The organism is Marinobacter alkaliphilus, from assembly GCF_055394375.1.
On record NZ_AP043751.1, the window covers coordinates 2,050,069 to 2,277,195 of the forward strand.

Genomic DNA, 227,127 nt, shown 5'->3' on the forward strand with positions numbered 1-227,127 from the left:
TCCGCGATAGCCAGAGATAAAGCCTGCGGTGTTCAGGTTGTTCTTGCGGTCGAGTTGGGCTTGGAGCAGGGGCAGTCTCGCCAGGGCCTGGCTGCCGTTCATGTAGACCGAACCGGCATCTTTTTCCCAGACATCGTCAAGGCTGACGGGACGCAGCCCCTTTGGGGAGCGTAAAAGATCAGACATGTTGAAATCCTCTCCCACCTGGCCGGATCGCGGCGGTAGGTTTGTCTTGTTTTTGTAATCCCGGCTTTTGGCCGGATGTTCGATTTCATCAGTCCTGCCCGGTGGATTGGCCGGGTTGCCCTTTTGGGGCTGGACGAAAAACAAACTAGAATAAGTTTACGTTCACGTCAATGAGGGCGAGGCGACCGAGTTCGCAAAAGTGTGATTTGTTCATATAACTGATTGAGCAAAATAGGAAAAATAATTCCGGGCTAGCGGTTATTACCTATTCGCGTTTTGGCGGTTCCGGCTTAGTTTCTCGTAATGTCTGCCAGTTTATATCCTTACCAATTTCAGCCGCACAGGGTGCGAGCTGAGTTTTTTCGTTTACTTCCCATCTCATTGTTCGTGGTGGCGTTTGGTGCTGCCTTTGGCCTGGCGGCCATCCAGAAGGGCTTGTCGCCGCTTGAATCCATCCTGATGAGCACCACCGTGTTCGCCGGTGCGTCCCAGTTCGCCGCGGTGGACATGTGGGGCACCGAAGTCTCGGTGCTGCCAATGATTGCCGTGGTGTTTGCCATCAACTCCCGGCACCTGCTGATGGGCGCTTCTTTGTACCCCATGCTCAAAGACGTCTCGCCGGGCAAGCGCTACGGACTATTGCTGTTGCTGACAGACGCCAACTGGGCGGTCTCGGCGCAGGAGTATCAGAGTGGGCGGCGCAATCTTGAGGTGATCCTGGGTGGTGGGCTGGTGCTTTGGCTGGCCTGGATGATCGGTACCGGGCTGGGTGTGTACTTCGGTGGCCTGCTACAGAACCCCAGAGCACTGGGCCTGGATATGGTACTGGGCTGCTTTCTGTTGGCCATGGCCCTCGGTGGCAAGAAATCGCCGCGTATTCTCGTGGCCTGGCTGGTGGCCGGTGCTGCTTCGCTGGCGGCGTGGAAATGGCTGCCGCCCAATATGCACGTTGTGGTGGGTGCACTGGCTGGTGGTGTGATCGGACTGTTCTGGCTGGAACCCGGAGCCCAGAGCCGGGAAGATAACCTGGAGGTCCGGCATGGCGATTGAAACCACAACCCTGGGTGTTCTGGCGTTGATCGCCATCATGGCAGTGGTGACCCTGGTAACCCGCTTCGGCGGGGTGTTCATCATGTCGTTCCTGCGCATCAGCCCGCGGGTTGAGAGTTTCATCAACACCATGGCGAGCTCGGTGCTGATTGCCATTATTGTGCCCATGGCGGTGACTGGCGATCTGGGAGCCCTGGCTGCGCTGGTGACCACCGGCGTTGCCATGCTGGCCATCCGCAAACCCCTGCCGGCCATTACTCTGGGCCTTCTGGCTGCCGCGTTGGTGCGGTATCTCAACTAAGTCTCTGATTCTGACTGGTTAAAAACTGCTCAAGTTTTCCGGTGATGTGCCGATACCCTGACAGGTCAGTTGAGGTACGAACACCATGATTTCATCCAGTCAGATTTCCCTGTTTCAGAACAGCAGCCGCCAGGTGCAGGCTATGGACAGTAGCCAGTTGCGCATTACCCAGCAGAACGCGGGTTTGCCCCAACAGGGATTGCAGGCCGGCGCCACTGAGTTGTCTTTGTTCCGACAGGCGGCCTACCGTTATAGCAGCCAGGAACAGCTGGCGTTCAGCAGTGCCAGCCAGGTGAGTGGGGATAATCGCACGGCCTCGTTTACCAGTGCCGAGCTGATCGAAAAATCCGCCGACCTGTTCCTGCTCGGCCAGCAGGCATTGACCGTCAGCCGGGCGGCTCTGGGCGGAGAGGCCGTGGGGGAATCCCAGGGCAGCCTGTCGGTGACTGCCGGCCGCTATATGTTCTACTCGGAAAGCGAGAGTCGTAGCTTTGCATCCACCGGCAGCATCACCCTGCAAAACGGCGAAACCATTGACTTTACCCTATCACTTCGACAATCACAGTCACGGACCTACGAATACTCCGAACTGATCCAGATTCAGGAACGCCCGCTGACTGACCCGCTGGTGATCAACTTCGGCGCTTCCACCGCGCGGTTGACCGACACGTTGTTCGAATTTGACATGAACGGCGACGGCCAGACCAGCCAGTTTGCCAGCCTGGGTGCTGGCAGCGGTTACCTGGTGTTTGACCGCAATGGCAACGGCAAGGTAGACGATGGCTCCGAGCTGTTTGGTCCCCAAACCGGTTCCGGTTTCAGCGAACTCGCCAAGTATGACGACGACGGCAACCGCTGGATCGATGCTAACGACGAAGTGTTCAAATCCCTGTCGGTCTGGGTACAAACCGCCGACGGCGGCGGTGCCTTGCGGTCACTGGAGGAGGTGGGCGTCCAGGCTCTTTACGTTGGCAGCGTAGAGGATCAGTTTACCTTGACCAACCCGCAGGGCGTTCCCCTGGGCCAGATCAAGGCTTCCGGCATTTACCTGACCACAGACGGTGAGGTGCGTACCCTGGAGGAGCTGGATTTGGCGGAGCAGAACACTGAGTCCGCGCCGGCGGAGAGCACATTCCTTGGTGTGCGCGGTGGTAATGAAGCCGCCAACGGAAACGGGAACTCTAACGGTAATGGTCCGGTAAATGCCCGCATTGAAGCCATCCAGAACGCTCTGGAAAAGCTAAATGAAATTCGCAAGAAACAGCAGGACTTTATCGAGGCTTCCAAGGATCAGGGCAAAAAGAAATCACCGCTGGATGACTATCTGAAGTTGATCGACCGGCTACGCCTGGAATTGTTGAATTCTCAGGATGAGAAAAAACAGGCGGCCAGTCGGTATTTGGAGTTCGCAAAACTCTAGGTCCAACACCGATGGAGGTCGGGGAGCGGGTAAGCCTCACAAAACTGTGCGGAGCCAGGGATGGCGGAGCCCAAGCGCCACATGGATGTGCCGAAGGAGCGTGTTTTGGGAGGCTTACCCGCTCCCCGGCCGTGTTCAAACTCAGTGAGTTGAGTCTGGCATGGGGTTGGTATTACGCAGAGCCAGCTCACCAATCCCAGGTAACTTGATCCCCAGCGCCAAGGGATTAACACCCAGCGACAATCCCAGAATATTCAGTTCTACACCCTCCCGGACGCCCGCCAGAACACCAACATAGCCTCCCAGCGAAAGCTGGTAACCGGCACCACCGGGTGTTGTTGCCCCCACACGATTACCCAGGTAATCCTTGCCGATGGCGTGATTGGGTAACGCCACGTTCAGCCCCGGGGTTTGCCGGATAACCCAGGCCACGAACGTGTTGCTGTTCGGGCCAGGCCAGGCCTCGTATTCGTTGATGTACGGGTACGAGTCTACCGCCTTATAAATTTCCGGAATCAGTGTTTTGGCTTCATCGCCCCGAATATCGGCATACAACTCTGGCCTGGCGCCGAACCAGTGGCGGTCTGGGTCGTCCGGGCGGGAGCTGACTACGTGCTGGCGCCAGCCAATGACCTCATGCACCTTGTAGTGATCGGCGCCTTCCTCTTTGGTGGCCACCCAGGTGTGTACCGCGAAATAACCGCGCCAGCTCCAGGCCCGGGCGCCATATACTTGAACAATGGCCTCGTGAGTGTCTGCTGCCGTCGGTGCTATGCCGGCGCTGTCACGGCTGGCGGTTTGCCAGGCGTTACGTTCGGGCTGGGTGCCGGTGGCTGCCAGCAGCAGGGGGCCGGAGACCAGCAGCAAAAGGGCGCCCAGAAGCCAGCCAGAGTACTTCAATAGTCGTGTCATTGGCGTGTCCGTCATGAGGAAGTCTCACAGACTGTACCCGGGCAAATAAGTTCCGGATCACCCTTGGTCAGAGCAATATAACCCGGGCCGCACTCTATGAGTTACGTATGCTTCTTGCACGGATGGTTGAGGCCAGCTGGTTGATCAGGTCCCGGGCGTCGCCTTCGTGCAGGCTGTGGCATTTGTCCTGCAGTACTCGTCGATCATGGCTGGACGAGCTATTGGAGACATCTTTCAGCAGGTCAAGGTGCTGGCAGGCTGCCAGGTGTGCCTTGATCTCGGTATCAATCAGTCGTGTGGCGAGCCCGTCGACCACGTCGCTGCAGAATGGGCGGTTTCGGTTCAGCAGATTCCGGGCTTCGAGGGCCGCATGCCGGGCTTCCAGCCTCAATTCCCCCGATGCCTCACCGGCTTCAACGGCCCTGAGGAACATGCCCAGGCGCTCGTACAGGTGCCACACCTGTGGCCAGAGTTTGTCATAGGCTTCTTTTTCTGTGCGGTACCGGGCGTCATCGAACGAAGTGGACATTTGTGGTGACGAGCCGGGCTCGCCCGCATGGTTGAACTGCGCCACCCTAAACTCGTCGACTTCCCGCCAGAGCGTGTCGGCCCGCTCACGCAGAGTTGTTAACTCCTCCCGGTGCCGACGCCGGGCGCTGGCGGTGAACAGGATCGTGCCCAAGGCAAGCAGTATGGCCACGGCCGAGAGCAGCAACGGCAGATGATCTGATGAGAGAAAAGTGCCCAGTTGGCCCGTATCCATGGCGTTCGACCTCCGTCGAATTCCTGTACTGAGGTTACAGTATAGAAGCTAATCCTGCTCCTGCTGTCGGAAAGGCAGGGCGGATTGTGCGTCGTTAAAGTAACTTATCACATGCTCCGCTTCCTCGTGTGTGAAGCTTTGGATAGCCTCCCGAAACCCCGGGTGAAGGATGCCGTGCCAGGAATGGGTGATGGTGGGCTCAAAGCCCCGCACCAGCTTGTGTTCCCCCTGTGCCCCCGCGTCGAAGTGCTGGAGCCCGAGGTTCAGGGCGAGTTCAATGCCCTGGTAGTAGCAGGTTTCGAAATGCAGGTGATTGTATTCTTCGAGGCAGCCCCAGTAACGACCATACAGGGTGGTGTCGCTGGCCAGGAACAGAGCGCCGGCAATCAGTTGGCCGTCGCGAACCGCCATGATCAGGTGCAGGTGTTCTGGCATGGTCTCCCGCAATTGCTCGAAGAACAGCTTGTTCAGGTAGGGTGGGCGGCCGCGCTTGAGGTAGGTGGCCTGGTAAAATACGTAAAACGCCGACAGCACCTGGTCGGAAATATCCCTTCCATGAAAATGCTGGAAGTGGATGCCCTGCGCGGCCACCTGCCGGCGTTCTTTGCGAATGGATTTGCGCTTGCGGGAGGTTAGCGCCGCCAGGAAATCGTCAAATCCTTGATAGCCGTGGTTGTGCCAGTGAAACTGGCAACCGATCCGGTGCAGTTCGTCCTCGTGCTGTAATAGTGCCTGGTCTGAGGTGTTCGGGAACAGCAGGTGCCAGGAATGCGCCCCGAGTTGTTCGGTCAGTTTGGTCAGAAGCGAGTCGAGCACTGCCGGCGTGAGCTGCTCGCGGAAGCCGTCCTCCAGCAAAAATCGGGGGCCCTGGGAGGGGGTGAACGGCACAGCGATCAGAAGTTTGGGGTAATAAGGCAGGCTGTAGCGTTGGTAGGCTTCCGCCCAACTGAAGTCGAAAACATATTCGCCCATGGAATGGCTTTTGAGATAGGCCGGGGCGAGGCCACATATTTTTCCGTCAACGCGAAATACCAGATGGCTGGGTGTCCAGCCGGTTTCGGTCCGGGTGCAGCCCGAGTGTTCCAGTGCCTGAAAGAACTCATAGCGCAGGAAGGGGTTGTCGCAACCGGCCAGTCGTTGCCAGTCCCGCTCCGGAATGTCGGCAATGCCGGCGCAGTGTTCCAGGATGATCTCGGGTTTTTCAGGTGTTGCCATGGTTGGGGTCAGGTCCGGTGTCTAATTCCTATACCATACGACAGAACCCGGTCCTTGATCACTTGTCACTGTCACGGCGTTGTAAAGGTTAGGTAAAGAAAAAACGTGGTAGGTCAGAACCCTCTGACGGCCATGCTAGACTGTGGCCAGGTAACAGACGAGAGAGCAGCATGCAGAACCGGGTATTGTTGATCGAAGACGATGACGAGCTGAGAGAACTGCTGACCAGATACCTCACCAATCAGGGATTCACGGTTCGGGAAGCCGCCAATGGCCGGGATGGCCTTGCCCTGGCGGTGGGGCAGGATTGCGATATTGTGGTTCTGGATATCATGCTGCCAGACATCAATGGCCTGGATGTTCTGCGTGAGCTGCGTGGGCAAACCCACCTGCCGGTGATTCTACTGACGGCCCGGGGTGACGAAACTGACCGTATTGTCGGTTTTGAGGTGGGCGCCGATGATTACATCCCGAAACCCTGCAATCCCCGCGAGCTGGTGGCCCGCCTGCAGGCGTTGCTTCGCAGGATCGCCTGGGACCAGAAATCCGATGTGGACGCTACCCGCACCTACGGAGACCTGCGGGTGGAGCCTGGCCAACGTCGAATCTATCAGGACGATGCGCCCCTGGAGCTGACGGCGACCGAGTACGAGGTGCTTCAGGTGTTGCTGGCCCACGCCGGCAGTGTGGTACGCAAAACCGACTTGATGCAGTGGGCTCTTGGTCGCAGACTGGAAGCTTACGATCGCACCCTGGATATGCACATCAGCAATCTGCGTAAAAAGCTCGGTAACGATGACCCGCCTCGAATCGAAACCATACGAGGTCTGGGCTACAGCTACCGGGTGCCTGCAGCATGAAGCGTTTTATGTTCCCCTTGTTCTGGCGAATTTTCCTGTCAATCTGGCTCGCCATGTCGGTCACTGTGGTGGCCAGCAATCTCGCAACCCGGTACCTGCTGGACCGGGAACGGCAGGCCATTGAGCGCCAGGTAGGATTGCATGAGCTGGCCCGGGAAGCCCTGGTACTGCGCTTGGGGGAAGATCGCGGTGCAATGTGGCGTTTTCTGAGAGCCGAGGGTGAGCGCCTTGACTTGCACCTTATGCTGATCGAGAAAGAAGAGGGCGAACACCGTTTGCCCCGCCACATTCGGGAACGCATCCAGTCCGGCTGGTATCCCAACAAGCCAGCAGTAATCACTCTGGAAGAAGGCTATCAACTGGTCGCCTGGCCGAGGATGGGTAGTGACGGCTGGCTAGACCCCAGGTTTTTTCGGTATGTCGAGCTCGGACTGGCCTTTCTACTGATCTCTCTGGCTTGCTGGTGGATTGCCCGTTTGGTGTCCAGGCCGCTGCGCCAAATGGAGTCGACGGCAAAGGCAATCGCGGAAGGCGACACCCAGTTGCGGGTGCCCAACCGGATTGCCCGCCGCCGGGATGAAGTCGGTCAGCTGGCCAGTGCTTTCAACGCCATGACCGACCGGCTGTGTCAGTTACTGGAACGCCAGAATCATCTGCTGCGTGATATCTCCCATGACCTGAGAACGCCGCTGGCCCGGCAGCGGGTTGCTATTGAGATTGCCAGTGACGGCGGTGCCGATCCCGCGCTCATGGACAGCATCCTGCGACAGAACGAGCGGCTGGAAACCATGACCGGGCAGATTCTGACCCTTTACCGGGTATCTGAGAACGGCGGCTCGTTGGAGCGGGAGCCCGTGAAGCCTCTGGCACTGATGAACCGGGTGCTGCGGGATGCGTCCGATTACGCGGAGCACCGGGGGGTGGACTGTAAACTGGTGGCGGCCGATGACACCCGAACAGTGTCAGTGCTGGGCGACGCAGGGTTATTGCAGCGGGCTCTGGATAACGTGTTGCAGAATGCACTGGACCACACACCGCCGGGTAAATCCGTACACGTATCATTAGCTTTGGTGGATGGCAGCATACAACTGGATATTGCCGATGATGGCCCGGGCGCACCAGACGGGCTATTACAGCAGTTATTCGAGCCGTTTTTCCGCGCTGATAAATCACGGGGCGGTAAAGGTTGGGGGCTGGGGCTGGCCATTGCCCGGGACATCGTTAATGCCCACGATGGCAGTATTTCGGCCTGTAACCGTTCGGAGGGCGGCCTGCAGGTCACCATCCGGCTACCGGTGTTTATTGGTGGCTGATTGCCGTTTGTCGGGTTGGGGCCCGACGGTATTTTCCAGCTCAGCGTCGTCATTGGGCTTTAGGCGCGCAGCGGCTGAGAAGTCGATGCCCTCTTGCAGCTCCTCCTCATCAAAGCGAATGCCGCAGGCCGCTTTGCGTATTTTTGCCGGGGCGGCGGTGCCAGGACTGTTTTGATCGTTATCTTCGGAGGTCATAGGTTACTCCATGAGTAAAGACTACCCTGTACCCTCAGGATACCTTGAGCGGGAAACGGAAGTGAAGAAGAGCCGATTCATCGCCCGGGTGTATCCGGTAAGCTCCCGCGAAGAGGTCAGGGAACGTGTTGCGCGTGCCCACCTGGACTACCCTGATGCCCGTCATGTGTGCTGGGCTTATCAGATTGGCCGCCCTGGGTCGGCGGCAGAAGCTGCCATGAATGACGATGGCGAACCGTCTGGTACTGCCGGCAAGCCCATCCTGGGCGTGATTCAGCACAAGGACATGGGTGATGTGCTGGTGATCGTTGTTCGCTATTTCGGAGGCATCAAGCTGGGAGCGGGCGGTTTGGTTCGCGCCTACGCTGGCGCGGCGGAGAGCGTGTTATCCGAAGTGGGGCGGACCCTGCAGCAAACGCTGGTGCAGGCAGTGGTGGTTTTGGACTTTGCCGACGAACAGCCGCTTCGGCATTGGTGTGAAGTCCATGAAGGCCAGATCCAATCGATTCAGTACAGTAACCGGGTCAATGCGCTGGTGTCGGTACCGGAAACCCGAGCGACTGAGTTCGCGGCGTTCTGCGATGCGCAAAAGCTGGATTACCGTTTGGAAACCTGACTCCGGTAGCAAACTGAAAGCGCCCGGTGGGGCGTATACTGAACCATGAGAGTGTTCAACGCAGGAGAAGACCATGCGAGTGTTTATCATAGCGGTCATGGCCGCATTTATGACTGGCTGCGCCAGCAACGTGGTTACCGACTACAACTCGGCGACAGTGTTCGGCAACTTTACCAGCTGGGCCTACGCACCGGGACAACAAGATTCTGGTTTCACATCGCTGGATGACAGCCGGGTTCGTTCTGCCATTGAGCGCGAACTTAACCGCAAGGCCATGAAACAGGTCGCTGATGCCGAGGCTGATTTGCTGGTTTCATGGCAGATTGTCCCGGAAGATCGCTTGGAGCAGGTTGGAGTGGGGCTCGGCTTCGGTTTTGGCCGAGGCAACTTTGGCTGGGGCGTATCGGCTCCGCCACCGGTGCGGGAAATCACCGAGGGCAAACTGGTTGTCGAACTGGCTGACCGGCGTAACTCCGAGGTGGTCTGGCGTGCTGCGAGCCGTCGTTACCTGAATGAAAACCAGTCACCGGAAACCCGGCGCAAGTTGATCGACGAGGTTGTCTCGGAAATGTTTTCCAAATACCCTCCCGGCCTGAACTGAGCAACAGGTGAAGGCTGACGTATGGGAATGAAAAAGCGGGAAGGCGGCCTGGTTTTCTCCACAGAGCAGGGGCGTATGTGCCCGGAATGTCGGAACCCGGTTGCTGGCTGCACCTGCGGGCAGCCAGAACGGCGGGCGGGTGACGGCGTTGTTCGGGTCAGCCGGGAAACCAAGGGGCGCAAAGGTAAGGGGGTTACCCTGATCACTGGTATCCCGATGGATGACAAAGAACTGAAAGCCTACGCCAAAGTGCTAAAAGCCAAATGTGGCACAGGTGGTACAGTGAAGGACGGTGTGGTGGAAATTCAGGGCGACCAACGGGATATTCTCGTGCCCTTGCTTCAGCAGAAAGGGTGGACAGTAAAAAAATCCGGAGGCTGAGGTTTTACGACAGACAACGATTCATAGGAGGCGCGCATGCATGTACTGGTTCTAGGGGCCGGTGTCGTAGGAGTTACCTCGGCCTGGTATCTGCACCAGCAGGGCCATCAGGTAACAGTAGTCGACCGTCAGAGCCAGTCAGGCCTGGAAACCAGTTATGCCAATGGTGGCCAGGTCTCTGTGTCCCATGCCGAACCCTGGGCCAATCCCTCGGCGCCGCTCAAGGTACTGAAATGGCTGTTTCAGCCGGATGCCCCCCTGTTGTTCCGCCCCCGACTGGACCCTTACCAATGGCGCTGGGCCTTGTCTTTCCTGACCCAGTGCACCTCAGCCAAGGCGGCCCATAATATTCGCCAGATGGTTAACCTGGGCACTTATAGTCGGGACTGTCTGCAGGCACTGCGCAGGGATGCTGGTATCGAATACGACCACCTTGAGAAAGGGATCCTTCATTTCTACACCAATCCGACAGAGTTTGATGCGGCCATGGAGCCTGCCCGGATCATGCGTGAGCTTGGCTGTGACCGACAGGTGATCGATGCGGAAAAGGCGGTGCAGATCGAACCTGCATTGCAGCCAGTGCGCCATCGAATTGCCGGTGCCACGTACACCGCCGATGATGAAAGTGGTGATGCCCGGGCCTTCACCCAGGCGTTGGCAAAGCGTTGTGAGGAGGCCGGCGTAACGTTTGTGTACGGGACCGAGGTGTTGGATTTTGATCGCGCCGGTGACCGTATTCTGGGCGTGCAGGTCGTTAACGATGGCAAACACCAGATCCTTCGCGCGGACAGCTATGTGCTGAGTCTCGGCAGCTTCAGTGCCATCCTGGCCCGCAAACTGGGGCTATTCCTGAACATATACCCCGCCAAGGGCTACTCAATCACCGTGCCGGTCAAGAACCCGGACGCGGCGTTCAATGTCAGTTTGACCGATGATGAGTACAAACTGGTCTATTCGCGACTGGGGGACAGGATACGGGTGGCTGGTACGGCTGAACTCAATGGCTATACCCGGGATCTGAACTACACCCGGTGCCGGGCTATCGTGCGACGATCAGCGGAACTGATGCCGGAAGCCGCATACTGGGACAAGTCCGAGTTCTGGACTGGCCTGCGGCCAGCAACGCCTTCGAACGTGCCCTATATCGGGAAAAGCCATTTTGCCAACCTGTACCTGAACACGGGCCATGGCACCCTGGGCTGGACTCACTCCTGTGGTTCCGCAGCGGCATTGGCAGACATTGTGGCAGGGCGTAAACCCGAGGTTGACTTCACGTTCTCCGGGCTCTGATCTCCGGGCACAAAAGAGCCGGCGACTGCATGGCAGTGGCCGGCTTGTTTGGATCGGAGGTGGTCAGTCCTTGAGCTGGTCTCGAATCAACTTCTTGTTGATTTTGCCAACACTGGTCTTGGGGATATCCTCCACGAAATCAATTTGCTCCGGGATTGCCCATTTGTTGATCTCGCCGCTCTCCACGAACTGTTTCAAGTGGCTCTGGATGTCTTCGACGCCGGCCTGCTCACCGGGTTTGAGTGTCACCAGGGCATGCGGCCGCTCGCCCCATTTCTCATCGGGCACGCCAACCACAGCGGCACCCGCAACGGCCGGGTGCTGGCTGATCAGGTTCTCAAGGTCCAGAGAGGAAAGCCACTCGCCACCGGTCTTGATGACATCCTTGATGCGATCCTTGATGGTCAGCGTGTTGTCTGGCTCCATACTCGCCACGTCACCGGTGTGCAACCAGCCGCCTTCCCAGAGTTCCTCGCCCTTGTCAGCCTGCTTGAAATAGCTCTGGGTCAGCCACGGTGCCCGGGCAACCACTTCGCCCTTGGCTTCGCCATCGTGGGCAACCGGGTTGCCATCCGGGTCGACTATATCCAGGTCGACCAACGGTACGGCAATGCCGGTTTTCACCCGGATAGCCGTTTGCTGCTCAAGCGGTAGCTCCAGATCTTCCGGCTTCATGTGGGTGGCGCTCAGCAGCGGGCAGGTTTCCGACATGCCGTAGCCGGTGTACATGTGAATGCCGAGCCTCGCGGCCGCGTCACACAGGCCCTTGGTCAGGGCGCTGCCGCCAATGAGTACATGCCAGTTGCTGAGGTCGGCCGTTTTGATGGACTCGGTGGCCATCATCATCTGCATAATGGTGGGCACGCAGTGCGAGAAAGACACTTTGTGCGTTTTCAGCAGGTCAACCAACAGTTCTGGCTCGTAGCGGCCCGGGTAAACCTGTTTGATGCCCATCATCGTGGCTGCGTAGGGCACACCCCAGGCGTGAACATGGAACATGGGGGTGACCGGCATATACACGGAGGATGAACGCAGCAGCGGCATTTCATCGAAGTGAGCGATGGTGCCGGTCATGGCCAGTGTGTGCAGTACCAACTGCCGGTGGCTGAAATACACGCCTTTGGGGTTGCCGGTGGTGCCCGTGGTGTAGAACGTGGTGGCCACGCTGTTTTCGTCAAAGTCCGGGAAATCGAACTGATTGTCGGCTTTGGCCAGCAAGGCCTCGTATTCGCCGTAGGTATCGACAGACGTTGCTTTGGCACCGTCACTGTCGGTCAGTTGAATCCAGGTTTTGACGGTTTTGATTTCGTCTTTGACGCCTTCGATGATCGGCATAAAGTCGTCATGTACCAGCACCACATCGTCTTCCGCGTGGTTCATGGTGTAAACAATCTGTTCCGGTGACAGGCGCACATTAACCGTGTGCAGAATGGCACCGATCATCGGAATCGCGAAGAAACATTCCAGGTACCGTGGGGTATCCCAGTCCATGACGGCAACGGTGTCGCCGGGCTTTACGCCCGCGTCTGTCAGGGCGTTGGCGAGTTTGTGGATGCGCTCTACCAGGTCGGTATAGGTGTACTTGCTGCGGTTGGCGTAAACGATTTCCTGGTCCGGGTTATAGCGGGGGCCAGACAGCAGAAGCCGTTTGATCAGAAGGGGGTACTGATAAGCGTTGTCGGCCGCGGGGAGAATGCGGGTTTGTGCCATGGTCTACACCTCTTCGACGTCTTGTTGGATGGTTGTTCTTGTTTGTTCAGTCTTCGTCATCCTCGCTGCGCTTTTCGTGCTTGGGCGGGATCACGCTTTCCGGAGCGGGTTCAAAGCCGCTGTACAGCTTGTGGGTTTTGTCGTCGTAGTTATCTTTGAGTTCATCCTTCACTGTGCCTTCCCAAAGTGGTGTGCCCAGGAAGTAGCCTGCCCGGCCAATCACATGGGCGGCAATCGGCGCGGTGATCAGGATAAAAATCACAATCGCGAACGCCCGTGTAAACACCACCACATCCGCGAAATACACCGCCACACCGGCCATGGTCATCATGGCACCCATGGCACCGGCCTTTGTCGACGCGTGCATTCGGGTGGGCAGGTCCGGAAGCCGGAGGATGCCCACAGAAGCCAGAATCATGAAGCTGGCACCCGTCAGGAGCAATATGGCAACTATCAGTTCATTCACTTTTGGGTCCTCCTCGCTCCAGGAACCGGGCAAAACCAACGGCCGTCAGGAACGCTGTCAGGGCAATAACAATGGCAACATCCAGAAGGCTGGGCACGCCGGTATCGATGGCGTGCACCCCTACGTAACCGACCACGATAGAGGCGATCAGTTCCAGAGAAACCACCCTGTCGGGCAATGATGGCCCTTTAATCAACCGGATAAACCCGAACAAAAGGGCCACCGACAGCATGAAATAGACAATATTGATAACAACATCCAGCACGTTTGGGCTCCTCAGCGCATGATCTTGAGAATCCGGAACTCAAGTTCCTTGAGATCCTTGCGCAACTGCTCCTCGTCCTGCAGGAACATGGCGTGAATATAGAGCACTCGCCGATCATCGGAGACGTCCAGGCTCAGGGTGCCGGGGGTCAGCGAGATAAAACTGCTCAGGAACATGATTTCCGCGTCGGTGTGTGCTTCCATCTCAAAGGCAATAACGCCGGGCTTCATGTACCAGACGGGGGTGGCTACGTCGTACGCCACCCGGAAGTTGGCCTTGACCAGCTCCTTGATGAAAAACAGGGAAAAGGAAATCAGTCTCGGTAGTCGCCGGGAATAACCCTTCAGCGCGGGTACATGCTTCTGCAGCACCATTAACGCCAGGTAACCGAAGAACAGGCCCGCAAACAGATTCCAGGCGGTGAACGAACCGCTCAGGGCTACCCAGGCCAGTGCCAGGCAAACGTTCCAGAAAAATCCGATCATGGCTGATCACCTCCCAACACCGCTTCGATGTAGAGCTGCGGGTTCATCAGCTGCTCGGCAGACATCTCTGCCAGCTCATAGATTGGCTGGCCATACAGGCCGATAATCAGGGTGCAGATGGCCAGGCCAACCATTGGCAGATAGTAGGCCCAAGCGTGTTTTTCGTTCAGCTTGCCCTTGAGCTCTTCGGTATTCCTGACGTGGTCTGGTACCTTCTTCCAGAACACCTCCGCCCAGATCTTGATCATTGAGTAGAGCGTCAACAGGCCAACCAGCAGGGCCACAAAGGTGACCAGGTAGGCTTCTGCCTCCAGTGCGGCGCGAATCACCACAAACTTGGCAAAGAAACCTGACAGCGGTGGAATGCCCGCCAGAGAGAGGGCCGGGATCAGGAACAGCACCGCTAGCAGCGGGCGGTACTTGTAAACACCGCCCAGGTCTTTCAGTTCATAGCTGCCCAGCAGGCGATAGGTAAAGCCGCTGACCAGGAACAGGTTCGTCTTCACGATGATGTGGTGCATGATGTAGAACACACCGCCGATGATGGCCAGCGGGGTGAACAAGGCCAGGCCCAGCATCATGTAGCCAATCTGGCTGACGATGTGGAACGACAGGATGCGCCGGAATTCGAACTGCGCTGCCGCGCCCAGAACACCGGTCAGCATGGTCAGGGTGGCGGCCCAAAGTAGGATGTTGTGGGTGTACTCGACATCCTGGGTGAAAACGAGGGTGAACATCCGGAACAGGGCATACACCCCCACCTTGGTGAGCAGGCCGGCAAACAGCGCTGAAACCGCTACCTGGGGTGTGTGGTAAGACGCTGGCAGCCAGAAAAACAGCGGGAACGCCGCCGCTTTTACGCCAAACGACACCATGAACATCATGGCAACCACCGTTAGCATACTGGTGTCTTCCACCTGTCCAATTTTCTGCGCGATGTCCGCCATGTTCAAGGTACCCACCATGCCGTAGAGCAGGCCGACCGCAGACAGGAAAATCGCAGAGGAGAACAGGTTGAGGGTGACGTACTTGATGGCCCCTTCCATTTGCGCTCGCTCACCGCCAAGGGTCAGCAGGGCGAAGGAGGCCAGCAGCATGACCTCAAACCAGACAAACAAGTTAAAGATATCGCCGGTCAGGAAAGAGCCAGCCACGCCGGCCAGCAACAGGTGCATCAGCGGGTAGTAGCCGAATTTTTCATGGCCCCGGGGCGTGGACGCCAGCGAGTAGATGGCGATGGCCAGGCCGATAATCCCGGTCAGTACGATCATGATGGCGGCTAGAACATCGGCCACAAACACAATACTGAACGGTGCCGGCCAACTGCCCATTTCCATGGTCACAAAGCCCTGGTCGGTGGTGGACATCAGTAGCCAGATGCCACTCCACAGCAACAGGATATTGGCCAGCACACCCAGAATGCGCTGATAGCGAATCGACCGCCACAGTGCCAGCGACAGGGCGCCAGCCGTCAGGGGAATAAATACAGGAAGAATGATTTCCGGGCTCAAGTGTCCGTATCCTTCATCTGGTCCAGGTCATCGGTTCCAACCACTTCGTAAGCTCGGCGGATAAGAACCACGGCGAAGGCCAACACACCAAAGGCAATCACGATTGCAGTCAGGATCAGGGCCTGGGGCAACGGATCTGCAATCATGCCTGCCGGGGCGCTGGCGCCTTCCGCAATCAGCGGCGGCGCGCCACGGGTCATGCCGGACACAACAAAGATCAGCAGGTTGGCGGCATTACTGAGTATCATCAAACCGATAACCAGTTTGACGATGGACCGCCTGAGCATCATGTAAAAGGCCGCAGTGAACATGATGCCCACTACGTACGCCATCAGGCTCTCCATAGAGATCCTCCGGAATTCTGCTCTGGGAAAAAGATCATTCTTCGGACTCCATCAGGCCAACCACAAAGGTCATGATGGTGCCAAGAACGGCAAGATAGACGCCAATGTCAAAAATCAGCGGTGTGGACAGCTTCAGGTAGGCTTCACCGGGCAGCGGTAAGTCCCACCAGTGGGCTGTCAGCATGGGTTGGCCTGAGAAAAATGCTGGTAGTGTGGATGCCAGCCCCATCAGCAGGCCGGCGGCCAGCAGGTCTCTCGGGCCAACCCGAAGAAGCCGACGGGTGGCTTCTGCGCCAAAGGCAAAGGCATAGAGCACAAACGCACCAGAGGCAACCAGCCCACCAATGAACCCGCCACCGGGCTCATCGTGACCACGGAAAAGCAGGAAAATCGAGAACATCAGTTGCAGCGGCATGATTAGCAAGGCCGCGGTATGCAGAATCATGGTGTTGGATTTCATGGCTTGTGCTGATCCTCCGCTTTCAGTTTCATCATGGAGAACACGCCCAGGGCAGCCAGTGCCAGCACGAAGATCTCACCCAAGGTGTCCAGTGCCCGGAAGTCCACCAGAATTACGTTCACAATGTTCCGGCCATAGGCCAGGGGGGCACTGTTCTCAACGTAATAGGAGGAGATGGATTCGAAGTACTGAATGTCCAGCACCGCCAGAATCATCAGGGTGATAACAACGCCACCGAAGATTGCCACCGCCAGATCCCGATAACGCTGGAAAGGTGTAGACAGGTTGACGAACTCCGGAAGCTTGAACAGAACCAGAACCAGCAGGATCACTGTCAGGGTTTCCACCAGTAGCTGGGTGATGCCCAGGTCCGGTGCGCTGAACAGGATGAACGTGAGTGCTACGCCAAAGCCCAGAACCCCCATGGACGCCACGGAGCCCAGGCGGGAATGGGTGCCGCTGGCAAACGCCGCAGACGCGACCAGCAAGAGCGCAATGCCCCATTCATAAAAGTGGCTGTCGGCCAGGTTAAGTGTGAAATGCACGCCATATTGGTCCAGCATGGTGTAGCCCGCCAGACCAAAGGTAACGGCAACCATAACCAGCATGTAGATGCCCAGTACACCGTTCTGCAGCATCCGGGTCTGCCAACTTGCCACTACGGTAATCCATTCCATGAACTTGAAGTAGCCCGCCTCCGGGCCGACACGACCGCCTGCGTAGTTAATGGCGTATAGTGTTGGCTGAATGCGCGGCCAGGCCTTGAACAGCAACAGGCCAACGACCAGGCTGGCTGCGGAGAGCATCAGCGGTGCGTTAATGCCATGCCAGAGGGCCAGGTAGAAATCCACCGGGCTGCCATATACCGAGGCAACCGCAGCGGTCAGCAGGGCATTCTCCGGGATGAAGGGCAGCAGGCCGAAAACCAGTGCGATAATGGTCAGCACCGCCGGGCCGATGAGCATGCCAAACGGTGCCTCGTGAGGCGTTTTCGGCGTATCTCCCTTGGCGCCAAAGAAGGGTTTGATAGCAACCAGACCCGCTACGCCAACGATCAGCATGGCAGAGGCAACCGTCACGAAGAGCAGCACACCACTCCAGACCGGCGCGTCAATCAGCGCTTCGAGCATCAACTCTTTGGCAATAAAGCCGAACAGTGGAGGCAGGCCTGCGAGGGACAGGGCTGCGAAGGCGGCAATAGTCGCTGTCGCGGGCATGGATTTGCGCAAGCCACCCATCAGCGTGATGTCTTTGGTGCCGGTTTCATGATCCAGGGCACCGGCGAGCATGAACAGCGCGCCTTTATATAGGGAGTGGGCCACCAGGAAACAGATAAAGGCGGTCATGGCCAGTTCTGTGCCAACACCGATCAGCATGGTCAGGGTGCCAAGCGCCATCACGGTTGAGTAGGCCAGAATCTTCTTGATGCCGGTACTGCCAAACGCGAGCCAGGCACCGGTAAACATGGTGGCAGCGCCGAAGCCCATCAGCATCAGGCTCCACAGCTCACCTTCACCCAGTGAGGGGTTCAGCCGGGCCATCAAATAAACGCCGGCCTTGACCATGGTGGCGGAGTGCAGGAAAGCGGAGACCGGAGTCGGCGCCGCCATGGCGTTTGGCAGCCAGAAATGGAAGGGCACCTGCGCCGACTTGGTAAAGGTGCCCGCGAGTATGCAAAGCACGGCACCCGTGTAGAAAACATGCTGATGCAGTGGCTCACTGGATGCCAGGATTTCCGCGAGGGAGTAGCTGCCAGTCATTATGGCCAGCATGATCAGCCCGGCCATCAGCGCCAGGCCGCCGGCCACTGTCACAAACAGACCCTGCAATGCACACTTTCGGGCATCCAGATCTTCGTGGTTGAAGCCAATCAGCATGTAAGAGGTGATGCTGGTCAGCTCCCAGAACACAAACAACGTAATCAGGTTGTCCGAGAGCACAAGCCCGAGCATCGATGCCATGAACGACAGCATGATCACATAGAAGCGGGCCAGATACTTGTGGCCGGCAAGGTAAGAACCGGCATAGATCAGAATAAACGTACCGATACCGCTGATCAGTAAGGCAAACGTCAGCGAGAGGCCATCAACAAGAAAGTTCAGGGAGATATCGAGGCCTGGCAGCCACTGATACTCCAGCAGCACCGGCCCATCCTGAACCTGAGAAAGAAAGGTGCTGAAGTAAACCGCAAGGCTTGCCGGCAAAAGTGCCAGCACCCACCCAATGTATTTGCCCGCAACCCGGTGTAGGAAAGGGGCGGCAATTGCCAGCAAAAAGCCGGATAACACAGCTAACAGCATGTGCGTCAAAGCTCCATTTGGGCACCGCGGCGATATGCCGACACCGGGGTGCAGGATATTCATTGATAGGGAATATCTATGGTTTAGCCCTTTATAGGTGCCAGAAAGACTATCTGACAGATTGATCAAAGGCAAGGTAAACCGTGCTCCGCAACCGGTGCCGTCTGACGGTAAATAAAGCAGAAGGTTCCCGCCGTGTAATACCTTGGTCGTAGAGGGTGTGCTAATCTCAGTCAGCGTTCATTCATCACACTCTGGCGACCTGTATCATGACTGCGAATTACCCTAACTTGCTGAAACCGCTCGACCTTGGCTTCACCGAGCTGAAGAATCGTGTGCTTATGGGTTCCATGCACACCGGGTTGGAAGACCGTTTCTGGAATATTCACAAGTTTGCCCGGTATTTTGCTGAACGCGCCGAGGGTGGCGTTGGCCTTATGGTAACGGGAGGCTTTTCGCCCAACCTGGTTGGCCAGCTGGCGCCGTTGGCATCAACGATGAATAACCGGGCAACGGCGCTGTTGCATCGCCATGTGACCGGTGCAGTGCACGAGGCGGGCGGGAAGATCTGCCTCCAGTTACTGCACGCTGGCCGGTATGGTTACCAGCCGCTGATTGTGTCCGCCTCGGCAACCAAGGCGCCGATCAGCCCGTTCAAGGCTCGGGCCCTGTCGACCAAGGGCGTTGAGCGGCAGATCAACGATTTCGTCAACGCCGCCAAGCTGGCCAAATTCGCCGGCTATGACGGCGTTGAAGTGATGGGCTCCGAAGGCTACTTCATCAACCAGTTCCTGTGCGAACGTACCAACAAGCGAACTGACAAGTGGGGCGGGCCCTACGAGAATCGCATGCGCCTGCCGGTGGAGATCGTGCGCCGCATGCGTGAGGCCGTAGGGCCGGAGTTCATCATCATCTACCGGTTGTCCATGCTGGACCTGGTGGAGGGCGGCCAGACCTGGGACCAGATCGTGACGCTGGGCAAAGCCATTGAACAAGCCGGTGCCACCATCATCAATACCGGGATTGGCTGGCACGAGGCCCGGGTTCCCACCATTGTCACTTCGGTGCCCCGCGGTGGCTTTGCCGATGTTACGGCCAAGTTCTACGGCGAGGTGGACATTCCGGTGTGCACCACCAACCGCATCAACACGCCGGAGAAAGGCGAAGAGATCCTTGCCGCCGGCAAGGCCGACATGGTGTCCATGGCTCGCCCGTTACTGGCCGACAGCGAGTTTGTCCGCAAGGCAGAGCAGGGGCGTAGCGATGAAATCAACACCTGTATCGCCTGCAACCAGGCCTGCCTGGACCATGTGTTCCAGGCCAAGCGCGCTTCATGCCTTGTTAATCCCCGGGCCTGTTACGAAACTGAACTGGTGCTTACCGTTGCCCCGGTGGTGAGGCGGGTGGCCGTGGTCGGTGCCGGGCCGGCGGGCCTGGCAGCGGCAACCACCGCCGCCAAACGCGGCCACAAGGTGACCCTGTTCGAAGCCGACAACAAAATTGGTGGCCAGTTTAATTACGCCAAGCGCATACCCGGCAAGGAAGAGTTTTACGAGACCCTGCGCTACTTCCAGCGCCAGATAGAGTTGCTGGAGATTGACCTTAAGCTTGAAACCCGTGTGGAGGCTTCAGACCTTGTTGAGCAGGGCTTTGACGATGTCATCGTTGCCACCGGCGTAAAACCCCGGACACCAAAGATTGACGGCATCGACCATCCGAAGGTGCTGGGTTATCTCGACGTGCTTCGCCATAACAAACCGGTGGGCAAGACCGTTGCAGTGATCGGAGCTGGCGGCATCGGCTTTGATGTCAGCGAGTTCCTGACTCACGACTTTGGCAAACAGCCCGAGGGCGAGCAGGTGAGTGTGGCCGACTGGCAGGCCGAGTGGGGTGTGAACCCTGCGTTTGAGGGCCCCGGCGGCCTGGCGGAGCGGGAGGCAACCGCGTCTCCCCGCAAGATTTACCTGATGCAACGCAAAACAGGAAAAGTAGGCGCCGGCCTGGGTAAAACCTCAGGTTGGGTGCACCGCAGCAGCCTGAAGCACCGGGACGTGGAGATGCTCAGAGGATGCCGTTACGACCGCATTGATGACCAGGGGCTGCACATCACCCTGACAGACAAGGATGGCAAATCCGGAGAGAGCAAAGTGTTGCCGGTGGATAACGTGATCATCTGCGCGGGCCAGGAGTCCTATCGGGAGCTGTTTGATCAGCTTACGCAGGGGGGAGTCAAAGCGCACCTGATCGGCGGGGCTGATCTGGCGGAAGAACTGGATGCCAAGCGCGCCATCCGGCAGGGTACCGAAGTGGCTGCCTCTCTTTAGTCAGGCTGACAGGAAACGTCAGCAGGTGACCATAAATGGCATTCGGTAGTCGTCTGGAGTAAAGAGGGCTACCGAATGGATTTCAGGGCGTTGGAGATGGCCTCTGCCTCGGCTTGCAGTACCTGGCAGCGAAGGCTGTTACCCTGCTGCAGGGCGTGCTCTACCTGCTTGCGCTTCATGTCGTAGAGACGGCTGAGAATATCGGCCTGGCTTTGCTTCAGTGACGTGTTCATGTGAACGACCTCCCCGCAGGGGTTGGCTATGTCAGAATTATTTACGTAAAACGGCAAAAAACCGCCTACTCACTTATTCTGATGCATAACCCGGGCCAGCCGAATACTACCAAAGACGCAATCCAACCCGGAATGCTCCGACTAACGGCTGAATTTTGCCCGATAGGCCCCCGGAGCAAGCCCTGTATGCTTGCGAAATAGCCGGCTGAACGAACTGACATCCTCATACCCCACGGCCCGGGTAATCGCCTCCAGCCCGAGACGTGAAGACTCCAACTGTCGACGAGCCTCCTCCACCCTGAGCAGTTGCAGATAGGTCGAGGGAGCATCCCCCGTCGCCTGCTGAAAGCGCCGTAACAGCGACCGCTCCGACATTCCCTCGGCATCGGCCAGAGCCGCCAAAGACACCGGCTCCCGAAAATGCGCCTCCAGCCAATCCTGTACCCGAAGCACTGCCAAATCAGAATGATACCGCTTGGCCTGCAACACACTGTAAGGCGCCTGGCTGGTACGCCCGGCATCAATCACAAACGCCTTCGCCAACTCCCGAGCCACCTGCGCTCCCGCCAGACGTTCCACCAGATACACCCCCAAATCCCACCAGGCCATACCGCCCCCGGCACAGGCGACAGGCCCGTCCACCGTCACCAGCTTCTCCGGGTGCAACTTCACCTCCGGAAACCGCCGCCGGAACTGATCCCCGAACCCCCAATGGGTCGTCGCCTCCCGTCCATCCAGCAAGCCTGCGGCCGCCAACAAAAACGCCCCGGTACAATTACTCGCCACCCGAACCTGACCTTCCGGCACCGCCCGAAACTGCGTTAGCCATTTAACCAGTGCCTGATTGCCGGCCAGAATTTCATCAATTGGTGCACCGATGGTCGGAATGATCAGCAAATCATCAAGTCCAAGCCCATCCATCTCCTGCCACGACCCATCTGCAAGCAACGTCACACCATTAATACACCGACAGGGCTCCCCGCTCTCCGTCAGCAGCCGGGTGTTAAAAAGCGCGTGGGGTTGCTCTCCGTGAATCCGCGCCCAGGTGACCCCGGCAAGGCGGAACAAGTCGATGATCCCGGTGATGGCGCTTGCAAGCGCCCCGTTGAAGCCGATGATAGTGACGGTTTTCAATGGGACATTCCCTATTCGGTGAGTAGTGGAGTCGTACAGACGGGCATGACGGCAGCCTCCCAGTCAGGCCACTGGCATGGGTACCCCCTTCCGGGAGTGTGCGCAGCAGGGAAGCTGCGCTCAAGCCCCCACGGACGGGTTCACGGCGTCTCCCGGAAGGGGGTACCCATGCCAGAGGCCGTCTCGCCACCTCCTGTCGGGCGTCAATCACCAGCAAAGGTTGGCGGTTTTAACCAAGAATAAGTCAGAAATGACAATTCCAACAACCGCAGAGACTGTGAGACGCTAGAGGCAATAAACAGGAGACCTAGAATGACCGACACCCTGATCGACCGCCGAGATCTAGAATTCCAGCTCTACGAAGTGATGAACACCGAAGCCCTCACCGAACGTGAGCGTTTCAGCGAACACAGCAAAGACACCTTCGACGCCGTCATCGAAACCGCCGACAAAATGGCGAAAGAAAAATTCGCCAACCACAACAGCGCTGCTGACAAAGACGAGCCCAGATTCGTCAACGGCCAGGTCGAGATGCTGCCAGACGTCAAACAGGCCTTCGACGCCTACGCCGAAGCCGGCTTCCTCGCCGGCCGCTACGACTACGACCTTGGCGGCATGCAACTGCCGGAATCCGTCATGGCCGCCTGCAACGGCTTCTTCACCGCTGCCAACCCAGGCACCGCCGGCTACCCATTCCTGACCACCGCCGCCGCCAACCTTATCCGCGTATTTGGCAACGACGAGCAGAAGGAAAAATTCCTGCCCAACATGCTCAGTGGCCGCTACAGCGGCACCATGGCCCTGACCGAGCCCCACGCCGGCTCCAGCCTGGCGGACATCCGCACCTCCGCCACGCCCACCGACGACGGCCACTACCTGATCAAAGGCGCCAAGATCTACATCTCCGGCGGTGAACAGAGCATCACCGAAAACATCGTTCACATGGTGCTGGCGAAAATCAAAGGCGCCCCGGCCGGTGTGAAAGGCATCTCCCTGTTTATCGTCCCGAAATTCCACGTCGACGAAAACGGCAACCCGGGCGAACGCAACGGTGTCAGCCTCGCCGGCCTGATTCACAAGCTGGGTTATCGCGGCACCACCAGCACCGCCCTCAGCTTCGGCGACGACGCCCCTTGCCACGGTTATCTGGTGGGCGAACCCCATCAGGGCCTGAAATACATGTTCCAGATGATGAACGAAGCCCGCATTGGCGTTGGCTTTGGCGCTGCCGTGATCGGCTACCGGGGTTACATGCACAGCCTGGAATACGCCAAAGACCGCCTGCAGGGCCGCAAAGCCAGCGAAAAGAACCCCGAAAGCCCGCAAGTGCCCATCATCGACCACGCCGACGTGCGCCGCATGCTGCTGGCCCAGAAGGCATACAGCGAAGGCGGCCTGGCCTTGTGTCTGTATGGTGCCCGGCTGATGGACGACCAGCACACCCACCCGGATGAGCAGAAACGAATGGAAGCGGGCAAGCTGCTGGACCTGCTCACCCCGGTGATCAAAGCCTGGCCTTCTGAGTACGGCCCGAAGGCCAACGACCTGGCGATCCAGGTATACGGCGGCGCTGGCTACACCCGTGAATACCCGGTGGAACAATGCTGGCGCGACAACCGCCTGAACCCGATCCACGAAGGCACCAACGGCATCCAGGCCCTGGACCTGCTGGGCCGCAAGATCTGGCAAGACCAGAGTCACGGCCTGCAACTGCTGATGCAGGAAATGCAGACCGACCTGCAAGCGGCCACCACCGATCGTTGCCAGCAGTGGGCTTTGTCTTTGAGTGAGACGTTGCAGCAGGCGGTTAAAGTCACCCAGAGTCTGGGCAAATCCCTGATGGGTGGTGAGGTAGACAAAACCCTGGCCAACGCCAGCTGCTACCTGCACCTGTTCGGTCACATCATCGTCGCCTGGATGTGGTTGCGGCAGGCTAATGCGGCAGCCAATGCGCTGGCCTCTGCCAACAGCGACAGTGAGCGCAATTTCTACCAGGGCAAGCTTCAGGCCGCCCAGTACTTCTTCCACTGGGAATTGCCCACTGTGGCCCAGGACCTGGTGTTGCTGCGTAATCAGGATGATACGTGTCTGAATATGAAGGCTGATTGGTTCTGAGTTTGGTGCTTTGGTTCTTTTGGTAGCCTGCTTGTTTGGGTGCAGGCACGATCGGTTGGGTGTCCTTTCAGGGACACGCTACGAGCACGTCCATGTGCGCTCGACTGTGGCCATCCATGGCCACAGACGGTCCCTGAAAGGACACCCAGCCGCTCGCGCCCAAGCAGTGGAGTAATTCGCAGGTCCAAAACGCTTTGTTTGGCAAAAATCTGAGTTCTATTTCTAAGTCTGCTGTTTGGTAATACCGCAGAAGTATGACGCGCGGGCGACGGGGAGGGTTTTTCAGGACCGTTGAGGGCCATGGACGGCCCGAAACGAGCCTACAGGGACGTACTCGTGGGCGTGTCCTGAAAAGCCCTCCCCGTTGACCGCGCAGCCACCAAAACACCCAGGCTAGGTACCCAAAGTCGAGGAAAACGCCAATGTCACTCGTAAACATAGAAAAACAAGGCCACATCCTGAAAATAGGCCTGAACCGCCCGGAAAAAATGAACGCCATGAACCGGGCCATGTACCACGAAATTGCAGCCGCCTATCACCAGCTCCAGCACGACCCGGAACTGCGGGTAGCCGTGATGTATGCCGAAGGTGACCACTTCACCAGCGGCCTGCAACTGGATGACTGGGCCGGCGTGTTCGCCAACGGCAAAGGCATCGAACCCGGTGAAGGCGAACTCGACCCGTTCCACATCACCGGAGAAGGGCTCACCAAACCCGTCGTCTTCGCCGCCCAAGGCATCTGCTTCACCTGCGGCGTCGAAATGATGCTCAACACCGACATCCGCGTAGCCGCCAAAGGCACTCGCTTCGCCCAGCTGGAAGTCAAACGCGGCATCTTCGCCTGCGGCGGCGCCACCATCCGCCTGCAGCGTGAAATCGGCTGGGGCAACGCCCAGCGCTACCTGCTCACCGGCGACGAATGGACCGCGGAACAAGCTTACCAGTGGGGCCTGATCCAGGAACTGGTCGAACCCGGTGAACAGTTCGATAAAGCCATGGAAATCGCCGAAAAGATCGCCAAGGCCGCACCTTTGGGCGTTCAGGGCAGCCTGAAATCGTCCAAGATTGCCGTGTCCGAAGGCCAGGAAGTGGCCAAGGAGCGCTTGTTCCCGGAGCTGCGCCCGGTCATGGCCAGTGAAGATGTCAAAGAAGGAATCCAGTCATTCCTGGAAAGAAGGGAAGCGGTGTTCAAAGGCAAGTAGCGGAATTGTCAGGTTATTCCAGATCACGTCCGTAGTGAACCGTCGGATCAGCGACTATCCCACGGAAGCGCAAGCGGCGGGTTGGGGCCACCCTTCCGGGAGTGTGCGCAGCAGGGATGCTGCGCTCAAGCCCCCATGGATGGGTTCACGGCGTCTCCCGGAAGGGTGGCCCCAACCCGCAGCCGGCACCATAACCCAAAGGCTAGGGCCGGTAATCAAGCCATTAAATCAGTCAGACCTCAGGCAGCCTCAGACTCAGAAGCAGAGTCAGCCCGCCGAGCCGCAGCCTCCGCCGCCACCTTCGCAGCGTAATCCGCATACTTGGCCATCAGCTCCTCCTTACGATCAGGGTCCCAGTTGATCTTCGACAGATCCCCCTCGTAGTGGTCAATTACCCGCTTATCCATGGTCTCGTACCACCACTGGGGCAGGTAAGCCGGCAACAACATTGATGCATAGCCACCCGGCAACTGCGGCGCCTTCTCAAAATGCCTCAGCGCCTGATAACTCCGGGTCGGGTGCGCGTGATGGTCTGAATGCCGTTGCAACTGATACAGGAACAGGTTGGTCACCACATGGTTACTGTTCCAGCTATGCTCCGGCTGAGTCCGCTGGTACTTGCCGTTTTCGTCTTTCTGGCGCAGCAGGCCATAGTGTTCAATGTAATTCACACTCTCCAACAGGCTCGCGCCGTACACCGCCTGCGCCGCCAGGAAGGGCACCGCCCTCGGGCCACAGATCAGCGTAGTCGCACCAAAGAACCCGGCGCTCATGGCCCAGCCCTGCAGCAACTCATTGTCCAGGCTCCAGAAGCTCTTGCCCTTCCGCTCAAGCCGCGCCTTCTCGATCTTGACGGCTGACTTCATGCCGCCAAACACCGTGCGCGGCAGGAACTTCCAGAAACTCTCGCCCATCCGGCTGCTGGCCGGGTCTTCCGGGGTGGCTACTCGCTTGTGGTGCCCGAAATTGTGCTCAACCACGAAATGGGTGTAGCCGGTGGGCGCCAGTGCCGCCATGGCCATCAGTTTATTCAGCTTGTTGGACTTGTGGCCCAGTTCGTGGGCGGTATTGATGCCTACACCGTTAATGGCACCCACGGTCAGGGTCAGGCCGATCTTGTCTTCAAGGGGCGTTTTCTTGCGACTGGCCAGCCAGGCGCCCATGAAGGTCATGGCGTACTGGGTGGGAATAAACGCCTTCACAATGCGGTCGTAGTACTTGTCCTGCTCCAGGGACTTCACTGCTGATTCGGGCGGGTTGCTCTTGTCCTCGCCGATGGCACGATCCAGTGCGGGAATGATGCCATGCACAAGGGCTGGACCAGTCCAGGCCAGGGCCTTGAGTTTTTTCGGGGCCAAGGCATAGCCAGTTAACGCCGCCAGGCCAATGCCGGGAAGCGCGGGCCCGAGCAGCCACATGTATCGTTTCGGGTCCTTCCAGGTGGTTTCGACTGGTTGGGAATCCGGGGCACCTTTCACTTTGGCGTTCATGTCTGACTCTCCGTGGGTGTTCTTGGGTTATTGTTTTATCAATCTATGTCGGACAATCTGGCAATTCAACAGTCGTTTGTGGTCGATGGAGACCTTGGCCCCGAATGACAATGCTTGAGGGGTCAACACCGGGCGGAGCCTCGGATGGCTCAGGTGGTCTTTCATTGGAAGTGGCAAGACTTGCGCTTCTGGTCCAGACTTTCTCAAAACAAGAACAACAGGGAAGAAACTATGAGCGTCTCAAATCCTTCTCCTGCGATCATCTCCTGGAGCGTTCAGGAAAGGCTTCGCGAATACGTGCGGTCACGGCAACTGGCCGAGATCGTGTACCGGGACCCGGCAGGGCAGATATGCGTGGTGCATGAAGTTATCCGCGACCTCCTGAGCCGCGCCGGTCATGACTTTCTGGTATTGGGGAAAGGTAAAGTGGTCGGCGTGGAGCATGTCATCATGGTGGACGGCCAGCGGTTAACCAAAGAGTAATCGGCAGGTAATTGCTATCTAAAGGGCATCGGCCCTACTCTGTTGGTGTCGTAAACATGTATCAACAGAGGGATATGTTATGAACAAGCTCACACTGAGCGCACTGGCTTTGGTTGCAACTTTTGGTCTGGCAGCCTGCAGTTCTGAAAGCGACGAAGGTGCGGATTTTGAGCGAGCGGGCGAGAACGCCGGCGAGATGATGGATGATGCCACCGACGCTGCCGAGGAATCCTGGGAAAACGCCACGGGTCAGGATGAAAGTGCCTGGGGCGAGATGAAGGAAGGCGCCGAAGAAGCCGGTGAAGAAATGGGCGAAGCAGCCGATGAAGCCGGTGATGCCATGGAAGAGGGTTATGACGAGATGGTGCAGTAATCTCGAAGTTGCTGGGTCGGCAAGGCGCACTTATGTGCCTTGCCGCTTTACTGGATGTTGATTTGCGTGAACGTATTACCAGAGGAAAGTGATCAGTGCATACCTCACGCCCGATGTAACAGGCTTTACTCCATGTAGTAAGCTCCCGGAAAAGACAAGCGCACTGCCTGCCCCAGGACGGTAAAGATCCGTTGAGTACTCTGGGAAATACAGCTCGCCACCTTCAAAGTCAGTGTTCAGGTTAATTGACAAAGCCAAGCGCCGATGCCTCACCTCCTCCGCGACGTTATCCCGATGCAAACCGAAACAGCCGTTGTCGGTCGATTTGTAGGCCACAACTTTGTAGCCCTCAAACCGAGTGGGCTTGAAGTGGAATGATCGTGTAATCGCTGGTATCAATCCTCGTGCTATTTCGGCAGTAAGCTGCTGTATCAGGCCCTGATCGATCAGCGGATGATCCCAGCGAGACTTGACACGGGGATCGACTTTTAGCTTCTGCTCGCTGCCGATACCTCGATTCATTCTGCTCTCGAAGTTATCCGATTGATGCATTTCAATCAGTGCCAGGGATAGGTCTGGCTCGATGATCGAGTCTGCGAATAGAACCGGTGCCGCTCCCGTGACGATGCGCCCCACCTCTCTTAATGGCGCAACCTGCATTGCCACCTCTTCCAGTAACTCAGGCGAGGGGGTATCGAAGATCTTTTCTATCCTCAATCTTGAAGTCAGTAACACAGCTTTCGTCGCCGTGGAGGCGTTTGCATCCAGCTTTTCACAAAGGCGTTCAGGTAAATTAATGACTGGGCCACCACTTGGACCTAAGCGGGACTTGCCGAACACTAAGATTGTGAGGTTGGCATTTTCCATCCTCTCCAGTGCTTCAAACCTCTGTGGAGAGGCACTGATGATGAGCAGGGCAGGCTTCCCGCAATATTGTTCGTAGAAAAGCCTGTTTGCTCCACCCACCGCCGGCAATACAAAATCTGGAAATGGCTCACCAGCGCGTAACTTCATTGAAACTCCCTGAGTCGCGATTCTGTTATCTACTCGCCTATTGTCCTGTTTATACGTGACAAAAGCTTTGCAGCCGCTGTCATAAATATGACCAGTACTTGCAATCACATCGTCAACCAAACGCAATGATTAATAGCGACCATCAGGTTTCCGAAACATAACTCGAAAAGAGAGAGAAACCATGGATAAGCGTAATCTCAACCCCGTTCATCAAGACCCAGGTTACGAGCCTGAGTGTAATAACTCCGGCAATCGCACCTTCGGCTCTATTCTTGAGGCCCGTCTCGCCCGTCGTGGCGTTTTGAAAGGCGGTCTTGCAGCTGCCGTTGCAGGCGTTTTTGGCGGGGCAGCTCTGACTGGATGCGGAGGTTCAAGCTCCTCTGGCGGTACGGGCGGTTCGACAACGGCGCCTGACCTTGTAGGCTTTAAGGCTGTTCCCGTGAGTGAGGCAGACTCCATTGTCGTGCCTGAAGGATATTCTGCTCGTGTGATTGGCGCCTGGGGCGACCCGATCTTGTCTAACGAGGGCGTTTTCCCTGAGTTTTCACTGGATAATTCCGGTGCCGATCAGGCGGCCCAGATCGGCTCCCACCACGACGGCATGCATTACTTCCCGATTGAGGGGAGCTCGGAAGATGGTTTGCTTGTCCTGAACCACGAATACATCGAACCCCGCTTCATGCATCAAGCTGCTCAGGGTCAGAACTTCGGCAGCGGTTCTTTCCCGATGATTGATGAGTCAACCCGGGATACCGATCAGGTGCTTCGTGAAATGAATGCGCACGGTGTATCCGTGTACCGGGTGCAGCGTGATGCCAGCGGTGTGTGGGCGCCTGTGCAAGGAGATTCGTTCAATCGTCGGATCACCGCCCTGACCGCGATGGAAATTTCCGGGCCCGTCCGGGGTTCTGATTTTGTCAAAACCCAGTTCAGCCCGGCCGGTACCGAAACCCGTGGAACCCTGAACAACTGTGCCCATGGCGTAACACCCTGGAACACTTACATGATGTCTGAGGAGAATTGGGCGGGTTACTTCCTCAATACCGCTGAACAGCCGGATTCCCAGAGTCGCTACGGTGTTCGTTCCTCAGGTTCGTCCCGCTATGCGTGGGAACTGGCTCAGAGCGGCGAAGAGCAGTACACCCGATTTAACGCCACTCCATCCGGCGCGTCCGCAACGGATGACTTCCGTAATGAACCCCATTGCTTTGGCTGGATGGTGGAGTTCGATCCGTTCGATTCGGCCTCCAAACCGGTCAAACGCACGGCGTTGGGTCGATTTGCCCACGAAGGGGTCGTCTTTGCTCCTGCAATCGAGGGTCAGCCGGTTGTCTGTTACTCCGGTGATGACGCGCGCTTTGAGTACATCTACAAGTTCGTTAGCGCCCAGCCCTATCATGCCGCTACGGCCGGTGGACACCTTTTGGATTCTGGTACCTTATACGTCGCCAAGTTTAACGACGACGGCACCGGCGAGTGGATTCCCCTGGTCTTTGGCTTGGGTGAGTTGACTGCTGAGAACGGCTTCAGCAGCCAGGCGGATGTGTTGGTACGCACACGCTCTGCTGCCGATGCGGTCGGTGCTACAAAAATGGACCGTCCTGAGTGGGGGGCAGTAGATCCAAACACCCGCGAGGTGTACTTCACACTGACCAACAACTCCCGCCGGGAAGAGAGTGATGAAGCTAACCCGCGTGCTGCCAATCCCTGGGGACATATCATTCGCTGGCAGGAAGGAAATGACTCTGGAACTGCCATGGTATTCAACTGGGATATCTTCCTGCTGGCTGGTCCTGAGGACGATTCGGAGTTTCAGAATGCCGGTCTGGATGATGATCAGAAATTTGTTAACCCCGATGGCCTTTGGTTCGACGCAGATTCCCGTCTGTGGATCCAGACCGACATCAGTGAAAGCGTCCAGAACAGTGGCGATTTTGCCCAGTTCGGTAATAACCAGATGCTGGCTGCAGACCCGGTCAATGGCGTTTTGCGCCGATTCCTGACAGGCCCTATTGGCCAGGAAATCACCGGCGTTGTCACCACCCCGGACCAGCGCACAATGTTTATCAACGTGCAGCACCCTGGCGCAACAACAAGCCGTGATGATTTTGAGAACGGCAACCTGATCAGTCACTGGCCAGACGGCGGAAACAGTATTCCGCGTTCTGCCACGGTGGTGATCACAAAGGATGACGGTGGCAAGATCGGCAGCTAACGCTCCGTCACGTTCCGCCCTGAAAACCGTACCCTTTGGGGTGCGGTTTTTTTTGTTACAGATTCCCGGAAATCTGCCGATAAATTGATCAGGGAGTCAATAGTGGCATCCAGAATCCACTAAAGTAGCAGTTATTAACCTGAATCATTTCTTTACTCTCAACGCTGGCCTTAAATAACAAAATGTTTGCGTACGCAATGATAAAGAAGAGGGCACCATGGGCTTACTCGATCGCGCTGCAATTATTTGGGGGGTGGGCATTGCTGTTGCGCTCGGCATTGCCTGTCTGTGGGTGGCACCGTTGTTAGGGCTGGATGCGGCCTCGATGTTGATTGGCCTGGTGCTTGGTCTGGTGGTGGCCGCCGGTTATCTGATTGTGCGGGTACTGGAGCCGATCGAGAAAGGCATTGCCGGCCTGAACGATGGCTCGCTTGCGGAAGGCCACCCCCTGAGAGCCCAATGCCAGCAGTTGCTGGAGGACGCCCGTGCCGGCAAGGCGCTGGTGGAAACCCTGTCTGACAGTGCCGACAAGAACGCCATTTCCGCCGCCGAAGTGTCCTACGCGGCGGATCAGGTGAAAAAACGCCTCGACCGGCAGGTGGAAGAAACCGCCCAGATGGCCGATTACGCCGGCAAGATAACCGAGTCTGTTCGTGAGTCGTCCGAACAGGCCACCAACGCCGCCACCATGGCGTTGCAGAACCGGGAAGTCAGCGTTGAGGGGCGCCAGGCGCTGGTTTCCGCTATTGAAAGTGTCCGGATTGTGCATCAGCAGTCGGGCGAGAATCTCAGCCTGATTCAGGCCCTGAACGAAAAGTCCACCAAGATCCAGGGCGTTACCTCTACCATCCAGGGCATTGCTGAGCAGACCAACCTGCTGGCCCTGAACGCCGCTATAGAAGCAGCGCGGGCCGGTGATCAGGGCCGGGGCTTTGCCGTGGTGGCGGATGAGGTTCGACAGCTGGCGGGGCGCACTGCACAAGCGACCAGCGAAGTGGCGGAAACCCTGGAAGAAATCCAGGGCGATACTTCCCTGATCGTTGCCCGAATTGAGGACCTGGCCCGCTCCGTGGAGCAGGGGCTGACATCCGTTGAAAGTGTTGGCGCGCAGCTGGATCTGATTCGCGACCAATCCGACCGGGTGCAGCAGCAGGTTGCCCGTATTGCAGAGATTGACCAGGCCAATGAGCAGAGTCTGGAACAGGTGTTCTCTGTCATTGAATCGGTGCGAGATCATATTGCTGAAAGTGACAGTAGTGTGGCTTCTCTGGCGGGCCAGGCGGCCACCCTGATGGAACTGGCGGAAAACGCCAATGCCGCGTTCGCGTTGAACAGTAGTCAAAGTTACCACCGATCGTTCTTTGATCAGGCGCGTGCGGGAGCCGCCCAGATCGGTGAGCTTTTTGAGCAGGCCATTCAGCAGGGCAAACTGAGCGAATCGGCCCTATTCGAGAAGAAGCGAGAGCCGATCCCGAACACCAACCCCCAGCAATACAGCAGCGCCTTCGACCGTTTCACTGACCAGGTGCTGCCAGCGGTGCAGGAGAGCATCAAGAATTCCCACGATGCCATCGTCTTCTCCATTGCCTGCGCCCCGGATGGCTACGTGCCAACCCACAATCGGGATTTTGCCCACCCGCCCACCGGTAACCCCGAAGTGGATCTGGTGAAAAGCCGGAGCAAGCGACTGTTCAATGATCGCACCGGTATTCGTTGCGGCAGTCACACTCAGGACATGCTGTTGCAAACCTACCGGCGCGATACCGGTGAGATCATGCATGACCTGTCGGTGCCCATCTATGTCAACGGCAAGCACTGGGGTGGTTTCCGGATAGGTTACCGGCCTTCCGGGCACTGAGGTTCGCTGCTATGCTGCGGGTTTGGTTGAAAGGAGTTGCCCGTGGCTGAGCCTGAGTTTATTCCCGCTGAATCGGATCAGAACAAACCGCAGGGTACGGATGCGGCCCGCAACCTGGCGATCATTGTCTATATTCTGCAGGGACTGGCATTCTTTCTTGGCGGGATCACTGCGCTGGTCGGGGTGATCATCAACTACGTCAAGATGGATGAGGTGCGTGGCACCTGGATTGAGCCCCATTTTCGCTGGCAGATCCGCACCTTCTGGATTGGCCTGCTGTGGCTGGTGATCGGCACCATTACTCTGATGGTTATTATTGGCTGGTTTATCCTTCTGGGGATGGCCATCTGGGTGATCTATCGCATTGTTAAAGGCGCCCTGGCGCTGAACGACGGCAAGGCACCCGAGTAACGGGACGCTCAGTCTTCGGTGACCTCTTTCAGGCGCAGGGCGCTGACCATTCCGGTAAAGCCCATCAGCCCCAGCACGATAATCACCGCGATGTCTGAAATCAGCGACAGCGCGGCGGTAAGCCCCCCGGTTACCAGCAGCAGAACCCCGATCACCGTATTGCTGACGGCGGTATAATCTGTGCGTTTGTTGCCTCCGGCCATATCCACCAGGTAGGTTTTACGCCCCAGGCGCACACCGGCATGGGCGATGCTCAGAACAAAGAATGCGGCGGGGTAGAACCAGGCACCACCGACACCCGGCCCGAAGATCAAGGCACTGAAGCCCACCAACAGGCAGACGGCGCTGGCCATGGCTGCGCCCCGTATGATGACCCGCCGGCTTGAGGTATCCGCCGCCCAGCCCCAGAAACTGGCACTGACCGAGCTGGCCAGGCTACTGGCCAACAGAAACACCCCAAGCATCCAGCCGACATCCGATTGCTTCTGCGCCAGCACCACAAAATAGGGCGACGCCAGGGCAGAGCAAAGCAGCAGCGCCCGAGTAACCACAAAGTGCCGGAACGGCGCGTCGTCTTTCAACAGCGACAGGCTCTGGATGGCTTCGGTCATGGCGTTACTGCCACCGCCGGTTTCACCGGGGAATTCTTCGACACTGGCGAACAGAACACCGGCGATGATCCACAGCGCGGCTGCGAGCAGCAGAAGCAGGCTGTAGAACCCGAGGGTTGGATCGCCACGATCCCAGAACAGCAGAGCGGTCATGGCGACCGTCAGGGAGCCGCCAATGGTGGTGGCAAGGCCAGACAACCGGCCCCGACGGGTTTTCGGGATGCACTTGCCCTGAACGTCTTTCATGGCCACCGAGCAAAAGCCCCGGGCCAGGGAAAACACCACTAACCCTGCAATGATGCCCAGGCCGGCAGCATAACCTTCCAGAAACCAGACGCTGGCGGCCATACCAACCACGCTGACTGACTGCCCGAAGCTACCCAGTGTCCAGAACCACTTCCGCACCGCCTTGCGCCGAACCCAGGCGGCAATCACCATTTGAGGCACCATGGAACCGGATTCCCGTATCGGCACCAGCCAGGCCACCAGGGCAGGGGCGCCGACGGCGCTCATCATCCACGCCAGAACGGTTTTCGGGCTGATCAGAAGGTCGCCGAGCTTGGTCAAAACATTGGCCGCAAGAATCAGAAAGAAATTCCTGGGTACCTCCCGGCAAGCTTCTTCGGGAATGTCTTTGCAGACCCTGGCGTCTTCTTCGTTAGCGATGAGGGCATACAGCTGGTCAACGGGGGCGTTACTCTGGCCAGGCAAGGTTGTTCTCCTTATTTCACAAGAGCGCAAGCATAGCAGGTTGCCGGGTGCCTGATCACCGGCTTGGAGGGTGCAAGTGCCACGCTGCGGGCTTCCAGCAGGGTTGCCTGGGCCCGGCAGGTGATGCTTAATGGGCGCCTGAGATCAGGAGCCCGATATGCTGAGTTACCTTCACGCCTTTCACGCTGGCAACTTTGCCGATGTGCAAAAACACGCTGCCCTCACGCTGGCGCTGGCCATGATGCAGGCGAAAAAGACCCCGATTGCCTGTTTTGATACCCACGCCGGCAGTGCGATGTACGATCTGGCCAGCGACCGGGCCAGGAAAACGGCGGAGGCCGACAGCGGTATCCAGCGATTGTGGGCCATGCGCCAGAGGCTGGCGTCAACGGACTGGCGCCCGATGCTGGAGGTGTTGGCACGTCATAATGGTGCTGGTGAAACCCTGGCCCATTATCCCGGTTCTCCCGCCTGGTTTGCGGAATTTGCCCGCCCTGGTGATTCCGTGACGGCCTTTGAACTGCACCCGTCCGAGGGGCGAGCCCTGGAAATCTGGGCCCGTGATGCCGGTATCCGGGTGCTGCAGCAGGATGGACTGGCAGGGCTGGTCCGACAGTTGCCTCCGCCCCAGCCAAGACTGCTGACCCTGATAGATCCCTCCTATGAGATCAAAGACGATTACCAGCAGGTTTCTGATACTTTGCACAAGGCATGGAAAAAATGCCGTCACGGGGTCTATCTTATCTGGTATCCCATCCTGACCAGCGGATTGGAGCAGCGCCTGATCAGCGAGCTGGAAAAAGGCGACGTGCGCAAGATCCTGCGCCATGAGGTGCGGCTGGATCAACCGCCGGAGCGCGGCATGGTCGGTTCAGGTTTGTTGGTGGTGAATCCGCCCTGGGGCTTTGAACAACGCTTCGTGGCTATGATGGATGATGTGCAGGGCGACGCAGGGCTTGGCTTATCTCAGTCCCTGAGCTGGCTGGTTCCGGAATAATCTGGCGGGAGTATCGCATTGGCGAATGACGTTGTTGAAGACCATCCTTATCTGCCTGGCGGACTAATTACGCTGGACCAATGGAAAACCCCTGAGACCTCGGTTCAGAAAACCATCCGCGGCGCCTTTCGGGACATTCTTGACCAGTTGAGAGCCGGTATCAGTCCGGAGGAGCAGGCATTCCAGAGCCTGGATGATCTGCCGATGCTGTCTGGGGATCGGCTGAAGGAATTTGCACCGGAACCGGATGCCGCATTGCTGGCGCAGGTATTGGTGGACCAGTTCGATCAGCTACATCGTGACGGAGCCAGCCATCGCGAGGTGAACTTTGTGGTGGCGCCTCCGTTTTCCGGGGTGAAGGAAGCCCTGCGCTGCCTGTCCCGGAGAGTGCTGACACCCCCGGATAACCTGTTGATGACAGCGCAGGACGCTGGCGCCTGGTGGGACGAACAACTGTCCGGCGGCGACTGGGTGATTCCGGAACTGGCGGATTTTTGGCTCAGGCACCCAGCCGGGCTGAACCTGCTCCGGGAACTCTTTGCCCGCATTGCGCTGGATCAGGCCGGCAACGGGATGGTTGGCTGTTCCAGCTGGTGCTGGCAGTTCTGGCGCCAGTATTCACCGGAGCTCAGCCTGGCACCTTACACCCTGGCGCCGCTGACTGGTGAGCAATTGACCCGGTGGCTGGATTACCTGGCGTCCGGCAAGGGAGAGCAGCAGGTTACTGCCAGAATGACCCGCGATGGGTTGTATGTTCTGCCGGCACCCGGGCAGGACTTTGACCTGAAATACAGCAGCTTTAACCAGGACCTGGCAACCCTTGCTCGGGGCAACCGGGGTGTGGCGCTCGCCATCTGGCAACGTACCTTGCGGGCCCGGCCCGAGAGAGACGATGAAGACTCGGGCAAGGAAGTTGTCCGGCTGGCCGGGCGTCGGTGCTGGGTTGCCCCGCTGGATCAGATCAGCCTGCCCTCGGTGCCTGCGAGTGCCGGGCGACAGCCGAGCCACATTCTGCATGCCTTGCTGTTGCACGACGGCCTTGATACCGAGCAGGTGGCATTGGTGACCGGGCTACAGAAACAGGATATTGCCTTGACTCTGGACCGGCTAATCCGGTCCGAGCTGGTTGGCCGAGCACCTGAATCGGATGTGTATCGGGTCACCCCACTGGGGTACTCCGCCGTTCGCAAGAACCTTCAGGCCCGGGGCTATCCCGTGGATGGTTTCTAGGAGATCTCGATGGGCGATTTCGGTTTCAAGGAGACATTTGCTTCGATCACTACTGACGCGTTGCTGAATGCATTGATGGTGGTGATACTGGCATCGTTAGTGATCATGCTGGTGCAGAAGCTGCTCCCGGCCCTCGCCGGCAAGCTCGGGGGCAAACTCAGGCTTTACCTGCTGGCGTCAGTACCGCTGCTGCGGTTACTGATTATTGTGCTGGCCATCGTGACGGTAGTGCCCATCCTGGTGGAGCCGTCTTTTGAGAACATGGTGGCAATTTTCGGGGCCCTGGGCCTGGCGCTGGGGTTTGCCTTCAAGGATTACGCCAACAGTCTGATCGCGGGCATTGTGACCCTCTATGAGATGCCTTATCGCCCGGGGGACTGGATTGAGGTGAACGGTCGTTACGGTGAGGTGAGGTCTATCGGTACGCGGGCAGCGGAGATTGTCACCCTGGATGATACCGTGATCGTGATTCCCCACAGCCTGCTGTGGAATACTTTGCTGGCGAACGGCAATGACGGCACCGACAACCTGATGTGCGTGGCAGAGCTGCACCTGGAGCCGAACCACAACGTGGCGCGAATGCAGCACCTGTTTCGGGACGTGGTATTTACCTGCCCGTTGACCAAAACCTATCAGCCGGTGATCGTGACCGTTTCCGCCACCGACGATGCGATGCGCTATCGCCTCAAAGCATATCCACTGGAGCCCAGGGAGCAAAGCCGGTTTATCTCGGATCTGACTGCAAGAGCGGCCGATGTCTGTGCCCGGGAAGGCGTTCGGATGGTATCAAAACGGGTGACAGGCGCAGACTAGAGCTCCATGGAGCGCTAGGGCTGTGTCCATTCATCCACAAATTTCAGCAGGGCCATGCCGGTTTCGCCGGTCTGTTCGAGGTATTTGTCCCGTACCGGCAGGCTGGCCTGACGGAATCGTTCCCGCTCCTCGTCATCCAGCAGAACTACCTGTATACCACCGGCTTCCACCATACTTTCCAGGCGCTGCTGGTTGAGCGTTTCCTGGCTTTCCCAGGCGAACCCCGCCAGATCCCGCACCGCATCGTTCAGCCAGGTGCGTTCCCGGTCGGGCAGGTCGTTGTACCATTGCTGGTTCGAGACGATAGAGGCGACAAAATAAGAAGCCCGGGCCATGGTGAGGGTGGTCTGCACCTCGTGGAAGTCCATTTCCTCAATGGCAAACACCGGGTTGGTCTGGCCGTCGATCTTGCGTAGCTGAAGGTCACTGTAGACTTGGGAATAGGGCGTCTGAACCGGCTCCGCCCCGTACGCACGGTAAGCCTCGGCAGCCATGTTTGACGTCATCGTACGGATGCGCAGGCCCTGGAAGTCGTCTGGCGAGCGCAGGGGCTGATTGGCGGTCCAGGTCATCCAGCCTTCCGGAATAAAGCCCAGGAGGTGCAAGCCGGTTTGCTGGTAGGGTTGCTGAAACTGTGAAATCAGCTCCGGATCTTCCAACAACTGGCGTGCGGCTTCCGGTTGCTCGGGCATAAGAAAGTGCAGGTTGAAAATGCCAGATTCCGGAACCGTGTCGGCCAGGTGGCCGGGTGAGGCAAAGGCCAGGTTCACTGAGCCATTGCGGGCCAGTTCCGTGAGCTGGGTGGATGTACCCAGAGACCCGTAAGGAAAGACGTCTACTTCGATAAGGCCGTCAGAAATATCCTCAATGTGGGAGCGGAATGCCTCTGCATACTGATGTTGTACGCTGCCTTCAATCTCTTCGAGGGCAAAGCGCCAGGTGATCGGGTATTTCTCCGAGATGGGTTGCAGGCTGCCCTGATCACCGGGCGCCGGGTCGTCGGAACATCCGGAGAGCATCAGGGAGCAGGCTGCCAGTGCAAGCCAGGGGCGGATGGGTGTTTTGATCATAACGGTCGGACTCCGGCCCGGAAAAATGAAAAGCAGTTCGTTATTCCTCACAGAAAGGTATCACAAGATGAAGCCACTGGCAGATCCGGATAGGCCGTAATATAACCGGGGCACACAATAAAAAGCCCCGCTTGAAGCGGGGCTGAAGGACGAACCGAGTTGCAGGGTTCGCTTACATCATGGAGTCAACGCGATTACGTACTTCCGGGTCGCTGCTGTAGGCCGTTGCAATGGCGTTGTAAGTCGGGATGTCCATACCGACTTCCTCGATCACACCCACCATCTTGTCGTTGGCTTCCATTTGCAGTTCCTGGGCTTCTTGCTGGGAATCCGCAGCTTCAATCTTTGCGATGTAGTCCTCACGAACTTCCATCACACCAGATTGTGCTTCCACGAACTGCTGCAGATCGGAATCGCTGTAGTTAGCGTCCTGAGCATTTTGAGCCGCTGGGTCTGCGTATTCAGCGCCTTGCTGAGCATCTTGCTGGGCAATGGCAGGTGCAGCCGCGAGCATGGCCATGGAAGCGGTAATGGAAATCAGCAGTTTATTCATAAACAAGCTCCTTGAGGTTTGGCGGGCATCCGGGATGTTCCGCCGATTTGTGAAACACGCCAAAGACATAACAAGTGCTGTGCCAACTTCCAAAAATAAGTATAAAATCAATAAAAACAGTAGTTTGTGATTGTATTAGCATTACGTTCGGGTAATTCTGGTTGTGGCGAAATGCCACATGTGGCACAAATGCTGTGACACTTCTACATAGGAATCGCTCATGGCTTCCCTTGGCCGCCGTATTGGTGACCTGTTTCGCTCGCTGCAGTTGACGCTGGTTCTGAGCATCGTGGTTCCGCTGCTGATGTTCAGTGGTATTGCGATATACATCGGCCTGGGCGCGGTCGAAAAAGCATTGAATGAGCGCCTTCGCGAAGACCTTGAGCTGGTTGCCAGGGCGGTCAGCGGCCCGCTGTCCAATGCCCTTGTGGAGAAAGACGAACTGGTGCTTGGGGAATCCCTTAAATCCATCTTCCAGATTGGCCGCATTTCCGGGGCGTCCGTGTTTGATGAAGAAGGTAACCGGGTGGCGAGCCTTGGGGTGGCGGATTCTGACGTCACCAACAGCGTGAGTGCCGAGCGGGTCATCGCCAGTGGCGAGCTGGGCGGTGCTTTCCGGCGGGTTGATGGCGAATCGGTGTTTTCGCAGTTTACGCCACTGGTCGGCGAAGACGGCCGTATTCAGGGCCTGCTACAGGTGACGCGACAGCGCAGTGACTTCCACGACCTGGTGGCCTCCAGCCGCTGGTGGGCGGTGGGGATCTGGTCTGTACTGGCTATGACCATCATCCTGGTGGTGGTGCTGGGGCATTACCGTACTGTGGGGCGCCACGTGAATGGATTGATGGAGAACATGGATAAACTGGCGCCTGGCCGTTGGCTTCTGGCGACCCCTGCGGCCGGCCCTCGGGAGTTGCGACAGATTCATCGGGGTATTCGGGATATGGGCCGGCGCATGGGCGATGCCGAGGCCGAGATCGAAGACCGGATTGCCCGGGAAAGAGCGCTGGCCGAACAACTGGAGTACCAGGAGAAGGTGGCCATGATCGGCCGCGTCGCCGGCGGGGTTGCCCATGAGTTGGGGGCGCCGCTGAATGTGATTCAGGGCCGTGCCCGGATACTCGCCAGGGCGGGGCTGCCGGACGATCAACAGCGGCACCTTAAGGATATTGAGCACCAGGTGCAGCGGATGACCACCATCATTCAGCAATTACTGGACTGTTTCCGGCACGTGCCAGACTCCAGGCGACCACTGGACCTGTCTGATGTTCTGCGAGACGTTCTGGCCCGCGCATCCGAAGACGAACGGTGCAGTCGTTGTCAGCTTGAGACCCAAGGCATTGATCAGTCCATGCCCACCCGGGCTGAGCCGCTACGGGTTGGCCTCGCCTGCCTGAATGTTATCCGTAATGGCTGCCAGTCTGCCCGCAGCCGGCTAAGGGTAACGGCCCATCAGTCCGATGATTGCTGGGAAATCCGGATAGAGGATGACGGGCCGGGTATTGCGCCTGAGGATAGGGACAAGATCTTCGAGCCCTTCTACAGTACCCGCCCTGCTGGCGAGGGCACCGGCCTGGGGCTGGCCGTTGTGAACAGCGTCATAAAGGAACATGGAGGTCGTGTGGGTGTGGAGGAGAGTAGCCTGGGCGGGTGTCGAATGAGTCTGTATTTTCCCAGGGAGACCGGCGTATGAGTGATTCGGTAGCAACCATATTACTGGTTGAGGATGACCAGAGCCTGGGCCAGTTGCTGGCCGAAGAGCTGGAGATGGACGGTTACACCATGCTCCGGGCCGGGACCGTTGATGAGGCCCGGCAGCAGCTGCGGGAACAACGGCCAAGCCTGATCGTCTCGGACCTGCGACTGCCGGATGGCGACGGCCTGCAGGTGCTGTCGTTTCAGCAGGCAGAGCATCCGGGCATTCCCTTTATCGTGATTACCGCCTTTGGCACGGTCGATCAGGCGGTGGATGCACTGAAAGCCGGTGCCGATGATTTTCTGACCAAGCCCCTTTCGACGGACCACCTGAGGCTCAAGATAAAGCGGCTGTTGGCCCAGGCGGACATCAACCGGCAGTTGGCGGAGATTCAGGCCAGTCAGAATGGTGGAAATAACCTGGGCCTGGTGGGCGACAGTCCGGCCATGGCGCGCTTGCGCACCGAAATCCGGCAGGTGGCCCGTAGCCAGGCGGCGGTTCTGATCAACGGTGAAAGCGGGACCGGCAAGGAGCTGGTGGCCCGGGCAGTGCACCAGCAGAGTGATCGGGCCGGGCAGGCGTTCCTGGCCGTAAACTGTGCGGGCATTCCGCCGGACCTGATGGAAAGTGAATTCTTTGGCCATGAAGCCGGCGCCTTTACCGGCGCCAGACAGGGGCGCAAGGGGCTGTTTGCGGAAGCCAGTGGTGGCACCTTGTTGCTGGACGAGATTGGTGAGATGCCCCTGGCTCTGCAGGCCAAGCTGCTACGGGTGCTTCAGGAAGGCTCCATCAAGCCGGTCGGCTCTGATCATGAGGAAACCGTGGATGTGCGGATTCTCGCCGCCACCCACGTTGATCTTATGAAGGCGGTGGAGCAGGGGGAGTTCCGGGAGGATCTGTACTATCGCCTGGAAACCCTGTCTCTCGGTATTCCGCCACTTCGGGAACGGGGTGAGGATGTTGAATTGCTGGCCATGCATTTCCTCAAGGAAGCCTGCCGCCGCCACAACCGGGGGTTTATCAAACTCAGTGATGTGACCCTTCGAGTGCTTCGGGACTATCCGTTCCCTGGTAACGTTCGGGAGTTGTCCAGTGCCGTTGAGCGGGCGGTTACCTTCTGCGAGGGCGATACCATTCAACCGGAGCATTTGCCGGAGCGCATCCGAAAGCGTCAGGGGGTCTCTCCCCAGCCTTTGGCGGCACCGGGTTCGGTCAATCTGTCAGAGTGGCCAACGCTGGAGGCCTTACAGCAGGACTATGTGCGCCGGGTGATGGCGGCGGTGGATGGTAACAAGCGTCGGGCAGCCCAGATTCTGGGTATCAACCGGCGGACGCTTTACCGCTGGCTGGAAACCGAAACAGGACCGGCAAATGACTAATCAGAAGCAGGCCATGCTCTATGGCCTGGCAACCGTGTTGCTGTGGTCCACTGTGGCAACCGCCTTCAAACTGGCCCTGGCCGAGCTGGCTCCGGTGCAGATGTTGCTGGTGGCTTGCGCCGCTTCAGTATTGGTCATGGGTGGAATCCTGATGGCCCAGGGCCGTTGGCATCTGGTATTTGAACTTTCCCGGCGGCAGTACCTGCAGTCTGTCGGGATGGGTCTGATCAACCCGTGCCTGTACTATTTCTTCCTGTTCGGCGCCTTTGACCGCCTGCCGGCGCAGGAAGCGCAGCCTCTCAACTATACCTGGGCGTTGGTGCTTGCTTATCTTTCGGTGCCTTTTCTGGGCCAGAAACTGCGCCGCATCGACATCCTGGCTGGTCTGGTTTGCTATGCCGGCGTGGTGGTCATTGCTACCCGGGGCGCGGTCACCAGCCTCAGCTTTTCAGATCCGCTGGGCGTCGCCTTCGCGTTGGGTAGCACCCTGGTGTGGGCCAGCTACTGGATTATTGCCACCCGCGACACCCGTGACCCTGTGGTTGGCCTGTTCCTGAATTTCCTGTTTGGCTTGCCGTTCATAACCCTGGCGTGCTGGTACACGGTGGGGCTCGAACTGCCGCTGGGCCGATCCCTGACCGCGGCGGTCTATGTGGGTGTGTTCGAGATGGGAATCGCCTTTGTGCTCTGGTCCCAGGCTATGAAAAAGGCTGAGAACACGGCGAAGGTCAGCAACCTGATCTTCATCTCACCGTTTCTGTCATTGGTGTTTATCTACTTCATTCTCGGCGAAACCATCATGCCGTCTACCTACGTTGGGCTGACGCTGATCATGGCCGGGTTGTGGTTGCAGCAGCAGAAGGTTCGGGTTCGGCAGCGGGGGCTCGACCATGGGTGAGGGCTGGTACCTCTACCTAGTTCGCACCAGAACCGGCAGCCTGTATACCGGCATTACCACAGACGTGGAACGCCGCTTCTCAGAGCATCAGGCCGGGGCCCCTAAGGGGGCCCGCAGCCTGCGAGGCAAAGGGCCTTTGACCCTGGCATTCCAGGCATCGGTCGGAAACCGTAGCCGGGCCTCGCAACTGGAATGGCAGGTCAAACGCTGGTCCAAAGCCCGTAAAGAAGCGCTTATCAGAGGTGCTCTCAGCTTGCCAGATGGGTCCTGACATGGTCGGCGGCAACCTGCACGGCCTCGGTGGCGCGGTCCAGTTGGCCGCAATGGACCTGAAACACGTGCCACAGGTTATTGTAGATCTCCAGCCGGGTTGCTACGCCATCTCGCTTGGCGATATCTGCCAGCCGGGTAGCATCGTTCAGTAGAATTTCCTCGCTGCCAACCTGGATCAGTAACGGCGGCAAGTTATCCAACTGGCCATACACCGGCGATATCAGTGGCGTGGTCAGCGGTGTGTCGCCGGCGTACATTCGGGCGGCGTTGGCGGTCCAGCTTTCCTGCAACACCGGCTCGCGCTCCGGCTGATAGAGCGCGCCCTGGCTGAGATCAACCCAGGGCGAGAAACAGGTGATTGAGGAGGGCAGCGGGTGTTTGTGGTCACGCAGCTTCATCGCCAGAGCGATGGATAATCCGCCGCCGGCGGAATCACCGGCCAAGGCAAGGCTATTGGCCGACAGGCCCTGGCTGATCAGCGCCAGGTAAACGGATTCGGCATCGTCCAGAGCTGCCGGGAACGGATGTTCCGGAGCCAGGTGGTAATCGGGGGTAATCACTTCGCACCCGGACAGCTTGGCCAGGTGCCCGGTGATACCCCGATGGGTGCTTGCAGAGCCAATAATGTAGCCGCCGCCGTGGAGGTAGAGGATCGTTCCGGATGGCGTTGCTGTTGCCGTGGTTCGTAACACGGGAACGTCGCCCAGGTCGTCTCGGACAAATCGGGCGCCGCGCGGAGGCACAGACGACCGATAGGCCTGGCGAATCAACTGGCGTTGCAGTTTCAGGGGTACAGCATTCGAGAGCATCGGGCGGACCAAGCGCTGCATTGTCTGGCGCAGCCCGGCTTCAAGAAGCGGCTGGAACATCTGTGTTCTCCCTCGTGAATGCGTTAGGATGTCGAACAATTCTCGATTCATGACAGGCGTTTAACTCTACGTGTACTGGAAAACAGATACCATAGAAATTCCGAACTGGGACAGACATTCTTTGCTGGATCGTCTGGAACCCTTTGATCCGGCCATCAACCGTGAACTCAGTGTCGAGATGGAGGCCTACTGCCGTTTTTATGGCCTGGACTTATGGGTAGAGCACCCGGAGGTTACTTACCATCAGGGTTACATCAAGGCTGAACGGCATGAGGTGATGGTTCATTACTTCCGGCTGCCGGAGTCGTCTGCCCCCAAAGGCACGGTGTTCATTCTGCATGGTTACTTTGATCATGTGGGGCTGTACACGCAGCTGATTGACCGCTGCCTTGGGGCCGGTTTTGATGTCTTGGCCTACGATCAGCCCGGGCACGGGTTGTCCAGCGGTACGCCGGCAGCCATAGGTAGCTTTCTGGAGTACCAGGCGGTGTTGTCGGAGGTGATGGCCCATGTGCGGGATAAAATCCGCGGCCCCTGGTTTGCGGTAGGCCAGAGTACGGGTGGGGCGATTCTGATCGACTACCTGTTATCGAATCACCATAACCGGGAAACCTCGGATTTCCGCAGGGTGGTGTTGCTGGCGCCACTGGTTCGTCCCATGGGGTGGTTGGGCGCCAAGATTCTGCACAGTCTGGTCAAGCCGTTCCTGACCCGCTGGCGGAGGGTGTTCGGAGCCAACAGTGGCAACGCGCGCTTTCTGGACTTCCTGCGGGAGCATGATCCCCTCCAGGCCAGAGCCGTGCATGTGGATTGGGTGACGGCCCTGCGTAAATGGGTGCCACATATAGAATCGGCACGGCCGGTGGATTTTCCGGTGACGGTGGTCCAGGGGGAAAAGGATCTGACCGTGGACTGGCAGCACAATTTGCGGATTATCCGGAATAAATTTGCCTCAGTAAGGGAACAAAGAATCCCGGATGGGCGTCATCATCTGGTAAACGAAGCGCAGGATTTGCAGGCGACGGTGTTTAACACCATTATTGATACGTTCGCGGAATAACACATTGGTTTGCGCCACTTGGTGGCCGCCAGTCAGGAACTGAAGCAGGAGATAGCAGTGAAAAAGACCATTCTTGCCTTTGCAGTGGCAACCGTTGGCCTCAGTGGCTGTATGACTTACGACCCTTACACTGGTGAGGAGAAGACCTCCAGTGCCACCAAGGGCAGTATTATTGGTGCTATCGGTGGTGCTGCTGTGGGTGCGGCAACCTCCAGCAAAAGTGACCGCGGCAAGGGCGCGTTGATCGGTGCGGCTGGTGGGGCGGCCATCGGCGGCGGTATCGGCTACTACATGGATCGTCAGGAAGCCGAGCTGCGTCATAAGCTGGAAGGCACTGGCGTTCGGGTGGTTCGTAACGGTGACCAGATTGAATTGATCATGCCTGGCAACATCACTTTCGATACCAACCAGTCCACCATCCGCCCTGGCTTCAACGACACCCTGGAATCCGTGGCTCTGGTGCTCAAGGAATTCGACAAGACGATTATCCAGATCGAAGGCCACACCGACAGCACAGGATCTGAAAACTACAACCAGCTGTTATCAGAGCGCCGCGCGTCATCCGTTCGTGACTTCCTGCTGAATCAGGGTATTGAGCCGCGCCGGACCCGCGCTGTGGGCTATGGCCAGCGTTACCCGATCGCCTCCAACGACACCGCTTCTGGCCGTGAGCAGAACCGTCGTGTTGAGTTGACTCTGGTGCCGATGCAGTAAAGCCCGGCCGGGTTTTGCCATCGCCCAACGAAAAAGCCCCGGCTGCAAAGACCGGGGCTTTTTGTTTGCCGTGTTGGCAGGTGTGGCATCAGTTGGTGTTACTGGGCAGCCACTCATCAATGCGTTTTTTGAGTTCATCCAGCTGGTTCTCGCCAGACTCCTTCAGCTCGCCCAGCTTGGTTCGGGCCGTTTCAATCTGGTCTTCCATGGCCTGGATGCGTTCTGAGAAGTCCCTCTGAATCTTGGCCTCAGCTTCTTCGTCCTTTGCTTTGGCAATTTTCTCATTGGCCTCAGCTCTCAGACTTTCGATCTGTTTGCTCCAGTGCTCGGTCTGGGTTTCCAGTTTTCGCTGCAAAGAATCCTTCAATGACATAGCTAACTCTCCTGTCGGGCCGGGCATTTACCACGACCGTTTCAATGAGTGGTACCTACCAGCATGGCCTCGGGTGCTGGAAACTCAAGGGCGTCAGGATTAAGTTTTGTTGAAGTCACCTTGATTCGGGGTATTGTGGCCCGAAATGGCATAAAAAAACCGGAGCCAGGCCCCGGTTTTTTGCGTAAGCACTGCGCTCAGAACAGTACCCGACAACGGATAGTGCCTTTCACCTGGCGCAGTTTTTCCAGTGCCAGCTCACCGTAGGCTTTGTCGACATCAATCACCACGTAACCGATGTCCTCCTTGGTTTGCAGGTACTGGCCACACACGTTGATGCCGTTCTCGGAGAATACCTGGTTGATCTCGGACATCACGCCCGGCACGTTCTCGTGGATGTGCAGCAGGCGGTGCTGGTTCGGGTGCGACGGCAGGGCCACTTCCGGGAAGTTCACAGAGGATACGGAGGTGCCGTTGTCGCTGTACATGGCCAGCTTCTCGGCCACTTCGCGACCGATGTTTTCCTGAGCCTCGATGGTAGAACCGCCCACGTGGGGGGTCAGGATGCAGTTGTCGAACTCGCGCAGCGGAGAGATGAACTCTTCATCGTTGGACTTCGGCTCAACCGGGAACACGTCTACCGCAGCACCCAGCAGCTTGCCGGAACGGAGGGCGTCGGCCAGGGCGTCAATGTCGACCACGGTGCCCCGGGATGCGTTCATCAGGATGGAGCCAGGCTTCATCTGGGCGAACTGCTCGGCCTTGAACATGTACTTGGTGGCCGGCGTTTCCGGTACGTGCAGGGAAACCACGTCTGCGATGTTCAGCAGTTCCTGCAGGGTGCCTACCTGGGTGGCATTACCAATCGACAGCTTGGAGACCACATCGTAGAAGTACACATCCATGCCCAAGCCTTCGGCCAGAACACTGAACTGGGTACCGATATTGCCGTAGCCGATGATGCCAAGCTTCTTGCCACGGATTTCGTAGCTGTTCTTGGCGGATTTCAGCCATTCGCCCCGGTGCGCCTTGGCGCTCTTCTCAGGCACGCCGCGCAGCAGCAGGATGGCCTGGGCCAATACCAGCTCGGCGACGGAGCGAGTGTTGGAAAACGGTGCGTTGAATACCGCAACACCACGGCGGGTGGCGGCTTGCAGGTCGACCTGGTTGGTGCCAATACAGAAACAGCCCACGGCCACCAGCTTTTTGGCGGCGTCAAATACCTTCTCGGTCAACTGGGTGCGGGAGCGGATACCGACGAAGTGCGCATCGGCAATCTTCTCGATCAGCTCTTCCTCGCCCAGGGAATGGGACAGGTACTCAATGTTGGTGTAACCCGCAGCGTTCAGGGTATCAATGGCGGATTGATGCACGCCTTCCAGCAGCAGGATCCGGATTTTGCTCTTTTCGAGAGACGTATTTGACATGGGCTTGCTTCCGAACCTTTCGTCACGTGAAATGACCGCGGCCGGGGATCGTCAACCCGGCTCACAGAACAGGGGCGGTATGATACCATAAAAGGAACTTTTCACAGCGCGCCGGTTTGCCTGAATCAATTCCTTGCGAATCGCCGAACCACAGGCCCGGCCCAAACCTGACGAGACTGACGCATCCATGAATTCCGAACAGATCATTGCTTCCCTGAAAGAGCTGGTGGCCGCCGGTGACGCACCGGGAAAAGTGCTGACGGACCCGGCCGACCTGGACACCTACGGCAAGGACTGGACCAAGATTTATCCTCCCAAACCACTGGCAATTGTTCTGCCCAAGACCACTGAGCAGGTGCAGGCGCTGGTGAAGTTTGCCAATGAGCACCAGATAGCGCTGGTGCCCTCAGGCGGACGCACGGGTTTGAGTGCCGGTGCGGTGGCGGCGAACGGTGAGGTGGTCGTCGCGTTCGACAACATGAATCAGATTCTGGATTTCAACGCCAGCGACCGAATTGTGCGCTGTCAGGCTGGGGTGGTGACTGAACAGTTGCAGAATTTTGCCGAAGAAAACGGCCTGTACTACCCGGTGGATTTTGCCTCAGCGGGTTCCAGCCAGCTCGGCGGCAACCTGTCCACCAATGCCGGTGGCATCAAGGTGATCCGCTACGGCATGAGCCGCGACTGGGTGGCTGGCCTGAAAGTGGTCACCGGTAAGGGCGATATCCTGGACCTGAACAAGGACCTGGAAAAGAACAACACCGGCTACGACCTGCGCCATCTGTTTATCGGTGCCGAGGGTACCCTGGGCTTTATTACCGAAGCCACCATGAAGCTCACCCGCCAGCCAGACAACCTGACGGTGCTGGTGCTGGGGCTGGGGGACCTGACCAACACCATGGATGTGCTGCAGAAGTTCCAGAGCAAGCTGGACCTGACCGCCTACGAGTTCTTCTCCCATCAGGCCATGGGCCACGTTCTGGCTCACGGCCAGGTGCAGGCCCCGTTTGAAACTGAAGCACCTTACTATGCGCTGCTGGAGTTCGAGGCAGTCTCTGACCAGGTGATGGACGACGCCATGGCGCTGTTCGAGCACTGCGTAGAGGAAGGCTGGGTACTGGATGGCGTGATCAGCCAGAGCGAAACCCAGGCCCAGAACCTGTGGCAGCTGCGGGAGCGGATTTCCGAGTCGATTGCCCCGCGTACCCCTTACAAGAATGACATTTCCGTGGTGGTGTCAAAAGTGCCGGGTTTCCTGCAGGAAATCGAGAGTGTGGTGACCGATCACTACCCGGACTTCGAGATCATCTGGTTCGGTCATATTGGTGACGGCAATCTGCATCTGAACATTCTCAAGCCTGAAGGTATGGCTAACGAGGATTTCTTCGAGAAATGCCAGCAGGTGAACAAGTGGGTGTTTGAGATCGTCGAACGCTATCAGGGCAGTGTGTCCGCCGAACACGGTGTGGGCATGACCAAGAAGCCCTACCTGCAGTACACCCGCAGCGAGGCGGAAATTGCCTATCTGCGCGGCATCAAGCAGGTGTTCGACCCCAATGGCATCATGAACCCGGGCAAGATTTTCGATTGATCCGGGTTCGTTGAAGGCGAGGTTTTCGGCGAGTGCAGGAACACATAGTCGTGCTCACCGGCGCTGGTATCAGCGCTGAAAGCGGTCTCTCCACCTTCCGCGACAGCGGCGGCCTGTGGGAGCAACACAGCGTGTACGACGTGGCCACGCCGGAGGCCTTTGCCCGTAATCAGGAACTGGTGCTGCGTTTCTACAATGAGCGCCGGCACCAGCTGGAATCCGCTCAGCCCAATCCTGCCCATCGCCTGCTGGCCGAGCTGGAAAGCCGCTACCGCGTCACGGTGGTTACCCAGAACGTGGATGACCTGCACGAGCGGGGCGGCTCCACCAACGTGCTACACCTTCACGGCGAACTCACCAAGGCCCGCAGCTCTGGTTTCCCCGAGCTGATCTACGACATCGGCTACAAGGAAATTCACCCCGGCGATGTATGCGAACGCGGCACTCAGCTGCGGCCGCATATTGTCTGGTTCGGTGAGGAAGTGCCGATGCTGGATGCGGCGGCGGAAGTGGTCCGTACCGCTGACCGGCTGTTAATCGTGGGCACGTCCCTGCAGGTATACCCGGCTGCCGGCCTGGTTTATGAAGTGGATATTGATGTGCCCATCACGGTGATTGATCCCGGCGAGCCTGCCTCGGTTTCCAGGGCAAGGGTCATTCGCAAAAGTGCGAGTGACGGCTTGAGTGAGTGGGTCTCGACGTTGACCTAGCACCCATGTTTGGAGTGCTGCTATGGGGAGGGCTTTCCAAAACTGTGCGGAGCCATGGATGGCGGAGCCCAAGCGTCACAGGGATGTGCCGCAAGGAGCGTGTTTTGGAAAGCCCTCCCCATAGCAGCACTGCGCTCGGTAGTTGCCCCCCCCCGACAGGACTCTTGCCTCAACCACGGAGGTATTTCTCGAGTTCTGATCTAAAGGCCGCCTGTACGCCCAGCCTTTTTAACATCCAGTAGTGCCCTGCAATCATCCGGTCTATAAAGATGCTCTCCACGGGTGGCTTGAAGTAATCCAAGTACTTGAACACGGTGCTGGTTTTTGCCGCTACGTGCTTGTGGATGTCGGCCTCGGCAAAGTCGTAAGGCTCATCATTCAGGAACGGAGTGATCAGGATGTCCCGCCACATGGCGTAGTAGGCTTCGTCTACTGCTGGTTGGTTATCCACGCGGGCACCCAGGTCGATAAGGTATTGATCAAGTGCTTGGTAGTCTTCATCCAGAGCCGCGATCAAAGCTTTCCGGTACGCCTCCACGATTTCCGGCTTCAATTTTTTTACACAGCCAAAGTCATACATGATGATAGTGCCGTCCGGCCGGTAGGCGAAGTTGCCGGCGTGTGGGTCGCCGTGGATGCACTGGAAGCGGAACAACTGGTCGGCCATGATGGTGAAGATACGATGGCCGATGTCGTTGAGGGTTTCCTGGCTGTAGCGTTCCGGGGTCACCTGGCTGACGTGGTCGCCTTCAACCAGCTCCAGGGTCAGTACCCGCCGGGTGGAGTGGCTGTCGACCACCTCCGGAATAACAACCCAGGGCTGGTCTTTGTGGAATTCGTGAAAGAGCTTGAGATTGCGGGCTTCGTTTTCGTAGTCCAGTTCTTCCTTAAGGCGTTCACGAATTTCACCGAACAGCTGATCAACGGTCTCCTTGGGCATTTTCAGCAGGCCGCCCAGTTTCAGGGCCAGGCGTAGCTGTTTCAGGTCGGAGTCGCAGGATTCATCCACGCCGGGGTACTGCACCTTGACGATCACATCCGTGCCGTCGTGCAGCCGAGCACGATGTACCTGGCCGATGGAGGCGGAGGCGTACGGGGTTTCCTGCAGGTACTCGAACAGCTCGCCCACCGGTTTGCCCAGCTCGCTCTCGACCTGCGCGAGAATCACATCGAAAGGCATGGGTGGGGCTTCTTTCTGGAGTTTTTCCAGAGCCTGGGAAAACTCTTTGGGCAGGAAGTCCTGGGTCTGGGACGCAATTTGCCCCACCTTCATCACTGCACCCTTGAGTTCACCCAAGGTGTCGGCAATCTCGCCGGCCATACGGGTGTAACTTTCGCTACGAGCGCCTTCGTCGTCGACCGTGCGGAACATGCGCCGGGCCCTCTGGCCCGCGTACTGGCCCGCCACGGAGGCGGTCATGCCCGCGAGTTTGAAGAAGCGTCCTGTACGGGACGTAACTGGTTTCTTCGCCATGGTCCTGTCTGTTTCCCCTGAAACGCGTGGTTCGCCTGAATATGCGTTCAGGCGGGCAAATCAGACCACTGTTGTCTCCACAAACAGCACATCTTCCAGTTCCAGCGACAGGGTCTGGCCGGAGACCAGTGGCCCGACGCCTTTGGGAGTTCCGGTCAGCACCACGTCCCCGGGCTGCAGGGTGAACTGGCTGCTCATGTGGGCGATCAGCGGCACAATTGGGTTCAGCATATCACGGGTGTCGCCGGTCTGTTGGCGTTGTCCGTTTATGTCCAGAGTGAAACGGATGTTGCCTTTGGGAAGCTTGTCGGCAGCCACAAACGGGGAGAGCGGGCAGGCGCCGTCAAAGGCCTTGGCCCGCTCCCAGGGCTGGCCTTTCTCCTTGAGCTTGCTTTGTACATCCCGCAGCGTCAGGTCCAGCGCCAGGCCGTAGCCCAGAATGGCACCCTCGGCTTCGCTGGCAGAAGCGTTGGTGAGCGGCCGGCCGATGAGCACGGCCAGCTCGGTTTCGAAGTGGACTTCGCCATGATTGCGGGGGAAGTCCAGAGGGCGGGTGATGTGCACCGCTGCCGTTGAAGGTTTGATAAACAGCAGCGGCTCATCCGGCACCGGGTTATTCAGTTCCCGGGCGTGTTCGGCGTAGTTGCGACCAATACACACGACTTTGCCCAGGGGCAGATGAACCGGTGTGCCATCTTTCCAGTGATGCTGATAATCGGGCATGGTCGCCTCCTGTAACGGTAATTATTCTCCCTCGAACGAACACACAGTATAAACCTGCAGGCCTTCTTCCTGCAGCTTGCGCGAACCGCCCAGGTCCGGCAGGTCGATCATCGCCGCTACTTCCACGATCTCCGCACCGATGCGGCGGATGAGCCGGGTAGCGGCCAGCATGGTACCGCCGGTGGCGATCAGGTCGTCTACCAGTACCACTTTATCGCCCGGCTTGAAGGCGTCTTTGTGCAGCTCCACCGACGCGGTGCCATATTCCAGCTCGTAGTCTTCCACCAGGGTATCAAAGGGCAGCTTGCCTTTCTTGCGCACCAGCACCAGTGAGGCATTAAGCTCATAGGCGAGGGCTGAGCCGATGATAAAACCGCGGGCATCCACTGCTGCCACGGCATCGATGTGCTGTCCGTGGTAGCGGTGCACAAAGGCGTCAATCAGCTTGCGAAATGCGGTCTTGTCTTGCAGAACCGTGGTGATATCCCGGAAGGAAACCCCGGGCTTTGGCCAGTCCGGCACGGTGCGGATGGCTTTCTTTATACTCTCGGAAAAATAATCCATAACTCACCTGTGTGGACCCGGCTTACGCCAGATCCAGAAACATGAATTTCAGAACGAAGACAACGGCGATGGTGGTGACGCTCCAGTTCAGATCAGACCATTTGCCGGCCAGGGCCTTGACTGCCACGTAGGTGATAAAGCCGAGGGCAATACCATGGGCGATAGAAAACGTCAGCGGCATCATCAAGGCGGTGACGATGGCCGGTGCGATGTCGGTGATGTCGTCCCAGTCCACCAGTTTCAGACCGCTGGCCATCAGACAGGCAACGTAAAGCAACGCCGGGGCCGTTGCGTAAGGCGGGATAACGCTGGCAATGGGTGAGAACAGCAGGCAGGCCAGGAACAGCAGGGCGACCACGACGGCGGTCAGGCCGGTGCGGCCACCTGCCGCGATACCGGCGGTGGATTCCACATAGCTGGTGGTGGTGGATGTACCCAGTGCAGAGCCCGCCATGGTTGCTACCGAATCTGACATCAGGGCCCGGCCCAGGCGCGGCAGCTTGCCATCCTTATCCAGCAGGCCGCCTTTTTGGGCAGCGCCCACCAGGGTGCCGGAAGTATCGAACAGGTCCACAAACAGGAAGGCAAACACCACGCTGATCATGCCTACGTTCAGGGCGCCAGCCAGGTCTAGCTGCATAAAGGTGGGGGCAATGCTTGGTGGGGCCGACACAAGCCCCTGATACTCCACCATGCCCAGCATCATCGCGATCACGGTAATGGCGATAATGCCGATCATCACAGAACCGGTGATCTGACGGAAAGACAGCGCACAGATCAGCACAAAACCACCGAAGAAAAGCAGTGCCTCTGGCACCATGACGTCACCCAGGCTGACCAGCGTCGCGGGGTGATCCACTACAATGCCGGCGTTTTTCAGGGCAATCAGGGCCAGGAAGAAGCCAATGCCGGCAGAAATACCAAACCGCAAAGACATGGGAATGGAATTGATGATCCACTCCCGCACCTTGAAGATGCTCAGCAGGAAGAACAGAAAACCGGAGAGAAATACCGCGCCCAGGGCCACCTGCCAGGTGTACCCCATGCTGCCTACCACGGTGAACGAGAAGAACGCGTTCAGGCCCATGCCCGGGGCCAGTGCGATCGGGTAGTTGGCCCACAAGCCCATAATCAGGGTGCCGATCACTGCCGCCAGGCAGGTCGCAACAAATACCGCACCGAAATCCATGCCGGTGGAGGACAGTAGGCTGGGGTTGACCACGATGATGTACGCCATGGTCAGGAAGGTGGTAATGCCCGCTACCACTTCTTTACGAACATTGGTGCCGTGGGCCTGGAGTTGGAACAGTCGTTCAAGCATGACGGGGGTCTGCCTCTCGGGATGCCTGGGTTGGGGTTTGAAACTCTGTTTACGTGCGGAAATCGTGAACTGGGTGAAAAAACGGCAATCTTACCGGCTCACGGGTCTCAGGCCAAGGCCAGGGAATGATTGACCGTTCAGCCCGTGCTGTGATCTCGCTGTAGCCGGATATCGAAACGGACGGCCAGCATGCGTACGGTTACTATGAACAACAGGCCGATGGTCAGGGCGATAGACTCGCTTTCCAGTAACCACTGGCACACAAAGTACAGCCAGCATCCGGCGAATGCGATGGAGGCGTAGATCTGATCCTTACGAAAGATGAAGGGCACTTCGTTGCACAGAGTGTCGCGCAGTGCGCCGCCGAAGCAGCCCGTCATTACGCCGAGCATGGACGCGATAAACCAGGAGTGGCCCAGGTCCAGCGCCAACTGGGCGCCGAGAATCGAGAAAATGCCGAGGCCAATGGCATCCGGGAAAACAATACGGGATTCCTTGAGGCTGTGCGCCCGGCTCCAGTAACTGAATACAATCGCCATGGCCAGAATCAGGATAGGCTGCTCCTGGTGCTTGATCCAGTACAGCGGGTGGTTATCCATGATCAGATCCCGCAACGTGCCGCCACCCAGCGCAGTAATAAAACCGATGGCAAAAATGCCCACCGGGTCCATGTTCTTCGAACGAGCGACAATCATGCCGGAAATGGCAAATGCCACAACCCCAATCATTTCAAGTGTATAGATGATGTCGAACATGGCCGGCTCTGGGGCAGAAAGTGTACGTAAGCAAGGGTGATCAAACGGGAGTGCGAAGGATAGCCGAAAACGGGCTTGGATTCACCTGACGGCACCCCACCTGTGCCGAGAAATGATGAAGAACGGAGACAGGATACAGAATTACCTGAAGAGTGATCTGCCAGCCGCTGACATGGCGTATGTTCAACGACCCCTGTTTTCATTGATCCGGAGTACACCATAAATGCCGCTGATTCGCCTTGCCTACGCCAGTGAAGCAACCTTTGAAGCCAAACCTCTGGAGAAAGGGGTTGAGCCCCACGTTGCCCGTATTCTGCTTGTGTCTCGTCGGAACAACGGAAAAGTGGGCCTTGTGGGCGGGCTGTATTACGGTGACAACCGCTTTTTCCAATACCTGGAAGGCGAAGAAGAAGCCGTTCGGGACACTTACCAGAGAATTCTTCAGGACCCAAGGCATCGTAATGTCCGGACGTTGATCGAGGAGCCGGTGGCCGAGCGGTCGTTCACAAACTGGTCGATGAAGTACGTGCCGGCCTCTGCAGATGTTCAGGCATTTCTTCAGAAGCACCACTTGCCAGAGTTCAATCCATCCGCTTTTGACAGCACCCAGTGTGAAGAAATGATCGACCTGATCCGCCGCTCCAGTCAGGACCAGAAGCTGGTCAACTACGACGAGCCGGTCCGCAGTACGTCACCCGCCCCACAAACGCTGTCACCAGGCCTTAAAGCCGGGCTGGTTGTTGCTGCGGTGGGCCTGGTCGTGGCGCTGGCGGTCAGCGCGACTATGTTGTAGGGCTGAATCAGCGTGGTTTATACGAAACGATAAGCGATCTTGATTTGCTTCATGATGCAACTGCGTTTAGCTTGGTGCGATTCAATAAAAAAGCTGAACAAGACGCCGCTTGAGCCCGAACACTGCAGTTACGCTGATCGGCCCCAAGGTATCAGGAGAGATCATGAAAGCCATTCTGTGCAAAGAATACGGACCTGCCGAAAACCTGGTTATTGAAGACATCCCAAGCCCGGAGGCCAAGGGCCGGGGCGTGAAAATCCGGGTGAAGGCCGCGGGCCTCAACTTCCCGGATACCCTGATCATAGAGGGCAAATACCAACTGCAGCCACCCATGCCGTTTTCACCGGGCGGCGAGCTGGCGGGTGAAGTGCTCGAAGTGGGCGAGAAAGTGACCCACTTCAAGCCAGGTGACCGGGTGGCGGCCCTCACAGGCTGGGGTGCGTTTGCTGAAGAAGTGGTTGCCCCTGAATCCAATCTGTTGCCCCTACCAGACGGCATGCCTTACGAACAGGCGGCCGGTTTCATGATGGTGTATGGCACCTCCTATTATGCGCTGAAACAGCGGGCTAACATTCAGCCTGGCGAGACCTTGCTGGTGCTTGGCGCCACCGGTGGTGTTGGTCTGGCGACCGTTGAACTAGGCAAGGCCATGGGCGCAAAGGTAATCGCGGCGGCCAGCACAGCCGAAAAGCTGGAGGTGGCCAAGGCCGCCGGCGCTGATGAGCTGATCAACTACTCTGAAGAATCCCTGAAAGAAGCGGTGAAGAAGCTCACCAAAGGCAAGGGTGTGGACGTGATCTACGACCCGGTCGGCGGCGACTTCACCGAACAGGCCCTGCGTTCTATGGCCTGGAACGGCCGCCACTTGATCATCGGCTTTGCCGCAGGCGATATTCCAAAGGTACCGGCAAACCTGACGTTGCTGAAGGGCTGTTCGGTGGTCGGGGTGTTCTGGGGCAGCTTCACCCAGCGGGAGCCGGAGGCTAGTGCGAAGAACATGATGGAGCTGTTGCAGCTGTACAGCGAGGGCAAAATCGACCCGAAGGTCAGCGAGGTATTCGAATTCGACCAGTACGCCGAGGCTCTGGGTGCCCTGACCGGTCGCCGTGCCACGGGTAAGATTGTTCTTCGGGTTGGTTCCTGAACCTTGGTCTGAGCTGGTTTCCTAGCCTTCTGGTTCAGGTGTGCGCCGGGTTGGGGACGTCTTCCAAAAAAACGCTACGAGCACATCCATGTGCGCTTCGTTCGGGCCATCCCTGGCCCTCAAGATTTTTTGGAAGACGTCCCCAACCCGGCGTTCGAGCATCGAGGAATAGTCATCTGAATAATGACGCTGGTGAGTCCTGTTTTTGCTGACTATTGCCCCGAAATTCGAGGGTGAGAGTGGGGACTCCCTCCCAAAAATCTCGGAGGCCATGGATGGCCGGAGCGAAGCGCACATGGATGTGCTCGTAGCGTTTTTTGGGAGGGAGTCCCCACTCTCACCACCCCCGAAACCCGGCAGGCTAGGGCCGAACTAGACCCCACCACCAAAAGTCAGAACCGAACACCACCAGCATCGATATCGGCCACCAACTCCGGCGTAAGCTGCGTATACCCGGATGCGCCCGGCAGCCACGCATAAACTTCCTCATGGGGGCTGGACAGAGAGTAGCCAAGCTTCTGAATATCCACCTTCCGGTACTTGAACGTGCCCGTCTTCTCGATGGCGTGGGTTACCCGCACGAATACCGGTATCGCATACGGTGGCAAATTGTCCTGAAGGTAAGCAAATAGCTTGTCCGCATCAAAGGACGCCTCCGGATTCTGCGGCACCAGCGTCACCATGCCGGCTTTGCCATTGGTGTTCGGAATCTCCACGCCGTAGACAATCGCCTCCTGAACCATGCCGGAGCCGTCGATGATGTTTTCCACTTCGGTGGTGGAAACGTTCTCCCCTTTCCAGCGGAAGGTATCGCCCATGCGGTCGACAAACTGCAGGTGCCGGCAGCCGATTTCCTTCAGCACATCGCCGGTGTTGAACCAGGCATCGCCTTTTTTGAAGGCATCACGAAGGATCGATTTTTCCGTGGCCTCTTTTTGGGTGTAGCCCTCGAACGCCCACTTCTTGTTGATCTCGCCGATCAGCAAACCTGGCTGGCCTTTCTTCACTTCTTCCAGGCGGCCTTTGTCATTGCGGATCGGGTCACGGGTGCCTTCGTGGTACTTCACCAGCTTGTACGGGGCAGTGGAGAAACCCACGGTGTTGTCCATGTTGAAGAAGTTGCTGAAGCCGATGTTGCCCTCAGACGAGGCGTACAGCTCGGCCACTTTGTCGATGCCGAAGCGCTCCTTGAACTCAGTCCAGATAGACGGGCGCAGGCCATTGCCGATCATTTTGGTCAGGCCATGGTTGCGGTCCTGTGCGCTGGCGGGCTGGTTCAGCAGGTAGCGGCAGAGTTCGCCGACATAGCCGAAGGTGGTGGCGTTGTATTTTCGGACGTCGTCCCAGAACGCGCTGGCGGAGAACTTGCGGCGTAGGGCGATGGCGGAGCCTCCGGCCAGTACCGAACCCCAGCACACCAGCAGCGCGGTGCCGTGATACAGGGGCAGGGTGCAGTACAGGACGTCTTCTGGTTCCATGGCGAGGGACAGCATGCCAAAGCCGCCATAGGCCCGGATAAACTTGCGGTGTGAGCCAGGGGCGGCCTTGGGCAAGCCAGTGGTGCCGGAGGTGTACAGATAAACAGCCGTATCGCCCATGGTGACGTTGTTGGAGAGCATGGGGCGGGTGGACGACCGCTGGCTGACTTCGAGCGCCATGTTGGTGTAGCCCTGCGGTTCTTCACCAAACGTATTCAGGGTATTGGCATCGGCCAGGTACTGCAGAGGCTTGGTATGGCGTAGTTGGATCTCGTCGCGCACACCCTCGGCGTGGTCAACCAGCTCAGCGCCCACCACCAGCATACGAGGCTGGATCAGGTTGATGCTGTGGGCCAGGACCTTGCCCTTCTGTGAGGTATTCAGCATGGCGCAGGCCACGCCGACCTTGGCGGCGCCAACCACGGTGGCCAGCAGTTCCGGGCGGTTATCCAGAAGCACGGCAATGGCGTCGCCCTTCACCAGTCCTTGATCTTTCAGGTAATGGGCAATCCGGTTGCTCCAGGCGTCGAGCTCTGACCAGGTAATGGTGCGGTCATCAAACAGAATGGCCGGGCGTTGGGGGTATTTGTCGGCGTTGCGTTCAACCAGCCGGCCCAGCGTCAGGTCTTTGTTGTCGTCCTTCAGCCGGTAGTAATAAAGCCCCTTGGCCACATAGGGGAATTTTTTCAGGACCGTTGGCAGGCTGCGTAGGATGTCGCGCGCGGTTACGATGTCTTGGCTCATGTTGCTTCCGTTTCAGTCGTCATTGTCTTTATAGGTTTTGAACCGCGGAGCAACACAAAGAGCCCCGCGGCTAATCCAGGAACAGATCCGGCAGTAGCGGTTTGTCGCCCTGTGCGTACCGGTAGTGTTCAAAATCCTCTATGCCATCCTGACGAAGCACCTCTTCATCAATCAGCGCCTGCCCCGTCAGTTCCTCTGCCGTGCGGGAGAGAATGCTGATGGCCGCATCCGCCATGATCTCCGGTTTGCGGCCCTGGGCCATGAGTTGCGGCCCGCCCACTTCGTACTCGATGGCCGCCGTGGCGATCAGTGTTTTCGGCCACAGGCAGTTCACGGCGATGCCGTAGCGGCGGAATTCCTCGGCCATACCCATACTGAGCATGGTCATCCCATATTTTGTGGTGGTGTAGGGCCCGTATTGGGCAAACCACCGGGTGTTCAGGTTCAGTGGCGGCGACAGGCTCAGGATGTGGCCACCGGATTCCTTCAGCCAGGGCAGGGCAGCCTGGCTGCAAGTGAACACCGCCCGGGCATTGACCTGGTGCATCAGGTCGTAGCGGCTTACCTTCAGGTTTTCGACACCAGTCAGGCGGATGGCGCCCGCGTTGTTGACCAGTGCGTCGATGCCGCCGAAATGATTGGCGGCTTCTTCCATTCGTTGCCTTACCTGGCGTTCATCCCGCACGTCCAGCACCAGCGGCAGCGCCTGGCCGCCGGCGTTGCGGATTTCCTCCGCCACGGTGTGGATGGTGCCCGGTAGTTTCGCATGCGGTGTATCAGTCTTGGCGCCAATCACCACATTGGCGCCTTCCCGGGCGCAGGCCAGGGCGATGGCGCGGCCGATGCCCCGGCTGCCGCCGGTGATGAACACGGTGCGTTGATGGAGTCGGCTCATGCGTCGGCCTCCTCGTTAGCTTCTACCTGAACCAGCAGTTGGCCCCGTTTAACCTGATCACCCTGCCGGGCGAGCAATTGGCCGATGGTGCCGCTGCGATCGGCTTTCACCGGGTGCTCCATTTTCATGGCTTCCAGGATTACCAGAGTCTGGCCCTGTTCAACCTGATCCCCTTCGGCCACCAACACATCAATGATGCCGCCGTCCATGCTGGCCTGTACCTTGCCACTGCCGGCGCCTTGGGCACCCTGTGCCGGCTGGTGGGTGATGTCCCGAACTGACCAGGAGCGCCCGAATGCCTGCAAATATAGGGAATCTCCGCTCCGGTAGTATTGGCACCGCTGACGAACCCCGTTGTCGATAATGCATAGCAGGCCAGGTTCATGGCTTTGCAGCTGCAGCTCGTAATGTTCTTCGCCGTGGGATACTTGCAGTGTGTGGCCGCTGTGGCGGACCAGCAGTCCCAGGCTGTCATCTTGAGTTTCCAGCTTCATGGGCATGACCGTAGCCGGGGCGTTGCTCCAGCCCTCCTGACCTGTGCCGCTTAAGCTGAGAACGCAGGCGCTCAGGGCCAGTTCACGGATGGTGAGCGGCTGGGGCGCCAGGGATGGATCATCCTTGAACGCCTGTTGCAGGAACGCGGTGGTGGCTTCACCGGCACCGAAGGTGTCGTCGGCAATAATGCGACTGAGGAAGTGCCGGTTGGTGGTCACACCAAATACGGCGGTATCTTCCAGGGCCCGGATCAGCCGGCGGCGAGCTTCGTCCCGGTTCTGGCCCCAGGCAATGACTTTCGCCAGCATGGGGTCGTAATGGGGGCTGACCACATCGCCGGAGCGCACGCCGGTGTCGTAGCGCAATCCTTTCCCTTCGGCCGGGGTAAATTGATGCAGGGTGCCGGTTTGTGGAGTAAAGCCGTTGGCCGGGTCTTCGGCGTACAGGCGCACCTCGATGGCATGGCCGTTGAGTTCAATCTCGTCCTGCGCTAGCGGCAGCGGGCGGCCTTCGGCGACCATCAGCTGCCAGGCGACCAGGTCCTGACCAGTGATCAGTTCGGTGACCGGGTGTTCCACCTGCAGGCGGGTGTTCATTTCCAGGAAGTAGAAGTTGCGGTCTTTGTCGACCAGGAATTCCACGGTGCCGGCGCCTTCGTAGCCGCAGGCCAGGGCGGCTTTGACGGCCGCTTCGCCCATGGCTTTGCGCAACTCAGGTGTAACAAAGGGTGAGGGCGCTTCTTCAACCACTTTCTGGTGCCGGCGCTGCACGGAGCAATCCCGTTCGCCCAGGTACACGGCGTTGCCATGGCGATCGGCAAAGACCTGGATTTCCACGTGGCGGGGTTCGATAACGGCTTTCTCGATGATCAGTTCGTCGTCGCCGAAGGCTTGCTTGGCTTCTGAGCGGGCCCGCTTGATGTTGTCGGCCAGCTCGTTTTCGCTTTCCACCAGGCGCATGCCCCGGCCGCCACCGCCGGCGGAGGCTTTGAGCATGAGGGGGTAGCCGATGTCTTTGGCTGCTGTGATGAGTTCGTCGTCGTTGGCGTTGTTGCCTTCATAACCGGGCACCACGGGGACGCCGGCTTCCTGCATGGCGATTTTGGAGCGGCGTTTGCTGCCCATGAGTTCGATGGCGTTTTCGGGTGGGCCGACGAAGGTTAGGCCGGCCTGTTTGATGGTTTTGGCGAAGCCGGAGTTTTCCGATAGGAAGCCGTAGCCGGGGTGGATGCAGTCGGCGCCGGTTTTGGCGGCGGCATCGAGGATGGCGTCGGCGTTCAGGTAGGAGGCGGCAACCTGTGCCGGGCCTATGCAGACGGCTTCGTCGGCTTGTTCAACGTGCAGGGCGTTGGCGTCGGCTTCGGAGTAGACGGCAACGGTTCGGTAGCCCAACGCCTTGGCTGTCTGGATGACCCGGACGGCGATTTCGCCGCGGTTAGCGATGAGTAGTTTTTTTAGCATTGTCGAAATCTCTTGTATTGGTGCTCGTCCGCGTCGGTGGTGTGAGGGGCTCTCCAGAAAAACGCTACGAGCACATCCATGTGCGCTTCGCTCCGGCCATCCATGGCCTCCGAGATTTTCTGGAGAGCCCCTCACACCACCAACGCTCCCGCTAACTCAGACGCAAGCCTTCATGTTTCATGGCCCACGCCGCCCTAATTAAGTGGACCGACTAGTTATTTGCCCACTTTGGCTCACGCTTTTGCATGAACGCCATGGTGCCTTCCATGCCCTCTGGTCCCCGGATAGCGGCCGCAAATTTTTCAGCGGCATCGTCCAGAAGACCGGCCATGGCTTCATGGCCGACCCGGTGCAGCAGGGCTTTGGTCTCTTCCGTGGCATTCGGGGCGCACAGGCGAACGCGTTCCAATGCCTGGTTCAGCATGTCGTTCAGTTGTTCTTCGGATTCTGCAACCTGGTGAACGATGCCGAGAGTGCAGGCTTCCGCTGCGTCGATTCTTAAACCAAGAAGAGCCAGTCTCCGAGCCTGGGTCAGGCCGATTCGTTCAACGACGAACGGGGCGATCTGGGCCGGGATGACGCCGAGGGTGGTTTCCGGCATGCCGAATTTGGCAGTCGGGCCGGCGATGGCGAGGTCGGAGACACAGGCCAGGCCGAAGCCGCCGCCCATGACGGCGCCTTCGGTGATGGCGATGACGACTTTGGCGGATTCGTTGACCTGCTGGATCATCTGGCCGAAGGCGCGGTTGAGTTTGTAGAACGGGTCGTCGCGGCCTTCGCCGGCTTTCTGGCCCCGGGCGCCGGCCATGTCTTTGATATCGCCGCCGGCGCAGAAGTGTCCACCGGCCCCGCGGATGACGACGGCGCGGATGCTGTCGTCATGTTCGACTTCGCTGAACACGGTGGACAGTTCCGCGACCATGTGAAGGCTCATGGCGTTGCGGACGTCCGGGCGGTTGATGGTGACGAATAGTGTCGGACCCTGTTTTTCGAGAATCAGGGTTTCACATTGTGGTAATTGCTGTTCCATATCAGGCTCCGTTTCAGGCTGGCATCGGGTACTAATGGCAATGTTCGGGGCCTCGTGGGCAGGTAGGGCTTTCCGGGACTGTCTGCAGCAGGGATGCTGCAGTCAAGCGTACATGGATGTATTTACAGCGTGTCCCGGAAAGCCCTACCTGCCCACAAGGCCTTGCACAACGTTAGTCGCGTTTTTTGCCAGGCAAGGTACCCATCAGCTTGCAGATAATGCCCAGCATGATTTCGTCGGCGCCGCCGCCGATGGAGACCAGCCGCACATCGCGGTAAGCCCGTGACAGGGGGTTGTCCCACATGTAGCCGTTGCCGCCCCAGAACTGCAGGCAGGTATCGGTTACTTCCCGCCCCAAACGACCGGCTTTGAGCTTGGCCATGGACGCCAGCTTGGTTACATCCTTGCCTTCAACGTGCAGCTCACAGGCCTGGTACGTCAGCGCTCGCAGGGCTTCGATTTCGGTCTGCAACTCCGCCAGGCGGAAATGGATGTACTGGTTGTCGATGAGCGGCTGGCCAAAGGTCTTGCGCTCCCGGCAATACTCGATCGTCTGGGTAACGCAGTTTTCCAGAGCCTTGATGACATTGGCCGCGCCCCACAAACGCTCCTCCTGGAACTGAAGCATCTGCATCATAAAACCCGTGCCCTCGGCACCGATGCGATTGCGCTGGGGAACCCGCACGTCGTCGAAGAACACCTGCGCCGTCTCAGACGACCGCATACCCAGCTTGTTCAGGTGTGGGCTGAAGCTGATGCCCGGGGTGTTCATGGGCACAATCATCAGGGTCTTGTTCTTGTGGGGCTTGTCGTCGCTGGTGTTGGCCAGCAGGCACATAAAATCCGCTTTCGGCGAGTTGGTGATCCACATTTTAGAGCCGTTGATGACGTAGTCATCGCCGTCTTTCTTGGCAGTGGTTTTCAGGCCGGCAACGTCTGAGCCGGCACCCACTTCACTGACACCAATGCAGCCCACCATGTCGCCTGAAATGGCTGGCGCGAGGAAGTCGCGCTTGAGTTCGTCAGACCCGAAGCGGGCAATGGCCGGGGTACACATGTCGGTCTGCACGCCCACGGCCAGCGGTACACCGCCACATTTGGCCATGCCCAGTTCCTCGGCCGCGACCAGGTTGTAGCTGTAGTCCAGACCCATGCCGCCGTATTCCTCCGGCTTCTGGATGCCCAGCAGGCCCAGGTTGCCGAGTTTTTTGAACAGGTCGTGAATCGGAAACTCGCCGGCTTCTTCCCATTCGTCGCAGTGTGGGTTGATTTCCTTTTCCACGAAATCGCGGACGGTTTTTCTGAGGGCTTCGTGTTCGGCTGTGAATTTCATTATTGTTCTCTCCTGCTTTTTTAAAGACGGTTAGTTCTTGTGTTCTGTTCTGGGTATTTGCCCCGTAGCTTGGGGTCGCGGGTGTGGGGTGGGGCCTTCAGAAAACCGCTCCTTGCGGCACATCCCTGTGGCGCTTCTGCTCCGCCATCCATGGCTCCGCAAATTTTCTGAAGGCCCCACCCCACACCCGCTTGAGTTCGAAACTTTGGTGCACCCAGCTCACAATTTAAAACCGAGCGACACCGTAGGAATTGGGCCGCAGTTGTCGTTGTTCGGCTTCGCGGCAAACCGACAACACCATGGCCAGTACCCGGCGGGTATCCCGTGGGTCGATCAGGCCGTCATCCCACAACCGCGCGGTGCCGAACAGGGCGGTGGAGCCGTCTTCGAGTTTCTTGGCGGTGGCCTGCTCCAGGAACGACAGGGTTTTTTCGTCCGGCTCGATGCCGCTTTTGCGTTGTTTTTCTTCAGCCACGATGCGCATGACCTTACCAGCCTGGGCCGGGCCCATGACGGCGGTGCGGCTGTTGGGCCAGGCGAAGATGAATCTCGGGTCCAGTCCCCGGCCGCACATGGCGTAGTTGCCGGCGCCGTAGGAACCGCCTACCACCACCGCGAGTTTTGGCACCCGGCAGTTGGCCACGGCCTGAATCATCTTGGACCCGTGTTTGATGATGCCGTTCTGCTCGGAATGCGTGCCCACCATAAAACCGGTGGTGTTGTGCAGAAACAGGATTGGCGTACCGGCCTGGTCGCACAGCTGGATAAACTGCGCAGCCTTGGTAGAGCCGGCCGGTGTGATCGGGCCATTGTTACCGATGATGCCCACGCTGTGGCCCTGAATGCGGATGGTGCCGCACACGGTCTGGTTGTCGTAGTCGTTCTTGAAATCCAGGAAACGGGAGCCGTCGGCGATGCGGGCGAGGATTTCACGAACTTCGTAGGGTTTCTTGGCGTCCGAAGGAATCACCCCCAGCAGCTCGTCAGCCGGATACAGCGGCTCATCCCACTGGGGTTCCTGGCGCAGCGGCAGGTTTTCATTCCAGGGCAGGGCACCGAGAATTTCCCGGGCCTGGCGGATGCCATCGGCGTCGTCTTCGGCCAGGTATTCAGCGGTGCCGGCCACGGTGGCGTGCATTTCTGCACCGCCCAGTTCTTCATCGGTGGCGACCTCGCCCGTGGCCGCTTTCAGCAGCGGCGGGCCGGCCAGGAACATCTTGGCCTGCTCGCGCACGGTGATCACATAATCCGACAGGCCGGGCTGATAGGCACCACCGGCGGTGGCGTTGCCATGCACCACGGTCACTTGGGGAATTCCGGCTGCGGACATCCGCGCCTGGTTGGCAAACCCCCGGGCGCCCAGCACAAAAATATCCGTGGCGTAGTTCAGGTTGGCGCCGCCAGATTCTGACAGCGACACCACCGGCAGCTTGTTCTCCATAGCAATCTGCTGAAGGCGCAGGGTCTTGTCCAGACCGGCGGGGGTAATGGTTCCGCCCTTGATGGCGCTGTTGCTGGCGACCACCAGACAGCGCACCCCGGCTACCCTGCCAATACCGGCAATAATCCCGCCACCGGCCATGGAGCCGTCTTTGTCATCGTGCATCTTGTAACCGGCCAGGGAGCACAGCTCCAGAAACTCACTGCCCCGATCCAGCAACCGATTGATGCGATCCCGCGGCAGCAATTTGCCCCGCTTGGTAAACTTCTCCCGGGCCGATTCCGCCAGGTCCAGCACCTTCTGCTCCACGTCCCGGAAGGTGGCGATGTGCGCTTCCATGGCCTCGACATTGGCCCGGAACTCGTCAGACTGGGGGGTTATTGTTGTTTCCAGTACCTGCATGGGAAATCCTCAGTCGTCGCTCAAAACTTTCGGCGTTACCGCCCGATGGAAACCGTTGTAGGGCTCGTTATTCTTGGCCTTCGGCATCGGCCACACACGCCCACCCTGGGATGCCGCACCGTCAATCCGCAGACAATCGCCACTGATAAACGCCGCCCCCGGGCTAAGCAGGAAACAGATCGCCGAACTCACCTCCGATTCCGTACCCATCCGCTTGATCGGCACCGCATCCGCCAGGCTGCGAATCCACGACTTCATATGAGCCGGGTAATTATCCATCCCGCTGGACGCAATCCACCCCGGCGCCACCGCATTCACCCGAACCCCGGACGGCGCCCACTCAACTGCCGCCGTCTGAGTAAAATTCACCATCCCGGCCCGGGCGGCCCCTGAGTGGCCCATGCCCGGCATACCGCCCCACATATCCGCCACAATGTTCACGATCGAACCACCAGTCTTACTCAGCGCCTGGGTATAAGCCTCCCGGGCCATCAGAAAACCACCGGTCAGATTCGTCCGCACCACGGTTTCCCAACCCTTCTGGTTAATCCCCGTCAGCGGAGACGCAAACTGCCCGCCGGCGTTGTTCACCACCCCGTTCAGCCCACCGTGGGTCTCAATAATGGCCTTCACCGTGGCCTTGACCGACTCCTCCTCACGGATATCGCAGGCATGGGCGCTGGCAATACCGCCGTCTTCCTCAATCTCGGCCTTAACCGCGTCCACCTTTTCTTGCTTACGCCCCACCAGCGCAACCCGGGCACCGAGGGCGGCCAGTTCGTGGGCGGTACAACGGCCAATTCCAGAGCCGCCGCCAGTGACAATAAACACCTGACCTTCAAACAATCCGGGCCGAAGAACAGACTGATAACTCATAAAAAATCCTTATCTGAATACAAAGAATCCACGTGAAAAGTCGGAGCGCCCCGCTGGGGGAGGGCCCTACAAAAATGTGCGGAGCCATGGATGGCGGAGCCCAAGCGCCACAGGGATGTGCCGAAGGAGCGTTTTTTGTAGGGCCCTCCCCCAGCGGGGTGCTTACTCCGCAACCAGATGACTATGTTCATTGCTGCACCAATTTAGAGGGCACAGGCACCGGAAACTCCAGCAACTGCTGGGCAAAAGCCTTACCCTGCGGATCAATCCGAAGCGACGCCACACCGCCGCCACCAAGACTGTGCTCCAACAAGAAATTGAACGCATACAACCCCGGCATAGACCAACGCGTCACCCTGCCAGACTCCGGATTCAGCGTATGCGCCGTCCACTGCGCCACCGCCTGCTCCGTTAATGCCGCCTCAATGTAAGGAACATACTCCGGATCCCGCGCAATCACCCCGATATTGCTGTGATCACCCTTATCCCCGGACCGCGCCCAAGCCAGCTTGATCAACGGAACCGTAGTATCCGCCGCCACCTCCATCCGTGACTCCGGCTCAGCCGCCAGAGCACCCGGATCGAAACCACCCTCGGTAGCCACCACCACCTCAGACTTCTCGCCTGCCAGATCCACCGAAACCGCCACTTCCGATTTTGGTACCAGGCAAGAGAACAAACGAATCTTCGGCCAAACGGTTGGCCGGCCGCCGACAATGCCGGTGATACCCGGTGCCATCCCGGTTGCAGCCTGGGCGATTTCCCGTGAAAAAAGCACCAGTGCCTCTTTCTTCGGGTGGGCGGTGGCAATCTTCACCACCACTTCCCGGCATTGGTCGCCCTTGCCATGGGCGCCGTAAGTTGTCTCGGTACCCAGCAACTCGATGCTGGTTTCGGAATAATCCGGCAGGCCGCGCTCCATAAACATCACCGAGGTTTTGCCAAGAATCGCCTCTGCGACTTTCTGAGCCTTGGCGGGCGCGTTTATGCCAGCGAGCAAAAAGGTGACCGTGCACTTGAAGCCATCCGGCCAGGTGCCTGATACCTTGTAGCTGTCGGTAGGTGGCAGACCTTTGGCACCGGAAACGCGAACCTGATCCTTACTGATTTCCTCAAGTGCAACCTGGGTGAAATCGCAGGTAACGTCGGGCAGCAGATAGGCCCTTGGATCACCAATCTCATACACCAACTGCTCGCTTACCGTGCCCCGGCTGACCAGACCGCCGGTGCCTTCGGGCTTGGTCATTACAAAGTCGCCCGAGGCGCTCACCTCAGCAATGGGGAAGCCCATATTGGCGTAGCCGTCGGCCACATCTTCCCAGTCGGTAAAGTTGCCACCGGTAGACTGGGCGCCACATTCCAGCAAGTGCCCGGCCAGGCTGCCCTGGGCAAGTTTGTCGTAATCGTTCCAGTGCCAGCCGAATTCATGCACCAGCGGCGCCAGCACCAGCGCGCTGTCCGCTACCCGGCCGGTAATAATGATGTCGGCACCCTGTTCCAGGGCAGCCACCAGGCCTGGAGCGCCCAGGTAGGCATTCAGGCTCACCATCATGGCGGGGAAGGGCTGGCCGGTGGTCATCTCGGTGACGCCGGCATCGGCGAGCTTCTTTTTCTTCATCAGCAGGTCGTCGCCCAGCACCAGGGCGATTTTCAGATCGACCCCCGCTTTTTCGCACAACGCCTGCAACGCATCCCGGCAAGCCACCGGGTTCACGCCGCCGGCGTTGGCCAGCACCCGGATGCCTTTTTCTTTAATGTCGCCCAGCAAAGGTGCCATAACGGTTTCCACAAAATCCCGGGCATAGCCCTGGGTGGGGTCCTTCATCTTCTGGCCAGCCATGATGGACATGGTGATCTCGGCCAGATAATCGGCCACCAGATAATCGATGTTGCCCCGGTGCACCAGCTGGGCGGCTGCCGTTTCGGTATCACCCCAGAAAGCGGCGGAGCAACCGATGCGGATGGTTTTGTTGGCGTGTGACATGTTCTTGGCCTTGTTGTGAAGCCCGCGTCGGCGGGAAGTTATCCAACGTTGACAATGACAATACCAAGCAAGCGCTTGGTTTGTAAACAGGCGAATCTCGGGTAGAATAAAAAGTCCCACCAAGACAACCGGATGGCCTTTGTGAACCAGAACCAGATTCTTCAGTCCTTGATTGTCGAACAGCTCGTTTCCGACCCTGCCAGTGCCCGCGGGCGCTTGTTAAAGGAAGCCGCCAGGTTATTCCGGGACAAAGGCTATGAGCGCACCACTGTGCGTGATCTGGCGGCAGCCGTCGGCATCCAGTCCGGTAGTCTGTTCCATCACTTCCGAACCAAAGAGGAAATTCTGAAGGCGGTTATGGTTGAGACCATCCGTCTCAATACCGCTTTGATGCAGGCGGCAGCCGACAGCGAGGAGTCCCCCCGGGGCAAGCTTCGGGCGTTGGTGCGAAGTGAGCTGGAATCCATTAATGGCCAGACTGGCGAAGCCATGGCAGTGCTGGTCTATGAATGGCGTAGTCTCTCGGAGGGCTCTCAGGACCAGGTGCTGGAATTGCGGGAGATATACGAAGGGCTGTGGCTATCTGTTTTGGAGGAGCTTAACGAGCTTGGCCAGCTCAAGGCGGATCCCTTTATCGTAAGGCGGATGTTGACCGGAGCGCTGAGCTGGACGGTGACCTGGTACAAGCCCGAGCGCGGTGGACTGACGCTGGACGGGTTGACCGATCAAGTCATGGCGATGCTCGGACTGTAACAACAGGTTACCTTTGGAACTTATTGTTTTATATCAATTAGTTTAAATTTTTGTGCTTTCCTTAGAGGCCATTGGCCCGATCGGCATATAATTTTCGGCATTCCAGCCATTCTTGTCTGACAAAAATCAAAGCATTCTTCGCGTCGTAGAGACCAGTTCCTCGGGGAACAGCCCGGATGTTGGCTGTGAAGGTTCTGGTTCACGGTTTGACGACGCGAATATGTGATAAAAAACACTCGTCATCCCTTACTGACAAAAACAAAGCAAGACAGGGCAAATTATGTTCTACCCAGAGGTTTCCCTAGTGGGCCGTAGTTCGGCCCTGCTCAAACAGTTCGCACTTGCAGGACTGGCGATGGTCCTGGCCGGCTGCTCCGCCAACCCCATATATACGACGACGGGTATGGTGCTCTCCAGCTACGCAGAGTCTGAGGCAACACCTTATGTGCTGCAGATGTCGGACACTGAAATGGCGTGCGCGCTGGGTGAGGGTACTGATCCTCTCGTCTACTCCTTTTCTCGCGTAACCTCCGCGCCTGACAGCACCGGGTCATTACTTATGCTGCTGGCCGGCAATTGCATGGAATACCGTGCCTGGAACGCAGAACTGGACTATCTCCGTGCCCAGTACAATGGCGATGTGCCTGCTGCAAAAGACGCCCGTGAGCGCGCCAAGCGTTTGTACGCCACTACGGCCTCGCGCCGATACAATGCCTATCTTCGGGCCATGGCAGCCTACGATTTTGATCCCGCTGCCGAGCCCATCGAGTGCCCTTTCCTGTTTACCGATCAGGACGAACTGACGTTTCTGTTGGGGCTTCTGACCGGTATGCAGGCCATCGTGAACGACTCCAACTCAGGTGCGCTTGCAGGCGTGCCTCGTAATATAGCGCCGAGGGCAGAGCGTGCCGCGCAATGTGTTGACAACGAAAAATGGGGCGGTTTGCCCAATGCTGTTCGGGCGCTGGTCTGGTTGCTGTTGCCCGATACCCGTCCCGAGCTGTCGCCTGACCCTTGGCAGGTGCTTGAGAACAGCTCCGAAATGGGCGTGAATGCGGGTATTCGGGCATCCCACGCGGTTCAGATCGTAGCTGCTGAAACCTTTGGACGCCCTGATGTGCTCGCCGATGCCATTGCGCACTTCGCCGACGCCGACGACCGAATCGACGTATGGGACGATTACCGATTGGTGGATGAAGTGGCTCGAACCATCGTTCAGTTTTCCTCAGACAAGCACTGGACTGCCGAATATGGTCACCGCACGCCGCGCAATTTCTTCGGCAAGATGAGCCCGGAACGCGCCAGAACCAATACCGAAACCATGGACCTGGACGACCTGCTCTGAGAGCAGGCCGCCAGGCCCTGACCCAGTTTCAACGATAAACACAAGAATGACCCGGAGGTCGTCATGATCCGTAAATCCCTTGCCGCTCTGTCGTTGGCCGTTGCTGCTCCGTTGGCATCAGCCCAGACAGTTTCCATGTGTGTGTTTGACGTTATCGGCGCCAACGGCGACGTATACAATCTGGTCAAAGACTACGCCCTGGAAATGAAAGCCCATGGAGTGGACTTCAATCTTCGCCCCTATACCGACGAAGGTGTGGCCGTTGGTGATTTTAACGCCGGCCAGTGTGACGCCGTTGCCGCAACCGATATCCGGACTCGGCCGTTCAACAAGTTTACGGGCAGTGTCAGTGCGGTTGGCGCCATTCCGACCTATGATGATCTGGAAACCTTGTTGGCGACACTGGCCCAGCCCAGGGCGGCATCTCTGATGAAGTCCGGCGGCTATGAAGTGCTGGCGATTGTGCCGGCCGGTGCGGGGTATTTGTTCGTCAACGACCGAAGCATCAACACCGCAAGCAAACTGGCCGGGAAGCGAATGGCCACTCTCGATTATCAGCGTGATGCCATTCATATGGTGAATCACGTTAAGGCAACGGTGGTTCCATCGGATATCACCAACTTCGCTGGTAAGTTCAATAACGGCTCCGTTGATACCGCCTATGCGCCAGCGTTCGCCTATGAAGCCCTCGAGTTATACAAGGGTATCGGTGATAAAGGCGGTATTGTTGACTACCCACTGGCCCAGTTGACTATCCAGATCATTGCCCGCGAAGGCGTTCTGGATGATGACGCCGCGCAGAAATCCCGTGAAGTGGCCTGGGACATGTTCCCGCAGGCGATGAACCTGATCGAGAGCCAGGAGAAAGCGATCCCTGAAAAGCAATGGATTCGAATTCCGGACCAGGACATTACTGGCTACCAGGAGATGTTCCGTGAAAACCGTCTGGAAATGCGTGATGGCGTGAACGGTGCACCGAGTGTGTACGACCCACGCATGATGAGTCTATTGAGCAAAATTCGCTGCGCCAGTAACCCGGGCGCGTCTGAGTGCACGGCTGACAACCGGGAATAATCGGAGAGAAAACACATGAACTGGCGCGCGATGACTGCCTCTGGTGCAAGGACGCTCTACCCCGTACACAGGATACATGGGGTTATTCTACTGCTTTTGCTCCTGTCAACTCTGCTGCTGGGCATGGGGAATTCCCTGCACTCCAGAATGTTGTGGATTGGTGAGCAGGTCTGGCCGAACTATTATCTGCTGAACCCGGATGCGACCGAACCCACCTGTAATATGTTCGTGGATGTGGATGCCGAGGTTGAGCGCAGGATTCAGGCTTACAAGCCTGATCCGGACGATTTGTTCAGCTCCCCACCAGATGCGGATGCGCTGAGGCAGTCTCTGCAGAGCAACGTGGCCCTGTGTGAGCAGCGCCACCTGATGTATGCCGAGAACCAGAAGCACGCCACATGGGCACTGGGTGCCTACAAGAGTTTTGAACAGGGACTGGCTGGCTTTCTGCTGGACAACATTGAACTGACCAAGTACCTGTTCATCGCCATGTTTGCCATGGCTGCTGCGATCTCGGCGCTGGACGCGGACCACATTGCCCTGCGGCTGTCCCGCAACCGGTCAGAGTGGCGCTTGAGCCAGGGCGTGCAGTTCATCGTCAACGGTTTGATGGTGCTGTCCCTGAACGCCTATCTCGGGCGATTATCGACATCGCCGGGCACGGAAAACACTATGATTTTGCAATACGCCTGGGCCGGTGTATTTGGAATGTTCATGGTGATCAACGCCATTCGCTTCTTCCACATACCCGAGCGCATGAAGCCCGGCAGCCTGAGCTTGTCATCGAGCCTGGTCATCCCGTTGTATTGCATGATGGGTTTGATAGCCATGTCCTACTTCTTCTTTGTGGACGGCTACACTTCGGGCCTGGCGATCTACTTCGGCATGATGGCGAACCTGTCTTCCATGTTCATCAACATCGGCCTTTATGTGCTGGTGGGCATGATGCTCAAGCAGACCCGCGTGCCGGAATTGCTGCTGAACATCGTCAAGCCGTTCAATCTGCCGGCGCCTATGCTGGCCTCAGTGATTATCTTTGCCACCGCCTTCCCGACGGCGTTCACGGGTGCCTCCGGTATTTTTATTCTTGCCGTGGGTGGTGTGGTGTATGACGAACTGAGAAAAGCGGGTGCCGGGCGGCAGTTGTCCCTGGCGACTACGGCCATGTCAGGCAGTCTCGGGGTGGTGCTCAATCCGTGTTTGCTGATTGTGGTGATCGCCGCTCTGAACAAAGAAGTGACCACCTCTGAGATGTACGGTTGGGGCTTCTGGGTGTTCATTCTGTCTGCCAGTCTGTTCTCGTTCATCGTGTGCAAGACCGAAGGTAACTGGAAGCCCAAGCCGGCACCCGGGGCCTTCCGGCTAGCGCTGAAGCAACTGTTGCCACTGGTACCCTATGCACTGACTGCCGCTGCTGTGATCTTTGCAATCTGGGTGGTCCTGGGCCTGAAATTCAACGAGTACAGTGCGCCGATGATTTTGCCGTTGGTGATGCTGGCCCTGGTGGTGCTGGACTCCGGAAAGGAGAGTAAGGAACTTTCTGTCTCCCGGATGCAGACCTTCTTTGAGCGCAGCAGCAATGCTGCCAGTGATTCAGCCGTTCACATCGGCGCGCTGCTGGCCCTGATCGGCTTCTCCATCTGCCTGGGCGGTATTCTGGAGCGCTCCGACATTGTCCATGCGATTTTCCCGGAGACTCTGACCAGCCCCTGGATTGCCATGATGGTCATCGTAGTTATGCTGACGCTGATCGGCATGGTGATGGACCCGTTCGGTGCGGTGATTCTGGTATCCGCCACCATCGCCCAGCCGGCGATTCAGATTGGCGTAGATCCGCTGCACTTCTGGATTGTGTGTCTGGTGGCCTTCGAGCTGGGTTACCTGAGCCCGCCTGTGGCCCTGAACCATCTGTTAACGCGGCAGGTGGTTGGTGAGACTGAAGTGCTGGCGGCAGAGCGCACCGGTACCTTCTGGCACCGTTATCAGCGCCTGCTGTTGCCGCTGGCGGTGATGATACCCAGCTTGCTGCTGGTGGCCTTTGTGCCGATGCTGTTCTACGCCTTGTAGTTGGCGTGAAGACCGAAAACCCGTGGAGTTCTGTTTCACGGGTTTTTTGTTGGTTCGATATATTCGAGTTTCGGGGGAAGGGGAGAAGGCCGGAGGCTTGTCTGAAACACGCTGTGAATACTTCCCTGTACGCTCCGCTCCGCCATCCATGGCTCCGCAGGGTTTCAGACAAGCCTCCGGCCTTCTCCCCAGTCCAGCTTGAGCTGGAGTCGATGAGAACTCAGGCGAGCCAATTTTGGAACTTTTGTTCTATAGTCTGCGTATGGATAAGGACGTTCATAAAAAACAGGCAAAGAGGGTAACCGTGAGAAGAACATTGCCGCAGTATCTTGTGCTTTCGGGCGTGGTGTTGTTCGCAGGATGCGGTGGTGGTTCCGGAAGTTCTGAATCCCAGCCCCCGGTCATTGATCTTGGCCCTTTATCTGGTGTGATCAGTATCGAATCCGGCAGCCGGATTGATCAGGACACCATGGATCAGTTGCGGTTTGCCGGTGCCAGCCCTGCTTCGGGTACCCAAACCCTGCCGGCCAGTTTTGTTCTTGCCGGGTTTGTCAGTTCGCGAAATGGTTCCTACCCATTGCTGAACGGCCAACTATTTAGTTACGCGGCTGACCCGGTAGATACCTACACCGTGCCGATGGCGCCGGGTGAAACGGTGACTCTGAGAAGTTTTGGCGGCCGTGACGGAAATGCGGAACTTGAGTTGCGGGTGAGTGGAAATGGAGAGACTCCGCAACCAGAGCAAACCTCCCCGGAAACACCCTCAGTGAGCATCAGGTTGGATGATACTGCTGCTGAAGCCAATTACACGGTTGAAGTCAGTGTGACCGGAGACGGCCCTGCCCGCTACGTGCTGGTCAAAGCCGCCGACACCCAACTCGACAGCCTGAGCCTTGACTGGCCGGATCATCAGTTTCTACCGCAACAAGCCATCGTCACGCTGGATTCCAGTGCCCCTGGGGCTATGTCTTCAATGGCCGCCGGCACGGCCAACGCTGAGCGGCACCTGGGCGGCGCGGACTGGTTGATGCGGATGCCTGCCCAGGCGTCTTCCCGTGCTGTCAGTGCGACTCAAATGCAGGCGGAAACCCTGTCCTGGATTACCCAGCTTCGGCAGATGCCAGGTGTCAAAGACGCGGTACCGAACTATCAGATGTCGAGCATGCAGAGCTCGCCGGTGGATGAACCTCTGTACCGTTTGCAGTGGCACTACGATCTGGTTAACGGGCCGGGTGCCTGGCAGTTGGTGCCTGAAGGCGGGACGACGGCGCGTGTTGCAGTGCTTGATAGCGGGCTTTTTAGCGAAGATCCAGACGCTCGCCCCTGGCATCTGGACCTCGATGAAAATGTGGTCGATGGTAAAGATTTTGTCGATGGCGACGATTTTCCCAGGGATCCGGGTAGCAGCGTTGGCTCCAACGTGTTTCATGGCACTCACGTTGCTGGAACGGTGGCTGCGGTGGTTAATGGTGAAGGCATTGGAGGGGTTGCTTTCGGATCGGCAATCGTTCCTGTCAGGGTTTTGGGAGAAGGTGGAACCGGCTCCTCCACCGACCTGATTGATGCTATTCGTTGGGTGACAGGTCAATCTCCGGTTCTGAACTCTCCCAGGGCTGATGTCGTCAATCTGAGCCTGGGTGGATTGCCCCGAATTCAGGCCCTGGAAGATGCCATCAGCTTTGGGGTTAATCGTGGGGTGATTTTCGTTGGAGCAGCAGGAAACTCTGCGACATCCACACCCTCTTTCCCGGCGGCATCACCCAACGTGCTGGCGGTCAGTGCCGTGGATGCCGCAGGTCGACTGTCGTCCTACTCAAACTTCGGAAGCTGGATTGATCTCGCAGCACCCGGCGGAGATGCCAGCCGGGATGGCAATAACGATGGCCGCGCCGATCTGATCTGGAGTACCAGTGCGGTGGGGCAGGCCGGTCAATTCGTTGCCAGTTATGCGGGCTTGCAGGGTACGTCTATGGCCACGCCTCATGTGTCGGGCGTCATGGCACTGCTGAAAGCCCAGAAAAACACCCTCAACTACAGCGAGGTTCGAGCCCTGCTGGAAAGCGGCGAACTCACCGATTATCCGGGAAGCCGAAACGACCAGTTGGGTTATGGCGTTCTCGATGCCGCGAGGGCGCTTCAGGCAAATCTGGAAGGCAGCGTAACGATTCTGTCGCCATCGCCGTCCCAGATCTCGCTCAGCAATGAGGGGGTGACAAGTGCCACGGTGACCCTGAACCAGATTGGTGATGGCTCAATTTCCAACGTTGTTCTTACCGAAAACCTTGTCTGGCTCAGCTCAAACCAACCGACCCTTGAGAACGGGCGGTATGTATTCAACGTATCCTTGGTGGAGTCGGAGATTGAGCCAGATACGGCTTACCGGGGTGATATCCGTGTGACCTATGACGATGATGAAACTCAGCGCAGCCTGCGCATTCCTGTCATAGCTCAGCTCATCAGCGACGAACAGGCCCGCAACGCCGGCACCCACTTCGTCCTGCTGGTGGATACCACTCCGGATGATGACGGTTTCTATTGGGCCGAGGCCCAGGTTGCTGTGGAGGCCTCCAATGGCAGCTACGGTTTCCGCTTTGAATCCTGGGATGGAGAGGAGCCTCGCAGGCTCAATGAAGTCAGTCCGGGCGACTACTTTTTGGTGGCGGGCACGGATATTGATGGCGACGGCATCATCTGTCAGCCCGGTGAGGCCTGCGCGGAATACCCGATTTCCGGTTTGCGGGAGGTAATTACGATTGAGGAAGGCCAAAGCCTTTCCGATCTCCGGATGACCACCAGCTTTACCCGCCCGACGATTTCTGCGGAAACCCCGGACATCTTGCCCAGGCCGGGGTTTCAGGGTTACCGTTTGATCACGCCAGAGCGCGACAGCGCTCGCAATAACAGTGATAACCGACTCAGGACGACACAATGACAGATCGCATTCCCCGGCTGTTTGCCTTGCCGCTGGCAGCGGCCCTGATAACGGCTTGCAGTGCCACCGGCGGTGAAAACGCCGGCATGCAGCCCCAGGTGCGCCAGGTAACCCAGTCTGCCCATTGTGGCCTGACCGGACCAGGCGTCGCGCACGTGCGGACCGGTTCGGAACTGGAGGCATTGCTGGATATTGGCGGGCAGAATATGGCAACCGGTATTATTCGCCAGGTTAATCTTGAGAAAGAGTCACTGGTGATTGTCACCCTGGGCCAGAAGCCAACCGCCGGTTATAGCGTTGGGCTTGAGTCTGCCACGGCGGACAGGAAAACCCTGAAACTGGCCATGAAGGTAAATTCGCCCGCGCCGGACATGATGGTGGCGCAGGTGATTACCTCGCCCTGCGCGGTGCTTGCGGTAGCGGACAGCCAGTGGCAGCGCCTGGAAGTATCCGGGTTGTCTGGAACGCCGTTGTTGAAAGAGCTCGGAAACTAAAACCACTTGGCGTAGCCACAAAACAAACATTGATCTTTCAGCCCGAATCCCTAAGCTATGGCTCAGCTTTAACGACCACTTGCGGAGCCATGCCGTTACTATGAGCCAGCAACAATACAACGCCGATGCCATTGAAGTTCTGAGCGGTCTTGACCCGGTGCGAAAACGCCCAGGCATGTACACGGACACCTCAAGGCCGAACCACCTGGCTCAGGAAGTCATCGACAACAGTGTGGACGAGGCGCTGGCCGGCCATGCCCGCCGGATTGATGTCATCCTGCACAGTGACAACTCGCTGAGTGTGGAAGACGATGGCCGCGGTATGCCCGTCGATATCCACAAGGAAGAGGGCGTTCCGGGGGTTGAGCTGATCCTCTCCCGCCTGCACGCCGGTGGTAAGTTTTCCGAGGGCAACTATAACTTCTCCGGCGGCTTGCACGGTGTGGGTGTGTCTGTGGTGAATGCCCTGTCTACCCATCTGGAAGTGACCATCCGGCGGGATGGCCAGGTTCACCGGATGACCTTTGCCAACGGCGACAAGGCCTCCGAGCTGGAGGTGATTGATACCGTTGGCAAGCGCAACACCGGTACCCGCCTGAAGTTCACCCCCGATCCGAAATACTTCGACAGTCCCAATTTCTCCGTTAGCCGTCTGCGGCATAATCTGCGGGCCAAGGCGGTGCTGTGCCCGGGCCTGATGGTGACATTCCTGCAGGAAAAAACCGGCGAGAAAGACGAGTGGTTCTATGAGGACGGCTTGCGGGACTACCTGCGTACTGCCCTGGCAGACATCGAAGCCGTGCCGCTTGAGCCCTTCACCGGCAGTTTCTCCGGTAATAAGGAAGCGGTGGATTGGGCGATCCAGTGGCTGCCAGAGGGCGGCGATGCCGTCATGGAAAGCTACGTCAACCTGATTCCCACCGCCCAGGGCGGTACCCATGTGAATGGCTTGCGTACCGGCCTGCTGGAAGCCATGCGGGAATTCTGTGAGTTCCGTAGTCTGTTACCCCGGGGGGTCAAGCTGTCGCCCGAGGATATCTGGGAGCGGGTGGCCTATGTGCTGTCGTTCAAGATGCAGGAGCCTCAGTTCTCCGGCCAGACCAAAGAGCGTCTGTCGTCCCGTGAGGCGGCGGCGTTTGTCTCTGGCGTGGTGAAAGACGCCTTCAGCCTGTGGCTGAACCAGCACACCGATATTGCTGAAGCCCTGGCTGAGCTGTTTATCAGCAATGCCCAGCGCCGGCTGCGGGCCAGCAAGAAGGTGGCCCGCAAAAAGGTGACCTCCGGCCCGGCGTTGCCCGGCAAACTGGCTGATTGCTCCGGTGCCGATACCACCCGTTCAGAACTGTTCCTGGTGGAAGGTGATTCGGCTGGCGGTTCCGCCAAGCAGGCCCGGGACCGGGAATTCCAGGCGGTGATGCCGCTGCGGGGCAAGATCCTGAATACCTGGGAAGTGGATTCCGGTGAAATTCTGGCTTCCCAGGAAGTTCACGACATTGCCGTGGCCATCGGTGTTGATCCGGGCTCAGAGGATCTTACCGGGTTGCGCTACAACAAAGTCTGTATCCTGGCGGATGCCGACTCCGACGGCCTGCATATCGCCACCTTGCTGTGCGCGCTGTTCGTAAAGCACTTCCGACCACTGGTTTCTGCCGGCCATGTATTTGTCGCCATGCCGCCGCTGTACCGGGTGGATCTGGGCAAGGAAACCTTCTATGCCCTCGATGAGCACGAAAAGCAGGGTATTATCGACCGCCTGGCAGCCGAGAAGCGGAAGGGCAAGGTTCAGGTGACCCGTTTCAAGGGCCTGGGTGAGATGAATCCCCTGCAATTGCGCGAAACCACCATGGCGCCAGACACTCGCCGCCTGGTGATGCTCACCCTGGAAGAGGGTGATGACACCGATGAGCGAATGGACATGTTGCTGGGCAAGAAGCGGGCTTCAGACCGCCGGGTTTGGCTGGAAGCCTACGGCAATATGGCGGATATTGCGGTTTGATATTCCCTGCAGTGCTATAAAAATCATTACTTATTCTTTCTCAGAATTGATGAGGGCCGCTATCCTGCCAGTTTTCTAACCGGAATAACCGAGTTATGGACTGGCACGGATGGTTTTCCCTTGGGTTGGCGGGTGCCGCCCTGTTACTGATGAGCTCTGGCCGCTTTGCGCCGCATCTGGTGATGATGGCGGCATTGGTGGTGCTGAGTGCCAGCGGTATCATCGGCCCGGAACAGGCCCTTGCCGGCTTCAGTAATCCGGGGCTGATCACAGTGGTTGCCCTGTTTGTGGTGGCCTCCGGTGTTCACCATTCCGGGGGTGTTGACCTCCTGGTGCACTACATTCTCGGCAGCCCGAAAACCGTTCGCGGGGCCCAGGCCCGCATTGCCTTACCAGTCACGTTGCTCAGTGGCTTCCTGAATAATACGCCGGTGGTTGCCACCATGATTCCGGCCGTTCATGCCTGGTCCCGCAAGATTGGAATTGCCCCTTCCAAGCTGATGATTCCCCTCAGCTATGCCGCCATTTTCGGCGGAACGCTCACCCTGATCGGTACCAGTACCAACCTGGTGGTCAATGGTCAGTACCAGCAGCTGACCGGTGAAGAAGGCTTTTCAATTTTCGCCATTACCCAGGTTGGGCTGCCGGTTGCGATCATCGGGGTTGCTGTGATGTTGCTGGTACTGCCGCGGATGTTGCCAGACCGTAAAGACCAGCAGAAGTTCGGCTCGGTCAAAGAGTTTACGCTGGAAGTGGCGGTCGCGTTCGAGGGGCCGCTGGTCGGCAAAAGCGTAGGCGAGGCCGGGCTGCGGGAGCTGGATCGACTCTACCTGGTTGAAATTGAGCGGGATGGCAGCGTGGTGACGGCGGTGCCATCGGAAGAGCGTCTTCGGGGCGGTGACCGCCTGGTGTTTGCCGGCGATACCCAGGCAATTTCTGATCTGTTGCGGATCAACGGCATCGTGCCTTCGGTGCATGATGATGAGCCGTCTCTCAGCAAGGACCGCGCCGAACGACGTTTGGTGGAGGCGGTGTTGTCGCCCCAGTCAGATGTGCTTGGCCAGACCATCAGGGATGCCCGGTTTCGGGACCGGTACGGTGCCGTGGTACTGGCGGTTGCACGCGGAGGTGAGCGGGTGCCGGGTAACCTTGGCAACATTCGCCTGAAACCTGGTGATGTGTTGTTGCTGGAAGCGCGCCCTGCGTTCGTCAGCCGGCAGCGATACAACAAGGATTTCCTGCTGATCAACGACCTTGAGACAGAAGCGCCGCGCCACGACCGGGCCTGGTTGTCCTGGGGCATTTTGCTGGTGCTGGTCGGGCTTGCCGCCTGCGGCATCATGACGATGCTCAACGCTGCCCTGGTAGGAGCATTCGTGATGATCCTTTCCGGCTGTTGTACGGTTGGCCAGGCCCAGAAAGCGGTAGACGTTCCGGTGATTCTCACGATCGCCGCTTCCTTTGCCATGGGCGGAGCGCTGGAACAGACCGGAGCGGCGAGTTATCTGGCCGGTGCGGTGTTCAGCCTGAGCGATGGCCACACCCTGCTGGCGTTATTGCTGGTTTACCTGGTGGTGTCAGTGCTGACGGAAGTCATCACCAATAACGCAGCCGCCGTCCTGATTGTGCCGGTGGTGCTGTCGCTCACGTCTGCGATGGGCGTGGATTCCGAGCCGTTTATCATTGCGGTGATGATGGCCGCTTCGGCAAGCTTTGCCACACCACTGGGTTATCAGACCAACATGATGGTGTTCGGGCCGGGAGGCTACCGTTTCAGCGATTTTATCCGGGTTGGTTTGCCGATGAATGTCTTTATCGGCCTGGTGACGGTTGGCGTTATTTCTGTGGTTTACGGTGTTTGATGGGGGTTGGCGAGGATATCGCAGCACAAAACCTGCAAACGCCCCTTATGCTGGTAGGCCAGTGACAGGGTGACGCACATATAGGCGCCGGTTACGCACAGATAGGGTGTTGTAACGTGCAGGTTCTCAGGCTGAGCCAGGGCCTGGCGCAGGTATTGCTGGCGGAACCAGTCGGCGCTGGTGGTGTTCTCCAGCGGCCGGAAACGGGGGTCCCGCTTCTCAATGGCGGAGTCTGAGACCAGGGTGTCTTCAATCTGGATGCCCTTGTCATCCGCGAGATAGCAGCGGGATACGGCGGGGTGGTTCAGCAGTTCAAAGCAGGCCTGTGACATCAGGCTGCCGTCCTGCAGTCGTTCAATGGCCCGCCGGAACGGCCCGTTGAAATAGTTGACCAGTTGCTGTGTGGGGTCCTGGGTGATCTGTTTGCGCTTCTTGTATTCCTGAAGTAATTCTTCGAGGTCTGCGGGCGTGTGGGGCAGTTCTCCGAGTTCAAGGCAAGGGCGCCGGAAATAGAATCCCTGTACAAAGTCCACGCCAGCATCGATGGCTATCATGGCCTGATCACGGGTTTCCACGCCTTCCAGTAGTACCAGGCATCCCGACTGGTGAAGCAGTGACACCATGCCATTCAGAATCTGCCGTGCCCGCTGATCGTCAGTGGCGCGGGTCAGCAGCGTACGATCCAGTTTGACGATATCGGGCGACAGGTTCCAGATTCGCTCGAAATTCGAGTGGCCAGCGCCAAAATCATCGATCGCGGTGAGGCAGCCGAGTTTCCGGTAGTAGGCGACGGTATCTTTCAGTCTTTCCGCATCGTCGGTGGGCTGCTCGACAATCTCCATCACAATGCGGTGGGGCGGCAGCCCGGTTTTCTTCAGCAGTGCCCCGAAAAACGAATCCGACTGGCTGCCACTGGTCACCACCCGGGGGGATACGTTCAGGAACAGCCAGTTCAGCTGATCTTTTATGCCGCTGTAGTTACGGATATGCAGGTACCGACACAGCCGGTCCAGCAGCAGGTTTTCAGCGTCGGTGTCCGGAAGTTCAAACAGGTGGTTGGGAAGTACAGCCGCGTTGTCGTTGTCGAACGCCCGGATCAGGGCCTCATAACCAACGGTCCGTTTGTGGGAGATGCTGTAAATCGGTTGCAGGGCGGTTCTGAGCTTTAGCCCTCTGAAATCGGCTGTCCAGGTCTCTCCTTGCTGAGTGAGCATGGGCGAGAGCAGGTCCAGTTCTGGCGCTGGCAGGATATCGGTAAGGCTGTGGGACATAGGCGAGTCTGAACCGTTTAACGAACGCATCAGGAGCAGCAGTTGTGGTGCTGACCACTGAACTGTTAGCCAGAGTGCCCACATCCCTGGCACGTTTGCCTGTATTTCAAGGCGTTAACTGTTTAGCTAAAGCGCAGATTGCCAAAAAACAGGAATCATTACCACTGTTTAACCGGTAAAACTCGAAACAGTTTGTGACTTTGTGTTGGTATGGGAAATTCGGGGCGGGGCTTTGGAGAGCAGAACCCCCGGCAGGCCGGGGGTTCAGAATGGAGCATATTAATTGTTGCTGGGTACTACTACGGATTCGTCGAATTCCAGTTCCATGTCGTTTCCTCTCGGTCACTGAGGCCCCCGACGGGGCGAATTAAAGTATGTGAGAAGTTTAGCGTTGCTGTGAATTTGCACAATCCGTAGAACCCGTATTCGACCAAAGTGGCCAGTGCCAGCCCCGGTGTCCGCCAGAGACTTGATCAGATAATTTGATGCATCCCGGCAGAATATTTTGATTTTCACCCGGCAGTTCGGGGCCTAGACTGACCTAAACGTATCAGTCGCACAGGGTGGCTCAGTCCAGGGATGGAGGATTTCCCAAATCATGAAATTACGAAATACCAACACCGCCTACGGTCTGATCGCTGTCAGTTTGCACTGGCTGGTGGCGCTGGCGGTCATTGGCCTGTTCGGGCTCGGCTGGTGGATGGTGGAACTGTCCTACTATGACCCCTGGTACCGACAGGGCCCACACATTCACCGGAGCATTGGCATCCTGCTGTTCATAGTGGTAGTGGCCCGGCTGTTGTGGCGAGTTGTGACTCCGCCTCCCAGGCCGCTGCCTGAGCACCAGCGGTGGGAAGTGATTGCCGCCCATGGGGCCCATGGGTTGCTCTATCTGCTTCTGTTCGTAGCCATGATCAGTGGATACCTGATTACCACGGCCGATGGCTCGTCCATCAGCGTATTTGGCTGGTTTGAGGTGCCTTCAGTCACCGGCCGGATCAGGGGGATGGAGGACACCGCGGGTGCGGTCCATTACTGGAGCACCTGGGCACTGGTCGGGTTGGCCGGGCTGCATGCCCTGGCGGCCTTGAAACACCATTTTATTGATCGAGATGCCACGCTCAGGCGCATGCTTGGCCGCGGTTGACGCAGATCCGAAGACCGAAACGATAACCATGACTCACTCAGGGAGAAGACCATGAAAAAACTCTTGCTCGCATCCGCCGTTTCAGTGGCACTGATTGGCACTGCCAATGCCAATGCCAGCGAACACAGCGGCACCTATGCCTTTGATAAAGAGGGCGCCCACCAGTTCATCACCTTCAAGATTTCCCATCTTGGCTACAGCTGGCTGTATGGCCGGTTCAACGACTTCGACGGCGAATTTGTCTACGACGCCGAGAACCCGGAGAACAGCACGGTCACCGTTACAATCGACACGGCCAGTGTGGACTCCAACCACGCCGAGCGCGACAAGCATTTGCGCAGCAAGGACTTTCTGCACGTGAGTGAGTTCCCGCAGGCCACCTTCAAAAGCAAGCGGGTGGTTGTGGATGACGACGGCGAGGCTGATATCATCGGCGACTTCACCCTGCGCGGCGTGACCCGTGAGATCACCCTGGAAGCCGAAATGCTTGGCCACGGTGAAGACCCCTGGGGCGGCTACCGTATGGGCTTTGAGGCCGAGACCGAATTTCGTCTGAAGGATTTCGGTATTCCGATGGATCTGGGTGAAGCCTCTGAAACCGTTGAAATCAAGATCTCCATCGAAGGCATTCGTCAGTAATCCTGATTGAAACCTCTGTCTCAGGTTCCGGGGTTAAACCCGGAACCTGCCTGTCTGTTGCTCCAGTTCTGAAGCATAGTCCTTAAGTGACTCGCTGATCCCATCGATGGCACGAGAGCGCTCAGCGCTGGCCGCGGCCAGGTCGTTAATGTCGGTAATGCTGCGATTGATCTCGTCCACAACCTGGGTTTGTTCTTCGGTGGCCGATGCCACGCTGGTGTTTACATCGGTGATATTGGAGATCGCCTCCACAATGGCTTGCAGTTCCCGCTCCGCTTCGGTGGCCAGTTTTTCTGTCTCAGCTGCTTCTTTACTGCCGGTTTCCATCACATTGACCACATCCGAAACGCCAGTCTGCAGTGCTGTGATCATGGTCTGAATATCCTCGGTGGACTGTTGTGTGCGTTGGGCGAGCGTTCGCACCTCATCCGCCACCACCGCAAAGCCCCGGCCTTGCTCACCGGCTCTTGCGGCTTCAATGGCAGCGTTCAGGGCCAGCAGGTTGGTTTGTTCGGCGATACCGCGAATCACATCCAGAACCGAGGTGATGTTGTCAGAATCATCAGACAGCTTGCGGATCACACCAACGGCCTTGGAGATCTGGGCTGCCAGCCGGTGCACCTGCCTGGATGAATTCCGGATGATTTCGGCACTGTTCTGCCCCTTGAGGTCTGCTTCCCGGGTGATCTCGGCCGCCCTTGAGGCATTCCCGGCAACTTCTTCGATCGCGCTTTGCATTTCATTGATGGCTGTTGCCACCATGGAAATCGAATCGGTCTGGCGGGTAACGCCCTCGTTGTTGTCCCGCGCCGCAGACGCCAGTTCAGTAGCGCCCTGTCCCAGATCCCGGCTCAGGGTCTGTATTGAGCCGATCATGCCCTGAAGGTTCTCCAGTACCTGATTGAAACTCCTGGCCAGTTGCCCCAGATCGTCCTCCACGGCCACCGGTATTCGTTGGGTCAGATCGCCTTCACCCTGGGCAATGTTGTCGAGCTGGCTGCGCAAGGCCTGAATGGATCGGATGATCAGTCTCAGGAAAATCAGAAAAAGGGCAACGCTGATAACGATGGCCGCGACCGTTATCACGGTAATGGTCACCGTGCTGGAAGTGCCTTCGGCGCGGGCTTCGGCATAGCGACTCTGGGCCTGTTCATCCGCATGGCCTTCGGCCCTGTCGTAGAATGCCCGTAGCCGCTGGAAGAGCCCGAGGGTTTCTGTGGCGGCAAGGTTTCTGGCTTGTGTTCCGTCCCCCCGCTCTGCCAGTGCCAGAACCTGGCGCGCAGAGCGCTCCCATTGGTCAAAGGCCTGGTCAAAGCCCCCGGTCACAGAGCTGATCCCTGTGCCCCGTAGCCGCGCTACGCTGTCGGTAAAACGTCGACGGGCCTGTTCAACATTTTCCTCAAAATCTGCGACGGCGTCTGTTGTATTCTCTCCGTTCAGGGTCTGGTCGACCACCATCATCTGCGCGACCAGGGCCTGATACAGGTCGCGGTCACCGTTGAGGATTTCGGCAACGGAAGGCAGGAAGGTGACGGCAATATCTTCGGTGCTTTCCACCAGGTTTTTGGCTGTCAGCATGCCGTATCCACCGGAGACAACCAATGCCAGAGCGGTGATGAAAAAGGGCAGGGCGATCTTGGTGCGCAACCCCAGATTGTTTAAAGCGTTCATTCAGCCTCCAGATTATTGTTGTTGCTCTAGAGGCTAAGCGTAGCAGGGGGTGGGGCGTTGTCACCCTGAACATGAGGGTGGAATCTTGATTTAGCTTAGGATTTGATGACGAATCAGGGTTGTTGCACGTTGCCGGATTGTTCACTGGTTCGGCACAGATGCCGTTGGCGCCAGAACTGGGCGATAAAGATGACAACGCCAATGACCAGACCGGCCCAAAGGTAAGGCTCCGGCATCTGGAATGATCCACTGATGGCGAATTCCACCAGCAGCATCAGCGCGACGGCCAGGGTGGCGTTCACCAAGGCTGTCACCAGGGCGTGCCCGCAGGCTTTGAGATTGGGTTTCATAGGTTTCCGCTTGTCAGGGGATAAAACGGCTTTCTATTCACTGTGGCGAGAATACGGTGCACCTTACAGACTCTCCATGCGGGAATTCCGCTATTGGAAATTGGTGTATCGTTGCTTGCGTCCATATAATGTGCGCCACATTGCCCGGTGTTTGTGCCGGGTTATCGGGGCTGCATCAAAGCCGCATTTCAAAACAGGCAGTTAAGGCAAAGAGGCATCTATGCCAGAGTTTCAGACAACGGATGAAGGTTTCGAAAGGGTATCGCTACGGGATTATACCGAGAAGGCCTACCTCGACTACTCCATGTACGTGATCCTGGACCGTGCATTGCCCAACGTAGGGGATGGGCTCAAGCCGGTGCAGCGTCGGATTGTTTATGCCATGTCGGAGCTGGGGCTGAAATCCACCTCCAAGTACAAGAAATCTGCCCGTACCGTTGGTGATGTGCTGGGTAAGTTCCACCCCCATGGTGACAGCGCCTGCTATGAAGCCATGGTGCTGATGGCGCAGCCGTTCTCCTATCGCTACCCGTTGGTGGATGGTCAAGGTAACTGGGGCTCGCCGGACGACCCGAAATCGTTCGCCGCCATGCGTTACACCGAATCCCGCTTGGCTGCCTTTGCCGATGTTCTTCTGGGTGAGTTGGGGCAGGGAACCGTGGACTGGGCGCCGAACTTTGATGGCACCATGGAGGAGCCGTCCGTTCTGCCAGCCCGGTTGCCTCATGTCCTGCTGAACGGCACCACCGGCATTGCCGTGGGCATGGCCACCGATATTCCGCCGCACAACGTGCGAGAGGTCACCGCCGCCTGCATTCGCTTGCTGGATGACCCGGAAGCCACCGTTGACCAGCTCTGTGAACACATCAAGGGGCCGGATTTTCCCACCTATGCGGAAATTATTACCCCCCGCAAGGATCTGAGGCAGATCTATGAAACCGGCCGCGGCTCTCTGCGTATGAGAGCGCGCTGGGTTCGTGAAAGTGGCGAGATCGTGATTACCGATCTGCCACATCAGGTATCCGGTAACCGGGTGCTGGAGCAGATTGCCCAGCAGATGCAGGGCAAGAAACTGCCCATGGTGGCGGACCTGCGTGACGAATCCGACCATGAGAACCCCACTCGTCTGGTGATCGTGCCCCGGTCCAACCGGGTGGATCTGGATGGTTTGATGGCGCACCTGTTTGCCAGCACCGATCTGGAGAAAACCTACCGGGTCAATATCAATGTGATCGGTAACGATGGCCGCCCAGGTGTAAAAGGGCTTCACCAGATCCTGACCGAGTGGCTGGCGTTCCGAAAGAATACCGTTACCCGCCGTCTGCAACACCGTTTGGACAAGGTTCTGGCCCGGTTACACCTTCTCGAAGGCTTGTTGATTGCCTACCTCAACATCGACGAGGTGATTGAGATCATTCGTACCGAAGACAAGCCCAAGGCCGTACTGATGTCCCGGTTTGACCTGTCGGCCGACCAGGCGGAAGCCATTCTTGAGCTGAAACTGCGCCACCTGGCAAAACTCGAGGAAATGAAAATCCGTGGTGAGCAGGACGAGCTGGCCGCGGAACGGGACGAACTGCAAGCTATTCTGGGCTCGGAAGACCGCCTGCGCGAGCTGATCAAGACCGAACTGCAGCAGGATGCCGAAACCTACGGTGATGATCGCCGTTCTCCGATCGTCGCCCGTGAAGAAGCCAAGGCCTTCAGTGAGATTGACCTGGTGTCCAACGACCCGGTCACTGTGGTGCTGTCGGAGAAAGGCTGGGTGCGGGCTGCCAAGGGGCACGACATTGATCCGTCCGGGCTCAGTTACAAGTCTGGCGACCGCTTTGCTTTGGCTGCCAGGGGCAGAAACAATCAGCAGGCCATCTTCCTCGACAGCACTGGGCGTGCCTATGCGCTCATGGCTCACAGTCTGCCGTCTGCCCGAGGGCAGGGCGAGCCTCTTACCGGCCGGATCAACCCACCGTCCGGGGCGACCTTCTCTGGGCTGCTGATGGGAAATCCGGAGCGTAAAGCGCTGCTGGTCACCGACGGCGGCTATGGTTTCGTGACCTCGTTGAACGACATGATCAGCAAGAATCGAGCTGGCAAGGCGGTGGTGTCTGTGCCCAAAGGGGCCCGAATCATGCCCCCTGTGCTGATCCCAGAGACAGCAACAACCCTTTACCTGGCGGCTATATCCAACGAGGGGCGGATGCTGGTGTTCCCGCTCAGCGAATTGCCGGAACTGGCCAAGGGTAAGGGTAACAAAATCATCAGCATTCCCTCTGCCCGCGTTCAGAATCGTGAGGAGTATGTGGTGGCTGCCGCTGTCTTCGGTGAAGAAGACCAACTGGAGGTGAAGGCCGGCAAACGCAAACTGGGTCTGCGTTTTGCAGATCTGGAGCATTATCTTGGTGAGCGTGGCCGGCGTGGTCACAAATTGCCCAGAGGGCTCCAGCGGGTAGACGGCATTGATGTGATTCCGTCTGCGGCCCGTGCCCAGGAAGAAGCTCAGGACGTGGAGGGCGCCGACAGTGAGTGAGCTGGTTCTGGTAAATGTGTCCGGGCGAGATAAGCCCGGATTGACCTCGGAGATCACCGGGATCATGGGGCAGTACGATGTCCGGATTCTGGATATTGGCCAGGCGGTGATTCACGACCACCTGACCTGGGGCATACTGATCGAGATCCCGGATGAGTCGAAATCGTCCCCGGTGATCCGTGACGTTCTTTTTCGACTGCATGCCCTGGACCTTCAGGTGCGCTTTGCCCCCATCACGGTGGAGGAATACCAGGCATGGGCCGAAGGGCGTAACCGTGCCTGCTACATCGTTACCCTGCTATCCCGTGACATCAAGGCCGAACAGATTGCCCGGGTATCGGCCATTACGGCCCGGCATGGGCTGAACATTGACAACATTACCCGCCTTTCTGCACGCCCGTCGCTCAATCAGGGGGAGAACCGCATTGCCTGTGTCGAGTTTTCGGTGCGGGGGACGCCGTCAGACCTGGAACAACTTCGGGCGGACTTCCTGCATATTGCCGGTGAGATGAACGTGGATATCGCCTTCCAGGAAGATTCCATTTTCCGGCGAAACCGTCGGCTGGTGGTGTTCGATATGGACTCCACGCTGATTGAGGCCGAGGTGATCGATGAGCTGGCCCATGAGGCCGGCGTGGGCGAGCAGGTTGCGGAAATAACCGAGCGTGCCATGCAAGGTGAGCTGGACTTCAGCCAGAGCTTTGCCGAGCGGCTGGCGCTGCTCAAAGGCCTGGATGAGTCGGTGCTTGAAAGTATTGCCGGTCGGCTGCGTATGACAGAGGGGGCTGAGCACCTGATCCGAAGCCTGAAAGCGCTGGGCTACCGCACCGCGATTCTCTCTGGCGGCTTTACCTACTTTGCCCGCCACCTGCAGCAGAAACTGGGCATTGACTACGTGTATGCCAACGAACTGGACATTGTCGACGGCAAGGTGACCGGCCAGGTCAAAGGCCAGATTGTGGATGGCAAGCGCAAAGCCGAGCTGCTGCTCGAGATTGCCGAAAAAGAGCATATCTCAAGGGAGCAGGTCATCGCCGTGGGTGATGGTGCCAACGACTTGCCGATGCTGAGCCAGGCGGGCCTGGGCGTGGCCTTCCGTGCCAAGCCGCTGGTCAAGGAATCGGCCCGGCACTCCATTTCCACCCTGGGCCTGGACGCCATTCTGTACCTGATCGGTTTTCGCGAAAGTGATACCAATCAGACCCTCCAGAACAGCAGCCTGTGAATGCAAAAAGGGCGAGGTTCTGACACCTCGCCCCTTTTTCCTCTATCCGGAATTGGCGTCCGGTCAGTGGTCCCCGAAGTCGTAGTTCATCTCCGGTACCGGTGCCTGCAGGTAATAACCCTGGATATAGTTCACCCCGGCCTGCCACAGCGTTGCCAGTACACTGGCGTTCTCTACCAGCGGTATGATGGTGAGCTTGCCGGCATTCTGCAGGCTCTTGACCATTTCCTTGACCTGCTCCTTGGCTTCATCGCTCTTCTGGATTTCTTCCGTGAAGGAGCCGTCAATCTTCACGTAGTCGGCGTCAATGTGCTTGAGCGTGTTGAACGGATTCAGGGCGCAGCCAAACTGGGCAATGGATACCTTACTGTGAAGTTCGTGTACCGCTTTGGTGAACTCCTTGGCTTGCTTCATGTAGTTGTTGGCATCGCCTTCGCGGATCTGGAAAATCAGTGAGTCTCCCGGCAGGCGAGCCGCCTTGAGGGCAACGCTGAGCCAGGGCGTAAAGGTTTTGTCCTGCAGTGTCTCGGCGGTGATGTTCAGGAACAGCCTGGTGTCATGACCCCGTGACCGGTGGCTTGCCAGCTGTTTGATGGTTTGCAGGATCACCCAGCGGTCAATCTTGATGGCCGTATCGCTCGGCCCCATGGGGGGCAGGAAGTCGTAGGGAGAGACTTCCTCGTTGTCTTTGTCGAGCATGCGAACGAAGGCCTCGTAATGCTCTTCGCCCTCACCCCGCAGGTTGATGATAGGCTGGAACAGCAGCCGGAAGCGGTTGTCGTCCAGGGCCTTGAGGATAGCCTCAACCGAGTTGCTTTCATCCAGGCTTTCGTACTGGGCGGGATTATAGACCACGATCCCGTTACCACGTTCATGGCCCTCGAGCTTCTTCACCTCGGCGGAGGCGGTATGGGCACGCCCCATCAGTTCCTCTGCCTTGGGCGAATTCTCCGTGATCGCGGCTATGCCGATGGACACTGTCAGCGGTACTGTCTTGCCGTTGATGTCGAACAGATGATCTTCAACCGCTTTGCGGACCCGCTCAGCAATGCCTTCCATATGTTTCTCATCGCAGGGCAGGCACATCAGGCAGAAGGCATCATCGCTCAGCCTGGCCAGCGTCACTTCCTCGCCGGCCTGTTCTTTTAGCAGCGAGGCCAGATCACCCAGCAACAGATCGGCACCGGCGATACCGACCTGGCCCTTCATGCTTATGAAGTTGTCCAGGGCGATGTAGGCCAGGGCGCCGGTCTGGTTGTTCTTGCCGGCATTGGCAATGGCCTGGGCCAGAGCGTCCATCAGGTATTGACGGTTATACAGGCCCGTAAGCAGATCCTGGCTGCTGATCTGTTTGAGCTTTTCTTCCAGCTCTGCATCGCTGTGTTCCGGCTGCAAGACAATCTGCGTGCAGGCTTCGCCATCATAGGTGGCGGCAGAGACAGACATGGTTACGTTCAATTCCTGATCGTCGCTGCGGCGTGCGGTACAGTTCAGGGTCATGCCGTCCTTGCCATCATCGGCAAAGGCCTTCATGAAGTCTTTGTACTTGTCCTGGCTTTCCGGGGTCAGGGTATCGAGAACCGGGATGCAGATAAGGTCGTCAATGTCGTCGTAGCCCAGGAACTCCATGTAGGACTGGTTGGCGTAGATGTGCATGCCATCGTTGATGTAGGCGATGGCGTCCTTGGAGCTTTCCAGAAGCAGCTGGCAGCGCTGTTCGGCCTCACGCAGGTGGGACTCCAGAACCCGACGACGGCGGCGCTCTTCCAGGGCGGCCAATTCGCGTTTCACCACCAGCACGAGCAGATCCTTGTACTCGAACGGCACAACATCCTGCCCGCCGGCCCGGATAATGTTCACCGTTCTTTCCCGGCTGACTTCCTCGGTCAGGAGAACGAAGGGGATGTCCTTGTCCATGCGCTTGACCATGGCCAGGGCGTCATCCGGCCCGAACTCCTGCTCCAGGTCCCGGGCCAACAGTAGGTCCCAGTTACTGGTTTTCAGGGCTTCTTCCAGATCTTCTTCCGAGGTTATACGGTGTGCCCGGGTGGCCTTGCCCGAGTTGCGGAGCAGGCTGACCATGGATTCAGCATCATTTTGAGATGGATCAAGAATCAGCAGGTGTACGGTCGCGTTTTTTTTCTGCATTCGTAAGACTTCTCATGGATACGGTCACTTCCGCTGAATGATGCAGGGGTTGGCGATCAATAACAACCCTGGCAGTAGCCGTGGTTCACAGTCTTTCCGACCTTTGGCGTTACAGTGATGGCCACAGGGAGTCGAATTCGTCTTCCGTGGCGCCGGGCGTTGATGGCGGGGCGCCATTCGGACTGGCCAGGGCCGCCGGATTCTGCAGTTTCAGTTCAAACTGGCTGATGCTGCCGGTGGCAGAGACCTTCTTGAGCAACTGCCCCTGATCTTCCCGGCCATCGTGCAGCAATGAGATGCGACTGCCACTCTGGAAGGGCAGTCTCGGGGTTATGAGGGTAGCGGCCTGATTAACCACACTGATCTCCGGCAGTAGCAGCCCCCGGAGGTATTCGCTGCTGTTGCCCACCTTCTGGATCAGCCTTACCCCGCACGGTGCGGCGCTTGGGGCCAGCAGCTCAATGCCGATCTGGGTGCCCTGATTCCGGACCTGACGCAGCCAGCGCACCACGGCGATACTCCAGGGGTGGGATTTCTGTTCACGTACCCCAAGAATCTCACCCGCCTGCAGCGAGGCCGGTACATTGGTTTCCCAGGCAACGCAGTAGCCACCCGGGCTGGTGTTGATCAGCAGTGCATGATGGGAGCGGGGGCGGCTCTTCTCCTGTCCCGTGGGTATGGCGGCCCCGGTACCCGACTTGAAGTTGATCGGTGCATCGGCCGCGTGCAGCCTGTCCTCACTTGGGCCCGCGTCGTGGGCTCCGGCCCAGGCGTCCGTGTTCCGGTTGGCATTGCGGATAAACCGGTTTTCCTGCTCGGGATCAATGGTTTCGTTGCCGTTCAGGAACTCGGCAAAGGTCTTTTCACCAGCTACGAAATAGTGGGTGGCCGTCAGGCCGACGCAGACCTCCAGCGTGCCCTGGCTGGAAATGCGGTTGAAATTCCGCTTGGCCAGAATACCCAGCGCCTGGCTGAGATGTGTCAGCAGGGTGTCGCTGATTTTGGGCGATACCTGTAGCCGCGTAGCATCTTTCTCGTGGCTGCGCCTGGCGTGCAGCACCTCGGCCAGCTGCGTGGAAAGATCTTTGGTGTCAAAACCGAAGCTTTCGTCCCCCGGTTTGTTTTCCAGCAAGCTCCGGTAGACTGGCGGGTTGTCCAGCTCCATGTTGATCACGAACAGGCTGTCAGTTCCAATGTCCGGGCCGCACTGGCAGAACTCGGTCCAGGACTCGAACAGCTCGTAAACCTGAGTCAACTCGGCCTGACGCAGTTGATTGGGGCGGGCGCAGCCCAGCAGGAGAATGCGTTTGTAGCTGTCGGCCACAGTACTGGCGCGGCGATGGGTCAGGGTGTCGTCATCGATTTCCAGTGCGGCCAGTTTGTTCCGATGCGCAAACCGGTACAGACGGTGGCACTCCAGCCAGCTCAGGGCCGGGCTTGGGCAGTAGAGCTGATGCGAACGGACAATCGTGGCGCCCAGCTCGGATATGGCGCGGTGAACGGCGGCGGCAACGTGGCGGCGATTTTTTTCCAGACCGCCGTTATCCAGATATTCCAGCACACACAGTTTATAGCCGCTGGCCAGGTGCAACTGGAGGGCCTGGGCCAGGTTGGCAATCTTGCGCTGCTTCTCGGGCAGGGCGATGGCCAGGCCCAGAAAGTGGCGTGACAACTCGTTGCAGACAAAATGAATTTTCTCGCGAACCAGCTCAAGGAACTGCATTCGTTGCTGCGGCGCCAGAAACAGGTGGTTCAGTTCAATAATCGCATGGTAAAGCTGGCGGGATGCCTCACCGATGTTGGCCATCGGTAGCTGGTCAATCCACAGACGAAAGGCCTTGGGTGTCGTATCGCAAAACGACAGGCTTGCGGTTTTCTGTTCAGGAACCTTCAGTTCAGGTTTCAGAATATTGCCTTCCATGATCTCACGCCAGTGTTTGAGTCGCTTTGAGTATGTATCGACCGAAAGTGTCGAAAATACATGCTTTTATTGTCTTTACCTATAGAACTTTAAGATAGCAAACCAATAACAAAAAGCGAGAAGATCATGAGTTGACAATCTTTGACAAGTGTAAGTGGGACCGCTTTTGCGACATGTCTCACGTTACGCTGATGTTGGCCTGATTATCGCCTGTGAAAATAGGGGTTTTACTGGTTTCCCCGGGCAGTTCCCTGACCAGCCTTGGAACCAGAAAGCCCGGCAGCCGCGTCATAAGCGCCCGAACCAGCGCTGCCGCCGCCTGGTCGCTGACATCAAAGTGATGGGCGCCGGCAACGGGATCAAACGCGTGCAGGTAGTAGGGCATAACGCCCGAATCAAACAGGTCTTCACTCAGCCGGGCCAGGATGCTGGCTGAGTCATTGACCCCTTTCAGGATCACGCTCTGGTTGAGCAGGGTCACCCCCACTTCGCGAAGGCGCGCAAAGGCTTTTCGTGTGTCTGAGTCTAGCTCTGCCGGGTGATTCACATGCACCACGAGGATTTTCTGAAGTGGCGAATTGCCAAGCCAGCCCAGCAGGGCGTCGCACACCCGTTGCGGAATAACGACCGGTAGCCGGCTGTGTATTCGCAGGCGCTTGATATGCGGTATGCCTGCCAGGGCTTCGGCCCATTGCGCCAGTAGCCGATCATTCACTGCCAGTGGATCACCACCGCTGAAGATCACTTCGTTAATTTCGGGGGCGGCATTCAGGGTCGCCAGAACCTGCTGGCGGTCGTCCGGACCGAGCCGCTGGGATTCATAGGGGAAGTGGCGGCGAAAGCAGTAGCGACAGTTGATTGCACACTGGCCCGTTACCATCAGCAGTGCCCGGCTCTGGTACTTGCGGATCAGCCCTGTGGTCTGGATGGCGTTGTTCTCTTGCAGCGGATCGCGCACATACCCTGCTTGTTGTCGCGATTCTTCCGCCAGCGGCAGTACCTGTCGCAACAGGGGATCATTGGGGTCACCCGGAGTCATTCGCCGTAGGAAGGGCTCGGGCACCCGCACGGGAAACAGGTGGTGGCCCGCGCTGGCACCCGTGAGCCAGGGCTCTGCCGGCAGCTTCAGACGCCCAAGCAGCTGCTCCGGGCAGGTAACGGATTCTGCCAGAATCTGTTGCCAGCCTTTAGCACAATTGTGGGGCTGTCGACGCGGTTCGGTAGCGATCAATGATGGCTCTTCGTTACGGGCTTCTATACGGGCAGGGGTTCGCTGTATCATAGCGACCTTTGAAATTTTAACGACAGTCTGTCAGGTGGACATTTCATGGCTTCATATTCTACCAACGAATTTCGCAGCGGTCTCAAAGTTTTGCTGGATGGCGACCCCTGTATCATGCTGGAGAACGAGTTCGTCAAGCCCGGTAAGGGGCAGGCGTTCAACCGCGTTAAACTGCGTAACCTGATGACCAACCGGGTCTGGGAGCGTACGTTCAAATCCGGCGAGAGCCTGGAAGCCGCGGACGTGATGGACCAGGACATGGAATACCTGTACACCGACGGTGAGTTCTGGCATTTCATGCTGACCGACGGCTCGTTCGAACAGTACGCTGCCGATGCCAAGGCCGTGGGCGACACTGTCAAATGGCTGAAAGAGCAGGATGTTTACACCGTGACCCTGTACAACGGCGCGCCGCTGACGGTCACACCGCCAAACTTTGTTGAGCTGGAAGTGGTGGATACCGACCCGGGCATGAAGGGAGATACCGCCCAGGGCGGCTCCAAGCCGGCGACACTGTCGACCGGTGCCGTGGTGAACGTGCCTTTGTTCATCACCATTGGTGAGGTGTTGAAAGTAGACACCCGCTCTGGCGAGTACGTTAACCGCGTCAAGAGCAGCTGATCCGACAATGACCGATCAGCCTGTCTGGCAGCCTTCTGCCTCGCGGGAGCATCTGAAAAGCCGTGCACAACAGCTAGCCTGGGTGCGCGGCTTTTTTGCAGAGCGGGGTGTTTTGGAGGTCGAAACGCCGGTGCTCGGACGGCATGGCGTCACCGATATCAACCTCGACGGTATCGCGGCGGCCGTCAACGCTGCCGGAGTTTCTGGCGGCTGGTTGCAGACCTCCCCTGAATATCACATGAAACGCCTGCTGGCGGCGGGCTCGGGATGTATCTATCAGATTGCCCGGGTGTTTCGTAATGGCGAGCGTGGTAGCCGCCATAACCCCGAATTTTCGTTGCTGGAATGGTACCGGGTGGGCCTGGACGACACGGCGATGATGGCCGAAGTGGCTGACCTGGTGTGTGGCTGGCTGGGATGTGATCGCCCGGATGTGCTGACCTACCGTGAGGCCCAGCAAACGCTAGCCGGCATCGATCCGATGGCCATCACGGATCACGACCTGTACCAGTACTGTCAGCAATGGCTGGAGCCGGAGCAGTTGGCCGGCATGGGGCGTGATGATTGCCTGGACCTGGTGATGAGCTTCAAGGTTGAGCCGTTGTTGGGGCGGGGCCGGCCGGTGTTCATTACCCGGTATCCGGCTAGCCAGGCAGCATTGGCCAGGGTTGTCTCAGACGACGATGGCTACCCGGTAGCGCATCGATTCGAGCTCTACATCGACGGGCTTGAGTTGTGCAACGGTTACTGGGAGCTGACCGATCCGGTTGAGCAGCGAGCCCGGTTCGAACAGGACAACCGGCGAAGAAAAGCCGCGGGCAAGCCGGAAATGGCGGTTGATCAGAGTTTTCTGGCAGCCCTGGACGCCGGGCTGCCCGAGTGTTCCGGTGTGGCCCTGGGGTTGGACCGCTTGCTGATGCTGAAAACCGGGGCTGAGCGGATAGAAGGCGTGCTGGCGTTTCCGGTCGAGCGGGCCTGAGCCAGGTCTCAGGTGTTGTTGCTGCCTACCCTGCCAAACGCTTCGCCCATGCGCACGCTTTTGCCAGGAACCTGATTGGCATCCCAGGTTACCGCGCCCTTGGGCATTGCCAGGACAACCGTGGAGCCCAGGCGGAACCGGCCCATTTCCTCACCTTTCTCAAAACTGATCGCATCTTCGCCCCGATAAACCCAGCGGGTTATCTGTGCAGGTTCCGGCGCAATTACGCCGGCCCAGGTGGTTTCCATGCTGCCTACGATCATCGCACCCACCAGAACCAGGGCCATGGGACCTGCCTCGGTATCGAAAATGCAGACAACACGTTCATTTCTGGCGAACAGGTTGGGAACATGCGCTGCGGTAACCGGGTTCACCGAAAAGAACTTGCCCGGAACATAGACCATCTCCCGCAGTGTGCCGGCCATGGGCATATGAATGCGGTGATAGTCTTTGGGCGACAGGTAAATGGTACTGAACTCCCCGTGGCGGAACGGCTCAGCCCGGCTGTCGTCACCGCCGAGGATTTCCGTCAGGCCGAAGGACTGGCCCTTGGCCTGGAAAACTCTGTCGTTACTGATCTGTCCGAGTTGGCTGATGGTACCGTCGACCGGACTGACAAATACATCGCTGCCTTCCGCCACAGTGCGCACGCCGGGTTTGAGGGCGCGGGTAAAAAACGCATTGAACGATGGATAGACGGTAGGGTCTGACTCAGCTGCCTCGCTCATGTTTACGCCGTAGCGGCCGATAAACCAGTTAACAACGCGGTTTTTCAGGGCCGGGGCGCTCGTGCTGTCTGCCAGGCGACCTGCCAGGCGAGAGACAGCGCGTTGGGGCGTAATGTATTGGCTCAGTACGAACAGTTTGTCAAACATCAATAAGTCTCGGTAAGAACAGAGGCGGCAGTGTAACAAAAGCGGCCCCGTGTATAGAAATTGTTTCACGCCTTCGCTGTTCGTTCAGAGCCTTGCTATTATCAGGGCACAGCTCGCCCCGGTCGGGGTGGAGAACCCGTGACTGACCTCGGTCGTTAACGAGATAACAAAAGGCGTATATCTTTTCATGCTGCTGATTATTGGTGCGGTGATAGTTGTTGCGAGTGTGCTGGGCGGATACGTGCTGCACGGTGGTCATTTGATGGTGCTGTGGCAGCCGACCGAGATCTTGATCATCGGCGGCGCGGCGGTTGGGTCATTCATCATTGCCAACCCCATGCACACGGTGAAAGAGGTAGGGCAGGGTTTCATGCGGTTGCTGACCGGCTCGCCGTTCAACAAATCCTACTATATGGATTTGCTCAGCCTGCTATATGAAGTGTTCGACAAATCTCGCAAGCAGGGGGTCATGGCAATTGAGGAGGACATCGACAACCCGGAAAACAGCCAGATCTTCACCCGTTACCCGGCCATCATGAAATCCCGCGATCTTCTGGATTTCATCACCGACTACCTTCGCATTATCAGTTCCGGCAACATGGCGCCCCATGAGCTGGAAGGCATGATGGAAAACGAGATCGATAGTCGTCAGCATGAGCTGGAAGAGCCCGCTCACGCGGTCAACAAGATTGCCGACGCCTTGCCGGGCCTTGGTATCGTGGCGGCGGTACTGGGTATTGTCATCACCATGAACTTTCTCACCGAGGGGCCCGAGAAAATCGGCCTGAGTGTGGCAGCGGCTCTGGTCGGTACGTTCTTGGGTATCTGGATGGGTTATGGCTTTGTCGGCCCCATGTCGATTTCCATGGAACACTCAGCCAAGTACGAGCTGAAGGCTTATGAATGTGTGAAATCGGCTATCGTTGCGACGGTGTCTGGTCAGGCGCCCCAGATGGCCATTGAATTCGGCCGCAAGTCGTTACCCACGGATAAACGACCTGGTTTCCAGGAACTCAACGACCACGTTCGTTCGAAGTGACGAGCTGCGTCCCAATCGCCCGGAGTTGAGTTGTGGAAGAACAGCCGATCATCATCAAACGCAAGAAAAAAGTGGTCGGGGGCCATCACGGTGGCTCCTGGAAGGTGGCCTTTGCAGACTTTGCCACCGCCATGATGGCGTTCTTTCTGGTTCTCTGGCTTACGGCCACAGCGTCTCCCGAACAGAAACTGGCGGTTGAGGGGTATTTCAAAGACCCTGTCGGTTTCATGGAAGGCGGTGCTCGCAGCCCGGTGGACCTGGGGGGTAGTGCATCGGTTATCAACGAAGCGACCCAGGACATCGAATCAAGCCCTGTCCAGATCCAGGACGAAGTGGTTGACCAACTGGCTGACACGCTCGAACAGCGTCGCATGGAACAGCTGTTCCAGGAGCTCCAGGAGCGGATTGAGCAAAGCGAGACCTTGCAGGAATTCAAGGATCAATTGCTGATCGACATCACCGATGAGGGGCTGAGAATCCAGATTGTCGATCGCTCTGGCCGCCCGATGTTCGACAGTGGGCGTGCTGAACTCAAATACTATTCCCAGGACATTCTGTTTGAGCTGGCTCGAACTCTCGGTTCGGTCAATAACAAACTCAGCATTACCGGACACACCGACGCCACGCCATTTGTTGGCCGGCCCGGTTATACCAACTGGGAGCTGTCGGCAGACCGTGCCAACACGGCCCGGCGAGCCCTGGTTGCCGGCGGCGTGCGTCTTCAGCAGATTGCCCGGGTGGTGGGGCTGAGTGATTCTGTATTGTTTGACAAGGAAAACCCGACAGCCCCGGTGAACCGCAGGATCTCGATCATCGTGCTCAACAAAAAAGCCGCTGACAGTATTGAAACCGGCGCGGGCAGGTCAGATCAGCCGTTGATTGACCTCACTCAGCCGACGGAAGAACAGCAGCAGGAAGCGAGAGAGCAACTGGAGCGGGGAGACTGGTTCGAGGAGCGGCCGGAACCGGCGCCCGGAGAGTTGAACTGGTAACGTTCCGCTGGCGCCGTGCGCGGGGCTGTTGCCTCAGGTGATTCTCAGCCCCCGGGACTGTTGTTCTGCCATATCTTGCAGAATCCGGTGAAAACTCTTCAGCCGTTCCCTCGACACCGTTCCGGCCTCTGCTGCCGCATCAAGCGCGCAGCCGGGGTCTCCCATGTGGCGGCAGTTGCGAAACTTGCAAAGCCCGATCAGCGGCCGAATTTCCCGGAAACCATACTCCACTTCCTGTGGGGTCATGTGCCACAAACCGAACTCCCGAATCCCTGGAGAATCAATCAGGTCGCCGCCGCCCGGCAGGTGAAACAGCTTCGCCGTGGTGGTGGTGTGTACGCCTTTGCCGGTACTTTCGGATACCGCGCCCACTCGGAGTAGTTCATCCGGCAGCAAGGTCTGGATGATGGATGACTTGCCCACCCCCGACTGGCCCACGAAAACGCTGGTTTTGTCCCGGACCAGTGACTCCACCTCTGGCGCAGGCTGCCCGGCGCAGGCAGTGGCAGAGGTACGCTCCACCTGGTACCCAAGCGCTTCATAGCGACCCAGCAGCGCATCAATCTGGGCCCGGTTCTGGTCGGTAATAAGATCGGTCTTGTTCAGCAGGATAACCGCCGGAATGTCGGAGCTTTCCGAGGCCACCAGGTAGCGGTCGATAAGGTTGTCGTGAGGCTCCGGTTCCGGTGCAATCACCAGGATAATATGATCGATATTCGCCGCCACTGGCTTCAAGGCGCCGAAGTTATCCGGCCGCTGCAGCAGGTTGTTGCGCTCACAGCGGGCTACGATCACCCCGGTCTCGCTTTTCCCGGGCCGCCACACCACCCGGTCACCGGTCACCAGGTTGTCGATGTTGGCTCGAACAAAGCACCGGAAAACACGCCCGGTGTCGTCACCTTCCAGCGCTTCGATATCCAGTTGCTGGCCATAGTGGGCAATCACCAGGCCTTCCTGTTCAGGCCCCAGTTCGCCGGCTTCAGCTTGCGCTTCCACGGCTTTTTCCTTGCGGTTCAGCCGTTCGGTGCGTTCCTTCTGGATTTTCTCGATGCGCCACTGTTGGCGTTTGTTCAGTTTTCTCTTGGCCATCGGCTCTCAAATGTTCCGGGAAAGTGGTGTGACACATGATACGTGAATCATGGACAATGGGCAGAGTTTCTAAACTTTGCACATGGCCGTCTGGATCCCGACTTGGGTGCAGGTGCCGGCCGGGGACACCTTTCCGGGAGACGCTACGAGCACATCCCTGTGCGCTTGACTGAAGCCATTCATGGCTTCAGACACTCCCGGAAAGGTGTCCCCGGCCAGCACCCCGATCTACAAAGTGGGTTTCAATTCGACATGCGGCCAGCAATAAGCATGGATGTGGAGGTGTGGTGTGGCTTTTCGGAAATTTCGAAGGCCATGGATGGCCTGAGAGAAGCGCACATGGATGTGCTCGTAGCGGTTTCCGAAAAGCCACACCACACCTCCACCAGCACCCAAACTAAACCGCATAGGAATATATAATGCCCAACCACAACCGTTTAGTGTGGATAGACCTAGAGATGACCGGCCTGGATCCGGAGAAAGAGCGGATCATCGAAATGGCCACGATAATTACCGATTCAGAATTGAACCTGGTGGCTGAAGGCCCGGTAATTGCCATTCACCAGCCAGACAGCCTGCTGGATGCCATGGACGAATGGTGCACCAACACCCATGGCGCCAGCGGCCTGACCCAGCGGGTGAAAGATAGCAAAACCTCCGAAGCCGAAGCGGAGCAAGAAACCCTGGCCTTCCTGAAACAGTACCTGTCCGCCGGCGAATCACCGCTGTGTGGTAACAGCATCGGCCAGGATCGCCGCTTTCTGGTGAAGTATATGCCCGAGCTGGAAGCCTTCTTCCATTATCGTAACCTGGATGTCTCCACCATCAAGGAACTCGCCCGCCGCTGGCGCCCGGATGTACTTGATGGCGTGAAAAAGAAAGGCAGCCACCTGGCCCTGGACGACATTCGCGATTCCATCGACGAACTTCGCCACTACCGGGAGACCTTTTTCAAGCTGTAATGCCGTGCTGCTGTAGCGCCCAGGCCACATGCTCCCGCACCAGCGCGGAAGAGTGGTCGGCCCGCTGTTTCAGTGCCTCGATCACCGGAATGGTGCTCGGGGCGTTGCCCAGCCCGACCGCCAGGTTGCGTAGCCAGTTTTCATAACCGGTTCGGCGGATGGCCGAGCCTTCGGTACGTTTCAGGAACTCGTCTTCTGTCCACAGAAACAGCTCGGCCAGGGTGCTATTGTCCAGGCCGTGCCGGGGTTGAAAGTCGTTTTCCCGGGTCGGTTTGTTGAATTTGTTCCAGGGGCAGACCAGTTGGCAGTCGTCGCAGCCGAATACCCGATTGCCCATCTTTGACCGCAGCTCTTCCGGAATGGGCCCCTTGAGTTCAATGGTGAGATAGCTGATGCAGCGGCGGGCATCCAGTAAGTGAGCGCCAACGAAGGCGTCGGTAGGGCATACCTCCAGGCAGGCGGAGCAGGAGCCACAATGCTGGCTGTCAAAGGCTTCGTCCACCGGCAGCGGAGCGCTGGTAAAGATTTCACCCAGAAAGAAGAATGAACCGGCTTTGGGGTGAATCAGCATGTTGTTCTTGCCAATCCAGCCCAGCCCAGCCCGCTGGGCGAGCCCGCGTTCCAGAACCGGTGCGCTGTCTACGAAGGCTCGGTAGTCGTAGCCGCTGACCGCGGAATCAATCTTTGCCGCCAGGGTGGCCAGCCGTTTGCGCATCAGTTTGTGGTAATCCCGGCCCAGAGCGTAACGAGTCACGTAGGCGGTTTCGCGGTTAGTCAGTACCTGCTTCGGATTGTCCGGAGCGGGCAGGTAATCCATCCGTACTGAGATAACGCGGGTGGTACCGGGCACCAGTGAGTCGGGGGTGTAGCGTTTGTCGCCGTGGTCTGCCATATACGCCATGTCGCCATGGTAGCCGGCTTTCAGCCACTGTTGCAGGCGTTCGGCGTGGGGCCCGGTATCAGCGCAGGTGATACCGGCGTCGGCAAAGCCGAGCTCGCTGGCCCAGGCCCGGATCTGGTCGGGCAGGGCATGCAGTGCCTCATGTTCGGGCCGCTCGGAGCGGAGCTCTGGGTTTGACGTCATGGGAGAAGTCGGCTGTGTAACCTGCGAAGATTTAATTTGATTAAGTTATGACCTTTTTCCCTGTTTTGCTATTCTTTACAGGTATCTGGCCAGTTTTCTTAAACCGGTTTCTTTAGCTGGAGCTTTGGCGAATGCCAATACGCAATGCAAGCAGTCTACCAGAAGCGCTCTACTCCGCCGACTCGGTGCGAGCAATTGACCGCTACCTGATTGATCAGCAAGGCGTTGATGGCTTTGAGTTGATGCAGGCCGCTGCCCGGGCGGCCTTTCGCCAGTTGTTGCGTCACTGGCCTGTCCCCGGGTCGATTCTGGTGCTTTGCGGTGCTGGTAACAACGGCGGCGATGGCTACTTGGTGGCTGCGAATGCTCACAGGCATGGCATCGCCGCCCGGTGCATTGCGGTAGCACCGACGGGTAAGTTGGCCGGGGACGCACTTAACGCGCTGAACCGGGCCCGTGCGGAAGGTGTCAGTGTTGAAGATATCGGCGAACTGGGCGAAGACGGATTGGAAAAACATCTGTCGTCTGCAACCCTGGTGGTGGATGCGATGCTGGGTACAGGAGTGACGGGTTCGCCCCGGGAGCCCTTTGCAGGTGTGATTCGGCGGGTTAATGAATCGGGTTTGCCGGTATTGGCGGTGGATTTGCCGTCCGGCCTGAATGCCACAACAGGCTCTTCAGTGGGTGATGTGATTCAGGCCAAGGTAACGGTGACTTTCATTGGCGCCAAGGCTGGCTTGTACACGGGTGCCGGTGCCGGTGTTTGCGGTGAGGTAGTGTTTGAGGCTCTTGATACCGGCCACGATATCTCTGGCAGTGGCCAGCCGCCGCTTGCCCGCTTGCAGTCCTGGGCCCAGTGCAAGGAACAGCTGCCTGTCCGTCCGTTTGATGCCCACAAGGGGCGTTTTGGCCACGTGTTGGTGGTTGCCGGTGACCGGGGTTTTGGTGGCGCCGGTATCATGGCGGCCGAGGCGGCGTCCCGGGCCGGGGCCGGTTTGGTTACCCTGGCTACCCGCCCGGAACATGTTACGGCCGCGCTTGCCCGCTGCCCGTCGTTGATGGTGCACGGGTTGATCCATGGCTCAGAATTGCCGCCATTATTGGCCAGGGCCGATGTGGTGGTGTGTGGTCCTGGCACGGGTAAACTGGCCTGGGGGCAGCAGATGCTGCAACAGGTTGAACAAAGCGGGCTGCCGCGGGTGTTGGATGCCGACGCGCTCAATCTGATGGCCGGGCGAGTGCCCGTGGTGTCTGATAGCCATATACTGACGCCACACCCCGGCGAGGCGGCGCGGTTGTTGGGTTGTGATGTCGCTGACGTTGAGGCGGACCGGGTGTCTGCAGCCCGCCGGCTGCAAACCATGCTGGGCGGGGTGGTGTTGCTGAAAGGCGCGGGTACCGTTATCGCCAGTGGCTCGGCACTTCCGGTGATTGTTCCTGGTGGTAATCCGGGCCTGGCGACCGGGGGCATGGGCGATGTTTTATCCGGCATCGCCGGCGCGTTGCTGGCACAGCTGAAGGACCCCCAGCAGGCCACGACAATGGCTGCGGCTCTGCATCTGGCCGCGGCGGACCAGGCGGTGCAGACTTATGGCTATATGGGGCTGACGCCCACGGATGTAATCAGCGCCTTGCCAAAGGTGCTGTGGGAAGCAGAAAAGGTGAACAGCCGTGACGACCAGGAGGCGTTATGAGCATTTTCGGCAATGAACGCCGGTTGTTTCTGGAGAGTGAAGCGGAAACAGAGCGCTTGGGCGGTGAGCTTGCCGGGCTGGTGAAGGCATCCGATCAGGGCATTGTGGTGTTCCTGGATGGCGATCTGGGCATGGGGAAAACCACTCTGAGCCGCGGTGTAATGAGAGGGCTCGGGCATGTGGGAGCGGTTAAAAGTCCAACGTATACCCTTGTGGAGCCCTATGAAGACCTGGACCCGCCGGTATACCATTTCGACCTTTACCGTCTGGGCGATCCCGAGGAGCTTGAGTACATGGGAATCCGCGATTACTTTTCGGGCGGCAGTTTCTGTCTGATTGAATGGCCGGAGCGGGGAGAGGGTGTTCTGCCAGAGCCAGATCTTGAAATCCACCTGGAACGGCAGGGAGAAGGCCGGTCGGTAGTACTGCGTGCCCGATCGGAGTTCGGCGCCTCCCTGTTGAATCAAATAGAGCTGATAGGGCCTGATTCATGAGACTTTTTCTGTGTTTGATGGTGGCTCTGGCGGCTAACCTCGCTCAGGCTGCTACCCAGATTGAAGGCGTGCGGCTCTGGCCCGCGCCTGACCACACGCGCCTCGTCCTTGATACTGCCGGTAGTGTGGAGCACAACGTGTTTGCGCTATCCGGGCCCTCGAGGTTGGTAATCGACTTGAAAAATACCTCCCTGAAAGCGGATTTCAGCAAAGTGGACCTCAGTGGCAGTCCGATTGAGCGGATCCGCAGCGCACCGCGCAATGGCAGCGACCTCAGAGTGGTACTCGATCTGAAAAGCGACATCAAGCCCCGCAGTTTCGTGTTGGAGCCCAATCAGCAATACGGGCACCGGCTGGTGGTCGACCTGATTGACGAGAAGGGCAGCCGTCTCGAACGGGCTGCCAGCCCCACGGTGACTCAGGATTCAGCCGGCAAGCGGGATATCATCATCGTGATCGACCCCGGCCACGGCGGTGAAGACCCAGGTGCGATAGGCCCCAGAGGTACCCGGGAAAAAGATGTTGTGCTCAGAATGTCCAAAACCCTGGCGGATCTGATCAACAAGCAGCCGGGCTTTACCGCCAAACTTACCCGCACCGGGGACTATTACATCGGGTTGCGCAATCGCACGTTGCTGGCGCGCAAGTACAACGCGGATCTGTTCGTCTCGGTGCATGCAGATGCCTTCAGAACACCTCAACCCAGTGGCGCATCGGTATTTGCCCTGTCCCAGCGGGGAGCGACCAGTGAAACCGCGCGCTGGCTGGCCCAGAGCGAGAATCGCTCTGATCTGATTGGCGGTGCTGGTGGCGTGTCTTTGGACGGTCGCGACGATATGCTGGCGGGTGTTCTGCTGGATCTCTCCATGACCGCCAGCATCAATGCCAGTCTCGGGGTGGGGAGCTCTGTGCTGGGGCAGTTGGGCGGTGTTGCCAAGTTGCACAAGCCCGGTGTTGAGCAGGCGGCCTTCGCGGTTCTGAAGTCTCCGGATATACCGTCAATACTGGTGGAAGCCGGGTTTATCTCGAACCCGAAAGAAGAGCAGAACCTGGCCACCGAGTGGTATCGCAATCGACTGGCCAACGCCATCATGGACGGTATTCACGAGTATTTTCAGCGAACGCCTCCACCGGGCACGCTATTGGCCTGGCAGAAGGAAAATCAGAAAGGTGGCGGGCAGGTTAGCCGGTACCGTATCCAGCGGGGTGACACCTTGTCTGGTGTGGCCCGGCAGAACCAGACCACCGTCAGCGAGTTAATGCGCTTTAACGGGATGACCGATGATCGTGTTATGGTAGGGCAAACCATTCGCATCCCCTCATCCTGATCAAGAGGTAGTTCCCGGATATGCCCCACATTCAGTTGCTATCGCCCCGGCTCGCCAACCAGATTGCTGCGGGCGAGGTGGTGGAGCGGCCTGCATCCGTCGTCAAAGAGTTAGTGGAAAACGCGCTGGATGCAGGTGCAAGCCGGGTTGATATTGAAGTGGAGCAGGGTGGCGTCAAGCTGATCCGGGTGCGTGATGATGGCTCGGGTATTGACGAAGCCGACCTGCCGCTGGCCCTCAGCCGCCATGCCACCAGTAAAATCCTGACCCTCGATGACCTGGAAGCTGTCGGTACATTAGGCTTTCGTGGTGAAGCCCTGGCCAGTATCAGTTCCGTCTCGCGCCTGGCACTCACGTCCCGCACCGAAGCCCAGGAAGCCGCTGCCCGAGTGGAGGTGGAAGGCCGGGATATGGATGCCCGTCTTTCTCCGGCCGCGCACCCGGTGGGAACCACCGTGGAAGTCCGTGACCTGTTCTTCAACACGCCAGCCCGGCGCAAGTTCCTGCGAACGGAAAAAACCGAATTCAATCATGTGGAAGAGTGTATTCGCCGGCAGGCCCTGAGCCGATTTGATGCTGGCTTTACCCTGCGCCACAACCAGCGTGTGGTGCAGAGCCTGCGGCCAGCAGAGTCGGAGGTCGACAAGGAGCGACGTATTGGTTCGCTGTGCGGACAGCAGTTTATAGACAACGCCGTTATTATTGACGCGGAAGCGACCGGCCTGCGGCTCTGGGGCTGGGTGGCATTGCCCACCTTCTCGCGCAGCCAGGCGGACCTGCAGTACTTCTTCGTGAATGGCCGGGTCATTCGGGATAAGCTGGTCGCCCATGCGGTGCGACAGGCCTACCGGGATGTGCTTTACAACAACCGCCACCCCGCCTTTGTGCTCTATCTGGAAGTGGATCCCGCCACCGTCGATGTCAACGTGCACCCCACCAAGCACGAGGTCCGGTTCCGGGATGGTCGGTTGGTCCATGATTTTATCTTCCGCACCCTGCACCGGGCTCTGGCTGATGTTCGCCCGGATGATCATTTGCGCGGTGCGGTCGCTCAGTCTTTCGGGCGCGAGCCAGAGGCAGTTGTTGCCAACCCCGCCGGTCATCCAGCTGGGATGGGGGCATCGCTCCCCGATCGGGCGCCGCCCGTAGCTGGTGGTTATGCCAACGGAGGCGGCTTTGGTGTTGGGTCGGCTTCCCAGCCGCAGCAGGAATGGAAGGCCAGTGACCAGATGGCGTTCTATCAATCCCTGAATGAGGGCGGGGGGGTTGCTTCCCGGCCTGACCATGCCAGCCAGCCGGTTGCGGTCACGCCTCCACGAGACACCGATGAAGAGCCGCCCCTGGGTTATGCCATCGCCCAGCTACATGGCATCTACATCCTTGCCCAGAGCCGGGCTGGCCTGATCGTTGTTGATATGCATGCTGCCCATGAGCGCATCACCTATGAGCGTATGAAGCACGCCCTGGCCGAGCAAGATCTGAAAAGCCAGCCCCTGCTGGTGCCGTTGTCACTGGCGGTAAGCCAGAAAGAGGCGGCGCTGGCGGAAACTCACGGTGAGGAGTTGCAGCACCTGGGGTTGCAAATTGAACGAATCGGCCCGGAGACCCTGGCTGTGCGACAGATTCCTGCGCTGCTGCGGGGCGCCGACACCGAACAACTGGTCCGGGACGTGCTGGCGGATCTGATTGAGCATGGGCAGAGCGACCGGGTAGAAGCCGTCACTCACGAATTGCTGGGCACTATGGCCTGCCATGGTTCTGTTCGGGCAAACCGGCAACTCACCATTCCGGAAATGAACTCGCTGTTACGTGACATGGAAGCCACCGAGCGAAGCGGCCAATGCAATCACGGCCGCCCCACCTGGACTCTGGTCACGCTGTCAGAACTCGACAAACTGTTCCTGAGGGGGCGTTAGTCACTCCATGTCGGACACTGAGCGTCAACCGGGGCATGCGCTGCCGCCGGCTATCTTTCTGATGGGGCCGACGGCTTCCGGCAAAACCGATATGGCCATCGCCCTCTGTGACATGCTCCCATGTGACATCATCAGTGTCGATTCCGCGATGATTTACCGGGGTATGGATATTGGTACCGCAAAACCTGATGCCGAAGAACTGGCCAGAGCACCTCATCGCCTGATCGACATCTGTGATCCTGCCGACAGCTATTCCGCTGCGGATTTTCGTCGTGATGCGCTTGCCGAGATGGCAGATATCACCCGCCGCGGCCGCATCCCGTTGTTGGTTGGCGGAACCATGATGTATTTCAAGGCATTGTTGCACGGTATGTCCGACTTGCCCTCCGCTAACCCGGAGTTGCGGGCGCGCATCGAGCAGGAGGCGGCAGAGCACGGTTGGGAGCACCTGCACCGGGAACTGACAAGCCTTGATCCCGTTGCCGCCGGGCTAATCCACCCAAATAACCGCCAGCGGCTGATGCGGGCACTGGAAGTTATTCGCCTGACGGGCAGACCCATTTCTGAAATCTGGCAGGCGCAATCGGGAACTTCTGAACAGGAGGCGGTGTCAGGTATTGAGGATTACACGTATTTTACCCGTTGGCAGGCAGACGAAACCCCGAGCCTGCCGTATACTGTTTTCCAGTTTGCCTTGGCTCCAGCCGAGCGTTCTGAGCTTCATCGGCGTATAGGGCTTCGTTTTCAGGCTATGCTTAATGCAGGGTTTCTGGACGAAGTCCGTGCACTGATGAAGCGGGGTGATCTCAGTCCTGACATGCCTTCGATGCGTTGCGTTGGCTATCGGCAGGCGTGGGATTACCTGACGGGTAGCTGTGATTACCAGACTTTCGTCGACAAGGGCGTGGCCGCCACCCGACAACTGGCAAAGCGGCAGCTGACCTGGTTGCGAAAATGGCCGAATGTTCACTGGCTGAACGCCGGTGATCCGCAAGTGGTGGTTAATGCCTTGAAAAAAAGCGGCCTTGGCACCACATTTAAATCAGAAAAATGACGATCTGCACTTACTTATAAACAGGAGAACTCACATGTCAAAAGGGCATTCTTTACAAGACCCTTACCTCAATGCATTGCGCAAGGAACGCATTCCGGTTTCTATCTTTCTGGTCAACGGCATCAAGCTGCAGGGCCAGATCGAATCCTTTGACCAGTTTGTTATTCTGCTGAAGAACACCGTCAGCCAGATGGTCTACAAGCATGCGATTTCCACTGTGGTCCCTGCTCGCAATGTGCGCCTTCCGCCGCAGAACCCGGCAGGTGAAGGTGAGTCTGAAGACTGATCTTTCCGGAGTTTCCGGTTTCTACACCCGCGTTCCAGGACAGCCCGAGAGCTCGAATGGCCGCGGGTGTTTGTTTTTATGGAGTTTAACCTATCTTGTTTGAGCGTCCTGACGTTGGAGAACGGGCGGTTCTCGTTCACATAGAATTCACCGCCCACGATGATACCGAAGACCCCGGTGAGTTTCGGGAACTGGTGACCTCCGCCGGCGTTGAGCCGGTGATGATGGTGACAGGCTCCCGCAAGCAGCCCAACCCCCGGCTTTTTGTTGGCGAAGGCAAGCTTGACGAAATCCGCGATGCCGTTGCCGCCAGCGAGGCGGACGTGGTGCTTTTCAACCATGCCCTCAGGCCCAGTCAGGAGCGCAACATCGAGCGGGAGCTCAAGTGTCGGGTGCTGGACCGTACCGGCGTTATCCTGGACATTTTCGCCCAGCGTGCCCGTACCCACGAGGGCAAGCTCCAGGTGGAACTGGCTCAGCTGGAGCATATGTCAACGAGGCTGGTTCGAGGGTGGACCCACCTTGAGCGCCAGAAAGGCGGTATCGGTCTGCGGGGGCCCGGTGAAACCCAGCTTGAAACCGACCGTCGATTGCTGCGGGAACGCATCAAGTCTATTCACAAGCGGCTTGAGAAAGTCCGCAAACAGCGTGACCAGGGCCGCCGTGCCCGCAAACGGGCCGATATTCCGACCTTGTCCCTGGTGGGCTACACCAACGCTGGGAAATCCACATTATTCAACCGAATCACCACAGCCAGCGTATATGCTGCTGATCAGTTGTTTGCGACGTTGGACCCAACCTTGCGTCGTCTGGAACTTCCGGATATTGGTCCGGTCGTAGTGGCGGATACGGTCGGCTTCATCCGGCATTTGCCCCACAAGCTGGTAGAGGCTTTTCGCGCAACACTGGAAGAAACCACTCAGGCAACGTTACTGCTGCACGTGATTGATTGTCACGACGAGCGTCGCGATGACAACATGGAACAGGTGGAGAGCGTGCTGGCGGAGATCGGTGCGGACGAAATACCGGTCCTTCAGGTGTTCAACAAGATTGACCTGTTGGATGGATTTGAGCCCAGGATAGACCGGAACGAGGATGGTGTGCCCGTTCGGGCCTGGGTGTCTGCGGTGACCGGGCAGGGTCTTGAGCTTCTGTTCGATGCGCTGGTTGAACGGCTGGCGGAGGACGTTGTGCATCACTTTGTGTTGCTTGGGCCGGCCGATGGCAAGCTTCGCGCCCTTCTGCACGAGGCTGGGTCTGTGTTGAGTGAAGAACACCGGGAGACCGGTGATACAGTGCTGGAGGTGAGGTTGCAAAACCGGGACTGGATGCAGTTGCTGAGCCGGGCGGGCGTCAGGGAAGAAGCGCTCAGGCTGGAGATTCGATGAGTCCGAAAGCCGCAAGCTATTGCCGGGGCGTTGATAAATCCCTAGTATTTGCAGCCATTCGATAATACATGAACGGAGAGAACTATGGCCTGGAATGAACCGGGTGGAAACCGTAACGACAACGATCCCTGGGGAACCGGGGGTGGTCGTCGCGGCAATGATCAGGGGCCACCGGACCTGGATGAGGCGCTGAAAAAAGGCCTTGAAAAGCTGAACAGGATGCTGGGTGGCAAAGGTGGCAACTCAGGCAATTCCGGCGGTAGCAGCTCCGGTGGCAGTGCTGGCGGGTTTGGTGCCGTCATTGCGCTGGCCGCCATACTGGCGCTCGGCTACGTCATTTTTCAGTCGTTCTACACCGTAGACGAGCAGGAACGTGCCGTTGTGCTCCGTTTTGGTGAATACAGCACCACCGAGAACCCGGGTTTGCGGTTCAAGGTGCCGTTGATTGATCGGGTGTATAAGGTCGGGGTAACCAACGTCCGTACCGCCCAGTCCAGTGGCCAGATGCTGACCATGGATGAAAACCTGGTCACGGTCGATCTTCAGGTTCAGTACCGGGTAAATAACGCCCGTGACTACGTTCTCAACGTCAGGGATTCTAACGAGGCCCTGTCGTTTGCCACTGACAGCGCCCTGCGCCATGAAGTGGGCAGCTCCACCCTGGACGAAGTGCTGACAGAAGGCCGGGCTGAACTGGCTATTCGTGTAGAGCAGCGTTTGCAGAGCTTCCTGCGTGAATACGGCGCCGGCCTTGAAGTGGTCCGCGTCAACGTTGAAAGCACCCAACCGCCCTCAGCGGTCCAGGACGCTTTCCGTGAGGTTCAGCGCGCCCGTGAAGACGAGCAGCGTCTGAAGGAAGAAGCCGAAACCTACCGCAACCGGATCGTACCGGAGGCTCGTGGTCAGGCCCAGCGTCTGATTGAAGAAGCCAACGCCTATCTGGAAGAAGTGGTTGAGCGTGCCCGAGGTGAGAGCTCTCGTTTCACTCAGCTGCTGGAAGTGTATGAAATTGCGCCGGCGGTTACCCGCGAACGCATGTACATTCAGGCGGTGGAACAGGTGCTGGCGAACAGCAGCAAGATCTTCATCGATACCGAGAGCAGCGGCAACATGATGTACCTGCCTCTGGATCGTCTGATGCAAGGCACTGGTGGTTCATCAAGCGGCTCCCGCTCATCTGGCGGCAGCAACCAGGCCGATATCGGCATGCTGACGGACCAGGTGCTGCAAGAGCTGCGCTCGCGTCAGGACACCAACATTCGGAGGAGCAGATAAGTTATGGGACCCAAAGCTGTTGTGGGCCTTGCAGGCGCTCTGATTGTTGTCCTGCTTGTGCTGTCAAGTGTATACATCATCCCGGAAACCCACCGGGGCGTTAAACTGCGGTTCGGTGAATTGGTCCAGACCGACATTCCGGCTGGCCTGCACTTCAAGGTGCCGGTGATTGACCAGATCCGCGAGTTCGATATCCGGGTATTGACCATGGACCTGCCGTCTCGCCAGTACCTGACGGTGGAAAAGAAGCCTTTGGACGTAAACTCCTACGTGGCGTGGCGCATCCGTAACGTGGATCAGTTCTACCGCTCCACGGGCGGGGATGAATTCAGGGCTCGGTCTCTGATTCTGTCTCGGGTCGATAATGGCCTGCGGGATGAGTTCGGTGTTCGCACCATGCACGAAGTGGTATCCGGCCAGCGGGATCAGCTTATGAACACGCTTCGTGACCGGGTGAATTCCAACGTGGTTGGAGAGTTCGGTATCGAAGTCCTGGATATCCGGGTAAAAGCGATTGAGCTGCCGGGGCAGGTCAGTGAGAACGTCTTCCGCCGGATGGCTGCTGAGCGCCAGAAGCTGGCCCAGGAATTCCGTTCCCGGGGCCAGGAGCTGGCCGAGGGTATCCGGGCTGATGCAGATCGCCAGCAGACGGTTATTCTGGCCACAGCGTTTGCTGAAGCCGAGCAGACCCGCGGTGCCGGTGATCGTGAAGCTGCGCAGATCTACGCAGATGCTTACGGTTCCAACGAGGAATTCTACAGCTTCTATCGCAGCCTGCAGGCCTATCGCAATACCTTCTCGGGCAAGGATGACATCATGGTGATCGATTCCGACAGCGCATTCATGCGCTTCCTGAAGGACCCGATGGGCGCCAACTGATCGGCTCTGAAGATCAAAAAACCGGAATACCTCGGTATTCCGGTTTTTTTGTGTCTGCCAACGGTGTAGAATTTCGCCGGTTTTGCTTTGGGTTTTCAGCCCCTGGCATCCTAAATCCTGAGTCATTCCCCCGGAGTGTTTTGCCGGCGCGGGAAAAACGGACAACAGAATCTCATGACTGTATCTGATCGCTGGTTACTGCCTGACGGGGTGGAAGACATTTTGCCGCCGCTGGCCGGACAGATCGAATCCCTGCGACGGGATGTAATGGATACCTGCCAGCGCTGGGGTTACCAGCTGGTTATCCCGCCGCTCATTGAATACCTTGAATCCCTCTTTACCGGTACGGGCCACGACCTGGAGCTTCAAACCTTCAAGCTCACCGACCAGTTGACCGGTCGCATGATGGGCGTGCGCGCCGACATGACGCCACAGGCGGCGCGCATCGATGCCCATACCCTGGGGCACGAAGGCATCACCCGGCTTTGTTATGCCGGCCATGTCTTGCACACCCGTCCGCGCCATATGCTGACCGGCCGAACGCCGATCCAGGCCGGTTGCGAATTGTTTGGCAGTGCCTCGGAAGCCGCCGATCTTGAAGTGATCAGTCTGATGCTGGAAGCGCTCCGGGTTGCGGGCCTGCGCCGTGTGCATATGGATCTGGCCCATGTATCGATTTACGAGAGCCTGATCACCGAGGCAGGCTTTGATCGGGACACCGAAGCGGCCGTCTTCGATGCCATGGCACGCAAATCGGTGCCTGAGCTGGATGCGCTCCTGGGCGATTGCCCTGCCGGTTCGGGCGGTGCACGCCTGCGTGAGCTTGCCCGGGTCAGCGGGGGCGTGGAAGCACTTGACGAGGCTCGCTCGATTCTCAGCGGCGCCTCGACCGCCCTGGATGCGGCCCTGGATCAGTTGGGGCGGGTGGCAGAGATGCTGGCCAGGGATTATCCAGAGGTCAGTCTTGGCTTCGATTTCTGCGAACTGCGTGGCTACAACTACCACACCGGGCTGGTGTTCGCGACCTATGTGCCCGGCCATGGTGATGCGGTGGGCAAAGGCGGCCGTTACGATGCCATCGGCAGTGATTTTGGCCGGGCTCGCCCTGCCACAGGATTCAGTCTCGATATCCGGGCCCTGGTGTCGCTGGGGGAACGTCCGTCCAAAAGGTCTGGTGCCATCTGGGCGCCTGCGGAGGCGGATTCAGCCCTTGAAGGTGTGATCTCCGGCCTGAGAATGACCGAAACCGTGGTACGGGCCCTGCCCGATGACACTGACACCAATCCGGCCGAGCGTGGCTGCGATCGTCAGCTGGTCAAAAAGGATGGTAAGTGGGTTGTTGAGGCACTGGCCTGAGTCGCCGGGTGTCGGTTTCACTGGATTAATGTGCAGGACTTGAGCCTTCGGCTCGTCTGAATTGAGAGAGAATCATGGGTAAAAACGTTGTTGTGCTGGGCACCCAATGGGGTGATGAAGGCAAGGGCAAGATTGTTGACCTGCTGACCGACAAAGTAGCTGCGGTGGTGCGCTTTCAGGGTGGCCATAATGCCGGACACACACTGGTGATCGAGGGCAAGAAAACAGCGCTGCATCTGATCCCTTCCGGTATTCTCAGGAAGAATGTCCAGTGCCTGATCGGCAATGGCGTGGTGTTGTCACCGGAGGCCCTGCTGAAAGAAGTCCGTGAACTGGAAGCCAACGGTGTGGCCGTGCGCGATCGCCTTAAGATCAGCCTGGCCTGCCCGATCATCCTGCGTACCCACGTGCGTATTGATCAGGCCCGCGAGCGCGCCAAGGGTAACGAAAAGATTGGCACCACTGGCCGTGGTATTGGCCCTGCATACGAAGACAAGGTATCACGCCGTGGCGTGCGTCTGGGTGATCTGTGCAATCTGGCAGACTTTGAAGTGAAGCTGCGGGAAATCATGTCTTACCACAACTTCGTGCTGACCGAGTATTTCAAGGAAGAGGCGGAAGACATCGATGCGGCCCTGGCCGAATTGAAGCAGATGGGTGAGGAAATCCTGCCCATGTCTGCAGATGTCACCGATATTCTGCACGACTACCGCAAGCGCGGCGAAAACATCCTGTTCGAAGGTGCTCAGGGCTCTCTGCTGGATATCGATCTGGGTACCTACCCGTACGTTACCTCGTCCAACACCACCGCTGGCGGCACCGCCACAGGCTCCGGTTTTGGCCCGATGTTCCTGGACTACGTGCTGGGCATTACCAAGGCATACACCACTCGTGTTGGCTCAGGTCCTTTCCCGACCGAGCTGTTTGACGACATGGGCCAGCACCTGGCGGTAAAAGGTAACGAAGTTGGCACCACCACCGGCCGCTCACGCCGTTGTGGCTGGTTTGATGCGGTGGCCCTGCGCCACGCCATCCAGATCAACAGCGTGTCTGGCATTTGCCTGACCAAACTGGACGTGCTGGACGGCCTGGAAACGGTGAAGGTGTGCGTTGGCTACAAGACACCGAATGGTGAGATTACCCGTCCGCCCATTGGTTGCGATAGCTACAAGGATATTGAACCGGTGTATGAGGAGCTGCCGGGCTGGAGCGAGAGCACGGTAGGCCTGACCACCGTTGACCAGCTGCCAGAGAATGCCAAGGCCTACATCCGCTTCCTGGAGGAGCAGATTGAAGCGCCGATCGATATTATCTCCACGGGCCCTGACCGGGTGGAGACCATTACTCTGCGCCATCCGTTCGGAGAGTAAGCTCGAAGAACAAAAAAACCGCCTTTGGCTGTCACGCCTCAGGCGGTTTTTTTATGTTCGGGTATTACGTCAGGGCTTCTCGGCGATGATGGTTGCGCGCTTGGGTCCCGGATAGCCTTCGATGGTTTTGCTCGAATCGTTCGGGTCGAGAAAATCGGCCAGAGAGTTGAAACGCATCCAGTCCGTCTGCCGTTGTTCCTCGGTGGTGGTGTCGCTGACATCCACCACCCGCGCATTGCGAAACCCGGTCCTGTCCAGCCAGCGTAAGAGGGTGGGGCAACTGGGCAGGAACCAGACATTGCGCATCTGGCCGTAGCGGTCTTCCGGCATCAGGCTGAAGCCTTCCGGACCGTCAACCACCAGGGTTTCCAGTACCAATTCGCCGCCTGGGCGGAGGGTGCCCTTGAGTTCCAGAAGGTGGTCCAGGGGCGAGCGACGGTGGTACAGAACACCCATCGAAAAGGTGGTGTCGAACATCTGCAGGTTGTCCGGTAAGTCCTCCATTCGCACCGGTAGCAGGTCTACCGGAACCTCACCCAGATAACCCTTGACCGCCAGAAACTGGAACATGAACAGCAGACCGGGGTCGATGCCGACAACGCGGCCGGCGCCAGCCCCGGCCATGCGCCAGCAGTGGTAACCGGAGCCACAGCCAACATCGAGGATGGTTCTGTCTTTGAGGTCTGACAGATGAGGGGCAACCCGATCCCATTTCCAGTCTGAGCGCCATTCGGTATCTATATGGGTGCCGAAGAAGTCAAACGGTCCTTTCCGCCAGGGCATCAGGCCCCGCAGGCCCTGTTCCAGACTTTCACTTTGTGCTTGGTTCAGTGGGTCGGGCGCCGACAGGGTAATGGCGGGACGGTTCAGGTCAGCGGCAACGCCGGGCACCTCGGGTAACAGATCCAGTGCGCTTTGCCAGCGGGGCAGGTCGCCGTGGGGATTGTTTTCAAAGCGGGCAACCAGTTGGCGGGTAAGCCGCTCTGCCCAGGGCTCATGCCCGGTTTGTTGCAGGAAGTCGATGAACGGGAGAAAGTGCGCTCGCCAGTCGAAAAGTGCCATGGGGTCGGTTATGTCCTGGGATCAACGGTTCTTGAGGGCCAGTATGGAAACAAAGTTGAAGCACTGGTACCAGACCAGTACCTGATCAAAGCCAGCCTGTATCAGCCGGTCACGGTGGGCGGCCAGGGTTTCCGGAATCAATACCTTTTCGATGGCTGCCCGCTTCTGGCTTATTTCCAGGTCGGAGTAGCCGTTGGCGCGCTTGAACTCGTGGTGCAGTCGCGTCTGGATATCCTGCTCGGTTTCCGATTCAAAGCGGATTTTTTCAGACAGGATCAGTACGCCGCCTGGCAGGGTTGCCTTGGCAATCCGGGTAAGCAGGGCCAGCCGCTGCTCCGGTGGTACGAACTGCAGGGTAAAGTTCAATGTGGTTACCGAGGCTCGGCTCAGTTCTGTTTCGAGAATGTCCTCGCAGCGCAGGGTAACCGGCAGTTCGTGGTCATCCAGTGCGATGTAGTGCTCGCAACGCTCGATCATGGCGCTGGAGTTGTCGACACCCACCAGATTGCAGTCGCGGTGAGGAATGCCGTGGCGCATGGCCAGGGTGGAAGCGCCCAGCGAGCAACCCAGATCATAGCAATGGGAGCCTGGTTGTACGTACTGCTCGGTGATCACCTCAATCATCGGGATGATGGTGGTGTAGCCGGGCACCGACCGGCGAATCATGTCGGGAAAGACCCTGGCCACCGAAGCATCGAACCGGAAATCCTCGGGGTTGCGTTCGGTGGCAAACAAACGGTCGGTCAGCTGCTCTGGTCCCCAGGATTTGCCCTTACTCATCGCCGTCCTCTTCAGAACCTGTAGCTGGGGCCAGGTCCGTGGGAGAGGGCCGCTGGCAGCGTACACCCCGGTTCTTGTAATCTACCAGGATGCCCCGAAAGGATGGATCGACATCGGCGGCGATGGCCAGGTAGCCATTCTCGCACACAGCGTGCAGCTCTGAGGACTTTCTGGACATCCGGAAGCTGTCGCCGGGCTGGATATGAATAGCCTTGAAGTCGCCGACCGGCACATGGTCCTTGTGTTCGGTATGGTCAATGCGGCCGGTGGCCTCTAACACCAGGACGGTGCCGATGATGGCGGCTATGCCGGTCACAATAAGGCTGCGGACGGTATAACGGGCTTCGTCGTTATCGCTCATGGGTACCTCGTTGAATGATGATCAGAATTGCCCGGGCAGGCTGATGGCCGGTTCCTGAAGTGCGGAAAGTTGTTCGCGAAGGGCCAGGATCTGGTCTGACCAGAATCTGGGTTGGGCAAACCAGGGGAAGAACCGTGGAAAGGCCGGATCTTCCCAGCGCCGGGCAAGCCAGGCGCAATGGGCGATTTGCCGATAACACCGCAGGGGCTCAATCAGATGTCGTTCCCGGCGGTTGAAGTCCCGGAACATCTCATAGCCTTCAATCAACTCGCCGAGCTGCGCCCCGCGTTCGGAGGCTTCGCCGTTAAGCAGCAGCCACATGTCCTGCACGGCCGGCCCTGTGCGACAGTCATCCAGGTCTACAAACAGCATGGATTCGTCCCGGCACAGAATGTTGCCGGCATGGCAGTCGCCGTGAATTCGCAGGGTATCAACGGTTCCCGCGTCTGCCATTCGTTGGCGGCAGCCGGCAATCAGATCCGGGATCAGGCTGTCCCAGGCCGGGCGCAGGTCGTCCGGCACCCAGCCTCCGTTGACCAGCAGCGCATTGTGCTCTTCCAACCCCTGGATCAGGTCAAACCCCGGCCGGTGGTTGAAGGATTTCAGCGCCCCAAGGTTATGGATCTGCCCCAGCCATTGGCCCAGTCGGTACAGGGTGTCTGTGACGCTGGTGTCGGGTGCCTGCCCGCCGCGCTGGGGGAAAACCGCAAACAGAAATGCCTGATGCTGGCCCAGGGTATCGCCCCCGGGCATGACCAACGGCGCGACCACCGGAATGTCGGCTTGTTGCAAGTCCAGCGAGAATTCATGCTCCTCCCGGATCGCGGCTTCGCTCCAGCGACCCGGGCGATAGAACTTGGCAATCACCGGCGGGCCATCGTCGAGCCCTATCTGGTAAACCCGGTTCTCGTAACTGTTCAGGGCGAACAGCCGGCCGCTGACGGCAAAGCCTGCTTCCTCGAGCGCGTCCAGGATCACTTCCGGGGTGAGTTGATCGTAGGGATGTGTGGACGTTGTCAGTTCCGGAGGCTCATGTTGCATAAAATTCAGAAGGCCGTGTTGTATCGGGATTTCATGGATTGCAGATGATACCAGTTTTCGTCCAGTTCCCAGCGAACACGATTGACGCCCGAGGTTGCCAGAATAATATCGCCGGCCCGGGCCTGGACCTGCGCCAACTCACGCTCCGCCCTTTGCCAGTCCCGGTGGGTGTCCGCCAGATGACGCATGCTCGGGAACACCGCAGACAATGCCTGCTGAGTCGAGACCGAGTGGGAGCGCAGCGAGCTGATCACCGCCGTATCCCCTTCCACCCGGAGCACCCTGTGCTGGTATGGGTAACTGGCCACGGTTTTATCGGCCATCAATTGATCGTTCAGGCTGATAACCTCAAACCCTCGCCAGCCAATCCAGCTAACGAACAGCGCGGCAACCACCATAACCGTAATGAACTGCTTCCTGTCTGACATAATCCCTGCTCCGTGCGTCCTGGTACCCGTAGGATGAAGTATAACGGTTCTGGGGTTGGAGGTAATGCAGTCAGCGGTTATCTGCGGTAATTTCCTCGTTTGATATCGATAAATGGTCAGAAATCGTGAGCGAAGAGCGTTTTAGCATACAGACGGTGGTCATTGGCGCCGGCGTGGTTGGCCTTGCTATTGGCCGGCAACTGGCTCTGACCGGCCGGGAGGTCCTGGTGCTGGAGGCGGCCTCCCGCTTCGGCGAGGGCATCTCATCCCGCAACAGCGAGGTTATCCACGCTGGAATCTATTATCCCCACGGGTCCCTGAAAGCCCATTGTTGCGTTCGGGGCCGTGAACTGTTGTATGACTACTGTGACAGCCGCAAGGTAGGCCATCGCAAATGCGGCAAGTGGATCATCGCAACCAACCTTGCCCAGACGGACCGCCTTTCCGGCATCCAGGCACAGGCGGCGGGCAATGGCGTCGAATTGCAGCTTCGCGATGGCCGGGACATAACCCGACAACTCTCTGCCATCAACGCCCGGGCCGGTCTGTGGTCTCCGGAAACCGGGATTATCGACAGCCATGGCCTGATGTTATCGCTGTTGGGGGAGCTGGAGGATGCTGGCGGACAACTGGTGTTGAACAGCCCGGTGCTGGCCGCAGAATCCGACGGCGGGAAGCATACCCTGACCCTGGGTGGCGGCCAGCGTGTAAAACTTGAGGCTTCTGAGGTAATCAACGCCGCCGGTTTGGGCGCCCCCAAGCTTGCCCGACAATGGCTGGGCCTGCCCGATGCCGCCAGGCCGAAACAGTGGCTGGCCCGGGGTGTTTATTTCAGCTATGCCGGCAAACACCCCTTCAATACCCTGATTTACCCCTTGCCCGAGCCCGGCGGCCTGGGCGTCCACCTCACCCTGGATCTTGCCAACCAGGCCCGCTTTGGCCCCGACGTGGAGTGGATTCCCGAGGAAGACTACACGGTGAATCCTGACCGGGTGCACGCCTTTGCCGACGGCATCCGGCAATGGTGGCCAGGCCTGGATGCAGACCGACTTCAACCCGCCTATGCCGGTATTCGCCCGAAGCTTACTGGACCCGATGGCGATTTCTTCGATTTCCGCATAGACGGCCCGGCACAACACGGACTGCCCGGCCTGGTTAATCTGTTTGGAATTGAATCACCGGGACTGACATCATGCTTGGCAATAGCCGAAGAGGTGAAACTGCTATTAGACGAGAAAAGTAGGATGTAGGGGAGAACTGCCTTTGGTGGTCGGGGAAACCAACGCAGCCGGTAGTGCAGCGATGAGGTCGCCCTTTCCGGGACTATAAAGGGCCATGGATGGCCCGTCCTAAGCGAGCAGGATGCCTTGAGCGTGTCCCGGAAAGGGCGACCTCATCGCTGCTGACACCAGACAAAGGTCCCCGACCAGTTTCCCGGACCTCCTAGCCAGGAGTCCGAGCCAAAGCCCAAACCTGAATGTCGCCAGCCCCCGCTTCCTTCAACGCAGAGGCAAGAACCCTGACCGTAGCCCCCGTGGTAACCACATCATCAACAATCGCCACCCGCTCCGGCACCACTCCGCGCACCTCAAACACATCCCGCAGATTCTGCAGTCGCGCAGCCCTGTTCAGACTCCGCTGAGCCTTCACCCTTCGCGACCGGCGCACCACCCCGGCCGCGACCGGAATGTCCAGCCGGGCGCCAACAAACTCGGCAATGTCCTGGGCCTGATTAAAGCCCCGTTGCCAGCGTCTGAGCCAGTGCATCGGGGCGGGAATCAGAACATCCGGTTTCTGCTCCGGCTCAAGGTGCTGTTCCAGAAAGCTGGCGAAACCGATTAACAGCGGGCGCGCAAACTTGCGGTGGCCCTGATACTTGTAGCGGCCAATCATGCCATCCACCGGGTACTGGTAGCGCCAGGGAATCAGCGATCGGGAAAAGGGCGGGGGCAGTGTCTGGCATTCGCCGCACCGCATACCCGGTGTGGCAAAGGCCAGGGGCAGGGCGCAACTGTGGCAGTGCCAGCGGTTGACCGGCAGGTCTTCCCGGCAGCCAGTGCATAGCCCATGGTGTGCATGGGGCGACAGGCAACTGACACAGCGGCCACCACTCTGCACGCTGTTAACCTTTCGTTTAATGAAGGTTGACAGCGGTTTCAGTCCGTTTATCATCTCGGTTTATCCGTAAACCAAAAACCTTGCGAAGGTTAACAGGACTTTGCCATGACCGCCACAGCACTGCGTCACGACTGGACACTTCAGGAAGCCCGGGATCTTTTCAATCTGCCGTTCAACGATTTGCTATTCCGGGCCCAGACCGTGCACCGTGAGCACTTTGACCCAAACGAAGTGCAGGTCAGCACCCTGTTGAGCATCAAGACAGGCGCCTGCCCGGAAGACTGCAAGTATTGCCCCCAGAGTGGCCATTACAACACCGGGCTGGAGAAGGAAAAGCTGCTGGAGATTGAGAAGGTTGTCGCGGAAGCGCGGGCGGCGAAGCAGAAAGGGGCTTCCCGGTTCTGTATGGGGGCGGCCTGGCGCAGTCCGTCCAAAAAAGACATGCCTTATGTCCTCGATATGGTAAAGCAGGTCAAATCCCTGGGCATGGAAACCTGCATGACCCTGGGCATGCTGAAGGAAGAAGAAGCACGCGAGCTGGCCGACGCCGGGTTGGATTACTATAACCACAACCTGGATACGTCGGAGAAGTATTACAACCACATCATCACAACCCGCACCTATCAGGACCGCCTGGATACCCTGGATAACGTCCGCAAGGCCGGCATGAAGGTCTGCTGTGGCGGCATCATGGGGATGGGTGAAGACGAGGATGACCGGGTTGGTTTGCTGGTTCAGCTGGCGAATCTGCCGCAGCATCCGGAGAGTGTGCCGGTGAATATGCTGGTGAAAGTAAAGGGCACGCCGCTGGAAAATGTCGAAGACCTGGAGCCGTTTGATTTTATCCGGATGATTGCGGTGGCGCGGATTATGATGCCGGCGTCCCACGTTCGTTTGTCTGCGGGTCGCGAGCAGATGAATGAGCAGATGCAGTCGTTGTGTTTTATGGCGGGTGCCAATTCCATTTTCTATGGCGAGAAGTTGCTGACCACGTCCAATCCTGAGGCGGATGCGGATATGCAGTTGTTCGGCAAGCTGGGGATTCGGCCGGAGCAGCGGGAGCAGTGTGCTACCGAGGAGCAGGAGACTGAGGCGTTGGCCGAGGCGGTGGAGTATGAGGCTACTCGGCATATGTTTTATGACGCTACTCGGGAGTCTGCCTGAGGTTTCTGGTTTTGGGCGTTCTGTGCGGTGCGGGTGAAGGTCGGGCAAGGCTTTCCGAAACACGCTCAAGACGTCCATGTGCGCTTAGGACGGGCCATCCCTGGCCCTTTATAGTTCCGGAAAGCCTTACCCGACCTTCACGCCAAACGCCGTTCGTGGATTCCGTACAACAGCAGCTGATTTAGGTACTTTTTCTATGCGTGATTTCGCCCTGGAGATTGAACAGCGTAAACGGGACGGTTTGTACCGGTCCCGTCGCCTGGTTTCCGGGCCGCAGAAGCCGGAGCTGGTGGCGGACGGGGCGGAGCTGTTGTCGTTCTGTAGCAACGATTATCTTGGGCTGGCTAATCACTCTGGCAATGTTGCCGCGCTGCGGGACGCGTTGTCAGAGACCGGGTTGGGGGGTGCGGCTTCGCACCTGGTGTGTGGTCACCATGATGCCCATCATCAGCTGGAGCAGCGGCTGGCGGCGTTTACCCGGCGCAGTTCGGCGTTGTTTTTCTCCACCGGGTATATGGCGAACATGGGTGTGATTTCTGCACTCGCAGGGCGTGGGGATACGATTTTTTCGGATCGTTTGAATCATGCGTCGATTATTGATGGCTGCATCCTCAGCCGGGCTCGGGTTCGGCGTTATGGGCACGGGGATGTCGCAGCCTTGGAGCGGATGCTGGCGGAGACGTCGGGGCACAAGCTGGTGGTGACCGATGGTGTGTTCAGTATGGACGGTGATATCGCGCCGCTGAAGGAACTTGCCCGGGTGTGTAAGGCCCACGATGCCCTGCTGGTGGTGGATGATGCCCATGGTATCGGCGTGCTTGGTCCCCAGGGGCGGGGCAGTGTGCTGGAGGCCGGGTTGTCGGAGGATGAGGTGCCGGTTTTGATTGGTACTCTTGGCAAGGCGGTGGGCACCAGTGGTGCGTTTGTGGCCGGGCCGGAGGTACTGATGGATTATCTGGTACAGAAGGCTCGAACGTATATTTACACGACTGCCATGCCGCCGGCGGTGGCGCTGGCAAGCTGTGCCAGTATTGATCTGATCGAACAGGATGATGCGCGCCGCTCCCATTTGCAGGCACTGATTGCCCGGTTCCGTTCCGGGGCGCAGCAGCTGGGCTATCAGCTGATGCCATCGCTCACGCCCATCCAGCCCATTATGGTGGGGGATAACCATGCAGCTTTGGCATTGAGCCGGGCGCTGGAGGAGCAGGGCATACTGGTCACTGCCATTCGCCCGCCCACGGTTCCGGAGGGCGAAGCCCGGTTGCGGGTAACCCTGAGCGCCGCGCATTCTGAAGAACAGCTTGATCGGTTGTTGCAAGCGTTGGCTCAGTGCCATTCCCTGTTACCGGAGCAGGCCGCTCAGGAGTCTGTTGCGGTATGAGCGCCTACAGCGATCTGACGGCAATAACCCGTGCCGAAGGTGGAACCGGCAGTAAAGCCTGTATTGCCCGGGGGTTCGGCGGCGCCAGTCAGACCTACGACAGTGCCTCTCGCCTGCAAAAAGCCATGGGCGACACCATGCTCGCCCACCTACCGGAGAACCTGAAGCCGCCAACTATCCTGGATCTCGGCTGTGGTACCGGCTGGTTCACCCGCAAACTGGCGAGCCAATACCCGAACGCTGCCATCACCGGCGCAGACCTGGCTCCCGGCATGCTGGAACAGGCCAAAGCCAGCAGCTCCGAGACCATCCGCTGGCTCAACGCAGACGCCGAACAGCTCCCGGTGCCAGACAACAGCACCGACCTGATCTACAGCAACCTGATGATCCAGTGGAGCACCCGACCGGAAGCCGTCCTGGCAGAATGCCAAAGAATCCTCAAGCCCGGCGGCATCCTCGCCATCTCCACCTTGCTGGAAGGCACCCTCGAAGAACTCAAGCAAGCCTGGGCCTACGCCGACCCCGGCCAGCCCCACGTAAACCGTTTTACCCGCTATGCGGACTGGAAGCGATTAACCGGCCAGCAGCTCCCTGGTTCCACCTTGGACACGGCAACCCTGGCTTTGCCCTATGACTCCCCCATGGCCCTGAACCGGGAACTCAAACACCTCGGCGCCGTGTTCAAAGGCGAAGAGCGCCGCAGAACCATCACCGCCCCGGGTCGATTCAAATCGATGTGCACGGCCTATCCAAAACAGAGCAACGGCGAAATTATCGCCAGTTATCACGCTGGCTGGCTGTACTGGTCAAAGCCGAGGAATTACGATTTTCAGTGATCGAATAAGGACGGCAATCTTGAAAGTTTGCGGTGAGGGTGTGGTGCGTCTTTCCGGGACTATAGAGGGCCAGGGATGGCCCGATCTAAGCGCACATGGAAGTCTTGAGCGTGTCCCGGAAAGACGCACCACACACTCACCTGGCACCCCAAAAAAAGATGCAGCAGGAACCCCAGAAAATGGCAAAGAAAACCTATTTCGTAACAGGCACCGACACCGGCGTGGGCAAAACCATCGCTGCTGCTGCCATTCTGGAGGCTGCCCGACAGCTGGGTAAACGCACGCTGGCGATGAAGCCCATAGCATCAGGGTGCGAGCAGACCCCGGATGGACTGCGTAATGAAGACGCCCTGATGCTGCAGGCCGCCATTACCGAAGAGCTTCCCTACGATGCCCTCAACCCCATCGCACTGGAGCCGGCCATTGCCCCCCACGTTGCGGCGCAACAGGCGGGCAAGAACATCACGGCCCAGCGCCTTGTGGGCTTTTGCCGTGGCCTGCAGATTCGACCCGCCGACCTGATGCTGATTGAGGGTGCTGGTGGTTGGCGGGTTCCCCTCAATGATCGGGAAACCTACGCAGCGGTGCCGCGGGAGCTGGGGCTGGATGTGGTACTGGTTGTGCCCCTGAAACTAGGCTGTATCAACCACGCCATGCTCACCGCGGAGGCCATCAGGGCCGATGGTCTGTTCGTGGCAGGCTGGGTAGCCAATCATCCCGAAGAGAATGTCATGAGTTGTGAGCAGGACACCCTTAACTATCTGACAACGCACCTCGGGGCACCATGCCTGGGTGTTTTGCCGTGGTTGGATGGCACTCCGGCTGACCAGTTGCCGAAAGTCCTGGCAAGATTCCTGAATATTCGCCCGTTGATTGAAATTTGACCAAATCTGTGAGTAAATAAGTCAATCTGTTGTCATAGGTGGCCTGGACATGATCAACAACACCCTTTCTCTTGGTATTCAAGGTATCCAGGATGGCATGGCGGGCATGGAAAATGCGGCCCGGAAGATTGCCCGTGGTGGTGTTGACGGCCCTCAGGGGTCTGCTGAGGGTGCAGGCAATCTGGCTGAGCCACTGATTGAAATGACGCTCTACGAGCGCAGTGTTGAGGCGTCCGCACAGGTTGTGAAGACGGCCGACGAAACTCTGGGAACACTCCTGGATATCCGCGCCTGATCCCGGCCGTTGAGCCATGAATATTCTCTCTTCCATTCCTCCTGTCTACCCGACGGTTGCCCCAGCAGCCAACAGTATTCCGTCGAGTGGGTCGCCCCCTGTCACGCCAGGTGAAGGCTTTGCGACCGACGCTGATGATTCTTCGCGGGGCGTGGAGCAATCGCCAGAGGTCCGAACTGCCAATCGGTCCACCGATCAGGAATCGGGTGCCCGGGCCAATCCACAGGGCCTGACAGACGCTGAGCTCAAGGAGTTAAGCGAACTCAAGGCCAGGGACCGGGAGGTGCGGGCCCATGAGGCGGCGCACCAGGCGGTCGGCGGTCAGTACGCCGGAGCCATGTCGTTTACCTATCAGCGGGGGCCCGATGGTGCCCAGTACGCCGTGGGCGGTGAAGTCCCCATCGATGTCTCCCCGGTCGCGGGCGATCCGCAGGCAACTATCGAGAAAATGCGTGTCGTGCGAGCGGCCGCCATGGCGCCGGCACAACCCTCAGCGCAGGATCGTGCGGTAGCGGCCCAGGCCATGCAGACCATGTTGCAGGCGCAGTCTGAACTGGCGGCCGGTGAAGGCGAGCGTGAGCCAACGCCTGGTTCCGAATCGGCACGGGACGAGACAGCCCAAGGCCAGTCCGGTTTTGCCCGCCAGGCCGACGAAACCTACCGCAGCGTTTCTGCCATGCAGGGTGCCGAGGGCGTGTTCGGCAAGCCAACGTCTCTATTTGCCTGAATGACCTGACTGTTCCTTCTCTCAATCCGCCAGTTCCGGCGGTTTCCTATCGTTGTTGTGGCGGTGTTTTCCGTATTGGTGAACACACACTGCAACACAATTTTTAGCCCAGGCTATTGACAATTCTGTGTCGCAAAACGTATGTTTCAAACAAGTGTTTAATTAAGGCTGTGATGCGATGTGTCACAGTGTCTGAGCAAACCCAAGGCCAAAGGCTGTTATCTGTTTCAGCCGAGTCCGAAAACCGAGGTGGATTCCATGCCTGAGTACAAAGCGCCCCTGCGTGATATCAAATTCGTAATGAACGAGCTGCTGAACAGCGAGCAGCACTACGCCAATCTGGAAGGTGCCGAAGATGCAACTCCGGATATGGTCGATGCCATCATCCAGGAAGGTGCAAAGTTCTGTGAGCAGGTATTGTCTCCGCTGAACCAGGTGGGTGACCAGGAAGGCTGTACCTGGAGCGAAGACGGTGTAAAAACACCGACTGGCTTCAAAGAGGCTTACCAGCAGTACGTTGAAGGTGGCTGGCCGTCCATGACTGCCGACCCCAACTACGGCGGCCAGGGCCTGCCGCATTCCATCGGCCTGGTTATCAGTGAAATGGTTGGTACCTCCAACTGGTCCTGGGGTATGTACCCGGGCCTGAGCCACGGTGCTACCAACACCATCGAGGCCCATGGCAGCGAAGAGCAGAAGCAGACCTACCTGACCAAGCTGATCAGCGGTGAGTGGACCGGTACCATGTGTCTGACCGAGCCGCATTGTGGTTCAGACCTGGGCACCCTGCGTACCAAGGCCGAGCCTAACGCTGACGGTAGCTACAGCATCACCGGTACCAAGATCTTCATCTCTGCCGGCGAGCACGACATGGCCGAGAACATCGTTCACATCGTACTGGCCCGTCTGCCTGGCGCGCCGGAAGGCACCAAGGGTATCTCCCTGTTTATCGTGCCCAAGCAGTTGCCGAACGAAGACGGTTCTGCCGGTGAGCGCAACGCCGTTTCCTGTGGCTCCCTGGAGCACAAGATGGGTATCCACGGTAACGCGACCTGTGTGATGAACTTCGACGGTGCCAAGGGCTGGCTGATCGGGCCGGAGAACAAAGGCCTGAACTGCATGTTCACCTTCATGAATACTGCCCGTATCGGTACTGCCATCCAGGGTCTGGGTTCTGCCGAGCTGGGCTTCCAGGGTTCCCTGGCCTATGCCAAGGAGCGTCTGGCCATGCGTTCCCTGAGCGGTCCCAAGAATCCGGACGGCATCGCTGACCCGATCATCGTGCACCCGGACGTACGCCGCATGTTGCTGACTCAGAAGGTTGTGGCTGAAGGCGCCCGCGCCCTGATCTACCTGGCTGGCCAGCAAGTGGACGTGGTTCACTCCGGCAAGACCGAGGAAGAGCGCAAGCACGCCGATGCGCTGCTGGGCTTCCTGACTCCGATCGCCAAGGCCTTCCTGACCGAGATCGGTTACGAATCTGCCAATCTGGGCATGCAGGTGTTTGGTGGCCACGGTTACATCGCCGAGTGGGGCATGGAGCAGAACGTTCGTGATTCCCGCATCGGCATGATCTACGAGGGTACCACTGGTATCCAGGCGCTGGATCTGTTGGGCCGTAAGGTTCTGATGACCCAGGGCGAAGCTCTGAAAGTGTTCACCAAGCAGGTTCACGTATTCTGCAAAGAGAACGCCGACAACGAGCAGTTGAAAGAGTTCATCGAGCCGCTGGCTGCGATCAACAAGGAATGGGGCGACCTGACCATGAAGATTGGTATGACCGCCATGAAGAACCGTGAAGAAGTCGGTGCCGCTTCCGTGGATTACCTGATGTACTCCGGTTACGCAGTCTTCGCTTACCTGTGGGCCCGTATGGCCAAGGTAGCACTGGACAAGATGGCTGACGGCACCTCCGAGGAGATGTTCTACAACGCCAAGGTTCAGTCTGCACGCTTCTACTTCAAGCGTCTGCTGCCGCGTACCAAGACCCACGCAGAAACCATGCTGGCCGGCTCTGACAGCCTGCTGGATATGCCGGAAGAAGCCTTCGCCATCTAAGGCGGGGTTGCTATCTGGTTGATGGCACTGAAAAAGCCCGTTCTCCGTCCGGAGGCGGGCTTTTTTCATGAGTCCCGGGCGCGTTTTGAGGTAGAATAGCGCGCCATAGAACAACAACCTTGTTTCGGACACATAGCCGAGCGGGGGATTATCAGACCTTCATCGAGAAGGCGTTTTCCATGTCCCCCAAGTGACTGACTGAATTTCTGGAGAGTTTTACATGGCTGATTATCAGGCACCCCTTCGTGACATGCGTTTCGTTCTGAACGAAGTATTTGATGCCCCAGCGCTTTGGGCATCACTGCCCAAGATTGCAGAAAACGTAGATCCCGACACCGCAGACGCGATCCTTGAGGAAGCGGGCAAGATCACCAGTGGCGTGTTGGCACCCCTGAACCGCGAAGCGGACGAGCAGGGCTGTAAGTGGAACGAAGGCGAAGTTTCCACTCCGGAAGGTTTCAAAGAAGCCTACCAGACCATCGTGGAAGGTGGCTGGAACGGCCTTGGCGGCAACCCCGATTTCGGCGGTATGGGCATGCCGAAAACGCTGGTGGCCCAGTTTGAAGAAATGATGCAGGGCGCCAACATGGCCTTCGGCCTGGCTCCGATGCTGACCGCCGGTGCCTGCCTGGCCCTGGATGCTCACGGCAGCCAGGAGCTGAAAGAGAAATACCTGCCGAACATGTACTCTGGCGTATGGTCTGGCGCCATGGACCTGACCGAACCGCACGCTGGCACCGACCTGGGCATTATCCGTACCAAGGCCGAGCCGAACGACGATGGCTCCTTCAACGTGACTGGCACCAAGATCTTCATTACCTGGGGCGAGCACGACATGGCTGAGAACATCATCCATCTGGTGCTGGCCAAGCTTCCGGACGCGCCGAAGGGCCCGAAAGGCATCTCCCTGTTCCTGGTGCCCAAGTTCATAGTGAACGATGATGGTTCCCTGGGCGAGCGCAACCAGTTCAGCTGTGGTTCCATCGAGAAAAAGATGGGTATCAAGGCCTCCGCTACCTGTGTGATGAACTTCGACGGCGCCAAAGGCTGGCTGGTTGGTGAAGAGAACAAAGGCCTGGCCGCCATGTTCACCATGATGAACTACGAGCGCCTGGGCGTTGGCATTCAGGGCATCGGCGCCGCCGAAGCCTCCCTGCAGAGCGCCCGTGAATACGCCAACGAGCGTATCCAGAGCCGCGCTCCCACTGGTGCCCAGCAGCCCGAAAAAGCCGCTGACCCGATCCTGGTACACCCAGACGTGCGCCGCATGCTGCTGACCATGAAGAGCTACGTAGAGGGTGGCCGTGCCTTCTCCACCTACGTAGCCCAGTGGCTGGACATCTCCAAGTACTCCGACAACGACGAACAGCGCAAGCACGCCGAAGGCATGGTTGCCCTGCTGACTCCCGTCGCCAAAGCCTTCCTGACCGACCGGGGCCTGGACACCACCATCATCGGCCAGCAGGTCTTTGGTGGCCACGGCTTCATCCGCGAATGGGGCCAGGAGCAGTTGGTACGCGACTGCCGCATCACCCAGATCTACGAAGGCACCAACGGGATCCAGGCCATGGACCTGATGGGTCGTAAAGTGGTTGCCAGCCAGGGCAAGCTGTACGAACTGTTCGTGCAGGACGTCGCCTCGTTCATCGAAGAGAACACTGGCGATGCCGCCCTGAAGCCCTACCTGGAGCCGTTGGCAGCCTCTCTGGAGCGCTTGTCTGACGTCACCGAACACGTCATCAAACAAGCCGGCGACAACCCCAACGCCATCGGCGCCGCCGCCGTCGACTACCTCGACATGTTCGGCTACACCGCCCTGGCTTACATGTGGGCCAAAACCGTCAAAGCCGCCGCCCCGAAAGCCGAGGGCGATACCTCCGGCTTCTACACCGGCAAGCTGAAAACAGCCCGCTTCTACTTCGACCGCCTGCTGCCAAAGACCGTGTCTCTGGCCGAAGGCATCCGCAGTGGTAGCGATGCAATGATGGCTCTGGCGGCTAACGAAATCTGATTCAGATTCGTTACTCCAGATAGCAAAAAAGCAGGCCCAAGTGGCCTGCTTTTTTGTTGATAGCGAACTGAAGTCTATCGGCTGGCATGTGGGGAGGCCCTTCTGAAACCTTGCTCAGCTGATCGCAAGAGTCCGGGCGGTGGTCAGGGTGGGGCTTTCCGAAACCTTGCGGAGCCAGGGATGGCGGAGCAGAGCGTACAAGGACGTATTCACAGCGTGTTTCGGAAAGCTCCACCCTGACCAGCGCTTGCACTTTTTGAGAGTTTAGAGGCGATTAATCAACCCAGGATTAACCACAAACGGATTCTCATTACCCTGAATCTCGGCAATACGCTGATGCCGCGCCAACTCCCGATCATCCGGCGGATCCAGCTCATTCCACTCCTGGAACACCGACGTCGCCCCAAGCCAAGGCAGCCCATAAGTATCCACCATGTAAGCCATCGTGCGGGCAACATCCCCCTTCACATGCTCCGGCGGCTCAAAGAATTGTGCACTCTCCCGAATACCACAGTCATCCGCCCGCGTCGCATCGCCCAGATTCTCATAGCGGGCATTCCGCCTCCGCATCTCGACCCGCGAACGAACTGGCACCATATTGTGAAGATCCGACGTAATCTGACGGTACTGATTATCCTGCTTGCATTGACTCGTAGTGCCGCAATTCAGCGCGCTACGGATATCGGCCGGCGGATAGACATAACCATCCGTCATCACAAACCCCTTGCTGGTGAACGGCGCATCACAGAAAAACGACGTTCCGCCGTTTGCATAGAGATTGCCCCAGAACTGATCTTTCACGACCGTCTCTGGATCACTGAAACGGGTATTCTGGCCAATAACCAAGGTGGTTGAGAGGGCGAGTGTAAGTGTGATGGGAACTAACGTTATTTTTTTCATAGGGCCGTTATACCTCACATTACACGGCACATACCGTGGCCATCGCGACGAGCGATTGATGGCAAAATGAACAATCTGACAAAAGTATGACGGAGTTTTCACACTTTTCTGTGAAGTATGGCACAGAGGCTCAAATAGAGAAGCCCCTGTGCGGCTCGTTCATGTTGTAAATTGTTAACGCGTTAACAATCTATTTCATTTTGTTGCGGATGTCCCGATAGCGGGTCTTGAGGTCTTCCCCCCATTGGCGAGCCGTGTCTCTCGCCTCATGGCTCGCATTCTCCGCATCATGGAGAACCTGATCCAGCTTCTGGCGGAAGCGATCCCAGTCCTGTTCCAGGTCGTCCCATTCATCTTTTACATCTTCCTTGGCCAGGTGCAATTGCACACGGGCTTCGTCACGGTACTGCTTGATTTTTTCCGACAGTTTGTTGAATTCGTCTTGCAGGCTCATAGCGATTCTCCTTCCCTGATGAGTTGGGAAGTCTACAATGCGCCGGAATGTAAAAAACTGTCAAGAGGGAGGAAGTCAGGGTTTTGCGAAGGTTCGTACTGGATTGACCTGGATCAGTTAGGGCGAGCACCGGCAAGAACCGCCGACAAATCCCTGAGGTGATGCCAGGGGGTAAGGCTATCAAACCCCTTGGCGGATCGGTCTGTGGCGTTGCACAGACTGATGGCGCGGTGCAGTTGATGCATATTCAGCCGGCGGGCTGCCTGCTGGATAGCGGACGCTCGCCGGGGCTGGAACACTCCGCGTTTTTTCAGGAAACCTGCTGGACTGTCCCCCGGGGGCAAAGCGGTTTTCAGTTCGATGATGATGTGCAGGTCTCGCACCAGCACACTCAACAAACCCAGCGGGTTTTCACCTTCCTGCTGAAGGATTCCGATGATCTTTCCTGCATGGGCAGCTTTACCGGCGAGTAACTCGGTGACCAACTCAAAGCCATTGAAGCGGGCGCTGTCCTGGACCGCTTGCTCGATGGTCTCTTCGTCGATGGTTTTGCCAGCCGTCAGTAACGCCAATCTGTCCAGTTCCTGGCTGGCAGCCAGAAGATTCCCCTCAAGCCGCTCCGTGAGCATGCCCAGGGCCCCGCGGGTAAGACTCAGGCCTTGTCCGCTGGCCCGCTGTTGCAGCCAGCCTGCAAATTTATCGGGCTCAACCGGCCAGACCGGTACATGGACACCGCAGCCTTGTAGAGCTTTATACCACTTGCGTTTGGTTTCTGCGGCATCGAGTTTGGCGCTGATGAGTAGCAGGATAACGTCTTCAGGTGGTGCCTCAAGAACCTGTTCAAGAACCTTTCGGCCATCCCCGAGCTTGCCCGTTGGCAGGTGAATCTCGATACGCCGCTTCTCGGCAAACAGGGACATGGCGTTGCATTCATCGGCAACGGCATTCCAGTCCAGTTGATGGTCGGCGTGGTAGGTCAGGCGGTCCTGATACCCCGAGTCCCGGGCCGTCTTTCGGATCAGGTCACAGCACTCCTGCACCAGCAGGGGCTCGTCACCGGAAATCAGGTAGACCGGAGCCAGACCTTTCTTGAGCAACTGGGGGAGCTGGCCGGGTTGGGTCTTCATGGCGCATCGGCTTGTTTCTGGCTTTTTTCGTACTCTGCGATGGCCGCGTCAATCCGCTCCCGGGTCATCGGTGCCAGCCTGAAGAGTACCTGTTGCGCCAGCCGGTCTCCCAGCTGTTGCCTCAGCTCCTCTTCTTCCCGTTGCTTGGCCAGCACATTGGTTTCATCGTAACGATAGGTCTCGCTGGTGGTCAGATCGGTTGCGGCAATCAGCGGGATCCGGTCTGCGGTCAGCAACTCCATAGTGACTTGATGTCGCAGTATGTACTCTGCCGCGGCGGCCTGAGCGGTAATGGCGGATGCCCGGCGGTCCTGCTGATAGCTTCTCAGCCGAAGCACGTAGTCCGCAGATGAAGCATCCTGCAGATCAATGCCCCCCAGCCTGAGTTGATCCCGCACCGACTGGCAGAAACGCCCGGGCAAGGACTCGGGGCAGTCTACCGCCAGGGGTTGCAGAGAAGCCGGCACCGGTGAGGTGCCCCGTAACTGAAAGCCGCACCCGGCAAGTGTGGCGGTAGCCAGTATTGCCAGTAACGGCAGCCGGAGGGCTTTCAGAAAAAAGGGCACCGAAGCCATATCAGTTAGCCACCACGTTAACCAGCTTTCCGGGTACAACGATGACTTTGCGCACGGTTTTGCCATCAGTGAAGCGCATAACGTTTTCGTTCTCCAGAGCCAGTTTTTCCAGGTCCGCCTTGCCGATGTCCGCGGGCACGCTTTCTTTTGCCCGTACTTTACCGTTGACCTGCAGCACAACCTCAATCTCACTGCGGACCATGGCACTTTCGTCGGCAACCGGCCAGCTGGCATCAACCACGGGTTCTGCGTGGCCAAGAGCCTGCCAGAGAGTATGGCTGATGTGCGGCACGATGGGCGACAGCACCAGAACCGCCACCTCCAGTGCTTCCTGGCGAACGGCGAGGCTCTGGGGCTCGTTGTCTGTCAGTCGGCTGACTTCGTTCAGCAGTTCCATCACAGCGGCGATAGCCGTATTGAAGGTGAGGCGACGACTGATGTCGTCACTGACCTTGGCAATGGTTTCGTGGGTCTTGCGGCGCAGATCCTTCTGGGCGCTGTTCAGGCTGCCAGCCTCAAGGGTGGGTACCTGGCCACCGGCGGTCTGCTCATTGACCAGGCGCCAGAGCCGCTTGAGGAAGCGGTGTGCGCCTTCCACGCCGCTGTCAGACCATTCGAGGGACTGCTCTGGCGGCGCAGCAAACATCATGAACAGACGAACGGTGTCGGCGCCATGCTGGTCAATGATCGCCTGAGGGTCGATGCCGTTGTTCTTGGACTTGGACATCTTGGTGACACCACCGATCTGAACCGGCTGGCCGTCTTCATTGTGGACCGCTTTCACCACTTGCCCTTTGTTGTCCCGTTCGACCGTGACATCGGCCGGGGCAATCCAGGTGATCTTGCCGGACTCATCTTCCCGATAGTAGGTCTCAGCCAGCACCATGCCCTGACAGAGCAGGCGATTGAACGGCTCTGAACTGTTAACCAGGCCAACGTCCCGCAGCAGTTTGTGGAAGAAACGGGCGTACAACAGATGCAGGATCGCGTGCTCGATACCGCCGATGTACTGATCCACCGGCAGCCAGTAATTGGCCGCTGCCGGGTCCAGCATGCCCTTGTCGTAATTAGGGCTGCAGAAGCGCGCGTAATACCAGGACGACTCCATGAAGGTGTCGAAGGTGTCGGTCTCAAGGGTGGCCGCCTGACCGTTATATTCGGTTTTGCACCACTCCGGATCGGCCTTGATCGGTGACTGAACGCCGTCCATCTCGACATCTTCCGGCAGGCGAACCGGTAGCTGGTCATCCGGCACCGGCATCTCCGTGCCGTCTTCCAGCGTCATCATCGGAATGGGCGCGCCCCAGTACCGTTGACGCGACACACCCCAGTCACGCAGGCGGTAGTTGACGGTGCGCTTGCCGATACCGTTGTCTTCAAGGTATTTCGCGATCTCGTCGAAGGCTTCCTCGCTGGTCAGTCCACTGTATTTGCCGGATGATACAAGTACACCTTTCTCGGTAAAGGCTTTTTCCTGAACGTCGATATCACGGCTGTCGTTGGGCGCAATGACCTGCTTGATGGCCAGCTTGTACTTCAGGGCAAACTCGTGGTCGCGGTCATCGTGGCCGGGAACGGCCATCAGTGCGCCCGTGCCGTAGTCCATCAGTACAAAGTTGGCGACCCATACCGGCACTTCTTCCTGGGTCAGCGGATGAATGGCTTTGAACCCGGTGTCGATGCCCTTCTTTTCCATGGTGGCCAGTTCCGCTTCCGCCACCTTGCTGTTGCGGCACTGCTCGACAAACTCCGCAACATCCCTGTGCCGTTCAGCCGCAGCCTTGGCCAGCGGGTGTTCTGCTGCCACCGCCATGTAACTGACGCCCATCAGGGTATCCGGACGGGTGGTGTAAACGGTCAGCCCGTCTTCCCGGTCTTTCAGAGGGAAGGTCAGCTCAGTACCTACAGACTTGCCGATCCAGTTCCGCTGCATGGTCTTGACCTGTTCAGGCCAGTCTTCCAGCTGGTCCAGGTCGTTGAGCAGTTCCTCGGCGTAATCGGTGATGCGGATAAACCACTGGGGAATCTTCTTCTGCTCAACCAGCGCACCAGAGCGCCAGCCCCGGCCATCCACCACCTGCTCGTTAGCCAGAACCGTCTGGTCGACCGGGTCCCAGTTTACGGTGGACATTTTCTTGTATACCAGGCCCTTTTCGTAAAGACGGGCAAAGAACCACTGTTCCCAGCGGTAGTACTCGGGATCACAGGTGGCCAGCTCGCGGCTCCAGTCGTAACCAAAGCCCAGTTGCTTGAGCTGTTTCTTCATGTATTCGATGTTCGCCCGGGTCCACTTGGCGGGGGCGGATTTGTTGGCAATGGCGGCGTTTTCGGCGGGCAGACCGAAGGCGTCCCAGCCCATGGGTTGCATGACATTCTTGCCCTGCATGCGCTGGTAGCGGGAAATCACGTCGCCGATGGTGTAGTTGCGAACGTGGCCCATGTGCAGTTTGCCGCTGGGGTAGGGGAACATGGACAGGCAGTAGTACTTGGGCTTGCCGGGCTCTTCCTTCACTTTGAAGGTTTCGTTGGTTTCCCAGAAGTCGCGGGCGGTCTGCTCTACATCACGTGGGTTGTATTGTTCGTCCATTCCTGCCATTACCAAAAGTACCCTGTGTGAAAATGAGGTTCGAAAGGGCCGAACATTCTAACGCACCCAAGGCTTAACAGGTAGTCTGCCAATTTCGCAGACTTGTGCCAGACTTCCCGTATGGAGGTTATTCGTGGGTTTGGTGCAGGTTGCTGCCGGGGATGGCTTCCCGGGACACGCCGTGAACCCATCCCTGGGGGCTTGAGCGCAGCATCCATGCTGCGCACAGTCCCGGGAAGCCATCCCCGGCAGCACCCCAAACTTGCGAAGGGTACTCTTGGAGAGAAGCGCTTGCTCCACTGCGATTAGCTAAAGACAGGGAGAGTGTCCGGGGGGCAGGGTGTGGTACCTCTTTCCGGGACTGTCTGCAGCATGGATGCTGCAGTCAAGCGTACAGGGACGTATTTACAGCGTGTCCCGGAAAGAGGTACCACATCCTGACCCTTGCACCAAAACTAGAAAACAGGCGGGAAGACTATGACAGAACCAGAACGCAATCACCTTTCAGGCAAGGCCCTCGAGGTTTACGACAGAATGCTGGAGCGGGTACAAACCCGTTTGCATGAGCTCCAGGAAACCTCACTTCAGACTCTGGAGGAAGAAGTTCAGAAAGCGGTTGAGTTTGAGTACGAACTGGAAGAAATGACCCGTGAGGAAGCCGACCTGCTCGGCGCCTACCTCGAGCGGGATCTGGAGCACCTGCTGAACTTTGTCGAGGAAACCGGTGAGGGCCTGAAAGAATGGTTGCAGCTGGATATCTCGTTACTGGAGCACACCCTGGCGAATCGACTGCTTTCGGTAGCCGACAAAACCCTGGTGGACACCCTGGAACTCAAACAGAAACTGGAGAACCAGGACGTCAGCCACTACATATCGGGCGAGGTGGCCACCGCCGGTATGTTCCGGTGCATGAATTGCAACCACATGGTGTGCCTGACCAAAACCAGCCACTTGCACCCGTGCGAGGCCTGCGGCTCCCATTACTTTGAACGGGTGACCAGCCGCTGGCCACCTAAGGAGTAGGGTTTTTCGGGATCACCCGCTCCCGCACAAACACGATCAGGATCACCGCCAGGGTCAGCACCGGCCATGAACCGGTCTGCATGTAGGGCGTGCTGCCGGTGGCGGGGAAGACCTCACCGGTCAGTACGGCCCGTTCAAACTGCGGGATGCGCTCGGTGATCTCGCCTTTTTCGTTGATGATGGCGGTAACACCGTTATTGGTGCCCCTGAGCATGTAGCGGCCGGTTTCCAGCGCGCGCATGCGGGCCAGCTGCAGATGCTGAAGTGGGCCTATCGAGTCGCCAAACCAACCGTCGTTGCTGATGGTTAACAGCAAGCCGGAGTTGCGGGCATTGAAGGCGACAAAATCCGGATACGCTACTTCGTAGCAGATGTACGGCATGATGTTGATGCCGTTGGCCACCAGCGGAGACTGGTACTTTGGCCCGGGGGTGAAGCTGCTCATGGGCAGGTCAAAAAAGCCGATCAGTCCTCGCAGAACGCCCTGCAACGGCACATATTCGCCAAACGGAACCAACTTCTGCTTGTGGTAGATGCCTTCACCGTTGCCAATGGCCATGATGCTGTTGTGGAAGGTGAAGTCGTCGATACGATCGCTGTAGCCGTACCAGGGAATGCCGGTGATCAGCGTACTTTCATCGCCGAGCTCTTCGTGGATGTGATCAAGCACCTTGCCTGCCTGGTCCTGGGGGATCGGAATCGCGGTTTCCGGCCATAAAATAAGGTCGCGTTGCCAGTGGGCCTCGGTCATGCCCAGGTACGCCACAATCTGATCCCGCAGGAAATCCGGGTCCCATTTGATCTGCTGGGGAATGTTGCCTTGCATTGCGGCAAAGGTGACCGGCTGTTCCTTGAGGTCAGTCCAGTCGGCTTGTTTCATGGCCGGCGCGAAGACCCAGGGCAGCAGAGTGAGTACTGCGGTGACTGCTGCTGATTTGCGGCGCCCGGACAGAACAAGCCACCAGATGGCATAGGCGGACGCACCCGTGACTGCGATCCAGAAGGTGATGCCATGTACGCCTGTGAGGGGGGCCAGGCCACCAAGTGGTCCGTCCGTATGTGCAGTGCCAAGGTACAGCCAGGGAAAGCCTGTGAGCAACCAGCCCCGTAGCCAGTCTCCCAGAACCCAGATGGCCGGAAACAGGAGAAGGCGCCGGATCATGCTTTCTTTGGCCAGTTTGCCCCAGAACCAGAAGGCAAGGCCATGGAACAGGGCCAGCCCTGCTATAAACAGAACCATCAGCAGGACAGCCACTGGCACTGAGGTGTTCCCGTGCTCGCTGATGCTGATGTAAATCCAGCTTGCGCCCGAACCGAACAGGCCAAGACCGATAAACCATCCGGCGCGAAACAGCTTTTCCGAGGCCTGGTGTAGCGTTACCAGGACAATCAGAAAAACCGAGAGGGGGCCAAGCCACCACAAATGAAAAGGTGAAAAGGTGAGGGTCTGGATTGCGCCGGCAATCAGCAGGATTGCCGGGCCAAACCAGGGGTGGTCAGTAAACCGCAGATTCAGAGGGCGACCAAGGCCAGGTTCATGATTCACTTCGCGTTACCTGCAACAAACGGATGACTCGGTTATCGGCGTTGGCAATAGTAAACTGCAAGCCGCCGAATTCAACCGTTTCTCCCCGTCTGGGCAGGTGACCAAACTCTTTGAGTACCAGACCGCCGATGGTGTCGAACTCTTCTTCATCCATTACGGTCTCGAAAAATTCGTTGAAGTCTTCAATCGGTGTGACGGCTTTCACGGCGTAGGTGCCGTCGCCACGGGCTTTGATGTGGGTTTCTTCGTCGAAGTCGTGTTCGTCTTCGATCTCGCCCACGATCTGCTCCAGCACGTCCTCGATGGTGATCAGGCCGGCGGTGCCGCCATACTCATCCACCACAATGGCCATGTGGTTGCGGTTTTCCTTGAACTCTTTGAGCAACTGGTTCAACCGTTTGCTTTCGGGCACAAACGTGGGTGGCCGCAGGATCTCCCGGATACTGGTCCAGTTCAGCTCGTTATTGATGGCAAGCGGCAGAAGATCTTTCGCCAGCAGTACGCCAATCACGTCGTCCTGGCTTTCGCCGATGACCGGGAAACGGCTGTGGGCGGATGACATGATTTCCGGCAGGAATTCTTTCGGATCCTGGGAGGCTTTGACGGTGATCATCTGGGAACGGGGGATCATGATCTCATCCACCCGCATGTCGATGACCTGCATGGCACCTTCGATGATGCTCATGGAATCGACGTCAATAATTTCCTGGGACTCTGCGTCCCGAAGTATCTCCAGCACGTCCTCAACGGACTCAGGCCCGCTGGAGAAGGCCTGTGATATACGCTCCAGCCAGGACTTGCCGCCCTGGCTGCGACTCGACTGATCGTCGCTCATGAGTCTGGTTCCGTTTCCTCTGCTTCATAAGGGTTAGCAAATCCAAGCTGCGCAAGCAGCCGGACTTCGAGGGCTTCCATGGCCTCGGCTTCGTTATCTTCAATATGATCGTAGCCCTGAAGGTGCAACATACCGTGCACCACCATATGGGCCCAGTGGGCGACAGGTTCTTTATGCTGTTCCTGCGCTTCCTTTTCAACAACCGGCGCGCAAATCACCAGATCTCCGGCCAATGGCACCGTTATACCCGGTGGTGCTTCAAATGGGAAGGACAAAACATTGGTGGGCTTGTCCTTGCCCCGGTACTGGTGATTCAGGTCCTGACTTTCCTCGTTACCAACAATACGGATCGTCACTTCAGACGGATCCTCGCCCAGCCATGCCTTTTCAGCCCAGACCTGGAACTGTGTTTCGTCGGGTACACCGGTGCTTTCATAAGCTACCTGGAAATCCACGGTCAGTTTGCTCATGGGTTGGTTGAGCCCCCGTCACCGAACGAGTCGTAGGCTTCCACAATGCGCTGAACCAGCGGATGGCGAACCACATCATTTGATTCAAAGCGGGTAAAGCCAATACCGGGGACCTTGCTGAGCACGCTGGCGGCATGAATCAGCCCGGAGTTCTGCCCGCGCGGCAGGTCCACCTGGGTGGTGTCGCCGGTAATCACCGCCGTGGAGCCAAAGCCAATCCGGGTGAGGAACATTTTCATCTGCTCCCGGGTGGTATTCTGGCTTTCGTCCAGAATGATGAACGAGTTATTCAGGGTACGGCCACGCATGAACGCCAGTGGTGCAATCTCGATCACGCTTTTCTCGATCAGTCGGGTTACCTGGTCAAAGCCGAGCATTTCATAGAGCGCGTCGTACAGAGGCCGAAGGTAAGGGTCCACTTTCTGGGCCAGGTCGCCGGGCAGAAAGCCCAGTTTCTCGCCGGCTTCCACCGCCGGGCGTACCAGCAGGATGCGTTTCACCTGTTCGTCTTTCAGTGCCTCTACCGCACAGGCTACGGCCAGCCAGGTCTTGCCGGTACCTGCCGGCCCAATGCCGAAATTGATATCGTGGGTGCGGATGTTATGCACATACTTTTGCTGATTCTGACCACGGGGTTTGGCGGTCAGCTTCGGGGTTTTGATAACCGTTATCTGGCCTTCGTCGTAGGGCACGTCATCCGGCAGGCGCTCCAGGCCGGTTTCGCGGATAAACAGGTGCACGGTATCCGGTGGAATATCTTCGCTGGCTTCGGTTTCCCGGTACAGGTGCCGGATGACTTCGGTGGCGGCGGCGACGTTTTCGGTGTGACCTTCCACCCGGAAGTGGTGTCCACGCCGGCCGACTTTTACCTGCAGGCGCTTTTCAATCATCTTCAGGTGTTCGTCAAACTGGCCGCACAGGGTCGCCAGCCGACGCTGGTTTACCGGGTGCAGGTCAAATTGTCTGGTATCGTGAGTGTTCAATCTTGCTCCGTTTCGTTGGATCTTCCCCGCTCATTTGGGAGCTGAATTCGGGGGAGTTCGCTGCTTGATTCTGGTGTTTGGCTGAAGGGCTGGTGAGGCTTTCCAAAAAACGCCCGCAAGTACATCCGTGTAGGGCTTCGTCGCGCCGTCCCTGGCGCTCCAGATTTTTGGAAAGCCTCACCAGCCCTTCGCCTGTCTGACTAATGTGCAGGCCGGCTGTGTGAAAAACAAGAGTGTGTAGCCCAAGAAGTTTGGCCAGGGCGCCAGGAAGTCACTAGCAATGGTTCGCATGCTACTGCCAAGGCCAGCAAGTGAGTAGTCAGGTGTTCCCCACAAAAATCGGGAGTGGATAGTCATTTATCCGGCATGCCATCGAGAAGTTTGCCGGTGACAGGGTGAGGTTGCCTCCCAAAAATCTGGAGCGCCAGGGAAGGCGCGACGAAGCCCTACACGGACGTACTTGCGGGGCGTTTTTTGGGAGGCACCCTCACCCTGTCACCAAGCCCCCAAAACCAGAAACCATGGGAGCCAAAGCTCAGTAAAACTCAGAACCAACAGGCACACCGCGAAGTGAGTTGGCGTAGGCCTCGACGATTTCCACGTCGATGAAATGCCCAACCACCTCAGGATTCTCGTGGCGGAAGTTAACGATGCGGTTGTTCTCGGTGCGGCCAGCGTACTCGCCAGGGTCTTTCTTGGACAGTCCGGTCACCAGAATCCGCTGGGTAGAGCCCACCATCTTGCGGCTGATATCCATGACGTTCTGGTTCAGTCGATCCTGCAGAATGCTCAGGCGCTGTTTCTTGACCTCCATCGGCGTATCGTCCGGCAGGTCAGAGGCCGGCGTACCCGGACGGGCGCTGTAGATGAAGCTGAAGGACATGTCGAAGCCGATGTCGTTGATCAGCTTCATGGTGTCCTCAAAATCCTTATCGGTTTCACCCGGGAAGCCGATGATGAAGTCGGAGGAGAAGCTGATGTCCGGGCGGATCTTGCGCAGGCGGCGGAGTTTGGATTTGTACTCCAGCGCTGTATGGCCGCGCTTCATGGCCGCGAGGATGCGGTCGGAGCCGCTCTGTACCGGCAGGTGCAGGTGGCTGACCAGTTCCGGTACCCGCTCGTAGACTTCGATCAGGGCGTCGCTGAACTCCACCGGATGGGAGGTGGTGTAGCGGATGCGGTCGATGCCGTCGATGGTGGCGATCACTTCGATCAGTTCTGCCAGGTCCATCTGGTCGCCGTCGTGGGTGTCGCCGCGGTAGGCGTTGACGTTCTGGCCCAGCAGGTTCACTTCCCGAACGCCCTGGGCGGCCAGATGGGCCACTTCGGCGATGACATCGTCCACCGGGCGGCTGACTTCTTCGCCGCGGGTGTAGGGCACCACGCAGAAGGTGCAGTACTTGCTGCAGCCTTCCATGATGGAGACAAACGCAGAGGGGCCGTCGGCGCCGGGCTCGGGCAGGTTGTCGAACTTCTCGATTTCCGGGAAGCTGACGTCGACCACGCCTACGCCGTTACCCTTGGTGCGCACTTCGGTGATCATGTCTGGCAGGCGGTGCAGGGTTTGCGGGCCGAAGACCATGTCTACGTAAGGGGCCCGGTCGAGGATGGCCTGGCCTTCCTGGCTGGCGACGCAGCCGCCGACGCCGATGATCATATCGGGCTTTTTGCTTTTGAGACGTTTCCAGCGGCCGAGCTGGTGGAACACTTTCTCCTGGGCTTTTTCGCGGATGGAGCAGGTGTTCAGCAGCAGGATGTCGGCGTCATCCGGGGTGTCGGTCATTTCAACCGCTTCGCCGGTTTTGAGCAGGTCTGCCATGCGGGCAGAGTCGTACTCGTTCATTTGGCAGCCGTGGGTTTTGATGAACAGCTTCTTGGCCATGGGTCTCACGTAGTTTGGTGTGTTGGCGCCGGGGTGGTGTGGGGCGCTGACAAAAATGGACTGCACATTATAACGGGGTGCTTAAACATCAACCACCGTTGTCTCGGGTTTTGCTGTGTTATCATCTTCGCCCTTTTTGTTCGGGTGAAAGAAGGGTTGTGGCAGTGGCTTTCCAAAACACGCTGTGAATACTTCCCTGTACGCTCTGCTCCGCCATCCATGGCTCCGCAAGGTTTTGGAAAGCCACTGCCACAACCCTCCCCGAACATAAGTGCTGGATTCCACGCAAAGTGAGACATGGTGTGGGTCTGGCGAAATCGCAATAGAGTGAACGAAACGATGACCCCCGAACGCCTCGCCCGAATCAAACAAGTCCTCAACACCCGCCAACCCGACCTGCGGGTGTTGACGGATCAGGTGCACAAACCCAGAAACCTGTCGGCCATCATCCGGTCCTGCGATGCCTTTGGCCTGGCCAATATGCACGTGGTCTGGCCCAAGGAGGGTTTTCGGGCATTTCGTAAGACAGCCGGTGGCAGCTTTCATTGGGTAACAACCCACACCCATCCCACCATGGATAATGCCGTCACCGAGCTCAAAGCGCAGGGCCACAAGCTCTATGCCGCGCAGTTGTCAGACCGGGCGGTGGATTTTCGGGAGGTGGATTACACCGTGCCGTGCACCATTATCATGGGTAACGAAGTGGATGGTGTGAACCCGGTGACCGCCGAGCAGGCGGATGAGCATATTGTGATTCCGATGATGGGGATGGTGGAGTCGCTGAATGTGTCTTCAGCCTGTTCGATTATCCTTTCCGAGGCCCAGCGTCAGCGGAAGCTGGCGGGTATGTTTGACCAGCGGCGGATGCCGGATGAGGAATACAACCGCCTGCTGTTCTGCTGGTGCCAGCCGACGGTTAAGCGCTACTGCGACGACCGCAATCTGCCGTATCCGCCAATCGACCACGAAACCGGCGAACTGATCGACGGGGTAGGGTGGATGCAGGAAGTCAGAAAGCTGAGAGCAAATCGACCCCGGTGGGATGACCAACCGGAGAATATTGACGCCAGCTAGTGTTTATGGACCAATACTCCGACTTGCTTCTCGAGCTCGCTGGCAAGTTGTGTCAGCACGCTGATCTTGGAGTGCGCCGTGGTCAGTGCATCAAATAATGTCTGAGCGTTCTCGATGTACTCGTGGATCATTTGGTTGCGCAATTGCCGGATTGCAATCCACTGTTCAGAAGATCCAAGCCAGCCATACTTCTCAGCTTTTTCGAGGTTGAATAGCAGTGCCTGTTTTGGTTCGCCCAGGGCAATCAACAACGCGGGAAGTAGTTTATCTCCCAGAGTGTCTTGCAGACGGCAAAAGCGGCTGGTGAAGGCTTCGACCTTCATGGCCAGCTCCGGGTTTGAGTCCAGCTTTTCAACAGATTGAAAGGGTAAGCCCGGATCAAAGACCTGTTGCGCAGCGTAGTTCAGGTGCTTGATTTCCTTTTCAATTACTCGGCTCAAAAATCGGAGCCTTTCCTGTGTTTCTGGTGATACTTTCACAGAGCAATTCCTTGTGCCCGGGCAATCTGGTGAATTACGGCTCGCTCAAGATTTGGAGCATCCAATAGAACATCAATCTTTCGGTCACCTAGCTGTTTGATGATTTTCGCCTGAAGTCTGGCCACATACCAGGCAGGGTGGTCTGCGACTTCGTCGATAGTGACCAGCAGGTCGATGTCGCCCCCTCTGGCTGTGTCATCGGCGCGCGATCCAAACAGGGTCACTCTGGCGTCCGGGCCAAAAATCTCCCTGACCGAGGCCTTGATAACAAGTACTTCTTCAGACGTTAACCTCACCGTGATGCGCCCCTTGTTAACTCCGTCAATATCTAATCATGGAGACAAGCATAGACTTTCCCGATCAGACTGACCATCTTCGTAGTGTTCCACATAGAAGCCGAAACCTAAGCGTTCAGAATGGAGCAATGCCGGTGCGGGGTGGGTGAAGCTTTTTTCTGCCGGAAAAAGATGTCTGAGCGAAGCGAGTTGTTTTTCCAAAGAAAAAAGCTTCACCCACCCCGCGACCCGCCCCCATAACCGGCAGGCTACGAAAACGATGCCAACTCCTCAGTCCTCGCGAGCCTCCAGATACCGCTGCAACTGCTCCCGCAAAGCCTTGGGCAGTCGGGTGATGGTCAAGGCATCTTTGTCACGGTCGTAGTACACCGCCTGGTTCACCAGATCTGAAGAGAATGACACACTCATACCTCCACCAGAGCCGGCAATACGCACCAGTTTCTTGACCTTGCGATGGTCCGGGTGCAGCACGCCGGTTTCGGGCATTTCCGCGTTCTTGCTGGCGAATTCCTTGAAACGCTCGGGCTGGCTTTCGTCCAGGTAGTTGGACAGGGCCTCGATGGCCACAGGCTCGCCCAGGGCATGCTGGTCTTTGCAGAACTCGTAGGCTTTGGCACGGACTTCACCGGCTTTTTCCGGTTCGCTGGATTTGGCGAAGGCTTCCACCGCGTCCAGGAAGGTCATGGTTTCCTTTTCCACATCCACGCTGTTGGTGAAGGCGCAAAGGCGAAGGAATAGCTCGCCGGGGTCTCCGGTGCCGCGGGCATGGACCACGGTCATGTAGTTATCGCTGGTGTTCTCGTTGCGCCACTCATCCAGCTCGATTCGAACCGCCAGGTTCAGGCGTGACAGGCTCAACACGTCCGTTGAGTCCAGTTTCTGGCTGCCGTCAAAACGCATGGCGCCGTCGGTTTCGAGGATGAACAGGTACACCACTTCCGAATCTGCCAGGGCGTCATGCACCACCATCAGGTGGCCGTCGAATTCCTCCTGGCTGCCGTTGAGTAGTTCCTGCCATTGGCCGAACAGGCGGTCGGTCATGGCGGCGAAGGTTTGTTTGTCTTCCAGGTAGTCTTTGAGCCAGGCGCTGAAGGGGCATTCGCCGATGTCGTCCGAGAAGCGGCCGTATTTCTTGCCGGGTTTGCTGTTGAACAGGCGCTTCATCTGTTTGTGCAGGGCTTCGTAATCGCCACCGGGCTCCTGCAGGGCTTCGCCGGCAACAAGGCGGGCGGGCTGGCCCGGCTGGTACTGGCTGGCGAAGGCGGTGCGCAGGTGTTTGATGGCCATGGTGTTCAGCTCCTGTGGTTAACTCTGGTGGCGGGGGATTTTGCCATGGATTGGTGTGGGATTCATTTTTAGCTTTCCAGATTGGGGGCAGGTCGCGGGGTGGTGGTTTATTTTTCTTTGGAAAAACAACTCGCTTCGCTCAGACATCTTTTTCCGGCAGAAAAATAAACCACCACCCCGCGACCGGCATATCCTTGTCCTGGTTTCGATGGCTATCTTTTGAGGTGTTGGGCTGTATTTGCAGGATTTTTTCGTGTGTCGAGAACGGCGCGAACATCGACGAATGTTTCGTCAACTTTGTAATAAATAACAAAAGGGAAGCGTTTTGCGGGGCTCGCGTAGTGGCCAAAATGCCGCTGATGGAGTCCACCAAAGAATTCGAGTGACTCTATATCAGTAAGGATTGAATCGAAGAAATATCTGCCGAGTCCGTACTCAATTTGGTTGTAGAAGCTTACAGCGTTGTCGATGTCCTGAAGTGCTCCGTCCGTGAGCCTTACTTCCCTGTGTTTCATCGCCGTGGACCACGTTCCTTCAAGGCTGCAAGCGAGGTGTATTGAGTTTTACTTTCTTCAACGGCTTGGGCGCGTTCTGCGAGTACCCTGCCATGCCATTCGGGCGGCTCGGGCATGCAGTTGTTTACCGTCAAAGATTGCCAAAGCTGTTCCATAGCCTGAACCTTCTCAAGGTCGGTCATCTGATTAATAGCAGCCATCCTTCCGCTCCATACCTGAAAACTATCTTTCAGTGTACCACTCCAAATCTCTGTCGGCGCCGGGGTGGGGGAGGGTTTTTCTGCCGGAAAAAGATGTCTGAGCGAAGCGAGTTGTTTTTCCAAAGAAAAATTCTCCCCCACCCCGGCAAGCCCGCCCGCCAAGGTAGGGGAATCAGTGCAAGCGGCCAATCTCAGACCTCAGACCCGCTGACTCCGAGCCAACTCCTGCAGAAGCCCCGCAACGGCAGCCGGAATATCCGCCTCCGAATCAGCTGAAACGCTGGCATTGGCAATGTCAGACCCGAGGTTTACGGCCACAGCCACCAGGCCGTGGGAGGTCAGCAGCTGGGCTACGCGGCGGCGTTCGTCGGCGTCACCGGTGTTTTCTTCAGTCACCACGACCGCCGTCTTGCCTTGGTCAAACAGCGCCCGCTCCACGGCCAGGGCCAGTTGCGGGGCCTGCTTGCCGGTGCAGGCGATGATCGCCGGCTTCTGCGCCAGGCGGCGCTCGCGCTCTTCCACTGTAACCGGGTCCAGGGAATCCAGGCCATCGGTCAGGCCTGCAATCATGCCGGCGCCAACGGTTACGTTGGTCAGCCGGTCGATGACGATGAAGCTGCCAGTGGCGTGGTTGCGCTGGTAGGCGTCAAACGCGATGGGCTGGTTCAGGGTCAGCTCGCACAGGCCGATTTCATTCAGCTGAAGCTGGCTTGGGTTCGGGTTCTGCTCCAGGGTGTTTACGTCGGTTTGGTGATGAATGCTCTTCACCGTACCAGAGGTAAACGTGGGCCCCAGCTTGATGTCGTAGAGGCGGCCGGTTTCCAGCGGCGCGTCGGTCATCCACACAATGTTGGCATTGAACCGGTTGTGCACCTCGGGCTCGTCTTCTGCCTTTACCAGCATATCCCCGCGACTGATGTCGATTTCATCTTCCAGGGTCAGGGTGACCGCCTGGTCGATGTAGGCCTCGCTCAGGTTGCCGTCGAAGGTGACGATTTCCTTGACCTTACTGGTGCGGCGTGAGGGCAGGGCCATCACCGTGTCGCCCGGGCGAATAACGCCCGAGGCGATAGTGCCACAGAAGCCCCGGAAGTTCAGGTTGGGGCGGGTGACATATTGCACAGGGAAGCGGAAGTGTTCCAGGTTCTTGTCCCGGGAAACTTCCACAGTTTCCAGGATTTCCATCAGCGGCTGGCCGGTAAACCAGGGCGTGTTGTCGCTCTTGTTCACCACGTTGTCGCCATCCAGGGCGGAAATCGGCACAAAACGGATATCTTTCAGGCCCAATTTGTTGGCGAACGCCAGGTAGTCTTCACGGATCTCGTTAAAGCGATCTTCACTGAAGTCCACCAGGTCCATCTTGTTTACCGCTACCACAATGTGGCGAATGCCCAGCAAGGAGGCGATGAAGGAGTGCCGGCGGGTCTGGGTCATCACGCCGTGGCGGGCATCAATCATCAGGATCGCCAGTTGCGCGGTGGAGGCGCCGGTGGCCATGTTACGGGTGTACTGCTCATGGCCCGGGGTGTCGGCGATGATGAATTTGCGCTTGTCGGTGCTGAAATAGCGGTACGCCACGTCAATGGTGATGCCCTGTTCCCGTTCGGCCTGCAGGCCGTCCACCAGCAGGGCCAGGTCCAGCTTCTCACCGGTGGTGCCCATCTTGGCGCTGTCAGTCTTCAGGCTTGCCATATGATCTTCGTAGATCATCTTGGTGTCGTGCAGCAGCCGGCCAATCAGTGTGCTCTTGCCGTCATCCACGCTGCCGCAGGTGAGCAGGCGCAGGAGTTCCTTGTTCTCGTGCTGCTTCAGGTAAGCCAGAATATCATCGGCGATCAAATCAGACTGGTGTGACATATCAGAAGTACCCTTCCCGCTTTTTCTGTTCCATGGAGCCGGCTGAATCGTGGTCAATGACCCTTCCTTGCCGCTCTGAGCTGGTGGCCAGCAGCATTTCCTGGATGATGTCGGGCAGGGTGTTGGCCTCGGATTCAATGGCGCCGGTCAGCGGGTAGCAGCCCAGCGTACGGAAGCGCACTGACTTCATCATAGGCTTCTCGCCTTCTTTCAGCGGCATGCGGTCGTCGTCCACCATAATCAGGGTGCCATCGCGTTCTACCACTGGTCTCACCGCCGCGTAATACAGCGGTACGATATCGATGTTTTCAAGGTAGATGTACTGCCAGATATCCAGCTCGGTCCAGTTGGAGAGCGGGAACACACGAATGCTCTCGCCTTTGTTAACCTTGCCGTTGTAGATGTTCCAGAGCTCCGGGCGCTGGTTCTTCGGGTCCCACCGGTGGTGCTCGTCGCGGAAGGAGTATACCCGCTCCTTGGCGCGGGATTTTTCCTCATCCCGGCGGGCGCCCCCGAATGCGGCGTCGAACTTGTACTTGTTCAGGGCCTGCTTCAGGGACTGGGTTTTCATGATGTCGGTGTGCTTGGCGCTGCCGTGGGTGAAGGGTCCGACACCCTGCTTCACGCCTTCTTCGTTGATGTGCACAATCAGGTCGAGGTCAAACTTCTCCGCCACGTTGTCCCGGAACGAAATCATCTCTCGGAATTTCCATGTGGTATCAACATGCAGTAACGGAAAAGGCAGCTTCCCAGGGTAGAAGGCCTTCAGGGCAAGGTGCAGCATCACGGCAGAATCTTTGCCGATAGAATAGAGCATGACCGGGTTGTCGAACTCGGCCGCCACTTCCCGGATTATGTGGATGCTTTCGGCTTCCAGCTGTTTGAGATGAGTGAGGTTGTATGTGGTCATGGTCATCCATTGCCGCAGGGGCTGTGTGATGGCTGTAAATCGGTTGACCAACTATATCAGGCGGCGGCAGGGTATAAGAAGATTTCTGGTAAGAATTTTAAGTTCTAATAATATGGCGCCGAACCCAACGTGCCGGGGACTCCGGGCGTGCTGAGCCGGTGTCGGTGGTTTCAGTGGGTGTCGTAATTCGCTGTTCGGGCGTCAGACAGCAGTTTGGCAACATAGCGGTCGATGTAATCAAACCCGTTGCCCTCAAATTCACTGAACTGGATACCTATCTGGAATTCATTTCGGGAGATGCGCCGCATATGCACGATATTGCCATCTGCAAGCACAGTGACTGGTTGCGTTGGAAGCACAGGCACGGTGAAACGGGTTTTCACGCCAATCCAGTGCCCTGGGGCCGGCGCGCGCATACCGGGAATGAGCTGTTGAACAACGTCCTGATCGCAGGAGATCATCACACCGGCTCGAGACAGATTAGAGACCTTGCACGTCAGGCAGCAGCCGTCATTTTTCTCAACAGTAATCTCGGTCGACACACCGACGCGCTGCTGATTTCTGAGATTCTGTTTGGCTGGTGCAGGTTTCATTTTGATTTTTCTGGCGCGAGTAGTATCAAACGACGTTGCCTTTCCCATAATTGCCTTCCAAAAGAACGCTTAAGCACTTGAAATTGTAGCTGCTTAAAAAGTGATCAGCAAGATAGTCGAAGCTATTGTTACATCTTTATTAAAATTTTCTGAACACGGCGTCACATTTTGGTGCGTCATTTCGGTTTTATTAAAGGGGTATTGCATGCATATGCGGGAAGTGCAGAGCTGCAGATGACAGTCCAGTGAGTTAAAATCGCCGCTTACACACATTTGGAGCCAGGCTCCGGGATTCCTGCGGAAATTTATGACCGAGAAAATACAAGACACGGCTCAGGGCGGAAAAGTAGGCTTTATCAGTCTGGGGTGCCCCAAAGCACTGGTAGACTCAGAGCGTATCCTGACTCAATTACGGCTGGATGGTTATGAGGTGGTGCCTACCTACAACGATGCCGACATTGTAGTGGTGAACACCTGTGGGTTTATTGATGCGGCCAAGCAGGAATCCCTGGATGCCATCGGCGAAGCCATCAGCGAAAACGGCAAGGTGATTGTGACCGGGTGCATGGGTGTGGAAGCGGAGAAAATTCGCGAGACCCATCCCGGGGTGTTGGCGGTGTCTGGCCCTCAGGCCTATGAGGAAGTTGTGGGCGCCGTGCACCAGTTTGTGCCGCCGAAAAAAGACCACGACCCTTTTGTGGATCTGGTGCCGCCACAGGGCATTAAGCTTACGCCAAGGCACTATGCTTACCTGAAGATATCCGAAGGCTGTAACCACAGTTGTACCTTCTGCATCATCCCGGACATGCGCGGCAAGCTGGTCAGCCGTCCGATCGGCGATGTGATGGATGAAGCCAAGCGGCTGGTGGATGCCGGCGTTAAAGAGCTGCTGGTCATCTCCCAGGACACCTCCGCCTACGGCGTGGATATCAAGTATCGAACCGGTTTCTGGCAGGGCCGCCCGGTGAAAACGAAGATGCAGTCCTTGTGCGAGGCGCTGGGTGAGATGGGCGTGTGGGTGCGGTTGCACTACGTCTATCCGTACCCCCACGTGGACGACATCATCCCGCTGATGGCCGAAGGCAAGATCCTGCCGTACCTGGACATCCCGTTCCAGCACGCCAGCCCGAAAGTACTCAAGGCCATGAAACGCCCGGCTCATGACAGCAAGACACTGGAGCGCATCAGGACCTGGCGTGAAATCTGTCCGGAACTGACCATTCGTTCAACCTTTATTGTCGGCTTCCCGGGTGAAACCGAGGAAGATTTCCAGTACTTGCTGGATTGGCTGGATGAGGCGCAATTGGACCGCGTGGGTGCGTTTACTTACAGCCCGGTTGAGGGCGCCAGGGCCAATGAGCTGGAAGGTGCCGTACCGGAAGAGGTCAAGGAAGAGCGACTGGCCCGCTTTATGGCAAAGCAGGCGGAGATTTCAGCTGCCCGATTGCAGGCCAAAATCGGCAAGACGATTGATGTGCTCATCGATGAGGTTGATGAGGAAGGTGCGATAGGTCGCTCGAAGGCGGATGCGCCGGAGATTGATGGCATGGTTTACCTGAACGACGAAACCGATTTGGTTCCCGGTCAGATTGTGCAGGCCGTTGTGGAGCACGCTGACGAACATGACCTTTGGGCTCGTTTGGTCTGACTTTTGTCGCGGTTTTTGGGCTTCGGCTCTAGCCTGCCAGTTTGGGAGCAGGGCGTGTTTGGTGTCCCTTCCCAAAAAACGCTACGAGCACATCCATGTGCGCTTCGCTCCGGCCATCCATGGCCTCCGAGATTTTTGGGAAGGGCCACCAAACACGCCCTCCCGGCCTTGGCGGGTATAGTCTAGAAGTGCTTTTGCTGTCTTGGGGGCGGTCGCAGGCAGATTGTGTGTCTTCACGATGACACCTCCGCAGTTGGGATGCCTTGGCGGGTAGAACCTCCCAAAAATCTGGAGCGCCAGGGATGGCGCGACGAAGCCCTACAGGGACGTATTCACGGGCGTTTTTTGGGAGGTTCTACCCGCCAAGGCAGTTCCTCCCAATCCCGAAGGCTAGGGCCGAAACAAAACGGCCACACCAAAGCCAAAAGTTAACCACCAAGCTTGCGAACAAGAATCTCGTTGAACAGCTTGGGGTTGCCCTGGCCCTTGGAAGCCTTCATCAGAGGACCCATGAAGCCGCCAAGCATCTTCTTGCGCTTCTTAGGATCTTCCTCGCCCTGATACTGGGCCACCTGGTCCGGCATGCCGGCCAGCACCTCGTCGACCATGGCTTCCAGAGCGCCGGTATCGGAGACCTGCTTCAGGCCCTTGGCGTCAATGATCGCATCAACGTCGCCGTTCTCACCTGACCATAAGGCTTCAAAGACCTTCTTCGCACCTGCTGAAGAAACCGTGTTGTCGGCAATGCGGGTAACCAGTGCGCCCAATTGTGCGCCTGAAATCGGAGCTTCGGCTACGGATTTCTCGTCGGCATTCAGGCGGGCGGAGAATTCGCCCTGAATCCAGTTGGCGGCCAGCTTGGCGTCTTTGCCGTGTTCCACGGTTTCTTCGAAGAACGCTGACAGCTTGGCGTCGCCAGACAGCACGCCGGCGTCGTAGTCGTTCAGGCCGTATTGCTCCTTGAAGCGGGCCTTGCGGGCGTCCGGCAGTTCCGGCAGGCGGGCGCGGGCGTCTTCGATGAAGGCGTCGTCGATTTCCACCGGCAACAGGTCAGGACAGGGGAAGTAGCGGTAGTCGTTGGCTTCTTCCTTGGTGCGCATGGACCGGGACTCGTCCCGGTCGCCGTTGTACAGGCGGGTTTCCTGCACAATGCGGCCGCCATCCTCCAGGATATCCATCTGCCGCTCTACTTCATGGGCGATGGCCTGTTCCATGAACCGGAAGGAGTTCAGGTTCTTGGTTTCCGTGCGGGTGCCGAGTTCCTCGGAGCCTTTCGGCTTCAGGGAGATGTTCACATCAAAGCGCATGGAGCCCTGAGACATATCGCCATCACAGATCCCCAGCGAGGTCACCAGGCTATGCAGCTTCTTGGCGAAGGCTACGGCTTCGTCGGCGCTGTTCATGTCCGGTTCCGTCACCACCTCGATCAGCGGCGTGCCGGCCCGGTTCAGGTCAATGCCGGACATGCCGTGGTAGTCTTCGTGCAGGGATTTACCGGCGTCTTCTTCCAGGTGCGCGTGGTGAATGCGTACCCGTTTGGTGCTTCCGTCGGCCAGGTCGATGTCCACGTAGCCTGGGCCGACAATCGGCTGGGCCAGCTGGGTGGTCTGGTAGCCCTTGGGCAGGTCCGGGTAGAAGTAGTTTTTGCGCTCGAAGACCGAGCGGCGGCCGATTTCCGCGTTGGTGGCCAGGCCGAACATCACCGCATAACGGAAGGCCTGCTCATTGGGTACCGGCAGGGTACCGGGCATGGCCAGGTCAACGGCGTTGGCCTGGGTGTTGGGCTCGGCACCGTAGGCGGTGCTGGAGCCGGAGAAAATCTTGGTCTGGGTGGCGAGCTGAACGTGAATTTCCAGCCCGATCACGATATCCCACTGCATGCGTTCGTCTCCTAATCCGGGCTTATTGGGGTTCACGCTGGTGCCAGTCGGTCACCTGCTGGAATTGGTGGGCAGCGTTCAGCAAACGGGCCTCGGAGAAGTAATCCCCGATAATCTGCAGCCCGACCGGCAAGCCGTCGACAAACCCTGCCGGCACCGACATGGCCGGAATGCCCGCCAGGTTGATGGCGATGGTGAACACGTCTTCCAGGTACATGGACACCGGGTCGGTGTTTTTCTCGCCCTGCCTGAACGCAGGTGTCGGAGACACTGGGCTCATCAGCACGTCCACTTCCTTGAACGCATTGATGAAATCCTGCTGGATCAGACGGCGAACCTTCTGGGCCTTCAAGTAATAGGCATCAAAGTAACCAGCGGACAGGGCGTAGGTTCCCACCAGAATCCGGCGCTTAACCTCATTCCCGAATCCTTCCGCCCGGGTGCGGGTGTACATATCCATCAGGTCTTTCGGATCGTCGCAGCGGTAGCCATAACGTACACCGTCAAACCGGGACAGGTTTGCTGAGGCTTCCGCCGGGGCAATCACGTAATAAGCCGCGATGGCCAGCTTCGCGTTGGGCAGGGATACTTCCTTTACCGTGGCGCCCAGCTTTTCATACTCGCGAATCGCGTTGCGAACCTGCTCTTCCATGGCCGGAGACAGTTGGTCGCTGAAGTATTCCTTCGGCAGGCCAATCTTCAGGCCTTTCAGCGGCTCGTTCAGAGTAGCGGTGTAATCCGGTACTTCCCGGTCGATGCAGGTGGAATCCCTGGGATCATGGCCGGCCATCACATTCATCATCAACGCCGAATCTTCCGCCGTACGCGCCATCGGCCCGCCCTGGTCCAGAGACGAGGCAAAGGCAATCATCCCGTACCGGGATACCCGGCCATAGGTCGGCTTCAGCCCGGTAATGCCGCACAGCGCTGCCGGCTGGCGAATAGAGCCGCCAGTATCCGTACCCGTCGCCGCCGGCACCAGCCGCGCAGCTACGGCAGCGGCGGAACCGCCGGAAGAACCTCCTGGCACCCGCTTGTCGCCGCTGGCCAGCCCCCAGGGGTTGGTCACTGCACCGTAGAAGCTGGACTCGTTGGAAGACCCCATGGCGAACTCATCCATATTGGTCTTGCCCAGACAAACCGCGCCGGCCGCCTTGAAGTTTGCTGTCACCGTGGCGTCGTAAGGCGGCACAAAATTCTCCAGCATCCTGGAGCCGCAGGTAGTGCGAATGCCGTTGGTGCAGAAGATGTCCTTGTGGGCAAAGGGCACCCCGGTCCATACCGTGGCCTTACCCGCCGCCCGCATTTCATCCGCCGCTTTCGCCTCGGCCAATGCGCGCTCTTCGGAGATGGTAATAAAGCTGTTGTACTTGCCGTCTTCCTGTTTCAGACGGTCGAGGAACTGTTGAGTCAGCTCTACACTGGAAATCTTGCCGCTCTCCAGTTCCCTGGAAAGTTCTGCTACGGATTTGTTATGCATCATCAATCCCGAAATATGTGATCGTCAGACAACCTGCCGGTTACTAAGCTATTTCAGTTGCCTCAAGGCTCACTCAATGACCTTGGGGACCAGGTACAACCCATCCTCGGTCGCCGGCGCAATCGCCTGAAACGCCTCCCGCTGATTGGTTTCGGTAACCACATCCGGCCGCAGCTTCTGTACGGCATCCAGTGGATGCGCCATCGGCTCCACGGAATCGGTATCCGCTGCACTCAACTGATCCACCAGATCCAGGATATTGCCCAGATCCTTCTCCAGAGCCGAAACCTGCTCGCCGTCCACCTTGATGCGGGCGAGCACGGCAACTTTCTCGATGTCCTCGCGGGAAATGCTCACGTTGCCTCCATTAAAGCGTGTGTGAAAACAATTTAATCCTAAAGAGCCCGAACGACTCTAACTGGCTGATTTTGGCGCTTTTCAGCTGTCCGGGGATGCCTTGGGGAGGGGCTTTCCAAAAATCTGCGGAGCCATGGATGGCGGAGCCGAAGCGCCACAGGGATGTGCCAAAGGAGCGTTTTTTGGAAAGCCCCTCCCCAAGGCATCCTTGCACCCAGAGAAAACAAGCCCGACATATTAGCAGAATCACAACCAAGATTGGCCCCGAAACAGTACCGAAAATGTGAGAATGGTAAGCTGAGAGCCCTGATGTTGCCTTGCCTGAGAATGGCCTCACTGCTAAAGTTGCGTGATTCTTCTACATCCGCAACCGCAACTCTCAGGTTGAAACAACACGAATGTTAATCAAAAGACTCCGAGGCATCTTCTCAAGCGACCTGTCCATCGACCTGGGCACCGCCAACACCCTAATCTACGTGCGTGAACGCGGAATCGTACTCAACGAACCCTCCGTTGTTGCCATCCGCACCAGCGGCTCCCAGAAAATGGTGGCTGCTGTGGGTTCCGAAGCCAAGCGCATGCTCGGCCGTACCCCCGGCAACATAACCGCCATCCGCCCAATGAAAGACGGTGTGATTGCGGATTTCGTTGTTACCGAAAAAATGCTCCAGCACTTCATTCATAAAGTGCACGAAAACAGTTTTATTACTCCCAGCCCCCGCGTACTGGTGTGTGTGCCCAGCAAGTCCACACAGGTGGAGCGCAAGGCCATCCGTGAGTCTGCCCTGGGCGCGGGTGCTCGTGAAGTGTTCCTGATTGAAGAGCCCATGGCCGCGGCCATTGGTGCAGGCCTGCCGGTTGAAGAAGCCAGCGGCTCCATGATTGTCGATATCGGTGGTGGGACTACGGAAATCGCCATTATTTCCCTGAACGGCATCGTTTACGCTGAATCGGTGCGGGTTGGCGGCGACAAGTTCGACGAAGCCATCGTTACCTATGTGCGCCGCAACTATGGCAGCCTGATCGGCGATTCCACCGCCGAGCGGATCAAACATGAAATCGGTTGCGCCTATGAAGGCCTGGATATCCGCGAGATTGATGTGCGTGGTCGCAACCTGGCAGAAGGTGTGCCCCGTGCGTTCACCCTGAACAGCGAAGAGATTCTCGACGCGTTGCAGGAATCACTTGCCCAGATCGTGCAAACCGTCAAAAGCGCGCTTGAGCAGTCTCCACCTGAGCTGGCGTCTGATATCGCTGAGCGCGGAATCGTGCTTACCGGTGGTGGTGCACTTCTGCGAGGCCTCGACAAACTTATCAGTGAAGAAACCGGTCTGCCGGTGATCATCGCCGAAGACCCCCTGACCTGTGTTGCCCGTGGTGGCGGCAAGGCGCTGGAAGTCATTGATCGCGGTGGCATCGGAATGTTCTCCCAGGAGGGTTAATCCCGTGGGAGGGCTAAGCCATTAAAACCATCTTTGTCCAGGGGCCGGTACCCGGCTTCAGACTCTTTCTTGTGATTCTGGTATCGGCAGCGTTGATCGCTGCCGATGCCCGTTTTGACAAGCTCACACCTGTTCGCAGTACTCTCGCCACCGGCCTGGCTCCGGTATACTGGCTGGGTAATGCCCCCTACCGATTCAGTGACTGGTTCTCCGGGCTCTTTGTCAGCCGTGAAGACCTCCAGAGTGAAAACGAAGAACTCAAGGCCCGAATGCTGATACTCGAGCGGCGTGCGCTGAAATATGCGGCGTTGGCGTCAGAGAATAACGAGTTGCGCCGGCTGCTTAACTCCTCTGAAGTGTTGGATGACCGGGTGATCGTGGGCGAAGTGGTGGGTGTCTCGCCCGATCCGTTTTCCCACGAGATCATCATCAACAAAGGCCATAGCGACGGTGTGACCACCGGGCAGGCTGTACTGGATGCCGAAGGTTTGATGGGGCAGATAGTGCAGACCAGCCAGTTCACCTCCCGTGTGTTGCTGGTGTCGGACAGTAGCCATGCGGTGCCCGTCGAAGTGGTCAGAAATGGCTTGCGTTCGGTGTTATTGGGCAATGGTGAAGTCAATCAGCTGGATCTGGTGCATGTGCCGGATACTGCCGATATACGGGAAGGCGATACCCTGGTCAGCTCCGGCCTTGGTGGCCGTTTCCCCCGGGGCTATCCGGTGGCTGAGGTCAGCCAGATCACCAAGGAACCAGGGGAACCCTTCGTGACGATTCGGGCCAGGCCCATGGCCAGACTGAACCAGAGCCGGCTTGTGCTGGTGGTGTTTCAGCCTGAGTCCCGGGAGCGCCGCGAGTCTGCGGAACCGCAGACCACGGAAGAGGAGGCCAACTGATGCTGTCGGTCATTAGCTACCCGCTGTTTTTCGTGACCGTTGTGCTTGCGCTGGTGTTGAGTATATCCCTGTTCCCGGTAGGCTGGTTTGAATTCCGTCCGGAATGGCTGGGTTTGGTGGTTTTTTACTGGACCTTCCGTGCACCGGCGCAGTTTGGGATTCTGATGGCCTGGTGTCTCGGGCTATTACTGGATGTGCTTGAGGCCACCCCCCTGGGCACCAATGCGCTGGGTATGGCACTCATTGCTTTCCTGGTGCTGACCATCCATCAGCGCTTGAGAATGTACCCGCTACCGCAACAATGCCTTATGGTCTTCCTGTTGTTGGGCATCAACCAGATGCTGGTGCACTTCATCAAACAACTGCTGGGCGCCGATACGGCGGGGTTCAGTTACCTGTGGCCAGCATTAACCAGTGCGGTCGCCTGGCCCTTTGTCAGTGGCCTGCTGGACCGCCTGAACCGGAAGCTGGGCTAGCACCATGAAGACACTGATTCTTGCATCCGCCTCTCCTCGCCGGGCTGAGCTGCTACAGCAAATCGGGCTGACGTTCCAGGTGCAGCCCGCGGATATTGATGAAACCGTGGCCGAGGGTGAGTCGGCGGAGCATTATGTGGAACGCCTGGCTCGTGAGAAGGCGTTAAGAGTGGCCGGTGAGAATCCTGACGCACTGGTTCTGGGCTCGGATACCTCGGTGGTCTTGCAAGGTAAGATTCTGGGGAAACCGGTCGATGCGGCGGAGGCAAAAGCCACACTGGCCCGGTTGTCTGGCCAGCAACACCAGGTGATGACGGCGGTGGCGCTGGCGCGGGGAGAGGTCTGCCAATCGCACCTGTCGGTCACCAACGTGACCTTTCGAAGCCTTTCCGAGGCCGAGATCCGGGCCTATGTTGATAGTGGCGAGCCCATGGATAAGGCCGGTAGCTACGGCATTCAGGGCCTGGGTGGTATCTTTGTCCAGGAATTGCAGGGCAGCTATAGCGCGGTGGTGGGTTTGCCCCTCCTGGAAACCGCCGGGTTGTTGGCAGAGGCCGGTTTTCCGGTCTGGCAGAACTGGCCGAGTTGTAAGGAGAGCCAAACATGAGCGAAGAAATTCTCATCAACGTTACGCCGGTGGAAACCCGGGTGGCGTTGGTCGAAAACGGCATGCTTCAGGAAGCTTACATCGAGCGGACCAGCCGCAAGGGTATTGTTGGCAATATCTACAAGGGTAAGGTGGTTCGAGTGTTGCCGGGCATGGAAGCGGCGTTTGTGGATATTGGCCTGGAGCGGGCCGCATTCATACACGCCTCGGATGTTGCCTGCAGTCAGTCCGGGCCGGAGGAGCCTTCGGATGGCCCGAAAACCGTGCCGGATATCCGCACCCTGTTGCGTGAGGGGCAATCGCTCGTGGTTCAGGTCACCAAGGACCCCATCGGCACCAAGGGAGCCAGGTTGACGACCCAGCTTTCTATTCCTTCCCGGTACCTGGTGTTTATGCCGGGGGTCAGCCATATTGGTATTTCCCAGCGGATTGAGGACGACAACGAGCGCACTCGGCTGAAGACCCTGATTGAAGAGGCGGCTGAACAGAGCGACGACGTTCAGGGTGGCTATATTATCCGCACGGCAGCGGAAGCGGCGGCGGCTGAAGACCTGATCGCCGATATGGCCTACCTGCATCGGCTTAGCCAGTCCATACAGGATCGGATTGGTAGCGCGCCCGCACCGTCCGTGGTCTACCAGGATCTGCCATTGTTCATTCGCACCATTCGGGATCTAATCCGGCCGCAGACAGAAAAAGTGCGCATCGACAGCCGGGAAAGCTACCAGCGGGTAATAGAGTTTGTGCAGGAGTTCGTCACGGAATTCGCCGACAAGGTTGAATACTATCCCGGTGAGCGGCCGATTTTTGATCTGTATTCGGTCGAGGATGAGATCCAGAAGGCCCTTAGCCGCAAGGTGCAGCTGAAATCCGGTGGTTACGTCATCATCGACCAGACCGAAGCGATGACCACCATTGATATCAATACCGGCGCGTTTGTCGGCCACCGGAATCTGGAAGAAACCATCTTCAAGACCAACCTGGAGGCCGCCCGTGCCATCAGCCGGCAGCTGAGGCTCAGAAACCTCGGTGGTATCATCATCATAGACTTTATCGATATGGACGACCCGGAGCACCAGCGCCAGGTACACAGGATGCTGGAGAAGATGCTCGAGCGGGATCATGCCAAAACCAAGATCACCGGTGTCTCGGAACTTGGCCTGGTGGAGATGACCCGAAAACGCACCACAGAAAGCCTTGGGCAGGTGCTGTGCGAGCCTTGCCCGATCTGCGATGGACGGGGCTTCCTGAAAACGGCAGAGACCGTCTGCTATGAGATTTTCCGCGAGATTCTCCGGGTGAACCGGGCCTATGAAGCTGAGAACTATCTGGTGATGGCGTCACAGAAAGTGGTTGATCGTCTGCTCGACGAGGAATCCGACAATGTCGCAGACCTCGAGACCTTTATCAGTAAGACCATACGCTTCCAGGTAGAACCCTTCTACAGTCAGGAACAGTACGATGTGGTCCTGCTCTGACGCCCGCTGAACCGGGCTGTCGAAGGAGTATCGATTACGATGCAAGGCCGTGAACAGGAGCAAGCTCAGCAGCAGCGCCGGGGCGCCGGCAAGCTGGCGCAGTTACTGGAGCACCTGGCAAACGGAGTCTGGTGGTTTATCTTCGCCTTGCTGGTGGTGTTTGCCCTGTACGTTGGATTGGGGAGACAGCTGACCAGTAATATCGATCGTTTCACCGGCGAGCTTTCCGGGCAACTCTCTGATCGTACCGGGCTGGATGTCCGCGTTGGTCATCTTTCCTCCCGTTGGCATTGGCTTGACCCGGCGGTGACCGCCTCTGATCTGACCGTTCACCATCCTGAAACTGGCCAAGCCATTGCTGAGCTTGAGCACTTGCGACTGCGTCTGGATTTTCTGTCATCGGTACTGCGATTCCGGTTGGTGTTCGAGGACTTCGAGGCCGATGGCTTAACCGTGAGCCTGGCCCGACGGTCCGGCCTGGACCTGCTCGAGCCGCCGGATGAGCTGACCGACCTGACCCGCCCCGGTGGCCAGGACCTGCAAACCTGGCTCAGGCTGGCCGGGCGCTGGCTGTCTGATCCGCGGCTGACCATGACCCGGATCAGCCTTGGCATTGATGATGGTTCAGGCAATACCCGGCATTTCGATATTCCCCAACTGGACCTGGTCTACCGCCGTGGTTTGTTTCAGGCCTCGGGCAGGGCCATGCAGCCAGGAACCACGACCCAGCTCGCCAGTTTTGCCCTTGTGGGGCAGCACTTTTTCCGGGGCGAATTTACCGGCCAGTTGTATGTGGATGTCGATTCCGGGCGTCTGTTTGATGGTCTGGTGGACGATCTGAGTTGGCGCGGTCTTCGTGTAGAGGGGGCAGATCTGGGCGGGCGTGCCTGGCTGACCTTTGACAGCGGTGAGCTGGAGCAGGTTCAGGGGATGGTGCAAACGCCCTATTTGCAGCTCGGGGTCAATATGGAGTCGCTGGCTCCCCTGGAGAGTATCCAGGCTCGTTTTGGCTGGCGCCGGGATGGTCCCTTACAGCTCCAGCAACTGCAGTGGCAGTGGCTGGACCACGATGTCCAACCCTTTGGATTGCGCCTTGAGCCCGATTCCGGAGGTAATATCCTGATTGCCGATGGCGTGCCGCTGGCACCGATCCGGCGGCTTGTGCAGAACCTTCCGTTGCTTCCGGCCGTGGCCAATCATGCGCTAGAGCAATACCGGCCATCCGGCTACCTTGACGACGTGATCCTGACGCTGCCGGAAGATCCGGCCGGCTTCCAGCTGTCCGGTCGATTGCGGCAGGTGTCGGTTGAGGCCGCGCAAGGGGCGCCGGCCGCCCGTGGGCTTGATGGTCATATCCTGATGACGGCGCATTCAGGCCATGTAACCCTCGATACCACCGGGCCCGCCTACCTGGGCTTCCCAAAACTCTATGAGGCTGGCTGGCCGCTGGATTCGATGGCTGGCACGGTATCCTGGGAGCTGGCCGGCCCGATAACCCGTGTATTTGCCGACGATCTCCGATTTACCTACGCCGACCGTACAACACTCACCGGAGCGTTTGATTTAAGGCTGGATCGGTTTGGCGAAGACAACCTGGGCTTGCGCGTTGGCGTTGAGAACGGCGATGCGTCCATGCTCGCAGATTTTGTCCCGGCCAAGGTGGTGGACCCGGGGCTCTATCAGTGGTTAACCACCGCCATTATCGAAGCCGATATCACCGCCGGTGAGTATTACGGTCACGGCCGGATCGATTCCGGGGCACCCCGGGGATCGTTTGTCTCATCCATGTGGTACGAGTTCGACCATGGTGTTGTCCGTTACGACGAACGCTGGCCGGAAGTGCAGAGCGCCCGTGGCCGGGTTGAGGTTCAGAATGCAGACACTCTGGTCACTCTGGAACAGGCACTGACAGGCGGGCTGGAACTGCGCTCGGGCGTCGTAAGGGTTGTGCCGGGAGATGGCGAGGGGCCGACTCGCGTAAGGGTTGATGCACAAGCCGATGTGCCAGGTGAGCGCGTGCCGTTCTGGATGACCGAGACACCGCTTGGCGACATGGCCGGAATGGCCGCCACAGAGCTGGATTATCAGGGGCTCTACCGGTTAGCCCTGAATATTGATCTGCCACTGGGGGCTGGTGAGCAGACAGCGGTGAACGCACGGGTGGCAACGTCCGGAGCCAGGATCTCCTACCCGGCAGCGGGATTGGTCTGGGCAGGAATCGAGGGCGAGGTCCGCTACGATACCCGTCGGGGGTTTTCCGGAGAGCCTCTTCTGGCGGAGTTCTTCGGGCAACCGGTGACTGTTGAGTTTGAACAATCAGAACAGGGCCCGGCAGGTAAGGGCGCAGCCTTGTCTATTCGTCAGACCGGCCGGGTTCCATTGCCGTCGTTTTTGCATCAGTTCGGGTTGCCGGAGGGCTCCGCACTCGGGATGTCGGGCAGCCTGGATTATTCGGCACAGCTGAGCGTGTCGGATGAGCGCGCTTCCCGGATAACGGTATCCTCCGATTTTCAAGGCCTGGCACTGGACTGGCCGCAGCCTCTGGGTAAGGGAGAGTCGGATCAGGCCCGGTTGCAGGCATGGATAGACCCTACCGAAAATGAGGGTGTCCGTGTGACGGGGGACTGGCAGGACCGGTTGGCCTTTGATCTGCTGTGGAAATCGTCGGGCTTTGAGCTGGGACTCAGTGAACTGAACCTGGCGGGGCACAGTCTCAGGAATATCCAGATCGATGCACTGGATCTGGGAGATCGTTGGGTGTTCAACACGGAATCTGATCGGGTTCAGGGCAGGGTGATGGTGCCCACGCAGGGAACGATTGAAGCCGATCTGCAACGACTCAGTCTGATGCGCTCAGATACCGGGGGTGAAGACCAGGAGGACCGGCAGATATTGACCCTGGAGGAGCAACTGGAAGCGTTTCGAGCTCTGGACGTGGGGAGCTGGCCCGATATTGATGTGACCATCGCGGACCTCAGGCTGGGCGATGAGTCTGCCGGCCGCTGGCAGTTCGCCATGCGGCCGCAGCCGTTCCACCTGAACATCGAGGAAATTGAAGGGCAACTGGAGACGCTGGCGCTCACCGGCAGAATGAGTTGGAGTGTGGTTGATGATCGCGAAACCAGCCGATTTGTCGGAACCCTTTCAGGCGGCCGCCTCCGGGAGCTGGAGGCACTGACCGGTGCGCCGATTCCAATGAATAATGAGCAGACCCAGGTTGACCTGGATCTGGACTGGCCCGGCCGACCGGATGAATTTGCCCTGAAGCAGCTCAGTGGCCAGCTCAGTGTCCGCCTGGATGACGGCGTCATTTTGGAGCAAAGTGGCTCAGCCCAGTTGTTCAGAATTTTCAACCTGCTCAACACCGACACGCTCTGGCGCCGGCTGCGCCTGGACTTCTCGGATCTTTATGAGCGGGGCATTGCGTTTGATGCCATTTCCGGCAAGGCTGTCATTGTAAACGGGCTGGTTACCCTGGACCCAGAGCTGCAACTGGTGGGGCCTTCGGGGGCTTTCAAGATGAGTGGATCCACCAATATGGCCGATGAGAGCCTGGATATGCGGTTGGTGCTGGTGCTTCCGGTTACCCAGAACCTGCCCCTGGCTGCCATACTGATGGGAGCGAGCGCCCCCATTGGCGGCGCACTCTTTGTCCTGGATAAAATTCTGGGTGACCCATTGAGCAAGTTGACCAGCGCCACTTACAGTGTCACCGGTAGCTGGAGCGAACCCAAAGTGGAGCTACGACGGGTTTTCGATACGGGTGAATAGAGGAGTCGGAGCATGACCCAAGTTGCAGCGATTCAGATGGTCAGCGGTCACAACCTGGCCGGTAACCTGGCCGAGGCTGAGGCCCTGTTGCGTGATGCTGCCGCCCAAGGTGCGAAAGTGGCAGTATTACCTGAGAATTTTGCGGTTCTGGCCACTGCTCAGATGCGCGAGTGCGGTCGGCAGGAAAGTGGCGGTGAATCGGTGATCCGCCGCTTTCTTTCAGAACAGGCCGAGAGGTTGGGGCTATGGATTGTAGGTGGTTCCATGCCACTGGCAACACGACCCGATGGTTCTGATGTTCCCGACAGGGTGCGTGCAAGCTGCATTGTCTACAACGATCAGGGCGAGGAAGTTGCCCGTTACGACAAAATTCACCTGTTTGACGCCATGGTAGAGGATTCCCATGGCCAATACCGGGAGTCGGATACCTTCGAGCCAGGTGACCAGGTGGTTACCGTGGATACTCCCGCCGGCCGGCTGGGGATGGCTGTGTGCTACGACTTGCGGTTTCCTGAACTGTTCAGGGCGCTGCGGGAACAGGGTGCCGAGTGGGTGTGCCTGCCCAGCGCCTTTACCTGGCAAACTGGAGACGCCCATTGGCACCCACTGATTAAAGCCAGGGCCATCGAGAACCAGGTTTGGGTGGTTGCCCCCGGCCAGGGGGGGCAAAACAGTGAGCGACGCAAGACTTATGGCCACAGTTTGATCTGTGACCCCTGGGGCAGGGTGGTGACGGAACTGGATGAGGGCCCAGGCCTGGTTGTGGCAGACCTGGATATGGAAAAACTGAACCAGGTTCGGGCCAGAATGCCGGTCTGGGAGCACCGCCGTCTTTAACTTAGAACTCCGCTCAGCGGGTTGCTTTACTGCTCTGCGTCGTCAATCCATTCCCGGAGGGCCCGGAACAGTTTTCGGGCCTGACCGGTATTTTTCTGTTTCTCCACTTCCTTGCGGGCATTTCGAACCAGGTTGCGCAGGTGCTGCACGTCCGCCGCCGGGCAATAATCGATGAACTCCCCCACCACCTTGTCGCCTTCGGAGATCATCCTGTCGCGCCAGCGCTCGGCCAGGTGATGCCGGCGGGTGTGCTCCTCACTGCCGGCATTGAATGCACCGATGGCACGAGCCAGTGCTTCCGGGTCATCCTCCTGCCGGATGATCTTGCCAATGTATTGCAGGTGTCGGCGGCGTGCTTCGCGCTGATTAATGCGCCGTGATTCCACGATGGCAGCCTTCAGGGTGTCGCTGATGTCCAGTGACGCCAATTGCTCGTCATTGAGATCCAGCATCTGTTTACCCAGGTCCTGGAGCGCATGCATTTCCCGCTTGATCTGGGATTTGCTCGGGCCGAAATCTTCTTCGAGCTCCTCGTGGTGCGGGCGGTTATCGGATTGGCTCATGGTGGGCTCCTCAAGCGTAGAAAATGGTGGCCAGTCCGAGAAAGGCCATAAAGCCGACAACGTCGGTAACCGTGGTCAGGATGACGCTACCCGCCAGAGCAGGATCAATATTCCTTGACTTGAGGAACATAGGCAGCACTGTGCCTACCAGTGCGGCGGCCACCAGATTTATGATCAGTGCCGCAGCAATCACGGCGCCAATGAGCCAGTCCTGAAACCAGGCTATAGCGGCGGCAGCCACCACGAGAGCCCACAACAGTCCATTCAGTACACTGGACAGAAACTCCCGGTTGAGCAGCCAGCCAACGTTCGCACCGCTGATCTGCCCCACAGCCATGCCACGGATGACCAGCGTCAGGGTTTGACTTCCAGCGATGCCACCCATGCTGGCGACAATGGGCATCAGCACCGCCAGGGCGACTACTTTGGCGATGGTCTCCTCGAATAACCCGATCACTGCGGAGGCGGTAAAGGCTGTAATAAGGTTAATGCCAAGCCAGACCGCACGCCGGCGCGTGGTTTTCATTACGGGTGCGAAGGTATCTTCGTCTTCGTCAAGACCGGCCATACTCATCAGGGAGTGATCAGCGTCTTCCCGGATAACGTCGACCACGTCATCAATGGTGATCCTGCCCAGGAGCTTATTGTCGTCACCCACCACCGGAGCAGAGATCAGGTCGTAGCGCTCGAACAGGGTGGCCACCTTGGTGTCGGACAGGGTGACCGGAATCGGCTCGATATCGGTGTCCATGACTTCCCGCACCGTGGAAGCCGGGTTGGACACCAGCATGCGGGTGATGGACAACATGCCAATGAATTCGTCCCGCCGGCTGACCACAATCAGGCTGTCGGTCATGGGCGGCAGGCTGCGGTGGCGGCGCAGGTACCGCAGCACCACGTCAATACTGATATCCGGCCTTACCGTAATGGTGTCGGTATTCATCAAGCCGCCGGCGGTGTCTTCCGGGTAGGAGAGCACTTCCTCTACCCGTTGCCGGTCTTGCTCGTCCATGGTGTCCAGGACTTCCTGGATCACCGTATCTGGCAGCTGCTGGAGCAGGTCGGCCAGGTCGTCGGATTCAAAATCCTCAATGATATCTGCCAGTTCCTGAGCGTTCAGCTGGCTCAGGAAGTAGGCCCGGATGTCGTCACCGAGATATTGGAGTACTTCCCCTTCCAGTTGCTTATCGACCAGGTTCCACAGCAGGGCGCGTTGGCGAGGCGGGGAGGATTCCAGGAGGTGTGCGATATCGCTGGGGCTCAGGCCGCCGTTAAGGATGCGGGCAACCTGTTTGAGCGCGCCACTGTCCAGGGCCTCACTGAGGGAGCGAAGGCGCTGGCGGGCCTGACTTTTTTCCAGAATATCGGTCATGAAACCACCTGCGATCAGAAAACCGTCGCATTATAGCGGAGTTAGCGCCGTCAGGTGAGAAAGGATTGTAGGTGAATGACGAACCAGGGTGTGCTTAACCCCCCTCGCCGAAATAATCACCGATCAGTTCTACAAGTGCCTCGATGGCTTCCTGCTCATCAGGGCCGTCGGCGACCAGTTCAATATCCGTGCCCTGGCTGGCAGCCAGCATCATCACCTGCATGATGTTCTTGGCATCCACGTCCCGGCCCTTGCCGCGTATCCGCACCTGGCTGTCAAAGCCGGAGGCGGTGGCCACCAGCTTGGCGGTGGCTCGGGCGTGCAGGCCCAGTTTGTTGATGATGGTGACAGGGCGGCAGATCATGTTGGATCAGATCTCCCCTCGGGCCTGGAGGTGGGGAAGTTCAGTATGACGAACCTGCACATTGTTGTATCGGGTGCGGAAGTGCTGGCCCAGTTGCTCGCAGACATAGACGGAACGGTGCTGGCCACCGGTACAGCCAATAGAAATGGTCATGTAGCTGCGGTTGCTGTCGGCAAACGAGGGCAGCCAGGTATCCAGGAAGCGGATCAGGTCGTCCACCATTTGCCCGGTGAGAGGTTCCCGCTCGAGAAACTCGATAACCGGCTGATCGGTACCGACGTATTTGCGCAGGCTGGTATCCCAGTATGGGTTGGGCAGGCAGCGCACATCGAAAACGTAATCGGAATCGACCGGTACGCCATGCTTGAAACCGAATGACTGGAACAGCAGTGCAAGCTCCTGATCCTTGCGACCGACCACTCGCTGTTTGACCATGTCGCGCAGTTCATACATCGACATGCCGGTGGTGTTGATGTATAGGTCTGCCAGTTTTGACAGCGGTTCCAACAGTGCCTTTTCGTTGGTGATGGCTTCTCGGAGGGAGGTGCGGTCGTCGCTCAGCGGGTGCTTCCGGCGTGTGGCGTGGAACCGCTGCAACAGGGATTGTTCATCGGCATCCAGAAAGATAATCTCGACAACGACTCCCGCATCGCGAAGCTGGCGATAGATTTGTTCGAAGTTGGCCAGTTCGGCAGACAGGTTGCGGGCGTCGATGCTGACGGCCATTTTCCGGAGCCGCCCCGGCGTTTCCTGTTGCGCCGCTTCCCGGGTCAGCGGGAACAGCAGTCCGATGGGAAGGTTATCAATGCAATAAAAACCCAGATCTTCGAGCACATGCAACGCGGTACTCTTACCGGACCCGGATCGGCCACTGACGATGATCAGTTTCATGATGGACGCTCCTGCCTGCTTCTGTTGGTGCTAATGCTTATCAGGATGCCGCGGTCATGCGCTGGTAAAGGGATGCTGCATCCTGGCATTGGCGAAGCTGTTCGCAGAACCCGTTGTCGTTGAATTTCTCGGCCAACTGGCTTAACAGCTCCAGATGTTCACTGGTGGCTTCTTTGGGCACGATCAAGGCAAACACCAGGTCGACCGGCTGATTGTCGATAGCATCGAAGTCGATGCTCTCTTCCAGTGTCATCAGCACGCCGATCACACGGTCCAGCCCCTCCAGCCGGCAATGGGGTATGGCAATACCCTGGCCGATACCGGTGCTGCCAAGCCGCTCGCGAGAAACCAGATTGTTGAAAATCTCGGTGTCGCTGAGGATTTCATCCTGATGATGAATATGCTCTGCGATGGTTTCCAGTACCCGCTTTTTACTGGAGGCTGGCACTCGGCACAGCGTCAGTTCGGGAGCCAGAATGTTGTCGATGGTCAGGGATGTATCGCTCATGGATCGACTGTGATTCCGTAAAAAAAAGGCTGCGGCCGGTATTGCCCGCCGCAGCTCGTATCATTGAAACACCCGGTACGGTGGCGCGATGAGCGCGCTCAGCCGTTGCCGTGCATCCGGTCTACATTCTTTTCTTTGTGCTTGAGGATCTGGCGGTCCAGCTTGTCCACCAGCGAATCAATCGCGGCGTACATATCCTCACTCTCTGCCTTTGCGTGGATCTCGCCACCGATGACATGCAGGGTGGCTTCAGCCATCTGACGTACCTTCTCAACTTGCAGCGTCACCTGACAGTTACTGATGTGGTCAAAGTGACGCTCCAGCTTCTCGAACTTGGTGTTGACGTAATCCTTCAATGCAGGGGTCAGGTCTACGTGATGGCCTGAAATGTTGAGTTGCATAGGCGTCTCCTGTTGTCATCATGCCGGTGTTGCCACCGGGCTGCGTGTCCGGTGCTTCATGCACCGGAAAAAACATTAAACCAGTCGTTTGCGCTCGTTTGAAGGAGGAATGTGCATGGCCTCCCGGTATTTGGCAACGGTGCGCCGGGCTACATTGATGCCCTGTTCTCCAAGCATGGCTGCAATCTTGCTATCGCTCAACGGCTTTTTTGGAGTTTCTTCTGAAATCAGTTTCTTGATCATCGCACGAATAGCGGTGGAGGAACATTCTCCGCCCTCAGCGGTGCTGACGTGGCTGGAGAAAAAGTACTTCAGCTCGAAAATGCCGCGGGGTGTGTGCATATACTTTTGCGTGGTGACCCGTGAAATGGTGGATTCGTGCATTTCCACGGCCTGGGCGATGTCCGAGAGGATCAGCGGCTTCATCGCTTCTTCCCCCTGGTCCAGGAAACCCTGTTGGTGCTCAACAATCCGGGTGGCGACTTTCAGCAGCGTTTCATTGCGGCTTTGCAGGCTTTTAATGAACCACTTGGCCTCCTGCAGTTGATCCCGCAGGTAGGTGTTATCAGCACTGCTATCGGCGCGACGGATCAGTGATGCGTAGCTGGCGTTGACCCGAATTCTCGGGGCGATCTCCGGATTGAGCTCAACACGCCACCGGCCCTCGTGTTTTCGGACGATGACGTCTGGTATCACGTAATCCGGCTCCGCTCGGTCTACCACGTCACCCGGGCGAGGGTTGAGGCTGGTAATCAGGGCCAGAACCTCGCGCAACTGATCTTCCTTGAGTCGGCTGCGGCGCAGCAGTTGCGCGTAATCCCGGTTGCCCAGCAAATGCAGGAACTGGGTAACCACCAGGCGGGCCAGTCGAAGCCAGGGGGTATCTGGCGGCAACTGGTTGAGCTGAATCAGCAGGCATTCCTGCAGGTCCCGGGCGAACACGCCCGGCGGGTCGAAGTGTTGTAGCCGGTGCAGGACCGCCTCTACCTCGTCCAGTTCAAGGGGGTCTTCTTCAGTTTCGTCCTGCAGGCCGGAATGGATTTCCTCAATCGGTGAGGTCAGGTAACCGCGCTCATCCACAGCGTCCATCAGGGCGTGGGCGATTGCCTGGTCACGCTCGCTCATGGGGGTGAGGTTGAGCTGCCATTCCAGGTGGTCCTGGAGGGTCTCGGCTGGTGAATTGCGGGTTTCGAAATCCGACTCGTTCTCGTCGTCCCCTTTGCTGGCTGGCGCCGGTGCAGACTGGTAGATATCGTCCCAGGCGGTGTCTACGGGCAGGTCGTCGGGGATGTTATCCGGGATGTCGTTTTCGGAAGCCCAGTCCGGGCCATTTTCGTTTTCATCCCAGTCAGAGGCAGCCTCGGTGGCTGGTTCATCGTGGTCGGAATCCCGGTCTTTATGTTCGTCCCGGGTGTCGGCATCCGTATCGGGGATGTCAGACTGATCGTCATCCTCGGAGGTTTCCAGCATGGGGTTGGATTCCAGTGCCTGCTGGATTTCCTGCTGAAGGTCGAGGGTGGAAAGCTGAAGCAGGCGAATGGCCTGTTGCAGCTGGGGCGTCATGGTCAGACTCTGGCCCATCTTAAGCTGTAATGAGGCTTTCATAACCATGGCTCAAGATCCATAAATCAAGGGTGTCCCGGTAGTGACGTTGCCTGCTGTCAGGCAAAAAAATTGTTATACGCTGGTTACTTGCCGCTCACTGTTGTCAGTATAAGCAAGTTCTTTGCCGAGTTTACTTGCTACAGATCATCAAAACAATCAGACCTCGGTCGTCGAGGGGTTTTCTTCCGCTTACAGGTGGAACTCATCACCCAGGTAGACTTCCTTGACCTGCTGATTGGCCAGGATGGCTTCAGCATTGCCGGAGGCGATGATATGGCCGCCGGAGACAATGTAGGCGTTTTCACAAATATCGAGGGTTTCCCGCACGTTGTGATCGGTGATCAGCACACCAATGCCTTTATCTCGCAAATGCCGGATGATGTGTTTGATGTCGCTGACCGAGATGGGGTCTACCCCGGCGAAGGGCTCATCCAGCAGAATAAACGCAGGTTCCATGGCCAGCGCTCTGGCGATTTCGACGCGCCGCCGTTCACCACCGGACAGCGACATACCCAGGCTGTCCCGGATATGGGTGATGTGAAATTCCTCGAGCAGTTCCTCAAGTTTGGCTTCCCGCTCAGGCCGTTTCATGCCTTTTCGGGTTTCCAGAATGGCCATGATGTTGTCGCGCACGGTCAGTTTACGGAATACCGAGGCTTCCTGGGGCAGGTAGCCGATGCCTTTGCGTGCCCGGCCATGCATGGGTAGGGGGGTGATGTCCTGGCTGTCAATGGTGATTCGGCCGCGGTCGGAGGGTACAAGCCCGACAATCATGTAAAAACAGGTCGTTTTCCCGGCGCCGTTGGGGCCGAGCAGGCCTACGATTTCTCCAGACCGGATTTCCAGAGACACATCGAGAACCACTTTTTTCTGTTTGTAGCTTTTTGCCAGGTTGCTGGCCCTGAGAACTGCCATCAGTAACCTATTCGTCTGAGGGGTTGCTGGAGCCGCGAGGCTGAATCACCATTTCCACCCGGCCAGAGCTCTCTTCCGAAGGCGTGCCGCCTTCTGCAGTGACCACCCTGCGCACGGTGTCGTATTGGATGACGTCGCCCCGGAACACATTGCTGCCCTGTTCAATCACGGCCTGGCGCTCGAACGTCAGCCGGTTTTCCGCCGCTGACCAGGTGATGGTCCGCGCCCGGGCGTCTGTCATGGCTTCACCTTCCCGTGCCGGCTGGCGATATCGGGCGGGTTCGCCGCTTGCCTCAATCCGGCTGAGACCTTCGGGGCTTCGATACAGTACCACCCGTTCTGCGTTCAGCTGGGTGGCCCCCTGAACCAGTTCAACGTCGCCGGTGTAGATGGCGGTCCCTTCGGTATCGTCCAGGCGGGCGGAATCAGCGCTGACCTTGATGGGGGTGTCGGAATCCAGATCAAACGCGGTTGCCGGGCTGGCCAGCATCAGTGCGGCCAGTATGGCCGGCAGTCGGTGTGTGCGCTTACCTGATGGTTTCATATTGCCCTTCCACCCGGGAGTTGAGTTCCAGTATGCGTTCGTTTACCCAGGCTTTCATGCCATTGGCCTCGGTAACGCCGAACGGTTCGGTAATGGTGACCGGTTGATCGGTGTATACCGTGCCCTGGCGGTTATCCAGGGTCAGTGATTCGGTTTTCAGGGTGGCTTCAGAGTCGCCGGTTTGCCGGAGTACCACTACGTTGCCCGTCAAGGTCAACTGATCATCGTCTTGCCGGAGGCTACCTTCATCCGCTTCGATTATCCATGGTGGGGTAGCCTGTTCGCTGAAAATCCTGGCCCTTGGAGCATTCATGGTGGCGTAGTTGGTGTCTTCAAACTGCTCAATTCGAGGGCTGGATATCGACATCTTAAGGTTGCCGTGTTCGTCCCAGGTTGTGTAGCGGCCCTCGATGATAAAACTGTCGGGTTCCGACGGGCCCCTGAGTTCTGCGGCATCGCCCCGCACACTGTCACCTTCCTCGTTCTGCCACATCAGGAAGACGGTCGCGAGAACCGTGGCTGCCAGCGCCAGGGTTCGAACCCAGGGGTTGCGAACGATGTCCGGCAGGGCCCCCGGGATCATGACCGCTTGCCCAGATAGGGGGCCAGAGTGGCGCCCAGCCGGTTCTGCGCCCAGAGTATCAGGTCACATGCTTCACGCACGGCGCCGTGCCCCCCCGGGGCCTGAGTGCAATAGTCGGCTTGCTGACGCACTAGCCAGTAGCCGTTGGGCACGCTGATACCCAGGCCGGCGAATGTCAGGGCGGGCAGATCAGGCAGATCATCGCCCATATAGGCAATCTGGTCCGGAGCGATATCCATGCCTGCAACCAGTTCCTGTAACGCAACTTTCTTGTCTTCCCGGCCCTGCATCAGGTGCGGGATGCCGAGGTCGGTCATCCGTTTTTCTGTCAGTGGTGACCGGCGCCCGGTAATGACTGCCACGGTAATTCCAGCCTTCATCAACTGTTTCAGGCCCAGACCATCCAGTATATTGAACGCTTTGAGTTCGTCGCCGGCAGCGCTGAAATACAACCGGCCGTCGCTCATGATGCCGTCTACGTCCAGGGCGATCAGGCGAATTCTGGCGGCTTTTGCCTTGAGCGTGTCGTCCCAGCCGGTGTGCACAGGCGGTGCGAAGTCACTCATTAAATCACCCCCGCACGCAGCAGGTCATGCATGTTGATGGCGCCAACCAGGTTGCCGTCGTCGTCGGTGACGGGCAGGGCATTGATCTTCATCTCTTCCATGATGTTCAGTGCCTCGGCCGCCAGGTGGTCAGCCTGAATGGTTTTGCCGTGGCGGGTCATGACGTCCCGGATCGGGGTGGTGTGAACGTCGACGGATTTGTCCAGGGTCCGGCGCAGGTCGCCATCGGTAAATATGCCGGTCAGATGCCCCTGGGCGTCCACGATGGTGGTCATGCCCAGCCCTTTACGGCTGATCTCCAGCAGGGCGCCGCTGAGGGTGGTAGTTTCAAGAACTTTGGGAATCTGGTCGCCGGTATGCATGATGTCAGAAACCCGCAGCAGCAAGCGCCGTCCCAGACTGCCGCCCGGGTGAGAGAAGGCAAAGTCTTCGGCACTGAAGCCTCGGGCTTCCAGCAGGGCTACGGCCAACGCATCGCCCATAACCAGGGTTGCTGTGGTGCTGGATGTGGGTGCCAGGCCAAGCGGGCAGGCCTCCAGGGCAACGCTGACATCCAGATTGGCGACCGCTTCCTGAGCCAGCACAGAGTTCGGGTTGCCGGTCATGCTGATCAGCGGTGCCCCCATGCGTTTGATCAGCGGCAGAATAGTCACCACCTCGCTGGTGCTGCCACTGTTGGAGATGGCAACCACCACATCTTGTGGGGTGATCATGCCCATATCGCCGTGGCTGGCTTCACCCGGGTGAACAAAAAAGGCGGGCGTGCCGGTGCTTGCCAATGTGGCTGCAATCTTGTTGCCGATATGGCCGGATTTACCCATGCCGGTGACCACTACCCGGCCTTTGCAGGCCATGATAACGTCGCAGGCTCTGGTGAAGTCGCCGTTGATACGGCTTTCCAGGGCTTCGATAGCTTCCCGCTCGATGCGGATGGCTCGAACTGCTGAGGAGCGGTAGTCGGGGGTGTCTGGAGCGTGTGAATCTGTCATCTCGGCGGATAGTCTGCTCGGTCGGTCTGGTTTGCCCGGCCAAACGTCGGTGATCGGGCGACTGAATCGTGAGTATATCATTGTTGAGACGCGTGGCAGCCAACGTTCAGGGAAACTGATCATTGCCATCAAGACATTTTACGTAGCTTTAACCGGCTTTTCATTGAGCTGAAGCGGCGCATGTCATAATGTAGGTGCTCTTTAATCAGGATGGATTATGGCGTCATCTGCATACATAAGCCTTAACGACGTGGTGTTTTCCCGCTCCGGCCGGCGCATATTCGATGGTGTCTCGCTGGATATTCCGAAGGGGCGGATCACCGCGATCATGGGCCCCAGTGGCACCGGTAAGACCACGCTGTTGCGACTGATTGGCGGCCAGCTGCGTCCCGACTCCGGTCAGGTGGTGGTGGCAGGCCGTGAGGTGCCAAAGCTCAAGCGCAAGGAATTGTACGTGCTGCGGGAAAAGATGGGCATGCTTTTTCAGAGTGGCGCCCTGTTCACCGACCTGAGTGTTTACGAGAACGTTGCCTTTCCTTTGCGGGTTCACACCCGCCTGCCGGAAGATATGATACGGGATATCGTGCTGATGAAGCTCGAAGCGGTGGGCCTGCGTGGTGCCCGCAGATTGATGCCTTCTGAACTGTCCGGCGGAATGACTCGTCGGGTGGCGCTGGCCCGCAGTATCGCGCTGGACCCGGAGCTGATCATGTACGACGAGCCTTTCGCCGGGCAGGATCCCATTGCCATGGGGGTTCTGGTCAAGTTGATCCGCGATCTGAACAGCTCCATGGGCCTGACCAGTGTGCTCGTTTCCCATGACGTGCCGGAATCCCTGAGTATCTGCCACTACGCGTGCATCATTGCGGATGGCAAGGTCATTGGTGAGGGAACTCCGGATGAACTCAGGGCGCACCCCTCCGAGCGGGTTCAACAGTTCCTCAAAGGCCAGCCCGACGGCCCGGTGCCGTTCCATTACCCGAACAGCGATGCAGCGTCTGATTTCGGTATCTGCGGGGGTGGCGCATGATGGATCTCATAGCGGCCCTGGGGCGAACGGGTCTTGATGTTATTGCGTCACTGGGGCGGGCCTGTCAGTTTCTGGTGGGCGTTGTCGGGGGCGTACCGAAGCCCTCTGTAGGTTTTCCGCTCCTGGTAAAGCAGTTATATGCAGTTGGTGTGCTGTCGCTGGCCATTGTGGTGGTGTCGGGTTTGTTCATCGGCATGGTGCTCGGTCTTCAGGGGTACACTATTCTCAGCGATTTTGGTTCGGAGGCGGCCATCGGCCAGATGATCGCATTGACCCTGGTGCGTGAACTGGCGCCAGTGGTGGCGGCACTGCTGTTTGCTGGCCGTGCTGGTTCTGCGTTAACCGCCGAAATCGGTCTGATGAAAGCGACCGAGCAACTCTCCAGCATGGAAATGATGGGGGTCGACCCGTTGCGCCGGGTGATCGCCCCAAGGTTGTGGGCGGGTTTTATTTCACTGCCCATTCTGGCCATGATATTCGCGGTGGTTGGCGTCTGGGGTGGCATGTTGGTGGGTGTTGAGTGGTTGGGTGTATACGAAGGTTCATATTGGGGCAATATGCAAGCCTCAGTGGACTTTGTGGATGACGTTCTCAACGGGCTGATCAAGAGTGTGGTGTTCGGTTTTGTCTGCGCCTGGATCGCGGTGTACCAGGGTTATGACTGTGTGCCCACCTCAGCAGGGATCAGCTCAGCCACCACCAAAACCGTGGTGTATTCATCTTTGGCGGTTCTCGGCCTGGATTTCGTGCTGACCGCTGTCATGTTTGGAAATTTCTAACAGGTATTCCGGGAGCCTCTCATGGCACAACGAACAACAGAAATCATCGTCGGTCTGTTTATTATCGCCGGTCTGGCTGCCTTGCTGTTCCTGGCGTTGCAGGTCAGTGGCCTGTCCCCCAAGGCTGCTGGCGCTACGTACAAGCTCCACGCAAACTTTAACGATATCGGCGGGCTGGCGCCCCGGGGCCGGATATCCATGGCGGGTGTGACGGTAGGCACCATTGAGTCGATCACTCTGGACCGGGAAACCTTTCAGGCCAGGGTGACCATGTCTATCCACAAAGGCGTGGATAACATCCCGGCGGACAGTGCAGCAGTAATACGTACATCCGGAATTCTGGGGGAGCAGTACATTGATATCTCCATTGGTGGGGATCTTGAGTCCTTGAAAGAAGGCGATACCTTCTATTCCACCCAATCTGCCATGAATCTGGAACGGATGATCAGCAATTTCGCCTCGGGCCGGTGAGGCAACGGGAATAAACGCACAGGAGACTGCAATGCTTGTTTTGAAACAACGCCTTATACTGATACTCGCCCTGTTTGCAGTAGGGTTCGGCCAGGCCTGGGCAGGGCCGGAAGAAGAGCTCAGGCAGTATGTGGATGACAATACCCAGAAGTTGGTAAAAAAGCTTCAGGCGGAGAAGGGCCTCTACGCATCCGACCCGGAAGCCTTTTACGCGAGCATGGATGAAGCCCTTGACCAGTTCGTAGATTTTCGTCGCATTGCGGCTCGGGTAATGGGCCGCTACGCCCGGCAGTCGACGCCAGAGCAGCGCGATGACTTTGTCGAGAAGTTCAAGCGCAGCCTGTTTGACAGTTATGCCCAGGCGCTGGTGTCGGCCGATGATTTCACCATCCAGGTGAAAGAGGCGTCCATCATGGCCCAGAACAACGATCGCGCAACCGTGCAGATGGAAGTCGTCACCTCTTCCGGTAATCGCTATCCCGTCACCTATTCCATGTACCGCGATGCCGAAGGTCGGTGGATGATGGAAAACGTCATCGTTGAGGGTATCAATATCGGCCTGGCTTTCCGCGACCGCTTTGCCCAGGAAATGGAGGCTAATCGGGGCCAGATTCAACTGGTCATCGATGGTTGGAGCGACGCGGTGGAATCGCTGAACCTGGACGAGGAAATTGACCAGTCATGACCAGTGACGCGCCTGCGGTCATTTTGGATGGTACTACATTGCGGGTAACCGGATCGGTTGATGCCGATTCGGTGATTCCGTTGCGCAAACAGGGTGAACAGCTAATCAAGGGTGCCCAGAGCTCGCTTACGGTCGACCTTGCCGGGCTGGGCACCGCCCACAGCGTGGTGCTCTCGATGCTTTTATGTTGGCATCGGCTGGCGCTCAGTCAGCAAGTATCTCTCACCTTCGAAGGCGCCAGCGACCGCTTGCTGTCGCTGGCTGCACTCAGCAATCTTAAAGATCAGATTCCCGGATTTGCCTCACACAGCTGACCGGCGCCCGGGAATTGGTTACAATTCCGCCCCTGATTTCAATACAGCCGAGGAATCCCTATGGACGCCGCCCAGGTTACCGATCTAGTAAAACAAGCACTGCCCGATTGCGAAGTGCAGGTGCAGGTTGATGGCAACCATTACCTCGTGGTCGCGGTGGGTGAGGTATTCGAAGGCCTGCCAACCATCAAACGGCAGCAAATGATTAACAAGGTACTGTTCCAGCACATCATGGACGGCACCATTCACGCCCTTCACCCGAAAGCCTACACCCCGAGCGAGTGGGCCGAGCGGCAGGCCAACGCCTGAACCGAACAGGACAGATATTGTGGATAAACTTCTGATCAGGGGGCGCAAGCCTCTGGATGGCGAGATTCGCATCTCCGGTGCCAAGAACGCGGCGCTGCCGATTCTGGCAGCTACCCTGCTGGCGGATGAGCCGGTGACCGTTGGCAACCTGCCGCACCTGAACGACATCACAACGATGATCGAACTGCTTGGCCGGATGGGTGTCGAGCTGCTGATTGACGAAAAGATGAGTGTTGAGGTTCACGCCAACACCATCAAGCATTTTCATGCGCCCTATGAGCTGGTCAAAACCATGCGTGCTTCCATTCTGGTGCTTGGCCCGCTGGTAGCCCATTTTGGTGAAGCAGAGGTTTCTCTGCCTGGCGGCTGTGCCATCGGTACCCGCCCGGTCAACCTGCACATCCACGGCCTGGAACTGATGGGCGCGGACATCAAGGTTGAGAATGGTTACATCAAGGCCAAAACCAATGGTCGCCTGAAAGGTGCCCATATCTTCATGGACACGGTAACGGTAACCGGCACCGAAAACCTGCTGATGGCTGCAACCCTGGCTGAGGGTAAAACCATCCTCGAAAACGCTGCCCGGGAACCGGAAGTAGTGGATCTGGCCGAATGCCTGATTGCCATGGGCGCCGACATCAAGGGCCATGGCACCGCCACTATCGAGATCAATGGCGTAGAGCGCCTGCACGGTTGCCACTACAACGTGCTGCCGGATCGCATTGAAACCGGTACCTATCTGGTGGCTGCGGCCGCCACGGGTGGCCGGGTGAAGGTTAAAGATACCCGCGAAGACTTGCTTGAGGCGGTATTACTGAAGCTGGAAGAAGCAGGCGCCCACATCACCACCGGGCCGGACTGGATTGAGCTGGATATGAAGGGTAAGCGCCCGAAGGCGGTTAACCTGCGAACGGCGCCATACCCCGCATTTCCGACGGATATGCAGGCCCAGTTTGCGGCGATGAATGCCGTCGCCGAGGGCACGGGGACCATTGTAGAGACGGTCTTTGAGAACCGCTTTATGCACCTGCAGGAGCTGATTCGCATGGGCGCGGATATCAGTCTGGAAGGTAACGCCGCCATCATTAAAGGTGTGGAGCATCTGACGGGCGCGCCGGTTATGGCCACGGATCTGCGAGCCTCGGCCAGTCTGGTTATCGCAGGCCTGGTGGCTGATGGCGACACCATCGTAGACCGCATTTACCACATAGACCGTGGCTATGAATGTATTGAGGAAAAACTGCAGCTGCTGGGCGCAAGTATTCGCCGTTTGCCGGCATAATGAACCAACGGGACCCGAAAAGACCCATGACAGATTCCATCACCATCGCCTTGTCAAAGGGACGAATTCTCGAAGAGACCTTGCCGCTGCTGGCGGAGGCCGGTATTGAGCTGGTCGACGACGTGAAGAAGTCCCGCAAGCTGGTGTTCCCGACCACAGACCCGAACGTGCGGATTCTGATTATCCGTGCCACCGATGTGCCCACTTATGTTCAGTATGGCGGGGCCGATCTTGGAGTCACGGGCAAGGATGTGCTGATGGAGCATGGCGGGGAAGGTCTGTATGAGCCGCTGGATCTGAACATTTCCCGCTGCAAGCTGATGACCGCGGGCAAGAAGGGTGAGCAGCCGCCGGCCGGGCGAATCCGGGTGGCCACCAAGTTCGTCAATCTTGCGCGGCGTTATTATGCGGCTCAGGGGCGGCAGGCGGATATTATCAAGCTCTATGGGGCAATGGAGCTGGCGCCGATTCTGGATCTGGCGGATGAGATTGTCGATATTGTGGATACGGGCAATACGCTGAAGGCCAATGGGCTGGAGCCTCGGGAGCTGATTGATCATATCAGTTCGCGGTTGGTGGTTAATCGGGCTTCTATGAAGATGAAGCATGGGCAGATTAATCCCATCATCGAGAAAATGGCGGTTGCTGTGGATCGCCGTCGGGGTTCTTAGGAGTAAGCCTTCCTTTTTCGTTGGGTGCATGTCAGCCCTCGGGTAGGCCTTTCCAAAAACCGCTACGAGCACATCCATGTGCGCTTCTCTCAGGCCATCCTTGGCCTTCGAAATTTTTGGAAAGGCCTACCCGAGGGCTTCCGTGTACTTTCGAGGTGGAGGCCCTATCTATTCAAATCCCGAACTGTTGGCGGGTAATCCGACGGAAATCAGTATTCAATCCAACGCAGGATTAAAGCGATGAACGACAGAATCACCAGACTGACGACAACCCAGAGCGACTTTGACAGCGCGCTCGCCAAGCTGCTGGCGTGGGATGACAGTGTTGACCATCAGGTGAATGAGTCGGTTCGGCATATCCTGCGTGAGGTGAAAACCCGTGGCGATGCGGCGGTCCTGGAGTTTACCGAGAAGTTTGACCGGTTGAAGGTTGGCTCCATGGCGGAGCTGGAGATGGACGAGGGTCGTCTTCAGGCGGCGTTGGAGCGGATTCCTCGGGATCAGCGGGTGGCTTTGGAGAAAGCGGCTGAGCGGGTCCGGGATTATCATGCGCGGCAGGATCAGAAGTCCTGGCAGTATGAAGACGAGGACGGAACGCTTCTCGGGCAGAAGGTGACGCCGCTGGATCGGGCGGGTTTGTACGTGCCCGGTGGTAAGGCGGCGTATCCGTCTTCGGTGCTGATGAATGCCATTCCGGCGAAGGTGGCGGGTGTCGGTGAGTTGATCATGGTGGTGCCGACGCCGGATGGCGTGGTGAACGACATGGTGCTTGCGGCGGCCGCGATTGCCGGGGTTGATCGGGTGTTTACGCTTGGCGGTGCGCAAGCTGTGGCGGCGCTGGCATACGGTACCGAGACTGTGCCGGCAGTGGACAAAATTGTGGGCCCAGGGAATATTTTTGTGGCTACAGCCAAGCGGGAAGTGTTCGGGGTTGTGGGCATTGATATGATTGCCGGCCCGTCGGAGATCCTGGTGATCTGCGACGGCAAGACAGATCCGGACTGGATCGCGATGGATTTGTTTTCCCAGGCCGAGCACGACGAGCAGGCCCAGAGTATTCTGATCAGCCCGGATGCGGCTTTTCTGGATGCGGTGGAAGCCAGCATCAACAAGCTGCTGCCGACCATGGAGCGGGAGGAGATTATTCGCACGTCCATGATTGGCCGTGGTGCGCTGATTCACGTGGCCGATTTGAAGGAAGCGGCGGAAGTCTCCAATCGGATTGCTCCGGAACACCTGGAACTGTCGGTGGAAGATCCGCAGGCGATGTTGGACGACATTCGCCACGCCGGCGCCATTTTTATGGGCCGTTACACCGCTGAAGCCCTTGGTGACTACTGCGCCGGCCCGAACCACGTGCTGCCTACCAGCGGTACGGCAAGGTTCAGCTCGCCGCTGGGCGTTTACGATTTCCAGAAACGCTCCTCCCTGATCGGCTTCAGCCCCGAGGGTGCCGACCGGATGGGGCGGGTCGCCTCTGTGCTGGCGCGGGGCGAAGGTCTGACGGCTCACGCCCGTTCAGCGGAGTACCGTATTAAGGACTAGGCTGTTTGCACCGGCTGGTTGTTCTGGCTTGGGAGCGGGAGAGCGGGGCTGGAAAGCCTTTCCAAAAACCGCTACGAGCACATCCATGTGCGCTTCTCTCAGGCCATCCTTGGCCTTCGAAATTTTTGGAAAGGCTTTCCAGCCCCGCTCTCTGCTAACCTCTGAGCAACCAGCCTGCATCATCGCGGCATGTTTTTTGTTTTATGGCACCAATTTGGAGTGCGTATCCCATGAGTAAGTACTGGAGTTCATTGGTTAGCCAATTGCAACCTTATGTACCGGGTGAACAGCCGAAGATGGCGAACCTGGTCAAGCTGAACACCAACGAAAACCCCTTCGGGCCGTCCCCGAAGGTGATCGCTGCCATTCAGTCTGAGCTGAATGACAACCTCCGCTTGTACCCGGACCCGGAAGGGCAGGCGCTGAAAGAGGCGATTGCTGCCTATCACGCGGATTACGGTATTTCCGCCAAGCAGGTGTTCGTGGGTAACGGTTCAGACGAGGTTCTGGCCCACATCTTCCAGGGCTTGCTCAAACACGACAAACCGATTCTGTTTCCGGATATCACTTACAGCTTCTACCCGGTGTACTGTGGCCTGTACCAGATCGAGAGCGACGTCATCCCATTGACTGACAGCTTCGAAATCAACCCGGACGATTACAAACGCCCCAACGGCGGCATCATCTTCCCGAACCCAAATGCTCCGACTGGCCGTTATTTGGGGCTGGAGCATGTGGAAGACATCCTGCAAGCCAACCCGGATAGCGTAGTGGTGGTGGATGAAGCCTATGTAGACTTCGGTGGTGAAACGGCTATTTCACTGGTCAACCGCTATCCGAACCTGTTAGTCAGCCAGACTCTGTCCAAGGCCCGGTCTCTTGCTGGTCTTCGGGTAGGCTTTGCCGTGGGTAATGAGGAATTGATCGAAGCGTTGAATCGGGTAAAAGACAGCTTCAACTCATATCCGCTCGATCGCCTTGCTCTGGTTGGCGCGATCGCCGCATTTGAGGACCTAGAGTGGTTTGAGAAATGTTGTGGTGGTGTGATTGACGAGCGTGAACGCGTAACCTCTGAACTGGAGCGCCTTGGCTTTGAAGTTCTGCCCTCAAAAGCAAACTTTGTCTTTGCCCGGCACCCGAGCCACGAAGGTGCCGATATTGCCGCCAAGCTGAGAGAGCAGGGCATTATCGTTCGTCACTTCAATAAGCCGCGGATTAGCGACTTCCTGCGAATTACCATTGGCACCAGAGACCAAAACAGTTCTTTGATCAAAGGCCTGGCTTTTCTTTAAGCTGGCGCAACACTCGAACGAGGAATCGGCGCGCATAAAGTTCGGCTGCAAGGTGCAGGATGGCCTTTCCAAAAATTTCGAAGGCCAAGGATGGCCTGAGAGAAGCGCACATGGATGTGCTCGTAGCGGTTTTTGGAAAGGCCATCCTGCACATTGCTTCCCCATGAACTGAGTGCGCCGATCCGACCTCAGAAGCACCGCACGATGGGGAGGCAAGCACAAACATGGCAAACCGAAACGAGATCCTCGCCAAAATCAACGAATGGCTTCAGCCGGAAGGTTTTCAGGACTACGCCCCGAACGGTCTGCAAGTAGAGGGTAGCGAGAACGTACGCGTTGTCGTGTCCGGGGTAACCGCATCGCAGGCGTTGATCGACGAAGCGGTGAAACATAACGCCGATATGATTCTGGCCCACCACGGCTACTTCTGGAAAGGCGAGGACCAGACCATCCGCGGCATGAAAAAGAACCGCATCAAACAGTTGCTGGATAACGAGATCAATCTGGTGGCATACCACCTGCCGCTCGATGACCACCCTGAATACGGCAATAACCGCCAACTCGCCAATGTCCTGAATATCCAGAACCCCGCGCCGATCGGCGGACTGGTTTGGCAGGGTGAGCTTTCCGAGCCAATGACTCCGGAAACGTTTGGTCTCCACATCGCCAGAGCCCTTCACCGGCAGCCACTTCATGTTGGTAATGGCCCCGAAAAAATCGAAACCGTAGCCTGGTGCACTGGTGCTGCCCAGGGGTTCATCAACATAGCCTTGAATGCGGGTGTTGATGCTTATATCAGCGGTGAAATTTCCGAGCCCACGACGCATACAGCCAGGGAATGCGGAATCCACTACTACGCGGCTGGTCACCATGCAACTGAACGCTATGGCGTCCAGGCGTTGGGAGAGGCGTTGGCCAGAGAATTTGGTGTGAGGCACCAGTTCGTCGATTGTGATAACCCGGTATAGAGTATTGGTTGGTTCTCGTCGGAAACCCTCACAAATGTTCCGAGGCTATCTGATTTCGTGGGTCGTGGGAGGTCTCGGTGGAGTCAGGTTGGTCAGTCAGGGGGTAGGGCTTCCAAAAATGTGCGGAGCCATGGATGGCGGAGCAGAAGCGCCACATGGATGTGCCGAAGGAGCGGTTTTTGGAAGCCCTACCCCCTGACTGACCATGCACAGAGCCAGAAGGCTATTTAAGGTAAGGCTCCAAGCCAAAACTCCCGTCTGGCGCTGGAACTAGGAGCTCAAGCAGACCGCTTGGTACCATCCGCATTCAGGCCATAATCTTCGGCCAACGTGCCTTTGTCCTCAGGATCAGCCTTCGGCGCATAATCCCGTGGTGGCTCTGAGTTTTCATCACTGCCGTGCTCCAACCGGCCAGAGCCGTCCTGTCCAAGCTCTTCCAGCCAGTCCTCATCATTGCAAAGCCGGTTCGCGCCACGGGCCATATGCTGATTCACATCGCGATAGGCATCATTAAACCGGCGCAGCAAATGCGCAGACTCCATGAAATGCTCATTCACCTGTGCCTGATAGCGAGTAAACTCACTGCGCAATTCTTCAATCTGCTGCTCTGCCCGGCGCTGCCGAAGTGTTGCTCCCTGGCCCGAGCGGCCCACCAGAATCCCGATGACAATGCCAACCACCAACGCGGCTACCGCCGCCAGAATCAGGTTTGTCATATAATAACGTCCTTTCGTTGCATGCGAGTGAGCTATTCCTCATTCAAAGAGTATAACTCCCCTGACTGATTGAGCCCATGGCCAGGTACTGAGCGAATCGTCGTATTGCCCTGGTGTCCCGTCTGGCTAAGGAATAAGCCAGACGGGACACCAGCACCCGTCCGGCGTGGCGAAAAAGTGCGAAATAAGCGACAATACCGCGCCGAAAATCCAACACCATTACAATCCCGGGAAACCCTGATGACAGCAGCCATGTCTTCTGAAACCGTCGCGAACCTGAGCCCTTGGGAACGTTACCAAAAGGATCTTGAACGCCCGGACTTTCACAAAGACCCGGCCCAGGAAGATGCCATCCGCCGCCTTCAGGCACTGTACGACAAACTGGTCGATGCCGAAAGTGATCGCCACAAAGGTCTGGCGAAACTGCGCCGTAAATTGAAGAAAGGCAAAGAAGACCCAGTCAAGGGGCTCTATTTCTGGGGTGGTGTGGGCCGCGGCAAGACCTATCTGATGGACACTTTCTACGAGGCATTGCCGTTTGACCGCAAGATGCGGGTGCATTTTCATCGCTTCATGCAGCGGGTTCACAATGAACTTAAACAGCTTAAGGGCGAGAAAAATCCGCTGGACCGGGTGGCCAAAAAGTTTGCCGATGAAACCCGCGTTATCTGCTTCGATGAGTTCTTTGTCTCCGATATCGGTGATGCGATGATCCTCGCTACCCTGATGGATGGCCTGTTTGGTCGCGGTGTTACCCTGGTATGCACATCGAACATCGTGCCTGATGGCCTCTATAAGGATGGCTTGCAACGGGCCCGTTTCCTGCCGGCGATCGAGCTGGTAAAGCAGCATACCGATGTGGTGAACGTCGACGGCGGCGTGGACTACCGGTTGAGAACCCTTGAGCAGGCAGAGCTTTACCATTGCCCGTTGGACGATCAGGCCGATGTGAGCCTGCGCACCAGCTTTGATGCCCTGGCGGTCGAGGCAGGCAAGCACAGCAAAACCATGGAAATCAACGGCCGCAAAATTCCGGCGGAGGCCCACGCAGACGACGTGGTGTGGTTTGATTTCAAATCCGTGTGCGATGGCCCACGCAGCCAGAACGACTACATCGAAATGGCGCGTCAGTTCCACGCCATCATCATCAGCAACGTGCCTCAGCTTGGTAAAAACAATGACGACCAGGCTCGTCGATTTATCAATATGATTGACGAGTTCTACGACCGAAACGTCAAAGTCATCATCTCGGCAGCCGCCCCGATCACCGAGCTCTACACCGGCGGCCGCCTGAGCTTCGAATTCGAGCGCACCGAATCCCGCCTGCTGGAAATGCAATCCCGGGAATACCTGGAAGCGCCCCATAAGCCATAGGGTCTGTCCCCGAACGGGGACTGACCCATTTTGGAACCCAGCTCCAGAAAAGAGGTCTGTCAAAGGGTCTGTCCCCGAACGGGGACTGACCCATTTTAGAGCCCAGCTTCATAAAAGTGGGTCAGTCCCCCTCCGGGGACAGACCCGTTACCAAGAGAGGTCACAAATGAGCCAAGACAACGTAGTCATAGTAAGCGGCGTACGCACCCCAATGGGCGGATTTATGGGCAGTCTCGCCCCGGTCTCAGCCCCTGAACTGGGCGCCATCTCCATCGCCGAAGCGGTCAAGCGCGCTGGCCTGCAGCCCGCCGATATCCAGGAAGTCATCATGGGCAACGTGCTGCCTGCCGGCCTCAAGCAAGGCCCGGCCCGCCAGGCCATGCGTAAGGCCGGCTTGCCTGACAGCACCGGTGCCACCACCATCAACAAGCTGTGCGGCTCCGGCATGAAAGCGGCCATGCTGGCCCATGACCTGATCAAGGCAGGCACCAACGACATCATGGTCGCCGGTGGTATGGAAAGCATGTCCAATGCACCTTACGTGCTGCTTGGAGCCCGCCAGGGCTATCGTATGGGGCCCGGGCAGGCTCCGCAGGATCATATGTTCCTGGACGGTCTGGAAGATGCGGAAACCGGTCGCCTGATGGGTTCCTTCGCCCAGGAAATGGCAGACAAGAAAGGCTACAGCCGGGAAGACATGGATGAGTACGCCATCCAGTCCCTGACTCGTGCCAAGAAAGCCATCGAAGAAGGCTTGCTGAAAGAAGAAATCATCCCCGTCACTGTAAAAACCCGCAAAGGCGAGGTGGTGGTGGAAGACGACGAGCAACCCCATGCCGCCAACATCGAAAAAATCCCGACCTTGCGCCCGGCATTTGCAAAAGATGGTACCGTGACCGCAGCAAACGCTTCATCTATTTCTGACGGCTCCTCCGCTCTGGTTCTGATGCGTGAATCCGAAGCCCAGAAGCGCGGCTTGAAGCCGATGGCCCGTATCGTGGCCCACAGCACCCAGTCCCAGCACCCGAGCGAGTTCACCTGCGCCCCGGTGGGAGCCATTGAAACCCTGTTCGCGAAAACCGGCTGGACCAAAGACGACGTTGATCTTTTCGAAATCAATGAAGCCTTCGCCATGGTTGCCATGATGCCGATCAAAGAACTTGGCCTGGACCCGGCCAAGGTGAATGTGCATGGCGGCGCCTGCGCCCAGGGCCATCCGGTCGGCTCCACCGGCTCCCGTCTGCTGGTCACGCTGATGCATTCATTGAAGCACTACGGCAAGAAAAAAGGCGTTGCCGCACTGTGTATTGGCGGGGGTGAAGCCACCGCCATGGCCATCGAAGTTCTGTAACACAGTCAAAGTGGTTGCACTCCCGAATCTTGTCTATAGTGAGGGAGTGCGAAAACACGGCTAAACGGAGAGTGACAGCAAAATCATACTTTTGACTGATCAAAGCCCCCAAAGGCCTTAGCTATAGTGCAAGCATCAGGGCACTGTATGCACAGCCGCCAAGACACCAAAATCAGAACAACCGAGCAGCGACTCAGAACAACAACGGAGTAGCCTTCCAATGACAAGAAAAACTCAACCGTGGCAGCGTTGGACCAAGTTACCGCTTGCCGTCGCCATAGCCGCCGGCGTGTCCGCCCCGGCCTCTGCTATCTCCTTTTATGTGGGAGATGTTGAAGCGCAGTTCAATACCACGTTGTCAGCTGGTGTGGGTTGGAGAACTCAAAGCCAGGATAAGCGCCTGATTGGCCAAGGCAACCTTGGCCCTGAGTATACTCCGGGGCAGCCGCTCGAGAACATCGGTGCGTCTACCAACAACTATGATGACGGCAACCTGAACTTTGACAAAGGCGATACCTACTCAAAGATTGTTAAGGGTAACAGTGAACTGTTCCTCGATTACTCTGTAGACAGCAATGTGCTGACTCGTGTGGGTGGTCTGGTACGTGGCCGTTACTGGTATGACTTCGAATTGAAAGACGAAGGTCGGGCGACTGACGATGTCGGGCAGCAGCGTGAGCTTAACGACCGCGCCAAGGCCAATGCCTCTGGTGGTGAAATTCTGGATGCTTACATTTTTACTGATTGGTACTTCGGCAATATGCCTGTCAGTGCCCGTTATGGTAAGCAAGTGGTTAGCTGGGGTGAAAGTACGTTTATCCAGGGTGGTATCAATACCATTAACCCGATTGACGTTCCTGCCTTCCGCGCCCCGGGCGCCGAGCTGAAAGATGCTCTGTTGCCGGTAGAAATGTTCTATGTGTCGGCTGGCCTTACTGATTCTATCACTGTAGAAGCCTTCGTTCAGGCTGACTGGGATCCGGTTCGCCCGGATGACTGTGGCACATTCTTCTCAACCAACGACTTTGCCGCTGACGGTTGCGGTCCGGTATTGTTGGCTGGCCAACTGCCTGACTCCCAGGCGTTAGCGCAGGGCTTTGTTGCACCGCGTCTGGCTGATAAAGAAGCAGATTCCAAAGACCAGTTTGGTGTGGCGCTGCGTTGGTACGTACCAGCACTGAACGACTCTGAATTTGGTTTCTACTACATCAAGTACAATAGTCGCCTGCCCTATGTAAGCGGCCTTGTGAGCAACCCGGCGTCGCCCAGTGCCACGCAGCAGAACGATCCGAATCTGCCGAATTCCACTTTTCCAAGTTATTTCATTGAGTACCCTGAGAACATTAATCTTTACGGTATCAGTGTGAACACTACCACTCCGGGTGGCTGGTCATTGGGCGCTGAGTATAGCTTCCGGGACAATGTGCCGCTGCAGTGGAACGCGTTTGAGTTGATCTTTGGTGGTCTTCAGCAGCGTGGGCCGAATGGCGAAGTGCTGAGTGGCCTGGAGCGCCAGCGCCTTGCAGAATCCAATAACGCCAACCTGGCTGGCAAGCCTGTAGAGGGCTATGATCGCTTCAAGGTGTCTCAGGCACAGTTTACTCTGATCAAGTTCTTTGATCAGGTGATGGGCGCAAGCCGTATGTCTCTGATCACCGAGTTTGGTGCAACCTATGTGCACGACCTTCCCGATACATCAGAAGCTCGATACGGTCGTTCTGGTACCTTTGGCATTGGCGCTCTCCCGCTGGATTCCGGTGCGGACTTTTGTGCGCTTGGTGCAAACATCAACACCAACTACTGTAACAACGAAGGGTTCACCACGTCCTTCTCCTGGGGCTACCGTTCCCGCCTGGTGTGGGACTACCCCAACGTTTTTGCAGGCATCAACCTGTCTCCCCAGCTGGCGTGGAGTCATGACGTGAAAGGTTATGCACCGCAGCCCGGTGGAGCCTTTAACGAGGGCAACAAATCCATCGGCCTGTCTCTGGAAGCGGTTTACCAGAACAAAATCACCGGTAACATTGGTTACACAAACTTTTTCGGTGGCAAGCCGTATAACGAGTTGACCGACCGTGATTTCGTGAGTGCTAGCGTCTCTTACTCATTCTGAACCGGACCGAATTCGTTTAACGAGGTAATTTAAATGAAACTGAACAAGAAACTACTGGCCACAGGCGTACTGGCTGCAAGTCTCTTTGCGGGCCAGGCCTGGGGCGCGGTTTCTGCTGAAGAAGCAGCCAAACTGGGCGATACTCTGACACCGATGGGTGCGGAGCGCGCAGGCAACGGTGGCGACATCCCTGAGTGGACAGGTGGCATGACCACCCCGCCGGCAGGCTATAAGGGTGATGGTATTTATGTAAACCCATTCCCGAACGAGCAGCCAAAGTTCGTCATTGATCAGAGCAACATAAGTCAATACGAAGACAAGCTGTCCCCTGGCCAGATTGCCATGATTCGGCAGTACCCGAATTACAAGATGCCGGTTTACACCACGCATCGGACGGCAGTCTACCCTCAGGACATCATGGATGAGACGGTAAAGAACGCTACTCGTTCCGAACTGATCCAGAATGGTAATGGTATTGGTAACTATGCCAATGCTACTCCGTTCCCGATCCCGCAGAACGGCCTTGAGGCGATCTGGAACCACATTACCCGTTATCGTGGCGGGTCTGTTCAACGTAACGTTGGCCAGGTTACACCAACCACTAATGGTGCTTTTTCTGTGGTCAAATTCCAGGACGAGCTGACCTGGAACCGTTACCTGTCTGACTATCAGGAAGGGCAAGACGACAACGTTCTGTTCTATTTCAAGCAGGCCATTACCGCTCCGGCCCGACTGGCGGGTAACGTTCTGCTGGTACACGAGACCCTGGATCAGGTGAAAGAGCCTCGCCGTGCGTGGATCTACAACGCCGGTCAGCGTCGTGTTCGTCGCGCTCCACAGGTGGCTTACGATGGCCCGGGTACCGCGGCTGACGGCATGCGTACCTCTGATAACTTCGACATGTTCAACGGCGCTCCCGATCGTTACAACTGGGAACTGGTCGGCAAGAAAGAGATGTATATTCCTTACAACTCTTACAAGCTTGTTGATCGTAACCTGAGCTATAGCGACATCATCAAGGCTGGTCACATCAACCAGGACCTTACCCGTTATGAGCTGCATCGTGTGTGGCACGTACGGGCCACCCTGAAAGACGGTGAGCGTCATGTGTATGCCCAGCGTGACTTCTACCTGAACGAAGACTCCTGGCAGGCGTCGGTCATTGATCATTACGACGGCCGCGGCGAGCTGTGGCGTGTGGCTGAAGCCCATGGCATGCAGTTCTACGATCAGGATGTGCCCTGGTACGCCATCGAAGTTCTGTATGATCTGCTGTCTGGTCGCTACCTCGCGTTGGGTCTGACCAACGAAGAGAGCAATCCGTACAGCTTCGGTGTTAGCCGCCAGTCACGGGACTACACGCCGGCCGCGCTGCGCCGTGCAGGTACCCGATAACAGGCGAGTTTGGCAGTAACTGAAAACGGCGGGCCTTTGGCCCGCCGTTTTTTTGTGGCCGTAACCGAACTTTTGGTGTTAAAAATTCGCCACTGACAAACTTTTTACACGTCAAAATTTTGCAGCTCACCCCACCTTTGGTTTAACCTTCTTCCAAGCAACTCATACTAAAGGCGTACCCGATGCAGGACGCCAAGCCATAATCCGTGAAAAGAAGATTCTTTTTACGCCGGCCTGTTGATAGCAGGAAGCCGGTTTTAAATGGGGCAGTGCGTGAAATCCTATAATGATGGCTGTGCAGCCAACGATGAATTTCAGTCCGCCAACAATGGCCTTGCGCATGGAGAGCTTGTGCGAGACCTTCTGGAGCAAAGGCTTCAGATGCCGGCAATTCCTGTCTCCAGGCTAATCCGGCCAGAGCTGGACCAGCAGATCCTGGCCGCTATGTCGCCAGGACATCTGTTGTTTCTGGAGGCGCCCAGTGGTTATGGCAAAACCCACTCCCTGGTCAGCGCGCTCAATGCTGCGCCGGATGCCAGTATTCGTTGGGTTACACTTAACGGCGGTGACAACGCCCCTTCTCGTTTTCTCTCACTGTTGGCCACGGCCCTTGGTCTGTCTGAGGTCTCAGCGCCAAATGGCGGTACTTTCCAGGATCATCTTTCTGTTCTTCTGGTCACCAAAGCCCGACAGAAGGAGTCCAATCGGGATGTACTGGTTCTGGATAATCTTCATCATCTGACGAACCCGGCTGTGGTGGGATTACTCCATCAACTGGCTACGAACATTCCTGGCAACCTGGCGGTGGTGATGGCATCACGTTTACCCCTGCCGTTTGAGAGCCACACGCTGGATCTGCAGGGTGTCTACCAGCACTTGTCTGTGGATCGCCTCGAGTTCTCCCGGTCGGAAACGTTCGAGTTTTTTCAGCAAGCACGTGATGAACGCCTGATTACCAGTGTGGCCATCGACCACCTGTACAACCTGACGGAAGGCTGGCCAACCCCATTGGCCCTGTACCTTCGTGAGCTCGCTCGTGGCGATGAAAGAAAGCCGGTTCACGAAACCGAGTCCGTGGAACGGTTTATCAAGAGCACCGTGCTTGCGCCGTTGGCGCAGTCACAGGTTCGCAGTTTGCGAGTGATGGCGGAACTCGAAAGCTGTTCAGATGAGCTGTTCCTGACACTGGAGGGCACCACCGCAGAGCCGGATATGCCGCCATCGTCGGCGGCGGAACGCGGATTGCCATTAAAGCAGGTGCCGGGGAGGGGGCGTTGGTATCGTTTGAACCCATTGCTCCAAGCCTGGTTACAGGCGCCCATGATGGGCGGTTATGCCACCCGTATGTTGATGGCAAGCCGTTGGTTTGGGCAACGGGAGCAGTTTCCGGAGGCGCTAAAGTACGCCTTGCTGGCGGGTGAAAATGATGAAGTCATACGCATCGCGTCCGAGGGCACCGAGGCACTGCTGTTGGGGCAAGACACGGCGTCGTTGCTGACGCTGCGACGAAGCCTGCCTGCCCAGTTGCTGGAGCGGAGTGCCAGGCTGCGAATCGTCTACGGCTGGGTTCATGCGATTGGTGGCCAATTCCGCCAGGCGAGAGAGTTGCTCGAATCGTTCAGTGTGTCAGATCTAAGAGAACAGGAAGCCCGAATATACGCCCTTAAAGCGTTTATCCTTCGTGGTGAGGGCTTTGTGGCACCTGCGCTTGAGATGGCTGACAAGGCGCTGGCGACGGGAGGCTTGTCTACCCAGGCGCAACTGGTGACTCAAATTGTCAGGTCCAGTGCGTTATGCGCTGGTGGGTACTTTCAGGCAGCGCGGGATGCCAATCGAACCGCTGCAAAGTTGGCTCGGGAAGCTGGCGACTCTGGTTCTGAAGCACTGGCAGTCTATGCTCACGCCAGGATTGAGCTGGGCAAGGGTGCTCTGGGCCATGCAGAACAGCTTTTGCGAACCGGGCTGGATACCGCCATGCAAGAGCTCAGTCGGCCCGCCCGTATTGGGGAAACACGGTTACAACTGAATCTGGTTCTGGTGCTCTGGCATAAAGGGCGTCTGAAGGAGGCCGATCGCCTGTTGGTGAGCTGTGCCCGGCATGCGGAGCAAACTCGTGATCTGGGGCTGCTGCTGGCTATGGCGTTGAGGGTTCTGATGTGTCGGGCTCAGGGCCGTATGGATGACGCTTTTGTATGGATTGGCCGTGCCGAACGAACCATGCATTCCTGGCAGGTTGACGAGTCTGTTTACCTGCCGGTACTTGAAGCGCTGAAGGCGAGCTGTTGGTTGGCCTGCGGTCAACCTGAGAGCGCCTCTCAGGCGATGACAAAGCTGGCACCTTTCCGTAAGGACGGCTGTGTTCCTGAACTGTTCCCGATGATTCCGGGCTTGCTGGACTGTTTGCAGGTGCGGATTGATCTGGTGAACGGCGACCTGATTCGGGCCAGGGAACATCTCTCTGCTGTGTATCACCGGTACGAAGACACCTTACCCTGGGGGCTTCTGCTTCATGCGGGCCTGCTCGATGCGGTGCTCCTGACGGAAGAAAAAGGGCTGCCTGCTGGCAGGCGACAGCTGGAAAGCGTCGTTCGGGAGGCCGCCAGGGAACACTTCATCAGTCCTTTCGCAGAACTGATGCAGGAGCTACGCCCCCTCATGGAAAAGACCTTCAGGGGGTTGGAGAAATGTCCCTTTACCAGTGCGTTGGGCGAACTGTTTGGTATCGAGGGCGCGGTGGTGGTTGCCGATGCGCTCGCGGAACCAATCAGTGACCGGGAGCAGGGTGTTCTTGAGTTGATTGCCAAGGGCCTGTCAAACCAGGAAATCGCAGACAAGCTGCATATCTCGCTGCATACCGTGAAAACCCATGCACGAAGAATTAACGCCAAGCTGGAAGTGAAGTCCAGAACCCAGGCGATTGTGCGGGCACGGGAGTTGGGGCTGCTTTAGTCAGCCCCCGGCCTTCAGCTCCTCAATCCGGGCGTCTTTCTCTGCCCATATCTCGCTTATCCAGCGCTGGAAGTCCACGCGCAGCTCCCGGTTACCCTCGTAATCCATGCCCAGAAACCGCTCGGGTACCTCCCGGGTGCGAATGTCGATAATGATTTTGTCTACCCTGCCGCACAGGTAGTCCCAGATTCCAGGCGTTCCTTTAGGGTAGACAATGGTCACATCAAGCATGGTATGAATCATCTCGCCCATGGCGCCAAACACGAAAGCTGTTCCACCGGCGCGGGGTTTCAGCAGGTTTTTATAGGGTGAGTTCTGGCGGGCCTGTTTTTCTGTTGTAAAGCGGGTGCCTTCCATAAAGTTGAAGATGGTCACCGGCGTGTAGCGAAATTTCTCACAGGCAGCTCGGGTAGCTGCAATGTCTTTGCCTTTCAGTTCCGGACGCTTGGCGATCTGCTCTTTGGTATGGCGATGCATGAACGGAAAATCCAGCGCCCACCAGGCGACGCCTAGCAGTGGTACCCAGATCAATTGCTTCTTGAGGAAGAATTTCAGCAGGGGAATCTTGCTGTTCAATACGTACTGAATCGCCGGAATGTCTGTCCAGCTCTGGTGGTTACAGGTCACGAAGTACCAGTGCTTGCGGCTGAGTTCCTGAGCGCCCCGAACGTCCCATTCAACTTTGTGGAACAGTTTTACCAGTGTGTTATTGAAGCCTATCCAATACCAGGCGATGCCATTGACGATCACAGTGCAGACCTTACGCACGGCCGTGACCGGGATCACCAGTTTGATGATGGCGAACAGCAGCAGGAACGGAAGGAAAACAATGGTATTCAGCAGGATAAGCAGAACCACCAGAACCCCTTTCAATGGGGCGGGCAGGAAATTGAGCATGGGCACTATCTCTGTAGGTTCAGATTGTAATGTCAGCCTTCAAACGGGCTGGCCAAGGCGCCTTCCGCGCCGGGAAGCAGCGCAGTATCTGCCTTTACTGAGGCCAGTTGTTTGAACTTGGCGGGGGTGCGCTCTCCCAACAAATTCCTGAATTCCTGATCATAGAACTCAAGGTTGTTGTAGCGAATCATGGAGCGAATCTCTTTTATATACTCCTCACCCCGTTCGGAATAGCCAAGTAGGCCTTCCGCCATTGCCAGCCCGGAAAGCGGCTGTTCCGCCTGGCGGTTCTGCAATCGGAGGTCTCTGACCAGTTGGTAGGTGGGGTGTCGGTTCAGGTTCTGGATATACGAGCGAACGGACTGATAGGGAGAGGAGAATTTTGCCACCTCATGGCTGGCCCCTTCAACACGGCTCAGGGGTACAAGACCACAGCCTTTGCTGAAGCACCACTGACCGAACAGGTTATTACCCTCAGTGGCAAAGCGAGACGTGCCCCAGGCAGATTCATTGGCGGCTTGGGCAAGAATCAGCGATGGCGGAATAACATCCAGTCGCTTTCGTAACAGCGCAAATTGCTCTTCACTGCCGGTTTCGGCATCAACCCTCAGGCGTTGTGACTGATCAGTCAGCCATTTTTCTTCGCGATCTGAGAGTTCGGCTTTGCTGGCAAGCGACTCAAGGTATTCGCGTTCAAGCAGAATGCGGGAGTTGGCAAGAACAATCCGCGGGTAAAGGAACGAGAAGAACGCAACTTTACGTTCGGTGGTGTCGCTGTAGCCTGAGAAATCCGGTAGGTCTTCGTTTGCCCAGGCGGGGAGGCGCGGAAGCGACGCAAGAACCACTTCATCATCACCGTTACCTTCACCAGAATAATCTGGTGGAACGTAAAGAGCACCGGCTACAGCGAACAGAGTCAAAGGAACAAACAGCATCAGCGCCCGGGTAACTGCAGTCATAAAACCTCTCGTCTTTATGGGTATGTCAGGCGATATGGCAGAAATTATAACAGGTTATACGAGGGCGTCCTGAGTATTGGTTCTGTTAGTCCGATTCCGGGATCACCGTGGCTATCAGTAACCCGGTCTGAAACTCGGGGCCGGTGTTATCCCGCAAGGTCAGAAATATCTGGTCACCTGTTCCTGTGTAGAATCCCGCGAGTGTGAGTTCGCCGCCGCTAAGGGTGATCTCGCCGTCTTCCGAGGCAGTGACGCCGAGTGAGGATGCCAGGCTGGCTTGCCTTGGCTCAGAGACGTTACTGGATGGGATATCGTGGTGAATCTCAAAGCCGGCAGCGTTAATGGTCGCGCCGCCTCCGTCGTCCAGTTCCAGCAAGCCGTTGTGGATCTGATGCATCCGACTGGTGTTATCGGTCATGGCGATGATAACCCCCTGAAGCCTGTAGCGGGCCGGCACCAGTGAATCAGTGGGAGGCTGGCCGGCGATCACCAGGCCGTCGCCGAGGTAACTGTCATCCAGATTGAAGGCCATCAGTGAGCCGTCCGGGGTGGTGGCGCCCAGGCCCATGTCCGGTGTTCCAAACGCTTCGCCGGCCTGGTCCTCATAGAGGGTCAACCTGCCCATATATTGGTCTGACTGGCTCGGGCGAGACAATCGGTTAGCCATGTTCCAGTCACCGGTTCCAGAACTCGCCTCTGCTCGCACTTGGCCATTACTGGCCCGGACAACCCGGAACTGATCGAGTGTCACCTCAGCTGCCAGCCGGTTGCCATCAGGGGTTTGGGTGTCCCAGGTGCCGTGCCCGGTTTCGAAAACCAGTGGGTCATCTTCATTGCCGAATCGGGGCGCGATATACACCAGGTTATAGCGTTGCTCTGCCAGTGTGAACAGGCTGAAATCGCTGCTGCGCTCCAGGTGCAGCTCAAACACAGAAAGGTAGTGGTCTTCCAAAGTGTCCTGGCGTTTGAGTTTGCCTCCCTCTTCCTGAAGCTCAATGGCTTTGCCGGCCGAGAAATAGCTGGTGAGCACTCGGTCCGGGCTGCTATCCGGCTCTGCCGGCGCGGAGGTGAAAGCATCCAGATGATAGGGATTTCGGGTCCAACCCGTGATTCTGCTGCTGTCGCGGCCAGTCACACTCTGGTACAGGGCGCGGCCTGCCAGCAACCGGGCGGGGTTGATCGCATCACCGTTCTGGGCATCGCTTCGGGGTGGGGTGAGTGTGGCTGCCCCGGGAGCGCTTGAATGGCTGTTGCGCGCCCAAAGATCCGAACCCCGGTTGAAGAAAGTCTGGACGCCGCCGTTGTCCAATCCGTGAATGAGTGTTTGCCGATCGTACGGAATGTCGGTGGCCAAAGAGGTGACATTGATGTTGAACGCTTCAAAGGATGTGAGCGTGAGCGCTGGGTAAAGATAGGCGCTTCCGGTGGCGGTGAGCGCCTCTTCCTGGGCGGTACGGACACCCCATTGGCCGGCGCCGAACGCATTGGATTCCCGGAAGGTCTGGCCAAGCTCCAGCCCCAGGAAGACCGAATTGTAATCGGCGGAACTGGCGCGGACGGTGTCTGAATTATCCTGGCCGAGCAGGGCATAATCTGCCATGGCAGCCACGTAGGCTTTGAAGTCGGCCCGGTTATCCAGCCGGTCGAGGGCGCTGGCAATACTCGCATTGGTGCCGATATCGATCTCGAAGTCATGTACCTGGTCCGCGACCGTGCCCCAAACATACTTGTTCAGGCAAAGGCTGCTGTTGACACAATTCATGACCGTTTGAAAATCGATGGCATCGTAATTCCCCAGCCCCTCGACAACCAGGTAATGGGAAAACGGGTTGACCTTCACATCCCGGTCCGCGTCGGCGGCGAGGGCTTTGAGCGTGGTGCCGCGATAGGAGGCTTCGATAACAACATCGGGCCCGATCGGGACACCGTCCTCAAACGCAATGATCAGGTAACCATCGTCGTCCGTGGCAGTTGAAAAACGCACCGTGCCAAGGTCTTTCCTGAGGGTATAGTCCGTACGGTAAACCTCGACACGGTCGGGCACCACAATCCGCAGATTCCTGCGCGTGGGTTCACCCTGCGGGGCAACGCTGGCCGGCACTTCCATGGTAACCCGGACTTCGTTCGGTCTCAGCCCGCGGGCGTTGTTGGAGTCGCCGGTACTGCCAGGGGTGAAATCGTCCAGGGCATTGACGGCATTGCCGAACCGGTTGGGGATCTCCTTGACACCATCAATAGCGCTGTCGCCACTGCAGGCGGTGAGTATCAGGGTGGCGGCCAGTAGGGTGGCGAGGTTCAATCTCATGCCAGACAATCCGTTGAGTAAGTATCCGGGAAGCCTAGCAACAAAAAGCGGGGGAGAGCGTGAGGAGTAGCACGAATCCGTTACCCCGCGAGTCGGCCGGGTAACGGATTCTGCATCGGTGAGAGGCGGTTAGAAGAAAATCTTGATGCCGGCCAGCACACCTTCATCCAGGTTGATGTCTGGGGAGCCGGCAAAGTCCAGCTCGGTGTTCAGGTAGCGGTAACCGGCAAACACCTCAGCATTGCGAATTACACGGTAGCTTCCGCGCAGTTCCAGGCTGGTCATGTCGTCGGAATCGCCGAATGACAGAATGGTTGGGGCGTAGTGGAGGCTACCGCTGAACGACAGGCCTGGTACGTCTGGCACATTCACGGTGGCAAAACCACCCAGGCCAACCGCACCGCCGTCTACGTCCAGGCGACGCTCGTCATAAAAGACACCTTTGAGGCCCACACCGGCAGTAGTTGGCAGGTTGCCAATGGACGTACGGCCTTGCGCGTGGAAGTCAATGTTGCCGATATGGCGGCGGCTGTCACGGTAGGTGTAGCCTGCGCCCAGCTGAATATCGTTCTGAGCGCCGAAAAAGTTGACCTGGCCCTTTGCCGAGTTATTGGTCAGGCTCAGATCCAGATCAGCGGCGAACACAGGGGCGGCTGCCAGAGAAAGCGCCAGAGCGGAGATGCGGGTTACTTTCATGTTTACACCTTATTGCTGTCGTTTGAGTTCAGACCGGCCGGAACTGCCGGCATCAGCGATAGTTATGACTGAGAGGATGGTAACGACCTGCCAACCGCATCACAACTTAAATGCCCGTAAGCCGTTGGAAAGGGTAGTCAGTCGGGCTGATGTGGCCTTGCTGATTCAGTGCCGGGTGGCTTCGTCGATCTGGTCGAGGTCATCCGGAGAAACGTTCTCGGCGGGTACCCGGTACTCTTCATTGGCCCAGGCGCCAAGATCAATCAGTTTGCATCGTTCGGAACAGAAAGGCCGAAATGGGTTGGTTTCCGTCCATTCGACAGACTTTTTGCAAGTGGGGCATTCAACATTCATATCAGAATCCGGGCTGTAGGTAACATGCCGGTGCTCAGGATTCAGCAGCGGCCTGGCAGTATTGTTCCAGTACTGCCCGTAGCATTTCAAGGTTGACAGGCTTGGCAACAAACGCATCCATACCGGCCGCCCGACAGCGTTCTTCGTCCTCTTCCATTGCGCTGGCGGTTAGCGCAACCACCGGCACCCGGGCCCGATGATGGTCTTCTTCCCAGCGGCGCAAGCGCCTGGTGGCTTCAAAGCCATCCATGCGGGGCATAACGCAATCCATGAATACCACATCAAACTGATGCCATTGCCAAAGGGCCGACGCCGCCTGGCCGTCGTTGGCAGTCATCACCTCACAGCCGAGTTTTTCCAGTAGCCGGCGAGTGAGGGTGCGGTTCACCGGGTTGTCTTCAACCAGGAGTACCCGCATCCGCCCGCAGGGAATCTGCCTCTGTTTGACCGTGACATCGGTTATCGCCTGCAGCGAAAAGCGGGTCAGGAAGCGGCGTTCCTGTTTTTCGACATCCAGAAACAGCTGATTGAGGATGGGGATCAGATACGATTCCCGCAGCGATTTGCTCAGGAAAGCGTCCGCCCCGGCCTGTCGAAAATGTTCCGCATCACCGCGCTGAGGATTGGACGAGAGAATCAGTAGCCGCATGTCGGCCCATTGCGGGTTGCTGCGAATCTGCCGGCATAACAAATCGCTGTCCATATCGGGCACAAAACCATCAAGAACGATGGCGTGATATGGGTCGCCGGCATCGAAGGCCTGGCGTAGCGACGTCAGGGCCTCACCGGCGGCCTTCACTGCCTCGATCTGAACCTCATAGCGGGACAGCATTTCCAGTGTGATCTTGCGTGACAGCTCGTAAGAATCCACCACCAGGATCTTTCGCCCCCGGACCATATGAGAGTCTGGCCGAATACGGGTTGAGGCATCTCCGGCCGCCTGCAGGGTCAGCTCCACCCAGAACGTGGAGCCCTGCCCGGGGCGGCTTTCCAGATCCATGGAGCCACCCATCAGATCAACAAGCTGGCGGCAGATCGTCAACCCCAATCCCGCACCGGGCAGTTGCCGCTGGAACCGTTGGCCCAGCTGCACATAGGGTTCATACACCAGCGGGATGTCTTCGGGGTTAATGCCAACGCCGGTATCTTCAACCGCAAGGCGTAAGCGAACATTGCCCTCTTTCCGCCCGAGTACTTCTATGCTGATCAGCACATGGCCGGAATCGGTAAACTTGATGGCATTGGAGAGCAGATTGAGCAATATCTGCCGCAGCCGCACCGGGTCGCCGATCATCGCCCAGGGCAGGTTCTCATCAACCCGCATTTCAAGAGCCAGGCCTTTTTCCCTGGCCCGGGAACCCAGCATGTGGATCAGATCGTTGAGGGTTTCCCTGAGATCGAACGGAATGGCTTCCAGTTCCAGCTTACCGGCTTCCATACTGGAGATATCCAGCAGGTCATTGATAATGGCCGACAGGCTTTCAGACGCGTTAAGCAGTGTGCTGACATACTCCCGCTGTTCCTGATCCAGTGGGGTGTCGGTCAGCAGGTTGGCGTAGCCCAGAACCGACTGCAGGGGAATGCGCAGCTCGTGGCTGACATTGGCCAGAAACTGGTTTTTGGCGTGGTTCGCCCGAATCGCTTCATCGCGCTCGCCCTGGGTTTTGATCGTCGTCTGCCTGAGCGAACGGGTGTCTTCCAGAATCTGCAGGCGCATCTTGTTGAGGGCCTGCTCAAGCTCTGACAGCTCGTCCGGTCGGCGCGGCGGCTTTCGGCGTAACTGAAGTGGGTCAACCAGAGCATCGAGGTTTAGCTTGGCGGCGTAATCAGCCATGGTTTCCAGGTGCCGGGACAAGGTTACCCGAACAATCAACAACAGGCCCAGAGTGCCCAGCATCACCACCAGCGACTGGAACAACAGGTTCATAAGCGCCTGGTCCAGAACGTTCTCGTAGATTTGCTCAACGGAGGAAACGACCGTCAGTTCCCCGACCCGGCGGGGCTGGTCAAAGGTGGAGCGGTTGAACTCGAGGGGAAATGTCTGGGAAATCACCCGGCCTTCGGGATACTGGCCAGTGCTGAATTCCTCACCCGTGGTAGTGATGACACGGGCATACTGTACCGAGGGCATGGCCCGCATGTCATCGAGGCTGTTGGCCACTTCGCTGAAGTTCATCACCCACACATTGGTGCCCATGCTACCGGATATCAGCTCAACGGCCCGCCCCTGGCTCGACTGAAGTTCCGCTTTCTGGCGATCAAACTCGCCAATCATCTGAACGCCGGTCGCCACCAGAGACAGAATCAGGCTATAGAGCAGCACCCACCCCAGCAAGCGGAGAGCCAGCGGGCGAACACCTAAACGCTTTAAAAACCGGTTGGAAAGCAAGGCACAAGTTCCCTGTGTCGACTACAAAATCACCAGCAGCAGTTTAACAGACGGATATGACTTCCACACGTATCTTTGAATCATCGTTCACAAACCGGAAACGCACATTCAGATCATAAAGGTTGGCGCCGTAGATGCGCTCTTCATCCCGGCCGCGGCGAAACGATGGTCTGGGGTCGTAGCTGACAACATCTTCGATTAGCGCTTGCGCATCCGGATAATCATCCGCTGATAGGGCAGCCAGTTGCTTGGTGGCCTCAGCGCTGAACACCACGTCGGTGCGCTCGGTGGGTGCCGATTCCGCCCAGCCGAGGGAAGCCTCTGGCACGGAGTCGGCAAACGGCAAATAGGGTTTGATATCTAATATTGGCGTGCCTTCGATCAGGTCGTGGTCGCTGATGCGCAGAACCAGCTGCCCGTTTTTGCGAATCAACCCCTCGTTCCTGACCACGGACAAACCAAGGCTGTTCGGCCTGAAAGGCGAGCGACTGGCGAAGACGCCAATCTTTTTGTTACCGCCTAGCCGTGGGGGGCGAACCACCGGCCGCCACTCGGCACGGATGGCCTCGTGGAACTGAAATGTAAGCCACAGATGACTGGCGGTTTCCAGGCCCCGAAAGGCGTCTTCCCGGTCAAACGGGCTCTGGATCAGCAGCTCGGCATGGGCATGGCGCGTAAGCCCCGGTTGGCGTGGCACCCCGAACTTGTCTTTGAAGCAGGAGTGGGTAATGGCAATGGGGGTGAGTGTGAGAGCCTGGTCTGCCGGTCGTGATTTATGGCGTGGTCTGGTCATATCAGTGTCGGTCAATCATGCCTGAAAAGTACATTTCGATTCGGAAAACCACCGAGGCCTGATCTTTAAAGCTCTTCTCGCGTGGAAACTCCATGGCCGGGATAAGTTCTGCGAACAGCCAGTTTTCGTACAGCCGGTATCTCCAGGTAATATCTGCAAAGTATGACGTGGTACGCCAAGAAGGCTGACTTTCACCAAGAGCCCCCAGCCTGGGGGTGAGGACGGAACGATGGCTGAGCCGTTTACGCGTACTGAAGATTTGTGCTGCCTCAAACTTGCGGTCCTGGTGCAACCACTCGAGCTCCGATGACGTGTAGAAATGCCAGCCGTTGCCAAGTGACCGGTCTGCGCCGAACCATGACCGCGCGCCCCATCCCCGGGTATGGTAGTAGTATATCCGCTGCTGTACATTCAGCGCCCAGGCATCATCCAGTTGCCAGCCCTTGCTGGCGGTGGTTCGCCAGAACATTTCCGGTGGCAACCTCAGGCGGCCGCCCACATCGGTGGACAGGTTAATGGCGTCGCCTACCTGTGAAAGGAAACGCAGGGCACCGGTGGTTTCCGTATCGGTACGGTTGGGTTCCGTGAGTTGCCTATCCCGTTCCCGTTCACCCAGCGGGATCAGTTCATCGCTTTCACTCTCGATGACCAGGCGCAGCTTTTTCTGGGTGGTGGGCACGTCCAGCCGGAACCTCAGCTCCGGTTTGAACTGCGCCGGATCACTGTACTCGGATTCCGCCGCAAACCCGATTCTCAGATAACTCTCGTTGTTTGGTAGCGAATGCGTAGAACCAGACAAAGTGCGATCAGCCCAGGCACCAAAGTTCTGGACCGTAGTGCCATGAATGCGTTCCTGGCGGATCACCCAGTTACTGAAATTCATCCACCAGGAATCCTCTGGTTCCGCCCAGTATTCATCGGGTTCAAACGTATAGAACGAGTAAGGGAGTGACTCCGGTGCAAGCACATCCGGAATGGCAGAATCTCGTACTGTAAACACTGGCTCTGCTGAATGAGCAAGCGATGAAACCAGCAACGTATGAAGCAAAAGCGGGGCGGCCAGATGTCTCGGCCGGGGCTCCTTAACGAAACTCAAACAGGAACCGATTATGCAATTCACAAACCTGGCGCTCCACATCCTGTAAAGGGCGGTTATTATCAATCACAGCGTCTGCCCGTGAACGCCGCTCATCCCTGGCCATCTGCGCAGCCATAATGCGCTCAACCTGCGCCTGGCTATTATCATCCCGCGCCATGGTGCGTTCAATCTGAATGTCTTCCGGTACATCTACTACGACAATGCGGTCCACCAATTCATGCTGATCGGTTTCCAGTAATAATGGCGAAACCAGCAGAACATAAGGCTGGCTATAGGGGGCGTCCGGTGATTGCAGTTGCCTGACTAACTCCTCGCGAATGACCGGATGTAACAGGCGTTCAAGCCAGTGTCGCTCTTCCGGGTTCTCAAACACCCGCTGCCGAAGCGCCGCCCTGTCCAGTGCGCCGTCTGCCTGCAGAATCTCGCGGCCAAAATGCTCAGCAATCGCTGCCAACCCAGCCGTTCCAGGCTCAACCACATCCCGCGCCACATCATCCGCATCCACCCAGTGAACACCCAAATCCCCAAAGATGCGCACCACCGTAGACTTCCCGGAACCAATCCCGCCAGTTAAACCAACAATCTTCAAATAAATACCCCAACAACCAGTCTACAAAGGGGGCTGACCCCGAACGGACACCAAGCCAGCCAGTCTACAAAGGGGTCTGACCCCGAACGGGGTCAGACCCCACCCTTCTGCCAGCGCCAATCACTTCAGCAGCGATACCCTCAAACCCCCAAAAACCCAAACCAAACCGCCTGAATCTCCACCCCAAACCAAAGCCCCAACAACCCAGCTGCCGCCAGATAAGGCCCGAACGGAATCGGCACCTCACGCCCATGCTTTTTGAACACCATCAGCGCAATACCAACCACCGCCCCCACCAGCGACGACAGCAAAATCACCGCCGGCAGCAGCTGCCACCCCAACCAGGCACCCAAAGCCGCCAACAGCTTGAAATCCCCATGCCCCATGCCCTCTTTGCCAGTCACCAGCTTGAACAACCAATACACCGACCAAAGCGACAAGTACCCGGCAACGGCACCCCAGAAGGCACTGTTAAAGTCCGTCAGCACGCCGAAATAGTTCAACACCAGGCCGAGCCACATCAGGGGCAGGGTGATGCTGTCTGGCAGCAACTGCGTGTCGAAATCGATCATCGTCAGCGCCACCAGGGCCCAAACCAGCAGCAAGGCCCAGAGCGCCGCTTCAGTCGGCCCCAGCAAAGCGACGGTCACGACTGAGAAGATCGCGGTGATGGTTTCAATGATTGGGTAGCGCGGCGAAATAGGCGCTTTACAAGACGAACATTTGCCCCGCAGCACCAGCCAGCTGATCACCGGGATATTTTCCCAGGCCCGGATCTGATGGCCGCAGGAGGGGCAGGTAGACGCGGGCTTTGAAAGGGAGATTGGTGTCTCCTGCTTTCTCTGCTTCTCCGGTACTTCCAGGAATTCTTCACACTGGCAACGCCATTCCTGCTGCATCATTTTTGGCAGGCGCAGGATGACGACGTTCAGGAAGCTGCCGATGCAGAGGGAGAAGAGGGTGACGGTTAGGTATAGGAGCCAGGGGGTGGAGAGGAGTTGGTCGAGAGAGGGCATTCAAAAACTCATTGATAAGATTGATTGAGTGCCTGCTCCCCGGAAGAGGTGGGGAGCAGGAAAGGGCGGGTGCTTAGCCAACAACCTGGCCCATTTGGAAGATTGGCAGGTACATGGCGATGATCAAGCCGCCTACCAGTACACCCAGAACCGCCATAATCATGGGCTCCATCAGGGCGGTGAGGTTGTCCACCATGTCGTCAACTACAGCCTCATAGTGCTCCGCCACCTTTCTCAGCATCTCGTCCAGATTACCGGATTCTTCGCCGATGGCAGTTAATTGCACAGCCATTACCGGGAAGATATCTTGCTGGCGCATCGTGGCTTGCAATTGGGTGCCGCTCGAGACGTCGTTCTTGATTCTCATGATGGCGTCACGGTAAACCGCGTTACCCGTGGCGCCGGCTACAGAGTCCAGGGCATCCACCAGGGGAACGCCGGCGGCGAAGGTGGTGGAGAGCACTCGGCCGAACTTGGCGACGGCGGATTTGTCCAGGATCTCGCCAACAACTGGTAGCTTGAGGACGTATTTGTCGACAATATCCGAGAACTTCTGAGACCTGCGTTTGGATTCCTTGAATAAGAAAATCGTGCCCACGATTCCAATAAGCACAACAAACCACCATTTCTGCAGCCACTCCGACATATTAACCACCATCTGCGTAAACACCGGCAGGTCGGCCCCGAAGCCCTGGAACAAACTCTCGAACTGGGGAACCACCTTAACCAGCAATATGGCAGTTACCACAATAGCAACCACAATAACCGCAATCGGGTAAGTCATGGCTTTTTTGACTTTCTTCTTGAGCAATTCTGTCTTCTCAAGATAAGTGGCAATACGATCAAGCATTTGCTCAAGTGCACCGGCTTTTTCACCCGAATCCACCAGGTTGCAGTAGAGGTCGTCAAAATGTTTTGGGTGTTTGCGCAGGGCAGAAGCAAACCCGGTGCCGGAGGAAATGTCGTTCCGGATACTCATTACCAGTTCCTGCAAGCCTTTGTTCTCAAGGCCGTCCGCCACAATATCGAAGCTCTGAACTAACGGTACGCCAGCTTTCATCATCGTGGCCAGCTGGCGGGTCAGCATCGCAATATCAAACGGTGTGATCTTCTTGCTGCCACCAAATAACGGCTTGGGCTTCTTCTTGACCTTCTCCGGGATAATGCCCTGCTTTCGCAACTGGGCTTTCACCAAGGCCAGGTTAGAGCCTGTCAGCTCACCCTTGGTCTTGTTGCCCTTCCGGTCTTTACCTTCCCAAACGTACGATTCCAGCTTCTGCGCTTTTTCTGCCATGCTTAATCCTTCGTCACGCGGTTGGCTTCCTCAAGGCTGGTCACCCCTTCCATCACTTTCAAAAGGGCGGATTGCCTTAAATTGCGGAAGCCTTCTGCCTGCGCTTGTTTTGCAATTTTTATAGAGCTGGCTTCTTCCATAATCATGCTCGCCAGTTCTTCAGTAATCTTCACCACCTCGTAAATACCGACGCGGCCTTTGTATCCATTAGAGCATTTATCACAGCCCTTGGGGCGGTACAACGTGAAGCCTGTATCAATTTGTTCTTGTGTGAACCCTTCCTTCAAAAGGACGTCTTTTGGGATGTCTGCCGGCTGCTTGCAGCTGCACAGGCGCCGGCCAAGGCGCTGGGCAATAATCAGGCTCACGGACGTGGCAATGTTGAACGCAGGCACCCCCATGTTCATCATTCGAGTTAGAGTTTCCGCAGCGCTGTTGGTGTGAAGGGTAGACAGAACCAAATGCCCGGTTTGCGCAGCTTTGATGGCAATGTTGGCGGTTTCCAGATCCCGGATCTCACCCACCATGATCACATCCGGATCTTGCCGCAGGAAGGCCCGAAGCGCTTCGGCAAAGCCCAGGCCCACTTTGGTGTTCACGTTAACCTGGTTGATACCCTCCAGGTTGATCTCGGCGGGATCTTCGGCCGTGGAAATGTTGATGCCCGGGGTGTTGAGAATGTTCAGGCCAGTGTATAGGGAGACTGTTTTACCTGAACCGGTAGGGCCAGTTACCAGGATCATACCCTGGGGCTGGGCCAGGGCATCCATATACAATTTCTTCTGGTCTTCCTCGTAACCGAGCACGTCGATGCCCAGCTTGGCCTGGCTAGGGTCCAGAATCCGAAGAACAATTTTTTCGCCCCACAGGGTGGGGAGGGTGTTCACCCGGAAGTCGATGGCCTTGGTCTTGGATAGCTTCATCTTGATCCGGCCATCCTGAGGAATGCGGCGCTCCGAAATATCCAACTGCGCCATGATCTTTACCCGAGCAGAGATCTTTGGAGCGAGCTTGATGGACGGGCGGGAGATTTCCTTCAGAATGCCGTCGGTTCTGTAGCGCACTCGGTAAATCTTTTCATACGGCTCGAAGTGAATATCGGAAGCACCGCCACGGATGGCATCAAGCAGCATCTTATTCACATACTTAACAATAGGTGCGTCATCTACTTCGGTAGCGCTGACCGTACCGTCGTCGTCCTGGTCACCACCCTCGGTCTCAACGCCCTCAAGGTCGGCATCGTCCAGGTCACCCATGGTGGTGTCCTGGGATTCGAGATACTTGTCGATGGCTGTGCGTAGCTTGGCATCGTCTACCAGAATGGCGTCAGTGCTAAGGCCGGTATTGAACTTAATCTCATCCAGTGCCTGGATATTCGTGGGGTCTGACACCGCAATGAAAAGCCGGTTGCCTCGTTTATACAGGGGCAGGGCGTTGTGCTTCCGAACCAATTTCTCGTCAACCACCTTCTCCGGCATCATTTCGGGCAGGAATGAATCAAGGTCCAGCACCGACACGCCAAACTCCATGGCAGCAGAAAACGCCAGTTTGGAACTGTCCGCAAGGTGGTTCTGGGTGAGGTAGGTGATCAGTGGGATGCGGTTCTGGGAAGCCTGAAGAAAGGCATCTTTGGCGGTGTCTTCGTCCAGAAGCCCGTCTTCCACGAATCGACGGGCCAGGCCCGTCAGGGTCACGTTTCGGTTGCTGTTCGCCATAAATGCTCTGAGGAAAGTCTTGTAAGTGGCTGAAACTCGTGTTTATGAACACAGAGTTTAGATGCATGGCGGGGGTTTGGAAAGCGGGGTGGGTCTCAGGTTTGACCTTTCGCAAAGACATGTCGTTGAAATGTGCTTGTCGACTTATGCTTGGGTTGGGTGACAAAAAACGTCACTCCTGGACGTGGTGGGGCGAGGTTTTTGTGGAATGGTTGCATGTGATCAGCGTCACAGAGAGCTGCAACACCCTGAATGCGCGTTTATTTTTAACATTATCTTGCAATTGGCACGGTAACTGCCTAGCTTACATCACGCTCAGCGCGGAAACGGGGCAAAGCTCCACCGCCCCGGAGCTGGAAAACGAAAAAACGACAACTCTTGAGGTTGATAACATGCAAAAGATTCAGATGAACAAAGGTCAGCAGGGTTTTACTCTGATCGAACTGATGATCGTTGTGGCGATTATTGGTATTTTGGCGGCGATTGCTATTCCTCAGTATCAGGATTATACCGCGCGTTCCCAAGTTGCCTCAGCACTCGCTGAAATTAGTCCGTTGAGAACCTCTGCAGAAGAGCTTATCGTCCGTGGTGAAGTTAACAGTGCGACAGACCCGGATATGGCCGATCTTGGAGCTCCCGGAGCAGCTGCGGGCGACGCTACAGTAGACACACAGTTTGGTCAGATTTCTAAGAACAACGACGATGCCAACGCCGGTGATAACTTCGAAATTATTCATACGCTGGGCGCCGGTGCAGACGCAAGTGTCGGTCCTGCTGTGAATGGTGCGGTTATCACTCTGCAGCGTCAGGTAAATGGTGGCTGGACTTGTGAAATCACCAGCCGTCCCGGTGGATGGAAGAATAGCTATTTGCCTTCCAGCTGCGAAGCGCCTTGATTATTTGATCTAGTAATTATGGACAGGCACTAGAATTGATCATGGACAGGCACTAGCCTAAGCCTGACCATGGACAGGCACTAGCTTGACCAGATCCCCAAAGGCCCGGAGGTTTCGACCCCGGGCCTTTGTTGTTTCTGCCAATGAGTGATCATAGGCTGATCATGGACAGGCACTAGCCTGGGGCACTAGCCTGACCAGATCCCGGCGCAAGATCGTGGACAGGCACCGCCCCGAGAAAAGCCTGACCATGGACAGGCACTAGCTTGACCAGATCCCCAAAGGCCCGGAGGTTTCGACCCCGGGCCTTTGTCGTTTCTGGCCGTTTGTTTACTGCGCCTAATTCGCGGTTATGACAAAACGGCGGCGGCATTCCACCGTGAATTGTGGAAATCTGCCGATTTCAGGCGAGCGATATTCTCGGCGGGAACACCGATAAAGGGATTGGAGTAATTGGGGGTGGTTGTCTAAGCCGCTCGTCGTCGCCGTCCAGGATTCCGGTAATCCTGATAGCTATCTTCAAACGCGGTCGCCCGGTGGCACCATCTTTCCGGGTCCAGATTCAACCGTTCCAGAATCGGCAGCGCCTTCTCATCAATAGCGCCCCGTTTGTCACTCCGGCTGATCCGGCCGGTGCAATCCACCAGTTCCAGGTAATCTTCAAAGCTGAACAGGATGCCTCGCTGGAAGCCGTTTCGAATCACGCCTTCAAAACCCAGTAGTGGCTTTAACGGCACCGAAAACTCATTCAGTGCCTGCTGTTCCGTTTGTCGTGCAATAGCTTCCGCTAGATCAAAGGTTGGGTGAATGCGTTCTTTAATGCTTGTGTGCTCGGAAGTCTCCGGTTTTTCTGCCATGGCAGCGCGGATTGGGTTCAGGTCGACGTAGACCATGCAGGAGAGAAGGGCCTCCTCGGTATCCAGAGCCTGGGATTTGAATCTACTCTCCCAGAAATGGCCCGTGCACTCATCTTCCCGGTTGGCCTGCCTCGCAATTGGCTCATTCAGGCATTTCATAAACCAGCTCAAATCCGCCAACCGCTGCCGGAAGGTTTCTGCGTACTCCTCCACTCGCCGAAGCTCGGCCGCACACAACTCATCACCCCGATGGTACCGCTGTACCAGTGGTGGCCCCTTATAGAGGCTGCACCAGCGCGCCAGCACCTCATCCATGCTCCACGGTTCCACGTCATCCGGGCTGAGCTTCACCACCAGGTGATAGTGGTTCGACATCACCGCATAAGCGGCAACATCCACCGCGAACACCGAGGCCAGAAGCCGGATTCGCTCTTCAATCCATCCTCGCCGGTGTTCATAACAGCGCCCGGTGGCACGGTCTTGCCCGCACAGGAAGGTGCGGCGCACGCAGCGGGAAATCACGTGGTAGAAGGGGGTATCTGAAACGCTGACCAGTTCTGCTCTGGCTTTGGGCATGGTGGGGGCCTTGTCTTCCGTGACTGTTGATAATATAACGATACTGTACAAATATACAGACATATCTGTGAGCAGCAAGATGCGCTTCGGTTTCGTATGTATAGATTGCAGAATATATAGCTTGGGAGCTATGATTAGGACTGGCTAATGTGGGATATTAAAACAACTCGCCGTTTTGACGATTGGTATTATTCGCTTGGTGATGCGGATAGGGAAAATGTTCTCGCGGCGATACTGGTTTTAAGAGACAAAGGTCCGATGCTATCCCGGCCTCATGCCGACAGTGTCTACGGGTCTGAACACGGCAACATGAAGGAGCTGAGGGTTCAAAGTAAAGGTAAGCCTATTCGAGCATTCTTCGCGTTTGATCCCGCCCGCACCGGCATAATTCTCTGTGCTGGTGCAAAAACTGGCAAGGGCAAGCGGTTTTACGATGAGATGCTTCCAGTGGCAGATCGAGAATTCTCCGAACACTTGGAAGAACTCAAAAGAGGTAAATGACATGGCAAACTCAATAGATAAGCTTCTTGCGCGCGAAAAGCCGGAAGTTATCCGGCGAGCTCAGGTTAAAGCAGATCGAATTCTTTTAGAAATTCGCCTCAGTGAAGTGCGCGCTTTGTTGCAGAAAACCCAGACTGATATGGCGGAGGCCATGGGGGTAACCCAGCCTACGATCGCCAATATGGAAAAAGCCGGTAAAGACTTGAAGTTATCGTCGATTAAGCGATACGTGGAGAGTGCGGGTGCGAAAGTTCGTCTGGATATTGAGCTTCCGGACGGGACTCATCATGCTATTCCGCTTTGACTGCTCCAAACGTTCATCATGGAAAATCTTCATTATGAATCTTCATTATGGACAGGCACTCGCTATAGGCACTCGCTATATGGACAGGCACTCGCTATAGATCGGGCGCTCGCTATAGATCGTGGACATGTTCAAGCATGGACAGGCACTAGCCTGTTTTAGTTTACACAGAGCGAAAAGGCATCCGCCGCATAATCAGTCTTCGAACTGATTATAGACAGGAAATAGTCTGAATAGCCTGCCAATTTTTTGGTTGGGTCTTCGTGAGTCTTTGTTTACCATATGGCGTGTGGTGCCAGTGACGGCCCCTGAAATCGATGGATGACTCTTCAAGGAAAGAAGGAGCAAAGGAATGAGCAAGAAAGTTGTGTTGCTGGGTGACTTGGGTACAGAACACCAAGGATTCCCTCCCACGCCGGTTATTGCCGGCTCCCCCGATGTACTGATTGACGGCAAACCTGTTGCCCGCGTGGGTGATCCTCTTGCCCCGCACTCCAAGCCCAAACACCCTCCCCACCCGAGAGCCATCGCTGCGGGTTCGGCAACTGTTCTCATTAACGGTATTCCTGCGGCGGTAACTGGCAGCGCGATTTCCTGCGGGGGCGTCACGATTGGCAGTGGTAGTGTTGTGATTGGTGATACCTTCACGCCCACGCCGTTTTCGGGTATCTCACCGGCGCCGTCAAAGCCAGCTCCGCAAGCGGCCTCTCGCGCTAATCTCTCTGGCAGCGCTATTCCGGAATCACAAAGTGCCGGCGGTGTCGGTAATGGCACGAACAATGCCTCTGCAGGTGGGGCGGCTGCATCCAGTATGGCGGCATCAACTCCAATCTCATCCCCAACAAAGGATCAGTCTCAGGCTGCGGTAGAGCCGGGTTACCATGTCGTTCAGACGCCGATAAGCAAGACGGAGCTATTGAGCGCTTTGTACGGAGACGCCTCGGCAAAGCCAGATCATTTTGATCGTTTGAATCCAGGCTTGGGCGGGCAGCTGATGCCCGGTGAGATGGTTGTGCTGGGTGACCCTGAGGGTATGGAATGCACTCAAAAAGAAGTCGAGTTGATGGAGGTGGCAGCGCAGATGAATGCCCAGGTTAGGTCACTGGAGCAGGATGAAGCGCAGTTTCTTGTCAAATACTACGATTTATTGGAAGCCATCACCTCGACAGGTTCTGCGGGTCTGGGTGCAGGCGCCGTGATGGTTTCCAAGCAGATTAGTAGCATTGAGTCGACTTTGAAGAACATCGAGCGGCTCCATCAGGACAGTTACCGGAAACATGGGCATCTCAATCATCCCGAGTTCTTCGAGAAACGGAGGGCGCTTTTCAAAGAGCTGGATTTTGCTCTGGGAAAAGTGGCCCGTAAGGGGATGTCACTGGATGATGATGCAAAACTAAAGCGGTCGTTGGGATTGTCATCTAAGAGCATTGTGCATAATTGGAAGACGGCTGGGGTTGGTGGCATACCCGGGTATGCAACGCATTATGAGCGGGTGGCTCGGGGTGCGAAGTATGCCCGAAATGTGGGATATCTTGCGGTCACCCTGGATGTATCCATGTCGGCGATGAAGATTCGTGAGGCTTGCACTGCGGGTGATGAGAGGGGGTGTCAGGTCGTAGCTTACCAGGAGGGAGGTAAATTGACTGGTTCAATGCTGGGCGGTGTTATTGGAGGTGGTTTAGCGGGGGCTACATGCTTATCGTTCGGAGTTACGACAGCTGGTATAGGGGGGGTGGCCTGTGCGGTTATCGCGGGCGGCCTAGGGGCAGCAGGCGGTGGATATGCTGGCGGGGTAGGTGGCGAGACCATCGGAGCAAAGCTGAGAGAGGTTATCCATGAGTGAAGAGCTCTTGGCTGAATTAGCGGCAATCATAGGGGCCGCTTGTATGCTCCTCGGTGTTGTTTTGGTGTTTCTTATGGTCACGCTTTTTTTTCGTAAAACCGAGGAGGTGGAGCGTCGAGTAGCGACGCCCGGTAAACAGCTGGATGAAGCTCGCAGTATATGGGGAAACGGGCCCATCGGTCGCTGGATGAGGGTGGTATACGTGTATGCTTTCGTGGTTTTCCGACACATTCCAAGAATAGGGCCTCGAATTGAATCGAGGATGGGGGATGAGAACGAACCTTTACCCCTCTCACTGAAACTGTGGGTTGTTGTGCCCTTTACAGCGTGTGTGGTTCTTACTTTTTTGTTTTTCTTCTCAGGTTGGTACCTTGGGGCGTTCGATTAGTTATTGCTATCCAAAGCAGAACGGCGCAGCAAGTTGTGGGATGGAAGTCGTCTACGAGGTGACAGTCGATGAATGACTCTTTTCAGATCATTGCTGCATTCGTAGGTGCTGGGGCTCTGGGGCTAGGGCTGGTATCGTTATTTATAATCCTCACCTTTGCTTTTTCTCGTGTGTCCCTAATCGAAGAGAAAATTTCACGTCCCGGCACTTCTGCGCTTGAACACAGAAGAATCTGGGGGAATGATCCCCTTGGGAGGTTAATGAGAAGCGGCTATGTGTTTACGTTTCTCTTGCTTAGATCGGTTCCGTCAAGCCGGCTCAACCGATCAGCAGAGAAAATCGGTGACGTCTCCACACCATTGCCTGCTCGACTGACTTTGTGGGCGGTAGTGCCTTCTTTAATTTTGTACGGATGCTTTGCAGTGTTGTTAATAGTGGGTTTGATCTTTTAAAGCCTGGTCATAGACAGGCTCGGCTCGCACAACCTCGTCAAACATGGCCCCCATCTTGCTGAACATGTCCTAGTGACCATTCAGCGAGACAGAGCAATGCCAAAGCAGGGTGGCATTGGTGCAGCCGCTGGCGGTGCTGGGGGCGGGAGCCTCGGGGTACACGCCGGCGAAATATTGAGAAATGCAATTCATGACTGACGAACACTTTAAGTTGATAGCAGAGGTTACATTGGTTGCATCGTTGGGGATTGGTGTCATCCTAATGCTGCTGATGGTTACACTATTTTTTTGCAAAACTGTGGAAGTCGAGCGGCGGATTGCAACGCCCGGTAAGCAATTGGATGGGATCCGCAGTATCTGGGGCAATGGTCCCATTGGTCGCTGGATGAGGGTTTCGCATGTATATGTTTTCTTTGTATTCCGGAAGCTTCCGCGTATTGGGGCTCGTATCGAATCCCGAATGGGTGATGAGGAAGAGCCTTTACCTCGTTCATTGAAGCTTTGGGTGATCGTGCCCTATACCGCCTGCGTAACTCTTACGCTTTTGTTTTTCTTATCGGGTTGGTATCTGGGGGCAATCTAGCCTGATTAGGGACAGGCAGCAGTATGATCCTTCCTCGTATGGTTGCTTGGCCTTTGGAGTTACCTCTGCAGGTATTGGCGGTGTCGCCTGCGCGGTGATCGTCGGCGGTATTGGTGCGGCATTTGGGGGACGCGTTGGGGGAGGGGGCGGTGAGGCTGCAGCCGAAATCCTGAGAAGGGCTATTAGCCTGCTATTATGGACAGGCACTAGCCTGCTAGCCTGAACCAGCCTGCTATTATGGACAGGCACTAGCCTGAACCGGTGGCACGGTCTTGCCCGCACAGGAAGGTGCGGCGCACGCAGCGGGAAATCACGTGGTAGAAGGGGGTATCTGAACGCTTGAACCCCGACTTGACTAAACCAAATCGTCCATCCCAACATCAAGCGCCTCGGCCATGGCTTTCAGAACTTTAGTGGAAGCAGTTTTGCCAATGTTCTCAATCTGGCTAATGTATGACTTACCAACTCCGGCCGCCTTGCCAAGGGCTTCTTGGGTGAGTCCGCGGTATTCTCGCCAGACTTTCACTGGGTGTTCCTTCCCGGTTATCAGGCGTTCTGCAATGTCTCCCGGAATGGTTTCATCCTCGCCTGCGGCCAGCTCCTTCATTGCAGCTTCGGCGTCCGCAGCATCCTGTGCATCTTCGGCAAGTGCCAGCAGCTCGAGATACTCGTTGTAGGGCACCACCGCATATTCTGGTTTGCCTTCTCGTTCAATAATTTGAGCGCTCATTTGTAAACGTCTCCTCTTGCGCCAACCTTCAACACCAGCACCACTAATTCACCGTTATCAATGCTACATATGGCCCGATAACTCCCTCGCCTCAGCCTCCAGAATGGTTGGCCCTTCATCGGCTTCCAGTCGCCTTTATAGGCATATGGTGCTTGAGCCATTGCTGTCAGTTCCTGGTGCATTTTTAAAGCCTGTGCCTTGGGTATTTTTTGCAGGGCCTTCAGAGCTGACTTTTTGTAGGTCAATTTGTACATTAGGCGAGTTTACTTTAAAGTTTTCTGTTGGTAAACATTTGCTGCCTTTACACTCAGAAAATATGCGGCAGCCCCTGGCTTTCGGGTGAAGCTCGAAGTGGTTGAGGGCGATCGAGCCAGTTCATAGAGCGTCAAGCTCTGCCCGGATAGCCATAATCTTCATTATGGACAGGCACTCGCTATAGATCGGGCACTCGCTATAGATCGTGGACAGGCAATAGCTTGCACGCTGGACAGGCAATAGCTTGCACGCCTGAGGGGAAATGTGAGTGTCGCCACACGAGGCACTGGTTATAAATGCTTTTTGACGTTTAACGGTAAGCGTTATACGCTAGCGGTATGATTAAGAGCTTCCGGTGCAAAGACACTCAAGCGCTGTTTGAGACTGGAAAAACCAGGCGGTTTTCGGCGATAAAAGCTGCAGCTGAGCGTAAGTTGATAGTGCTGCAAGCAGCTTCAGAGCTGGATGACCTGAAATCCCCACCTGGTAACCGGCTTGAAGCCTTGAGCGGTGACCGGGAAGGCCGGCACAGTATCCGCATTAACCGGCAGTGGCGGATGTGCTTTCGATGGACTGCTGACGGTCCGGAAGATGTTGAAATTGTTGATTACCACTGAGGAGGTCGCACAATGATTAGCAATGGTATGCGTCCCATTCACCCTGGAGAGATTCTGCGGGAAGAGTATCTGGAGCCGCTCGAGATGAGCGTAAATGCGCTCTCGAAGGCTTTGAATGTTCCTGCGACGCGGATGAACGAGATCGTTCGTGAGAACCGGGGCGTTTCCGCAGACACAGCGCTGCGACTAGCTCGTTACTTTGGCACCAGTGCGCGGTTCTGGTTGAACCTGCAAACTGAGTTTGAGCTGCGCCAGGCTCAGATGGGCAAAGAAGCTAAGATTGCTAAGGAGATACAGCCGCACGCTGCCTGAAAACCATAAATCATTATAGGCATAATCATTATGGACAGGCATTAACCTCCCCACTGGTAGATGTCACCCAATCCAAATGTACCAGGCCAACGCACTCAAGGGTGGTGCTCCAGATACTCGCTGAGTGCGTTGCGTGTGAGGTCGTTCAGAGAGATGCTTTGGCGGCGGGCAGCGACGCTCGCCGCCAAGTGTAAATCGTGGCCAACTCGCACATTAAACGAACCCTTGCAGGGTATTTCGGGTTTTATGTTCTGGTTTGCGCAAGTGTTCAGATAGTCGTCAACCGCTTCCTGGAATGCTTTCTCAAGCTCTGCGACTGTTTCTCCTTCATAATTAACCAGTGCCCGAATGAACTGCAGTTTTCCAAACAGGCAATTATCTTCCGTGCTCACTTCAATAGAGCCGTAGTAGCCTCGATATTTCAGCATGTTGCTCATTGAATTAGCCCTCCGGATTTAAGGTTCTCGATTATCTGGCGCCTTGCATAAGCTTTTAGCTCATTGCCGGGATGCGGTTTGTGAAGGTTAATCAGAGCTTGCGGGTCTCCATTGTCGAACTTAATGCGGCTACCGTGACCTTCGATCTGGCGATAGCCGAGACTTTTTAGAAGCGTTATCAGTTCCTGCCAGGTAAATGTTGAATGCTTGTTCAGCAATTTTGTCAGTAGCTTTCCGTGCTTTGACATCCATAAATCCCCTTTTGCGACTGATTTTAGTTGCATTTTTGGGCTGTGTCCAGATTGTGGGCGTTGATATCTACCGCAAAGCCTGGTCATAGACAGGCTCGCACAACCTCGTCAAACATGGCCCCCATCTTGCTGAACATGTCCCAGTGACCATTCAGCGAGACAGAGCAATGCCAAAGCCCACCAAAGGTTTCACCCTTATTGAGTTAATGATCGTTGTTGCGATCATCGGCATTTTGGCGGCAGCGGCCATTCCGGTGTATCAAGGGTATGTTGTTAAAACCCAGGTGGGGCGGGCGGTTAGCGAGCTTGGCGCCTATCGCTCAGGATTCGAGGCCAACACCACGGGTACTTCTGGTATCAATAACCAGTCTCTTGGTTATAGCCCGTCAAACCTGACCACAGGCGATATTGCTACCGAAATAGGCACCTTGAATGCTGACGGATCTGGTCACCTGCAAGTGACCATGGGGGGCAATGCACACCCGAACCTTGTAGGTGTCATTCTTCGATTCGAGCGCACTGTGGCCGGCGAATGGCGCTGTGTTATCGATAAATCAGCCGCTAGCCAATGGCGAGCCAGCTACACACCAGCAAATTGCACCGTGCTCTGAACTTGTGAATTTGGGGTCAGACCCCAAGACATTTCACCCCGCCAAATGTTCTGGGGTCTGACCCCCATGTTGTTATTCGTAGGTGCAGAAATAGGCGGTATCTACGTCAGCCTTAACCTTGAAGCTGGTGTTGGCCGCTACTTCAAAGGCATCGCCGGCCCCGTAGCGCGTCCAGCTATCGCTACCCGGAAGCTGAACGGTTAATGCGCCGCTGACAACGGTCATCACTTCTTTTTTACTGGTCCCGAACTCGTACTCACCGGAACTGATCACACCTACGGTTGCAGGCAGAGACTCACCTTGGAAGGCAATGGATTTTACTTTGCCGCCGAAGTATTCGTTTACGTTTAACATGGTCATTACCCCTTATTTATCCAAACTGCCGATTGAGCCAGGCGTTAATATCACCAGATTCATACATCCATTGCTTCTCACCCTGGTCATTGGTGATCAGCAGGCAGGGCACTTTAACGGCGCCGCCGCCATTCAAAAGCTCCTCACGATGCGCTGGGTCATGTTGTGCGTCACGCAGTTCGATATTCAGCCCCAGCCGAGCCATCTCTTTACGAACTTTGATGCAAAAGGGGCAGGCCCGGAACTGGTAAAGCGCCAGGTTTTCGGTGGCCTTATCAATCTCTGCTTGCTGCTCAGGCGAACGGCTGACGGCCTTCGGTGTACTGAGCTTCTCCGAAAGCAACATAAACGGTGTTAGAACCAGCCGCAGCAGGCGGAAAAAAGCTCGAATAATCATTCGCATAAGAAAACCTAAACTAATTGCAGATGAACGGATGTGCTGGAAACAGGGCGGTAAGGATACCACGGCTGATAATTTGGGGTCAGACCCCAAGACATTTCACCCCATCAAATGTTCCGGGGTCTGACCCCAATTTCACAGCTATTAATATTCCCGCCTCTCGACAACTGGAGTTCAACGAGCTCATGTTGGAATTTTATGAATCGGGTGACCAACGGTCCATGAACTCGTTCGTTCGAAGCTGCATGGATGAGCGTGCGGTGCGAATCATGAAGGAATGAAGGGTTCACAAAACACGCACGCCCACCCGTTCAACATGCTCAAGCAGGTCTTGGTTCTCTACCTGATGTTGCAAAGCCAGATCGACTTTCCAAGGCAGTAGCAGATCATCAATCTCCAGTTCCAGGTTATTGAACCTCCGCCAGGAAAGCGTTGGCGCGGTGAGCATTAAATCGATATCCGAGTTATGGCGATAATTGCCCTTGGCGCGGGAGCCATAAAGAGTCACTTGTTCTATTTCAGGGTATTTTTCGAAGAGTGCTTTGAGGCAGCCAATAGCGTGGGCGGGTAAGCCGAATTGGTCTGCTTGCGGAGACGTTTCAGGCAAGGTCATGCTTTTCTGCCTCTTGGTCCATCCTGTTGTTGAGGGTGGCGAAAAGCGTGTGGTATTGGGTCAGAATATTTTCAAGAATTTCCCGGGCTGTTTCTTCGTTGTAGGTATGCGAAGTTCGGTTCCGGTCTTTCAGCATTCGCATCCAGCCCTCACCATCTTCAATCAGGCCATTGGCGAATGCCTCTCGAATTGCATCGCGAGATCCTGCGATATTGGCGTTACCTTGCCAGCGGAAATAATCGCGAATCGTGTTCCAGGAGAGCTCATACGTGTATTCAAAGGCTTGAATCAGGCCCTGTTTTTCAAGGTCAGAGAGATCTCGTGTCTGGCAAAGTTGCACAGCTGAATCAAGTTGCCCGAACGCTTTCTTGAAATTGCTGAATCGCTGTAGCCAGCGGACATCTTGCTCTGTCACCTTTAATTCTCCCTTATCTCGCGTATCCGTCAGAATAGCATGGGGTCAGACCCCAAGACATTTCACCCCATCAAATGTTCCGGGGTCTGACCCCAACTTGAATCACCAGAACCAGCGCAGGGGCGCGGGGGCTTCCACCGTTTCAGGCGCCTGCCGCACCATCAGGGCAATCTCCGCAGAACCATGTTCTTCGGCGCACTGGTACAGCGATCGGATGTGCTCCGGGCTGCGCTTGTCTTCCACATCCCGGTGGTTGTCGATGCACTGCTCGAAGTATCTCTGCATCTGTGCCTGGCGTTCGGCATCGTCGCCGGCCCAGGTTTGCAGGTTTTCGAGGCGGGCGACATCCACGGCGATGCCGTAGCGGTGCAGTTGCACCATCAGCACCATGGCCAGGATAAAGGCCAGAAATACTCCGAGGGAAAGGGTTCCGATTACGTACTTGCGAATCATTGGTTTGCCTTGAAGGGGGATGCGACGTTGGCGATGGTGCTCCGGTTCAGCTCATAGACCGCCATGTTTACCGCAGAGGCCAAATTCAGGGACTCGATCTTTGCAGCGCCGGGAATGGTGAAGCGCTGGGCGGCCAGCTCATTCAAAGCTTCCGAGGGCACACCGCGGGCTTCATTGCCGAACAGGTAGCAGTCGTGTTGTGCAAAAGCCGGATTGGCGATGGGTTCACCGCCAATATCCAGGCAGGCGATGCGAGGATAGCGGCTGGCGAGCGTGTCCAGTGAAACCTCGGTTTCAATCGGCACGTGAAAAATCGCCCCCATGCTGGCGCGGACCACTTTCGGGTTGAACGGGTCGACACTGCCGGGGCTGAGCAGGCAGCGCATGCCACCGAACCAGGCCAGAGTGCGGAAAATGGTGCCCAGGTTGCCGGGGTCCTGGACTTCGTGCAGGTAAACGGCTTTTTCGCCGGGGGCGGTGCTTTCCGCTGGCGCCGGCGGCATTGGTACCACCGCCAGAATACCCTGAGGCGTTTTGGTGTCGGCCAGTAGGGCCATCTGCCGGTCGCTGATCAGGTGTTTCGGCCAGGGGCTGCGCCAGTGTTCGTAGGCGCTGGTGACATAGAGCTGCGCTTGCCCCCAGGTGGAAGGGGCCTGCTCACGTGCTTTATCCAATTCCAGTACCAGATGCTCCCCCTCCACCAGAAAATGCCCGAAGGCCTGGCGGTATTTTTTCTGGTGCAGTTTCTTGATGTCGTCGAGCTTCACGATGGATTGCTCCCGGCGGTGTCCAGCTCAGCCTCGGGGTGGTCAAGGGGTAAAGCCGGTTCGGTAACGCGAATCATGGTGTGTCCAGGCCGCCCGGCGACTGCCCGGCGGATTAGGGTTGGAATAAAAGTCAGAATGGCCGCCATTGTACTTTGGAGATGGGTACTTGTCAGGCGCCTGTGCTTTTGCGGCAACGCCGGTGGCAGCGTACAATGCCCTGTTTCCGCAGTAACGCAGATAGCAAACCATGGCCCGTTCCAAAAGCAGTAACCGCTGGCTCGAAGAGCACGTTAACGACCCCTTTGTGAAACAAGCGCAACAGGACGGTTACCGTTCCCGTGCCAGTTACAAGCTGCTGGAAATCAATGATAAAGACCGGCTAATCCAGCCCACCAATCTGGTGGTGGATCTGGGCTCGGCACCCGGCGGCTGGTCTCAGGTGGCGGCCAAACTGGTTGGCCACAAAGGCCGGGTCGTGGCCTCCGACATCTTGCCTATGGACCCCATCGCCGGCGTCGAATTCATCCAGGGTGACTTCACCGAGCAGGAAGTATTTGACCAGATTATGGCGATACTGGATGGCGCCAGGGCCGATGTGGTCATCTCAGACATGGCCCCCAACATCAGCGGCGTCAACGCCGCCGACCAGGCTGCCTCCATGTATCTGGTAGAGCTCGCCCTCGACATGGCCTGCCAGGTACTCAAGCCCAAAGGCAGCTTCGTCGCCAAAGTCTTCCACGGCGAAGGCTATGACGACTATGTTAAAGCCATGCGTGAAGTCTTCACCAAGGTCGTCGTCCGAAAACCCGACTCTTCACGAGCCCGCTCGCGGGAGGTTTATCTGGTTGGTAAGGGGTTTAGGGGTCTGTCCCGTTAGTATTTTTGCGCTAAGCTGGAAATAGTATCCACCAGACAAGGATTTACACGCTTATGAAACTTCGCTTCCTCGGCGGCACAGGCACCGTCACCGGCTCTCGCTATCTGCTCTCTGATGAAAACCACCGCCTGCTGGTGGATTGCGGCATGTATCAGGGGGTAAAAACCTTGCGGCGGCGCAACTGGGCGACGTTTCCGGTAGACCCGTCAACCATCAATGCCGTGGTGCTCACCCACGCCCACATTGATCACTCCGGCTACCTGCCTGCACTGGTGAAAAACGGCTTCAAGGGCAAGATCTACTGCACCAAGGCAACTCATGAGCTGTGCAAAGTGCTGCTGCCAGATGCCGGCTTTCTGCAGGAAGAAGACGCCAAGTACGCGTTCCGGAAGAAATTCTCCAAACACGAAAAACCCGAGCCGCTGTTCACCGAAAAAGACGCCCGGGAAGCCCTGAAACACTTTGAGTCTCTGCACTACCACGAGAAGTTCGAGCCCGTGAAAGGCTTTGAGGTGAGCTTCACTCCGGCGGGGCACATCCTGGGTTCATCCTGCGTGCATGTTCACCACAAAGGCGCCGCCCGCACGGTGGTGTTCAGCGGTGATGTAGGGCGCCAGAACGATCTCATTATGCGACCACCCGAGCCGTTGCAGCATGCGGACGTTCTGGTGTGCGAATCCACTTACGGCGACCGGACTCATGGAGAGTCAGACCCCGAAGGCGACCTGGCCGAGATCATCACCAAAACCTCCGGCCGGGGAGGCATCGTGTTAATGCCCGCGTTTGCGGTGGGCCGCGCCCAGATGCTCCTGTACGTGATTCACAAACTCATGGGGCAGGGCAAAATCCCGAAACTGCCGGTGTACCTGAACAGCCCGATGGCCATCAAAGCCACAGAAATATTTTGCCAGCATCACAAAGAACACAAACTAAACCGCGCCCAGTGCGAGCTGATGGATGAAAAAACCGAATTTGTCCGCACGGTTGAGGAATCCATCGAGCTGGACGCCGTGCGCTACCCCTGCGTGATCGTGTCTGCCAGTGGCATGGCCTCCGGCGGCCGCGTGCTGCACCACCTGAAAACCCTGTTGCCTAATCCCCGCAACAGCGTGGTGTTCGCCGGCTTCCAGGCGCCGGGTACCCGTGGCGATGCGCTGGTGAGCGGTGCCGAATCCGTCAAAATCCACGGCGAATACTGGCCAGTGAAAGCGGAAATCCACAACCTCGATTCCATGAGCGCCCACGGCGACTACAACGAAATCCTGGCCTGGCTGGAGCAGGGCACCCTGAAACCAGAAAAAGTCTACGTCACCCACGGCGAACCCGTCGCCAGCGACACCATGCGCAAACGCATCACCGAGAAATTCGGCTGGCCCGCCGAGGTGCCCGAACTCTTCGAAGAAGTCGAAATATAAAATTGGGGTCAGACCCCCGGACATTTCACTCCATCAAATGTCCTGGGGTCTGACCCCAAATTAGAACTCTCCGAATTTCGCCTTGATACGTTCCCGAAATTCCTCAGACCCTAACGGCTTGCCAGAGATGGCTGCATAGTGAATCTGCTCATCCATTCCCTCTGGCGCGGGGCTAGCGATAAAGGCGCGGTAGCTGACGAAACGCCTTTCGGCATCGGGCTGAAAGTTCAGGTAGCAGTCGTGTGGCGTATGCATACCCGAACGCATCCCATAGGCATGGCAGTTATAGCTGGACCATTGATAGTCGCCGGCATACTCCACCATGCCCGCCTTAACCGGGTTCAGCTCGATATACCGCTGGCATTGCAGAAAGTACTGATCGGTATCCACCAGGCAGGATTTGAACCGCCCCTCCCACAAGGTACCGGTGCGGTCATACTTGTGGTTGTAATATTGGGCGTAGCGTTGACCAACCGCCTTCATCAGGCTTGAAAGCGCGCCCTCAGCGTTGGGCGTCACTAACAGATGGGTATGGTTGCTCATCAGCACCCAGGCGTGAATATCCACCTGGAACTCACGCTGGTAGCGGGAAAGGTAGGTTGCATAAGTGGCGTGATCGGCCAGATCCTGAAAACATTCCTGCCGGTTATTCCCCCGCTGAATAACATGCTGGGGCATCCCGGCCGGGCAAATCCGTGGTCGGCGGGGCATCTCACAGTCCTTGTGAATTGATTTATAACCACAACAATCTGCCGCAACCCGCCCAAAAATTCAAGTTGGGGTCAGACCCCAAGACATTTTACCCCATCAAATGTCCGGGGGTCTGACCCCAAAATTTGCTATTATTGAGGCAGATACGGCCAGCAGGACGCAAACATGTATTACAGCTCTATTCTTCCGGAAGTGATCAGAATTGCAGATGAAGCCAGCGAGAAGGCGCTGCATATCTACCAGTCCGATTTCAAGGTGAATTACAAGGAAGATCAGTCACCCATCACCGCTGCTGACACGGCCAGCCACGACATCATTATGAAGGGGCTTCGTAACCTCACGCGGGATATCCCGATCTTGTCGGAAGAAGGCGCAGAGATTCCCTGGGAAGAGCGCAAGCTCTGGCGTCGTTTCTGGTTGATTGACCCCATCGACGGCACCAAGGATTTCACCCAGCGCACCGGTGAGTTCACCGTCAACATCGCCATGATTGAAGACGGCGAACCGGTGATGGGCGTGGTTACCGCGCCGGCACTGAAAGAAGCCTTCTGGGGCATCAAAGGCGAGGGCGCCAGCATGCGTGATCGCACTGGCCGCATACACCGCATTCGCGTAGTGGAACCCCGGGAAACCTTGCGGGTGGTGGCTAGTAAAAACCACTTGAACGAGGAAACCCGCACCTTTATCGACAGCCTTGGTGACCACGAAACCGTGCAGGCGGGCAGTTCCCTGAAGTTCTGCCGCATAGCGGAAGGCCATGCCGACATCTATCCCCGCATGGGCCCCACCAGCGAATGGGACACCGCCGCCGCCCACGCCATCCTCCTGGCCGCTGGCGGCAACGTGCAGACGCCCCAGGGCGAACCCCTGAAATACGGCAAGGAAGATGTGCTGAATCCGCATTTCATTGCGGCGGGTAGCTGGTATTTTTGAAGTTGGGGTCAGACCCCAAGACATTTCACCTGATCAAATGTTCTGGGGTCTGACCCCAAAGATGGATTTTTCATGACTTGGTATGCTTTACAACACAAGCCAGCGCAGGGGGATCGGGCGCTGCAGCATTTGCAGAATCAAGAGGTGGCCTGTTTCTACCCGAAGATTGAGGTGGAGAAGATCCGGGCTGGCAAGCGGACCAGGAAGCTGGAGCCGCTGTTTCCCGGTTACCTGTTTGTGAACCTGGAGCAGGCCGATCCCATGTGGTCGAAGCTTCGCTCCACGCGGGGGGTTGCTCGTATCGTGGGATTTGCCAACAAGCCGGCCGCCATCGCCGATGAGGTGATTGAGCACATCAAAGTCAGCCTGGATAAAGTCGCGGAGCAGGGCGGTATCAAGCCGGGGCAGCTGGTTGAGCTGGATGAAGGGCCGTTCAAGGGCATCAGCGCTATCTTTCAGGCCTACGATGGTGAGGAGCGGGCCATCGTTCTGATCACTTTCATGCAGAAACAGCAGCAGGTAAAGGTGCCGGTTTCCGTTATCCGTCGCTAGCGACCAAAGGAAAGTGTGTGCTATTACACGAATTCACATTTCTCTTTCTATCATTACATAAACCCTACTGAATCAGGCAGTGGGCTAAAGGCAGCATGTTGATTAGTCGATGTGTTGTCGGCAACCGAGATGCTTTAATGGCACTCGGGGTAAGACGTAATCAAAGGATGGTGATCACGCTTGGCCGAATATCTGGATCAGCCGTTTTCAATGTTGATCGGTCTGTCTGTTCTCGTGCTTGCAGTTGCACTGCTTGCCAGCGTGGTAAAGCTCAGAACCGACATCAGAACACTGAGAACCACTTCCAACCAGCAATTGAAGCGGTTGAATGCGCGTGTAGCGCAATTAAGCAATGAGCACACTGAAGTGGCTTCGGCACTGGATGACCTTCGCGATTCGGCTTCTATCGCCAGCGCCCCAGACTCCTCGCTTGCGGTAACCCCCGCCGAGCAGGAAAACCGCATTATCAAATCGATCCTCAACGAGGGCGATCTGTCAAAGGGCCTCGAAAAAGCCTTCGAACTACTTCACCCGAGCCCAGAGTCGACTCTCTGGATGGCTTTCGGCATCTCTGTGCTGGACCAGAACACCAAAACACTCAAACTTGCCTGGCACCAGGGAATCAAGGAGGCAGTTGCCCGACAGTTCAGCGAAGCAAGGCTGATACATGGAAGTGCCCCGCACGCAACATCGGCCTTGCTGGGCGAACACGTGGTGGTCAGGCGCGAGCCCACCGCACAAAAACACCGGGATCAGCCCCCGGCTACCCGATTACCGGAAGCGGTCCAGTCCTGGCATTCCTTTCCCATCAAAAAAGTAGACGGTAGTGTACTGGGCACCTTCGATATCCTGAGCTTCAACGAGGGATTCCCACTGCCGGACAGCAACAGAATTGCAAACTACCTGTTTGTCACCTCCATCATTCTGGAGCGACACAGTTACCTGAACGGTATTCTCAGCCAGGCCAGAACCGACAAGCTCACAGGCCTGA

General features: G+C 57.5%; 215 protein-coding genes (2 of these 215 cut by a window edge). 106 read left to right on the forward strand and 109 right to left on the reverse strand.

Going from position 1 to position 227,127, the window contains the following annotated elements; translation table 11 throughout:
• Positions 1-186, reverse strand: partial view of an indolepyruvate ferredoxin oxidoreductase family protein gene (locus ACZ5Q2_RS09380; protein WP_061333102.1) — the 5' portion only. 3,318 nt of this gene lie to the left of the window's left edge; 186 of the gene's 3,504 nt are visible here — the first part of the coding sequence; the start codon lies at positions 184-186; its stop codon lies off the left edge, out of view.
• A 303-nt stretch (positions 187-489) separates the two neighbouring features.
• Between ACZ5Q2_RS09380 and ACZ5Q2_RS09385 the strand changes: the two genes are divergently transcribed.
• From ACZ5Q2_RS09385 to ACZ5Q2_RS09395, 3 genes are all read left to right on the forward strand, one after another.
• On the forward strand, positions 490-1,236 hold the full coding sequence (locus ACZ5Q2_RS09385) for an AzlC family ABC transporter permease (protein ID WP_061333081.1): 747 nt from the start codon (positions 490-492) through the stop codon (positions 1,234-1,236).
• A complete protein-coding gene (locus tag ACZ5Q2_RS09390) occupies positions 1,226-1,537 on the forward strand; it encodes an AzlD family protein (protein ID WP_061333082.1) in 312 nt (103 codons plus the stop codon). Before ACZ5Q2_RS09385 ends, ACZ5Q2_RS09390 begins: the two co-directional genes overlap by 11 nt.
• Before the next feature lie 85 nt (positions 1,538-1,622).
• Positions 1,623-2,957: a hypothetical protein gene (locus ACZ5Q2_RS09395; protein ID WP_061333083.1), complete on the forward strand. Its 1,335-nt coding sequence runs from the start codon at positions 1,623-1,625 to the stop codon at positions 2,955-2,957.
• A 141-nt stretch (positions 2,958-3,098) separates the two neighbouring features.
• Here the strand turns inward: ACZ5Q2_RS09395 and ACZ5Q2_RS09400 are convergent, their stop codons facing one another.
• The 3 genes from ACZ5Q2_RS09400 to ACZ5Q2_RS09410 all read right to left on the reverse strand — a co-directional run bounded on the left by ACZ5Q2_RS09400 (position 3,099) and on the right by ACZ5Q2_RS09410 (position 5,847).
• Positions 3,099-3,869, reverse strand: a complete 771-nt coding sequence (locus ACZ5Q2_RS09400) for a DUF3750 domain-containing protein (RefSeq protein WP_432210212.1) — start codon at positions 3,867-3,869, stop codon at positions 3,099-3,101.
• 94 nt (positions 3,870-3,963) lie between these two features.
• Positions 3,964-4,632, reverse strand: coding sequence for a hypothetical protein (locus tag ACZ5Q2_RS09405; protein WP_058092162.1), 669 nt, complete (start codon positions 4,630-4,632; stop codon positions 3,964-3,966).
• A gap of 48 nt (positions 4,633-4,680) precedes the next feature.
• Positions 4,681-5,847, reverse strand: a complete 1,167-nt coding sequence (locus ACZ5Q2_RS09410; protein ID WP_058092161.1) for a GNAT family N-acetyltransferase — start codon at positions 5,845-5,847, stop codon at positions 4,681-4,683.
• 170 nt (positions 5,848-6,017) lie between these two features.
• On the opposite strand from ACZ5Q2_RS09410, the gene ACZ5Q2_RS09415 reads away from it, so the two are divergent.
• Positions 6,018-6,707, forward strand: a complete 690-nt coding sequence (locus tag ACZ5Q2_RS09415) for a response regulator transcription factor (RefSeq protein WP_058092160.1) — start codon at positions 6,018-6,020, stop codon at positions 6,705-6,707.
• Positions 6,704-8,020, forward strand: a complete 1,317-nt coding sequence (locus tag ACZ5Q2_RS09420) for a sensor histidine kinase (RefSeq protein WP_058092159.1) — start codon at positions 6,704-6,706, stop codon at positions 8,018-8,020. Before ACZ5Q2_RS09415 ends, ACZ5Q2_RS09420 begins: the two co-directional genes overlap by 4 nt.
• Here ACZ5Q2_RS09420 and ACZ5Q2_RS09425 read toward each other — a convergent pair.
• Positions 7,997-8,215 carry a hypothetical protein gene (locus ACZ5Q2_RS09425; protein ID WP_058092158.1) on the reverse strand — a complete coding sequence of 73 codons (219 nt, stop codon included), beginning with the start codon at positions 8,213-8,215 and terminating at the stop codon, positions 7,997-7,999. The two genes, ACZ5Q2_RS09420 and ACZ5Q2_RS09425, sit on opposite strands and share 24 nt — an antisense overlap.
• Positions 8,216-8,225: 10 nt before the next feature.
• Between ACZ5Q2_RS09425 and ACZ5Q2_RS09430 the strand changes: the two genes are divergently transcribed.
• From ACZ5Q2_RS09430 to ACZ5Q2_RS09445, 4 genes are all read left to right on the forward strand, one after another.
• A complete protein-coding gene (locus ACZ5Q2_RS09430) occupies positions 8,226-8,831 on the forward strand; it encodes a YigZ family protein (protein ID WP_058092157.1) in 606 nt (201 codons plus the stop codon).
• A 73-nt stretch (positions 8,832-8,904) separates the two neighbouring features.
• Complete coding sequence (locus ACZ5Q2_RS09435) at positions 8,905-9,432, forward strand: DUF4136 domain-containing protein (protein WP_058092156.1); 528 nt, start codon at positions 8,905-8,907, stop codon at positions 9,430-9,432.
• A gap of 21 nt (positions 9,433-9,453) precedes the next feature.
• The gene (locus tag ACZ5Q2_RS09440) at positions 9,454-9,813 is read left to right on the forward strand and encodes a translation initiation factor Sui1 (protein WP_058092155.1); all 360 of its coding nucleotides are present in this window, start codon (positions 9,454-9,456) and stop codon (positions 9,811-9,813) included.
• A gap of 36 nt (positions 9,814-9,849) precedes the next feature.
• Positions 9,850-11,103, forward strand: coding sequence for a D-amino acid dehydrogenase (locus ACZ5Q2_RS09445; protein ID WP_432210211.1), 1,254 nt, complete (start codon positions 9,850-9,852; stop codon positions 11,101-11,103).
• A gap of 63 nt (positions 11,104-11,166) precedes the next feature.
• Here the strand turns inward: ACZ5Q2_RS09445 and ACZ5Q2_RS09450 are convergent, their stop codons facing one another.
• From ACZ5Q2_RS09450 to ACZ5Q2_RS09485, 8 genes are read right to left on the reverse strand one after another with little or no spacing between them, the layout of a single operon-like run.
• Entirely contained in the window at positions 11,167-12,813 is a 1,647-nt protein-coding gene (locus tag ACZ5Q2_RS09450) for a fatty acid--CoA ligase (protein ID WP_061333094.1), read from the reverse strand.
• Between the two features lie 46 nt (positions 12,814-12,859).
• Positions 12,860-13,279, reverse strand: a complete 420-nt coding sequence (gene mnhG / locus ACZ5Q2_RS09455; protein ID WP_061333095.1) for a monovalent cation/H(+) antiporter subunit G — start codon at positions 13,277-13,279, stop codon at positions 12,860-12,862.
• Positions 13,272-13,544, reverse strand: coding sequence for an MrpF/PhaF family protein (locus ACZ5Q2_RS09460; RefSeq protein ID WP_058092151.1), 273 nt, complete (start codon positions 13,542-13,544; stop codon positions 13,272-13,274). The genes mnhG and ACZ5Q2_RS09460 overlap by 8 nt, the downstream gene beginning before the upstream one ends.
• Before the next feature lie 11 nt (positions 13,545-13,555).
• Positions 13,556-14,029, reverse strand: coding sequence for a Na+/H+ antiporter subunit E (locus ACZ5Q2_RS09465; protein ID WP_061333096.1), 474 nt, complete (start codon positions 14,027-14,029; stop codon positions 13,556-13,558).
• Complete coding sequence (locus ACZ5Q2_RS09470) at positions 14,026-15,540, reverse strand: Na+/H+ antiporter subunit D (RefSeq protein WP_061333097.1); 1,515 nt, start codon at positions 15,538-15,540, stop codon at positions 14,026-14,028. The genes ACZ5Q2_RS09465 and ACZ5Q2_RS09470 overlap by 4 nt, the downstream gene beginning before the upstream one ends.
• Positions 15,537-15,884 (reverse strand): Na+/H+ antiporter subunit C, encoded by a 348-nt coding sequence (locus tag ACZ5Q2_RS09475; RefSeq protein WP_058092148.1) that lies wholly within the window; start codon positions 15,882-15,884, stop codon positions 15,537-15,539. The genes ACZ5Q2_RS09470 and ACZ5Q2_RS09475 overlap by 4 nt, the downstream gene beginning before the upstream one ends.
• 34 nt (positions 15,885-15,918) lie before the next feature.
• The gene (locus tag ACZ5Q2_RS09480) at positions 15,919-16,344 is read right to left on the reverse strand and encodes a Na+/H+ antiporter subunit B (protein ID WP_061333098.1); all 426 of its coding nucleotides are present in this window, start codon (positions 16,342-16,344) and stop codon (positions 15,919-15,921) included.
• A complete protein-coding gene (locus ACZ5Q2_RS09485; RefSeq protein ID WP_432210210.1) occupies positions 16,341-18,644 on the reverse strand; it encodes a putative monovalent cation/H+ antiporter subunit A in 2,304 nt (767 codons plus the stop codon). Before ACZ5Q2_RS09485 ends, ACZ5Q2_RS09480 begins: the two co-directional genes overlap by 4 nt.
• Before the next feature lie 269 nt (positions 18,645-18,913).
• On the opposite strand from ACZ5Q2_RS09485, the gene ACZ5Q2_RS09490 reads away from it, so the two are divergent.
• Positions 18,914-20,968 (forward strand): NADPH-dependent 2,4-dienoyl-CoA reductase, encoded by a 2,055-nt coding sequence (locus tag ACZ5Q2_RS09490; protein ID WP_061333100.1) that lies wholly within the window; start codon positions 18,914-18,916, stop codon positions 20,966-20,968.
• Between the two features lie 68 nt (positions 20,969-21,036).
• Here the strand turns inward: ACZ5Q2_RS09490 and ACZ5Q2_RS09495 are convergent, their stop codons facing one another.
• A complete protein-coding gene (locus ACZ5Q2_RS09495; protein ID WP_167392899.1) occupies positions 21,037-21,201 on the reverse strand; it encodes a hypothetical protein in 165 nt (54 codons plus the stop codon).
• 141 nt (positions 21,202-21,342) lie between these two features.
• Positions 21,343-22,335 (reverse strand): GlxA family transcriptional regulator, encoded by a 993-nt coding sequence (locus ACZ5Q2_RS09500; RefSeq protein ID WP_061333101.1) that lies wholly within the window; start codon positions 22,333-22,335, stop codon positions 21,343-21,345.
• Between the two features lie 312 nt (positions 22,336-22,647).
• On the opposite strand from ACZ5Q2_RS09500, the gene ACZ5Q2_RS09505 reads away from it, so the two are divergent.
• Both ACZ5Q2_RS09505 and ACZ5Q2_RS09510 read left to right on the forward strand, forming a co-directional pair.
• Positions 22,648-24,450, forward strand: a complete 1,803-nt coding sequence (locus tag ACZ5Q2_RS09505) for an acyl-CoA dehydrogenase (protein ID WP_061333907.1) — start codon at positions 22,648-22,650, stop codon at positions 24,448-24,450.
• Between the two features lie 422 nt (positions 24,451-24,872).
• Positions 24,873-25,652 (forward strand): crotonase/enoyl-CoA hydratase family protein, encoded by a 780-nt coding sequence (locus tag ACZ5Q2_RS09510; RefSeq protein WP_061333909.1) that lies wholly within the window; start codon positions 24,873-24,875, stop codon positions 25,650-25,652.
• Between the two features lie 239 nt (positions 25,653-25,891).
• Here the strand turns inward: ACZ5Q2_RS09510 and ACZ5Q2_RS09515 are convergent, their stop codons facing one another.
• On the reverse strand, positions 25,892-27,142 hold the full coding sequence (locus ACZ5Q2_RS09515) for an alkane 1-monooxygenase (RefSeq protein ID WP_061333911.1): 1,251 nt from the start codon (positions 27,140-27,142) through the stop codon (positions 25,892-25,894).
• 231 nt (positions 27,143-27,373) lie between these two features.
• On the opposite strand from ACZ5Q2_RS09515, the gene ACZ5Q2_RS09520 reads away from it, so the two are divergent.
• On the forward strand, positions 27,374-27,625 hold the full coding sequence (locus tag ACZ5Q2_RS09520) for a hypothetical protein (protein ID WP_061333919.1): 252 nt from the start codon (positions 27,374-27,376) through the stop codon (positions 27,623-27,625).
• 79 nt (positions 27,626-27,704) lie between these two features.
• A complete protein-coding gene (locus tag ACZ5Q2_RS09525) occupies positions 27,705-27,998 on the forward strand; it encodes a hypothetical protein (RefSeq protein WP_061333913.1) in 294 nt (97 codons plus the stop codon).
• Positions 27,999-28,073: 75 nt separating this feature from the next.
• Here the strand turns inward: ACZ5Q2_RS09525 and ACZ5Q2_RS09530 are convergent, their stop codons facing one another.
• Entirely contained in the window at positions 28,074-29,012 is a 939-nt protein-coding gene (locus ACZ5Q2_RS09530) for a 2OG-Fe(II) oxygenase family protein (RefSeq protein ID WP_061333915.1), read from the reverse strand.
• 439 nt (positions 29,013-29,451) lie between these two features.
• Between ACZ5Q2_RS09530 and ACZ5Q2_RS09535 the strand changes: the two genes are divergently transcribed.
• The 3 genes from ACZ5Q2_RS09535 (at position 29,452) to ACZ5Q2_RS09545 (ending at position 33,496) form a co-directional block, all read left to right on the forward strand.
• On the forward strand, positions 29,452-31,227 hold the full coding sequence (locus ACZ5Q2_RS09535) for a PhoX family protein (protein ID WP_432210209.1): 1,776 nt from the start codon (positions 29,452-29,454) through the stop codon (positions 31,225-31,227).
• A 217-nt stretch (positions 31,228-31,444) separates the two neighbouring features.
• Positions 31,445-33,085, forward strand: coding sequence for a methyl-accepting chemotaxis protein (locus ACZ5Q2_RS09540; protein ID WP_061331635.1), 1,641 nt, complete (start codon positions 31,445-31,447; stop codon positions 33,083-33,085).
• A 42-nt stretch (positions 33,086-33,127) separates the two neighbouring features.
• Positions 33,128-33,496 (forward strand): DUF4870 family protein, encoded by a 369-nt coding sequence (locus ACZ5Q2_RS09545; protein WP_061331634.1) that lies wholly within the window; start codon positions 33,128-33,130, stop codon positions 33,494-33,496.
• 8 nt (positions 33,497-33,504) lie between these two features.
• Here the strand turns inward: ACZ5Q2_RS09545 and ACZ5Q2_RS09550 are convergent, their stop codons facing one another.
• Positions 33,505-34,818, reverse strand: coding sequence for a hypothetical protein (locus ACZ5Q2_RS09550; protein WP_061331633.1), 1,314 nt, complete (start codon positions 34,816-34,818; stop codon positions 33,505-33,507).
• A gap of 157 nt (positions 34,819-34,975) precedes the next feature.
• Between ACZ5Q2_RS09550 and ACZ5Q2_RS09555 the strand changes: the two genes are divergently transcribed.
• Genes ACZ5Q2_RS09555 through ACZ5Q2_RS09565 form a run of 3 tightly spaced genes read left to right on the forward strand, consistent with a single transcriptional unit; the run spans position 34,976 to position 37,858 of the window.
• Entirely contained in the window at positions 34,976-35,815 is an 840-nt protein-coding gene (locus ACZ5Q2_RS09555; protein ID WP_061331632.1) for a 23S rRNA (adenine(2030)-N(6))-methyltransferase RlmJ, read from the forward strand.
• Between the two features lie 18 nt (positions 35,816-35,833).
• Positions 35,834-37,045 (forward strand): hypothetical protein, encoded by a 1,212-nt coding sequence (locus ACZ5Q2_RS09560; protein WP_061331631.1) that lies wholly within the window; start codon positions 35,834-35,836, stop codon positions 37,043-37,045.
• A gap of 9 nt (positions 37,046-37,054) precedes the next feature.
• Positions 37,055-37,858, forward strand: coding sequence for a mechanosensitive ion channel family protein (locus ACZ5Q2_RS09565; RefSeq protein ID WP_061331630.1), 804 nt, complete (start codon positions 37,055-37,057; stop codon positions 37,856-37,858).
• Between the two features lie 14 nt (positions 37,859-37,872).
• On the opposite strand, the gene dctP is transcribed toward ACZ5Q2_RS09565, so the two are convergent.
• Complete coding sequence (gene dctP / locus ACZ5Q2_RS09570) at positions 37,873-38,928, reverse strand: TRAP transporter substrate-binding protein DctP (RefSeq protein ID WP_061331629.1); 1,056 nt, start codon at positions 38,926-38,928, stop codon at positions 37,873-37,875.
• 172 nt (positions 38,929-39,100) lie between these two features.
• Positions 39,101-39,481, reverse strand: a complete 381-nt coding sequence (locus ACZ5Q2_RS09575) for a DUF4168 domain-containing protein (protein WP_061331628.1) — start codon at positions 39,479-39,481, stop codon at positions 39,101-39,103.
• Positions 39,482-39,701: 220 nt separating this feature from the next.
• Here ACZ5Q2_RS09575 and ACZ5Q2_RS09580 point away from each other — a divergent pair, with 220 nt between their 5' ends.
• From ACZ5Q2_RS09580 to ACZ5Q2_RS09595, 4 genes are read left to right on the forward strand one after another with little or no spacing between them, the layout of a single operon-like run.
• On the forward strand, positions 39,702-41,174 hold the full coding sequence (locus ACZ5Q2_RS09580; RefSeq protein ID WP_061331627.1) for an ATP-binding protein: 1,473 nt from the start codon (positions 39,702-39,704) through the stop codon (positions 41,172-41,174).
• Positions 41,171-42,556: a sigma-54-dependent transcriptional regulator gene (locus tag ACZ5Q2_RS09585; protein WP_061331626.1), complete on the forward strand. Its 1,386-nt coding sequence runs from the start codon at positions 41,171-41,173 to the stop codon at positions 42,554-42,556. Before ACZ5Q2_RS09580 ends, ACZ5Q2_RS09585 begins: the two co-directional genes overlap by 4 nt.
• Positions 42,549-43,454: a DMT family transporter gene (locus ACZ5Q2_RS09590; RefSeq protein WP_061331625.1), complete on the forward strand. Its 906-nt coding sequence runs from the start codon at positions 42,549-42,551 to the stop codon at positions 43,452-43,454. The genes ACZ5Q2_RS09585 and ACZ5Q2_RS09590 overlap by 8 nt, the downstream gene beginning before the upstream one ends.
• A complete protein-coding gene (locus ACZ5Q2_RS09595; protein WP_061331624.1) occupies positions 43,447-43,725 on the forward strand; it encodes a GIY-YIG nuclease family protein in 279 nt (92 codons plus the stop codon). The genes ACZ5Q2_RS09590 and ACZ5Q2_RS09595 overlap by 8 nt, the downstream gene beginning before the upstream one ends.
• Here ACZ5Q2_RS09595 and ACZ5Q2_RS09600 read toward each other — a convergent pair.
• A complete protein-coding gene (locus ACZ5Q2_RS09600) occupies positions 43,703-44,596 on the reverse strand; it encodes an alpha/beta hydrolase (protein WP_061331623.1) in 894 nt (297 codons plus the stop codon). The genes ACZ5Q2_RS09595 and ACZ5Q2_RS09600 overlap by 23 nt on opposite strands.
• A gap of 70 nt (positions 44,597-44,666) precedes the next feature.
• Between ACZ5Q2_RS09600 and ACZ5Q2_RS09605 the strand changes: the two genes are divergently transcribed.
• Entirely contained in the window at positions 44,667-45,656 is a 990-nt protein-coding gene (locus tag ACZ5Q2_RS09605) for an alpha/beta hydrolase (RefSeq protein WP_061331622.1), read from the forward strand.
• A 57-nt stretch (positions 45,657-45,713) separates the two neighbouring features.
• Positions 45,714-46,370 (forward strand): YiaD family glycine zipper/OmpA-like lipoprotein, encoded by a 657-nt coding sequence (locus ACZ5Q2_RS09610; protein ID WP_061331650.1) that lies wholly within the window; start codon positions 45,714-45,716, stop codon positions 46,368-46,370.
• Between the two features lie 88 nt (positions 46,371-46,458).
• Here the strand turns inward: ACZ5Q2_RS09610 and ACZ5Q2_RS09615 are convergent, their stop codons facing one another.
• Together ACZ5Q2_RS09615 and serA are read right to left on the reverse strand one after the other, a co-directional pair.
• Positions 46,459-46,743, reverse strand: a complete 285-nt coding sequence (locus ACZ5Q2_RS09615) for a hypothetical protein (RefSeq protein ID WP_061331621.1) — start codon at positions 46,741-46,743, stop codon at positions 46,459-46,461.
• 197 nt (positions 46,744-46,940) lie between these two features.
• Complete coding sequence (serA, locus tag ACZ5Q2_RS09620; protein ID WP_061331620.1) at positions 46,941-48,170, reverse strand: phosphoglycerate dehydrogenase; 1,230 nt, start codon at positions 48,168-48,170, stop codon at positions 46,941-46,943.
• A gap of 187 nt (positions 48,171-48,357) precedes the next feature.
• Here serA and ACZ5Q2_RS09625 point away from each other — a divergent pair, with 187 nt between their 5' ends.
• Positions 48,358-49,761 (forward strand): FAD-binding oxidoreductase, encoded by a 1,404-nt coding sequence (locus tag ACZ5Q2_RS09625; RefSeq protein ID WP_061331649.1) that lies wholly within the window; start codon positions 48,358-48,360, stop codon positions 49,759-49,761.
• A 32-nt stretch (positions 49,762-49,793) separates the two neighbouring features.
• Positions 49,794-50,471 carry an SIR2 family NAD-dependent protein deacylase gene (locus ACZ5Q2_RS09630; RefSeq protein WP_061331619.1) on the forward strand — a complete coding sequence of 226 codons (678 nt, stop codon included), beginning with the start codon at positions 49,794-49,796 and terminating at the stop codon, positions 50,469-50,471.
• 169 nt (positions 50,472-50,640) lie between these two features.
• Here ACZ5Q2_RS09630 and ACZ5Q2_RS09635 read toward each other — a convergent pair whose 3' ends face one another.
• The 5 genes from ACZ5Q2_RS09635 to ACZ5Q2_RS09655 all read right to left on the reverse strand — a co-directional run bounded on the left by ACZ5Q2_RS09635 (position 50,641) and on the right by ACZ5Q2_RS09655 (position 55,308).
• Complete coding sequence (locus ACZ5Q2_RS09635) at positions 50,641-51,945, reverse strand: ABC1 kinase family protein (protein ID WP_061331618.1); 1,305 nt, start codon at positions 51,943-51,945, stop codon at positions 50,641-50,643.
• Between the two features lie 60 nt (positions 51,946-52,005).
• The gene (locus ACZ5Q2_RS09640; RefSeq protein WP_061331617.1) at positions 52,006-52,668 is read right to left on the reverse strand and encodes a fumarylacetoacetate hydrolase family protein; all 663 of its coding nucleotides are present in this window, start codon (positions 52,666-52,668) and stop codon (positions 52,006-52,008) included.
• 21 nt (positions 52,669-52,689) lie between these two features.
• Positions 52,690-53,232 carry an adenine phosphoribosyltransferase gene (locus ACZ5Q2_RS09645; protein WP_044384149.1) on the reverse strand — a complete coding sequence of 181 codons (543 nt, stop codon included), beginning with the start codon at positions 53,230-53,232 and terminating at the stop codon, positions 52,690-52,692.
• A gap of 22 nt (positions 53,233-53,254) precedes the next feature.
• A complete protein-coding gene (locus ACZ5Q2_RS09650; protein WP_061331616.1) occupies positions 53,255-54,553 on the reverse strand; it encodes an NCS2 family permease in 1,299 nt (432 codons plus the stop codon).
• A gap of 137 nt (positions 54,554-54,690) precedes the next feature.
• Positions 54,691-55,308 carry a trimeric intracellular cation channel family protein gene (locus ACZ5Q2_RS09655; RefSeq protein WP_061331615.1) on the reverse strand — a complete coding sequence of 206 codons (618 nt, stop codon included), beginning with the start codon at positions 55,306-55,308 and terminating at the stop codon, positions 54,691-54,693.
• Between the two features lie 223 nt (positions 55,309-55,531).
• Here ACZ5Q2_RS09655 and ACZ5Q2_RS09660 point away from each other — a divergent pair, with 223 nt between their 5' ends.
• Positions 55,532-56,101: a BLUF domain-containing protein gene (locus ACZ5Q2_RS09660; RefSeq protein WP_061331614.1), complete on the forward strand. Its 570-nt coding sequence runs from the start codon at positions 55,532-55,534 to the stop codon at positions 56,099-56,101.
• Between the two features lie 163 nt (positions 56,102-56,264).
• Positions 56,265-57,245: an NADPH:quinone oxidoreductase family protein gene (locus ACZ5Q2_RS09665; protein WP_061331613.1), complete on the forward strand. Its 981-nt coding sequence runs from the start codon at positions 56,265-56,267 to the stop codon at positions 57,243-57,245.
• Positions 57,246-57,637: 392 nt separating this feature from the next.
• On the opposite strand, the gene ACZ5Q2_RS09670 is transcribed toward ACZ5Q2_RS09665, so the two are convergent.
• From ACZ5Q2_RS09670 to ACZ5Q2_RS09705, 8 genes are all read right to left on the reverse strand, one after another.
• Positions 57,638-59,467 carry a long-chain-acyl-CoA synthetase gene (locus ACZ5Q2_RS09670; protein WP_061331612.1) on the reverse strand — a complete coding sequence of 610 codons (1,830 nt, stop codon included), beginning with the start codon at positions 59,465-59,467 and terminating at the stop codon, positions 57,638-57,640.
• 70 nt (positions 59,468-59,537) lie between these two features.
• Complete coding sequence (locus tag ACZ5Q2_RS09675; protein ID WP_061331611.1) at positions 59,538-60,362, reverse strand: SDR family oxidoreductase; 825 nt, start codon at positions 60,360-60,362, stop codon at positions 59,538-59,540.
• Positions 60,359-62,317 (reverse strand): acetyl/propionyl/methylcrotonyl-CoA carboxylase subunit alpha, encoded by a 1,959-nt coding sequence (locus ACZ5Q2_RS09680; protein WP_432210208.1) that lies wholly within the window; start codon positions 62,315-62,317, stop codon positions 60,359-60,361. The genes ACZ5Q2_RS09675 and ACZ5Q2_RS09680 overlap by 4 nt, the downstream gene beginning before the upstream one ends.
• 211 nt (positions 62,318-62,528) lie before the next feature.
• Positions 62,529-63,347 (reverse strand): enoyl-CoA hydratase-related protein, encoded by an 819-nt coding sequence (locus ACZ5Q2_RS09685; RefSeq protein WP_286921108.1) that lies wholly within the window; start codon positions 63,345-63,347, stop codon positions 62,529-62,531.
• Positions 63,348-63,519: 172 nt separating this feature from the next.
• Positions 63,520-64,680, reverse strand: coding sequence for a citronellyl-CoA dehydrogenase (gene atuD, locus ACZ5Q2_RS09690; protein ID WP_432210207.1), 1,161 nt, complete (start codon positions 64,678-64,680; stop codon positions 63,520-63,522).
• Between the two features lie 226 nt (positions 64,681-64,906).
• Positions 64,907-66,523, reverse strand: coding sequence for an acyl-CoA carboxylase subunit beta (locus ACZ5Q2_RS09695; RefSeq protein WP_432210206.1), 1,617 nt, complete (start codon positions 66,521-66,523; stop codon positions 64,907-64,909).
• Positions 66,524-66,532: 9 nt separating this feature from the next.
• Positions 66,533-67,399, reverse strand: a complete 867-nt coding sequence (locus ACZ5Q2_RS09700) for an SDR family oxidoreductase (protein ID WP_061331606.1) — start codon at positions 67,397-67,399, stop codon at positions 66,533-66,535.
• Between the two features lie 187 nt (positions 67,400-67,586).
• Complete coding sequence (locus ACZ5Q2_RS09705) at positions 67,587-69,383, reverse strand: acyclic terpene utilization AtuA family protein (protein ID WP_061331605.1); 1,797 nt, start codon at positions 69,381-69,383, stop codon at positions 67,587-67,589.
• 132 nt (positions 69,384-69,515) lie between these two features.
• Here ACZ5Q2_RS09705 and ACZ5Q2_RS09710 point away from each other — a divergent pair, with 132 nt between their 5' ends.
• The 8 genes from ACZ5Q2_RS09710 (at position 69,516) to ACZ5Q2_RS09745 (ending at position 81,906) form a co-directional block, all read left to right on the forward strand.
• Positions 69,516-70,136: a TetR/AcrR family transcriptional regulator gene (locus ACZ5Q2_RS09710; RefSeq protein ID WP_061331604.1), complete on the forward strand. Its 621-nt coding sequence runs from the start codon at positions 69,516-69,518 to the stop codon at positions 70,134-70,136.
• 280 nt (positions 70,137-70,416) lie between these two features.
• Positions 70,417-71,481: a hypothetical protein gene (locus ACZ5Q2_RS09715; protein WP_061331603.1), complete on the forward strand. Its 1,065-nt coding sequence runs from the start codon at positions 70,417-70,419 to the stop codon at positions 71,479-71,481.
• A gap of 63 nt (positions 71,482-71,544) precedes the next feature.
• Positions 71,545-72,555, forward strand: coding sequence for a putative solute-binding protein (locus ACZ5Q2_RS09720; RefSeq protein WP_061331602.1), 1,011 nt, complete (start codon positions 71,545-71,547; stop codon positions 72,553-72,555).
• A 15-nt stretch (positions 72,556-72,570) separates the two neighbouring features.
• Positions 72,571-74,622, forward strand: coding sequence for a TRAP transporter large permease subunit (locus ACZ5Q2_RS09725; RefSeq protein ID WP_061331601.1), 2,052 nt, complete (start codon positions 72,571-72,573; stop codon positions 74,620-74,622).
• A gap of 304 nt (positions 74,623-74,926) precedes the next feature.
• The gene (locus tag ACZ5Q2_RS09730) at positions 74,927-77,554 is read left to right on the forward strand and encodes a S8 family serine peptidase (RefSeq protein WP_432210205.1); all 2,628 of its coding nucleotides are present in this window, start codon (positions 74,927-74,929) and stop codon (positions 77,552-77,554) included.
• On the forward strand, positions 77,551-78,048 hold the full coding sequence (locus ACZ5Q2_RS09735) for a protease complex subunit PrcB family protein (protein WP_061331600.1): 498 nt from the start codon (positions 77,551-77,553) through the stop codon (positions 78,046-78,048). Before ACZ5Q2_RS09730 ends, ACZ5Q2_RS09735 begins: the two co-directional genes overlap by 4 nt.
• A gap of 100 nt (positions 78,049-78,148) precedes the next feature.
• The gene (parE, locus tag ACZ5Q2_RS09740) at positions 78,149-80,044 is read left to right on the forward strand and encodes a DNA topoisomerase IV subunit B (protein ID WP_061331599.1); all 1,896 of its coding nucleotides are present in this window, start codon (positions 78,149-78,151) and stop codon (positions 80,042-80,044) included.
• A 95-nt stretch (positions 80,045-80,139) separates the two neighbouring features.
• Positions 80,140-81,906: an SLC13 family permease gene (locus tag ACZ5Q2_RS09745; RefSeq protein WP_061331598.1), complete on the forward strand. Its 1,767-nt coding sequence runs from the start codon at positions 80,140-80,142 to the stop codon at positions 81,904-81,906.
• Here ACZ5Q2_RS09745 and ACZ5Q2_RS09750 read toward each other — a convergent pair.
• Complete coding sequence (locus tag ACZ5Q2_RS09750; protein WP_061331597.1) at positions 81,894-83,177, reverse strand: EAL domain-containing protein; 1,284 nt, start codon at positions 83,175-83,177, stop codon at positions 81,894-81,896. The two genes, ACZ5Q2_RS09745 and ACZ5Q2_RS09750, sit on opposite strands and share 13 nt — an antisense overlap.
• 598 nt (positions 83,178-83,775) lie before the next feature.
• Here ACZ5Q2_RS09750 and ACZ5Q2_RS09755 point away from each other — a divergent pair.
• A complete protein-coding gene (locus ACZ5Q2_RS09755; protein ID WP_061331596.1) occupies positions 83,776-84,324 on the forward strand; it encodes a cytochrome b in 549 nt (182 codons plus the stop codon).
• 51 nt (positions 84,325-84,375) lie between these two features.
• Positions 84,376-84,963: a YceI family protein gene (locus tag ACZ5Q2_RS09760; RefSeq protein ID WP_061331595.1), complete on the forward strand. Its 588-nt coding sequence runs from the start codon at positions 84,376-84,378 to the stop codon at positions 84,961-84,963.
• A gap of 33 nt (positions 84,964-84,996) precedes the next feature.
• On the opposite strand, the gene ACZ5Q2_RS09765 is transcribed toward ACZ5Q2_RS09760, so the two are convergent.
• Entirely contained in the window at positions 84,997-86,634 is a 1,638-nt protein-coding gene (locus tag ACZ5Q2_RS09765) for a methyl-accepting chemotaxis protein (protein WP_061331594.1), read from the reverse strand.
• A 113-nt stretch (positions 86,635-86,747) separates the two neighbouring features.
• Positions 86,748-86,984 carry a hypothetical protein gene (locus ACZ5Q2_RS09770; RefSeq protein WP_061331593.1) on the reverse strand — a complete coding sequence of 79 codons (237 nt, stop codon included), beginning with the start codon at positions 86,982-86,984 and terminating at the stop codon, positions 86,748-86,750.
• Positions 86,985-87,204: 220 nt separating this feature from the next.
• Between ACZ5Q2_RS09770 and parC the strand changes: the two genes are divergently transcribed.
• Complete coding sequence (gene parC, locus ACZ5Q2_RS09775; protein WP_061331592.1) at positions 87,205-89,511, forward strand: DNA topoisomerase IV subunit A; 2,307 nt, start codon at positions 87,205-87,207, stop codon at positions 89,509-89,511.
• Positions 89,504-90,736: a phosphoserine phosphatase SerB gene (gene serB, locus ACZ5Q2_RS09780; RefSeq protein ID WP_061331591.1), complete on the forward strand. Its 1,233-nt coding sequence runs from the start codon at positions 89,504-89,506 to the stop codon at positions 90,734-90,736. Before parC ends, serB begins: the two co-directional genes overlap by 8 nt.
• Positions 90,737-90,799: 63 nt before the next feature.
• Here serB and ACZ5Q2_RS09785 read toward each other — a convergent pair whose 3' ends face one another.
• From ACZ5Q2_RS09785 to epmB, 3 genes are all read right to left on the reverse strand, one after another.
• Positions 90,800-92,884 (reverse strand): EAL domain-containing response regulator, encoded by a 2,085-nt coding sequence (locus tag ACZ5Q2_RS09785; RefSeq protein ID WP_420194288.1) that lies wholly within the window; start codon positions 92,882-92,884, stop codon positions 90,800-90,802.
• 109 nt (positions 92,885-92,993) lie between these two features.
• Entirely contained in the window at positions 92,994-94,805 is a 1,812-nt protein-coding gene (locus tag ACZ5Q2_RS09790) for a hypothetical protein (RefSeq protein ID WP_058092085.1), read from the reverse strand.
• A 178-nt stretch (positions 94,806-94,983) separates the two neighbouring features.
• Positions 94,984-96,087, reverse strand: coding sequence for an EF-P beta-lysylation protein EpmB (epmB, locus tag ACZ5Q2_RS09795; RefSeq protein WP_061331589.1), 1,104 nt, complete (start codon positions 96,085-96,087; stop codon positions 94,984-94,986).
• Between the two features lie 45 nt (positions 96,088-96,132).
• Here epmB and efp point away from each other — a divergent pair, with 45 nt between their 5' ends.
• Together efp and epmA are read left to right on the forward strand one after the other, a co-directional pair.
• Positions 96,133-96,708, forward strand: a complete 576-nt coding sequence (gene efp / locus ACZ5Q2_RS09800) for an elongation factor P (RefSeq protein WP_058092083.1) — start codon at positions 96,133-96,135, stop codon at positions 96,706-96,708.
• Positions 96,709-96,715: 7 nt separating this feature from the next.
• Positions 96,716-97,687: an EF-P lysine aminoacylase EpmA gene (gene epmA, locus ACZ5Q2_RS09805; RefSeq protein ID WP_061331588.1), complete on the forward strand. Its 972-nt coding sequence runs from the start codon at positions 96,716-96,718 to the stop codon at positions 97,685-97,687.
• Between the two features lie 8 nt (positions 97,688-97,695).
• On the opposite strand, the gene asd is transcribed toward epmA, so the two are convergent.
• Positions 97,696-98,562 carry an archaetidylserine decarboxylase gene (gene asd, locus ACZ5Q2_RS09810; protein WP_061331587.1) on the reverse strand — a complete coding sequence of 289 codons (867 nt, stop codon included), beginning with the start codon at positions 98,560-98,562 and terminating at the stop codon, positions 97,696-97,698.
• 187 nt (positions 98,563-98,749) lie between these two features.
• Here asd and motA point away from each other — a divergent pair, with 187 nt between their 5' ends.
• Complete coding sequence (gene motA, locus ACZ5Q2_RS09815) at positions 98,750-99,601, forward strand: flagellar motor stator protein MotA (RefSeq protein ID WP_061331586.1); 852 nt, start codon at positions 98,750-98,752, stop codon at positions 99,599-99,601.
• 32 nt (positions 99,602-99,633) lie between these two features.
• Entirely contained in the window at positions 99,634-100,593 is a 960-nt protein-coding gene (gene motB / locus ACZ5Q2_RS09820) for a flagellar motor protein MotB (RefSeq protein ID WP_061331585.1), read from the forward strand.
• A 33-nt stretch (positions 100,594-100,626) separates the two neighbouring features.
• On the opposite strand, the gene rsgA is transcribed toward motB, so the two are convergent.
• On the reverse strand, positions 100,627-101,682 hold the full coding sequence (gene rsgA / locus ACZ5Q2_RS09825; RefSeq protein ID WP_061331584.1) for a small ribosomal subunit biogenesis GTPase RsgA: 1,056 nt from the start codon (positions 101,680-101,682) through the stop codon (positions 100,627-100,629).
• Between the two features lie 419 nt (positions 101,683-102,101).
• On the opposite strand from rsgA, the gene orn reads away from it, so the two are divergent.
• Positions 102,102-102,644, forward strand: coding sequence for an oligoribonuclease (gene orn, locus ACZ5Q2_RS09830; protein ID WP_058092077.1), 543 nt, complete (start codon positions 102,102-102,104; stop codon positions 102,642-102,644).
• Here orn and queG read toward each other — a convergent pair.
• A complete protein-coding gene (queG, locus tag ACZ5Q2_RS09835) occupies positions 102,634-103,728 on the reverse strand; it encodes a tRNA epoxyqueuosine(34) reductase QueG (RefSeq protein ID WP_061331582.1) in 1,095 nt (364 codons plus the stop codon). The genes orn and queG overlap by 11 nt on opposite strands.
• Before the next feature lie 131 nt (positions 103,729-103,859).
• On the opposite strand from queG, the gene ACZ5Q2_RS09840 reads away from it, so the two are divergent.
• From ACZ5Q2_RS09840 to ACZ5Q2_RS09890, 11 genes are all read left to right on the forward strand, one after another.
• Complete coding sequence (locus tag ACZ5Q2_RS09840; RefSeq protein ID WP_432210204.1) at positions 103,860-105,422, forward strand: NAD(P)H-hydrate dehydratase; 1,563 nt, start codon at positions 103,860-103,862, stop codon at positions 105,420-105,422.
• On the forward strand, positions 105,419-105,916 hold the full coding sequence (tsaE, locus tag ACZ5Q2_RS09845; protein ID WP_058092074.1) for a tRNA (adenosine(37)-N6)-threonylcarbamoyltransferase complex ATPase subunit type 1 TsaE: 498 nt from the start codon (positions 105,419-105,421) through the stop codon (positions 105,914-105,916). Before ACZ5Q2_RS09840 ends, tsaE begins: the two co-directional genes overlap by 4 nt.
• Positions 105,913-107,244, forward strand: a complete 1,332-nt coding sequence (locus ACZ5Q2_RS09850; protein ID WP_061331580.1) for an N-acetylmuramoyl-L-alanine amidase — start codon at positions 105,913-105,915, stop codon at positions 107,242-107,244. The genes tsaE and ACZ5Q2_RS09850 overlap by 4 nt, the downstream gene beginning before the upstream one ends.
• 20 nt (positions 107,245-107,264) lie before the next feature.
• The gene (gene mutL, locus ACZ5Q2_RS09855; RefSeq protein ID WP_061331579.1) at positions 107,265-109,160 is read left to right on the forward strand and encodes a DNA mismatch repair endonuclease MutL; all 1,896 of its coding nucleotides are present in this window, start codon (positions 107,265-107,267) and stop codon (positions 109,158-109,160) included.
• A gap of 7 nt (positions 109,161-109,167) precedes the next feature.
• A complete protein-coding gene (gene miaA / locus ACZ5Q2_RS09860; protein ID WP_061331578.1) occupies positions 109,168-110,214 on the forward strand; it encodes a tRNA (adenosine(37)-N6)-dimethylallyltransferase MiaA in 1,047 nt (348 codons plus the stop codon).
• A 34-nt stretch (positions 110,215-110,248) separates the two neighbouring features.
• A complete protein-coding gene (gene hfq / locus ACZ5Q2_RS09865; protein WP_058092070.1) occupies positions 110,249-110,500 on the forward strand; it encodes an RNA chaperone Hfq in 252 nt (83 codons plus the stop codon).
• Positions 110,501-110,592: 92 nt separating this feature from the next.
• The gene (gene hflX, locus ACZ5Q2_RS09870; protein WP_227510115.1) at positions 110,593-111,888 is read left to right on the forward strand and encodes a ribosome rescue GTPase HflX; all 1,296 of its coding nucleotides are present in this window, start codon (positions 110,593-110,595) and stop codon (positions 111,886-111,888) included.
• An 84-nt stretch (positions 111,889-111,972) separates the two neighbouring features.
• On the forward strand, positions 111,973-113,163 hold the full coding sequence (hflK, locus tag ACZ5Q2_RS09875; protein ID WP_061331576.1) for an FtsH protease activity modulator HflK: 1,191 nt from the start codon (positions 111,973-111,975) through the stop codon (positions 113,161-113,163).
• A 3-nt stretch (positions 113,164-113,166) separates the two neighbouring features.
• Positions 113,167-114,042, forward strand: a complete 876-nt coding sequence (gene hflC, locus ACZ5Q2_RS09880) for a protease modulator HflC (protein ID WP_061331575.1) — start codon at positions 113,167-113,169, stop codon at positions 114,040-114,042.
• Between the two features lie 174 nt (positions 114,043-114,216).
• Positions 114,217-115,398, forward strand: a complete 1,182-nt coding sequence (locus ACZ5Q2_RS09885) for an ATP phosphoribosyltransferase regulatory subunit (RefSeq protein WP_061331574.1) — start codon at positions 114,217-114,219, stop codon at positions 115,396-115,398.
• A 74-nt stretch (positions 115,399-115,472) separates the two neighbouring features.
• A complete protein-coding gene (locus ACZ5Q2_RS09890; RefSeq protein ID WP_061331573.1) occupies positions 115,473-116,768 on the forward strand; it encodes an adenylosuccinate synthase in 1,296 nt (431 codons plus the stop codon).
• Between the two features lie 69 nt (positions 116,769-116,837).
• On the opposite strand, the gene cmoB is transcribed toward ACZ5Q2_RS09890, so the two are convergent.
• Genes cmoB through ACZ5Q2_RS09915 form a run of 5 tightly spaced genes read right to left on the reverse strand, consistent with a single transcriptional unit; the run spans position 116,838 to position 120,440 of the window.
• Positions 116,838-117,830, reverse strand: a complete 993-nt coding sequence (gene cmoB / locus ACZ5Q2_RS09895; protein ID WP_061331572.1) for a tRNA 5-methoxyuridine(34)/uridine 5-oxyacetic acid(34) synthase CmoB — start codon at positions 117,828-117,830, stop codon at positions 116,838-116,840.
• Positions 117,831-117,851: 21 nt separating this feature from the next.
• The gene (gene cmoA, locus ACZ5Q2_RS09900) at positions 117,852-118,610 is read right to left on the reverse strand and encodes a carboxy-S-adenosyl-L-methionine synthase CmoA (RefSeq protein WP_432210203.1); all 759 of its coding nucleotides are present in this window, start codon (positions 118,608-118,610) and stop codon (positions 117,852-117,854) included.
• Positions 118,603-118,971 (reverse strand): hypothetical protein, encoded by a 369-nt coding sequence (locus tag ACZ5Q2_RS09905; RefSeq protein ID WP_058092062.1) that lies wholly within the window; start codon positions 118,969-118,971, stop codon positions 118,603-118,605. Before ACZ5Q2_RS09905 ends, cmoA begins: the two co-directional genes overlap by 8 nt.
• Positions 118,972-118,992: 21 nt before the next feature.
• Complete coding sequence (locus ACZ5Q2_RS09910) at positions 118,993-120,012, reverse strand: serine/threonine protein kinase (RefSeq protein WP_061331569.1); 1,020 nt, start codon at positions 120,010-120,012, stop codon at positions 118,993-118,995.
• A 5-nt stretch (positions 120,013-120,017) separates the two neighbouring features.
• Positions 120,018-120,440 (reverse strand): hypothetical protein, encoded by a 423-nt coding sequence (locus tag ACZ5Q2_RS09915; RefSeq protein WP_058092060.1) that lies wholly within the window; start codon positions 120,438-120,440, stop codon positions 120,018-120,020.
• 125 nt (positions 120,441-120,565) lie between these two features.
• On the opposite strand from ACZ5Q2_RS09915, the gene ACZ5Q2_RS09920 reads away from it, so the two are divergent.
• Entirely contained in the window at positions 120,566-121,690 is a 1,125-nt protein-coding gene (locus tag ACZ5Q2_RS09920) for an NAD(P)/FAD-dependent oxidoreductase (RefSeq protein ID WP_432210202.1), read from the forward strand.
• 193 nt (positions 121,691-121,883) lie between these two features.
• On the opposite strand, the gene ACZ5Q2_RS09925 is transcribed toward ACZ5Q2_RS09920, so the two are convergent.
• The gene (locus ACZ5Q2_RS09925; protein WP_432210201.1) at positions 121,884-122,612 is read right to left on the reverse strand and encodes a ComF family protein; all 729 of its coding nucleotides are present in this window, start codon (positions 122,610-122,612) and stop codon (positions 121,884-121,886) included.
• A gap of 51 nt (positions 122,613-122,663) precedes the next feature.
• Between ACZ5Q2_RS09925 and bioB the strand changes: the two genes are divergently transcribed.
• From bioB to ACZ5Q2_RS09965, 8 genes are all read left to right on the forward strand, one after another.
• Positions 122,664-123,722 carry a biotin synthase BioB gene (bioB, locus tag ACZ5Q2_RS09930; RefSeq protein ID WP_432210200.1) on the forward strand — a complete coding sequence of 353 codons (1,059 nt, stop codon included), beginning with the start codon at positions 122,664-122,666 and terminating at the stop codon, positions 123,720-123,722.
• A gap of 196 nt (positions 123,723-123,918) precedes the next feature.
• Positions 123,919-125,106 (forward strand): 8-amino-7-oxononanoate synthase, encoded by a 1,188-nt coding sequence (gene bioF, locus ACZ5Q2_RS09935; RefSeq protein ID WP_432210199.1) that lies wholly within the window; start codon positions 123,919-123,921, stop codon positions 125,104-125,106.
• Positions 125,103-125,942, forward strand: a complete 840-nt coding sequence (bioC, locus tag ACZ5Q2_RS09940) for a malonyl-ACP O-methyltransferase BioC (RefSeq protein WP_432210198.1) — start codon at positions 125,103-125,105, stop codon at positions 125,940-125,942. Before bioF ends, bioC begins: the two co-directional genes overlap by 4 nt.
• Positions 125,943-126,121: 179 nt before the next feature.
• On the forward strand, positions 126,122-126,826 hold the full coding sequence (gene bioD, locus ACZ5Q2_RS09945; protein ID WP_431475373.1) for a dethiobiotin synthase: 705 nt from the start codon (positions 126,122-126,124) through the stop codon (positions 126,824-126,826).
• 49 nt (positions 126,827-126,875) lie between these two features.
• Positions 126,876-127,121, forward strand: coding sequence for a flagellar basal body rod C-terminal domain-containing protein (locus ACZ5Q2_RS09950; protein WP_072676701.1), 246 nt, complete (start codon positions 126,876-126,878; stop codon positions 127,119-127,121).
• Positions 127,122-127,137: 16 nt separating this feature from the next.
• Positions 127,138-127,848, forward strand: coding sequence for a putative metalloprotease CJM1_0395 family protein (locus ACZ5Q2_RS09955; protein WP_432210197.1), 711 nt, complete (start codon positions 127,138-127,140; stop codon positions 127,846-127,848).
• Between the two features lie 258 nt (positions 127,849-128,106).
• Positions 128,107-129,906, forward strand: coding sequence for an acyl-CoA dehydrogenase C-terminal domain-containing protein (locus ACZ5Q2_RS09960; protein ID WP_432210196.1), 1,800 nt, complete (start codon positions 128,107-128,109; stop codon positions 129,904-129,906).
• 220 nt (positions 129,907-130,126) lie between these two features.
• Entirely contained in the window at positions 130,127-131,917 is a 1,791-nt protein-coding gene (locus tag ACZ5Q2_RS09965; RefSeq protein WP_061331560.1) for an acyl-CoA dehydrogenase C-terminal domain-containing protein, read from the forward strand.
• A 264-nt stretch (positions 131,918-132,181) separates the two neighbouring features.
• On the opposite strand, the gene ACZ5Q2_RS09970 is transcribed toward ACZ5Q2_RS09965, so the two are convergent.
• From ACZ5Q2_RS09970 to leuS, 5 genes are all read right to left on the reverse strand, one after another.
• Positions 132,182-132,817 carry an endonuclease gene (locus tag ACZ5Q2_RS09970; protein WP_432210195.1) on the reverse strand — a complete coding sequence of 212 codons (636 nt, stop codon included), beginning with the start codon at positions 132,815-132,817 and terminating at the stop codon, positions 132,182-132,184.
• 190 nt (positions 132,818-133,007) lie between these two features.
• The gene (locus ACZ5Q2_RS09975) at positions 133,008-133,271 is read right to left on the reverse strand and encodes a hypothetical protein (protein ID WP_432210194.1); all 264 of its coding nucleotides are present in this window, start codon (positions 133,269-133,271) and stop codon (positions 133,008-133,010) included.
• Positions 133,272-133,384: 113 nt separating this feature from the next.
• A complete protein-coding gene (gene holA / locus ACZ5Q2_RS09980; protein WP_152438693.1) occupies positions 133,385-134,398 on the reverse strand; it encodes a DNA polymerase III subunit delta in 1,014 nt (337 codons plus the stop codon).
• Positions 134,395-134,973: an LPS-assembly lipoprotein LptE gene (locus ACZ5Q2_RS09985; RefSeq protein WP_432210193.1), complete on the reverse strand. Its 579-nt coding sequence runs from the start codon at positions 134,971-134,973 to the stop codon at positions 134,395-134,397. Before ACZ5Q2_RS09985 ends, holA begins: the two co-directional genes overlap by 4 nt.
• A gap of 1 nt (position 134,974) precedes the next feature.
• Positions 134,975-137,560 (reverse strand): leucine--tRNA ligase, encoded by a 2,586-nt coding sequence (gene leuS, locus ACZ5Q2_RS09990; RefSeq protein WP_432210192.1) that lies wholly within the window; start codon positions 137,558-137,560, stop codon positions 134,975-134,977.
• A gap of 477 nt (positions 137,561-138,037) precedes the next feature.
• Here leuS and ACZ5Q2_RS09995 point away from each other — a divergent pair, with 477 nt between their 5' ends.
• Positions 138,038-138,583, forward strand: coding sequence for a zinc ribbon-containing protein (locus tag ACZ5Q2_RS09995; RefSeq protein WP_432210191.1), 546 nt, complete (start codon positions 138,038-138,040; stop codon positions 138,581-138,583).
• On the opposite strand, the gene lnt is transcribed toward ACZ5Q2_RS09995, so the two are convergent.
• The 5 genes from lnt to miaB all read right to left on the reverse strand — a co-directional run bounded on the left by lnt (position 138,573) and on the right by miaB (position 144,299).
• Entirely contained in the window at positions 138,573-140,099 is a 1,527-nt protein-coding gene (gene lnt, locus ACZ5Q2_RS10000; protein ID WP_432210714.1) for an apolipoprotein N-acyltransferase, read from the reverse strand. The two genes, ACZ5Q2_RS09995 and lnt, sit on opposite strands and share 11 nt — an antisense overlap.
• A 19-nt stretch (positions 140,100-140,118) precedes the next feature.
• Positions 140,119-140,964 carry an HlyC/CorC family transporter gene (locus tag ACZ5Q2_RS10005; protein WP_061331554.1) on the reverse strand — a complete coding sequence of 282 codons (846 nt, stop codon included), beginning with the start codon at positions 140,962-140,964 and terminating at the stop codon, positions 140,119-140,121.
• Positions 140,961-141,434 (reverse strand): rRNA maturation RNase YbeY, encoded by a 474-nt coding sequence (ybeY, locus tag ACZ5Q2_RS10010; RefSeq protein WP_061331553.1) that lies wholly within the window; start codon positions 141,432-141,434, stop codon positions 140,961-140,963. The genes ACZ5Q2_RS10005 and ybeY overlap by 4 nt, the downstream gene beginning before the upstream one ends.
• The gene (locus tag ACZ5Q2_RS10015; RefSeq protein WP_061331552.1) at positions 141,431-142,417 is read right to left on the reverse strand and encodes a PhoH family protein; all 987 of its coding nucleotides are present in this window, start codon (positions 142,415-142,417) and stop codon (positions 141,431-141,433) included. Before ACZ5Q2_RS10015 ends, ybeY begins: the two co-directional genes overlap by 4 nt.
• 535 nt (positions 142,418-142,952) lie before the next feature.
• Entirely contained in the window at positions 142,953-144,299 is a 1,347-nt protein-coding gene (gene miaB / locus ACZ5Q2_RS10020) for a tRNA (N6-isopentenyl adenosine(37)-C2)-methylthiotransferase MiaB (RefSeq protein WP_061331551.1), read from the reverse strand.
• A 339-nt stretch (positions 144,300-144,638) separates the two neighbouring features.
• Here miaB and trmH point away from each other — a divergent pair, with 339 nt between their 5' ends.
• Positions 144,639-145,373 (forward strand): tRNA (guanosine(18)-2'-O)-methyltransferase TrmH, encoded by a 735-nt coding sequence (trmH, locus tag ACZ5Q2_RS10025; RefSeq protein ID WP_061331550.1) that lies wholly within the window; start codon positions 144,639-144,641, stop codon positions 145,371-145,373.
• On the opposite strand, the gene ACZ5Q2_RS10030 is transcribed toward trmH, so the two are convergent.
• From ACZ5Q2_RS10030 to ACZ5Q2_RS10065, 8 genes are all read right to left on the reverse strand, one after another.
• Positions 145,370-145,852, reverse strand: a complete 483-nt coding sequence (locus tag ACZ5Q2_RS10030; RefSeq protein ID WP_061331549.1) for a hypothetical protein — start codon at positions 145,850-145,852, stop codon at positions 145,370-145,372. The genes trmH and ACZ5Q2_RS10030 overlap by 4 nt on opposite strands.
• Entirely contained in the window at positions 145,849-146,148 is a 300-nt protein-coding gene (locus tag ACZ5Q2_RS10035) for a nucleotidyltransferase domain-containing protein (protein WP_061331548.1), read from the reverse strand. The genes ACZ5Q2_RS10030 and ACZ5Q2_RS10035 overlap by 4 nt, the downstream gene beginning before the upstream one ends.
• 270 nt (positions 146,149-146,418) lie before the next feature.
• A complete protein-coding gene (locus tag ACZ5Q2_RS10040) occupies positions 146,419-147,435 on the reverse strand; it encodes a nucleoid-associated protein (protein WP_061331547.1) in 1,017 nt (338 codons plus the stop codon).
• A 212-nt stretch (positions 147,436-147,647) separates the two neighbouring features.
• Positions 147,648-147,950, reverse strand: a complete 303-nt coding sequence (locus ACZ5Q2_RS10045) for a type II toxin-antitoxin system RelE/ParE family toxin (protein ID WP_061331546.1) — start codon at positions 147,948-147,950, stop codon at positions 147,648-147,650.
• Complete coding sequence (locus tag ACZ5Q2_RS10050) at positions 147,947-148,273, reverse strand: addiction module protein (RefSeq protein WP_197463815.1); 327 nt, start codon at positions 148,271-148,273, stop codon at positions 147,947-147,949. The genes ACZ5Q2_RS10045 and ACZ5Q2_RS10050 overlap by 4 nt, the downstream gene beginning before the upstream one ends.
• 75 nt (positions 148,274-148,348) lie before the next feature.
• Positions 148,349-150,007: a sulfate adenylyltransferase subunit CysN gene (cysN, locus tag ACZ5Q2_RS10055; protein ID WP_061331544.1), complete on the reverse strand. Its 1,659-nt coding sequence runs from the start codon at positions 150,005-150,007 to the stop codon at positions 148,349-148,351.
• Position 150,008: 1 nt separating this feature from the next.
• Positions 150,009-150,923, reverse strand: a complete 915-nt coding sequence (gene cysD / locus ACZ5Q2_RS10060; RefSeq protein ID WP_286250991.1) for a sulfate adenylyltransferase subunit CysD — start codon at positions 150,921-150,923, stop codon at positions 150,009-150,011.
• Positions 150,924-151,087: 164 nt separating this feature from the next.
• Positions 151,088-151,510, reverse strand: a complete 423-nt coding sequence (locus ACZ5Q2_RS10065) for a PilZ domain-containing protein (RefSeq protein WP_432210190.1) — start codon at positions 151,508-151,510, stop codon at positions 151,088-151,090.
• Between the two features lie 307 nt (positions 151,511-151,817).
• Between ACZ5Q2_RS10065 and rimO the strand changes: the two genes are divergently transcribed.
• The gene (rimO, locus tag ACZ5Q2_RS10070; protein ID WP_432210189.1) at positions 151,818-153,158 is read left to right on the forward strand and encodes a 30S ribosomal protein S12 methylthiotransferase RimO; all 1,341 of its coding nucleotides are present in this window, start codon (positions 151,818-151,820) and stop codon (positions 153,156-153,158) included.
• A gap of 428 nt (positions 153,159-153,586) precedes the next feature.
• On the opposite strand, the gene gatB is transcribed toward rimO, so the two are convergent.
• From gatB to gatC, 3 genes are all read right to left on the reverse strand, one after another.
• Positions 153,587-155,038, reverse strand: coding sequence for an Asp-tRNA(Asn)/Glu-tRNA(Gln) amidotransferase subunit GatB (gene gatB / locus ACZ5Q2_RS10075; protein ID WP_432210188.1), 1,452 nt, complete (start codon positions 155,036-155,038; stop codon positions 153,587-153,589).
• 22 nt (positions 155,039-155,060) lie between these two features.
• A complete protein-coding gene (gene gatA, locus ACZ5Q2_RS10080; RefSeq protein ID WP_432210187.1) occupies positions 155,061-156,518 on the reverse strand; it encodes an Asp-tRNA(Asn)/Glu-tRNA(Gln) amidotransferase subunit GatA in 1,458 nt (485 codons plus the stop codon).
• A gap of 69 nt (positions 156,519-156,587) precedes the next feature.
• Complete coding sequence (gene gatC, locus ACZ5Q2_RS10085) at positions 156,588-156,875, reverse strand: Asp-tRNA(Asn)/Glu-tRNA(Gln) amidotransferase subunit GatC (protein WP_058092033.1); 288 nt, start codon at positions 156,873-156,875, stop codon at positions 156,588-156,590.
• A gap of 398 nt (positions 156,876-157,273) precedes the next feature.
• Between gatC and ACZ5Q2_RS10090 the strand changes: the two genes are divergently transcribed.
• The 7 genes from ACZ5Q2_RS10090 to ACZ5Q2_RS10120 all read left to right on the forward strand — a co-directional run bounded on the left by ACZ5Q2_RS10090 (position 157,274) and on the right by ACZ5Q2_RS10120 (position 166,382).
• Complete coding sequence (locus ACZ5Q2_RS10090; protein ID WP_058092032.1) at positions 157,274-158,317, forward strand: rod shape-determining protein; 1,044 nt, start codon at positions 157,274-157,276, stop codon at positions 158,315-158,317.
• 71 nt (positions 158,318-158,388) lie between these two features.
• On the forward strand, positions 158,389-159,213 hold the full coding sequence (gene mreC / locus ACZ5Q2_RS10095; RefSeq protein ID WP_286250979.1) for a rod shape-determining protein MreC: 825 nt from the start codon (positions 158,389-158,391) through the stop codon (positions 159,211-159,213).
• Positions 159,213-159,689 carry a rod shape-determining protein MreD gene (gene mreD / locus ACZ5Q2_RS10100; RefSeq protein WP_072676720.1) on the forward strand — a complete coding sequence of 159 codons (477 nt, stop codon included), beginning with the start codon at positions 159,213-159,215 and terminating at the stop codon, positions 159,687-159,689. The genes mreC and mreD overlap by 1 nt, the downstream gene beginning before the upstream one ends.
• A 4-nt stretch (positions 159,690-159,693) precedes the next feature.
• Complete coding sequence (locus tag ACZ5Q2_RS10105; RefSeq protein ID WP_230713047.1) at positions 159,694-160,296, forward strand: Maf family protein; 603 nt, start codon at positions 159,694-159,696, stop codon at positions 160,294-160,296.
• Positions 160,293-161,774 carry a ribonuclease G gene (gene rng, locus ACZ5Q2_RS10110; RefSeq protein WP_061331537.1) on the forward strand — a complete coding sequence of 494 codons (1,482 nt, stop codon included), beginning with the start codon at positions 160,293-160,295 and terminating at the stop codon, positions 161,772-161,774. The genes ACZ5Q2_RS10105 and rng overlap by 4 nt, the downstream gene beginning before the upstream one ends.
• 39 nt (positions 161,775-161,813) lie before the next feature.
• The gene (locus ACZ5Q2_RS10115; RefSeq protein WP_432210186.1) at positions 161,814-165,545 is read left to right on the forward strand and encodes a YhdP family phospholipid transporter; all 3,732 of its coding nucleotides are present in this window, start codon (positions 161,814-161,816) and stop codon (positions 165,543-165,545) included.
• 12 nt (positions 165,546-165,557) lie between these two features.
• The gene (locus tag ACZ5Q2_RS10120) at positions 165,558-166,382 is read left to right on the forward strand and encodes a carbon-nitrogen hydrolase family protein (RefSeq protein ID WP_432210185.1); all 825 of its coding nucleotides are present in this window, start codon (positions 165,558-165,560) and stop codon (positions 166,380-166,382) included.
• 26 nt (positions 166,383-166,408) lie between these two features.
• Here ACZ5Q2_RS10120 and yjgA read toward each other — a convergent pair whose 3' ends face one another.
• The 12 genes from yjgA to ACZ5Q2_RS10180 all read right to left on the reverse strand — a co-directional run bounded on the left by yjgA (position 166,409) and on the right by ACZ5Q2_RS10180 (position 175,683).
• On the reverse strand, positions 166,409-166,945 hold the full coding sequence (gene yjgA, locus ACZ5Q2_RS10125; RefSeq protein WP_061331535.1) for a ribosome biogenesis factor YjgA: 537 nt from the start codon (positions 166,943-166,945) through the stop codon (positions 166,409-166,411).
• Between the two features lie 10 nt (positions 166,946-166,955).
• On the reverse strand, positions 166,956-168,317 hold the full coding sequence (gene mgtE / locus ACZ5Q2_RS10130; protein ID WP_061331534.1) for a magnesium transporter: 1,362 nt from the start codon (positions 168,315-168,317) through the stop codon (positions 166,956-166,958).
• Between the two features lie 94 nt (positions 168,318-168,411).
• Positions 168,412-168,681, reverse strand: coding sequence for an HPr family phosphocarrier protein (locus tag ACZ5Q2_RS10135; RefSeq protein WP_072676726.1), 270 nt, complete (start codon positions 168,679-168,681; stop codon positions 168,412-168,414).
• Positions 168,682-168,687: 6 nt separating this feature from the next.
• Positions 168,688-169,572 carry an RNase adapter RapZ gene (gene rapZ, locus ACZ5Q2_RS10140; RefSeq protein WP_072676727.1) on the reverse strand — a complete coding sequence of 295 codons (885 nt, stop codon included), beginning with the start codon at positions 169,570-169,572 and terminating at the stop codon, positions 168,688-168,690.
• Between the two features lie 40 nt (positions 169,573-169,612).
• On the reverse strand, positions 169,613-170,080 hold the full coding sequence (gene ptsN, locus ACZ5Q2_RS10145) for a PTS IIA-like nitrogen regulatory protein PtsN (protein WP_319634622.1): 468 nt from the start codon (positions 170,078-170,080) through the stop codon (positions 169,613-169,615).
• Between the two features lie 98 nt (positions 170,081-170,178).
• On the reverse strand, positions 170,179-170,481 hold the full coding sequence (hpf, locus tag ACZ5Q2_RS10150) for a ribosome hibernation promoting factor (RefSeq protein WP_432210184.1): 303 nt from the start codon (positions 170,479-170,481) through the stop codon (positions 170,179-170,181).
• 75 nt (positions 170,482-170,556) lie between these two features.
• Positions 170,557-172,092 (reverse strand): RNA polymerase factor sigma-54, encoded by a 1,536-nt coding sequence (locus ACZ5Q2_RS10155; RefSeq protein WP_432210183.1) that lies wholly within the window; start codon positions 172,090-172,092, stop codon positions 170,557-170,559.
• Positions 172,093-172,275: 183 nt separating this feature from the next.
• On the reverse strand, positions 172,276-173,001 hold the full coding sequence (lptB, locus tag ACZ5Q2_RS10160) for an LPS export ABC transporter ATP-binding protein (RefSeq protein ID WP_432210182.1): 726 nt from the start codon (positions 172,999-173,001) through the stop codon (positions 172,276-172,278).
• Between the two features lie 7 nt (positions 173,002-173,008).
• Complete coding sequence (lptA, locus tag ACZ5Q2_RS10165) at positions 173,009-173,545, reverse strand: lipopolysaccharide transport periplasmic protein LptA (RefSeq protein WP_432210181.1); 537 nt, start codon at positions 173,543-173,545, stop codon at positions 173,009-173,011.
• Entirely contained in the window at positions 173,529-174,128 is a 600-nt protein-coding gene (lptC, locus tag ACZ5Q2_RS10170; protein ID WP_432210180.1) for an LPS export ABC transporter periplasmic protein LptC, read from the reverse strand. The genes lptA and lptC overlap by 17 nt, the downstream gene beginning before the upstream one ends.
• A complete protein-coding gene (locus ACZ5Q2_RS10175) occupies positions 174,125-174,694 on the reverse strand; it encodes a KdsC family phosphatase (RefSeq protein ID WP_319634618.1) in 570 nt (189 codons plus the stop codon). Before ACZ5Q2_RS10175 ends, lptC begins: the two co-directional genes overlap by 4 nt.
• Positions 174,694-175,683: a KpsF/GutQ family sugar-phosphate isomerase gene (locus ACZ5Q2_RS10180; protein ID WP_319634617.1), complete on the reverse strand. Its 990-nt coding sequence runs from the start codon at positions 175,681-175,683 to the stop codon at positions 174,694-174,696. Before ACZ5Q2_RS10180 ends, ACZ5Q2_RS10175 begins: the two co-directional genes overlap by 1 nt.
• 217 nt (positions 175,684-175,900) lie before the next feature.
• Here ACZ5Q2_RS10180 and ACZ5Q2_RS10185 point away from each other — a divergent pair, with 217 nt between their 5' ends.
• The 11 genes from ACZ5Q2_RS10185 to ACZ5Q2_RS10235 all read left to right on the forward strand — a co-directional run bounded on the left by ACZ5Q2_RS10185 (position 175,901) and on the right by ACZ5Q2_RS10235 (position 185,029).
• Entirely contained in the window at positions 175,901-176,713 is an 813-nt protein-coding gene (locus ACZ5Q2_RS10185) for an ABC transporter ATP-binding protein (protein ID WP_061331527.1), read from the forward strand.
• Positions 176,710-177,492 carry a lipid asymmetry maintenance ABC transporter permease subunit MlaE gene (mlaE, locus tag ACZ5Q2_RS10190; RefSeq protein WP_432210179.1) on the forward strand — a complete coding sequence of 261 codons (783 nt, stop codon included), beginning with the start codon at positions 176,710-176,712 and terminating at the stop codon, positions 177,490-177,492. The genes ACZ5Q2_RS10185 and mlaE overlap by 4 nt, the downstream gene beginning before the upstream one ends.
• A gap of 21 nt (positions 177,493-177,513) precedes the next feature.
• Positions 177,514-177,963 (forward strand): outer membrane lipid asymmetry maintenance protein MlaD, encoded by a 450-nt coding sequence (mlaD, locus tag ACZ5Q2_RS10195; protein ID WP_432210178.1) that lies wholly within the window; start codon positions 177,514-177,516, stop codon positions 177,961-177,963.
• Between the two features lie 31 nt (positions 177,964-177,994).
• Positions 177,995-178,648, forward strand: a complete 654-nt coding sequence (locus tag ACZ5Q2_RS10200; protein WP_432210177.1) for an MlaC/ttg2D family ABC transporter substrate-binding protein — start codon at positions 177,995-177,997, stop codon at positions 178,646-178,648.
• Positions 178,645-178,962 carry an STAS domain-containing protein gene (locus ACZ5Q2_RS10205; RefSeq protein WP_432210176.1) on the forward strand — a complete coding sequence of 106 codons (318 nt, stop codon included), beginning with the start codon at positions 178,645-178,647 and terminating at the stop codon, positions 178,960-178,962. Before ACZ5Q2_RS10200 ends, ACZ5Q2_RS10205 begins: the two co-directional genes overlap by 4 nt.
• Positions 178,963-179,022: 60 nt before the next feature.
• Complete coding sequence (locus ACZ5Q2_RS10210) at positions 179,023-179,271, forward strand: BolA family protein (RefSeq protein ID WP_061331522.1); 249 nt, start codon at positions 179,023-179,025, stop codon at positions 179,269-179,271.
• 19 nt (positions 179,272-179,290) lie between these two features.
• Entirely contained in the window at positions 179,291-180,553 is a 1,263-nt protein-coding gene (gene murA / locus ACZ5Q2_RS10215) for a UDP-N-acetylglucosamine 1-carboxyvinyltransferase (protein ID WP_152438669.1), read from the forward strand.
• Positions 180,554-180,579: 26 nt separating this feature from the next.
• Positions 180,580-181,224 carry an ATP phosphoribosyltransferase gene (gene hisG, locus ACZ5Q2_RS10220; protein WP_319635670.1) on the forward strand — a complete coding sequence of 215 codons (645 nt, stop codon included), beginning with the start codon at positions 180,580-180,582 and terminating at the stop codon, positions 181,222-181,224.
• A 240-nt stretch (positions 181,225-181,464) separates the two neighbouring features.
• Complete coding sequence (gene hisD, locus ACZ5Q2_RS10225; protein ID WP_432210175.1) at positions 181,465-182,769, forward strand: histidinol dehydrogenase; 1,305 nt, start codon at positions 181,465-181,467, stop codon at positions 182,767-182,769.
• A gap of 230 nt (positions 182,770-182,999) precedes the next feature.
• Complete coding sequence (gene hisC / locus ACZ5Q2_RS10230; protein ID WP_432210174.1) at positions 183,000-184,061, forward strand: histidinol-phosphate transaminase; 1,062 nt, start codon at positions 183,000-183,002, stop codon at positions 184,059-184,061.
• Between the two features lie 224 nt (positions 184,062-184,285).
• On the forward strand, positions 184,286-185,029 hold the full coding sequence (locus ACZ5Q2_RS10235; RefSeq protein WP_058092006.1) for a Nif3-like dinuclear metal center hexameric protein: 744 nt from the start codon (positions 184,286-184,288) through the stop codon (positions 185,027-185,029).
• A 278-nt stretch (positions 185,030-185,307) separates the two neighbouring features.
• Here the strand turns inward: ACZ5Q2_RS10235 and ACZ5Q2_RS10240 are convergent, their stop codons facing one another.
• On the reverse strand, positions 185,308-185,745 hold the full coding sequence (locus tag ACZ5Q2_RS10240; protein ID WP_058092005.1) for a Z-ring associated ZapG family protein: 438 nt from the start codon (positions 185,743-185,745) through the stop codon (positions 185,308-185,310).
• A 276-nt stretch (positions 185,746-186,021) separates the two neighbouring features.
• Between ACZ5Q2_RS10240 and zapE the strand changes: the two genes are divergently transcribed.
• The 5 genes from zapE (at position 186,022) to ACZ5Q2_RS10265 (ending at position 194,927) form a co-directional block, all read left to right on the forward strand.
• A complete protein-coding gene (gene zapE, locus ACZ5Q2_RS10245) occupies positions 186,022-187,119 on the forward strand; it encodes a cell division protein ZapE (RefSeq protein ID WP_432210713.1) in 1,098 nt (365 codons plus the stop codon).
• Between the two features lie 166 nt (positions 187,120-187,285).
• Positions 187,286-188,470: a thiolase family protein gene (locus ACZ5Q2_RS10250; RefSeq protein WP_061331515.1), complete on the forward strand. Its 1,185-nt coding sequence runs from the start codon at positions 187,286-187,288 to the stop codon at positions 188,468-188,470.
• A gap of 220 nt (positions 188,471-188,690) precedes the next feature.
• Positions 188,691-190,583, forward strand: a complete 1,893-nt coding sequence (locus ACZ5Q2_RS10255) for a DUF1302 domain-containing protein (protein ID WP_061331514.1) — start codon at positions 188,691-188,693, stop codon at positions 190,581-190,583.
• Positions 190,584-190,616: 33 nt separating this feature from the next.
• Positions 190,617-191,978 carry a DUF1329 domain-containing protein gene (locus tag ACZ5Q2_RS10260; protein ID WP_061331513.1) on the forward strand — a complete coding sequence of 454 codons (1,362 nt, stop codon included), beginning with the start codon at positions 190,617-190,619 and terminating at the stop codon, positions 191,976-191,978.
• Positions 191,979-192,251: 273 nt separating this feature from the next.
• Entirely contained in the window at positions 192,252-194,927 is a 2,676-nt protein-coding gene (locus ACZ5Q2_RS10265) for a helix-turn-helix transcriptional regulator (RefSeq protein ID WP_227510107.1), read from the forward strand.
• Here the strand turns inward: ACZ5Q2_RS10265 and ACZ5Q2_RS10270 are convergent, their stop codons facing one another.
• The 12 genes from ACZ5Q2_RS10270 to pilB form a co-directional block, all read right to left on the reverse strand.
• Entirely contained in the window at positions 194,928-195,824 is an 897-nt protein-coding gene (locus ACZ5Q2_RS10270) for an acyltransferase (protein WP_061331511.1), read from the reverse strand.
• Between the two features lie 32 nt (positions 195,825-195,856).
• Positions 195,857-196,783 (reverse strand): glucosaminidase domain-containing protein, encoded by a 927-nt coding sequence (locus ACZ5Q2_RS10275; RefSeq protein WP_432210173.1) that lies wholly within the window; start codon positions 196,781-196,783, stop codon positions 195,857-195,859.
• An 85-nt stretch (positions 196,784-196,868) separates the two neighbouring features.
• The gene (locus ACZ5Q2_RS10280) at positions 196,869-199,088 is read right to left on the reverse strand and encodes a hypothetical protein (protein WP_432210172.1); all 2,220 of its coding nucleotides are present in this window, start codon (positions 199,086-199,088) and stop codon (positions 196,869-196,871) included.
• Positions 199,089-199,217: 129 nt separating this feature from the next.
• Positions 199,218-199,784, reverse strand: coding sequence for a YfaZ family outer membrane protein (locus ACZ5Q2_RS10285; protein ID WP_319634714.1), 567 nt, complete (start codon positions 199,782-199,784; stop codon positions 199,218-199,220).
• Between the two features lie 165 nt (positions 199,785-199,949).
• The gene (gene yacG, locus ACZ5Q2_RS10290; RefSeq protein ID WP_058089895.1) at positions 199,950-200,138 is read right to left on the reverse strand and encodes a DNA gyrase inhibitor YacG; all 189 of its coding nucleotides are present in this window, start codon (positions 200,136-200,138) and stop codon (positions 199,950-199,952) included.
• Positions 200,139-200,172: 34 nt separating this feature from the next.
• Positions 200,173-202,527 carry a response regulator gene (locus tag ACZ5Q2_RS10295; RefSeq protein WP_432210171.1) on the reverse strand — a complete coding sequence of 785 codons (2,355 nt, stop codon included), beginning with the start codon at positions 202,525-202,527 and terminating at the stop codon, positions 200,173-200,175.
• A 43-nt stretch (positions 202,528-202,570) separates the two neighbouring features.
• The gene (gene tsaA / locus ACZ5Q2_RS10300; protein ID WP_432210170.1) at positions 202,571-203,320 is read right to left on the reverse strand and encodes a tRNA (N6-threonylcarbamoyladenosine(37)-N6)-methyltransferase TrmO; all 750 of its coding nucleotides are present in this window, start codon (positions 203,318-203,320) and stop codon (positions 202,571-202,573) included.
• A gap of 1 nt (position 203,321) precedes the next feature.
• Positions 203,322-204,320 (reverse strand): hypothetical protein, encoded by a 999-nt coding sequence (locus ACZ5Q2_RS10305; protein WP_432210169.1) that lies wholly within the window; start codon positions 204,318-204,320, stop codon positions 203,322-203,324.
• 82 nt (positions 204,321-204,402) lie between these two features.
• Positions 204,403-205,008 (reverse strand): dephospho-CoA kinase, encoded by a 606-nt coding sequence (gene coaE, locus ACZ5Q2_RS10310; RefSeq protein WP_432210168.1) that lies wholly within the window; start codon positions 205,006-205,008, stop codon positions 204,403-204,405.
• Positions 205,009-205,148: 140 nt separating this feature from the next.
• Positions 205,149-206,024, reverse strand: coding sequence for a prepilin peptidase (locus ACZ5Q2_RS10315; RefSeq protein ID WP_432210167.1), 876 nt, complete (start codon positions 206,022-206,024; stop codon positions 205,149-205,151).
• A gap of 73 nt (positions 206,025-206,097) precedes the next feature.
• Positions 206,098-207,318 (reverse strand): type II secretion system F family protein, encoded by a 1,221-nt coding sequence (locus tag ACZ5Q2_RS10320; protein WP_058089901.1) that lies wholly within the window; start codon positions 207,316-207,318, stop codon positions 206,098-206,100.
• Positions 207,319-207,320: 2 nt separating this feature from the next.
• Positions 207,321-209,033, reverse strand: a complete 1,713-nt coding sequence (gene pilB / locus ACZ5Q2_RS10325) for a type IV-A pilus assembly ATPase PilB (protein ID WP_432210166.1) — start codon at positions 209,031-209,033, stop codon at positions 207,321-207,323.
• Positions 209,034-209,134: 101 nt separating this feature from the next.
• On the opposite strand from pilB, the gene ACZ5Q2_RS10330 reads away from it, so the two are divergent.
• Positions 209,135-209,929 (forward strand): pilin, encoded by a 795-nt coding sequence (locus ACZ5Q2_RS10330; RefSeq protein WP_432210165.1) that lies wholly within the window; start codon positions 209,135-209,137, stop codon positions 209,927-209,929.
• A 467-nt stretch (positions 209,930-210,396) separates the two neighbouring features.
• Here ACZ5Q2_RS10330 and ACZ5Q2_RS10335 read toward each other — a convergent pair whose 3' ends face one another.
• The gene (locus tag ACZ5Q2_RS10335; protein WP_432210164.1) at positions 210,397-211,362 is read right to left on the reverse strand and encodes a transposase; all 966 of its coding nucleotides are present in this window, start codon (positions 211,360-211,362) and stop codon (positions 210,397-210,399) included.
• A 147-nt stretch (positions 211,363-211,509) separates the two neighbouring features.
• Between ACZ5Q2_RS10335 and ACZ5Q2_RS10340 the strand changes: the two genes are divergently transcribed.
• The 4 genes from ACZ5Q2_RS10340 (at position 211,510) to ACZ5Q2_RS10355 (ending at position 215,433) form a co-directional block, all read left to right on the forward strand.
• Positions 211,510-211,863, forward strand: coding sequence for a type II toxin-antitoxin system RelE/ParE family toxin (locus tag ACZ5Q2_RS10340; protein WP_286873721.1), 354 nt, complete (start codon positions 211,510-211,512; stop codon positions 211,861-211,863).
• A gap of 1 nt (position 211,864) precedes the next feature.
• Positions 211,865-212,167 carry a helix-turn-helix domain-containing protein gene (locus tag ACZ5Q2_RS10345; protein WP_106763130.1) on the forward strand — a complete coding sequence of 101 codons (303 nt, stop codon included), beginning with the start codon at positions 211,865-211,867 and terminating at the stop codon, positions 212,165-212,167.
• A gap of 352 nt (positions 212,168-212,519) precedes the next feature.
• A complete protein-coding gene (locus ACZ5Q2_RS10350) occupies positions 212,520-214,010 on the forward strand; it encodes a type VI secretion system PAAR protein (RefSeq protein ID WP_432210163.1) in 1,491 nt (496 codons plus the stop codon).
• Positions 214,011-215,040: 1,030 nt separating this feature from the next.
• Positions 215,041-215,433, forward strand: coding sequence for a hypothetical protein (locus ACZ5Q2_RS10355; protein WP_156471727.1), 393 nt, complete (start codon positions 215,041-215,043; stop codon positions 215,431-215,433).
• Positions 215,434-215,788: 355 nt separating this feature from the next.
• Here ACZ5Q2_RS10355 and ACZ5Q2_RS10360 read toward each other — a convergent pair whose 3' ends face one another.
• Entirely contained in the window at positions 215,789-216,163 is a 375-nt protein-coding gene (locus ACZ5Q2_RS10360; protein ID WP_061331499.1) for a helix-turn-helix domain-containing protein, read from the reverse strand.
• Positions 216,160-216,417 carry a type II toxin-antitoxin system RelE family toxin gene (locus tag ACZ5Q2_RS10365; RefSeq protein ID WP_061331498.1) on the reverse strand — a complete coding sequence of 86 codons (258 nt, stop codon included), beginning with the start codon at positions 216,415-216,417 and terminating at the stop codon, positions 216,160-216,162. The genes ACZ5Q2_RS10360 and ACZ5Q2_RS10365 overlap by 4 nt, the downstream gene beginning before the upstream one ends.
• 339 nt (positions 216,418-216,756) lie before the next feature.
• Here ACZ5Q2_RS10365 and ACZ5Q2_RS10370 point away from each other — a divergent pair, with 339 nt between their 5' ends.
• Together ACZ5Q2_RS10370 and ACZ5Q2_RS10375 are read left to right on the forward strand one after the other, a co-directional pair.
• Positions 216,757-217,035, forward strand: coding sequence for a type II toxin-antitoxin system RelE/ParE family toxin (locus ACZ5Q2_RS10370; protein ID WP_061331497.1), 279 nt, complete (start codon positions 216,757-216,759; stop codon positions 217,033-217,035).
• A gap of 12 nt (positions 217,036-217,047) precedes the next feature.
• Entirely contained in the window at positions 217,048-217,347 is a 300-nt protein-coding gene (locus ACZ5Q2_RS10375; protein WP_197463813.1) for a HigA family addiction module antitoxin, read from the forward strand.
• A gap of 95 nt (positions 217,348-217,442) precedes the next feature.
• On the opposite strand, the gene ACZ5Q2_RS10380 is transcribed toward ACZ5Q2_RS10375, so the two are convergent.
• Together ACZ5Q2_RS10380 and ACZ5Q2_RS10385 are read right to left on the reverse strand one after the other, a co-directional pair.
• Positions 217,443-217,784, reverse strand: coding sequence for a type II toxin-antitoxin system HicB family antitoxin (locus ACZ5Q2_RS10380; RefSeq protein WP_061331496.1), 342 nt, complete (start codon positions 217,782-217,784; stop codon positions 217,443-217,445).
• On the reverse strand, positions 217,781-218,032 hold the full coding sequence (locus ACZ5Q2_RS10385) for a type II toxin-antitoxin system HicA family toxin (protein WP_061331495.1): 252 nt from the start codon (positions 218,030-218,032) through the stop codon (positions 217,781-217,783). The genes ACZ5Q2_RS10380 and ACZ5Q2_RS10385 overlap by 4 nt, the downstream gene beginning before the upstream one ends.
• 170 nt (positions 218,033-218,202) lie before the next feature.
• Here ACZ5Q2_RS10385 and ACZ5Q2_RS10390 point away from each other — a divergent pair, with 170 nt between their 5' ends.
• Positions 218,203-218,646: a pilin gene (locus tag ACZ5Q2_RS10390; RefSeq protein ID WP_061331494.1), complete on the forward strand. Its 444-nt coding sequence runs from the start codon at positions 218,203-218,205 to the stop codon at positions 218,644-218,646.
• 72 nt (positions 218,647-218,718) lie between these two features.
• Here the strand turns inward: ACZ5Q2_RS10390 and ppnP are convergent, their stop codons facing one another.
• The 6 genes from ppnP to ACZ5Q2_RS10420 form a co-directional block, all read right to left on the reverse strand.
• Positions 218,719-219,000, reverse strand: a complete 282-nt coding sequence (gene ppnP, locus ACZ5Q2_RS10395; RefSeq protein WP_058089907.1) for a pyrimidine/purine nucleoside phosphorylase — start codon at positions 218,998-219,000, stop codon at positions 218,719-218,721.
• A gap of 16 nt (positions 219,001-219,016) precedes the next feature.
• Positions 219,017-219,493 (reverse strand): glutaredoxin family protein, encoded by a 477-nt coding sequence (locus ACZ5Q2_RS10400; RefSeq protein ID WP_227510105.1) that lies wholly within the window; start codon positions 219,491-219,493, stop codon positions 219,017-219,019.
• A gap of 193 nt (positions 219,494-219,686) precedes the next feature.
• Positions 219,687-220,013: a nucleotidyltransferase domain-containing protein gene (locus ACZ5Q2_RS10405; protein ID WP_230714421.1), complete on the reverse strand. Its 327-nt coding sequence runs from the start codon at positions 220,011-220,013 to the stop codon at positions 219,687-219,689.
• A complete protein-coding gene (locus ACZ5Q2_RS10410; protein WP_432210162.1) occupies positions 220,000-220,428 on the reverse strand; it encodes a nucleotidyltransferase substrate binding protein in 429 nt (142 codons plus the stop codon). The genes ACZ5Q2_RS10405 and ACZ5Q2_RS10410 overlap by 14 nt, the downstream gene beginning before the upstream one ends.
• A 102-nt stretch (positions 220,429-220,530) precedes the next feature.
• Positions 220,531-220,881, reverse strand: coding sequence for a hypothetical protein (locus ACZ5Q2_RS10415; RefSeq protein ID WP_072676759.1), 351 nt, complete (start codon positions 220,879-220,881; stop codon positions 220,531-220,533).
• The gene (locus tag ACZ5Q2_RS10420; protein WP_432210161.1) at positions 220,878-221,648 is read right to left on the reverse strand and encodes a TrmH family RNA methyltransferase; all 771 of its coding nucleotides are present in this window, start codon (positions 221,646-221,648) and stop codon (positions 220,878-220,880) included. The genes ACZ5Q2_RS10415 and ACZ5Q2_RS10420 overlap by 4 nt, the downstream gene beginning before the upstream one ends.
• Positions 221,649-221,895: 247 nt before the next feature.
• On the opposite strand from ACZ5Q2_RS10420, the gene rlmE reads away from it, so the two are divergent.
• Both rlmE and ACZ5Q2_RS10430 read left to right on the forward strand, forming a co-directional pair.
• A complete protein-coding gene (rlmE, locus tag ACZ5Q2_RS10425; RefSeq protein ID WP_061331488.1) occupies positions 221,896-222,525 on the forward strand; it encodes a 23S rRNA (uridine(2552)-2'-O)-methyltransferase RlmE in 630 nt (209 codons plus the stop codon).
• 53 nt (positions 222,526-222,578) lie between these two features.
• Positions 222,579-223,940 carry an MBL fold metallo-hydrolase RNA specificity domain-containing protein gene (locus ACZ5Q2_RS10430; protein WP_432210160.1) on the forward strand — a complete coding sequence of 454 codons (1,362 nt, stop codon included), beginning with the start codon at positions 222,579-222,581 and terminating at the stop codon, positions 223,938-223,940.
• Between the two features lie 60 nt (positions 223,941-224,000).
• Here ACZ5Q2_RS10430 and ACZ5Q2_RS10435 read toward each other — a convergent pair whose 3' ends face one another.
• Entirely contained in the window at positions 224,001-224,651 is a 651-nt protein-coding gene (locus ACZ5Q2_RS10435; protein ID WP_068351376.1) for a transposase, read from the reverse strand.
• A 165-nt stretch (positions 224,652-224,816) separates the two neighbouring features.
• Between ACZ5Q2_RS10435 and cysQ the strand changes: the two genes are divergently transcribed.
• The 3 genes from cysQ to ACZ5Q2_RS10450 form a co-directional block, all read left to right on the forward strand.
• Positions 224,817-225,584 carry a 3'(2'),5'-bisphosphate nucleotidase CysQ gene (cysQ, locus tag ACZ5Q2_RS10440; RefSeq protein WP_432210159.1) on the forward strand — a complete coding sequence of 256 codons (768 nt, stop codon included), beginning with the start codon at positions 224,817-224,819 and terminating at the stop codon, positions 225,582-225,584.
• A gap of 72 nt (positions 225,585-225,656) precedes the next feature.
• Complete coding sequence (rfaH, locus tag ACZ5Q2_RS10445) at positions 225,657-226,136, forward strand: transcription/translation regulatory transformer protein RfaH (protein WP_432210158.1); 480 nt, start codon at positions 225,657-225,659, stop codon at positions 226,134-226,136.
• A gap of 180 nt (positions 226,137-226,316) precedes the next feature.
• Positions 226,317-227,127, forward strand: partial view of a GGDEF domain-containing protein gene (locus ACZ5Q2_RS10450; protein ID WP_432210157.1) — the 5' portion only. 461 nt of this gene lie beyond the right edge of the window; only the first 811 of its 1,272 coding nucleotides appear in the window; its start codon is at positions 226,317-226,319; its stop codon lies beyond the right edge, outside the window.

What these genes read in the sequence shown, in the direction of transcription:
- ACZ5Q2_RS09660 (WP_061331614.1), top strand. Translation starts at nt 55,532, where the DNA reads ATGCCGCTGATTCGCCTTGCCTACGCCAGTGAAGCAACCTTTGAAGCC.
- leuS (WP_432210192.1), bottom strand. Translation starts at nt 137,560, where the DNA reads ATGGACGAACAATACAACCCACGTGATGTAGAGCAGACCGCCCGCGAC.
- ACZ5Q2_RS09415 (WP_058092160.1), top strand. Translation starts at nt 6,018, where the DNA reads ATGCAGAACCGGGTATTGTTGATCGAAGACGATGACGAGCTGAGAGAA.
- hfq (WP_058092070.1), top strand. Translation starts at nt 110,249, where the DNA reads ATGTCAAAAGGGCATTCTTTACAAGACCCTTACCTCAATGCATTGCGC.
- ACZ5Q2_RS09710 (WP_061331604.1), top strand. Translation starts at nt 69,516, where the DNA reads ATGGCCTTTGTGAACCAGAACCAGATTCTTCAGTCCTTGATTGTCGAA.
- ACZ5Q2_RS09715 (WP_061331603.1), top strand. Translation starts at nt 70,417, where the DNA reads ATGTTCTACCCAGAGGTTTCCCTAGTGGGCCGTAGTTCGGCCCTGCTC.
- cysD (WP_286250991.1), bottom strand. Translation starts at nt 150,923, where the DNA reads ATGACCATGACCACATACAACCTCACTCATCTCAAACAGCTGGAAGCC.
- ACZ5Q2_RS10205 (WP_432210176.1), top strand. Translation starts at nt 178,645, where the DNA reads ATGACCAGTGACGCGCCTGCGGTCATTTTGGATGGTACTACATTGCGG.
- ACZ5Q2_RS09890 (WP_061331573.1), top strand. Translation starts at nt 115,473, where the DNA reads ATGGGTAAAAACGTTGTTGTGCTGGGCACCCAATGGGGTGATGAAGGC.
- ACZ5Q2_RS09425 (WP_058092158.1), bottom strand. Translation starts at nt 8,215, where the DNA reads ATGACCTCCGAAGATAACGATCAAAACAGTCCTGGCACCGCCGCCCCG.
- rimO (WP_432210189.1), top strand. Translation starts at nt 151,818, where the DNA reads ATGACCGAGAAAATACAAGACACGGCTCAGGGCGGAAAAGTAGGCTTT.
- ACZ5Q2_RS09625 (WP_061331649.1), top strand. Translation starts at nt 48,358, where the DNA reads ATGAATTCCGAACAGATCATTGCTTCCCTGAAAGAGCTGGTGGCCGCC.
- trmH (WP_061331550.1), top strand. Translation starts at nt 144,639, where the DNA reads ATGACCCCCGAACGCCTCGCCCGAATCAAACAAGTCCTCAACACCCGC.
- ACZ5Q2_RS09790 (WP_058092085.1), bottom strand. Translation starts at nt 94,805, where the DNA reads ATGGAAGGCAATATTCTGAAACCTGAACTGAAGGTTCCTGAACAGAAA.
- ACZ5Q2_RS09520 (WP_061333919.1), top strand. Translation starts at nt 27,374, where the DNA reads ATGAGCGTCTCAAATCCTTCTCCTGCGATCATCTCCTGGAGCGTTCAG.
- ACZ5Q2_RS09505 (WP_061333907.1), top strand. Translation starts at nt 22,648, where the DNA reads ATGACCGACACCCTGATCGACCGCCGAGATCTAGAATTCCAGCTCTAC.
- ppnP (WP_058089907.1), bottom strand. Translation starts at nt 219,000, where the DNA reads ATGTTAAACGTAAACGAATACTTCGGCGGCAAAGTAAAATCCATTGCC.
- ACZ5Q2_RS09675 (WP_061331611.1), bottom strand. Translation starts at nt 60,362, where the DNA reads ATGAGCCGACTCCATCAACGCACCGTGTTCATCACCGGCGGCAGCCGG.
- ACZ5Q2_RS09700 (WP_061331606.1), bottom strand. Translation starts at nt 67,399, where the DNA reads ATGAGTTATCAGTCTGTTCTTCGGCCCGGATTGTTTGAAGGTCAGGTG.
- ACZ5Q2_RS09685 (WP_286921108.1), bottom strand. Translation starts at nt 63,347, where the DNA reads ATGGAACAGCAATTACCACAATGTGAAACCCTGATTCTCGAAAAACAG.
- ACZ5Q2_RS10040 (WP_061331547.1), bottom strand. Translation starts at nt 147,435, where the DNA reads ATGGCCATCAAACACCTGCGCACCGCCTTCGCCAGCCAGTACCAGCCG.
- ACZ5Q2_RS09885 (WP_061331574.1), top strand. Translation starts at nt 114,217, where the DNA reads ATGACTGTATCTGATCGCTGGTTACTGCCTGACGGGGTGGAAGACATT.
- ACZ5Q2_RS09735 (WP_061331600.1), top strand. Translation starts at nt 77,551, where the DNA reads ATGACAGATCGCATTCCCCGGCTGTTTGCCTTGCCGCTGGCAGCGGCC.
- ACZ5Q2_RS10365 (WP_061331498.1), bottom strand. Translation starts at nt 216,417, where the DNA reads ATGTACAAATTGACCTACAAAAAGTCAGCTCTGAAGGCCCTGCAAAAA.
- parE (WP_061331599.1), top strand. Translation starts at nt 78,149, where the DNA reads ATGAGCCAGCAACAATACAACGCCGATGCCATTGAAGTTCTGAGCGGT.
- ACZ5Q2_RS10250 (WP_061331515.1), top strand. Translation starts at nt 187,286, where the DNA reads ATGAGCCAAGACAACGTAGTCATAGTAAGCGGCGTACGCACCCCAATG.
- ACZ5Q2_RS09635 (WP_061331618.1), bottom strand. Translation starts at nt 51,945, where the DNA reads ATGGCGAAGAAACCAGTTACGTCCCGTACAGGACGCTTCTTCAAACTC.
- ACZ5Q2_RS09955 (WP_432210197.1), top strand. Translation starts at nt 127,138, where the DNA reads ATGAATATTCTCTCTTCCATTCCTCCTGTCTACCCGACGGTTGCCCCA.
- ACZ5Q2_RS10115 (WP_432210186.1), top strand. Translation starts at nt 161,814, where the DNA reads ATGCAAGGCCGTGAACAGGAGCAAGCTCAGCAGCAGCGCCGGGGCGCC.
- ACZ5Q2_RS10315 (WP_432210167.1), bottom strand. Translation starts at nt 206,024, where the DNA reads ATGCCCTCTCTCGACCAACTCCTCTCCACCCCCTGGCTCCTATACCTA.
- ACZ5Q2_RS09510 (WP_061333909.1), top strand. Translation starts at nt 24,873, where the DNA reads ATGTCACTCGTAAACATAGAAAAACAAGGCCACATCCTGAAAATAGGC.
- ACZ5Q2_RS09615 (WP_061331621.1), bottom strand. Translation starts at nt 46,743, where the DNA reads ATGTCATTGAAGGATTCTTTGCAGCGAAAACTGGAAACCCAGACCGAG.
- ACZ5Q2_RS10385 (WP_061331495.1), bottom strand. Translation starts at nt 218,032, where the DNA reads ATGTCAAAGCACGGAAAGCTACTGACAAAATTGCTGAACAAGCATTCA.
- cysN (WP_061331544.1), bottom strand. Translation starts at nt 150,007, where the DNA reads ATGTCACACCAGTCTGATTTGATCGCCGATGATATTCTGGCTTACCTG.
- ACZ5Q2_RS09480 (WP_061333098.1), bottom strand. Translation starts at nt 16,344, where the DNA reads ATGAAATCCAACACCATGATTCTGCATACCGCGGCCTTGCTAATCATG.
- ACZ5Q2_RS09525 (WP_061333913.1), top strand. Translation starts at nt 27,705, where the DNA reads ATGAACAAGCTCACACTGAGCGCACTGGCTTTGGTTGCAACTTTTGGT.
- ACZ5Q2_RS10335 (WP_432210164.1), bottom strand. Translation starts at nt 211,362, where the DNA reads ATGCCCAAAGCCAGAGCAGAACTGGTCAGCGTTTCAGATACCCCCTTC.
- ACZ5Q2_RS09385 (WP_061333081.1), top strand. Translation starts at nt 490, where the DNA reads ATGTCTGCCAGTTTATATCCTTACCAATTTCAGCCGCACAGGGTGCGA.
- ACZ5Q2_RS09555 (WP_061331632.1), top strand. Translation starts at nt 34,976, where the DNA reads ATGCTGAGTTACCTTCACGCCTTTCACGCTGGCAACTTTGCCGATGTG.
- ACZ5Q2_RS10105 (WP_230713047.1), top strand. Translation starts at nt 159,694, where the DNA reads ATGAAGACACTGATTCTTGCATCCGCCTCTCCTCGCCGGGCTGAGCTG.
- yacG (WP_058089895.1), bottom strand. Translation starts at nt 200,138, where the DNA reads ATGAATGTTGAATGCCCCACTTGCAAAAAGTCTGTCGAATGGACGGAA.
- dctP (WP_061331629.1), bottom strand. Translation starts at nt 38,928, where the DNA reads ATGATCAAAACACCCATCCGCCCCTGGCTTGCACTGGCAGCCTGCTCC.
- ACZ5Q2_RS10405 (WP_230714421.1), bottom strand. Translation starts at nt 220,013, where the DNA reads ATGACCTTGCCTGAAACGTCTCCGCAAGCAGACCAATTCGGCTTACCC.
- ACZ5Q2_RS09445 (WP_432210211.1), top strand. Translation starts at nt 9,850, where the DNA reads ATGCATGTACTGGTTCTAGGGGCCGGTGTCGTAGGAGTTACCTCGGCC.
- efp (WP_058092083.1), top strand. Translation starts at nt 96,133, where the DNA reads ATGGCTTCATATTCTACCAACGAATTTCGCAGCGGTCTCAAAGTTTTG.
- ACZ5Q2_RS09400 (WP_432210212.1), bottom strand. Translation starts at nt 3,869, where the DNA reads ATGACACGACTATTGAAGTACTCTGGCTGGCTTCTGGGCGCCCTTTTG.
- orn (WP_058092077.1), top strand. Translation starts at nt 102,102, where the DNA reads ATGCCCAACCACAACCGTTTAGTGTGGATAGACCTAGAGATGACCGGC.
- ACZ5Q2_RS09655 (WP_061331615.1), bottom strand. Translation starts at nt 55,308, where the DNA reads ATGTTCGACATCATCTATACACTTGAAATGATTGGGGTTGTGGCATTT.
- ACZ5Q2_RS09485 (WP_432210210.1), bottom strand. Translation starts at nt 18,644, where the DNA reads ATGCTGTTAGCTGTGTTATCCGGCTTTTTGCTGGCAATTGCCGCCCCT.
- ACZ5Q2_RS10370 (WP_061331497.1), top strand. Translation starts at nt 216,757, where the DNA reads ATGATTAAGAGCTTCCGGTGCAAAGACACTCAAGCGCTGTTTGAGACT.
- ACZ5Q2_RS10430 (WP_432210160.1), top strand. Translation starts at nt 222,579, where the DNA reads ATGAAACTTCGCTTCCTCGGCGGCACAGGCACCGTCACCGGCTCTCGC.
- ACZ5Q2_RS10285 (WP_319634714.1), bottom strand. Translation starts at nt 199,784, where the DNA reads ATGAAAGTAACCCGCATCTCCGCTCTGGCGCTTTCTCTGGCAGCCGCC.
- ACZ5Q2_RS10135 (WP_072676726.1), bottom strand. Translation starts at nt 168,681, where the DNA reads ATGATCTGCCGCCCTGTCACCATCATCAACAAACTGGGCCTGCACGCC.
- ybeY (WP_061331553.1), bottom strand. Translation starts at nt 141,434, where the DNA reads ATGAGCAAACTGACCGTGGATTTCCAGGTAGCTTATGAAAGCACCGGT.
- ACZ5Q2_RS09640 (WP_061331617.1), bottom strand. Translation starts at nt 52,668, where the DNA reads ATGCCCGATTATCAGCATCACTGGAAAGATGGCACACCGGTTCATCTG.
- ACZ5Q2_RS09785 (WP_420194288.1), bottom strand. Translation starts at nt 92,884, where the DNA reads ATGCAGAAAAAAAACGCGACCGTACACCTGCTGATTCTTGATCCATCT.
- holA (WP_152438693.1), bottom strand. Translation starts at nt 134,398, where the DNA reads ATGAAGACCCAACCCGGCCAGCTCCCCCAGTTGCTCAAGAAAGGTCTG.
- ACZ5Q2_RS10175 (WP_319634618.1), bottom strand. Translation starts at nt 174,694, where the DNA reads ATGAGTGACTTCGCACCGCCTGTGCACACCGGCTGGGACGACACGCTC.
- hflK (WP_061331576.1), top strand. Translation starts at nt 111,973, where the DNA reads ATGGCCTGGAATGAACCGGGTGGAAACCGTAACGACAACGATCCCTGG.
- ptsN (WP_319634622.1), bottom strand. Translation starts at nt 170,080, where the DNA reads ATGAGCGATACATCCCTGACCATCGACAACATTCTGGCTCCCGAACTG.
- ACZ5Q2_RS10380 (WP_061331496.1), bottom strand. Translation starts at nt 217,784, where the DNA reads ATGAGCAACATGCTGAAATATCGAGGCTACTACGGCTCTATTGAAGTG.
- bioF (WP_432210199.1), top strand. Translation starts at nt 123,919, where the DNA reads ATGCGTGATTTCGCCCTGGAGATTGAACAGCGTAAACGGGACGGTTTG.
- ACZ5Q2_RS10260 (WP_061331513.1), top strand. Translation starts at nt 190,617, where the DNA reads ATGAAACTGAACAAGAAACTACTGGCCACAGGCGTACTGGCTGCAAGT.
- ACZ5Q2_RS10270 (WP_061331511.1), bottom strand. Translation starts at nt 195,824, where the DNA reads ATGCTCAATTTCCTGCCCGCCCCATTGAAAGGGGTTCTGGTGGTTCTG.
- mgtE (WP_061331534.1), bottom strand. Translation starts at nt 168,317, where the DNA reads ATGACCGATATTCTGGAAAAAAGTCAGGCCCGCCAGCGCCTTCGCTCC.
- ACZ5Q2_RS10355 (WP_156471727.1), top strand. Translation starts at nt 215,041, where the DNA reads ATGACTGACGAACACTTTAAGTTGATAGCAGAGGTTACATTGGTTGCA.
- ACZ5Q2_RS09395 (WP_061333083.1), top strand. Translation starts at nt 1,623, where the DNA reads ATGATTTCATCCAGTCAGATTTCCCTGTTTCAGAACAGCAGCCGCCAG.
- ACZ5Q2_RS10340 (WP_286873721.1), top strand. Translation starts at nt 211,510, where the DNA reads ATGTGGGATATTAAAACAACTCGCCGTTTTGACGATTGGTATTATTCG.
- bioD (WP_431475373.1), top strand. Translation starts at nt 126,122, where the DNA reads ATGGCAAAGAAAACCTATTTCGTAACAGGCACCGACACCGGCGTGGGC.
- ACZ5Q2_RS09970 (WP_432210195.1), bottom strand. Translation starts at nt 132,817, where the DNA reads ATGAAAAAAATAACGTTAGTTCCCATCACACTTACACTCGCCCTCTCA.
- motA (WP_061331586.1), top strand. Translation starts at nt 98,750, where the DNA reads ATGCTGCTGATTATTGGTGCGGTGATAGTTGTTGCGAGTGTGCTGGGC.
- ACZ5Q2_RS09475 (WP_058092148.1), bottom strand. Translation starts at nt 15,884, where the DNA reads ATGGAGAGCCTGATGGCGTACGTAGTGGGCATCATGTTCACTGCGGCC.
- tsaE (WP_058092074.1), top strand. Translation starts at nt 105,419, where the DNA reads ATGAGCATTTTCGGCAATGAACGCCGGTTGTTTCTGGAGAGTGAAGCG.
- ACZ5Q2_RS09515 (WP_061333911.1), bottom strand. Translation starts at nt 27,142, where the DNA reads ATGAACGCCAAAGTGAAAGGTGCCCCGGATTCCCAACCAGTCGAAACC.
- ACZ5Q2_RS09720 (WP_061331602.1), top strand. Translation starts at nt 71,545, where the DNA reads ATGATCCGTAAATCCCTTGCCGCTCTGTCGTTGGCCGTTGCTGCTCCG.
- ACZ5Q2_RS10155 (WP_432210183.1), bottom strand. Translation starts at nt 172,092, where the DNA reads ATGGTTATGAAAGCCTCATTACAGCTTAAGATGGGCCAGAGTCTGACC.
- ACZ5Q2_RS09975 (WP_432210194.1), bottom strand. Translation starts at nt 133,271, where the DNA reads ATGAGCCTGCAAGACGAATTCAACAAACTGTCGGAAAAAATCAAGCAG.
- ACZ5Q2_RS10005 (WP_061331554.1), bottom strand. Translation starts at nt 140,964, where the DNA reads ATGAGCGACGATCAGTCGAGTCGCAGCCAGGGCGGCAAGTCCTGGCTG.
- atuD (WP_432210207.1), bottom strand. Translation starts at nt 64,680, where the DNA reads ATGAAATTCACAGCCGAACACGAAGCCCTCAGAAAAACCGTCCGCGAT.
- ACZ5Q2_RS10390 (WP_061331494.1), top strand. Translation starts at nt 218,203, where the DNA reads ATGCCAAAGCCCACCAAAGGTTTCACCCTTATTGAGTTAATGATCGTT.
- ACZ5Q2_RS09405 (WP_058092162.1), bottom strand. Translation starts at nt 4,632, where the DNA reads ATGGATACGGGCCAACTGGGCACTTTTCTCTCATCAGATCATCTGCCG.
- cmoA (WP_432210203.1), bottom strand. Translation starts at nt 118,610, where the DNA reads ATGAGTAAGGGCAAATCCTGGGGACCAGAGCAGCTGACCGACCGTTTG.
- ACZ5Q2_RS09695 (WP_432210206.1), bottom strand. Translation starts at nt 66,523, where the DNA reads ATGCAGGTACTGGAAACAACAATAACCCCCCAGTCTGACGAGTTCCGG.
- ACZ5Q2_RS10090 (WP_058092032.1), top strand. Translation starts at nt 157,274, where the DNA reads ATGTTAATCAAAAGACTCCGAGGCATCTTCTCAAGCGACCTGTCCATC.
- ACZ5Q2_RS09840 (WP_432210204.1), top strand. Translation starts at nt 103,860, where the DNA reads ATGCCAATACGCAATGCAAGCAGTCTACCAGAAGCGCTCTACTCCGCC.
- ACZ5Q2_RS09760 (WP_061331595.1), top strand. Translation starts at nt 84,376, where the DNA reads ATGAAAAAACTCTTGCTCGCATCCGCCGTTTCAGTGGCACTGATTGGC.
- rapZ (WP_072676727.1), bottom strand. Translation starts at nt 169,572, where the DNA reads ATGAAACTGATCATCGTCAGTGGCCGATCCGGGTCCGGTAAGAGTACC.
- ACZ5Q2_RS09465 (WP_061333096.1), bottom strand. Translation starts at nt 14,029, where the DNA reads ATGATCGGATTTTTCTGGAACGTTTGCCTGGCACTGGCCTGGGTAGCC.
- ACZ5Q2_RS09745 (WP_061331598.1), top strand. Translation starts at nt 80,140, where the DNA reads ATGGACTGGCACGGATGGTTTTCCCTTGGGTTGGCGGGTGCCGCCCTG.
- hisG (WP_319635670.1), top strand. Translation starts at nt 180,580, where the DNA reads ATGACAGATTCCATCACCATCGCCTTGTCAAAGGGACGAATTCTCGAA.
- ACZ5Q2_RS10235 (WP_058092006.1), top strand. Translation starts at nt 184,286, where the DNA reads ATGGCAAACCGAAACGAGATCCTCGCCAAAATCAACGAATGGCTTCAG.
- ACZ5Q2_RS09750 (WP_061331597.1), bottom strand. Translation starts at nt 83,177, where the DNA reads ATGTCCCACAGCCTTACCGATATCCTGCCAGCGCCAGAACTGGACCTG.
- ACZ5Q2_RS10320 (WP_058089901.1), bottom strand. Translation starts at nt 207,318, where the DNA reads ATGGCAGAAAAAGCGCAGAAGCTGGAATCGTACGTTTGGGAAGGTAAA.
- hisD (WP_432210175.1), top strand. Translation starts at nt 181,465, where the DNA reads ATGAACGACAGAATCACCAGACTGACGACAACCCAGAGCGACTTTGAC.
- ACZ5Q2_RS10360 (WP_061331499.1), bottom strand. Translation starts at nt 216,163, where the DNA reads ATGAGCGCTCAAATTATTGAACGAGAAGGCAAACCAGAATATGCGGTG.
- epmA (WP_061331588.1), top strand. Translation starts at nt 96,716, where the DNA reads ATGACCGATCAGCCTGTCTGGCAGCCTTCTGCCTCGCGGGAGCATCTG.
- epmB (WP_061331589.1), bottom strand. Translation starts at nt 96,087, where the DNA reads ATGATACAGCGAACCCCTGCCCGTATAGAAGCCCGTAACGAAGAGCCA.
- ACZ5Q2_RS10240 (WP_058092005.1), bottom strand. Translation starts at nt 185,745, where the DNA reads ATGACAAACCTGATTCTGGCGGCGGTAGCCGCGTTGGTGGTTGGCATT.
- ACZ5Q2_RS09755 (WP_061331596.1), top strand. Translation starts at nt 83,776, where the DNA reads ATGAAATTACGAAATACCAACACCGCCTACGGTCTGATCGCTGTCAGT.
- mlaE (WP_432210179.1), top strand. Translation starts at nt 176,710, where the DNA reads ATGATGGATCTCATAGCGGCCCTGGGGCGAACGGGTCTTGATGTTATT.
- ACZ5Q2_RS10045 (WP_061331546.1), bottom strand. Translation starts at nt 147,950, where the DNA reads ATGAAACACAGGGAAGTAAGGCTCACGGACGGAGCACTTCAGGACATC.
- ACZ5Q2_RS09950 (WP_072676701.1), top strand. Translation starts at nt 126,876, where the DNA reads ATGATCAACAACACCCTTTCTCTTGGTATTCAAGGTATCCAGGATGGC.
- ACZ5Q2_RS10210 (WP_061331522.1), top strand. Translation starts at nt 179,023, where the DNA reads ATGGACGCCGCCCAGGTTACCGATCTAGTAAAACAAGCACTGCCCGAT.
- ACZ5Q2_RS10350 (WP_432210163.1), top strand. Translation starts at nt 212,520, where the DNA reads ATGAGCAAGAAAGTTGTGTTGCTGGGTGACTTGGGTACAGAACACCAA.
- ACZ5Q2_RS09850 (WP_061331580.1), top strand. Translation starts at nt 105,913, where the DNA reads ATGAGACTTTTTCTGTGTTTGATGGTGGCTCTGGCGGCTAACCTCGCT.
- ACZ5Q2_RS09495 (WP_167392899.1), bottom strand. Translation starts at nt 21,201, where the DNA reads ATGAACACGTCACTGAAGCAAAGCCAGGCCGATATTCTCAGCCGTCTC.
- ACZ5Q2_RS09770 (WP_061331593.1), bottom strand. Translation starts at nt 86,984, where the DNA reads ATGAAACCCAATCTCAAAGCCTGCGGGCACGCCCTGGTGACAGCCTTG.
- rlmE (WP_061331488.1), top strand. Translation starts at nt 221,896, where the DNA reads ATGGCCCGTTCCAAAAGCAGTAACCGCTGGCTCGAAGAGCACGTTAAC.
- hflC (WP_061331575.1), top strand. Translation starts at nt 113,167, where the DNA reads ATGGGACCCAAAGCTGTTGTGGGCCTTGCAGGCGCTCTGATTGTTGTC.
- ACZ5Q2_RS09575 (WP_061331628.1), bottom strand. Translation starts at nt 39,481, where the DNA reads ATGAATAAACTGCTGATTTCCATTACCGCTTCCATGGCCATGCTCGCG.
- ACZ5Q2_RS09965 (WP_061331560.1), top strand. Translation starts at nt 130,127, where the DNA reads ATGGCTGATTATCAGGCACCCCTTCGTGACATGCGTTTCGTTCTGAAC.
- ACZ5Q2_RS09725 (WP_061331601.1), top strand. Translation starts at nt 72,571, where the DNA reads ATGAACTGGCGCGCGATGACTGCCTCTGGTGCAAGGACGCTCTACCCC.
- ACZ5Q2_RS09915 (WP_058092060.1), bottom strand. Translation starts at nt 120,440, where the DNA reads ATGTCAGACAGGAAGCAGTTCATTACGGTTATGGTGGTTGCCGCGCTG.
- ACZ5Q2_RS09585 (WP_061331626.1), top strand. Translation starts at nt 41,171, where the DNA reads ATGAGTGATTCGGTAGCAACCATATTACTGGTTGAGGATGACCAGAGC.
- ACZ5Q2_RS09985 (WP_432210193.1), bottom strand. Translation starts at nt 134,973, where the DNA reads ATGGCTTCGGTGCCCTTTTTTCTGAAAGCCCTCCGGCTGCCGTTACTG.
- lptC (WP_432210180.1), bottom strand. Translation starts at nt 174,128, where the DNA reads ATGATCCCGGGGGCCCTGCCGGACATCGTTCGCAACCCCTGGGTTCGA.
- miaB (WP_061331551.1), bottom strand. Translation starts at nt 144,299, where the DNA reads ATGGCCAAGAAGCTGTTCATCAAAACCCACGGCTGCCAAATGAACGAG.
- lptA (WP_432210181.1), bottom strand. Translation starts at nt 173,545, where the DNA reads ATGAAACCATCAGGTAAGCGCACACACCGACTGCCGGCCATACTGGCC.
- ACZ5Q2_RS09960 (WP_432210196.1), top strand. Translation starts at nt 128,107, where the DNA reads ATGCCTGAGTACAAAGCGCCCCTGCGTGATATCAAATTCGTAATGAAC.
- lptB (WP_432210182.1), bottom strand. Translation starts at nt 173,001, where the DNA reads ATGGCAGTTCTCAGGGCCAGCAACCTGGCAAAAAGCTACAAACAGAAA.
- rng (WP_061331537.1), top strand. Translation starts at nt 160,293, where the DNA reads ATGAGCGAAGAAATTCTCATCAACGTTACGCCGGTGGAAACCCGGGTG.
- ACZ5Q2_RS09650 (WP_061331616.1), bottom strand. Translation starts at nt 54,553, where the DNA reads ATGCTTGAACGACTGTTCCAACTCCAGGCCCACGGCACCAATGTTCGT.
- ACZ5Q2_RS09530 (WP_061333915.1), bottom strand. Translation starts at nt 29,012, where the DNA reads ATGAAGTTACGCGCTGGTGAGCCATTTCCAGATTTTGTATTGCCGGCG.
- ACZ5Q2_RS09905 (WP_058092062.1), bottom strand. Translation starts at nt 118,971, where the DNA reads ATGAGCGATAACGACGAAGCCCGTTATACCGTCCGCAGCCTTATTGTG.
- ACZ5Q2_RS09590 (WP_061331625.1), top strand. Translation starts at nt 42,549, where the DNA reads ATGACTAATCAGAAGCAGGCCATGCTCTATGGCCTGGCAACCGTGTTG.
- ACZ5Q2_RS10185 (WP_061331527.1), top strand. Translation starts at nt 175,901, where the DNA reads ATGGCGTCATCTGCATACATAAGCCTTAACGACGTGGTGTTTTCCCGC.
- ACZ5Q2_RS09600 (WP_061331623.1), bottom strand. Translation starts at nt 44,596, where the DNA reads ATGTTCCAGCCGCTTCTTGAAGCCGGGCTGCGCCAGACAATGCAGCGC.
- ACZ5Q2_RS10275 (WP_432210173.1), bottom strand. Translation starts at nt 196,783, where the DNA reads ATGACTGCAGTTACCCGGGCGCTGATGCTGTTTGTTCCTTTGACTCTG.
- mreD (WP_072676720.1), top strand. Translation starts at nt 159,213, where the DNA reads ATGCTGTCGGTCATTAGCTACCCGCTGTTTTTCGTGACCGTTGTGCTT.
- hisC (WP_432210174.1), top strand. Translation starts at nt 183,000, where the DNA reads ATGAGTAAGTACTGGAGTTCATTGGTTAGCCAATTGCAACCTTATGTA.
- ACZ5Q2_RS09390 (WP_061333082.1), top strand. Translation starts at nt 1,226, where the DNA reads ATGGCGATTGAAACCACAACCCTGGGTGTTCTGGCGTTGATCGCCATC.
- ACZ5Q2_RS09410 (WP_058092161.1), bottom strand. Translation starts at nt 5,847, where the DNA reads ATGGCAACACCTGAAAAACCCGAGATCATCCTGGAACACTGCGCCGGC.
- ACZ5Q2_RS09910 (WP_061331569.1), bottom strand. Translation starts at nt 120,012, where the DNA reads ATGCAACATGAGCCTCCGGAACTGACAACGTCCACACATCCCTACGAT.
- queG (WP_061331582.1), bottom strand. Translation starts at nt 103,728, where the DNA reads ATGACGTCAAACCCAGAGCTCCGCTCCGAGCGGCCCGAACATGAGGCA.
- ACZ5Q2_RS09680 (WP_432210208.1), bottom strand. Translation starts at nt 62,317, where the DNA reads ATGCTAAAAAAACTACTCATCGCTAACCGCGGCGAAATCGCCGTCCGG.
- bioB (WP_432210200.1), top strand. Translation starts at nt 122,664, where the DNA reads ATGACCGCCACAGCACTGCGTCACGACTGGACACTTCAGGAAGCCCGG.
- yjgA (WP_061331535.1), bottom strand. Translation starts at nt 166,945, where the DNA reads ATGAGCCAATCCGATAACCGCCCGCACCACGAGGAGCTCGAAGAAGAT.
- gatA (WP_432210187.1), bottom strand. Translation starts at nt 156,518, where the DNA reads ATGCATAACAAATCCGTAGCAGAACTTTCCAGGGAACTGGAGAGCGGC.
- ACZ5Q2_RS09665 (WP_061331613.1), top strand. Translation starts at nt 56,265, where the DNA reads ATGAAAGCCATTCTGTGCAAAGAATACGGACCTGCCGAAAACCTGGTT.
- ACZ5Q2_RS09565 (WP_061331630.1), top strand. Translation starts at nt 37,055, where the DNA reads ATGGGCGATTTCGGTTTCAAGGAGACATTTGCTTCGATCACTACTGAC.
- ACZ5Q2_RS10120 (WP_432210185.1), top strand. Translation starts at nt 165,558, where the DNA reads ATGACCCAAGTTGCAGCGATTCAGATGGTCAGCGGTCACAACCTGGCC.
- ACZ5Q2_RS09430 (WP_058092157.1), top strand. Translation starts at nt 8,226, where the DNA reads ATGAGTAAAGACTACCCTGTACCCTCAGGATACCTTGAGCGGGAAACG.
- ACZ5Q2_RS10180 (WP_319634617.1), bottom strand. Translation starts at nt 175,683, where the DNA reads ATGACAGATTCACACGCTCCAGACACCCCCGACTACCGCTCCTCAGCA.
- ACZ5Q2_RS09540 (WP_061331635.1), top strand. Translation starts at nt 31,445, where the DNA reads ATGGGCTTACTCGATCGCGCTGCAATTATTTGGGGGGTGGGCATTGCT.
- mutL (WP_061331579.1), top strand. Translation starts at nt 107,265, where the DNA reads ATGCCCCACATTCAGTTGCTATCGCCCCGGCTCGCCAACCAGATTGCT.
- ACZ5Q2_RS09420 (WP_058092159.1), top strand. Translation starts at nt 6,704, where the DNA reads ATGAAGCGTTTTATGTTCCCCTTGTTCTGGCGAATTTTCCTGTCAATC.
- ACZ5Q2_RS09435 (WP_058092156.1), top strand. Translation starts at nt 8,905, where the DNA reads ATGCGAGTGTTTATCATAGCGGTCATGGCCGCATTTATGACTGGCTGC.
- ACZ5Q2_RS10065 (WP_432210190.1), bottom strand. Translation starts at nt 151,510, where the DNA reads ATGAAACCTGCACCAGCCAAACAGAATCTCAGAAATCAGCAGCGCGTC.
- cysQ (WP_432210159.1), top strand. Translation starts at nt 224,817, where the DNA reads ATGTATTACAGCTCTATTCTTCCGGAAGTGATCAGAATTGCAGATGAA.
- rfaH (WP_432210158.1), top strand. Translation starts at nt 225,657, where the DNA reads ATGACTTGGTATGCTTTACAACACAAGCCAGCGCAGGGGGATCGGGCG.
- ACZ5Q2_RS10435 (WP_068351376.1), bottom strand. Translation starts at nt 224,651, where the DNA reads ATGCCCCGCCGACCACGGATTTGCCCGGCCGGGATGCCCCAGCATGTT.
- ACZ5Q2_RS09645 (WP_044384149.1), bottom strand. Translation starts at nt 53,232, where the DNA reads ATGGATTATTTTTCCGAGAGTATAAAGAAAGCCATCCGCACCGTGCCG.
- tsaA (WP_432210170.1), bottom strand. Translation starts at nt 203,320, where the DNA reads ATGACCAGACCACGCCATAAATCACGACCGGCAGACCAGGCTCTCACA.
- ACZ5Q2_RS09490 (WP_061333100.1), top strand. Translation starts at nt 18,914, where the DNA reads ATGACTGCGAATTACCCTAACTTGCTGAAACCGCTCGACCTTGGCTTC.
- ACZ5Q2_RS09440 (WP_058092155.1), top strand. Translation starts at nt 9,454, where the DNA reads ATGGGAATGAAAAAGCGGGAAGGCGGCCTGGTTTTCTCCACAGAGCAG.
- ACZ5Q2_RS10255 (WP_061331514.1), top strand. Translation starts at nt 188,691, where the DNA reads ATGACAAGAAAAACTCAACCGTGGCAGCGTTGGACCAAGTTACCGCTT.
- pilB (WP_432210166.1), bottom strand. Translation starts at nt 209,033, where the DNA reads ATGGCGAACAGCAACCGAAACGTGACCCTGACGGGCCTGGCCCGTCGA.
- ACZ5Q2_RS09580 (WP_061331627.1), top strand. Translation starts at nt 39,702, where the DNA reads ATGGCTTCCCTTGGCCGCCGTATTGGTGACCTGTTTCGCTCGCTGCAG.
- serA (WP_061331620.1), bottom strand. Translation starts at nt 48,170, where the DNA reads ATGTCAAATACGTCTCTCGAAAAGAGCAAAATCCGGATCCTGCTGCTG.
- rsgA (WP_061331584.1), bottom strand. Translation starts at nt 101,682, where the DNA reads ATGGCCAAGAGAAAACTGAACAAACGCCAACAGTGGCGCATCGAGAAA.
- cmoB (WP_061331572.1), bottom strand. Translation starts at nt 117,830, where the DNA reads ATGGCACTTTTCGACTGGCGAGCGCACTTTCTCCCGTTCATCGACTTC.
- ACZ5Q2_RS10200 (WP_432210177.1), top strand. Translation starts at nt 177,995, where the DNA reads ATGCTTGTTTTGAAACAACGCCTTATACTGATACTCGCCCTGTTTGCA.
- ACZ5Q2_RS09995 (WP_432210191.1), top strand. Translation starts at nt 138,038, where the DNA reads ATGACAGAACCAGAACGCAATCACCTTTCAGGCAAGGCCCTCGAGGTT.
- miaA (WP_061331578.1), top strand. Translation starts at nt 109,168, where the DNA reads ATGTCGGACACTGAGCGTCAACCGGGGCATGCGCTGCCGCCGGCTATC.
- parC (WP_061331592.1), top strand. Translation starts at nt 87,205, where the DNA reads ATGCCAGAGTTTCAGACAACGGATGAAGGTTTCGAAAGGGTATCGCTA.
- ACZ5Q2_RS10375 (WP_197463813.1), top strand. Translation starts at nt 217,048, where the DNA reads ATGATTAGCAATGGTATGCGTCCCATTCACCCTGGAGAGATTCTGCGG.
- gatB (WP_432210188.1), bottom strand. Translation starts at nt 155,038, where the DNA reads ATGCAGTGGGATATCGTGATCGGGCTGGAAATTCACGTTCAGCTCGCC.
- ACZ5Q2_RS10345 (WP_106763130.1), top strand. Translation starts at nt 211,865, where the DNA reads ATGGCAAACTCAATAGATAAGCTTCTTGCGCGCGAAAAGCCGGAAGTT.
- ACZ5Q2_RS09450 (WP_061333094.1), bottom strand. Translation starts at nt 12,813, where the DNA reads ATGGCACAAACCCGCATTCTCCCCGCGGCCGACAACGCTTATCAGTAC.
- ACZ5Q2_RS09670 (WP_061331612.1), bottom strand. Translation starts at nt 59,467, where the DNA reads ATGAGCCAAGACATCGTAACCGCGCGCGACATCCTACGCAGCCTGCCA.
- bioC (WP_432210198.1), top strand. Translation starts at nt 125,103, where the DNA reads ATGAGCGCCTACAGCGATCTGACGGCAATAACCCGTGCCGAAGGTGGA.
- ACZ5Q2_RS09925 (WP_432210201.1), bottom strand. Translation starts at nt 122,612, where the DNA reads ATGATAAACGGACTGAAACCGCTGTCAACCTTCATTAAACGAAAGGTT.
- ACZ5Q2_RS10280 (WP_432210172.1), bottom strand. Translation starts at nt 199,088, where the DNA reads ATGAGATTGAACCTCGCCACCCTACTGGCCGCCACCCTGATACTCACC.
- ACZ5Q2_RS09765 (WP_061331594.1), bottom strand. Translation starts at nt 86,634, where the DNA reads ATGAACGCTTTAAACAATCTGGGGTTGCGCACCAAGATCGCCCTGCCC.
- ACZ5Q2_RS09595 (WP_061331624.1), top strand. Translation starts at nt 43,447, where the DNA reads ATGGGTGAGGGCTGGTACCTCTACCTAGTTCGCACCAGAACCGGCAGC.
- asd (WP_061331587.1), bottom strand. Translation starts at nt 98,562, where the DNA reads ATGTTTGACAAACTGTTCGTACTGAGCCAATACATTACGCCCCAACGC.
- mlaD (WP_432210178.1), top strand. Translation starts at nt 177,514, where the DNA reads ATGGCACAACGAACAACAGAAATCATCGTCGGTCTGTTTATTATCGCC.
- hpf (WP_432210184.1), bottom strand. Translation starts at nt 170,481, where the DNA reads ATGCAACTCAACATTTCAGGCCATCACGTAGACCTGACCCCTGCATTG.
- ACZ5Q2_RS09705 (WP_061331605.1), bottom strand. Translation starts at nt 69,383, where the DNA reads ATGTCACACGCCAACAAAACCATCCGCATCGGTTGCTCCGCCGCTTTC.
- ACZ5Q2_RS10415 (WP_072676759.1), bottom strand. Translation starts at nt 220,881, where the DNA reads ATGATTCGCAAGTACGTAATCGGAACCCTTTCCCTCGGAGTATTTCTG.